Consider the following 192270-nt stretch of genomic DNA (forward strand, 5'->3'; position numbering starts at 1 on the left):
ACATCAAAAGCAAAAGCGTAACGACCACTCTTTCAGTTGAATCGCTACGCTTTTCTCAAATTTACTTTTTAGCTATCTGTTTATTTTAGAAAGTCCACCAGCAGGGCAGGAGAGAGGTAATTATAATTGGACAGTCCGCAACCGTCGGCAATCTTATAGTCTTTCGGGTCATGCCCTAGGCGACGGATCAATTTCATAATCTCGACAATACCATCTTCGGCAGCTACCTGCTTCTTTCCCGTAGCCTGCGCCCCCAAGCGACAAAGAAATGCTTCCGCATTGAGATTATCACTCTCTTTCATCAACTGGTTCAGCACTTTCTGCACGGAAGTATTCCAGCAAGCCATCCGTTCTACAGTCACACTATCGCGAGGCAATTCGGCAAAACCATACGACTGGGGAGTCGTGATTCCTTTCCCACGAAGACGCTCCAGGAAAGTATGCATAAAAAAACGGGGAGAGTCGTAGATGTTTACATCGTCCTTTCTGATCGAAGTGACATTGCCCGAAACGAGGAGATTATTGCCATTCGTCAGCCAGTCTCTCGTGAAAGAGAATCTTCCGGCAGAAGAGGTACGTGTTTTCGTCTGATTCGTCACTGTATAATAGGAGGATACAGGTTGGCAGGAAACACTCGCGGTATCTCCCTGCACCGTAGAAGGAACGACAGAAACCTGTACAGTCCCCTTGCAAAACATCAGTGGAGACAAATAGGGCTGATAGCCCGCAGGGGTATCGTCCCATGCCCATCCACTACCCCAATAAAGAGAGTCTTTCATCGAAACATCGCCGTACACCTGTCCGTTAATCACCGAAAAAGGGAAAGTGATTACCTCTTCTATCAATGAATCCATCGACTGGCTGTTAAATTCAGGATCGAATCCGCCTACCACATACAGGTTGCCTTGCAAAGTATCATGTTCTATCACGCCATCGTGCCATACTTCCGTGCGGAAAGGTTCGGCAGCTTCGGGGCGGGAGAGTGCGGTAATAGCCGTCAGCAGCTTCATGGTAGAGGCAGGACGGGAAAGTTTCTCCGCACGATAGTTATAAAGTGATTTCTTAGCCGTCAGATCGTAGACGGATATGCCGACCTCGGATGCTTCGGGGAGCATCTTCTTGATAAGCGAATCTATCCGGGAGAAATTTTGTTGTCCCCAAAGTGGCAACAAACAAACTGAAAGGGTGACCAACAAAAGACTTTTTTTCATACAATACAGTTTATGACATCAACAAATGTACAATGACACATCACCATACAAACTATTGCCAATAAGGCCGGAGTGATTATATATTTTCTCATCATATATTTGATTTTATCAGTAAGATACCCGCATCAATGAACGATCGCAGATATCAGAATCCGTTTATAACACTTCCCGGAAAATCTCTCCTACCGTAGGATGCGGGAAAACAATCTTTTTCCATTGCGCTGCCGTCAATCCGAGTTCAATGGCAGTGCCCGCAAGAGTGATAATCTCCGAAGCCGGATTGCCCAACACATGGGCTCCAATCACCCGTTGCTGTTCATCCAACAATACTTTGCAGACTCCGTTGACGCCCTCATTCTCCGCCACAAAACGGCCGGAGTAAGCCATCGGAAGTTTGATAACCTGATAATTGATTCCTTTCGTTGAGGCCGACTCCTCCGTTTCACCCACTCCAGCAATCTCCGGATTGGTATAGACTACGCCCGGAATAGCCCGATAACTCATGGCATCTTCCTTTCCCAAGATGGAATGTACGGCAACTTCCGCTTCACGAACAGCCGTATGGGCGAGCAAAGAGAATCCTGTCAGGTCACCACAAACATACACGTCCGGCACAGAAGTCTGCATCTTTTCATTAACTCTGATAGCACCACGCTCCGTCTGCTCCAAATTCAGGTTTTCGAGCCCGAAACCTTTCGTCACCGGGCGACGGCCGACACTCATCAACAGCTTCTCTGCAATGACACTGCCGTTTCCCTCCGCGTTCTCATAAGAAACAACAGCCCCTTCTTCCGTTTGCGACAAGCCGACCACTTTCGTACTAAGCAGGAATTTAATACCTCGTTTTGCATATTCCGCACGGAGCAAAGCGGAAAGCTCCTTATCCATTCCACCCAGGATTTCGTCCATCATCTCAACCACCGTCACCTGTACTCCCAAACTATTGAAGAACGACGCAAACTCCATACCGATTACCCCGCCACCAACAATAGCCAAAGAAGCCGGCAATTCTTTACTGTCCAAAGCATCCCTGTGCGTCCAGTAGTTCACCGCGTCCACTCCCGGAATAGGAGGAATAAAGGTTTCCGAACCCGTACATAATATCAGATTCTCTCCTTCGTAAGTCTCTTCCCCGCAGCGAACCGTATTTTTATCAATGATCTGCGCTTCTCCTGATACAATTGTAACATTGTTGGCAGTCAGCTTCGCTTTCACTCCCAGCACCAGTTTACGCACTACCTTACTTTTACGCGCTATTATCTTAGGCAAATCGAAAGAGACTTCCGGGATATTGACTGCATACTTTGATGCATGTTTTGCACTGTCATAAGTCTTTGCCGAATACAACAATGTTTTCGTAGGAATACAGCCTTCGTTCAGACAGACGCCACCCAGACTATTCTTTTCGATAAGCAATACGCTCAAACCACCTTTACCGGCAGCTTCGGCAGCCGTATATCCCGCAGGACCACCACCGATGATAATCACTTGATATTTCATAGTATATAATCAGTTACTCTTTTATCTTCTTTTCAAACATTCTCTTTTCGAGTAGTTCTGCAAATTCCTGTTCCTTGACAGGCATCACCGAAACAAACTTTCCTTTTCCGTATTCTATCAGGATATAATCCGTCACCGAGAAACGGCCGAATTTCATGGAATGGTATTTCCTGACTGCAGTAATTTCGGAAAGCGGGATGATCTTCTTGCGAATAAAACGACCACGTGAGACTTCCAGATCACCATTTGTTGTCAATGTATAAGTAGTGTGTATAATTTGTTCGATCACTACAATCAGCATCAACATAAACAGTACTGCCACCAAGATATACTTACACCACAATGCGCCGACGGCATTCACAGTAAGCACCACCAACAGGAAATATTGGTACCAGGCGATGCGCGCATGAAATATTCGATTCATTTTGTCAGATTTTTGCCTGCAAGGTAGCAATTTTATGAATTAGTGACAACGAAAAGTACAACGAAGTAACTTATTTTGTAGCTTTGCGGTGAGAAATAACAAGATTATGGTAAGAAAATTCGATTTCCTCGTTATCGGTTCCGGAATTGCCGGTATGAGTTTTGCGCTGAAAGTGGCGCACAAAGGTAAAGTTGCTCTTATCTGTAAAAGTGGGCTGGAAGAAGCCAATACGTACTTCGCCCAGGGAGGTGTAGCCTCCGTCACCAACCTTCTGGTGGATAATTTCGACAAGCACATTGAAGACACAATGATTGCCGGCGACTGGATCAGTAACCGTGCCGCAGTAGAAAAGGTAGTGCGCGAAGCTCCCGCACAAATTGAAGAACTGATTAAGTGGGGAGTGGATTTTGACAAAAACGAGAAAGGCGAATTTGACTTGCACCGCGAAGGCGGACACTCGGAGTTCCGTATTCTTCACCATAAAGACAATACAGGAGCAGAAATTCAAGACAGCCTGATTAAAGCCGTACAACGCCATCCGAATATCACGGTCATCGAAAACCAGTTTGCCATTGAAATCCTGACACAGCATCACCTGGGAGTGACTGTAACCCGCCAGACACCGGACATCAAATGTTATGGTGCTTATATCCTCGATCCGAAAACGGGAAAAGTAGATACCTATCTTGCTAAAGTGACGCTAATGGCTACCGGTGGAGTAGGAGCCGTTTATAAAACAACCACTAACCCGCTAGTCGCTACCGGAGACGGTATCGCCATGGTTTACCGTGCCAAAGGTACGGTGAAGGATATGGAGTTTGTACAATTCCACCCTACCGCCCTGTATCATCCGGGAGACCGCCCTTCTTTCCTGATAACGGAAGCAATGCGTGGTTACGGAGGCGTACTGCGCACCATGGACGGAAAAGAGTTCATGCAGAAATATGATCCCCGTCTTTCGCTCGCTCCCCGTGACATCGTGGCACGCGCCATCGACAACGAGATGAAAAACCGTGGAGACGACCATGTATATCTGGACGTCACCCACAAAGATCCCGAAGAAACAAAGAAACACTTCCCCAATATCTACGAGAAATGTCTTAGCCTGGGCATCGACATCACTAAAGATTATATCCCGGTAGCCCCGGCCGCCCACTATCTCTGCGGAGGTATTCTTGTCGACCTGGACGGACAATCTTCCATCGAACGCCTTTATGCCGTGGGAGAATGTTCGTGCACCGGATTGCATGGTGGAAACCGTCTGGCTTCCAACTCATTGATAGAAGCAGTGGTATATGCCGACGCTGCCGCCAAGCACAGTCTGCAAGCGGTTGATCAGTATTCTTATAATGAAGATATTCCCGAATGGAATGACGAAGGAACCCGCTCTCCGGAAGAAATGGTGCTCATTACGCAAAGTATGAAGGAAGTGAATCAAATTATGAGTACATACGTAGGCATCGTCCGCAGTGACCTCCGTCTGAAACGTGCCTGGGACAGACTCGATATTATCTACGAAGAGACTGAAAGCCTGTTCAAACGTAGCGTAGCGTCCAGAGAAATCTGCGAATTGCGTAATATGGTGAATGTGGGTTATCTGATTATGCGCCAAGCAATGGAGCGTAAGGAAAGCCGCGGATTACATTATACGATAGATTATCCACACGTGAAGAAATGATTATGAAAACATTGATTCGGACCTTTATTCTTTTCTTCTGCATAACGGGACTAGCTTCCTGCTATGCAGGTATTCCACTGAAAAGCGGAAAATCAGAAAATAACCAGACTTATGAAGTCAGTTATCTGTTCGAGCACGACGGAGTGAAAGTATACCGTTTTCTCGATCTGGGAAACTATGTGTATTTCACGACCCGGGGAGATGTAACCAGTATCAAGAATGATTCAACAAGAAAAAGGACAATTACTATTTATAAAGACAGTATACCAAACCGATAACGAAAAGAGGCTGTCTAACAATTTTTTTTTAACGGCTTCACCTCTATCAAACAAACTCTGACAGATTATATACGATAGATTATCCATACGTGAAGAAATAGGATTTACAGTATCATTTTTATTAAAAAGAAAAAACAAGAGGCTTCCTCAAATTATATTTTTGAGTTTGGCCTCTTATTTTTTTATCTTTATATGTTTCTTTTGCACTCCTCAAAGAAACTATACTATACACTTATGAGAATATAATACACTTCAACGAAGTGCACATCCATCTATAAATCAAGCTTTTAAATAGTACAGCATATAAATACGAATATCCCTGCCTCTTCTAAAATCATTCCCCAATATCATCCTCTTAAAAACATGTTCTTGAGCATGTGTACACTTCTTTGAGAATATAGTAAACGCTTTCCTGTCTCTCATCTCATACTTTTGTTCACAGAAATAATCACTAATCGAAATATTATGGATATAGCTAAAAGATGTGAGCAGAACCCCCTACTGGCTCCAAAAGATTTAAAAGCGGGAATCAACGGAATGGAAATTACATGTTTGTTAAATCCCGGAGTTTTCAAATATCAAGGCAAAATTTGGTTACTTTTGCGCGTCGCAGAAAGACCTATACAGAAAGAAGGAATTATCAGTTTTCCTATATATAATGAAAAAGGAAAAATAGAAGTGGTTTCGTTTCTAAAGAATGATCCCGATTTGGATGCTTCAGACCCACGCGTTATCGGTTACAAAGGAAAGAATTATCTGACCACGATGTCTTACTTACGATTGGTTTCAAGTACCGACGGTATTCACTTCAAAGATGAACCGGAATTTCCACCTATTTTCGGAAAAGGAGAGCTGGAAGCATTCGGTATTGAGGATTGCCGTGTTGCAACAACCGAAGATGGTTTTTACCTTACTTTCACAGAAGTATCGTCGGTAGCTGTAGGGGTTGGACTGATTCACACCAATGATTGGAAAAACTATACACGGCATGGAATGATATTCCCACCGCATAATAAAGATTGTGCATTATTCGAACAGAAGATAGGCGACAAGTATTTCGCTCTTCATCGCCCGAGCAGTCCCGAACTTGGCGGCAATTATATATGGTTGGCAGAATCGCCCGACCGCTTGCATTGGGGAAACCACAAATGTGTGGCAACCACTCGTGACGGAATGTGGGATTGCGCACGTGTAGGGGCAGGGGCAGCTCCAATAAAGACAGAAGAAGGCTGGCTGGAGATTTATCATGGAGCCGATTTTAATCACCGTTATTGCTTGGGGGCTTTATTACTCGATTTAAATGACCCGTCGAAAGTCATTGCAAGAAGCGAAGAACCTATCATGGAACCTATCGCCGCTTATGAGCAAACAGGTTTCTTCGGAAATGTAGTTTTCACTAATGGGCATTTGGTGGACGGCGATACGATAACCATGTATTATGGAGCAAGCGATGAAGTGATTTGTAAGGCAGAGCTTTCCATTTCAGAGATATTAAACGTATTAAAACAGACACAAGAGAAGTAATGAATAAACTGAAAAAAGAATATCTGTTCTTTAAGCAACAGGAACCTAACATGAGAACACTGTTGGTTACCAATATGCTTTATGCATTGGTACTACCGATAGTAGAAATCTTTGTGGGAGCCTATATCATGAGAAACACGAGTGACCCCCTGATGGTTGCTTTTTATCAGCTGGCAATGTATATAGGCATCATTACTACCTCTCTTGTTAACGGCTATCTGCTAAAGAAATACAGTGTGAAGACACTTTATTCGGTAGGAATCCTGGTAAGTGGCATTTCCATGTTCGGTATGATGACCATCAAGTCACTTGGCTTCATCGAACTTGGTCTGGCCGGCTTTTTAATGGGAGCAGCTTCTGGTTTCTTTTGGACCAACCGATACCTGCTGGCTCTCTATAATACCAACGACAACAGCCGTAACTATTTCTTCGGACTAGAGTCTTTCTTCTTTTCTATTACTTCCATCGGTGTTCCTTTAATTATAGGCGCATTTATCAGCCAGATAGATGGAAAAGAAGTTTTCGGATTCCTCTTCAATATCAATACCTCTTACTGTGTAGTTACGATGGCAGCAGTAGTCATTACCGTTATCGCCTGCATGACACTGTGGAAAGGTAAATTCGAGAACCCTAAAGAAACGAACTTCCTCTATTTCCGCTTCAACATACTTTGGAAAAAGATGCTGTGGCTAGCCGCATTGAAAGGAATGGTTCAAGGTTTTTTAGTAACGGCACCGGCTATATTAGTATTGAAGCTGGTAGGAGATGAAGGAGCGTTAGGATTGATTCAGGGAGTTAGCGGAGCATTGACCGCTGTCCTGGTGTATGTATTAGGACGTATGGCCCGCCCGCAAGACCGTTTGAAAATATTTGTAGGAGGACTAATCGTATTCTTTGCCGGTACACTATTCAACGGTATTCTCTTCTCTGCTACGGGAGTGATCCTTTTCGTCCTTTGCAAAGTGATATTCCAGCCTTTGTTCGACCTGGCTTACTTCCCCATTATGATGAGAACAATTGATGCAGTTGCAAAGATTGAGAATAGAAACGAATATGCATATATCCTAAGTCATGAGTTCGGCCTTTTCCTTGGAAGAGCTTTCGGTTTACTACTGTTTATCTTCCTTGCTTATTGTGTATCGCAGGATTTTGCATTGAAATATGCGCTGGTGATTGTTGCCGGATTACAATTAGCGGCATATCCTTTAGCTAAGAATATTACTAATCAAACTGATACTATTGAACATGAAAATGACAAGTAAAGGTGTTTTTGTACTTATGACCGTTTGTTTCCTGGCATCTTGCTCGGGCAACGGAAATAACTTTGGTGAAAAGGTAAAACAGGTTTCCATCCATAGGGTAGACTCTATGCCTGATATGCCTGAAACTTATAAAATGCTGGACTGGAAGCAAAAAGCCCAAAAGTATGACCAGTTTATCTTTGACTGGAATAATAAAAGCGAAGTCGGACCATTAATCTGGTTAGATGACACCCGCAGAAATATGGACCAGACTACATTTGGCTTATATACTGCCATTAAAGATATTCGTCAGGGAAAGAATGCCAATAATGGAGAGTTCCATGAAAGTCTGAATTCATTGGCAGCTATTCTTGGTGCCGGCCTTGTAGGGATTGACAAGACGAATCAAGACGGATATAACTATGTAAAAATGGTGCAGAATTATTTCAATTCTGATAACGGCTGGAATATAGTCATGAACAATACGACTCCGTCAGTAGCCCTTTTAGGAGGAGGCTATGGTCGTGACTGGTGGTATGATGTATTACCCAATGCCTTATATTATGCGATATGCGATGTTTTCCCCAATGTAGACGGGGCAGAGAAGATACAAAAAAGTATTGCGGAGCAGTTTGTTAAAGCAGATTCCGTATTGAATGGAAATTACGACTATTCTTATTTTGACTATGCACAAATGAAAGGAATGGTGAATAATATTCCATTGCAACAAGACGCTGCCGGTGGTCATGCTTATGTATTGTTGTGTGCTTATCATAAGTTTGGCGATCCACGTTATCTGCAACATAGTAAGAGTGCTATCGAAGCCCTGCTTGCCCAAAAAGAAAGTCGTTTTTACGAGGCTCTTTTACCACTCGGAGTTTATACGGCAGCCTATTTGAATGCAGTAGAGGGAGCCAACTATGATGTAGCCAAACTTCTTGATTGGGTATTTGACGGATGTAAAAGCCCTGCAGGAAGAACCGGTTGGGGAATTATTGTAGGAAAATGGGGTGATTATGATGTAAGTGGTCTGCAAGGAAGTATCACAGACGGCGGAGGATATGCATTCCTCATGAACAGTATCAAACCTGCCTGGCCTTTCATTCCGATGGTGAAATATCAGCCTCAATATGCAAAAGCTATCGGCAAGTGGATGTTGAACAATGCAAGTGCATGTCGTTTGTTCTATCCGGGGGAAATAGATGAAACACATCAATGGGCTCCGGAATTGAAGGACATTACTTATGATAATGTTTCTTATGAAGGTTTACGAAAAACGGATGACTATGGAAAAGCATCATTAAAAGGAGTTAGTCCGGTTGCAATCGGCGATGGTCCCAAATGGATAAAAGGTAATCCGACGGAAAGCATGTTCAGTGTTTACAGCTCTTCTCCTGTTGGTATTTTGGGGGCCATTGTTTGTCAAACGAATGTGGAGGGTATTCTCCGACTGGATTGCAATGTCACAGACTTCTATACAGAGAAACCTTATCCGGTCTATCTCTATTATAACCCTCATAAAGAGACCAAAACCATTACTTATCAAGCTACCCAACCATGCGATTTGTTTGATATTGTTGCCAAAGAATATATAGCAAAAAATATAAAGACAAATGGCTCCGTTGAGATCCCGGCCAACGACGCAAGAGTAATTGTGGAACTTCCCGCCGGAACAGAATTAGAACTGAAAAATGGTAAGATTATTGCGAATAAACAAAATATCATTTCATATAATTAAATCTAAGTGTATAAACTATGAGTAAGCATTTATTATTATTCATTCTTATTCTTGCTGTTTGCACAAATGTCTTTGCACAGCAAACCAAGAGTATTTCGGGTGTGGTATACGACAGTAATACCGGAGAGGCTTTAATTGGAGTTTCTGTTCTTGAAGTAGGAACGACCAATGGTACTATCACTGATTTTGACGGTAGATATACATTAAAAGTATCGTCAAATAAAGTTTCATTCTCGTATGTAGGTTTTAAAACTGAAATTGTAAACGTAACAAATAGCGGAACGTACAATGTAAATCTAGTGTCCGATAATAAATTGGATGAGGTTGTAGTTATTGGTTACGGTACTCAAAGAAAGAGTGACCTTACCGGTGCTTTGGCTTCTATAAGTAGTAAGGATATTAAGAACTATGCAGTGTCCAATGCATCCGAACTACTAACAGGTAAGGCAGCCGGCGTATTTGTTGCCGCCAGTTCCGGCCAGCCGGGATCGGATGCAGTGATCCGCGTGAGAGGTTTAGGGACCGTCAATGACAACAATCCATTGTACGTGGTTGATGGACAGTTCATGGATAACATCAGCAGCCTGAATCCATCTGATATTGAACGTATGGAAGTATTAAAAGATGCTTCAGCCTGCGCTATCTATGGTTCGAGAGGTTCTAATGGAGTAATCCTCATTACTACCAAGGGAGGGGTGAAAGGTGAAACGACTGTAACATTGGATGCTTATGTAGGTGTAAAAAACAGTTATAAAGCATTGAACATGATGAACAGCGACCAATACTACAACTTCATCATGAAAGCGTATGAAAACGATGCAAGCTTTCAAAACTCAATGAAGGATAAGTTTACCAATCAGTATCAGAAAGGTTATAATACCAACTGGTGGAATGAAGTAACCCGTACAGCTTTCAACCAGAACTATAATCTAAGCATCCGTAAGGGGACAGATAATTCGAGATCTTCTTTAAGTTTAGGATATGTAGACGATCAGGGTGCAATCATCACTACTGAATTCAAGAGACTTTCACTTAAAGCGAATCTTGAATATGATATCAACAAATTTATCACTGTTGGCGCCAATGTCAATCTGGCAAAGATAAGAAAACGTGACGCAGGAGCAATTCCTTCATTCGATTTCATTCAAAAAGCTGATCCTTTTACCCCTGTTATCAGCCCGTTGGTAGATCCGTCTTCTGAAAATTACGAATATAACAAATATGCGCCTACCGAATGGTCTTACGACCCTAATCCGGTAGCCATGCTCGAACTTCCTAATAGATACAATGACATATTCAATGTATTTGGTAATGTGTTTGCCCAAATCAAATTGTATAAAGGATTGAGCTATCGGGTACAGTATAGTTTCGAAAGATACCATGATACTTTCAAAGACTTCCGTCCTGTCTATTCGTCTACTTTTTCGGAAGATAACTTAGCGAATCAGGAAAGTAAATATAATAAAGAAACTCAATTGAATAATAATAGCGCTGTTACTTCTAATTATCAGGTGGAACAACGCCTTAATTACAACACGATAATAGGCAGACATAAACTGGATGCAATGGTTGCCATGACTTATGAGAAGAACAGCAGCGAAGGCATTAATGCATTTAAGAGAAAGGCTTTAGGTAACGATGAAATCTATCAGATACTTGATGCACAAACAGCTGGAGATAACACCTCGGGAGGTAAAGAAACATCTTCTATGTTGTCGTACCTGGGACGTATCAACTATGTATATGATGATAGATACCTTGCTACGGTCAATTTCCGTGCCGACGGTTCTTCAAGATTTGCCAAACGTAACCGTTGGGGCTATTTCCCATCAGTCTCATTAGGTTGGAGAGTGAGCAATGAAGAATTCTTCAAAAACCTGAACATTGAAAATACAATTTCCAATTTAAAACTGCGTGTAGGTTGGGGACAGAATGGTAACCAACGAATCGACAGAGACGCACCTCTTACGTTGATTGGTACCAATAATGAAAATCAATGGTACTTTGGAAACGGGTACTCACAAGGTTACGTTCCGACTTATGTGGGAAATGCAGATATTAAATGGGAAACCAGCCAACAAACCAATGTCGGTTTAGATATGTCTTTCTTTAAAAACAGCCTTGATGTTAGCATGGACTTTTATGTAAAGAAAACAAGTGACATGTTGCTCAATATGCCTATTCCTTCTTTTGGCGCCTTCCCTAACAGCCCCTTCTTTAATGCGGGAGACTTGAAGAATACCGGTTTTGAAATAGTAGTCAACTACCGTAACCAGATAGGAAAAGACTTTAATTACAATGTAGGGCTGAACATGTCTACTTATAAGACAGAGGTAACCAAACTTACATCGGAATATTTGAGTGGAAATACTAGCCGTACGTATGTAGGAGGTCCTATCGGACGTTTCTGGGGGTACAAACAAATAGGAATATTCCAGAATCAGGAAGAGATAGACAATTATGTGGATAAGAATGGTACCAAGATTCAGCCTAATGCACAACCGGGTGATTTTAAGTTTGCCAAATTAGGAGAATCAGGCGAATTGAACGATGATGATGACCGTACTTTTATCGGTGATCCTAATCCGGACCTCATTTATGGTTTCAACTTAGGATTTAGTTATAAGAACTTTGACGTAAGTATGGCATTCCAGGGAACTATTGGAAATGACATCTGGAACGTTGCTAAAGGAAGCCTTGCTTCAGCAGGACGCCAGAATGCGTTGGCGGATGCTTACACAAAAGCATGGACAAAAGACGGGGATTTGGATGCTGTATATCCACGCATAACCAACTCTGACTCTAACAATAATATGAGAGGTTCTTCTTTCTATGTGGAGAACGGTTCTTACCTGCGTTTGCAGAATATGCAAATAGGTTATACACTGCCGAGTCACATTTGCCAGAAGAGCAAACTGTTTTCAAGTTGTAGATTCTATGTGAGCGGTCAGAATATATTTACTTTAACCGGTTATTCCGGACTTGATCCGGAACTGGGTATCAATAACCCATTGGATATGGGAGTGGATACTACACGTTATCCGTCTTCACGTACATTCACTTTTGGAGTTAATTTGCAATTTTAAATCTAGCTAAAAAGACATTACATTATGAGAAAAATATTATTTATAATATGCTGGGCTCTTGCCGGAGTGGGGTTGTATAGCTGCTCTCTCGACGAACCAAGTTATGGTAAAACCACAAGCGATAATTATTATCAGAAGGAAAGCGATATTGAACAAGCCTTGACTGGAGCTTATCTTCAATTACGTACAACTTGGAATGAATATGCATTAAATCATTATTTTGTAGGTGATTGCAGCACTGATGATGCTCTAAAAGGAGGAGGAAATGACGGTGACCGTGCCGAAGTACGCGACTTGTCCGACTTTACGATCTACACAACCAATGGTGAAATAGGACGTCGTTGGGAGATTCTGTACAGATTAATCAATCGCTGTAACGATGTGATTTATTATGCTCCTGATGCAATAGGAAACGAAGAACTATTGAAACGTTATGCAAACGAGGCTAAAGCATTGAGAGCATTCGGGTACTATTGTCTGGTCACTACATTCGGAGAAGTGCCTCTAATCACTACGCCGATGCAACCCGCTGAAATACTGCAAATACCCCGCTCCCCATTGGAGAAGGTATATGAATGTATTGTGAATGATTTAACCGATGCCTCCGCACTTCCTGCAAAAGGAGATTACTCTGAAGATGATGCTTATCGTGCAACACGTGGCTTTGCTAAAACAATGCTTGCTAAAACATACATGTTCAAAGGTGATTTTACCTCTGCCGAAACGGTACTTCATGATATTATTGAAGTGGACAAAGACTATACATTGTTGAGTGATTACGGCATGAACTGGCGCACTGAATATGAAAACAGTTCGGAATCAGTATTTGAGATTGCCAACAAAGTATATGATAAAAACATTGCCACAGGTACCAATGTTCCCCACTTCTTCACAAGCAGACGCATCTCCGGTTATCAGGGATATGGATTTCATGTACCGACCCAAGACCTCTATGATGCCTTTGATGCAGATGACCCGCGTATTACTTATGTATTCACACAAACTGGTGACAGATATAAAGGTGATACTGAAGCGCAAGACAACGCTGAATCTCCAAGCGGTTATCATGATTACAAGATGACTGTGCCAGCAGTAGAAAAAACTGGTTTCGACGTCTGGATGATTAGTTACAACATTCGTTTGATCCGTTATTCCGATGTTCTCTTGATGTATGCCGAAGTATTAAACGAAAACGGAAAACCGGGGCTTGCACTTCCTTACCTGAATGATGTAAGAGAAAGAGCCCGAAAAACTAATCCGATAGATCCGAGAAGAGATCAACAGGCGTATATCCCTGCTACAACAACTAATACACTGCCCGACATAACAGAAACCGACCAAGAGCGTCTGAAAGAAATCATCTGGAAGGAACGCCGTTGTGAATTAGCGATGGAAGGATGGAGACGGGATGATCTGATGAGACAAAAACGTTTCGGAACCGTTATGCGTGCTTATGCAACCAAATATAATACATCGAAAGGTGCCAATTTTAGGGACGACAGAGATTATCTGTTTCCGATACCGCAAGGTGAAAGGGATAAGAGCAACAATATTCTTTCCCAAAATCCGGGTTTTTAATATGAATAAAATGAGGGGGCGGATTATAAAATCCGCCCTTTTTTAACAACCAACTGACCATGAAAAAGACATTATTATTTCTCGTAGCAGGTTTTTTCTTTCTCAACAACCTGCCGGCACAAAAGCCGATAGAACAAAAAGAGATCCGTTTAGTACAGTATATGCCCAATATACCTTTCCCCTATAAAATGAAAAACTGGAAAGATATAGCCACGAAACAGGACAGACTATTTTACGATTTCAACGCCAAAGGACAGAACTTACCTCTTATCTGGTGGGACGATTCGCAAATAAACTTTCCATTCCGTACTTTCGGACTTCCAAGCTACGTAGATAAAAGACGGTTAGGAGGAAATTCTTATGAATCTCTTCCCACTATGGGCTCACTCATTAGTGCAAGTCTGATAGGAGTAGACAAAAGCAATGATGACGGAAAAGATTATGTATCAATGATACGACAATTCTTCAACAAGAAGAACGGAACCAATCTTATATTGAACGGCCTCGACAGGAAAGCCGGAGAAAGTTTCTGGTACGAGATATGGCCGGCAATGGCTTATTCGATGCTGGTAGATTTATATCCTCAAAAAACAGAGATGCAGGAGCCGATGAAGATCACTGTTGACAATTGGTATGCTGCTATCCAGGACTTGAGTGAAGGTAGAGAATATCCGGACTTCAACTTCACCGCCTTCAACTTTAAGAACCGTAAAGGGTATTATAATAAAGTATGGCGTGAACCGGATGCAGCCGCAGGACTTGCTTGGTTGCAATACATCTCCTGGATTAAATACGGAGATAAAAAATATCTGAATGCTACACGCCAATGCATGACATTCTTGCAGAACCGTCCCGAAAAAGAAGGAACTTTCTATGAGATAATGATGCCCTATGGGGCTTATCTGGCAGTGCGCATGAATGCGGAACTTGGAACTGCTTATGATGAGCTGAAAATGTTGAACTGGTGCTTCGACGGTAATAATTCAGACCGTGACGGATGGGGAGTGATGTGTGAGCGTTGGAACAAATACGACGTACACGGATTGGTAGGACAAAAAAAGGATGAACAATATGCTTTTGCCATGAACACCTTTTCACAAGCTGCCGCACTTGTCCCAATTGTAAAATACAACCCGGCTTATGCTTCCACAATAGGCAAGTGGATGTTGAACTTGGCAAACGCCTGCCGTTTATTTTATGCAGATGAGCACCCCCGCAACCGTCAGTCGAGTTCTATCTGGGAAGGTGATCCTCAACACGTCATTTGCTATGAAGGATTGAGGAAGGATTTGTATCATGGCAATCACTTTGAACCGTTCCAGGGATTATTGTCCGATGAGGGTCCCTATGCTATTGGGGATCAAGTAAAAACCATGTCTTCAGCTACAGATATTTGTTTGTATGGTTCGGCTTGGGTGGGTATGCTAGCCTCTATTGTAGATACTACTAATGTGGAATGTATTCTTCAACTGGATTGTAATGCCACAGATTTTTATTCCACAAGAAAATATCCTACTTACCTTTTATTCAATCCTTACTTTGAAGCCAAAGAGGTAACCTTGAATCAACACTTTACGGAACCTACGGACTTGTACGATCTGGTATCCAAAAAATACATAAAGAAAAATTGTACCGGCGAAACAAGCATTATCCTGAACCCGGACAATGCCGTAACTATTGTTTGTATTCCTGCTTCCGCTAAAAAAACAAAGAAACATGGTAAATTGATTGTTGACGGTGAAATCGTAGATTATCGTTTGTAATTTTGACTATTCCACAATTGTATAAGTCCTCCGTTACCGATGAAAATATGCGCGGAATAAAATAAATTCCTTATATTTGCTATTATCCTAACCGTATAAATAACATTCATTTACATGAGAAACATCTTATACGCACAATTATTTTTTATTCTGATTATTGCATTTGTCACTTCCACAAAGTCTTATGCTTTTAATGTGGCAAAACACATATCAAATGTTAACGGACTGACAAATAATTCAGTAAACTGTATTTTGGAAGATGCAGAACATACAATCTGGATTGGGACATGGGATGGACTGAATGCATATAATGGAAGAGAAATTACGACATTCAGATATAGCAAAAACAATCCGAATTCTATAAGTAATAACGTTATCCGCCAGATTATCGAATGTAAGGGCAGTTTATGGATAGCAACAGATAATGGAATCAATCGGTTAGATAAACGAACCCGTCAGATAACAAGGTATTATTTAAGAACAGATAATAAAGTACCCAATCAGGAAAAGTCTTTTATTTTAGGAAAGAGTGCGGCAGGAGATATTATCTGCCTCATAAAGGGGCTGGGATTCTTTGTCTACAATGATTCTGAAGATGAGTTTAATCCGATTAACACAGACTTTGCAAGTCATATAAAGGATTATTCCGTGAGTGATTCCGATCGTATGCTTTTCCTTTTAAATAATGGAAATACCGTGCATCTGACTTACAATCTACTCGTTAACGGAGGAAAACAGAGTGATTTACGCACAGTCGACATACAGACGCCTGTAGATAAGATATTTCTGTCGAAAGATAGATTTATCTTAAACAAAGACAACAAACTTTTCCTTTTAAATCCCGACTTTACAATTTCCCAATACATTGAGCTGGATAGTAGCAAACCTGTATCGCAGGTTATTTTAGCAGAGAACAAGATGTACGTCAGCTTTATAGAAGGGGGATGTATTCATTATGATTTAAAAAAGAATACTTTTACCTACCTGAACGAACTATCCAGTCAGTTATCAGTCTTCACTCTTTATTCCGGTAGTCAGAACATATTGTGGATAGGAACGGACGGACAAGGATTAATTCAACTTTATCATTACGACTCTTTATTTGAAACCGTTCACACCAGTCACCCTGTGAGATGTTTTTGTGAAGATGAAGATGGTAATATTCTGATAGGAACAAAAGGAAGCGGAATAAAACTGTTAAATCCTGCAACGAAGGAATTGACAGATTATCTGAATGAGAGTAAAGGATTGATTTCCAATTCTGTCTATGCCTTGAGAAGAAATAAAGCGAATGACATTTTTATCGGAACGGAAGGAACCGGAATCAATATATTGAATGCTGCTACAGGGCGACTGGAAAAGCTTGAGATACCTGATAAATATCCGCCTTTCAAGGCTGTGTACAACATTTATTTTACGAACAATGATTCTCTTTTATGGGTGGGAACATCAGGATATGGTTTAATCAAAATAAATATTTCCAGAGAGCAAGGTCGTTATCACGTTAAAGGATTCAGGCAATATAATTCGTCGGATAAAAATATCTCATTGAATAACGATGTTGTTTATGCCATTACATCCGATCCGGAAGACAATATGTTATGGTTTGGTACACGTGGCGGAGGCTTGAACTGTATCAATATGAAAGATAACAGCATAAAATCATTGGAGGATATGGACAGTCGGATTTTACTCACCAATAATGATGTATTGTGCTTACTGCGTGATGATACCGGTATATGGATAGGAACAAGTTATGGACTGAACGAATTGAAAAAGGAGGAGAATGATTTTCACCTGATACAATATGCCGACGAGAAATTGAATAATAAAACGATTCATGGAATATTAAAAGACCACGAAGGAAAGATATGGATCAGTACCAACCAGGGATTGTCTAGCCTGAATGTAAAAAACAATAAAATAGATAATTATACCTTGAATGACGGATTGCAGAATGATGAATTCTCTGATGGAGCTTTCTTCAAGGATCATCGTGACTTCTTGTACTTTGGAGGAGTAAGCGGGTTTAGTTATTTCAATCCTCGAAATATACATTTGCGCGAGTTTAATCCTCCACTTATATTAAGTAGTTTGAAGATATATAATACGGTACAGGACATTAATGAACGTATCAGAAAAGGAGTGTTGAAACTTAGCTATGAAGAAAGATTCATGACTTTCAATTTCATAGCCAAAGACTTTATTAATAATGAAAACTGTGAATATGCTTATCGCTTGAAGAACCATTCGGATGATTGGGTGGAAATGGGTAATAATCCGAATATTATCTTTACCCAACTTCCTCCGGGTGAGTACCAGCTTGAAGTGAAGAGCACAAATGGCGACAAAGTATGGGGAGATAACATTTATCGCTTAACTATAAAAGTAGGTTATCCGTGGTGGCTTAGCGTTCCTGCATTGATTATCTATGCCATATTGTGCATTATTATCTTCTACATCACAAAGTCTGTTATCAAAAATCGCATACGGTTAAGCCGCCAGGTTCTTATAGCCCAGGTAGAGAAACGGCATGAACAGAAGATTTATGAATCCCGGCTCAATTTCTTCACCAATGTGGCACATGAATTCTTTACCCCCCTAACTTTGATTTATACACCTGCACAGCACTTGTTGGAACAGGACGGGTTAGATGGTAGTACAAAGAAATATCTCCAAATAATAAAGAATAATGCCGAAAGGATGCAGAAGCTGATTAGTGAGTTGATGGAGTTTCGTAAAACTAAATCGAGCAATATGGATTTGCATCCTGAAAATGTGAACGTAAAATCATTGATGGAATATGCTTCCAACAATTATGTGGATATCCTGAAAGAGAATAAAATAGACTTCAAGGTAGAGACTCATGATACGTCAGAGATCTATTCCGACCGCAATGCTTTGGAAAAAATTATATTCAATTTACTGTCGAACGCTTTCAAATATACTCCTCGTTATGGATATATTCATGTTGAGATATCACAAAATGAGCCTGATAAAACCTTATACTTGCTCGTAAGAAATTCCGGTAAGGGATTAACAGAACAACAGATGGCAGAGATATTTGATAAGTATAAGATATTTGATACTCCTAAATTGGGTAACTCTGTCAGCAATGGCATAGGTTTAAATCTAACAAAGAGTCTGGTTGAATTATTAGGCGGGCAGATAAGTGTAAATAGTGAACTGGGAAAAAGTGTTGAATTTTCAGTCGTGATTCCTTCTTTGCCATCCGATCATTCACTTGTTGTAACGGATGAAAAAGATTCGTTGCAGAAAGAAAAGAACGGGCAGGATCACTTATCCCCTCGCAAAGATACTGTCATACTGATAGTGGAAGATGAAAAGAATATCAGAGACCTGCTGAAAGATGTCCTCTTTGATTATGTGATACACGAAGCAAAAGACGGCGTAGAGGCTTTGAAAGAGATAGAACATAATCATCCTGATATTATTATAAGTGATATTGTCATGCCCAACATGGACGGCTTGAGCTTGATTAATAAATTGAAATCCGATTTGAAAACAAGTTATATTCCAATCATAGGAATATCGGCAAAGGCTTCTGTAGAAGACCAGATTAATACCTTTAACCATGGTGCGGATGCTTATATCGTCAAACCATTTCACCCGAGGCAGGTGATATCCACCATAGAGAATCTGCTGTCGAGACAAATGCTTTTAAAGGACTATTTCAATTCCAGCATGTCTTCTGTGAAAGTAAAAGACGGGATTGTTCTTCATCCGGAAGACGAAGAGTTAATACAGAATGTAACAGACTTCATAAAGAATAATATAGATGATGAGTTATTAAGCCCTTCTTCTATTGCCGAATTTGTAGGAGTGAGCAAAGCTACCTTATATCGGAAGTTCAAAGAAATAATAGATAAGACTCCGAGTGAATTTGTACGAGGCATCAGACTGGAATATGCAGCCAAGTTATTAAGGACAACCAAGTTGACCGTATCCGAGATTATGTTCAAATGTGGATTCTCTAATAAATCTTATTTCTATCGGGAGTTTTTAAAGCAATACGGTGTATCTCCCAAGGATTACCGGAATCAATAGATAAATCCTGCCAATCTGTCATTCAGATAGCAATTTGTATTTCTCGTTACCAAAAAATGCCGCTTGTAGATTACTGCAAGCGGCATTTTCTTTATCTAAATCATCCGAGATTTATCTATCCATCCGTAGATTAATAGTTTTCCTTCTTCACCTCGAAATAAGCCTGTGGATGCAGACATGCCGGACAAACTTCGGGAGCTTCCTTACCGATTTCAATGTAACCGCAGTTACGGCATTGCCATACCACTTCGCCTTCTTTAGCGAATACAGTCATATTTTCGATATTGTTCAGGAAGGCAAGATATCTTTCTTCGTGACCTTTTTCTGCGATGGAGATATTGCGGTACATAGCAGCAATCATCGGGAAACCTTCCTGTTCTGCCACATCAGCAAAGTGAGGATAATCCAGTGACCATTCTTCATGTTCACCCGCTGCGGCAGCGCGAAGATTTTCAAGTGTATTACCAATTACACCGGCCGGATAGCTGGCAGTGATTTCTACCATACCGCCTTCGAGGAACTTAAACATACGTTTTGCATGTTCTTTTTCCTGATCGGCAGTTTCAGTGAAAATAGCTGCAATTTGTTCGTAGCCTTCTTTTTTAGCCACACTTGCGAAATAAGTGTAACGCATTCTTGCCTGTGATTCTCCTGCGAATGAAGTCAACAGATTTTTCTCTGTTTGAGTTCCTTTAATACTCTTAGCCATAATTCTATATATATTTTAAATTGGTTGATTACCAAACGTAACTTGTCGTACTATTTATAACGCAAATATAAACGATTTGTTCACAATAAACCACCTTTTCTTAATGAATAAAAACTATCACCTCATTGATGAAATCTATCAACAGACAAATAGTATGTTCAAAAACATACTTATTTCGATTATTTTATCTAATTTTGCAACCTCTACTTTGCAAAAAAGTACAGAGTACACGTATAATAACATCTAAAAATGAAGCTATTTGAATTTAAACCCAAACTGGTTTCTTGTCTAAAGAATTATTCGAAAGAAACGTTTATGGCGGACCTGATGGCCGGCATCATCGTAGGTATCGTAGCGCTTCCACTGGCTATCGCTTTCGGTATCGCTTCGGGAGTTTCGCCCGAAAAAGGTATTATCACCGCTATCATTGCGGGATTCATCATTTCCCTGTTGGGAGGCAGCAAAGTCCAGATCGGCGGTCCTACGGGAGCATTTATCGTCATTATCTATGGCATCATACAACAATACGGCGAGGCCGGACTGATTGTAGCCACGCTAATGGCGGGCGTACTCCTTGTATTATTAGGAGTGTTCAAGCTGGGAGCTGTCATCAAATTCATTCCTTATCCTATCATCGTCGGATTTACCAGCGGTATCGCCGTCACTATTTTCACGACCCAGATTGCCGATATTTTCGGTTTATCTTTCGGAGACGAGAAAGTGCCGGGAGACTTCGTCGGGAAGTGGCTGATTTATTTCCGACACTTCGACACGATCAACTGGTGGAATACCATCGTTAGTATTGTCAGCATTATTATTATCGCCATCACTCCGAAGTTCTCAAAGAAAATTCCCGGCTCGCTGATTGCCATCATCGTAGTCACGGTAGCCGTTTACCTGATGAAAACTTTCGGAGGGATCGACTGCATCCAGACAATCGGCGACCGCTTCACCATCAAATCGGAGTTGCCCGATGCCGTTGTGCCTGCGTTGGATTGGGAAGCTATCAGGGAACTGTTTCCGGTGGCTATCACCATTGCCGTATTGGGAGCTATCGAGTCGCTGCTGTCTGCCACGGTAGCCGACGGTGTGATAGGCGACCGCCACGATTCCAATACAGAACTGATTGCACAGGGAGCTGCCAATATCATAGCTCCTCTGTTCGGAGGTATTCCTGCCACCGGAGCCATCGCCCGTACCATGACGAATATCAACAACGGGGGTAAGACACCGATAGCCGGAATCATCCATGCAGTAGTATTGCTGTTGATTCTGCTCTTCCTGATGCCACTCGCACAATATATCCCGATGGCATGCCTTGCCGGAGTACTGGTCATCGTATCTTACAACATGAGCGGATGGCGTGTATTCAGAGCTTTACTGAAGAATCCGAAATCGGACGTTACCGTACTGCTTATCACGTTCTTCCTGACCGTTATCTTCGACCTGACCGTCGCTATCGAGGTAGGATTGGTGATTGCTTGCGTTCTCTTTATGAAACGTGTCATGGAGACTACCGAAATCTCGGTGATTACCGATGAGATTGACCCGAATAAAGAATCGGATATTACCGTACACGAAGAAAACCTGATGATTCCCAAAGGTATAGAGGTATACGAAATCAACGGCCCTTATTTCTTCGGCATCGCTACCAAGTTTGAAGAAACAATGACACAACTGGGAGACCGCCCGAAAGTACGTATCATCCGTATGCGCAAGGTTCCGTTCATCGACTCCACAGGTATTCATAACCTGACTGCTCTCTGCGAAATGTCGCAGAAAGAAAAGACTACCATTATTCTTTCGGGAGTCAACGAGAACGTGCATAATGTACTGGAAAAAGCCGGATTCTACGAGTTGCTGGGAAAAGAGAATATCTGCCCGAATATCAACGTAGCATTGGAAAGAGCGAAAAGTCTGGTAGAATAACGCTGTTTATCAGTTACTTGCAAGCTATATATACCGTGCGTATTGGACATATAGATCCAATGTGTACGGCATATATGACCTGCGTGTTGGATCTATATATCCAACACACAGCATCTATATCTCCTGCAAACAGGATATTATCATCATTTATTCTATCATGCTGACCTCTATTTGATACAGTCACAACCTCTTTTATTTCAGAACCATGTTCTTGTTTTCTTTATAATCAAGCGCACGATTCATAATCTTCAACTGTCCGAGAGTATTCTCTAATGAAGCATTTACAATAACCGGAGTTGCTTTAATATTCGGATTCACTATTGCCACATCATAAACCGACTGCTCCAATTCACCATTCAGATAGATTTTCAACATTCCATTCTTCTCACGGCATAAAGACACAATGCGCTCTTTATCATCATCAACAGCCTGTCCGGATACGACTTTCAACCCTTTTACCACGAATACAAGCCGCCCTTCCGCATCCAAATCCACCAAAATGTCTTTTCCCTGACGCAACAAGGAAACAGCGTTCTTATCGGTTTTCAAACAGAAAGACAGATTAAAATCCCCGCTGCCACTGACTCCTGTCAAAACAGGTATCTCCTGATTCTCGAAATAGAAAAAAGCGGTGCGCAATGCTTCCGTATTTCCTGCGTCATCTGTCACTCCCGAAATATTCAGGCGGTATTTATCATCTTCTCTCATTTCACGAGCCAATGTTAGTGTCACGACACGCCTGTCCGCTGAAAGCGAAGTAGCGGTTACCTCATTTCCCGAAACGGAAAATATTCCGTCTTTCAGTATCACAGGCTCATTAAGCTCGACCGTCAGGGAAGTCGGAGAGGTGGTCTTCACTATCCGCAGAGCAGGGGCTTCCTTATCAGGCACGGTACTGAATTTCCAAATCCGCACTTCACCCGGCTGCAAACTAAGGGAGATTTGTCCGCCATAATCAAACAAATGGTTCTCCGTGTCCTCTGCCTTCTGTTCATCCGTCCGGTACGCCCACACATAGGTACGATGCAATCCTTTCAATCCTTCAGGCATTCCGATAGTGCGGTCGAGCGGGAAGGTAAACTCTTTCACTTCATCGGACGGGTTGCGGACAGAAATAATCCCTTCCTGTCCCGACCATGCCGAATAGCCGTAAGGAGTTCCTTTTGCGGGAGTCTGTCCTATCAGTTTAGCATGTTTCAGAGTCTCATAGTTGTCGTTAATCCAGTGCAGTACATCGGCATTTATCACCCATTTCTGCCCCTCGTTCATCATGTTATAGCTATAATAAAGTTCCCAGAAAGCACTGCCGCGGGTAGCCATCATCATCAGGTAAGTGCGGAATTCATCATCATCCATCTTTCCGGCGAGATTGGCGGTATTGCCATAAATCGGGTCGTGGTTATAAAGATGCGCCAAAGGGAACTGGAACGCGCGTGTCTTCACAAAATCGAAATAACGGTCGTCCCTGTAAGACAAAAGTTGGTCAAGCTGTGACGGGCGTTTTACGTTCAACCGCCCGATGTCCTGCGAGTTCTGCATCCACACGGAGTTTCCCCATTGCAAGAACCACGGGCTGGGGTTGACATAACACGTCAGGTTAATCCACAAATCATTCCTTTTCGCCCCGCGCTGGTCGCGCATCGCCTGAAATATATCAATCCAACGTTCCCAATGCTCGGTGACATAACACATTCCCTGATAACCGCCGGAGATATAATTCCCCTGCGGGTCGGGTTGCGGCGGACGAACCAGAAAACCGTCCAGTTTCCAGTAATTCATGTCAAACCGTTGCTGGCAGTCCAGAAAAAACATTTTCAGTTTCTCGCAGTACACCTTATGGTTGGTGCAAATATCACTTGAGTTGCAGTTCAGTTTTCCATTCCCGTTTTCTTCCAGAAACCGCGCGAACTTGATATAATAATTATAACCTCCGCGGGGGCCCAGCCACAATCCGAAATTAGAGGACAAACGGTGTGACAAATCCGAAGGGGTGGACAGTTCGTTCGGGAATTTGCTGTTGAACGACCAGAATTTGGCCTTGTTCTCTTCCTGCCACGGACCGTAAGCATTCCAACCGTCGTCCACCACATAAGAGTCAATCGGACGAACTCCGTTCTGCGTCAGTCCGCGTTCCACTTCACGGAAAGAGTCGAGGATATTGTTCTCGTTGATGTCGAGCATAAAGTCATACCATGAATTGTACTGGATACGGAAGTCGACCGGAACGGAAATATCATGGATATAACTGAAAAAGTCCGTCTGAATGACATCCATATCCGTACTGCGGGTGGCACCGGTCACTTCTTTCCAGGTGGTAAACGTCCCGCTGTCCGCCAGACGGCCTTCCGAAGCAAGCATCTCAAAGCTCTTTCCCGAATAATAGCGGATACGTACTTTCCGATCACCCTCAATCTCCGTCTCCGAAGCCGGAAATTCAAGTCCGAAGAACATGCCCTGTATGTACACCGGTTGCCCCAAAGAGATGTAATATCCGCTGACACCGCCCACTCCCTGTTCCATCACCGGATGCGTCCAGACAGCATATCCTTCGGGAAGGCTCATCGGCTCGAAATCAATATAATCCAGACGCGCCAGATGGCGTTGCGAATCGGGGACGGTAATCTCCAGATATTTCCTCATATAGTGCTTCCCTTCCTCCAATGTAAGAACCATGTCCACCTGCCAGTCCACCTCCTGATGGCGGAAGCCCTTATAATGGAAAACCAGCTTCTTGCCGTTCTTCCCTTCATCCGTGACCTGTACTCTCTGCAAGAAAAGATCAGAAGAATGAATATCCGCAACGACCGAATCCGCACTCAACGTACGGATGATAAAATCCTCCGAAATGGTTTCGGGAATAATACGGGAAACTTCCTTCCCCATACGCTTATTTTCAATCATGCACGTGCGGACTTTATCATTCTTCACCAGAAACTTGCGAGCGAGGAATTCATTGCCAATCTCCACAGTATCTGCTATATGATTGACATAAATCTCTTCCTTTACAGCTGCCCTCATGGAAAACAAACATCCTCCAAACAACATCAACAGCAAATATATTCGTTTAATCATACTATTTTTATTCTTTCATTTATCAAACCTTTAAAAATAATCCGCGCTTATACATCACCCTCAACAGGAGAAAGACAATCAGATAATTGGCGAAGGTAAGCCATACGGAGTAATAACCACCCAGATATTGTTCGAGCCCGTAACTGACCGAAGCGGCAACGCAACGGAAATTCACAACTTCGCCCAGCAGATACGCCGTAATGGAATTCATGCCATACACTTTCAGCCAGTTCAATCCCCGGGTATATCCTTTATAATCAATCCAGTAATAGAACAATGCCATCAGCAGAAAGCAATAGCCGCCGGAAAGCAGGGTCATGCTGCCTGTCCAGATACGTTTGATAACAGGCATCTGCAAACTCCACAGTAACGCCAGGCCAACAAGAGCAAGTCCGACAACTAGCAACGTCTGCACCACCCTTTTCCGATTTGCCTTGCCCTCTTTCATTATCTTTCCGGCAAACGCTCCGAGCATGACGGTCACTCCGAATGTCAGGCTGCTCCACATCCATGTATAGTTGTAGGATGGCGAGAAGCTCCAGGTTCCGTCCTCATTCCAGAAAACACCGTCACGGAATCGCCCTAAAACGCATCTGTCCACTTGTTCCGCAAAGTTCCCCGCCGGTGTGAAATCCCCCAAAAACGTCATCGGAACCCAGTAGACGAGAAGGAGTAGCAACGTTATCCCTACCTGCCACTTGAACGGGAAGTGCAACTGAATGACCGCAGCAATAAGATAACCGACAGCAATAGACTGCAATGTATTGGAATACAAATAAAGATGCGTGGCGTCCAGACCGAGCAGGTTTCCCTGAACAATCATTCCGAAGATAAACAGGAGAAAAACACGCTTCAGGATTCTCCGATACACAGGCCAATAACTTCCCGTAGTCCCTATATACTTCGATAGTGAGAACGGCATGGAAGCTCCCGTCATAAAGAGGAAAAGCGGCATTACCAAATCCCAGAAACGGAATCCCTCCCAAACCTCATGGTCAAACTGATAAAGTATGCTATCGAGAAATGACATATTCATCTGCCGTGCCAATGCCACGAATACAGGTTGAAAAAAGACCAGGAGAAATAAATCGAAACCTCTTAGAATATCCAATGAGGCAAGACGGATGGAATTGTTTTCCGGTAATTTGTTTTTCATAAGTATAGCTTTTGTATAAACTTGATTATCGTTTTATCCAATGTCGCTTTATTCATGTTTGTACCCTTTGCCTTATTCCAGTATCATTTCGTCAAAAAGGATTCTCGACACCTGTCCCGGCCGTACATGAGATGCCGGACAAACTCCCGGGCCTTTGGCTGTCACACGTACGTAACGCGCTTGTGTACCTCTCAGCTTCAACGGCAAGTTTTCTATAAAGTTTCCTTCACGAAAAATCTCTTCGGGCGTGAAACTCCGCATGGCAGCTTCGCAGAAACTAGAGTTGTCATCCGAAACTTCCACTTTCACGGACGACGGCTTATGGATAGCCATCCCATTGTTCGTGATGCAGCCCAATGTCAATGTGTTCAGCGTTTCCGGCTTCAGCAGGTCAATTGTAAAAGAGACGGAATCATTATCATTCCAAGTGCACCATTCGGAATCCGAATATTTCAAGCTTCCACGTATTCCGTTCGTCAGGAGCTTTACAGACGGACTGTCTCCCGATACAGGTTTGGCGGTAGCCAGGTTCCACCGGACAGGGAGTATCAATGTTTTTCCCATCTGCCTGCCTTGCGCAAAAGTAGCACTTTTCAGTGTAAGCGGCTCTTTTACAGGCACTATTTTTTCGTAGAGCGGTGAAGTTGCCGTAGGCTCGCTTCCATCCGTCGTATAATGTATCTCCATGTCGGGGCGGATACATTCCAGTTTCACTTCGAGCATCCCGTCGTTTGGAGTGACCGTATGCTGGATGTTGTACATCGAACGGGCGTAGACGATACCTTTAGCTGTCAGATGTTCATTATAGACATCCAGTCCTTTCAGGAATGAAGTCCAATCCTTGCGTTCTTTCTTCGTCCATGCCACTTCCGCAAGGGCGGCCAGACGGGGAAAGAGCAGATAGTCCACATCTTCCGGTTTGTTGCAGAACTCCGTCCATAGGGATGCCTGTACGCCTATAAGTAAGGAAGCATATTCCGGTTTCCAGTCCGCCTGCACAGGTTCGTAATCGTAGACGTCCTTCAGTGTGTTATTGCCGAAATAGGTCTGGGGTTCAAACCATTGCGGGCCCTGATAGCGGATCAGGTACATGATGCGGGCAGGAGTCATAATGAACCGGTGTCCTTTTTCAGCAGCTTTCAAGGCAGCCGCGCCGAGTCCGCGCCAACCTTGAATAATAACGCCTTCGGGCAGGAAACTGCTGTTTGTCAGTTCGTCCCAACCTATCACTTCGCGTCCCTTGCTGCGTACATAGTCGCTCATCCGTTTCATGAAATAACCTTGCAGATCTTCTACGTCGGCAAGATGCTCTTTGTTCATGCGCTGCCGGCAAAGCGGGCATTTCTTCCAGAATCCTTTCTGCGCCTCATCTCCTCCCAAATGAATATATCGCGAGGGGAAGATTGCCATCACTTCGTCCAGAACATCTTGCAGAAATGTAAAGGCGCTGTCGTTTCCGGCACAGTAAATCACTCCCGAACTTCCTCCGCCCAAGCCCGGAATGACTCCAATGTAACTATTCACCACAGGGCAAGCCAGTTGCGGATAGGCAGCCAGTGCGGCGTTGCTGTGGGCGGGCATATCTATTTCGGGGATAACCTCTATCTGGCGGTCGGCAGCGTATGCCACCATTTCCTTGATGTCTTCCTGCGTATAGAATCCTCCGATAGGGGTCGGTTCTCCCGGTTCGGCGTTACGGCGGAAATAGAAAGGAACATCCATGCGGTTCACTCTCCATGCACCCACTTCCGTCAGGCGGGGATATTTCTTGATTTCTACCCGCCAGCCGTTATCATCCGTGAGGTGGAAATGAAGCGTATTGATTTTGAGCATGCCCATGCAGTCGATGATACGCAACACGTTCTCTTTGGGAATGAAGAAGCGGGCGGCATCCAGCATCAATGCCCGATAGCCGAAGCGCGGTTCATCCTGAATGGTTACCGCGGGAATGCTCCATTGGATATTCTCAACCCGACGGTTGCCTTCGACAGCCGACGGCAACAGCAGGCGGATGGTCTGCAATGCATAGAAAAAGCCTTTTATATCCGATGCTTTTACTTGTATCTGCTCCGGAGTAATCTCCAACTGGTAGGCTTCGCTTTTTAAAGAAGAGTCAGTCGTAAAACGGACATGACTCTTCTCACTGCTACCTATTGCCAACTGTGGGGTTATTCCCGAACTTCTCTTGAATAAGTTTATAAAGTTGCGGACGATGACAGCCTGCTCATGGTTCTCTACCGAAAACAAGGTTCGGGCGGAGAAGGTGAAGTTACCCTCGCCCGGCACGACCTGCACCGGACGGGGAACTATTGAAACAGGGGGTGATGTCAAGTTGTCCGCGCATGCACCCGATATGGATGCAAACAGCATACAAATGATTAAGATGTATTTCGTCATGGTTTGACAGTCAGTTTATTTATTAAAAAAATCGCAAGTACCTCTTTGCCCCTTTTTATTGAAGACTGAATAAGGCACTTGCGAAATTTGATTAAGGCAACTAAGAATTAATAAAACTTCGTTCCTGTATGCCTATTTCTACCTTGGTCATACTCTGCTACTGAAGATTTATTTATATAAGTACGAACCCAATCTATTTCCAAACGAGGAATAGCATTATTATCACGATCCCGTTCATAATTATCATAGCTTGCAAAACCAGAATCCCAGCCGGCATCAGGAGACCATACACCATTAACCTCAGTTCCACCTCCAAGCCCCCATTTATTAGGTGCTCCCATGGTAAGAATAAATTTCAACCCATTTAAGTTTTGTTCATCTGTAAAAGTCCAATAGCCTGCAGGACAATCAGCTTTTTTATAGCATACAGTCTCTTGCCCATTAATGCCCAGTGCGACTTCCGAATCAGAACGCCACTCAAACCAATAAATGTTCCATTCATTTATATTTATCGTATGATTTGCAGTTTGAGTTTTTTTATCGGTTCCTGAAATTCCCGTATGGAATGTCTGATGCGCTTTATTTCCTGTAACAGGACCTGTCGGATTTTCGAGAATATCAACTTCCGTGTAAGTATTATATTTACCCGACTCATCAGATATCAGCCAAATCCCCATGTTAAAGCCATTTTTCTCACCACGAAGCCGGGCACGAATTTCCATTCTGCAACCTTCTGATATTAACTGACTATTAGCTTTATATGTAGTATTAACTCCACATCCATAGAAAGCAGCAGTACCATAATCCCTATCTTTTCCTGCTGCCGGCCCTGTACCCTTCGACGGAACTTTCATTTCTATCATCTTCAGATATCCTTGATCGGTTATATTAGAGAATTGCACATTGACACAAGCCGCATGATTCTGTACAATCACCGTATTACGATCTGCCAAAAACAGAGGAACTTTATTACCCCATGAATTACCTGCACCATTAGTATTCCACATATCACCTGTATTTCCGAAACTATGGAATTCCCATGCATTGTAGAACTTCCAGCCTGCCGTAGCTAAATCTGTATTGGGATGCGGATCCAGTTCTTTCATTTCAACAACCTTATCATCTCCATATTGTGTCTTGGCTGCTGCCAACCTGCCACTTGAAGCAAATGCAATTCCCGGACGTTCGTAAACCCAACGCTCATCAAGAATCCCATCTCCCTTTTCAGCTTCGAGGTCCTTCATCGTAATTTCCAATGTTTCATTATCCAACGGATGAACTGCAGAAACGGTCGTAAAATTCAAAGTCAACGTTTCCGTTTTGGTAGGTTCCATATTGTGTTTAGTTTTAACTTTCACTTCTGCAGATTTTTCTCCTGCCTTTATCGTCAATGTGACGGGGGGTAACGTTACATAGAAATCTTTTTGCTCATCAGGTACAGTGATATGGATATCCATATCATCCGTGACCGGCACAGGAACTTCTGCCAAAATAGTAAACTCATCACCTTCGTCAATAACCCTGTCCGAATTATTTTTTATTGATACAACTGTGTAATGGAGATCAGAAATAACAATCGATTGAGTTGGATTAGTCACCGTATAGCCACGTACAAACGACATTACATTCACATACAACTTTTGTTTGGGCTTAATTCCACTTTCTGTAATCGGTAGTTTTATATCAAAAGAACTGACTCCCTTCGGGAAGGTAACCATTGAAGGAAATGCTTTAAAGGCTGTCTTTGATACATCTTTTTCTCCGTCCTTAGCAGTCAGATAAATATCAAAATCTTCGTTTGTCACACGTTCCGGATTCTTAGCGTCATTCACTTTCAAAGTAAGGGTAAGCTCTTCACCCATTACAAAGCTCTTGGCACTTGATTCCACTATTAAAGGTACAGTTTCCGGCAGTGGTTCTACCGCATCGTCCTCGCACCCTGCAAAACCTATTGAAAGCAGGCAAACAGGTAAAAATGTATATAGTATTCTTTTTATCATAATTGTGTAATTTATTAAATTGAGATACTTATTCGCTAACATCTCCCCAGCCCGGATTCTGTTTCAATTCATGGTTTAATTGCAGTTCATCCGGTGGTATCGGTAATAAATAATCCCGGTTCAGGTCGAAAAGGTAACCCTCAGGCAAATATTGCTGTAACGGATCCATCCACCCGTCGTTATCTTTCAATACCAATTCCAATGATTCGCGCCCTTTGGGTGAAAAGCTTTTGTAAAGGACACTCTCTTCGCCCAGATATGCACCCCTGCCACGACCGTTGATTCCTTTCAATGTTCCGGCTTCCGCCCAACGCATCAGATCGTCCAGACGGAATCCCTGAAGTGCCAGTTCCGAACATCTTTCACGACGAATTTCCTGTATCAAGGGAGTAAGCCCGGTAAATGGGAAATTAGCATCTGCTTGCGGCTCTATCCATGTCACGCCTGCTCTTTCGCGCAAGGGTTTCAATGTTTTGTTCAATACATCGTCGCTCCATTTGTCCAATTCTGCCGCTGCTTCAGCATAACAAAGTAATCCTTCCGCATACCGGAACAGGATAATGCCAGTCTGCGTATTCCCTTCCACATAAGTAGTGTCAATACCTAATCTGATATGGAATCCGGTAACACTCTTGCTATTACCGTCGCCGTTCAAGTTAGGAGAGACAATATCTTTATTCTTTTCTTTCATTTCATCATCAGTGCCTGTCGCATCATAAGCCCTCACATTCATCGGCTTATTGGAAGAAGAACCTGCATTAGAGCGATATTTACATCCGGTATGCATTACTGTAACGAGAAGTCTCGCATCCCGTCCCTCAAATGTTTCATTAAAATCCTTGAACTTCTCGTCTTTGGGATTAATAAAAGTTCCATCGGCATTTAAATAGTTATCCACCAATGACTTTGACAGGCCGGACGGTCCCTGGCCATCTACTGCTCCTGAAGCGAGTAAACCACCCAAATTATGAAAGACACCATCAGCCACTGAATACTTTTTCCACAGAACAGCTTCCGGTATTTGAGAAAGATCTTCCTTATTAAATAAGTGTGCAAAAGCATCTTCGGTATTTACATACTCCTTATCAGTGTCTTTCGTATTCAATGTCAAGCCAGCAGTAAAAAGTTGCTGGTCTCCCCAGTTCAATACTTCCTGAAAAAATTCCGTAGAATTGTCTTCCGTTGCAAACTTAGTACCTTTGTGGTATTTCTCCCACGAACCTTCATAAAGCGCCACCCGCATAGCCAAAATAGTAGCGGCCTCCTTACTGATACGCAGTCCCTGATATTTACTACGCGTAAATAAATTTGCACGTGCTTCCGGAATTTCACCGATAGCGGCCTTCAAGTCATTCAATATAAAACGGGCAACATCCGCACGCTTGGACGCAGGTTTCTGTAAGCCGGCTACCGTAGCGTTTTCATCCCAAAAATCATCCATTATAGGTATATCTCCAAAACGGGTGAGCAGGTAGAAATGCCAATAAGCACGCAAAAAATAGGCTTCTCCTCTAAGCGAGAGTACTTCAGCAGTCTCAAGTCCTGCATCAACTTTATAATAGTGAAAGAAGTAGTTGACATTACGCAGGTTCTGATAGCCTTTTTCCCAATCGGTCGAGCCACTGAACTGATTATTCTCACCATTCAGGCGTCTGTCATATTTTTCAGCCAAAATGTTATCGCTGTTCACCTCTTCACCACGGACACTCATTCCATATTGCGTCGGAGCCGGCAATGAAGTATATAAAGCATTGATATAGTTCTCTACTTGTTCGCGACCAGCCAGGAAGCCTTCGTTTTCAGGCATTGTCAACGGTTGCCGATCCAAAAAGTCGGAACAAGCGGACAACACCAGCCCTATAAAAGCAGTCAGTATAATTATTTTCTTTTTCATGATGTTCCTCTCTAATTAAAATGTGATGTCAATTCCAAATACAAAGTTCCGGTTCAATGGGTAAACTCGCCCGTTACCATTTGCAGTCAGCGGTGAAGTAAGGGCGGGAGCAGAAGCATTACTACCTCCTACCCAACCATTCACCTGATTCAGTGTTTCAGGGTCAAACTGTTGCGGCAACTTGGAAATTGTAAACAGATTATCGCAAGTGAAATATACTTTCAAATTACTCAAGCCAATCTTTTCCACCAATTGTGGTTTGAAAGAATAAGAGACTGTCAAGTTCTTCAGACGCATATAAGCTGCATTGAGTAAATAACGAGTTGTATTATAGCCTATATTCACTTCTTTGTCTTTAGAATTATCTGTCAGGCGTGGTAAATATCCATCAGGATGCCATGCATTGAAATAATCAAGATGCTCTTTGAAGTAACAATTTCCTCCATACAGGTAAGTAGCACCTGCCATCGGGAATTGTCTCTTGGCTACTCCCTGGAAAAGAGCTGATATTCCAAATCCTTTATAGCCTGCATTCAGATTAATACCGAAAGAATATTTAGGGGTTGTATTACCGATTACTTTCAAATCACCATGATCCGCCAAAGTTCCTTTTCCCGGGTCTACCTTCCCGTCACCATTGGAGTCGATATATTTTACGTCACCGCGTTGCCACTGGTTGTCAGCTTTAAAGAAGCTAAGGTCTACCGTTCTCAAATATTCATCCACTTCACGGTTAGTCATGAAAAGATCATTAGCTTCATATCCCCAAATCTCACCGATGTCCATTCCCTCATAATACCCTCTGTTACGTGCCAGACCGGTATGGTTATTGAATATCAGTCCTTCAGGATTATTATACTTCGTGACTACTGCCTTGTAATTGGATATATTAAAACCGACACCATAACTGAATCCGCATTTCAATTGATCCTGCCAATTGACGGACAACTCCCAACCACGATTACGGAGAGTCGCATTATTTACTTTTGCACGGTCGTCTTTACTGATACCTCCGATAGCCGGAATTGCTTCAGCCGGACCAATCATATCATGCGTTGTACGCTGGTAAATATCAGCAGTTATTGTCAGACGGTTATCCAATAACAGCAGGTCAAGACCTAAATTGGCATTATCCACCTTCTCCCAGGTAATATAAGGACTGACCATTTTCGGAGTTTTGGCAATCATTCCTTTGGCAGGAGTGGCGTTTACTCCCGGCAGTAACCAAGCATTGGATGAGTTTGACACCAAATCCATCACTCCAAGATAATCATACAATCCGGCGCCATTCTGATTACCCAAGCGTCCGTAAGAAACACGCAACTTCAACTGGGAAAATGGAAGATTCCATGATTTGAAATAGTTTGTGCGAGCTATATCATAACCGGCAGAGAAGGAAGGAAAGAATCCCCAACGGTTTCCGGGAGCAAAACGGGAAGAACCGTCATAACGTCCACTGAATTCCAGAAAATATGTCTCCTGATAATTCCAGTTCAACTTGGCATACATACCCATTGTGGACCAATGAGTACGGTCTTCACCGGCAGACAATGTACCATTGGAGTTCGCAAATGAATAAATATCACTACCTAAAATTCCATCCTTATAAGTGAAACCATTGGAGTTTTCCTGCAACTCCATCTGAAAACCTGCCATAGCCTTGAAGTAGTGTTCTCCCCATGTATGGACGTAAGATGTCGATACATTCGGAGAAAGATAATAATTAAATGCATTACCGCGAGTATAAGAACCCCATTTGGAATTCTTCCATTCCATACCCGGATATACATATCCCTGCTTGGTACCTATGTCAACCTTTAACTCTCCATCAGGTTTTTCTACTGTAGGGTATCCACGTTTGAAACTGTTGTCTTCTACATCAAAACGTACTTTCATTTCCCCTACAATATCCCAACCCGGTAACGGGGTAATGGTAGCAGCAAAAGACATTGCATCGGATATGCGGTTCTGTACATAATGGGATTCTTTTAGATAACGGAACTCAGAAGCATCATTATATTCCGAATCAATCGGATAATGAGTAGGAGCATTTGGTATTGTTTGTCCAAGAGTTCCATAAAAGATGGTCTGGTTGGCCATCGGCCTTTTAAGGATACTCAATGTTATATTATTATTGAAATTGAACTTCAACCATTTATTGGCTATAATCTGGAATTTCGTATTTACATTATATTTGCTCAGGTTATCATCTACCTTGTCAAGTAAACCATCCTGATAAGTGTAACCCAAACCTACATAATAGTTGAACTTTTCCGAACCTTCGGTTACACTCAGGTTATGTGAATGACGAATAGCAGTATCTTTAAAATAATAATCAAACCAATCTGTATTCGCATATACCGCATCCATTGAAGAAGCCCAGTCTGTCCCGTTTTGATTGGGACCTATACCTGGAAATTCTGCTGAATAGGGGTTCTTCATGAATCCTTCCATCTTCTCTATAAGAGCGTCAGAAAATTTATGATTCACGCCATCATTATCATTCCGTTCGTTCACATATTTAGCAAACTCAAGAGAGTTCATCATCTCCGGCATATTGATAGGTGAACTAAAACCTACTGTGCCTCGATAAGAAACCCGTGTCTTTTCCTGCCGACCGCTTTTTGTAGTTACTAATACCACACCATAAGCGGCACGTGCACCATATACGGCAGCGGCAGAAGCGTCTTTCAATACACTAATTGTTTCGATATCATTTGGATTTACGTTCTGAAGGCTTTGTTCCACTCCGTCCACCAATACATAAGGCTCGCCCCCGTTACCATTAATAGAACCGACACCGCGGATATTGAACTTGATTTCCGCGCCTGTTTCACCACCAACGCCGTCAGGAGCTGCGTCGGTCACAAAATTCAGACCGGCTACATTACCTTGAAGGGCACTGGTCAAATCGGTTACAGGACGATTGACTATAGCATCGGAAGCTACAGTAGACACAGCAGCCGTAATGGTATTACGTTTCTGCTTGTCCATACCCACCACAACGACTTCATCAAGAAGTTTCGAGTCTTCCTTTAATATGAAACGATTACCTTCAAGTTTTGTCACTTTTACTTCGAGAGGAGAAAAACCGACATAAGAGATAGATAAGGTATTGCCGACTTTACCTTTGACAGAAAAGTTACCGTCAATATCGGTCAACGTACCTTCTTTTGCCCCTTTTACCATGACCGTAGCTCCAATAATGGTTTCCCCCTTATCATCCACCACTTGTCCTTTAATCATTTGTTGCTGCGCAAACGCTCCCGAAGGAAATAACAGGAGCATCATCAAAAGAACAACAAAGCAGCTTTGTTTCTTCATAAGCTTCTTTTTTTTCATAATACTACATTTAATAATAAAGATTCATATTTCTATTAGCGAACAAAATAAATCTCACAGGCATTAGATTTAAGAATGAAGAACCGGGATAACTTTTCCGACTAACATTCTTGTCACAAAGGTAGGGTAGCTTTTAAAAAGAGTTATTTTAAAAATAGCCATTAAATATTCACTTTTCACCAAATCAAACCATTTCATCGGGGGGAATGATTGTTTTTCAAAAAATTAGTTTAAAATCGGTACCATACTCTATAATATTACATTTCAGATGCAATAGGGTAATTATGGGAATATATATTGATGCATATATCTATGGAATAATCCATAAAATAGAAAAAGACGGACGATTTGTTTATTCTATACTCCGAGCCTTATCTATCGATTTGTTCGACACCGAGAAACGATGTGTTTCTCGGTGTCGAACACTTTGTTTCTCGGTGTGCAACAGGTCGTTGGTTTTAAAGGGAAAAAGATAAAAGATAAATATTTATATATCAATATATTACAGAATCATACTCTTCGTTTGGAATGTTTAAGAAATCTGTTTATCCATTTTAATAGGTTGAGTCATCTTTAACACTTATTTTATTACAATAATAATTACACATAACTGCTTTATCTTTTGTTCTTATGTTCTTCTGTCTAAAATATTTCCAGTCCACAGGTAAGCAACCATAAGCCCACGTGGTGAGTATATATGCCTACCAAGCTAAATATATAGATTTAGCGCATAAATTAGTTTATCATACAAAGTCTGGCAATCAGACAACTCTTTGTTGAAATAAGGGAATTACAGATATATTTTGCCTAAAATGAGAAATGACAGTATAAATTGAGCTTATTTCTGCATGACTTCCTCCACCCGTTCCAGTTCCCATCCGCGAAACTGCATCACAATACAATGCAACTCGGTTCCGTGCACCATCTGACGCACCTTAGCACCAACGGCATAACCTTTTATTTGCTCTACAGCTTCTTGCCATTGGGCTTCGGCTTTCGCTTCGGAATCCTTGGTGGAGAGGTATTTCAGTTCGATGATATAGCTGTGCTTCACGTCATAGCGTATCAAGTCAGGCATAAGAAACAGGTCACAATAACCGTGATTCAATTCTAGTTCCGGAGCTATCAGGTAATAGGCATTTGTACTCAGGTAAGCAGTAAAGAAGCCTTGCAAGTTGCGCTCGCCTTCGATGGAGCTTCGCACGGAAGAGTTTTCCTTGTAGGCATGAGCAATAAATTCCATCGTTTCACGCCAATGACCTTCGTAAGCCATTTCATAATACATCAAGCCAAGGTCATTCAGATTGATATGCCGGTTATCCTGATATTCTTCCAACAGAAATTCGTAATACTGCTTACGCACGTTATTATTGGGAATACTCAACACCAGATAGTTGCCCCGAGTAGCAGTGATGGTAAGCATACCGTAATAAAAGAGCAGACTGGGAAAAATCTCCGGCTTGGTGATATCAATAGCGGGAAAGGTAGTCGTCAATGTGGTGATAATCTGCCCCTCTTCGGTGATTTTGCGCAACACGCCTTTGCGATTACCGTCCAATTTGTCCAAACGGATGAGTTTCTTCATCTTGTTGTAGTCAGTACGGGTGTTGGGGTCTATCATCTCTTTGGGTGATTTGCCCAAATCCATATAGTTGCGCAAATAATAGAGCACCATGTCACAATTGAACATCTTCGGGTCACGTTCCAGACTTTCTTCGGCAAAACAATAATTGTCATACCACGGACGCATTTCCTCTATCATCGCACTTATATCCACATTGCCCGGCAACTGTCTGGCATCCTTATAGTATTGGAGCATCTCACGCACATCCGTTTCACTGAATCCCAGCATCATATTAAACTGGTGCTTGGTACTGATATTCCAACCGATATTAAATCCGCTAGTCAAGTCATCCAACGTCACGGGGCTGACACCGGTCATAAAGATGCGCTCAAACATACCTTTGAACTTCTTGAAGATTTCACGGTAAAAGCCGCTAGCATGGGTCAGCGCATGATAGACTTCCTTGCCCTGCTCATTCAACACCACATTGGTGAAGTTATCATATTCATCAATGATAAGATAAAGATGCGCTCCGGTTTCAGCCGCATGAAGATTCAGATAATTCAGTTTACTTACAAAATCGGGCTGTGCTTTCATCTCCTGAGCAAATCCCGGAAAATAATAAGATTCATAGGACATACCGAACAAATCCATGACCATACAGCAGTAACGGTCGAAGTTCTCGGCCAACGTACCACTACCACCGCTGGCACGGGAAAAGTCAAGAAAGAGTATCTGGAAAGTCCCTTGCAGCCGTGTAGGGCGACTGCCTATCCATAGATTGCCGAAGCGTTTATCGAACTTTTCTCTTTGAGCGATGTCATAATAAGCCCGGAGCATACTCAGAAAGATGCTCTTGCCGAAGCGGCGGGGACGGATAAAGAACAAATTACTGGGTTGCTCTTCCAACAAAGGCAGATAGATCGTTTTATCCACGTAATATTGGTTCTGCTCCACCACTTCCACAAAGTTGGAAACTCCATAAGGGATTCTTTTTACTTCTTCCATGATTTGTTCCTTTCTTTAGTTCTCATATCTATGAGGATAATACAAAAGTAGCATATTTCAGCAGAAAGAACAAAGAAAGGGAAAGAAAGTTGAAAGATTGCCGCATTGAAGTGACAGACATAAATCCTTTTATTTTTTCATGCTATTAGCCGGATGAGATTTATAGCAGAAACTGTTTAGGTAATAACTGTCATAAAGAAAGTTGCATTATTGAAACAAAGCGGGCTGCCACAGGAAATGGATTCATCATCGTTGCTTTCTTACGGACCTTATCTATAAACATGTTCATTTTGGTCGATATTACAATGAGGTCCTTATGCCCTTCGTCATACAGTTTCTCATTAGAAACATCTTACTACCTACACAAAGAAGCACTTTTGGTGATTTTTAAAAGCTTATTGGTTATAATCGAAAGCAGGCCGTTCGCTGAAATCCTAAAAAAACAATACCTTTGCACATCACATTCCTTATAAATAATACATCTTATGAAGAAACTCTGCTTCCTTATTTTTTGCACTCTCTTTTCACTCACTGCATCATCAATAGAAACGGTGGATTATACACAAGGACTTTCCATATGGTTCGACACTCCCAACAATCTCGACGGACAAGCTGTCTGGCTACGCGCTTCGGGCACAGGGGCGAATCCGGACAAGACATGGGAAAGCCGTTCGCTACCCATCGGGAATGGTAGTCTGGGAGCAAATATCATGGGCTCCATATCCGCGGAACGAATCACACTGAATGAAAAGACGCTTTGGAAAGGTGGACCGAATACTGCCAAAGGCGCCGAATATTATTGGAATGTAAACAAACAGTCGGCAGGTGTATTGAAAGAAATACGACAGGCTTTTCTGGACGGAGATTCCCAAAAGGCGGGGTATCTCACACAAGAAAACTTCAACGGGCTGGGAGCTTATGAAGAAAAAGACGAGACTCCGTTCCGCTTCGGTGCTTTTACCACGATGGGAGAACTTTATGTGGAAACCGGACTCAGCGAAATCAACATGAGCAGTTACCGCCGCATCCTGTCATTGGATTCGGCTATGGCCGTGGTGCAATTCGATAAGGACGGGATACGGTATCAACGAAAATATTTCATATCCTATCCGGACAGTGTCATGGTCATGAAGTTTACTGCCGACAAAGGCGGAAAACAGAATCTTGTGCTTAGCTATTGTCCCAACAACGAAGCAAAAAGCCATCTGGAAGCAGATGGAAACGACGGATTAGTATATACCGGAGTTCTCAATAACAACGGAATGAAATTCGCTTTCCGAATCAAAGCTATCCACAAAGGGGGAACACTGAAAGCAGAAAACGACCGGATTATTGTGAAGGATGCTGACGAAGTGGTATTCCTGCTTACGGCAGACACCGATTATAAGATGAACTTTGCCCCGGACTTCAAAGACCCGAAAGCCTACGTCGGCAACGACCCGTCACAAACGACTCTGGCTATGATGAACAATGTCCTGAAAAAAGGTTATGACGAGCTTTATCGTAATCACGAAGCCGATTATACCGCACTGTTCAATCGGGTACGTTTTGAAATTAATCAGGAAATCGGCAGTCCCAACCTGCCGACCTACAAACGACTGGCTAACTATAAGAAAGGTACGCCGGACTATCAGCTCGAACAATTATACTATCAGTTCGGACGTTACCTGCTCATAGCCAGTTCACGCCCCGGCAATATGCCCGCCAACCTGCAAGGATTGTGGCACAACAATACCGACGGCCCGTGGCGGGTAGATTACCACAATAATATCAACATTCAAATGAACTACTGGCCTGCGTGCCCCACCAATCTTCCGGAATGTACATGGCCTTTGATAGACTTTATACGTAGTCTGGTAAAACCTGGCGAGAAAACAGCGCAAGCCTATTTCAACGCCCGCGGGTGGACAGCGTCCATCTCTGCCAATATCTTCGGATTCACAGCTCCCTTATCCAGCAAATCTATGGCATGGAACCTGAATCCTACTGCCGGTCCGTGGCTGGCAACGCATATATGGGAGTATTATGATTATACGCGTGACACGAAATTCTTAAAGGAAATCGGCTACGACCTTATCAAAAGCAGCGCACAGTTTGCGGTAGACCACTTGTGGCACAAGCCCGACGGGACTTACACCGCCGCGCCTTCCACCTCTCCCGAACACGGTCCGGTGGACGAGGGAGTCACTTTCGCGCATGCCGTAGTACGTGAAATATTACTGGACGCTATCCAGGCAAGCAAGGTACTCGGAACGGACGCCAAAGAGCGCAAGCAATGGGAAAACGTATTGACCAAACTCGTTCCGTACCGCATAGGACGCTACGGCCAGTTACTGGAATGGTCTACCGACATAGACGATCCGAAAGATGAACACCGGCACGTCAACCACCTGTTCGGATTGCATCCGGGACATACCATCTCTCCCGTGACTACCCCCGAACTTGCACAGGCAGCCAAAGTGGTACTGGAACATCGCGGAGACGGCGCTACCGGCTGGAGCATGGGTTGGAAACTCAACCAATGGGCACGACTGCAAGACGGAAACCATGCGTATAAACTGTACGGCAATTTGTTGAAAAACGGTACGTTGGATAACCTCTGGGATACCCATGCGCCTTTCCAGATAGACGGAAACTTCGGCGGTACGGCAGGAATAACCGAGATGTTATTGCAAAGCCACATGGGATTCATCCAACTTCTTCCCGCTTTGCCGGATGCCTGGGCAAACGGCTCGATAAGCGGAATCTGCGCCAAAGGGAATTTTGAGGTTTCTGTCTCCTGGAAAGAGGGACAACTGGAGAAAGCTATCATTCATTCCAAATCCGGGGTTCCCTGCAACGTAAGATACGGAGACATGACGCTCAAGTTCAAGACCGTAAAAGAGAAGAAATACGAAATCACTTTAAAAGGAGACAGGTTGACCGTTCTATAAAGAAAGCATCTGTCATCACAAACAAACCTGCTTCACATGAAAACAAAATACGCTGTTCTGTCAAGCCTTTTCTTTATCATACAGTTAGTCGGTGTTCTCCCTCTCCGGGCAGAACACTATTACTTTAAACAAATCTCTCTGAAAGAAGGGCTGCCGTCCAACGTGCGCTGTATTCTCCGGGATGAGCAAGGTTTCGTATGGATAGGCACCAAATCGGGACTGGGAAAGTTCGACGGGCACGAACTGAAAAGATACAAACACCAGGCAAACGACCCGAACTCGCTTCTCCACAACCTGATTTATCAGATTGCCGAAGACAAGCAACACAATATCTGGGTACTGACTGAAAAAGGTATTGCCCGCTACCAGCAGCAGAGCAACGACTTCACGTTCCCCACGGACGAGGACGGGAAAAATATCACCGCCTATTCTTTCTGCCTTGTCCCGGACGGAATCCTCTTCGGCGGCAAGGACAGGATTTACAAATATAGTTATGACGATTCTTCTCTCCGGCTTCTGCAATATTTCAACGCCAACTCTTTTAAAATCAACGCTCTCAGTATGTGGGATTCAAAGACGTTGCTCTGTTGCAGCCGTTGGACAGGCATATACCTCGTAGATCTGCATACCGGAGAGCACAGACGCCCCCCTTTCGACTGCGGGCCGGAAATTACCACCATGATGACCGACAGCCGGAAAAGAATATGGATTGCTCCTTACAGCGGCGGACTTCGTTGCTACTCATACGACGGCAAACTACTGGCTTCGTACTCCACCCGCAACTCCGCCCTCAGTAACGACATCGTCCTAAGCCTCGCCGAAAGGGAAGGGCAACTGTGGATAGGAACGGACGGCGGCGGAATCAATATCCTCACCCCCGAAACCGGGGAAATCTTCCAACTGGAATATATCCCGGGACGTGAAAACTACTCTCTCCCCGCCAACTCTATTCTCTGCCTGCACAACGACCACAACAACAATATATGGGCAGGAAGCACCTGCAACGGATTGATCAGCATCCGGGAAGTGTTCATGAAAACCTACACCGACGTAGTCCCCGGAAACGACCGCGGACTAAGCAACAGCACCGTGCGAAGCCTTTACCGCCAATCGCCCGACAGTATCTGGATTGGTACGGACGGCGGCGGTATCAACCTCTTTAACCCGCGTACCGAGAAATTCACCCATTATCTTTCTACCTGGAACGATAAAATAGCGTTTATCAGCGGATTCACTCCCGGAAAACTACTGATTTCCCTTTTCTCCAAAGGAGTATTCATATTCAACCCCGCAACCGGGGAGAAACAGCCTTTTACCATTGTCGACAAAGAAACTACGACACAACTTTGCAACCGGGGTAAATCGGTCAACTTATATCAGAACACCCCCAACACCGTGTTATTACTGGGCGACCATGTCTACCAGTATCACCTGAAAGAAAAGAAATTCGACAAGGTCACCAGAGAAGAAGGGAAAAGTATTGTCGGCACGCTCGTCCCCTTCAAGCACGAGAACAACCGGACTTACATCAACGATTTCAAACATATCTACGAACTGCACGATGGGGATTCCTTGCTGCAAACAACCTTCGAATGTTATCAGGATACCGTAATCAGTTCGGCGTCACACGACGAGCACGGCGATTTCTGGATAGGAAGCAATTTCGGCCTTATCCACTACAACCCCGTTTCCCAAAAGCAGACGCACATCCTTACCAACCTGTTTACCGAAGTCAACATGGTGCAATGCGACCAGAGGGGCAAAGTATGGATAGGTGCGGATAATCTGCTTTTCGCCTGGCTCATACAGGAACAGAAGTTCGTTCTCTTCGGAGAGTCGAACGGAGCTATCCAAAACGAATATCTGCCCAACGCCCGGTTGGTAAACAATGAGGGGGATGTCTATATCGGCGGTGTAAAGGGTATGCTGCGCATTGACGGCCAGTTGCTGCTGAATACATCGGAAATGCCGGAACTGCAACTGTTGGATATTATCATCAATGGTGAGCCTGCACAGAACAAACTATATAGTCATCCGGCAGCAATCTCTGTCCCATGGGACAGCAATATCACCATCCGAATCATGTCGAAAGAAGAGGATATCTTCCGTAAGAAAGTCTACCGCTATCGGATAGAGGGGCTGAACGACCAGTATATCGAATCGTACCAGCCGGAATTGGTAATCCGGTCATTGCCGCCGGGCAATTACAAAATTATGGCTTCATGCACAGCGAAAGACGGCAGTTGGATTCCCAACCAGAAAATACTGGAACTAACCGTACTCCCACCGTGGTATCGCACGTGGTGGTTCATTCTTGGTTGTGCCATTCTCATTGCCACCATAATCATCGAAACTTTCCGCAGAACATTGAAGCGTAATCAGGAAAAACTGAAATGGGCGATGAAAGAGCATGAGAAACAGATGTACGAGGAAAAGGTACGTTTTCTTATCAATATCAGCCACGAACTACGGACTCCGCTGACGCTTATTCATGCGCCACTCAATCAGATTTTGAAGTCGCTCTCTTCCGGAGACAGCCAATATCTGCCGTTAAAAGCCATCTACCGGCAGGCACAACGGATGAAGAACTTGATTAATATGGTACTCGACGTACGGAAAATGGAAGTAGGGGAGAGTAAACTGCAAATTCAGCCTCATCCACTCAATCAATGGATTGAACACATTTCGCAGGATTTTATCAGTGAGGGGGAAGCAAAGAATGTGCATATCCGCTATCAGCTCGACCCACGGATAGAGAAAGTCAGTTTCGATAAGGACAAATGCGAGATTATCCTAAGTAACCTGCTTATCAATGCTTTGAAACACAGTCCGCAGGACACGGAAATAACGATTGCTTCGGAACTGCTGCCCGAAGAAAACCGGGTGCGTATCTCCGTCATCGACCAGGGATGTGGACTAAAGCAAGTGGATACGCACAAGCTCTTTACCCGCTTCTACCAGGGAACGGGAGAACAGAGCGGAACAGGAATCGGCTTGTCTTACTCCAAGATTCTGGTGGAACTGCACGGCGGCTCTATCGGCGCACAGGATAATGAAGAAACCGGAGCCAGCTTTTTCTTTGAGTTGCCGTTGAGGCAGGAACCGGAAGAAATCATCTGCGAGCCAAAAGCTTATCTGAACGAGTTGATGATGGATGATAACAGCGGGCAGCCGTCCGCGAAAGAGGTATTCGACACCACTCCATACACTATTCTCGTAGTGGATGACAATCCGGATATGACAGACTTTCTGAAAAGAACGTTCGAAGGATACTTCAAACGGATAATTATCGCCGGAGACGGGGGGGAAGCCCTTCAACTGGTCAGAAGCCATGTCCCTGATATTATAGTCAGTGACGTGATGATGCCTCGGATGAACGGGTATAAACTTTGTAAAACGATTAAAGAGAATATCAATATCAGTCACATCCCAGTCATTCTGCTAACTGCCAGAGATGACAGGCAAAGCCAAATAAGCGGTTACAAGAATGGAGCGGACGGCTATTTAAGCAAACCTTTCGAAGTGGAAATGCTAATGGAACTTATCCGCAACCGGTTGAAAAACCGGGAATATACCAAGAAAAGGTATCTGAATGCAGGATTAATCCCCACACCGGAAGAAAGCACCATCAGCCTGACAGACGAAACATTCCTGATTAAACTGAATAGTATCATCCAGGAAAATATAGAAAATTCCAATCTGGGCATTCAGTTTATTTGCCAGGAAGTAGGATTGGGCCGTTCTTCGCTTTATAACAAACTGAAAGCACTTACAGGCATGGGAGCGAACGAGTATATCAGTAAGCTCCGTATAGAAAAAGCTATTACATTGATATCCGGCACGGATATGCCCTTCTCTGAAATTGCAGAGAAAACCGGGTTTACCACTCCGAGTTATTTCAGTACGGCTTTCAAGCAATATACCGGGGAAACACCCAGTCAATATAAAGAAAGAAAAAAGAAAGGTCTGGCTGGTAAATAATACCATCATTATTCTTTATGCTGGCTGAAGTTTCCGGCTGCAAGCCAATTCGCCGCATATTGACCGATATTGACCGATTAACAAACGGGCTGCCACAGAATCACTTCTCCGGCAGCCCTTCTTTCATTAAATTAGAAAACAGAGAGTATGATACAGTTTATTCCTGACCTCCTCCTAAAGCACGGTATAGGTTAATTAAACTTTGTATTTCAGTAAAATGATTGGCCGTCTGCGAGAGTTGCGCACTAAGCAACGACTGCCGGGAGGTAAGCACTTCCAGATAGGTTGTATTACCATGCTCCATCAACAGAGTAGTGCTTCGCAGAGCCGTTTGCAGGGAAGTGATCTGTTTATCCAGCAAGATTCTTTTTCCCTGACTGGTTTGATAGGCAATCAACGCATCATTCACCTCACTACCGGCATTGAGCAACGTTTGCTGAAAACCAAGCGCCGCTTCTTCCTGTTGCGCACGGGCAATGCGGTATTGTGCCACCACCTGTCCTCTGTTAAAGAGCGGCTGCGTAAGCGAACCTACCGCCGACGCGAGAAACTTGCCCGGATTGATAATCATCGCCCCGGCGGAGTTTGTCCATCCGGCACTCCCGCTCAAAGTGATGGAAGGATAGAAAGCCGAACGTGCCGCATTGGTGCCATAGAACGCCGCTTCCAGCGTCCGCTCTGCCGAGCGGACATCCGGACGGGAAGAAAGCATCCGTACAGGAATCCCTATCGAGAAGTCGGCAGGAAACTGTTGCTTTGCCAATACACCACGCTCATAGTTGCGTGGCGTCTCCGCCAATAATAAGGCAAGACTGTTCTCCACCTGATTGATCTGCTGCTGCAAATCGAGAACCGAACCCTGCACCTGATAATAGGCCGCCTCCATCTGCGACACAGCGGATTCGTTCGCCAGTCCGGCATTCATCAGAGCGCGGGTGGAGGCCACGGTTTCTTTCCATGCCGTCTCCGTCTGACGGGAAAGGTCGAGTTGCTCATCCAGCATCAGCAGGGTATAGTAAGTATTGGCTATGCCTGTTATCAACTGGGTACGGACAGCCTGACGATAATCCTCGCTTTGAGCATAAAGTGCTTTCGCCTGTTTTTTGGCATTGCGCATACGCCCGAAAACGTCCAACTCCCAACTGGCAGTAACGGGCAACGAATAAGTCTGCGTAGCCTTCTGCGTATCGAAACTGCTCACTGTTCCCTGCGGAGCAAGCGCAAAAGCGGGCAGAAAAGCAAGTTTGGCGGACATCAGTACGGCCTGTGCTTCTTCCACACGGAGCTGGGCAGACTGATAGTCGGTATTGGTCTGCAATCCCACTTCAATGAGGGATTGCAGATAAGGGTCGGTGAAGAGTTCCCGCCAGTCCATATTACCCAGACCGGCAGTGTCTTCGGTCACCACTTCCCCGCCGTAAAGATCGTCGGGAACGACAGTGGCGGGTTCGTATTTGGTATAGATGCCACAACCGCTCAACGACAGACTGATGGCAACTAATGTGATGATATTCTTCTTCATTCTTTCTTTCATTTATTTACGTTCGCGTTCAACTTCACTCTTTTCTTTCTCTAAAAGCACCTGCACATCTGGTTCCTCTTCCATCGGTTTACGGATTTTCTCCTGCAAAAACTCAAAGATGATGTAGAAAACCGGAACGACAAAGAGCAATGCCAGTGTCCCGACAGCCATACCGCCCACAACACCCGTACCCAACGAACTGTTGCCATTGGCACCTGCACCGGAGGAAAACATCAGCGGAAGCATACCGAAGATCATTGTCAACACCGTCATCAGGATAGGACGCAAGCGGACTTGTGCGGCAGAGTAGGCAGACTCCACGATACCCATTCCCTTGCGGCGACGTTCTATGGCGTACTCCGTAATCAGAATGGCCGTCTTAGCCAGCAAACCGATCAACATAATCACACCCGTCTGCAGATAGATATTATTCTCCAACCCGAGTATTTTGGCGAAAAGGAACGACCCCATCAGTCCGAACGGCACGGAGAAGATAACGGCAAACGGTATGAGGAAACTTTCGTAAAGACAGGCCAGAATCAGATAGATAAGGAAGATACAGATGGCGTAAATGAAAACCGTCTGCGCACCACCGCTACTTGCTTCTTCGCGTGCCATACCACCATATTCATATCCGTAGCCTGCCGGCAAAGATTGTGCGGCTACTTCTTCAATGACTTTCTGCACCTCACCGGAAGAGTAACCGTCGGCAGGATTCACATTGGCAGTGATGGTACTGTAAAGATTGAAACGGTTGGCCGTTTCCGGTCCCAGCACTTGCTTCAGCGTTACGAACTGGCTTACCGGAGCCATCTCCGTGCCATTGCGTACAAACATATTGTTCAATGCCTGTTCGTCGAGACGATATTCAGGTGAAGCCTGCATCATCACACGATATACTTTACCATACTGATTGTAGTTGGAAATATACGCACCACCGCAATAGCTCCCCACTGCATCGAGCACCGCACTTGGCGAAATACCCGCACGCTTACATTTGGCAGCATCCACTTCCACCGATATCTGCGGGAAGTTGATAGCATAAGAGGTATAAGCCATTGCTACCTCCGGACGCTGGTTCAAAGCACCGAGGAACTGTATAGCCGCTTCATAGAACGTAGCCAAATCTCCACCCGTCATGTCCTGAAGGTTCAGTTCGAGGGAGTTACCCATACCGTAACCCGGAATCATGGCAGGCTGGAAGCTGAATACTTGCGCTTCCTTTAAAGATTGGAATTGTGCATTGAGGCGGGAAACCACGGCATCCGAGCTATGTTCCTTACCTTTTCGTTCACTCCAGTCCTTCAAGCGGATAATGATTGTACCGTAAGAAGTTCCCTGCCCGGATATAAGTCCATACCCTGCCACGCGGGCATAGTGTTCTATTTCAGGTGTATCTTTCAGGATATTTTCCAAACGGTCCATCACCTTCGTTGTTTCTTCGAGCGTGCTTCCCGGTGAAATGCTGACATTCACCATGATAACACCCTGATCCTCCTGCGGCACAAGTCCTGTTTTAGTGGTACTCATCAGGTAAACCAGCAAGGCAACGGCAACAGCCAGTGAAGTCCACACCATCCAGCGATGGCGGATGAAAAACATCACACCTCTCTTATATTTACCCAATACGGCATTGAACGAAGCATTGTAAGCTGCACGTACCCGTCCATTGATGCTCTTGGCGCTCTTCGTTCCGTCCGACGGACGCATCATGATGGCGCACAAAGCGGGACAGAGCGTCAAAGCCGAAATCATCGAAATACCTACGGCAGTTGCCATCGTGATACCGAATTGTGTATAGAACACGCCCGAAGTACCTCCCATGAAGGTTACAGGAATAAACACAGCCATAAATACACAGGTACAGGAGACAATAGCCATCGTCACGTCGCCCATTGCATCTTTCGTGGCAAGATAAGGAGACTTGTATCCAGCATCAAACTTGGATTGTACCGCCTCTACCACCACAATGGCGTCGTCTACCACCGTACCGATAGCAAGTACCAAAGCAAACAATGTCAGGATGTTCAGACTGAAGCCCGCAGCCACCAGACAGGCAAACGTACCTACCAACGACACAATGATAGAGATGGAGGGGATCAGCGTACTCTTCAGATCCTGCAAGAAGAAATAGACCACGAGGATGACCAGAATGATGGCGATAATCAGCGTCTCCACCACGTTGTGTATGGAAGCGAAAAGGAAGTCATTGGAACTCATCATCGTGACGAACTCCGTTCCTGCCGGCAGATTCTTCTCCATCCGCTCTATCTGCGCAGTGATTTCTTTGTTGACAGCGGTAGCATTGGAACCGGCTGTCTGGAATATCATATAAAGAACGGCCGGCTGACTGTCCATTTCACTGCGGAAACTATACGTCATCGTACCCAACTCCACCTCTGCCACATCTTGCAGGCGAAGTATGGAACCGTCTTCCCGCGAACGGACAACCGTGTTCCGGAATTCTTCCACGCTTTTGAGACGTCCGCGATATTTCATTGTAAACTGGAAAACATTCTTCGAACTCTCGCCCAGTGAACCGGTGGGAGCTTCGATGTTCTGTTCACCCAATATGGCGGTAATGTCCGACGGAACCAGTCCGTATTGCGCCATCCGTTCCGGTTTCAGCCAGATACGCATACTGTACGTATCGCCCAGCTCCATCACGTCTCCCACTCCCTCGATACGTTTAATCTGGGGAATGACATTGATGTCCAGATAATTGGCGAGGAACGTCTGATCGTATCGACCGTCCGTGCAGACCAAAGCACCAATCTGCAAGAAGCTGGTCTGCCGCTTCATTGTGCTGACGCCGACTTTCGTTACTTCAGCCGGAAGCAATCCCTGCGCTTTAGCCACACGGTTTTGCACGTTGACTGCCGCCATATCGGGGTCTGTGCCCTGCTTGAAATAAACCTGTATAATAGCCAAACCTGCATTGGAAGCACTGGAACTGATATACATCATGTCTTCCACACCGTTGATACTCTCCTCCAGTGGCATGATGACACTGTTCATCACTGCCTCGGCATCGGCACCCGTATAACTGGCAGTTACGTATACCGTTGGAGGCGCAATGTCAGGATATTGCTCCACCGGCAGCGTGAAGAGCGAAATAAGCCCTATGGCCAGAATCAGTACGGAGATGGAGATAGCCATCACCGGCCGTTTTATAAACACATTTCCTTTCATAATCAATCTCCTTCTTATTTAACTTGCGTGCCTTCGCGCACCAGTCCGGCGCCTTCCGATACGATTTCATCACCTGCTTTCAGTCCGTCCAGCACCACATATTCGCGTCCGTCATTGTTTTCGGCACTGTTATCAGGGTAGAGACAGCCTTCCCGTCCACTACCTTATATACAATCGTCTTATCCTGCATCTTCACGGTGGCCGTCTGCGGGATGGCGATACAGTCTTTATAAATGCTCGGCACTACCACCGTGCCCGAGGCTCCGCTATGAAGCAACCGCGATTCGTTGGGAAACACCACGCGCGCCACCACAGTACCCGTTTGCCGGTCGATGACGCCGCTGATGGATTCGATGACACCTTTCTTATCATAAACCGAATTATCATTGAGGCGCAATTCCACTTCCGGCATGTTCTTCAAGGCTTCGTCCATGTCACCATACTGGCGGGTGAGGGCAAGCAACTGATTCTCGGTCATGGAGAAATAGACATACATATCTGAATTGTCGCTGACCGTAGTAAGCGGATAGGGCATATTGGCACTTACCAATGCGCCTGCACGATAAGGCAATGCACCTACGACTCCGTCACTGGGACTTTTCACTTCGGTATAAGAGAGATTGTTGCGGGCACTGATCTCCTGGGCTTCGGCCTGCGACAGTTGAGCTTTGGCGGTGAGATAAGAATTCTCGGCCGTTTTCAGACTGAATTCCGAAACTACTTTCTGCGCATACAGTTCTTTGTTGCTTTTGTAGGTCAGTTCGGCAGTACCCAGCGCGGCACGTGCTGCTTCCACATTAGCAGTGGCGGTTTTCAGTGCGGCCTTGTAAGGCACTTGGTCGATAATGAAAAGCGATTGCCCGCGGCGTACTTTTTGCCCTTCGGTCACACAGAGTTTCTCAATCGTTCCCGACACCTGCGGATAAATATCAATATCCTGCCGCCCACGTATGCTCGCCGAATAGGAAGAAGAAAATTCCTTATCCACCGCTTCTATCTGCATTACTGCATAAGAAGAAGATTTCACTCCCGCATCCGATGCCTGCTTGCAAGATGCCATCCACACTGTACAACCGACAATCCCTATCAGCCGTATCCATTTTTTGCTTACTGTAATCATACTTTCTCTTTTGGTCTTTTGTTAAATCCTGGACAAAAGTAGGAGAAAAGAACAAGGTAACAGTGACCAATTTCCCTCCATAAATGTCCCATTCTCGCCATTTACGTTTATTACAGCTAACTATTTGGCAATAAACGACATATCAAACAAATCTGAAGAAGTATGGGACATTCTGTTTTCCCGATTATTCACCAACTTTGCAAAAAAAGAACATGGAAAAAGAGAACATTATTACGGTGGATATAGAGGATTTTAAGGACAGTCAGCACGTCCTTGATTATATAGATGATGACTTTGCGATAGTCAACAGTCTCGAGGGGACTCCTTATAGTAATGATACAATCAAACTGAATTGTTTTCTCATCGCGGTTTGCATAGAAGGGTGCATCCAGCTGGACGTCAACTACCGGACCTACAAGTTGCAGGCGGGCGAGCTGCTGCTCGGTCTGCCCAACACGATTATCAGTCATACGATGCTTAGTCCTAAATATAAAGTCAGGCTTGCCGGATTCTCTACCCGTTTCCTGCAACGTATTATTAAAATGGAAAAGGAAACGTGGAATACTGCCATTCATATCCACAACAATCCGGTGAAGTCGGTTGACAACGGGGAGGATCAAACAGTCTTCGGATTCTATCGGGATTTAATTATAGCCAAGATAAACGATGAACCTCATCGCTACCACAAAGAAGTGATACAACATCTCTTCTCCGCTATCTTTTGCGAAATGATGGGGCAGCTTCATAAGGAAATCGAAGCTTCCGGCAACATGGAAGGTTCGAAAGAAGGCATCAAACAGGTGAATTATATTTTGCGGAAGTTCATGGAACTATTATCGAAGGACAAGGGTATGCACCGTTCGGTGAGTTATTTTGCCAACGAGCTTTGCTACACTCCGAAGCATTTCTCGAAAGTCATCAAACAGGCGTGTGGCAGAACTCCGTTGGATTTGATTAACGAAACTACCGTGGAGCATATCAAATACCGATTAAAACGTTCGGAAAAGTCTATCAAGGAAATTGCCGAAGAGTTCAACTTCCCCAATCAGTCCTTTTTCGGGAAATACGTAAAAGCGCATTTGGGAACATCACCGGCCAATTATCGGAACAGAAAAGAAGAATGACAAAAAGAACAGATTCTTATGTTAGACAAATCTTTTTGGGGATCTTGTTCATCTTAATATAAAAAAAGAGTAATAATGTGCACATTATTACTCAATAACACTAAGATAGCTCCCGACTCTTGACTTATACATAAGTCTATATTGCTTTTTCAATTCTTTAGAGAGAAAAGAATGTTCAATCAGTTGATCAGTCAATTCATATATCTTACTATATTTTTCGAGACAAGAGTTTACCAAACGCTCGGGTAGACCTATTTTTAAGCCAAAGTGATAAAAAGTCTTCCCAGTAACCGCTGATGCACCACCGAAATAATCCGGTTCAGGATTAACAAACAAACCTTTGCTCATGGCAAAGATACCATCGTTTATATGGAGATGAGTATTCAATAAATCGTAAGCAGGAGATAGGCGGAATCTTCCTTTCTTCTCTTCCAATAAAGAAAAGTTCTTTAAATGGGCATCGCCGTTAGAATAGACAAAGTTGAACAAGATAAGTTCAAAAAAACGCAATTTATCCACTTGGGGGACAGAGCTGTATTTATCTATAATTCTTGCAAACTCTTCATAGGCCAGATTGTCATATTTATAATCGGAACCTCCATTTTTCCTGGTAAGCCCGGCTAAAGAAGCAAAATCCTCCTTTTGTAACTTTCCTTTCTCCGACAAATCAAAACGTCGTACAAAATAAGCAGGGGTTCCGTCCTGAAAAAAGCATAATCCATTAGGAGCTGTCGGAATCCCATATACTTGCGCAGCTATCTGCATTGTCAAATGTTCGTTAGCAGGACAAAACTCCTTGTTACGGAGATTATTGGGAACAGGCTTTAATATGAATTCGCCCTGTTCTCCCTCTTTGGTCAATCGCAATATCCCGTCATCGGCAACTAAAGAATACTTAATCTGGACTCCAGAAACGGATATGCGTTTGCTATTGTTATTGAAGAGATCAATACCGACATTATCGTCAAAATGCCTGTAAGGTAATTCACAAGATATATTTTTCCCATCAGAAAGCTGCTTCAAGGCTTTGGGTGAATATCCGCTTTCTCCACCAGTCTCCCGTAAAAGTGAGGGACAAATATGAATATCAGTTTCCATTATCACATTTTTTTAATTGTTATTGCTCCGATTGTATCTGTATGGGCAGTAGCCAGAAGAATACCAAAATCATCCTCTTCATCAATATGCAGGTTTCTAGCTTGAATAATCCGATTATCCCCTTCAGATGTCATATTAAAAAAGACAGGGAAAAGATAGGAAGAGGTATATTCCTGCTGTGTCTTGGGCATGGTCAGTGAGACAGCTGGGAGTTGTGGATTATTATAATAGTCCGTATCATAACAGAATGAATAGTGTTCACGATCTATTTCTGTTAACAGACCGGCATAAACACCTTTTATATAGACTTTGGCAGATCGACTCATATGTGTGTCTATTATTGAATATGAATACTAAGTCCTAAAGTTTTCAGGACATTAAAAAGAACATCGAAGCGGGGATTACCACTTCCACGTTCCAAGCGGACCAAAGCGTTAATCCCTATTCCTGCAAGAGTGGCCAACGTAGACTGATCCAACCCCAACTCCTTACGCCTTTCGCGAATATGTTTTCCTATCTCTATTAAATCCATAATTCACCATATATAGAAACTTTCTCACAAAGATAGAATCTTTTTAGTATAAAAACAAGTAAATTCACCATATACAGTGAATTTGCACATAAATAGCATAGTATTAAAGCATACTATCATGCTTTTCACCATATATGGTGATTTAAAAGAGATACATGCTTATAAAGGAAAGACATTGATTGCTGAAAGAAGTGCCAACATGAAGAATTGTATATTTTACCTATCCTGCTCTTTATATTTCGAGCCCTTCCTTGCACTTCATGAAAAACGCCCTCCATTTAGAGTTACAGATTTCGCAAATAACACAAAATAGGCATTATTAGCAAACAAGTTACAATAAAAGCAGTTAATCAAAAGCATAAATAGCTATCATATCACAAAGGATATATCAGATTGCTATTTATAAATAGGCAGTAGAAAAAGACAAACCAGCTCAATATATCCTCTTCAAAAACCAAGTTTAGCTTCCTTTAAAAGAAACCGATGGTTTGATTATAGCAAACGGACGGTTTGTTTAAACCAAACGGAGGGTTTGATTACGGCAAACGGATGGTTTAGTTACACCATATCGTGCATATTTCAAGGAAATAAATACAAGATAAAGAGAGATAATGCATATTCTTGCAATTGTTCATGCAGTTTATTTTCTGTTTGGCCCTTTTCTTTCTTTCCTTTTTTCGTGAATATCTTAAAAACAGAACAGATTCCCCGTTATATGAAAGTACCTTGTATCCGGAGACAGGCAGAAACTTTCATATAACGGGGAATTCTATTTCATATTCTCAATGAAGAGAATCCATGAAGAGAATCAACGATTCTCGGTATCTTTCATACAACGCACGGAGAATGCATGGGAACGACCGGAGGAATGTGTCCAGGTCTTATCGGAGACTTTATAATACAGAGAAGTAGCTCCCTGATCCTTGTCATTTCCATAACTGCTAGCCGATGAGTTAGACCAATAGCAAGCGGCACCCTTAGCGGTATCCAATCCTGTATTGTTGCCATTATTACCGCCGTTGGAACCCCACTTACAACCTGCCAACGGCCAATATGCGTAATTCGTACCGTCATAGCAATATTTAAATACCGCAGTTGCGCTCTGTTTCACAAATTCTCCTTTCTGCTCTATCTCATCCAATACTCGGGGAGACACAACCCGGTAACCTTTCGGACAAGGATCATAAATAGATTTATGACCGTCAGAAGGATTGAGATAAGTGCTCGATTCATTCGGGTTACCCCAGAAGTCATCTTTACGATCGGTACGTGCACCGGTCCATGCACCCAGATACCAGTCGGATTTTGTATTATCCACATTATTGGTATAAAGCAACGCACGGGGATTTTCTATAGAGAAGCGGATGTTGGTGGCTTCGGTAGGTATATTAGTACCCACGGTTCCCGACCAGCCGACCGGCGTAGGACGTCCCCATTGGAAGTAAACACCGTTTTGCTTCCAGTTGTCTCCTTCACACGTCATATAAGTACCCAGATTACGATCCAACACTACATATCCCGTATTACCATAAGGATGTTCTGCCGGAGTAGGGGTCATCCAGATAATAAAACTCCAGATGACGGTAGTCTGATCCGCTCCATAGATAGCCACCTGACCGCAACCGCCAGGTAGTCCGGCGTATGTTTGAATCCCTGTTACCGTAATCGTATAATCACCATTCACAGGAGTAATATCTGTAGCAGAGCCATTTACCCGAACCATTTTATTCGCATTACCCAAATCGCAATTAAGTATAGTCTTGGCATACTTGGGTTCTTCCACTTCCATGAAATTACCACGGGCTTTCACATTTATCACATTATCCACACCTTCTGTTGAAATATTCGTCAACAGACAGTTGGACTCGCCATAAGCCCATCCTCCTGCCAATAAACGTGTCTCTACCGGCTCATACCATTCGCAGGAGTTATCCGAAAGTTTCAGGTTGTTGACAGCAATCGTATTGACAGCATTGGCTTTCAGTTGCTTTCCTTCTTTGAGAATAGGAATGGTAACAGTCTGCTGGTCATTTTCCAAAGTGATGACAATGTACACCTCTTTGCCGCTTAAATCGGCAGGATACGTAGTCAGGTATATATCCTGTGCGGAAGCGAGCAGTTCGGGAGTAGTCAGTGAAACAGTAGCATACGGTTTCACATCCGTACCGTAGGTCAGTTCGTCCGTATCCAAATCTGCTGTGAATACACCGGAAAGAGGAGTTTTTGTCTCCTTGTCATATAAAGAAACACTCTTTAGCTTGTACGTAGAAAGCTCCTGGGACGAGATGCTGAACTTCACATAAGCCATCGCATGGTTCAACGTAAATTTAGCAAGCATATCCGGACTGCTGACCGTAGCCTTGGCAAACGCAAAACCATACTTTCCAATATGATGGCTATCGCCGGGACGACTTTGTTCCTGCTCAACAGACAGGGTAGAAGTAATCTTGTTGCCATTTTCGGCCAGTTCCGTACTTGCTCGATAAGGATAGTAAATAAGAAGTTCCGTAGCTCCTTCTTCCGCCATCTTCACGTCGTCCGAAGTAAAGACGCCGGAGTTCTGCCCGATCGACTCATCACTCAATAAAGACTGCACATTATTGATGTCGGTCCCTGCCGTACGGGAGAAAACACCCAAGGCATCCCCTTCGCTCCAAATCACCGGATAAACATCCCCTGTTTTGTCACCGATAGAAACACGTGTCTGCGGAGACGAAAGTCCAACCAATGTCAGACATGAACCTGCCGTTGCCGGTTCTTTGCCGTTATCGGACGAAATAAGTTCGTCCTGCGTGCAACTTGTCATCATGAGAATCATTGCACCTATTGCAAATAATCTATTTTTCATACCATTCATTCTTTTGAGTTACACCATTCTTTACCATTCATTCTCTTCCAGATCACCGGCAGAACCGCCGTCACTCCATGCTCCTTCCGTTCCTGAAGCTTTCCAGGTCTGGAAAGCGGAACACACGGCACGCCCTTCGGCATTATAGGCGATGATCGCACTGATGTAATTCACTCCCGGACGTAATCCTTCGGTGATTTTACGCGTATAGGGCAGAGATACGGGTTCTCCGTTCTCTTCTACAAATTTCACCAGTTTCACTTCAATGTTATAGTCAAAACCGATGTCGGCCACCGGATAGAATTCAATGACTTTCGCTCCGAACGTAGTTCCTGTTTGCTGCTCGGAAGTAATCAGAGCCGTATTGTCCGCAATCTCCGAAACTGTCAGGTTCATGGTGGGAATGACACGCGGAGCCGAATCATCCTTGTCCGAGCAGGAGGCAGTTATCAGCAGTAGTACGAAGATAAATGCCATATTTATATATAAGTTCTTCATAATCATATTGTATTAGTTTTATTTTTGTAGATTCTTATACCGCAGCAATGCTTCTAAAAAGTAATAATCGGCATACGTCAGGGGGACATCCACTTCGCTTTTATCAGGAAGTGCACCCACGCTGTGCTTCAGGATGAAACATTCGTTCGTACCCGGTTCTGCCAGATACTCTTTCGAGGCAAGCGTACGGAGTTGCTTTTCTGCCATGGCAAGATAAGATTCCTTGGCCTCCGTGCCGGGGATATAACGGCTTAGTTCGATAAAGGCGGAGGCCATGATAGCCGCTGCGGAAGCATCCCGATAGGTCTGTTCTTCTACCGGAGCGTCGAAATCCCAGTAAGGAATACCGTCGGCAGGCAAACGGCGGAGCAGCATATCGGCGATATGCCCGGCTTGCAACAGATAATTCTGATACCCCGTCAAGCGGAACATCATCGTATAGCTATACAAGGCCCATGCTTGTCCGCGGCTCCAGGAGGAATCGTCCGAGAAGCCCTGCACCGTTTGCTTGCCGCGCACTGCACCTGTTTCAGGGTCATAATCCACCAGATGATACGTGGAATAATCATCCCGGAAGTGATGCTGGATAGTGGTATTGGCATGCGTACAGGCAATGTTCTGCAAAGAGTCGTCGGCATAGGCTTTCGACATGGACAACAGCAGTTCAAGATTCATCATATTGTCAATAATCACCGGGAACTTCCAGTCACAGCCTTTGCGCACAAAGTCCCAGCTACGAATCACACCGGCAGCAGGATTGAAGCGGGTTGACAAGGACTTGGCGCCCTGATAGAGCACTTGTTTATAAGCCTCATTACCTGTCAGCCGGAAAGCATTGCCATAACTGCAATTCAACTGGAAACCGACATCATGATCTCTGGTCACGTATTGTATAGAGTCGAGTTTCAGCGTGTTCTTCTCGGCCAGTGTTTTCACTGCGTCCTTCCGGGTATATTCGTAGATATACCAAAGGGAACCGGGATAGAAGCCGCTGCACCACCAATAGATATTTGAGGGAACAAACTCACCGTCGGCAGAGAGCGTGCGGGGAAGTGTCTTTTCTGTCAGGCGGGTGTCCATAGTCGTGTATTGTTGCTCCGCAACGGCAAATACACGGTCAATCAATGCCTCCATCGGCTCCTGCTTCGTGCAGGAGGCCAATGTCAAAAGTCCGAGTATAGATATTAATAGGATTCTCATACGTTCCATTCTTTTTTATTTAGGGGACAGGGTTGTGGTAAATGTGGCGGTCTGATTGGCGGTGACCGTTGCTTCAAAGCCGACCATATAGGTGCCCGGATTAGCCTGGTCATAAGAGTTCTCACTGGTGGTACTCCATTGCTTGTAGGTAGGCTTCACGCTTCCGCTGGCTGTGAGATACATCACTTTGCTTCCGTTCGTTAGTACGATGCGGTTACTTTCCACCGTCGGAACGGCAGGCGTCACCATACACCAACGCACTTTGGCGGATTTATCCGTTCTTGCCTTGATCTCATCCATAACCACTAAATCTTTATCGTTCACGATTTTCACGGTACGGGTAGCGGACGCAGCCTGATCGGACACAACTTCTGTCAGATCGAAAGTGGCTCCCAATTCCGTAGCGGTATTGATAGTAGTAGTCAGCGTAGCCGCCCCATTTACCCGGTGACGGGCGTCATTAATTGAAATCGTGCTATGATTCAAGTTATTCAAACGAAATACATCCCAACGCATCGAGTTCTGTCCCATATCCCAAAGATTACCACCTAAGCCGGCTAATACCGACTCGAGCGTTGTATAACTTTGCAGACCGAAATCCATCGACCAGCGTACTCCATACGCGTCGTATACAAACGAACCGGCATCCATGTGTCCGTGGCTCGAACCTGCCTTGCCGCCTTTGATTCCGAGATATTTGTCCGTATCGGTGTATGTCCAGTCGGTATGTACCATCACCACGGGCGTTTCCCCTTTTCCACTCCATAGTTTATTGGAAGGAGCGGAGATTGCGTCCAGATTCAGATTATTGGCAAACGCCATAATCATCGGCAACAGGCGGTTTTCGGCACAAGAAGCGTATTCGCCGTTCTTCAGCATTTTCAGCTCATTATATAATAAGGACGGATTACTGTATTTATCAGCAAACCACCACGAAGCCAATGCCGCGGTAGAAGAGGGGGCACAATCAGAATAATTAAAGAACTTACTGTTCAGGCCTGTCATATACAGCATATACTCTGCCGTCTTGGAGAATCCCGGTGTATCGGAAAGCCCGTTATCCGTGCCAAGCGTACTGTTGAGGGCGGCAAGCATCAATACCTGATAGAGCGTGCCGTAACACCAGTAACCGCTGCCCTCCGGATAGTTGCCGTCGGGAGAATACATCACTTCCAATGCAGGTTTGTTGGATTCTAACGCCTTTTCAATCATGTCCTTTGCTTCGGAAGGATTGTTTTCATAGGAAGCCAGTGCCGCACAAACCAGTCCGCCATTACAAACCTGGTTCCAGTTGTTGGTGGCTTCGTAGAAGTTGAGGTTCCAGTTCTTATCTTGTGCCTGTTGGAAGGCAAACTTCAACAGTGCGTTGGCCGCTTTCGTACGGGTGGCTGCACTTAGTTCGTTGTAAAGCCAGTCGTAGCCGAATGCAACAGCTGTAGCCATTTCGCCCACATCGAGAAAGTGGCGTTTCGAGTTCCAGTCGGGAAAGTTGCAGACAGCGTTCATATCCGTTTCCGCTTTAGTCAGGTATTTGGCATCGCCGGTCATCCGGTAGGCATAAGCACAGGTGAAAATACGCAGTAACGCGTCGCGGGACACATCGAGGATACGTTTGTTGCTGGCATCCAATTTATAAGTCAGTGCCGTGGCGTTCATCCCTTTACTGTTGCATACACTCATAATGGTATTATGGAGCAAGGTCAGATTGGCACTCGAATTGGCATCCACTTTGGCTTTCAACGCAGTGAAGGCCTCGGCGTTCATCAACAGGCGGGGATGATTGTCCGCAGTCAGTTTGGAATAATCCAGTCCGCCCTCCGGCTCCGTGGGATTCGGTTTCTCATGGGTAGATCCCGGACGGAATCTGTTCTCATCTTCATCGGAACAACTAACGGCTGTTCCTACAAAGAAAGCTATGATGATTGTTTTAAAAAGAATCGTTTTCATGGTTCAATGAATTTATTTGTATTACTACTTCAAAGGAATAAGTCGTACTTTCAGTTGCGAGGCACGATTGGCAGGAATCACCGTCTCAAAACCCACGCGGATGGTTCCCGGATTGCGGAAATCATATTCATGCGGGGGCACGTTCGACCAGGTTTTCATTTCTACTTCCGTATCGGCATCTACCGTCAATAGCATCCGTTGTCCGTCTTTGGTTAATTCCATCCGGTTCTTGCCCGTTATTTTGGCTTCCGCCGGAGTGACCATGATCCAGGATACGGCAGCTTCCTTGTCCCCCGTCTCCAACCGGTCGGTTACTTCCAGATGGTCTTTCTGATCCAATATCACGGTGCGGACGACTTTCTTCACGCTGTTGGCAAACACACTCGACAGGTCTACTTCCGCCCCTTTCTGTTTCTTCGACTCGAAAGTACGGGTGATCGGAGCATTACTCTTTACCAAATGGCGTTCGCCGTTAATCGTCAGGGTGTTGTGAGCGATATTGCTTAGCCGGAATACTTCCCAGCGTTGTCCGTTCTGCGACATATTCCACAGGTCTACTCCCTTACTTTCGAGCGTGATGTAACTCTGCATACCCAAGTCCATCGCCCAACGCACCCCGTCTCTCTCGAAGATAAACGAACCGGCATCCATGTGCGCATGAGAGGTAGAAGGCGAACCGCCTTTCACTCCCAGATAGGTATCTTCCTTGCTGTCCCATCCGCCACGGTAGATAAACACAGGCGTATCTCCTCGACTGAACCAAAAGTTTTTCTTCGGCTTGCCGATATGCTTCAAATCGAGCTGCGAACAGAACACCATCAGGCTGGGCAGTAAACGGTCTTCGGCAAACGGCATATCCGGCCGGTCGAGATACTGACGTTCAATCCACAACAGGGAAAGGTCTTTCGCTTTGCCTGCAAACCAAAACATCATCATGTTGCACTCCGCCTCTACCGGAGAATCCGAGAAACAGAAACAGTCTCCACCCGGAGCCGTCATATACTGCATGAAACGGGCAGACTCCATGAAGCCGGGGGCTTGGGAGAGCCCATTGTCTGTGCCGAAAGCACTTTCGAGCGCAGCAATGAGCATTACCTGAAAACTTGTCCCGTACCCCCAATATCCGAACCCTTCGGGATAACCTCCGTCGGGGCCATAACCTACCATCGCTTTCGGATTTGTCTCCATACATTTCTCAATGATGCCTTTCGATACTTCCGGAATCTCTTCAAAAAGAGCCAGCGCGCCATACGCCAATCCACTATTACATACGGAATTCCAGTTGTTCTTGGCTGTATAGAACCAGGCATGACGGGTGTTCTTTGCCGCGTCGAAGCCTTTCGCGATGATTGCTTCGCGCACTACCCGGCGGGTGTCGGGCTGCAAAGAATCGTACAGCCAGTCATAACCGATAGCCAATGCCATTACCATCTCACCCACATCCAGGAAATGAGTGGGGTTCCAGTCGGTGAAACGACTGACGGCCAGCATCTCCTGTTCCGCACGGTGAGCATATTTCTTATCTCCCGTCATACGGTAAGCGTATGAGAGGTAATAGATACGCTTCAATGCGATGCGCGAAATCGCCAGCAGGCGTTTGCCCTCCTTGATACGTTCCACAGGTGGTTCCGTAAGTGTCCGGTCGCAAAGTTCCATGATCCGCTGGTGAACAGTGGCCAACGGGGGATACTCCGCAATGGCTTTCCTGATGGCTTCTTCTCCTCCCGCCGGCAATAACAACCGGGGATGAGGCGCTATCTTGCCATAATCAAACTGTTGCGCAACTACACCCGTGCAACCGGATACAAAAATGAGTAATAGTAAAAGTATTTTCTTCATCCTTATTCAAATCTTTATGATTAATACGCCCAACCGCTTCGTTTAGTCAGGTTCGGGTTCTTTTGCGTTTCAGAGATAGGAGCAGTCCACGGCCACATGTAATCGGTGTAATACCAGTTATACTCTACCATATCGCCCCACCAGGACTTGCCGCCATTCACGTCTTTCCCCTGGAATTTGGTTTCTTTGTAGGTTCCCCAACGTACTTCGTCGAAGAAGTTAATTCCCTCCAGGCAGAATTCCACGCGACGTTCGTAACGTATCCTTTCGAGCATGTCTTCCTTTCCGTTCACTGCGCACGGGCCGCTTCCGCCCTCTGTCAGTGCAGGCATGTGGGCACGGGTACGTACTTTATTCACCAAACGGATGGCTTCTCCCAACTGATCGGTCTGCGCCAATGCTTCGGCATACTGCAACAGTACATCGGTATAGCGAATCAACGGCCAGTCGGTATGGCAACGGCTCCGGCTAATCAAACGGCCTTTCTCAAACTCATTGTACTTGCGATAGCAGTAGAAAGCAGAAGTACGTTTATCGAGCCAGAAGTCTCCGCCATTCGTTCCCTGTTCCTTCAACGGCCAACGGAGTTGTTTACCGATCTGGTTAGCATCTCCTGCATAATTAGGCTTGTAACAGTCCACCGGCACATAAGGAGTGACGACGGTCTGTTGCAGACGCGGGTCACGACTGTCATACGCCTTTTTAATACGGGCTTCATTACCGCTGTTGAGGTAATATTTCTGATAGATATCTTCGCCTACCCGTTTGATAAGGGCATTTTTTTGTGAGGACATGGATTCCAATCCGTCACGGCAGAAAAAGATTTCACGTTGTTGCGGAGTCAGTAAGTCCCAATCTTCCAAGCCGTCTACTTCCGACCATTTGAAGTCCGATCCGTCCGCGTTCTTATAGTAGTCCACAAAGTCTGCGGAAGGTTTTATTTCCGTCCAGCCATCATACGTATCGCGGGCACCGGTCATTTGCTGAATGTTATCACAATAACCGGTTTCTTCGCTGAACTGGAGCGAGAAGATCATTTCTTTATCCTTTTCGTTTTCATATTTGAAGAAGTCGGCATATTCGCCTGTCCACAAGCCATAACCGCACGCTTCCACTTCTTTGAAATCGTTGCCTGCTTCCTTGTATTGCTTCTTCCACATATATACCATACCACGCAGGGCATAAGCGGCTCCTTTAGAGGGACGGCCGTAGTTTTCATTCAGCGTGTTATTGGGGAAGTCGGGATTGTTGATGCAATACGTCAAATCATCCAGAATCACTTGCCATACCTCATCCACCGAAGATTGGCCACGGGTACAGTCTTCGTTATTGATAGGTTCCAGATAAACGGGGACACCTTGATAAAGCATATTCAGACGATTGTACGCCCAGGCACGAAGGAAGCGGGCTTCGCATTGGTAACGCGCCAGTTTATCAGCGCTCATATCCGCTTTATGCAGATTGGCAATCGCATCGTTACACGCATGGATGATGGTGTAACAGAACTTCCATTCATACCACACCTGAAAGTCATTGGCAGGCTTGGTAGCCAGCGAAAGCAGTTCCACCGGATAGTTGTTGGAATAATAATCGGTTGCAAAGCTCATAGCTTCGATTCCCTGACGGTTCAGTCCGTCGGCACGGCGAAGCTGGGTAGAGGAGAGTTGGGTGGCATAGAACGGGAAGTAGAGTCCTGCCATTCCCTTGTCGGCAAGCTCCTCCGTGGTCCACATGTTTTCACTTGCAATCTGGTCTTCCGGAGCCACATCGAGAATATCCATGCAGGAGGTAGCCGCCAGCGCCATCGTTAAAATCATTAATATCTTTTTCATATCAGATTCTGTTTTTTAGTTCTACATCATTAAAAGGTAATCTGTCCGCCAAAAGAAATCTGACGCATCAACGGATAACCGATTTCTGTTCCTATCTCCGGATCGAGTCCCGGATAGCTGGTAATCGTCAGGATATTGTCCATCGACACGAAAGCACGGAGTTTATTAACAAAGAACTTGCTGGAAATCCGTTGCGGCAACGTATAGCCGATTTGGATATTCTTCAACTTGAAGTAGTCGCCCTTATATTCGTTCCAGTCGCTCTGGATTCTGTTATTATAGGTAGTACCGTATGTCAGGCGGGGATATTTGCCCCACTGGTTGGTGCGCGGATCGTCCGGGTTGGAAGGATCGAAGAAGTAATGGTTATCGGCGATATGCTCGATAATGCCATATCCGTGGCTGACCAGTGTCGAGTTGTAGTAATCCGTATTCCAGTTGAGGTAATGCCCGAAAGCTCCCGACCATAACATGGAGAAATCAATGTTCTTGTAAGAGAAGGCACAGTTGAAGCCCAGGTTGAATTTCGGGACACTGGTGTGTCCGGAGAAATCCCGGTCGTTCGTATCACCGTAGTTCATATCACCGTTGCTGTCGGCATAGAGTATGTCACCATACCAAAGCTGGTCTTTGGCAACCGTCTTCATTCCTCCGAACGAATAACCGGAGTCAATCATGGCCTGCACCCATACCATATCTTCTTTCGTACGTATCATTCCGTCCTTCGGTCCCGCATGGATATCCACCGCACCTCCGGTATAGCCTTCGCCGGAACCTCTGTACACCTTATACATATAGGTTTCTCCCAGTTGGCGGCCTTCGCAGATGTAGCCTCCGAAACCAGATTCAGACACATCACTGAAGTTGTTGACATAGCTCACTTTGTTTCCCTGTGCATCATACGTCCAGTATTTCTGGAGTTCGCCTTTGAACTTCATCACTTTGTTGGCGTTGAAAGAGAAGTTCATACCCACTCGGTATTCGAAATCTTTTCCGATACGGTCGTTCCAGTTGAGGGTAAATTCAACACCACGGTTGCGCACTTCACCCAAATTCTCGGGAGCAGAGCCTACAACACCCATCGAAAGATAGAGTTCGGGATGGTAGAGAATGTCCGAAGTATACTTATTATAATAGTCTATCTCACCCGTCAGGCGGTGGTTGAAGAAGCCGAAATCAAGTCCGATGTCGGTGGTGGCGGTACTTTCCCAATGCAGCTTGTCGTTGCTTAGTTTCTTGCGTACCAATCCTTTGGTTCCTTCACCGTCGATTACAACATTGCCTGTGGCGTAGTTTGCCTGCCAGTCGTAGTTGCCCGTAGAATTGTTACCTGTCTTTCCCCAGGAAACACGCAGTTTCAGGTTGGAGAGATAGTCCGATGCTCCTTGCATGAACGATTCTTCCGAGATACGCCATCCACCGGAGAACGAAGGGAAATACCCCCAACGCTGGTTCACACCGAAACGGGAGGAGGCATCGGCACGAAGGTTGGCTTCGAAGAGATAACGTCCTTTATATCCGTAGTTGACACGGCCGAAATAAGAGAGCAATCCCCATTTGGCGGGTGCCGAGCTGGAAGAGCTGACGAGCGTCTCGTAAGTGCTTAATTCGTTCAGCGTCCAGTCCGTAGCGCCTTTACGGGAAACGGCAAAGCTCTTGCTGTAATATTCCTGTGCGGAATATCCGAGCAGTGCGCCCAGGTCGTGGTCTTTCTTGATGGTTGTATTGTAGCGTACCAGTATTTCGGCACTCTGACGCCAGGTGCGTGCACTCGTATTGGTGATGGAAGCGTTCTCCAACGCGCTTTCGCTGACACGCTGGTCGGTGACGTAGTCCCAATAACCATTTTGGCGGCTATAAGAAGACTTGTCGGTGAATGTCGGCGAATAGTTGAATGTACCTTCAATGTTGAGCCCTTTATAGGGAGTGATAATTCCGTAGACTGATGCGTTGAGACGCCAGACGGTATTGAAACCGGTGGCTCCTGCCATCTGACCAAAGATATTATTGGCATTGGAAGATTCTTCGCTGGCCAGTGCGGCACGTCCCCAGTAGTTCGGTTCGCCGGGGTATACACCCGGAGTGGTCTGATAGAGATACTTGAATCCGTTGCTGATATTAGCCATCCCGTAATCTTGCTTTTGTCCGTAGAGACGGGTGCCGACAGTCATCCATTTCACTATCTTGGCTTCCAGGTTGGTACGGAAATTGATTTTCTGCGTACTTGAGTCGAGGTTCCAGCGGTTCATGACTCCCTGATTGTCAAGATAGCCCAATGAAAGCATGTATTTCACTTTCTCCGAACTGCCGGAGACAGACAGGTTGTGCTCTTGCGAATATCCGGTGTCGAATACTTCGTCGAACCAATCGGTGTTGGGATAAGCTACGTAATTGGGTACTCCGTACTCGTTCAACCCGTTCGGATCGGCAGAAGCAGCCCTCCAGCGGTCAATGCTTTCCTGCGAGAAGATGCCTTTGGTATTCACATTGTCGCAAGCCTCGTTCACCAGTCCCATATAGCGGGCATAGTCGCTCACGAAAGAGAGGTTATTGTAAGGCATCTGCACAACTCCCGAATAAGAATAGGAGATTTGCGGTTTGCCTTTCCCGCTTTTGGTGGTGATAAGGATGACTCCGTTGGCGGCGCGCGTACCATAAATAGCTGTGGAGGCAGCGTCTTTCAGTACGGAGATGCTTTCGATGTCGTTGGGGTTCACATTGTCCATGCTCCATTCGATACCGTCCACCAGGACCAATGGGGAGTTGGTATTGAACGTACCGTTACCGCGGACGCGGATGGTGGCACCGTCCGAGCCGGGTTGTCCCGAAGCTTGTGTGACGTTCATACCGGCGGCAAGTCCCGAAAGGGCGGAAGAAACACTCATGATGGGTCGTCCTTCCGTCTGGTCGGCAAAGTTGATGGAAGTCACAGAACCGGTCAGGTTCACTTTCTTCTGTACACCGTAGCCCACTACCACTACTTCATCCAGCACTTTCGTTTCCACTTTCATCTGTACATCAAGTTTCGTACGCCCGTTCAGGAGAAGCGTGGTGGTCTGATAACCAATGTAACTGAAAGAAACGGAAGGTTTGGCAGAAGTTGTTTTTAAGGTGTAGTGTCCGTTCAGGTCTGTCAGGACACCGTTTGTTGTACCTACTTCGACGACGGAAACACCCGGCAGGGTTTCTCCATTCTCATCGATCACTACTCCACTTACCGTGGCAGATGTTTGTGCCCACACCACATCTGTCAGTAAAAAGAGCAAAGCCAATAAAAATAATAGATAATGCTTCTTTTTCATTTTATTAGATTTAATGAAACAATTAGGTTGTTAAATACTCACCCTGCAAAGAAATGGGATATTTAGCCAATCTAATAATACTGTTTAGGCGATTGATGCCACTAATTAATAAAATTCGGAGGAGAATGGAAAGGAAAAACAATCTTTTAAGAATTCGACTAGTTTTTATCAGAAAATGACTAGATAATTTTATTCCATATTTAAAAATAGGTTGTATTTTTGCCCGATACCTAATAACTATTCGTCGAATATCTAATAAAAACAGTATGAAAAAACATTTTCTACTTCTTATTTTATCACTTTTATTCCTGCCGATTGCACAAGGCAAAGTAAAACTTCCTGCAATGATGGGAGATCACATGGTACTTCAACAGAACAGTTCCGTTAAGTTATGGGGTTGGGCAGACGGTAAGAAAGTAACTGTCACCACTTCGTGGAACAACCGGACCTATCAGGCATCTACGGATAAAGACGGGACTTGGCTGGTGAAAGTAGACACTCCCGAAGGGGGGTATACTCCTTATTCCATTACTATCAGTGACGGAACTCCGGTCACTCTCTCGGATATACTGATAGGAGAGGTATGGATCTGCTCCGGACAGTCGAATATGGAAATGCGTATGATGGGAAATACGGCACAACCCATTGACAACTCACTTGAAACGCTGCTGAATGCAGGTAACTACCGTGACCGTATCCGGTTTATCACCGTGCCAAGAATAAAAGATGTACAGCGAAGGGCGGACTTTAAAAAAGAAAAATGGAAAGTCTCCACTCCTGAAACAACTATTGATTGCAGTGCAACAGCTTATTTTTTTGCCAAACAAATTACCGAAACTCTAAATCTACCGGTAGGATTGGTAATCAATAGCTGGGGAGGTTCCCGAATTGAATCCTGGATGACCGAAGAAACACTGTCATCCATTCAAGGAATAGATATAGAGACAGCCAAAAGTTCTAAACTGGATGTACGTAATCGATTAGGGTGTCTGTATGATATCATGTTATGGCCTGTCAAAAATTATACAGCACGTGGATTTCTTTGGTATCAAGGAGAATCGAACATTTTCAATTATCAATTCTATGCTCCGATGATGACTGCTATGGTACAACTATGGAGAAATGTGTGGGAAGCGCCCGATATGCCTTTCTATTATGTGCAGATTGCTCCTTACAAATATGAAAACAGCCGGAATACAGGTGCCGCCTTGCTGCGTGAAGCACAAGTGGAAGCACTGAAAACAATCCCTAATTCGGGCATTGTACCCACTACGGATATCGGTGATGAATTCTGCATCCATCCGCCACAGAAGGATGTAGTAGGGCTTCGGTTGGCTACGCTTGCACTGACTAAGACATACGGTATCCGCCGGTTGCCATCCAACGGCCCGATGATGACCAAAGTGGACTATGCGGACAAAAAGGCCATAGTGACATTCGATAATGCACCTGCGGGGTTGTTCCCTACTTTCTCCGAACTGGAAGGATTTGAGATTGCGGGAGCGGACAAGAAGTTCTATCCGGCGAAAGCAAAGATTGTAGGACGTACCAACACAGTAGAAGTGTGGAGTGAAGAGATAGCCCAGCCGGTTGCCGTGCGCTATGCTTTCCGTAATTATGTGGGAAATATCACGCTACGGAATACTTTCGGATTGAGTGCTTTCCCGTTCCGCACAGATACGTGGGATGATGTGAAATAAAGGCTTCTATAAAGAGGGTAATTACCCTGTTTACAGGAGCTATATATCCAATCTGTTGGGCATATATGCCCAGCGTGTTGGGTATATATATCCAACGTATTGGGCATATAGATCCACTACGCAGGATATATAGCTCCTGCAAACAGGGGATATAAAGAAAGGAAATTATGAAACGATCCATCTTATCTATATGTATACTGCTGGCATCGGTTTCTCTGGTCTTCGCCAATATCTACAAGAAATATGACGTTAGATCGGGGTTATCGGGCAACTGTGTCCGGAGCATCCTTCAGGATAGCATCGGCTATATGTGGTTTGCAACGCAGGACGGGCTGAATCGTTTCAACGGTATCGAGTTCACCAACTACGGACATTCGTCAGAAAACGGCGGAAACAGCTATATGAATATAGTAACGATTTGCCGCCATCAGGATAACAATCAGATTTGGGTGGCAAGTACGGAGAAGCTGTATTTATTCGATTCGTGGGAAGAGAAGTTCTCCGTATTCGATAAACAGACGGAAGACGGGGTGTCAGTCAACAGCGTCTTCGGAATGGCATACGACAATGACGGGCAGTTATGGATCGGAACAACCAACGGGCTGTTTGTCTACAACGAGAAAAAAGGTACGTTGAGGCAATATCTGCATTCTCTTTCCGATCCTCATTCATTGCCGGATAATCACATATGGGTGATTTATAACGACTCGTTCGGGACTATCTGGATAGGTACCCGGAATGGGCTGGCGAAATACAACCAACGTACGGACAACTTCACAGGATATATATCCGAGGGCACTTCTTTCGGACGTCCTGCCTGCAACGAGATTATCTCTTTGATGGAAAGTTCGCAGGGAGTATTATGGGCGGGTACATGGTACGGGGGACTGGCACGTTTCAATAAAGAGACAGGGCAATTCCGCTATTACTTCGGAGAAGGGGACACGCTTACCATTCCGCGCATCCGCACCTTGTTTCAACGGACAGCCAACTCTTTCTATCTCGGCTCCGACGACGGACTTTATACATTCAACACCACGACAGGAGAATGTCTGCCTACCGACGACGGACAAAATAAAGAAAGTATCTATGCCTGTTATCAGGATAGGGAAGGGGGAATCTGGATCGGGACTTATTTCAGTGGAGTGAGTTACCTGTCTCCCAAGCATAAGGATATCGAGTGGTATTATCCCAATGGTACGGAAAATTCTCTTTCGGGAAATGTAATCAGCCAATTCTGCGAAGATCCCGATGGCAACATTTGGATTGCTACCGAAGACGGGGGACTGAATCTCTTTGATCCCCGCACGAAAAAGTTCAAGAACCATCTGTTGAGAAGCAGTAACCCTAACATCGGTTATCACAATATCCATGCACTACTATACAATGAAGGAAAATTGTGGATTGGCAGTTTCTCACGGGGATTATATATCCTGGATACTCAAACGGGAAAAATGAAAAACTATCGCCATAACCGCGCAAACCCACATTCAATTCCTAACGACCATATCTACTCCATCTATCAAACGAAGGATGGCAGCATTTATCTGGGAACGCTTTCCGGATTCTGCCGGTATGACCCGGAAAGTGACTCTTTCCGGACATTGGAACCTTTAAGCCATATCTTTATCTACGATATGGTTGAAGACCAACATGGGGACATGTGGCTGGCAAGCAAAAGGGACGGCATTTGGCGTTACAACCGCCAAACCGGTAAATTGCACAACTATCGCAACGACCCAGTAAATCCTGATTCTCCTTGTAGCAACTGGGTAATCCGTGTGTATATCGATCATAAGCAGCATCTATGGTTCTGTACCGAAGGCGGTGGTATCTGCCGTTATCACTATCAGGAGGACCGTTTTGAAAACTTCTCTACCAAAGAGAATCTGCCAAACAATATCATCTATGGCATACTGGACGACCAATCGGGTAACTATTGGCTTTCTTCCAATAGGGGACTGATCCGGTATGAGCCGCAGAACAAACGGGCACAGCTCTATACCATCGAGGACGGATTACAAAGCAACCAGTTCAATTTCCGCTCTTCCCTGCAAGCCAGTGACGGGAAATTCTATTTCGGTGGAGTGAACGGGTTCAATAGTTTCTATCCGTTCAAATTATCGATTAATAAGGTAAGACCTACGGCGTCTATCTCGGCGGTATATATGCACAGCCCCGACGACAAAGTAAGCCTTAGCAAGCGTATACCTGCTCTTAGCGGACAAGTAACGATTCCTTATCAGGTAGTATCGTTCGACATCGCATTCGAAAGTCTTAGTTATGTGGCTCCCAGCAAGAATTTATATGCCTACAAACTGGACGGTATTCACAAAGAATGGATATATACGGATAAACATAACGTATCTTTTCTCAACCTGCCTCCAGGTGAATATACTTTCCGTGTGAAAGCCAGTAACAACGATGAATATTGGAGCAATGACGACTGTTGCCTGCATATTGAAATTCTTCCTCCACCCTGGAAGACCATTTATGCCAAGATTTTCTATTTACTAATAGCGTGTGGCCTCGCATATTTCCTGATACAGCTTTATTTGCGTAAACAGCAGGCTGTGAAAGCAAGAAAGATGAAAGAGATGGAACAAATCAAGAATCAGGAATTGTTCCAGTCGAAAATTACATTCTTCACCCAAGTGGCACATGAAATCAAGACTCCGGTTAGTCTTATCAAAGCTCCGCTGGAAGCGATTTTGGAAACACATGAATGGAACAGTGAAGTGGAAAGCAACCTGTCTGTGATACAAAAGAATACCAACCGGCTGATGGAGCTTATCAAACAATTGCTCGACTTCCGAAAAGTGGACAAGGAAGGTTATACGCTTTCATTCCATGAAGTGGATATCAACCGGATGATAGAGGACATCATCGACCGTTTCCGTGCCATCTCCCTGACCGGAATCTCTTTCAGTGTCTCCCTGCCGAAAGAACATCTGCAATATAATGTAGACCAGGAGGCGCTGACTAAAATTGTCAGCAACCTGCTGACGAATGCCATGAAATATGCCCGCACCCGCATTATGGTGATTTTGGACGAACATCTGTCTGCAGAAGGGCGTACGCTCTCCTTGTGTGTACGCGACGACGGTCCGGGTATTCCGCAAGAGGAATGCAGCAAGGTTTTCGAACCGTTTTATCAAGTGGGAAACACAGGAAACAACGGTTCGGGAGTAGGAATCGGATTGGGTCTCGTCAAATTGTTGGTGGAAAAGCATAAAGGAAAAGTTTATATCAATCCCGGCTATACGGAAGGATGCGAAGTATGTGTGGAAATTCCGTATTTGGAGAAAAGCATCTCTGTCAGCCCCTCCATTACTTCCATGCCCGACAAGGTTCCCGCTTTGGAGGAAGAAGGCGAACCCGCCGGTTACTCTCTTTTAGTAGTGGAAGACACAACGGATATGCTGGAGTTTCTGGCTAAGAATCTGGGAAATACCTACACCATCCATACAGCCGCCAATGGCAAGGAAGCCTTGGAATGTCTGGAGACAACGACAGTAGATCTTATTATCAGTGACATCGTCATGCCTCACATGGACGGATTCGAATTATTAAAGTCCATCCGTTCCGACAATATGCTTTGCCATATCCCGTTTATCCTGCTTTCGGCACTCGACAGCATCGATTCAAAAATTGCGGGTCTTGACTATGGCGCGGACGCTTATATAGAAAAGCCTTTCTCGCTAAGTCACATGAAAGCCACCATCAATAATCTGCTGGAAAACCGGCGCATGCTGTTCAACCACTTTACAACTGTTCCGAATATGTCATACGACCAGACATTAATGAACAAAACAGACGTGAAATGGCTGAACACGATCAATGAAATCATTACCCGCAATTTCACCAATGAAGAATTTACCATCGATAAGATGGCAGAGGAGATGGCTATCAGCCGTTCCAACTTACAGCGCAAATTGAAAGGGCTGACCGGAATGCCACCCAATGATTATATCCGGTTGATACGGCTCAAAACAGCCGGAGAACTTTTGCGGGAAGGGGAATACCGGATTAACGAAGTCTGCTACATCGTAGGATTTAATAATCCTTCATACTTCGCGCGCTGCTTTCAGAAACAGTTCGGGATATTGCCGAAAGATTATGTGAAGAAAGGAAGCTAGCCTTTCATATAAGAAACCGAACAACCAAAGAGGTATTAATGAGCTGACCGCTCTTGACTTTGCTCACAATATTGAGTTTTTCTTCAAATGAATGTCGCATAAAAAACTGCACTCCTAAAGTTTTGTGTCTAACTTTTGGGGTGCAGTTCAATTATCAGGGAAGTACATTTCTCATCGCAGTGAGAATATACCCTTGTCAGAATAGGCTGAAACAGCTCATGAAGCCAATAAAAGGGCGAGCAATAGAATAGGAAGTAAAACTTCTGAATTCTATTAATTCGCCCTCTTATATTAACTCTCTTACGTATTATCTATTAGAAATATATCCCTGTTGAATTATATTTCAATAAGAAGCTGTTGCCGGAATACCTTCCTTTTCCAATAAAGCCACAATACGGTCTAACTCTTCATGTGTAGCCTTTTGCAAATCGTGGTCGGGAGTCTCCCGGTCGATCGTATAAATCATTACTTGACGGGGAGCGATTTCTTTCACTGCTTCTATCCAGGGGAGCACATACTTGTCGGATGTATTATCCATGTCTTTTCCCTGATAACCTCCTTTCAGGAACATCGTCTGTACGATGCAGTTTCCTTTGAACTCTTTCATCTTTTCGATGATCTTCTTAACAGAGTATTTTCCGTTAGGACGGTCCAACAGATGAATGTATTCTTCATCCACCGTATCCAGTTTCAGGATATTATTATCTATCTTGTTCAGTGCTTCGAATACGGCAGGACGGTCGATAAATGTAGAGTTACTCAATACACTTACTTTCGCTTTTGGGAAATACTTGTCGCGAAGCGCAAGTGTATCTTCTATGATTTCCGGGAAGTAGGGATGCGCAGTCGGTTCACCGTTTCCGGCAAAGGTCAGTACATCGGGAGCGGAACCGTTTGCCTGCATATCTTTCAGTTTCTCTTCGAGAGCCGTGCGGACTTCTTCACGGGTAGGGAGAAGCTTCTTCGTACGACGTTCGGCATTGAAGCCACACTCACAGTAAATGCAGTCGAACGAACAAACCTTACCGTCTTCCGGTAATAAATTGATTCCCAAAGAAACGCCCAAACGGCGGGAATGAATAGGGCCGAAGATGGGTGAAGGAAAAATAATAGTCATTTTATTCTAATTATTTATTCATAAATCATAGCAAAGATAACCCAAAACTTACAGGTTATCCTATCTGTACGACTATTTTTTCACTTAATTCTTCCCATAAGTAAAGTGTACATATCACGCACCTCTGCCTGGGGATGTATCGTACTAAGCTTCTCCAATCTGTTGTACAGACTATGCAATTCATCCTTTAAACGCTTCGTTGTACTAGTATGTTTTGCATTTTCCTGTATTATATCCAACCATGCGTCCAGACATATCAACTGGATATCCATTTGTTCATAGCTTACAGCAGCCGACGGATCAAAATCATTAAACAGCCCTTTATACAAATCCCGGAAGAAATCGTCATCACTATATCCTTTTTGATTACTATGTAATGCTTGCAATCTAAGAGCCGATATTGTTTCTATACTTAGTAAGTGCTTGAACATCTTTACCAATTCCGGATATAGAATGTTATTTCTTGCTTCCAGTAAATTCTCTTTTACATACGTACATTCCATCTTTTCTACAGGATGAAATAAATAGTTATCCAGTTCGAGCATTGCTTGATGTTGTGCATCTGCCGGTTGGGAACTTCCCACTGTTTCAGCTATTCCCATCAGGTAACTTCCATATTGACGAATAGCCTTCCTGTATATATCAGTGAGTGAACTTCCTTTGTCCCTTTTTCCTCCTTTATACACAATCTTATCCAATTGATTTAGTATAATCTGCAGATTTGACACCTTTGCTGCATAATCGGATGGAGGAAGAGAATGGGTCCCATCCGGCAGGTTTTTATCTATCCATCGACGGAGTTGCTCCCGTTCATCATAGCAATTCCTACTTCCTTTGAGAGGATTATAACCAAAATAAATAGCCCGGCAAGCATCTTCCCCTACTTTCACAGTCGTTCCGCACGAGTTTTTGGACAGATTTCCGCGTAAACCTAAAAGATGCCCGATTTCCCCTGTTATTTCATTTTGCAACAACTCTTTTTCCACTTCCTTTGCATAACGGTCGGCTATGATACGCGGATCCGAAGCGCCACAACTCAACAAATAGTCATCCAATTTTCCTTTTTGAAATCCATGTCCGATATTCACCCGACATGACAGTATTTCTCCGGTACGAGGATGACAGGTAAAGTCGCTCTTTATCCCCGGCATCATCAAATCATAAGAAACGAAAGCACGCTGTTCGGCCGGAACAATCTTGCTGTCTGCATACTTCACTTGTAAAGCATCCCGGATACCTGCCTTGCGGAATGCAGTATTCCATACCAATATTCCTTCTTTCACAGCTTGAAAATATTCCTTCGGAAAAAGCGTATCTACATAAAAAATAAGCGGTTTCGACATATCCCAACGAAGAATTAATGAATCTTCTACCATACAATAAGGATCTTGGGAATAATCTTTAAAAGTCAATGTCTGATAGGGTATCCTGTGATCTGCCAGGCGGATCTGATCTTTCTTTTGAGGGAGCAAACGTACTACACAAGTAACCTCCAAAGGTATGCTGCCTTCAGGTAATATAATGGCAGAGCTGGAAAACATATATCTTTCCGCCTCAACCCCGTGATAACGCCTGACCGTAAATGACACCCCTCCTTCAAAAGGATGTATTTTTGTTACCTCTGACAGTTCCGGAACCAACGAACGGATAAAACCATGATTATAGCTGAACCAGTCATTGCCATTTATCAGATATTTTGTTATTCGGATAATGGCTCCTTGTTCTTTCGAATAAGCCACTACCGGATAGCTATCACCGGCAGGTTGTATATTTGACAACGAAAACGACCGCTGATATACACTCTTTTCATCCAGAATACGCTCTGTATAAAACGGCTTTTGGAAACAAATCGTAGCTTTATCAGGAGACATGATGCGTACTACCCCCAAACCGGTAACGGGACGATTCAGTAAATCGAAGCCTCTATCTATCTGTCCGCGAACTTCAATCTCCCGCCCGATATATTCACGGGGTATTTCCAGATAAACCTCCTTCTCCGCTACATATACAGGAAATACACCCTCTATTTTTTTCATTCCGGTGACAAAGAATTCATCAAACGCTTTGACGGAATCTTGTGCCTGGAGCCATGCGGCCATACACAACAATATAATAATCACATATTTTCTTTTATTCATGAGCCTCTTTATTTGCTTTTCATCCTTAAAATATAATGCTATCTACCAGAAACATAGCACGTTTTTTAGCAACCGGTTCTGCTACCCTATTACTATAATCAAGCCCCTCTTTCTTAATTCTATTCAAAGCTTGCATAACAGAAACTAATAATTTCGAGGAGGTTATCTTTTCCGACCGATCCAGTAAATCACAGAGTTTATTTACATAAAGCGTCTGTATCTTATGCTTCGCTTCACTTACAGGAACATTATCAGTCCATTCAACGAATAACCCTTCATGCATACTTTCCAAAAACTCATTTACAGATAACATATCCTCACAAGCATTCTCTGATTCTTCCACCTTCCGAAGAGAACGGATTATTTCCGACATAAGTTCCTCATAAAAACGGTCGAATTCTTGACTGGCATCTATTTCTAATTTATGGGTAAACGATTTATTAAACATCCACGCAGGAGGCTGTAATACATAAGTCTGTATAAAGTTCATCACCTTCTTATTGTAATCAGCCTTTTCCGGTATATAAATATTCTCATCATCGGCTTCCGCAAGACGTTTTCCGCCCAAATGCGACAAAACATGCTGTACCCACTGTTTATAATGATTCAATACCGCTTCATAACGCCCCTGTAATACATATAAAGACGTTTTGTCCGTTACATGCCAGACATCCGGATGTTCACACAAATATTTCAGATTCTCTATTCCTTGTGTATTGACAATAACATGGTCATTACCTAAGTCTTCCGCCTGCGCCCGTACATCTATCCCACCTGAAAAATGCAAGGAAGGATCTTTCTGTTTTTCCTGATTCCAACGCTCTCTGTTCTCTTCTCTTTCAGAAGCATCCTTACCCGGAAATATACGGTATCCCCATTCAATAGCCCACTTATCATATTCGCCGACACGTACCCGCCTGTTTTTCAAATCAACCTTATCTTGAGGACGCAAAGCGTAATTATATCGTACATAGTCCATTATGGAACTTCCTATACTATATCGACTCAAAAAGTCATTATCACGCAACTGGTCTATGGAATAATGGGAACTACCCAGAAAGTTATGTTCCAATCCCAATGTGTGACCCACTTCATGAATGAATACTTGTTTTATCTGTTCCAATTGCAAAGAGTCCGGAAATTCTATGTTCCATGCCTGCGGGTCATTGGCTCCACATTGAGCAAAATACCATTTTTGCTCCAAATTCAACACGCTGCTGAAAATACCGACGTGACAAGCAATAATCTCTCCGGACCGGGATTCACAAGGAGTCGGCCCATAAGCATTATTCTGTCCTGATATCTTCCATGAAATAAACGGATAAGTACTGTCATAAATACTAAAATCCGGATCTTCTTCGGCAGTGGGAGCCAATCGTGCATCAATGGCATTCTTAAATCCGGCTTGCTCGAAAGCAGGACGCCAGTCACGTACTGCCTCAATAATGCAACCAATATACTTTTCCGGCGTGTTGCGATCTATATAAAAGATAATAGGTTGTATCGGCTCCACTAATTCCCCTTTCATGTACTTTTCCTTGTCTTCCGGCTTTATCTCCAAACGCCACCGTTTGATAACAGCTTTCCGGACAGCGGGCTGATCGCCTTGAAAACATTCCTTGCCGATGGAAAAGTAGGCTCCGCTATTTGCAGAAACTGCTTCCAATGGCTTTTTTGATAATAATTTAATGCAAATACCCGTATCCCAATCACCAATATAAGACGGAGAAACAGGTTTGCCGGGCATTCCTATTGACGAACTTCGATAAGCCCGTGATATATGAACCAACAAGCGGTTGTCATATCCCTTGATTTCCTTGATGCAATCTTTCTCTTTTAAACGTGAACCTACCAATAAATCAAAAGATACAATATCGAGCGTAAACAAAGGGAAATCTTTTAATACCTCGCCAATCTCTATCAAACTACTTCCTTGAGTCTTTGCTTTGACCGGCAATCTTTTATAAAGTCTGCTATTCCCACGTTGGGCAGCAATCTTTGCATATATCCCTGCAGGATTTTCAATAATCCTTTCATTCAACGGATCTACTATCCACAATTCATCACCCTGTTTCCTGAAACTGAAGAATACCGGACCTATCATATCACCCGAATATCCGAATTTCTTCTCCATATCCCGATCCGGACGGGCAGGAGCAGTCAAGATAGTAGTTGTTACGGCAAATTCACGTCCAATCAATGAATCCGGAATTTCCCAATATATATGTTTACCACTTCGATAAGTAGTAAACATACCGGGAATAACTTCCACTGGTGCTCCTTCTTTTAGAAAAGTAGCCATATTTGGCTGTTGCCCGTACAAAAAAGTACAGGCAACTGCAAGAAATATTGCACTGATAATTCCTTTTAGCATAAAGAGCGATTTATACTATTCATAATTATAGCTAATATCAACAATCTTCCCAATGAGTTGCTCGGGATCTTCGTAAACACAAATGCTGTTTTCTTCGCGGGATACATCACCTGCCACTGTCAGTTGCAATTCTACAACTACACCTTTATCAGCTGTATTGATGCCTAATCCGAGAGACATGCCGAGTTTCTCCTTATATTCACCAGTCTCCTCATCGTCATCTTCCTCTCTCACACTTTCAGAATCTTTAAATTTCAATGCAACTATCTGTGCTGACGGATCAGTTTCATAAGTATAAAGTTCAATTGCCCTTCCGCGATCAAGATCAATGCGATATAATTTATTACCCGATGTCATAAATATAAGATTTGCCGTATACGCGTAAGAAGCTGCAAATTTTGCTGTTTCTACATTTACTTCGGACGGTAAGGCAATCGTATACTGGGCAGCACAAATCGGATCTTCATCTTGCGCACTGAATTTAAACACAGTCAGCTCTTTTCCGTTCCGAGGAGAAGCAATCGCATAAGCAAAATTTCCCCAATTTCCACCCGTAACAATATCATGTATTTCTAAAGACGGATCAATTACATCCGGATCAAACAAATTAGATTCGTCTGACATTGAATACGTGGATACAGGCTTCTGGTCACTCCATTTAGTACCATAATTACGTATATTTTGAGTAGCCTGATTCATCATATAATCATAATAACCCGGAATAGATGCACTAAGAAAACGATGACTTTCAGAATCAAAAAACAAAAAGCCTCCTCCATACGAACCATAAGCAGAAATAGCAGGAAACTCACTTTCCTTTTTTACCGAGAAAGGTACACAAAATCCATCCATAGGAGCACAATATGCTTTTCCACTATTCACAAACAACTCACCATGAGTACTCATCTTATAGAACTCAATATTCAACGGTTCCCCTTTTCCCGCTGGTTCAAAAAGTATTTTATTCGACGGATATCTCGTTATTAAAGTACTTGGAGTCAACAAGGCCAAGCCCCGATCGGTTACCACCATTAACGCCGGACTTACTTTAAAACCAAAAAAACCCAGCATACTACTTAAAAACGAATCTCCATAATTTTTTCTTGCACTTACCGCCAAAGGTTTTCCTTCTAACGGAAATGACTGATTCAGTTCTGATTTAAAGACATCCGGATAAACATAATATCCTTCCGGAGTACCCTCTATCGCTCCTAATACTCCCTTTCCTTCTTTTTCCTGCAATACAAACCAGCAAGGATTTAAAGGACGAATAATTGCAACTTCACCTATCTGATACCAGGTTGTTCCATTCTTTTTATCCGTAATGACCAACATTAAACCTATATTTTCCGATTCATAAGGCTCGACTGTTACTTTACATTCTTTGCCTACGGAATAATCTTTATAATCACTAAGTCTGTCCGACCCCGCTTTCTTTCCTTCGATTGTTTTCTTCCATTGAAACACAAGGTTTTCCTCATTTTGCTCCAAAGTCTGAGAAATCTCGGGTATAATTGAAATTTCCACTGCTTCCTCTTTAGGCATACGTACCTTCGTTTCAGGTATTACGATAGCCATCGTATTTACATCATGATAATCGTAATCTCCCTTGTCATCGTAACAGCCTGTTTGCAATAAAGCCGATCCGACAAAACTTGCTATATAGATGATATATTTTCTCATAACATTTCTTTTAGTCTTATTCATAATCAATTTCATCACCGTCTTCGCCTAGAATAGGAGGATTTCCTGCTTCAATGTATTCTTTGTAAGCTTGTTTGACCTTGTCAACATCCTCATCTTCCAGATCATCCCACACACGTTGGCATACATCCATAATAAACATATACTTATTATCACTATAACTGCCAAATATCCAATCTTCCCACTCATCCGGCTTCAGTTCCCACCTGACATTTAACACTTCCTGATTCTTTTCTACCAATCCTTTGTCAAACTGATGGAGAGGGTTATCCAAATCAAATTCCAAGTAACAACCATACACATTTCTACCGGACTCTACTTTCGGTCGGTTAATCTTATAGTAAAATACCTGGCAAACCGTATCAAGTTCAGTATATGTATACTTGCTGATTAATAGTACATCTACTGAATTCTGATAATCGCTATTCGGGGTAACTTTCACACAGAAATCACGATTCTCTTTCAAAAGATCCCCTTGTATTCTTACCGTAAAACTGTCTACAGCATAAGGGTCATCTATCTTCACATAGTCCGTATCAACCAAAGTACGGACATGTGTGCTACTATAGAAATTGATACGAGGTGTCTGGTCATATAAGTCTATCTCGTTTTCACTGCATCCCACATAGATGCCGCAAACAAGAATAGCTAAAACAAAATATATAATACGTTTCATAATGCTTCATCATTTAGAGTTGTTTCCAAAAATATACTCATCATCCGGCAACGTCATCTGATAATGGGCTTCAGTCATCGTTTCAATCCCACAACCATGATAGGTGCTATAATTATGCGCTTTCAGGAAGTAGAAAAGCTGACCTTCCGCGAAATATTCTTTTCTATATTCTTTCATTATCTCATTGATACGTTTAGTCTGATTTTTGTCTTCTTCCGAAGTAGTATCAAGATCATCATATCCAGTAGTTATAATCTCGTCACTGTAAGAGATACCACGTGCAAAACGTACGGTATTCAATGCATCAGCACTTTCTGATGCAGAAGATGCACATTCCGCTACAATATAATACATTTCGGGCAAGCGTATCAAAGGAACTGCATTAGCACCGGAATAAGCATATCCGCCATTCAACGGTTTCTGGTTATATTTTCTACAAAAAACATCTGTTTGACTTGCCCCATTAACAACTTCAAACATTTCCGTATTTTTTCTCCAGTCGGTATTCCCTGCATCGGCTGTTTCATAGAAGAATTTGAATTTATCTCCATCCAGATAGAAACGTTGCTGAGTATTGGTATTCTCCATATCCATATAGTTACCAATAAGCAAGTTGGAGAATTCATTCACTGTTATTCCAAATATTTGCTCTGCATAGCGTATGGAATTGTAATTGGAAGCAGTCTGCGACTTGTACAATGCAAAATACTTAGAGGCAGCAATTACCTCTTTAGCATACTCCGTGGCCAATCCTTTACTTTCCGCATCACCTTTGTAACAATATACACGAGCCAGCATAGCTTTAACCGCATATAGATTCATACGAAACTCACGATTGACAAGAAAATGATTTTTATCTATAAAATCTTCATCCGTCTGATCGGTAAAGAAATCAAGAGGATCACTCTCTTTCAGTAATTTTTCAGCGTCATTCAAATCTTTGAGAATAGCGTCAACCACTTCACTGGCTGGTAAAACAGGAGTGGCATCCTTATCAAAAGCAATACGGTAGGGTATAGCTTTGGATGCAGGATGTTCTTTATAAACAGGACCGAACATACGCAACAAATCAAAGTGAAGAAAAGCGCGAAGCCCGAGTGCCTCTCCCTTCATAGTTTCATAATAGCGTTCGGTAACTAAAACATCTTTATTTTTGTCTACGTACTCCAAGAAGTTATTAATATTGGCTATGATGTTATACATCGTTGAGTAAATCCCATTCTTCTTACTCAAAAACATGTTCTCATAATCGAACACGATACTTTGGTCGAAAACAGCATTTGTATTATACCCCGGATAATCGGAATATAATCCTGCCAACTCATCCAAATAAGCATAAGTCAAGTCTCCGGCATATAATGTCGTGGTTCCCAACTTCAAATAAATACCTGTAAGCGCATCCTTAAATCCTGATTCCGACTCAAATTGCTTGTCGGTAGGAATAGAAGTCTTCGGAGATACATCCAACCAGTCGCTGCAAGACATAAGTCCCAGCATTGTTGTTGTTAATAGTATATATATTATCTGTTTCATACAAATAGGTTTTTAATTAGAAAGCAACATTCAGAGCAAATGTAAACTGACGGGAATACGGATAGTACAAACCTCTTTCGCGTTTCACTGTAGACCAATAGAAAAAGTCTTCCATATTAAACGTCACTTTAGCGGAACTCAATCCCCAATGACTAATAAATTTTGTATTAGTACGATCCATACGATAGTAAACAGACAACGAACTTCCCTGGAATATATTTTCATCCATTATAAACCGGGAAGTGGCTTTCGTTTCCAAACCGTTAGGATTAAGAACACGGAACTGTGCCTTATCACCCGGTTTCGCCCAACGTAGCTGAGTTACCCGTCGATCTACATTATATTTCAAATTAGCATTTTCCACCTTGTCAAGCAAGGTCTGATTATATACCTGACCGCCAAACTGATACCTGAAGCTGACATCTGCTCCCCAACCTCTGTATGTAAAGGAAGAATTAATATATCCTTGCCATTTAGGTTCTGTATTACCAATAGGTACTACATCATTCGCACTCCAGTTAACGGCACTCGTCATCTCCCCGTTACGTTTCAATAATATTTCATCTCCGGAAGCCGGATCAATACCTAATGAACGTACTACCCAAATACGGGAAAGAGATTCACCTTCTTCATAACGTGGCAACGGCGTATCTTTTAAATCTGATGCACTTTTATCATTTCTGTATTTCATCGCTTCCGATATTTTCAATAGTTTGTCAGTATTATGAGAACCGTTTACTGTAATTGTCCAATAAGCTTGTTTAGCAGTGTTTTTATAAGGAATAGCCGAGAGAGAAATTTCCCAACCCTTATTCTCTATCTTTCCCAGATTTTCCGGATAACTGCTGAAACCAAGAGAAGGAGCAAGACTTATATTGGCAACCATATTATCTGTTATTTTCCGATAATATTCCACACGTGCAGTAAAACGCTGATCGAAAAAACCGAGTTCCAAGGCAAGATTAGTACTTTTTGTAGTCTGCCATTTTAAACTTTCATTATGCATAGCCAAGATTTCCGAACCTGTTGCATCCGACGAGTAATAAGGAAGCAGTAAATTGGAATATGTATAATAACCATGTGCCTGATAAGGATCAAAACCTTGGGAACCGGTCGTACCGTATGTACCCCTCAAAATGAAATCGGAAATAAAAGATACATCTTTCAAAAAGTTCTCTTTTTTCAAATCCCAACGTAATCCGGTTGACCAGAAAGGAGCCCAACGGTTATTTTTTCCAAACTGTGATGAACCGTCCAAGCGTATATTAAAGTCGAACGAATACTTATATTTATAAGAATAGCCTCCAGCAGCTACCCAACCAATGGAGCGCGTTGTCCTCTCATCTCCTGTCACCTTCTCATTATATTTCTTACCAAACAACAAGTTATCCATATTATCATTCGGGAAACCAGTCACATAGTTTCCATAAGTCTCCGAATTATTCTCCAATACACTCATACGTGCATTAGCAGTCAGGTAGTGATCTTCCAGTTGCTTATTCCAGCTTCCTGTTAAATCTATGCCCCAATTGACAGCTTCGCTCTGACTTCTGCGGTAATCACCTCTTAAGGTAGGATCAGTCACATTATCAAAAAGCGTATGTTGTGCAGGACGAAAAATATCACGATGTCCTACGCTCTTGGACAGATTAAAAGCTCCTTCAAACCGTAATTCATTAGTAGGATTATATTCCACCTTGAAAAGTTCACGTACTGTAAAGTTTTTACTTTGGTCTTTACTGTTGAATGTCGTATTATACATCGGATTCAGGTAGCTCGACTCACCACCCACTCCTTCGAAATTATCAAGCCGTTTTTGTATTTCTCCGTTCTCTCCATATGGACGCAGATAAGGATTCAAGCGGGTATATTCACTAAAACTTCCCCACGGAGACTCATTAGCCACCGAATTATCCAACGTAATGCTATTCTTTAACAACACTTTTTTCAGGCGATACTGAAAATCAAGTGAACCGGTCAATACATCACGCTTACTGTCTTTCATCACACCCGGAGAACTATTATATCCGACATACATCCGATAACGCAAGGCTTCGTCACCACCTTCCAACGTAACCGTATGTCGTTGTTGGAAAGCTGTTTGCAAAGGCTTGTCCAGCCAATAAGTATTTACTCCTGCCAGCACTTCACGCAATTTAGATTGATAGAGCTGCCATTTTTCAACTGTCTCGCCACCGTATGTATAAAGCCCGCTTTGCAACTCTGCGTCTATCTTCTCTCTTGCATTCATTAAATTATATCCGGTCATATCCGGAGCTTCAATACGAAGTTCCCCACCATAAGTCACCCAAATCCGTCCCGGTTTGGGAGTCTTGCTTTCGATAACAATTACTCCATTTGCCGCACGCGAGCCGTAAATAGCTGTAGCTGCCGCATCTTTCAACACAACAATAGAAGCAACACGGTCGGGATCCATATCGGCAAGTGTCTGTATGGTGATTTCAAATCCGTCCATGATAAGCAGCGGTTGATTGGCATAGGTCTCATATTCGCCCTGAACTGCTAATACGTCATTACTGGTAGAATTAAAATCTACCGCAGACTGTGTAGCCATATCCATATTTGCACCGCCACGCATACGCATATCAGGCAGATTATTCGGATTAGACCCCATATTTATATTATCCATGATGCGAAGCCCGGGAGCGACAGCAGCTATCGCTTTAGCCACATTATTCGTACTATATTTTTTCAGGTCTTCACCCTTGATAGTAACAGCAGAACCGGTGAATCCCTCTTTCTTCCTATTGAACATACCTGTCACCACTACCTCATCCAGCGCCTTTGTATCAGACTTCATCACTACCGACATATAGGATGAAGGATTCAAGAACTGGGTTTCCAAACCTACATACGATATTCTGACTCGGCTATCTTTCGGAACATCAGAGAGCTGAAAATTACCATTATTATCTGTAATAGTACGGATATTACTAGGACCTTCCACTATAATAGTGGCACCAATAACCGGAAGTCCGTCTTCCTCGGAAAAAACTTTTCCCTTTACTTGTGAGAAAAACTTCTTAGAATCTTTTTTTGTGATATTTATGAATTGTCCGTCAATGTGGTATTTTAACGGGTTTTTTCCAATAATCACTTTCAATGCTTCATCAACTGTAGCTTTTTCTACTTTTCCTGTAGAAGTATAAGAACTGATTTCATCGTAGATAAAAAGCACTTTATATCCCGATACCTTTTCAAAACGTTTAAAAATAGAGGGCAACCCTTCATTTTTAAACTCCATTGTTAGTTGCTTTTCCTTACCTGTTTGTGCTTCAACACGCCATGAATAAGCAAAAAGGAAAAACAAGAATAAAACAATGAACTTTTGTGCTTGATTCTTTTTCATAAGCCTGAATAGTTAAATAATATTTCATTCTTTTAATTGTATACGAAGTTTAAAAAAGAATGGTTACCCTTAAAAGAGTTTTTTTTCAGAAATATATTTTTCTATTCAGATTTATATCTTTTTGCTTGCTTTTTATTCGATAATTAGTTTTCCTGCTTCAAAATAAGCATGTATTCTCTCCATTCGATTCAATAATTCAATCAAGTGAAAGATGTCTTGATGACGATTTGCAAAGAAATGCATACGAAGATCCATAATTTTGCTGTTGCGGAACTCAATATCTATATTATACCAACGCCCTATTTCTTTCATCATGTCAACCAGAGCAACATCGTCAAAATAGAAAAATCCTTCCTTCCAATATAAAAATGATTCAATATCCACCTCTTTCACAGCAAATGTTCCGTTAGAAGAAAGTTGTGCACTTTGTCCCGGCATCATTTCAACACTATGAACTCCACAAGTATCGCTAACAGCCACTTTTCCTGTAATGAGCGTAACACGAACGTCAGTAGGAGAGTAGCTACGCACATTAAATTCCGTTCCTAATACGCGAACCTGTATATTTCCACTTTTCACAATAAAAGGATGTTCTGCATCTTTAGTAACTTTAAAATAAGCTTCACCTCCCAAAGAGACGACTCTTTCTTTTCCTTTAAAAATCGTAGGGTAAGCTAATCGGCTGTCTGAATTCAAGAAGACTTCGGTTCCTTCGGATAAAACAACTTTGAATGTCTCTCCCCTGGGAATACTTAATCTATGTATCTGTATTCTCTGCTTTCCCACTTCCTTAGTTTCTGTTTGAAGAAGAGCGCGACTATAATCTATTTCTTTAGAAGACAACTGTGCAGCGGAAGAAGACGAAAAAGATTCTACTACTTCTTTCAGTGGCTTTACTTCTTTCTCATCATTCACTTGTAAAGTGACTTGTTGGGCAACATGATTGGCTTGAAACACTTGAATGATTTCCGGTTGCGACGAAATCATCATTGCACGCAAAACTAAAATTATGACAACAGTTGCCGCTACACCTGTGATACTGGCCCACAACAGTATGCGTGTATTTTTTCTTCGATCGTTTTTAGAATGTTTATTATGAAAATCTGCCAGTTCATTCCGGACATCAATTGCCAGCATATTTTGTTTTTTCTGCATCTCTATCACAATTTCTGCCAAATCAGAACATGCTTGCAAGCACTCCTCATCTTCTTTCAAATTATGTAATTGATCAGCAGTTATATGAGAACGATTCTCCATAATTTCCAGGAGTTCTTCTTCCGACTTACTTATATTTATATTCTTTTCATCCATAAATAATGTATTCAATATATATATTTACGTTTTAAAGTCTATTCCGGTTACCCTCTTGCCCCAATTCTTCGCGAAGAATACGCAAAGCCTTTACTATATTCTTATGAATAGCCGCAACACTTACATTCAATTCTTCGGCCACTTCTTTATATTTCTTATTATGAATATAGCATGCTTCCAATATATGATAATTATAAGGAGTCAACTTTTCCATAGCTTTACGAATACGCAAAACACGAGAATCAGAATGTTGTGAATCGACTTCTATCATTTTATCAGTTAATTGCGAAGTGAACTCTACATATTCTTCATGGATATTTTGCTTGCGAAGATAGTCAATGCAACGTGTACGAATGATTGTATAAAGATAAGTTTTAGCCGTCGCTTCTTCTATCTTTTCATAATTACGCCACAAATACTCAAAAGCATCACTTACGATATCTCTGCATACCTCAGCGTCATTTATAAAATAATATGCAAAATATACAAACTGTGCATACCATTCATTAAACATTTTGTCAAAAGTAGCCCTGTCATCCATTTAATATCGTATTCTTCTGTTATTTCTGGCAGACAAATATACATTAAAACTTAATACGCAGTTGCATTTGTACATCTGCTTTTTTATTTCCACAGATCAAATCATTGCCCGAACCGATCTCATTCCGGTCTAAATAGACTGTTTCGCCAAACTTGGTTATGAACAACCAGTGCTTATTCAGTTCATATCTGAAACGAACGGAGCAGCGAAATCCACAACCTTGGAAGGACGGTGTGTAAAACATATAAAGCAATCCGCTTTCCGAAGCATATACACGCGAATCATAATCGTCTGTAAAAAAGTAACTGCCCTGAACGTCAGCAAACAGCCTGGCCCAAGGCAGTTGGGAGGATATCATTTGTGTAACCTGATATCCTATATTAGCAGCTCTGTCCTGAGAATGAAAATGATTATAATCTAAAGTTGTACGACTGCTTAACACATCTCCTAAAGAATAGTTCAAACGATAACGAAGTTGATGGTGAAAAATAGGAAGTGTTAGTGTTCCTTTACTACCTGTCCAATCCCGTTCCTTGCGTTTATAGCGGTACTTCAGATACATGGATAGATGGCTGCGTGGAGTGAAAGTGGCTTGAAGCAATCCATCTGTTCCGCGAGAGGGTTTATTTACTCTGTATTTTTTCCACGGAAAAGAAAATAAATCGAATGAGGCGAAGAATTTCCAATAGGCAAAAGGAGAAGTCTCCATGCCGATATAATATCCCTGTTCATTTTGTGTCGTACTTCCTTCACCAAAAGAATGGGCAAACATGGCCCAATAGTTATAAGAATAAAACCGGTGTATCAACATGATTTGAGTGTTTTGAACCGGTGAATACTGCAAACGGTTCAAAGAGGCCCAACCTTGTTTTCCTATGGCCGTCTCTCCTTGAAAAGAAAAACGATGCCAGCGATAAGCATACTCTATTCCCAGATTATAGAAGTTGTTTCCATGAAGATTGTATTTGGAATAGCCTGTTAATTCCGGTTCATAAGGTCGGTTGAAAAGGTAGTAAATACCGGTGATACCCAGTCGGATACGGTTGTGTTGATAACTCACGTTTCCACCTGTTAATTGCATGGTGAACAGGTTCTTTTTATCTGCTTCCTTTTGACTTCGATGTAGCCCGGTTTTATAGATAGAGGTGATTGCTCCGTCTGTGATTACTCCATCTAATGAACGGTGTGAATAGAAACCGGAAATATCCCAATCTTTTGCTAAAGAAACAGTGGCAGCTACTCCTCGGAAATAGTTGTATTCGTCGGTAGAAGAATGTTTCTTTATCCCGCTACTACGGCTGTTGAAAGAAGAGGCGTAGATTGTTTTTCCCATCAGATAATCAGTGCTAATCACTAATCCTTGTCCGAAACTAAGCCGATAGTTACCAACAGCTAATGCTTTTAATCGTCCACAATCTTTTAATAACAGATAAAAGGAATAATAATCATAGCCGTAGCGATTGTGTAAAGCTCCAAAAGGTTCTCCAGCATCTTTTTCAGCAACGACTCCTGCATAGAGTCGGTCACTGTATCGGAAACTGTATTTCACAGAGTTATAAACAGAAGGTCCTAAATAGGTATGTTCATAACCTTTTCGCCTATAAAATGGTATATCAAAGCGAGTTAACAGCTCATTCTTTCCATACTTTGCTGCGCTTTTCAACAGACTTTTCCACCGAAAAGCAGGTTCATTGTTAATAGCTTTTATACAGACAAAAGGTAGTAAATACTGGATTGTTTGCCTATCCATCTCTTCTACCAGTTGAAGTTCATAGATGGTTTTCATCTGTCCGTGTATATAGATGTAGGCCAGCAGATGTTCAATCTGAATATCACTAAGGAAAGGAAACTGTTCGAGTTGTTCACGGGTAGCAACATTCAAATTAACTGGTTCCTGCATACGATTGGAAAGTTCTTCCAATTCATTTTCCCAATTAGGAGTATTAACAGAGTTATCAGTTCCGTTATTAACAGATAAATCTTCAAGAACATCTTCTAAAAGACTTTCGGAAGGGTTTTGAGCACTACAAGCAGGAATTATTAACAGGCTGTTTATAATACTTATCAACCGTAAAAGTTGAATAGTTTTCATCAATAAAATGGTTTATTCTTCCTGCTTTTTTAACAGATAAGGCCGCAAAGATACTTTAAATAGGTTAACATCGAAGAGAAATGTCTGAATAATAAAATTTTAATTCTATTTTTGTATCGTGAAAAAGAGGCTTAACATAGTAGTAATGACGCTGTTTGCTATTGTTTGTTGTTCGTTGCGCCTGCAAGCTCAAGATAAACAAAGCATCAATGGATATTTGGTTCCGATGTGTATCTACAATGGAGATACCATTCCATGTGTCCAGTTAAGAACTGTGTATATTTTCCGTCCGTTGAAATTCAAAAATGAAAAGGAACGTCAGGAATATTACCGACTGATTCGCAATGTGAAAAAGGTATATCCTATCTCCAGAGAAATTAATCAGGCCATCATTGAAACTTACGAATATCTTCAGACTTTGCCCAATGAGAAAGCCCGCCAAAAACATATCAAACGGGTTGAAAAAGGATTGAAAGATCAATATACTCCCCGAATGAAAAAACTATCGTTTGCACAGGGGAAACTGTTGATTAAATTAATAGACCGCCAAAGCAATTCTACCAGTTATGAACTGGTGAAAGCATTTATGGGACCTTTCAAAGCGGGATTCTATCAGACTTTTGCTGCATTGTTCGGAGCCAGTTTAAAAAAAGAATATGATCCGCAAGGTGAGGACAAACTAACAGAACGTGTAGTGTTGATGGTGGAGAACGGACAAATCTAAAATCAATCGGCTTATAAGTTTATCAACCTCATAACCAATTGATCACTACTCAACCATACTAGTTATCATTTCAAGAATTAACAAACTTCCTGTAAGGTATTAATTTCCGGTTTCTCAGAAGTTAATACTTGAGTTCCCAGCTATTAATATGTATCATATAAGCTGTTAATACCTGACAACTCAAGTATCAACAGCCTGAAAACGAACTATCAACAACTATAATAATAACTACCCAACACCCATAGAATCAACATGGCTCCATATAGTTATAAACAGAACATAGTTATTGATTATAAATGAATTAACTAAGCTATTAACTCGTTATAAACAACTTATTAACCAATCCTGTATTATGACTATTAGTGTAACTTTTTGAACAAATCCCAAATCACAATACCAGTAGTTACAGAAACATTCAACGAATGTTTTGTACCATATTGAGGAATCTCTATACAGCCATCCGAATGGTTAATAACCTCCTGCTGTACCCCTTTCACTTCGTTTCCCATAACGATAGCGTACTTCTTGGTTTTATCCAGCTGGAGTTCATCAAGCATGATGCTTCCTTCCGCCTGCTCTACAGAATAAACGATATACCCTTCATTTTTGAGGTTATCAACAGCATCAACAGCGTTATTAACATACTTCCAGTCGACAGTGAACTCTGCACCCAGCGCAGTCTTATGCATTTCAGGGTGCGGTGGGGTAGCTGTTATACCACACAGATAGATACATTCAATACGGAAAGCATCCGAAGTACGGAACACAGAACCTATATTATGCAAACTACGAATATCATCCAGCACTACCACCAGAGGCAGTTTTTCAACCTGTTTAAACTCTTCGGCACTGATACGGTTCAGCTCTGTTATTTTCAGTTTACGCATACGTCTTTTCTTTTATTATGTTCTTGTCCACAAAGGTAATTCTTTTCAGTTAACAAGGTGTTGATAACGGTTTAAAACCTGTCAAAACTATCGGCAAAGATTTTGAAAAATAATTCTTGCATTATTCAAAAGAAGATATAAGAGGCCTTCATTATGAACATTCCAAAAAACTAACCCAAAACTTTCTACACAGACATAAACATATTTTTCAGCACTTATCTGCCTGTTTATATCCATAAAGTTTTTAACTTTGCACTTTATCAACAGGGAGTTAATAGCAAACTTCCATTTGACGGCATTTAACGATGCTTTCATTGATAATGAAGCAAGTAGAATAGGATATCTTGCCCTTTATATCAGTTCATAACCGACTCATAAAGCAGAAGTATGGACTAATAACTTATCCGGCAAGAAAAATCGTATTTATTTGCTAACATTATTAACAGGCTATCATCACTAACAAAGGATTTTTTTTAAAAGGAAAGAAATAAGAATATTATTATGAATGAACTCATAAAGGCTATTAACGAGCTAAAGAAAGAAAAGAATGCAATCATTCTGGGCCACTACTACCAGAAGGGGGAAATACAAGACATCGCCGATTACGTTGGCGACAGTTTGGCATTGGCTCAATGGGCAGCCAAAACGGAAGCGGACATTATTGTGATGTGTGGCGTTCACTTTATGGGGGAAACGGCAAAGGTGCTTTGTCCGGACAAGAAAGTGTTGGTACCCGACATGGCGGCAGGTTGTTCGTTGGCGGACAGTTGTCCGGCGGATCAGTTTGCACAGTTTGTCAAAGAGCACCCGGGATACACCGTTATTTCGTACGTCAACACGACAGCTGCCGTGAAAGCAGTGACAGATGTGGTGGTGACTTCCACCAATGCGAAGCAGATCGTGGAAAGCTTCCCCAAAGATGAGAAAATAATTTTTGGTCCGGATAGGAATTTGGGTAATTATATCAACTCTGTTACGAACAGGAATATGTTGCTTTGGGACGGAGCCTGTCACGTGCATGAACAGTTCTCTGTTGAAAAGATTGTGGAATTGAAAGCGCAGCATCCGGAAGCGTTGGTCTTGGCACATCCCGAATGTAAGAGTACGGTTTTGAAATTGGCTGATGTGGTAGGATCTACAGCTGCTTTGTTGAAGTATGCCGTGAACCACCCGGAAAACATGTATATTGTGGCTACTGAATCGGGTATCTTGCATGAGATGCAAAAGAAGTGTCCGCAGACGACGTTTATTCCTGCTCCTCCGAACGATAGTACGTGCGGATGTAACGAGTGTAGTTTCATGCGGTTGAATACGTTAGAGAAGCTCTATGAGTGTCTGAAGAATGAAGCACCGGAAATTACGGTAGATCCGGAGGTGGCTAAGAAGGCAGTGAAGCCGATTCAACGAATGTTGGAGATTTCGGCTAAGTTGGGATTATAAAGAAATTTGGTTTTTATTATTGTTCTTGAATGAATAACAGTTAGAAACTGTCTTAAAATAATTCAATTCTTTAAAGATAAAAAAATCCTCCCAGTTTATTAACCGAGAGGATTTTTTATTGTTGATTATTGAATCAATTATTTTTTATTTGGATTCTTCCGAACTTTGAAGCATCTGGAACAACTTATCCAGTTTCGGAGCCATGATAATCTCCGTACGGCGATTCTTGCTTCTTCCTTCTATTGTTTCGTTATCATCAACAGGCATATATTCACCGCGGCCGCTAGGCTGAATCTGCAAAGGATTTACGTTGTAATTCTTGATGAGGATACGAACTACGGAAGTGGCACGGATCACACTCAAATCCCAGTTATCTTTGAATTGTACAGTATTGATCGGTTTGTTGTCCGTATGTCCTTCGATAAATACGTCGATATCCGTCTGTTTGTTCAGCACTTCGGCCAGTTTGCCGAGAGCTTCCTCTCCACGTTTATCCAGGCGGGCACTTCCTGACTGGAATAATAATTTGTCGGACATCGCTACATATACTTTTCCGTCTTTCTCGCGGACGGTCAGTTCGTCAGTACTAAAACCAAGTAATGCGTCTTTTACATTACTCAAGAGATTTTGTACCTTATCATTCTGCGCCTTAATCATGTCCTGCAATTCATTGATCGTGCGTTCTCTTTCGTTCAGCTCGTTTTTCTTCTGGCTCAACAGGGCATTCAGTTTTTCCTGTTCGGTCATGTTGACATTCAACATACTCTGATACTGGCGGATACTGTTCCCCATCTTGGTCGTATCACGCAAGAGGTTTTTGACTTGTGCCGATAGCTGGTTACCAACTTCGCGGGAGTTATCCAACAACCCTTGCAGACTGTCTTTGCTTGCGGTGGCTGCCATCTCTGCAAGCATGAACTTCTTTTTTGTTACACACGAAGTACACAATAGGAGCGTAAGTAAAGTAAATAAAGTAATTTTCTTCATTGTGTTTTATATTTTAAGTGGGTATGTATAATCAGCTTTGCAGAAACTCACAAAGTTTCTGTACAGCCAGTGCACGATGGCTGATTTGGTTCTTGATATCATTTCCCAATTCGGCAAAAGTCCGGTCGTAACCTTCAGGCATGAATACAGGATCATAGCCAAATCCGGAATCACCGCGTTTTTCTTTGATTATTTCGCCTTTTATCACTCCTTCAAAGAGATACTCCTTTCCGTCCAGTATCAACGAAATAGCGGTGCGGAATTGTGCTTTACGGTTTTCCTTTCCGTCCAGTTCGTGAAGAAGTTTGAGCATATTAGCCTGGGCGTCGTGTCCTTCACCTCCTGCATAGCGGGCGGAATAGACTCCGGGAGCTCCGTTCAAGGTTTCCACTTCCAATCCCGTATCATCGGCAAAACAATCCAGATGATAGTTTTTGTAGATATAGGAAGATTTTAATAACGCATTTCCTTCCAGTGTTTCAGCAGTTTCGGGAATATCCGCTTGGCAACCGATATCATTGAGACTTAATAATTCTACTTGATCTCCCAGGATAGCGGCCACTTCTTCCAGTTTATGAGCATTATTGGTAGCAAATACAAGTTTGCGTTTCATCATCTTATTTTTTGTTTTAACAGGGTTGTTCACTACTTATCAACCGGTTATTATTTCACTTTCAGCTTATCGAATCCTTCGCCATACACACCGATAACGGAACTTTGAGAGATAAAAGCATTCGGATCAATGCGTTTTACCAAACGGAAAATTTCGAGTGACTGACGTTTCTTGGCAAGTACTACCAATACTTTCACATTGTTTTTACTGTACCATCCCGTACCGTCGAGTACCGTTACTCCCCGGTCGGCGTCTTTAATGATACGGTCGGCTATTTCATCATATTTCTTGGAGAAGATGAAGAATTGAACCGATTGACGGGCACTGTTGATAATCCAGTCGAGCACAACACCAATAATAAACAGGGTGACAAAACCGAAAATAACCCGGCGCCAATCATGAAATATAAAGTAACAGGAGCTGATAATGAATACATCACAAATCATAATCATTCGTCCAAGCGATACATCTTTGTATTTATTGACGATGGCTGCGATAATATCTGTTCCACCCGTACTTCCATTGTAGTTGAAAGTGATACCGAGGCCTACACCGCACATGGCTGCACCAATAATACAGGCCATGAAATCCTGTCCTGTACCGAGCAATAGCGGCTTACCGTCCGGCGTCATATCCGGTGCTTCTACGTAATTGTTTACCACTAACTGGAATAACCAAAGCAGAAAAGTCAGCGTAAAAATAGCATAAGTCGTTTTTATACTGAATTTCGGACCCAATATCCGGATGGCAAACGTCATCAGAACTGCATTGATAATGAAGTATGACCACTGAATTGGAAATCCTGTTGCATAATAGATAATAGCTCCGATACCGGTAGTTCCTCCGGTAGTTATCTGATAAGGTAACAGGAATGCTGCCCATCCCAAAGAATAGCTTATCAATCCGAGAGTGATGTAGATATAATCTTTCACTTCTCTCATTATTTCCGCTTTTGTCAGTTTATGCATGGATTTTAAGTTCAAGTATTAAGTAATAAGTGTTAAGTATTAACCTGGCGGATATATTTGGAAAACGACTACGGATAATACTTAATACTTATTACTTAATACTTATTGTTTTATACTTAATACTTTAAATTACAACGTTTACAATCTTTTTCGGAACGACGATGATCTTTTTCGGAGTCTTGCCATCAATCCACTTCTGTGAACGTTCGTCGGCCAATACTGCGGCTTGGATAGCGTCCGAAGCTTCATCTGCTGCAAATTCCATATTGAAACGTGCCTTTCCGTTGAAAGAGATGGTATAGTTGATAGTATCTTCTTTCAGATATTCTTCGTTGTATGCAGGCCATTGGGCGTCGCATACGGAAGTTTCGTGTCCCAATACATCCCACAACTCTTCGCAGACATGTGGAGCGAAAGGAGCGAGAGTGATAACGAGCTGTTCCAGAATCTCTTTTTTGCTACATTTTAGGTTGAAGAGTTCGTTTACGCAAATCATGAATGCGCTGATAGATGTATTGTAAGAGAACTGTTCAATATCACCAGTCACCTTCTTGATTAATTTATGAAGGCTCTTCAATTCTTCTTTTGTTGCAGGTTCGTCCGTTACCAGATATTCGTCCGTACGGCTGTAGAACAATGACCAGAATTTACGGATAAAACGGTGTACACCGTCGATTCCGTTTGTATCCCACGGTTTAGACTGTTCTACCGGGCCGAGGAACATTTCGTACATACGAAGTGTATCCGCACCGTATTTCTCAACAATCATATCCGGATTGACTACATTGAACATAGATTTACTCATTTTTTCAACTGCCCATCCACAGACATATTTTCCGTCTTCGAGGATAAATTCGGCTGTTTTATATTCAGGACGCCATGCTTTGAATGCTTCCAAATCTAAAATATCATTAGATACGATATTTACGTCTACGTGAATAGGGGTAACTTCGTACTGATCTTTCAGGTTCAGTGAAACGAAAGTATTGGTGTCTTTGATACGATATACAAAGTTACTGCGACCTTGAATCATTCCTTGGTTTACTAACTTTTGGAATGGCTCTTCCATTACAGACACACCCATGTCATACAGGAATTTATTCCAAAAACGAGAATAAATCAAGTGGCCTGTTGCATGTTCGGTACCACCTACATATAGGTCTACATTTTTCCAGTACTGGTCAATTTTCGGATCAACTAATGCCTGATGATTATGCGGGTCCATGTAGCGGAGATAATAAGCCGAAGAACCGGCGAATCCCGGCATGGTGTTCAGTTCCAGCGGGAAGACGGTTACATGGTCAATCTTCTCATTTTCTACGACACATTTGTTTACTGTATCCCAAGCCCATTTAGTTGCGTGTCCCAATGGAGGCTCACCTGTTTCGGTAGGCAGGAATTTAGCGACTTCCGGAAGTTCCAGCGGCAGGCTGGCTTCGTCGATCATATAAGGCATTCCGTCTTTGTAGTAAACAGGGAACGGCTCACCCCAGTAACGTTGGCGAGAGAAAATAGCGTCACGCAGACGGTAGTTCACTTTCACACGACCCAGATTGTGCTCTTTTACATATTTCTTGGTTGTTTCTATCGCTTCTTTGATAGTCAGTCCGTTCAGAGAAAGATCACAGTAAGGAGTGACATCAAGACGTGGAGAATTGCAAACAATACCTTCTTTTGCATCGAAACTTTCTTCGCTAACATCACAACCTTCTACCAACGGACGGATTTCCAATCCGAAATGTTTGGCAAATGCATAGTCGCGGCTATCATGAGCAGGTACAGCCATAATAGCTCCTGTTCCGTATCCGGCTAGTACGTAATCGCTGATCCATACAGGCACTGCTTCACCTGTGAACGGATTAATAGCATACGAACCACTGAACACACCGGTAACACTACGGTCGGCAATACGTTCGCGTTCCGTACGTTTTTTGGTACGATCGAGGTAGGCGTCTACTTCTGCTTTTTGTTCAGGAGTCGTTAACTGTGCCACCAATTCACTTTCCGGAGCCAATACCATAAAGGTAACACCGAACATGGTATCTGCACGAGTGGTAAAAATAGTGAATTCAAGGTCACTGTCTTTTACTTTGAATTGCACTTCAGCACCTTCCGAACGTCCGATCCAGTTTCTTTGGGTTTCTTTCAGAGAATCTGTCCATTCGATCGTATCTAATCCGTCAAGCAAACGTTGTGCATACGCAGATACACGCAGACACCATTGGCGCATTTTCTTCTGGATAACAGGAAAACCGCCACGTTCGCTGACTCCGTCTACTACTTCGTCGTTAGCCAGTACAGTTCCTAATTCGGCACACCAGTTTACCATTGTTTCACCCAGATAAGCGATGCGATAGTTCATCAGGACTTCCTGCTTTTCTTTTTCGCTTTTGGCGTTCCACTCTTCGGCAGTAAAGCTGATATCTTTGCTGCAAGCGGCATTGAGTCCTTCGTTTCCGTAGATGGCGAAGGCTTTTTCCAGTTCTTCGATAGGACGGGCTTCCTGTTCATCGTTACAATAATAGCTGTTGAACATTTTTTGGAAGGCCCATTGGGTCCAATGATAATATTCCGGGTCGCAAGTACGGATTTCACGGTTCCAGTCGAAAGAGAAACCTATTTTGTCCAACTGCTCGCGGTAGCGGTTGATATTGTTGACGGTAGTGATGGCAGGATGCTGTCCGGTCTGGATGGCATACTGTTCTGCCGGCAAACCGTAAGCGTCATATCCCATTGGGTTGAGTACATTGAAGCCCTGCAGTCGTTTGTAACGGGCGTAAATATCCGAAGCAATGTATCCCAGCGGATGACCTACGTGTAGACCAGCTCCTGATGGGTAAGGAAACATGTTTAGTACATAAAATTTTTGCTTCGAATCATCTTCCGTAACTTGGTAGGTTTTCTCTTCTACCCACCTTTTCTGCCACTTCTTTTCAATTTCTCTGAAATTGTACTCCATAGTGATAAAGTTTTTATTTATAGTGATTTATACTGTTATTTCTAATTCGAGGCACAAATTTACGTGTTTATTTTCAGATAACCACGCTTTCCCTATTGACTTTCTTCTTTTTATTTTGTATATTTGAGGTCAATAATAATAAAGAAACAACAATGAAATATATAATTTTTATTACATAAAGTTCAATAGGTTAATATGCGAATTGCATAACGAGGATAACGAATGGGCAAGAAACTGTGAAGGTTCTTGCCTATTTTTGTTGCAATAATTCTATTTCAGGTATTGAAAGTGTCAAAAAAGAGTTTATAATAAATTTGGATACTATTTATAATAAACCTTTTCGTTATTTATTAAAAACTTGAATAGAGTTTATTCGATTTCGAGGCTTTCGTGTAAAGAAGAAAGAATGATTGCAATGAATAACCGGCATCTTCTTTTCTTATTCAATAAATAATTACTACAATATCCTGAATAAGTGTATTGATTATATTATTTTACAATATATCATTGTTTTGCTCGATAATCGATCATTCAATGTACAAAGCTCCTGTCGTCTGTTCAATCAGATCGGACTTATGAGTCAGTTCCGGATTAAATAGAAACCATCATTGAGTCAAAAAAAATGCAGAAATCGTCTGTCATATCATATAATTCTGTAATTTTGTTGTGCAAGCCCCGTAAAACTAAAACAGTATTTCTAAGTTAATCTTTTAATACTAAAAAATACATATAAGTATGAAAATGAATCTTCATTGTTTTGCGAATCTTATCCCGATAATGATTCTCGCGCTTTTCTCGAATAGCGGACTGATAAACGCAACCGAAGTCGGAAAACGTACTGACGCATTGGAAGCATCAGCCTGGAACGAATCCAAATGGATTTCCGCAGTAAACGCCCCTGTAGTGAAAGGACATAACAACGGTCGCGCAGCCGATGGAGCGAGTTGGTTCGTGTCCACCGTGAAAAACGAACAGAAAATTGTCTCTGCCAAGTGGATGACCGCTGGACTGGGAGTTTACGAGTTGTATGTGAATGGGAAACCCGTAGGCGAGGAATTTCTGAAACCGGGCTTCACACACTATGCCAAGACCAAACGTTCTTTCACCTATGATATTACAGACATCATCCGTACCAAGCCAAACGCCGAGAACATGCTCTCCGTACAGGTGACGCCGGGATGGTGGGGTGACAAAATCATAACCCCTGGAGGATATGACGGTATGATAGGCAAGAAATGTGCCTTCCGTGGTGTACTGGAACTGACTTTTTCTGACGGAAGCAAAAAGCGTTACGGTACTGATCTTAAAAACTGGAAAGCCGGAATTGCCGGTCCAGTGAAACATGCTGGTATCTTTGACGGAGAAGAGTATGATGCACGCGAGCCGATGGGCTACGAATGCGTGGAGAAACTCTCCACCCCCGAAGAGAACACCGAATTCTCTGGCGATATCCTGCCTTCGGATGGAGCGGAAGTTTATCTGCGTACTGATCTCGCACTTGCTCCTGTCAAAGCATACGTTTGGAAGAATGTAGAAGGAGCAAAGGAGAATGAGTTCGGTAAGGTAATTATCGCCCGTGAGTTCGCATCGGGTACGGAAATGAACGTAAATCCGGGAGAGACGTTAGTGGTGGACTTCGGACAAAATTGTGCCGGCGTACCTTCTTTCGTATTCAAAGCCGCCGAGGGAACGGTGCTGACCTGCCTCCCTGCAGAGCTGCTCAATGACGGCAACGGCGCCAAGATTCGTGGCATGGACGGTCCGGAAGGAAGCTGCCATCGCGAAAACCTGCGCATCCCCCACACCGGTATCCGTCTGGATTATACCTTTGCTGGCGGAGATAACTATGTGGCCTATTATCCTCACTGCACCTTTTTCGGCTACCGCTACGTCTCCATAACTGCCACCGAGAATGTTGCCATCAAGTCGTTGAAGTCCATCCCCGTTACTTCCATCGCAAAGGAACTGGAGACCGGCACTATCACCACAGGCAACGACCTTGTGAACAAGCTCATCTCCAACACTTATTGGGGACAGCTATCCAACTACCTGTCCATACCCACCGACTGTCCGCAACGCGACGAGCGTCTGGGCTGGACAGCAGACACACAAGTGTTTGCAGAAACCGGTACGTTCTTTGCTAACACCATGAAGTTTTTCCATAAGTGGATGCGTGACATGCGCGACACCCAAAACAGTTTGGGTGGATTCCCCGGAGTGGCTCCCTTGGCACAATACGGTGATGAGAAAATGCGTTTGGGTTGGGCCGATGCCGGAATCATCGTGCCTTGGACGGTATGGAAGCAATTCGGTGATACGCAAATCATCGAGGAGAGCTGGGACGCCATGGACCTGTTTATGAATCACATCAACGACACCAAGTATAACCACGAGACTCTCTGCGGTGAGAACGGCAACTACCAATGGGCCGACTGGTTGAGCTACGAACCACTGGAAAGTTGTAGCGGACTGGCTTTTTCTCCCCAAGGTCCGCTTCCTGATGCCGTCAGCTATTGGAACTATTTGAGCGCTTCCTACTGGGTGATAGATGCTTTCATGATGCGAGATATGGCTGCCGCCACTGGTCGCGATGCCGCCAAGTACCAGCAAATGGCTGATTCGGCAAAGGCATACATCAAAGAGAACTTCCTCAACGAAGACGGCACCTTCAAAACCGCCATCCTCAACACCATGCAAACTCCTGCCTTGTTTGCCCTAAAGAACCAGCTTTTGGAAGGCGAACCCAAAGCGAAGATGATAGACCGCCTGCGTGAAAACTTCGCACAGCACGATCTTTGCTTGCAGACCGGATTCTTGGGCACATCCATCCTCATGGCCACCCTCACGGAGAATGGCATGGAAGACATTGCCTATGAACTCCTCTTCCAACGTAAGAACCCAAGCTGGCTATACTCTGTGGACAATGGAGCCACCACCATTTGGGAACGGTGGAACAGCTATATGATAGACAAAGGAATGGGACCACGCGGTATGAACAGCTTCAATCATTATGCCTACGGATGCGTATGTGAATGGATTTGGGAAACCGTTGCCGGCATTGCAGCCGATCCTGCTACTCCCGGCTTCAAGCATATCATTATGAAGCCCATTCCAGACAAGCGATTAGGACACGTGACTGCCGAATACCGTTCCGCCTCCGGACTCATCAAGAGCGCCTGGAAATACGAAGGAGACACCTGGATTTGGGAATTCACCATTCCTAAGGGTGTTACCGCTACCGTAACTCTTCCTGGAGAGGTGAAGTCAAAGGAGTATGGAAGTGGAACTTACAAGGTGACTAAATAAAGTATGTAATTGCGATAGTTTCTCATGTAGAAATTGATATTAAGGAGATGTGTAGAAACTCTCTTTTTAACGTGATTACCCTCATTACAGCTATCTGTGATGAGGGTAATTATTCATTTTTACAATATACGGTTTATATCTTCTCTTTCTCTTCTTTTTCTATCATCTCATCGTAATACGCCATGCGTGCGGCACATTCCCGAATAGTTACTTCGCGGAGCACCTCTGTTCGTGCCAGCATATACTCGTATTGCTCTTTGCTAACGGTGAACAGTCGATTATATCGGGCTTCGATATATGCTCTGCATAATTTATCAAATGCTTTATTATCTTCGAAAGTATGAGTTGGAAACACATTTGCGAATTCTCGTGAACAGCTCCTGACCATTGCTCCCAGCACTTTCAATTCATGAGATTTAGGGCGAATGCCGCTATACACGAGCGTAAACGTTTTGTAGTAACGTTCGCAGGCTTGATGTAATTCAAATGAACCTAGTTTATAATTCTCTTCTTCTTTATCCAAATGTCCATGTCTTAAGAATCCTTCTGCTAAAGGAAAACATTCTGCATATTCTTCCTCTGCATATTGCTTAATCTCCCGATACGGCAACTTCTCCGGTTTGCCAATCTGAAACGTGCCGTCGTCATACAACAGAATACCGTCTTTTATAATCTCATAAAAGAAATAATGCTTCCTTCTTATAGCTCTATTAATGGTCACTGGAGTTTCTACAATAATATTAGGCGGTGCCGGATGCCGCTTTCCTTCCATTCTTGTATCATATTTAGGAACGATCACTTCGCGCGCATGCCTCTCTGCTTTATTTGCGTCTCTCGTATCACATATCACCAGAATATCCAAATCACTTTGGTAGTAAGTAGTTACTCCACGTTCATCGTATGTTTCATCCCAGATGACATATTTTCCCCGCGCATAACTTCCATACAAGATAATCATACGCACATTCGTAAGATTCGACAATATCAGCTCTTGTAACACCGCCAACTCTTCTTGCGTGCGTTTGGGCAAACGTTTTATTGATCTTTTCATATTGTTAGCCTATCTGTTAAACCTCTTCACATATCGGCATATCCATTCCTTTGTATACCACCACAATCTTATGAAGTTGTGTAGTGCCGACTGCTCTCTTTACCGTATCAGTGTCAGCATAGCGATTGGCTTGTGCAATAGCTTCCTGTCGCAGTTCTTCCACGCGGCTTTCGGGATCTTTATACTTGGCATACTTCAGTTCCACAATGTAGCTGTGCTTCATGTCGGAATAGATATCCAGTAGCGGACAGAGGAAAATATCGACATAACCTGCTTGTGTGTCCTGTTCGGAAATGGGACGGTAGAAACGATTTTGTGCCGTCATGGCAAGCGTAAAGCCGTGGACGAAAAATTCACCTTTCTGTTTGTCACGCTGGGAAGTGTAACGTTTCAGGCAGTCGGCAATATAACCGAAATAGGCTTTCCAGTCGCCTCGGTAGGCAAGAGCGCTGGCAAGTTCGTTTTTTTCGTAACTGCTGAAATTGAGTTCGGCTTCGTTGTAGGTACTCAGCAGATAGGTGTATATTTGTTCGCGGACTACCTGATTGGGGATGGTGAGTTTGGTCCTTCCTTCATACGTGCCGCTAATGGTGAGCATACCGAAATAGTAGAGCAGGCTCACAAAGTTGTCGGGGTTGGTAATATTGACGGCAGGAAAACCTTTTTTCAGTTCTCCGGTGACGTAGCCTTCGCTCACCAATGTCTGTATGATGGAGGCATCATGGGCAAACTCTTTGTCCTTCCGGATGAGCATACGTAATTTTTCGTAGTCGATACGGATATTGTCTTCTACCATATCCCGGGGGGCTTTGCCTCGTTGAATATAATTCTTGACGAAGTAGAGTACCATATTAGAGTTGTACATAGTGGTTTCACCATAACATTCTTCCGCAAAGCAGTAGTTGTCATACCAAGGTTTCATTATTTCTATCAGTTCGTCCACACTGTGGTTGAATGGACTGGTGGTGGAATAGTAAGTGAGCATTTGGCGCACTTCTTCTTCCGTGAAACCTATCATCTCGTTGAATTCCGGTGTGAGCGAGTAGTTGGTTCCGATATTGAAACCACTTGTGAGGTCGTCCATTGTCACGGGGCTTACACCGGTAATGAAACAACGCTCGATACTGGAATAGGTTCCGGCTTTAATTTTATTGAAGAAGGCGCGCAGATAACCTTCGCCATGTGTTTCGTCCGTATAGCGATGCAGGCTTTCTATATCCGAGAGGATGGCATTGGTGAAATGGTCGTATTCGTCAATAAAGAGGTAAATACGTTGGTTGGTCTTATTACATTCTGTGAACAGGTATTCAAATTGTTCGACAGCTCCTTCTTTTTTGTCGAGTTCTTCCTTGATGCCTTTGGGGAGATAGTCGGCGTAAATGTCACAGAAATAGTCGAACATTGTTTGGCAATGCGCGTCCAGTCCTTTGCGGTAGTTGTGCAGTTCGCCTACTATTCCGGAGAAGTTGAGGTATAGTACCAGATAGCTGTTTCGGTCGCGCGTAGGGTGCTTCCCAATGTAAAGGTCGCCAAACAGGGCATCGAACTTATCCTTGGCAAGTATATCATAATAGTGCTGCAACATATTTACAGTGAGGCTTTTGCCGAAACGGCGCGGACGAATAAAGAAGAAAAACTTGTCCGCCTCTTCTATCATGGGTATAAACCGGGTTTTGTCCACATAATAACAGTCGTCGCGGCGGATTACTGCAAAGTTCATCATGCCGTATGGGATACGTTTCCTGTCCGGTGCTATATATTTTTCCATAACTTATACCTTATTTTAGGAACTTTCTTTGAACATAAACAAAGGTACGGGCTTTTTGTTACTTCTCCAAACAAACATTCCATAACTTCTCGCTATCTTTGCACTCTATTAAACAAACATCACCACCATTATGGAATTGAAGCATGGATATTACCATCTGATTGCGATACTTGTAGTTGCTATCTGGGGACTGACCTTTATATCAACCAAAGTACTGATTAATCACGGACTGACCCCTCAGGAGATATTCTTCTATCGTTTTCTTATTGCTTATCTGGGCATTTGGGTGATTTCCCCCAAACGTCTGTTTACGAGTAACTGGAAAGACGAACTTTGGTTGATGGCAGGAGGTCTTTTCGGTGGCTCACTCTATTTCTTTACCGAGAATACAGCTTTAGGAATTACGCAAGCATCTAATGTAGCTTTCATCATTTGCACAGCTCCTTTACTTACCACCATTCTTTCCCTTCTCTTTTATAAGAGTGAAAAAGCCACCAAAGGTTTGATTTATGGTTCCATATTAGCTTTAATCGGAGTGGGACTGGTGGTCTTTAACGGCAGTTTTGTACTTAAATTATCTCCGGTAGGGGATTTGCTTACTTTACTTGCTGCCCTGTCGTGGGCATTTTATAGTTTGGTGATAAAGAAAATGACAGGGCGTTACCCCACTGTATTTATCACCCGCAAAATATTCTTTTATGGAGTATTGACCATACTTCCCGCCTTTCTTCTTCATCCGTTGCAACCGGATTTAGATGTACTTTTAAAACCGGTTGTATTATCCAATCTCTTATTTCTGGCCGTCCTGGCATCCTTGGTTTGTTATGTCCTTTGGAATGTGGTATTGAAACAGTTGGGAACCGTTAGAGCCTCCAATTATATCTATCTCAATCCGTTGGTGACTATGGTAGCTTCGGTTATCATTCTCCACGAAAAAATCACGTGGATTACATTATTGGGAGCAGGTTGCATTATTTTTGGAGTCTATCAGGCAGAAAAGAAATAAGAAAGAATTTTTTCTATATGCAAATAAGAAATTCTTTCTTATTTCAGTTTGAATGACAGATCTGTTTTATATCTTATTTAGCGAGTAATTGGAGAATTTTATTACTAACATCGCTGTTTTCCTGAACACCGCCAAAAAGCTTGGATTGTGGACCGTATGCAAACAGTGGAACCATGATTGGTGTATGTCCTTTAGATACAAACATTGCTTTCATTTTGCCTTCTTTTATGTTTCCGTCACGTAAAGCTAATGCTCCGGTTTCATGATCAGCTGAAATAATCACTAATGTATTTCCATCTTTTTCTGCAAATCTGATAGCAGCTTCTACCGCCTTGTCAAAGTCCAATACTTCACGGACAACTGCCGAATAATCATTGCTGTGCGCACTTTTATCTATTCGGGCACCTTCTACCATTAAGAAGAAACCGTTAGTACTCCTGCTCGAAAGATAGTCAATAGCCATTTGGGTGGTAGACGGAAGGAAATCTCCCCGGTTTTCGTTTACAGAAGCCGTTTTGCTCTTTGTGGGTAAATATCCCAGTTTTTTAGATTTCTTGATAGCTTTGTCATTCGGCTCTTCTATGATGGTAAACTCTTTTTTGATTTCCTTTTGAACGTTTGGTGCTTGTTTTTCAAATAGTTCATAACTACCGGCAGAAAAGAATGTCAGCTTACTGTTAGGGAGATCCGCCCAAATTTCTTTAGACATTCCACGTTCCGGTTGGTGAGCAAAGAAAGCAGCAGGAGTGGCTCCGTCGAGATTGTCAGTGGTAACGATTCCTGAAATGTAGCCATAGCCGGATAACTTCTCCGGTAAGTTGGGAATAACTTGGTTATTTTCATCCATTCCGAGCGCTCCGTTTTTAGTTTTTTTTCCGGTTGAGTAAGCAGTTCCGGAAGCAGCTGAATCTGTTGTAAACTTGTTGGCGGATTGCGTTCTGACGAAACCGCATGTTTTTAAATTAGTGATAGTAAGCTGTCCTTGATTGGCATACATTCCTGAACAGATATGTGCCAGTCCCATGCCGTCACCTATCATTAAGATGACATTCTTCACTGGTCTGTCGGTAGCATCCATGTCAAATGAAGGAACATACGAACTTTGTGGATTTTCGTTCTTAAAATCTCCTTTGACGATTTCTTGTGCTGATAGATTATAGCAAAAGAATAAGGAGAAAATAAATAAATGAGCTTTAAATTTTACATTCATGGCTAATATGTTTTTAATTAGAAGTAAGTAATTCGGATATGTTGACTGTATCGTATGGCTTTTCTCCAAATGCGGCATAATATTCTAATTGCATCTTGTTGTTTTCTTTGTTAATAGAAAGGATGCCGTAGCCCGGTAAATCCATTTGTTTGAAAAAACGGATATGGGGAGTTTCTTTATCAATCCATTCCATACGCTGTTGTAGAGTAGAAGGTTGCCATTGTGGGTGTGCCGTTACAAATTCAGGACCATAGTCTGCAACTACATTTTTCGGAACCAGTATATTTTTATCTTTGATGACACTGTTGACGAGAATCTGAACGATAGGTCCCCAAGGAGTGTCCCGACAGACAACGGAGTATAGATGCAGATGTGCACAGAGCACGATTGCTTGTTGACTGGCAATGATTTGCAGCAATTGTTCCCTCTTGGCATTATCTTGTCGGAATACATGCCAGCATCTTTCGTTTACCGGAATCACAGGCTCGTGTAACATGACAAACTTGTAAGTTGCCTTCGAGCCGGCTAGTGACTTTTCTAATTGTTGTAGCCCTTCCGGATTCCGATCCCATGGATCATAACACACAAATAATACATCATCAAGAGTAGTAGTGTAATTGGCTGACTGTAAGGATGGATGTCCTGCCAACTTTGCCATATTGGGTAAGTATACTTTTTCAAAAGCTTCTTTAGCCCCTGGCCCTGTGATATCATGATTACCTTTAGTCATAATGAAAGGTACTTTCAGATTCATTTTGTTGACAGCTTTAAAGGCACTGTTAGCCATCTGTATTGCTTTTTGTGGAGAACCGGCCAATCCTTCTGACAAGTCCCCCATTTGCAGAACGGCTTTTATTGACGGCTGGTGTTTTTGAACTTGCCCGCTGATTATCCGGGAGAATTCCGGCCATGTATTTTTCGTGAATACTGAATATTCTTTGGTAACTTGGCGCAGATCATCCGGTTTGGTGGATAACCATTCCATATCGTGATCTTCCAGTAAATCATAGTGTATATCTCCTAACAAGAGAAATGAAACTTCTTTTTCATTTTGCTCTTGGGAGTATGATTGCAGAGAAGTCAAAAGCGATAAAAGGACAAATAATATTTTATTCATATTCTGTTATTTATTCATTTCAAAAGAAGGGGGTACACTGTCTGCCGCCCAATTCTTATTGGGAGTGTTTCCCATTGTAAATTCCAGTTTGCCGCCATTCATCAGTTCTTTATGTTCGAACCAGGATTGGTTCCAATCTTTGCCATTTAATTTGGCTGATTGGATATATTTATTTGTCGGCGAATAGTTGTGCGCAATGACTTCGAATGATTTGCCGGCTCCTGTTTCAATAACTGCTCTTTCGAACATAGGAGTTCCGATGACATAAATAGGCAAACCAGGAGTAATAGGATAGAAACCTAGCATGGAGAAGACTACAAATGCTGACATTCCTCCGCCATCTTCGTCGCCCGGGAGTCCCATCAGGTCATTTCTAAACCATTCATCGAGCAATGTCCTTACTCTTTTTTGAGTTCTCCAGGGCTCTCCTATATAGTTGTACAGATAAGGAATGTGCATACTGGGTTCGTTAGCCATTGAAAATTGACCTACATTACCCGTATGATCCGGTAATTGCGCATAAAATACATATTTGGCTTCGCCCAATGGGGTGTTATACATCGTTTCAAGATTATTTCTGAATGCTTCTTTCCCTCCCATCAGTTCAATTAAATCAGCAATATTATGGGGAACATCCCATCGGTATATCCAACCGTTATTCTCGCCGTATGCTTCACGAGCACCTAATCCACCGGCAGTGGCATAATCAAAGGGTTCTATGAATTTGCCTTTTGCATTTTTGGGATGGAAAAATTTTGTTTCAGGATTGAAAATATTCCGATAGTTTTTACTCCCTTGTAGAAAGTAGTTATAGTCTTTCTCATACCCAAGTTGTTTGGCTATTTGTGCCAGACACCATTCATCGTAAGACGTACCTAGAGTGACGGCTACTGGTTGGCGTTTTTCAAATGGGTGTACTTCGTCAGCTGTTTCTTGTTCTCCCGGTGCCAATGCCGGTAAATATCCGTTTTCCCAATAGAATTTTGTGATTTCACCTCCCTTTATGCCTGACCACGGGGCTAACGTTTTTTCTGTAATACCAAGTTTGCAGGCTTCGTAAGCAGCTGATAAATCAAAGTTACGGATTCCTTTTATATATGAATCAATAACAGTGGCTACACCGTGATTGGAATTCATTCTACGGCTGTCTCCCGTAACTTCAGGAAATGTAGGCATCCAGTTATGTTCCATTTGTTGTGCCATTCTGATAAAAGACTGAATCATGTCAGCTTCCATTTCTGGTTCGATGATAACACGTAAGGGGTGGACTGCTCTATACGTGTCCCAAATCCAATCGTCGGTATAAAATGGGACAGAATCTTTGTGGATACTATTGTCGAAAGCACTGTAATAGCGGTTGTCTTCCGAAAGGCAAATCATCCGTTCGTAAGTCCGGTAGAGGGAAGTATAGAATATTGCTTTTGCATTTTCGTCTATTCCTTCCACTTTGATTTTACTTAATGTTTGGTTCCAGATGTTTTTGGCAATGTTCATCTGGTTTTCTACATCATAATCTTTTATTTCCCGCTGTAGGTTGGCTTTTGCTTGCTTTTCATCAATGAAGGAAATGCCGTAGCGAACTTTGATTGTTTTTATATCTGTTGAATATAAGAGAGCGATACCCACGTTCTTGCCTTTTATGGCAGTGTGGCTGTGATTTATTTCTTCTTTGCTGACAGTCATCGTTTTTTCCGGCAGTGCGGAAGTCTCCATATAAACATATACTTTGGTTTGATGATCTATGTTCTGATAGCCGGAAATGGTATTCTCCGTAGTTTTAAGCTCACCATTGGTGGTACTAAGTATTAAATATGGAGCATCGTTTTTCCGGAAACTTAGTTCATAGATTCCTGCCTGGTGGGAAGGAGCGAATTTAGTGGAAACCTCTTCTTCTTCAAAATAGGAAGAATAGGAATAGGGTTTTATCACTTCATTATCATAACAATAGTAATATACCGGTTGTAATCCGCTCTCTGCTCCCTGATAGAAAGACAGGCTGAATGCAGACTTTCCCCGATGCGAGCTGACAATGACCGGTAAGCCTTTTATTTTATCAGAAGTGTAATCTGCTCTTTCCGGATAGATGCGGAGCATACTATTGGGAAGATGGACAGTTGGGTAAGTAGGAACTAACAAATGACTGATATTCCCCATATAAGGATTTACATAGTCAACCGGAGTTGACACTACCTCTTGCTTGTTGCTGCATCCATTGACGATTAAAATCATTAACAGTACTAACGGAATGAATTTTCTCTTGTACATAAACAGATTTTTTTATTTTTCGATGGTTTTAATTAGATTTGCTGTAAATATATAGTAGTTTGATTAATGAAAACTTAATGTAACCTTAAAATCTATCTTCTACAAATATTTTTTTTGTAAAGTCTCGCCATTAAGAGAATATTAATCTAATATTAATCACCATAAAATATCTTTGGTTCATCTTTAATGCATTAATCAATACTGTATTCTTTAATTTAATAATTAAGTATTATGAAAAACTACTTCCTATTCTTATTCTTTTTAGTAATAAGTGTATCGGGTTATGCGCAAGGAAAGCGTATAACGGGTAAAGTGACAGATGCTGCGGATGGAATGCCTATCATAGGAGCTACGGTGGTAGCTGTTGATCCGGATGGTAAGACGAATGCTAAATCGGTAGGTACAATTACCGATATAAATGGTACGTTTACACTTCATGTGCCTAATGGATGTCAAGAATTGAAATTTTCGTATGTCGGAATGGAGACGAAAACGGCTAAAATTACCGGTTTGACTCATATCAATGTATCTTTGGCCAGCACGGCGAAGGCTCTTGATGAAGTGGTTGTTACCGCTCTCGGAGTGACGCGTGAAGCTAAGAGTCTTAATTATTCACGGCAGAGTGTAAATGCGGAAGCCTTGGCAGAAAATAGTAGTGGCAATCTGATATCTTCTCTTTCCGGTAAGGTGGCGGGGGTTACCATTACTCCTCCGGGAACGAGCAATGGTAGTGCGCGTATTGTCATTCGCGGAACAAGCTCACTGACTGAAAACTCACAGCCCGTATTCGTGATTGATGGTATGATTATTGAAAACGAACCGGGTGATACAAGTGTGACCGTTGATGGTGGTACAGGTTCTACCGACCTTGGTAATCCGGTAGCGGATATCAATCCGGATGATATTGAAAGCATTGAAATCCTGAAAGGACCGAATGCAGCTGCACTTTATGGTTCGCGTGCAGCACAGGGAGTTGTATTGGTAACCACTAAACGTTCGAGCACATTCGAAAAAACAAAAGTATCTTATAGCGGAAATTTTCAATTTGAAAAAGTGAACCAGTTTTTAGATTATCAGAATGGTTGGGGAACAGGAGAGAACTCTTATTTGCTTGACCATAAACTGACACTTCAACCTAATGGTAACAGGTTGCAAACAGATTTACCGAATTTCAGTGGTTATAATTCTTCTGCAGGTGCTAAATTGCGTAGCTGGGGAGCGCCTTTGTGGGATCAGGTTATCTATGGACATGACGGTGTACTTACTACTCATTCTTCACATCCGGACAATGTGAAGGATTTCTACGAAACCGCCCATCGGTACACACATACATTGGCTGTGGAAGGTGGTTCGAAAAAGAATAATTATCGCGTATCGTATACGAGAAGTAAGGGTAATAGTGTAGTACACGGTATCAATGAAAGCTTTAAAGATATATTCAATCTCCGGTTGATGAATACGATTACCAAATGGATGACTTTAGATTCTAAAATGACTTACTCACATGAAAAGGTAGACAACCGTCAATATATGAATGGTTCGGATAAGAATCCTATATATGCGTTTGTTACTCTTCCCCGTTCGCTTTCTATTGATGTATTGAAACATTATAAGGATGAAAATGGAAATGAAATGATTCCGATTGGTGAACGTGGTTATAATCCGTATTGGAATATTTATGAAAATACGAACTCTGACACGCGTGACAGGGTGAGCGGATCGATGAATCTGGAAGTAAAATTACTTCCGGGCTTGAAGGCGGTAGGTAAAGCCGGACTGGATGCTTATTGGTGGAAAGGAATGGAGTTCTTTAATCTGGGTGCACGTAGTGATGTGGACGGTGGTATGAAGAACTGGATCAATAACAGTACTTCTACTAACTTTGAAGCTTTATTGATGTATAATAAAACATTTCATAAAATATCAGTCAATGCCATTGCCGGTATTAGCCGATATGAACGCAACTCGGAGAAAAGAACGGAAAGCGTGAATAGCATATTGGTTCCTGATTTCAAGAATATTTCTAACTCGAATGAGTATCCTAGTGCCACTCAACTGCAATCTAAGAAGATAATCCGTTCTGCCTACGGCTCGGTGTCATTAGGTTACAATAGTTATGTTTATTTAGATGTAACGGCCCGCAATGACTGGTCGTCTACTTTACCACTGGATAATTGCTCTTATTTTTATCCTTCTTTTGGTGCTACGTTTATTTTTACCGATGCATTTAAGATCAAATCACCTATCTTGTCGTTCGGTAAGATTCGTGCTTCTTTTGCTTATGCCGGTTCTGACACAGACCCCTATCGGATTAATCAAACCTATAAGTTGGGTAGCATTTATAATGGTTCACCTTTGCAAACCATTAGTACAACTTTAAATAATGATCAACTTTTGCCGGAACGTAACCGTTCTTTGGAACTTGGAGCTGATCTCCGCTTTTTCCATAATCGTTTGGGTGTAGATGTAACTTATTATCGTTCTGATGCCTATGACTTGATAACGAAAGTCGCTTTGCCGGTGCCTAGCGGTTATAGTTTTAAATTCTTGAATACAGGTCATGTACGTAATCAAGGATGGGAAGTTGTGTTGTCTGCTACTCCGGTCAAGACCAAATTGTTTGAATGGAATGCGAATATCAACTGGGCGCGTAATCGGTCGGAAGTGATTAAGGTAGTGGACGGAAATCCTAATGTGCAATTATTGAAATCAAGTAATGTCAGTATCATGTTGGAAGAAGGTATGCCTTATGGAGTCATTCGGGGACGTGCTTGGAAACGTGATGACCAGGGACGTAAATTAGTCGATTCTTCAGGTAAAATATTGGTAACGGATAATACGCAATATTTAGGCTGTGCCGAGCCGAAATGGACGGGAAGTTTTGGAAGCAATTTCAGAATCCAGAATTTTACAGTTAGTTTCCTGTTTGATGCACGTATTGGAGGAACTCTTTATTCGGGAACATGGAATAGAGCGACAACAGCCGGTGTTGTTGCCGAATCTGCCGAAGGACGTGAAGGATATTATTTGAGTAATGTGATTTATGGTGAGAGTAGCGCGAAGGCAACTTCCGGTTATCAATATCCGGACGCTTATTTTGAAGACGGAACGCCTTGCCTCTTGTTTGTCAAACCTAATAACCGCTATGCTAGTTTTGATGAAAGATCTGTATTTGATGCTTCCTATATTAAATTCCGTGAACTCTCTGTTGCTTACAGTCTTCCGAAGTCTATCCTAAAGAAATTGCCGATTAGTGGTCTACGACTGGCTGTGGTAGGACGTAATTTGGCTATTCTTCATCAAAATACTCCTAAAGGCATAGATCCGGAGGCTTCTTCTTCATCAGGAAATGCTCAAGGTATAGAATATGGAGGAATGCCGCCCGTATCTTCTGTCGGATTTGATATTAAACTAACCTTCTAAAGATAGAATATTATGAAACAGATTAAAATATTATTAGCCGGTTTTGCTGCAATGGCCATTTCTTTCGTTTCATGTACGAATGACTTTGAATCTGCCAATGCCAATCCCAATGAACTGAATGAAATTAATCCTGAATATTTGTTCAATACGAGTTCTTATTATACGCTGAATGCTTTTTGCGGAAGTATGAAAAAAGTGTTGTTGGCCAACTATAGCCATTATTATGGTGGAGCTACTGGTGGACAGGTACAACGGTATGGAAATCAAGGTTCAACTAATGATTCATATTGGAAGAATGTATATAACTATGCTATTTTTCCTGTTCATTTTATACAAACGCAAATGGAAAATGACGAGCAATATCACAATCGTGTACTTATTGCTAAAATATGGGAAAACTATCTTTTCTCACAAGCAGTTTCTATTTGGGGAGGTATTCCTAAAAGTCAGGCATTTAATGCCGGCGAGAGAGTGCCTTACGATAAGGAATCGGATATTTATTATGCTATGCTGAATGATTTGAAAGCATGTGCCGACGGGTTGAAGATGGATGGAGATGTTTATAAAGCAGACCCTATTTTTCCTTCAGGACAGAAATCCAGCGATTTATTGAAATGGAAGAAGTTTGCCAATTCACTACGTTTGCGTTTGGCCGTTCGTATTTGTAATGCTGACCGTTCGAAAGCGACTGAAGTGATTGATGAACTTATGGAAAATGAACAGAACTTGATGACAAGTAATGAAGATAATTGTCTTTTGCAATGGGGAGATAACGCAGATACAAGAAATTATTTTTATGATTATCTGGTTATCAACCGTGAAAGTAATTTGGATAAGCTTCACTCTGCCGGCGAATCGATTCTGATGTATATGGCTCCCTATGCTGATCCGCGGTTGGAGAAATTTTTCACTCCTGCCAATGCTGCTTCTATGCCTGATAACTTCCATTGGGCACCTTATTGGGGACAACCGAAAGTATCTAATTTGCCGTCGGGAGTCAGCTTGTCTCCCAATCCGCATAGTGGAAAGACGGCTGATGATTACTCTCAATTACAGGATAAATTCACGGAGCAAAGTTATGCAGAGGTAATTATGAATTATGCAGAAGTGTGCCTGTTGAAAAGTGAATTGGTTCATAAAGGTTTGGGAAGTGGTTCGCAAACAGCCGAGGCTTATTACAATGCTGGTGTGAACGCTTCAATGGCTCAATATGGCGTAGACGGTGGAAAAGTGAATAATTATCTTCAGACTCCGGGAATTAAATGGAATACATTGACAGATCTCACAGTCACAGAAGAAGGTGAAGATTATTATAAAGATTTTATCGGCATTGTATCTTCTGCTATTACCTCTGATGAACCTGATCCGATTTATCGTCAGATTATCATGCAGCAATATATAGCTATGTTTTATCAATCGTTGGATGCGTGGACATTGATTCGCCGTAGCCAAGTATTGGAATTCCCGCCGCATTTCCAGCCGGAAACCGGATATGGTGCTGTAAATGCGGGCACCAAGGATAATCCTTATGCTTATATTCCTCAGCGATTGGTATATCCCGATAGCGAGAAAACAAACAATGAATATGAATTGACGAAAGGTATTGCAAATCTCGATGGTGGACAAGATGCAATGTCGACTAAGTTATGGTTTGCATTGCCCACTAAGACTAACCCTTATTTGACGAATAATTAAAAAATGAAGGATATGAAAAAGATAACTATTATATTGCTCGGATTCATCGCTTTGTTAGCTGTATCTTGTGATAAAGACGATCATTTGGCTCCTGATAAGAGCAAATATGTGTATGATATACCACAGACGGATTTACCTGTGGATGCGATAGTCGGTGCTTATTATACCAATATAACTTCCTCTTCCAGCTGGTTAAAGTCCGGTAAGAAAATATATGCCGGTACTCCTTTGTTGGGTGAATATTTGTCTACAACTAGTGGAGTGTTACAGCAACAGCTTGCTTGGGCGGATGAGGCTGCCTTGGACTTTCTGATAGTTACTTGGGATGCTGCTTCAGCAGATAATACATTGATTACCAACTTTAAGTCTGTACGTACGGCAACCAATGCAAAAGTTCGCTTGGTGATTAATTATAACACCAAACATCTGAAAGTATCTAATGACAAACCGCTTCAAGAGGAAGAGAATTTGAATAAGATGATCAATGACTTTACGAATACTTTAGTGCCTTTATTTAATGATGAGGCCTATTATAAAATGAACGGAAGACCGGTTATTCTAATAACTCCGTCTAACCTTTCTTCTTCTGCATTGAAGAGTATTGATTATTCTTTGGTCATCCCGGCATTAAAGAAGGCTGTATCAGAATTGGGGTATGATCTTTATACGATTGGAGAATTTACTACCGGTTGGGTAGCTCCGGTGAATTATGAGGAACATCAGATTGCTTCTTTTGATGGAGTGACAGTGAACGACTGGTCAACGAATATGTATGACCGTTATTATGCCTTTTTCAGTTTTGTTGATTTGAATTGGGCCAATTGGAAGACTACAATATCCAAATGGAATACAGACTTTGTTCCTTGTATCTTTCCTTCTTATAATGACCGTATCAATTCAACTTCAAGTTATAAATATACTTTCGGGCAAGATGGAGAGACTGCTGATTATATTAATTTCTGTAATGTAGCTAAACGGAATATCGGAAGTAAAAACATTGTGTTAGTCAATTCATGGAATAATTACCAGAAAGGAACGAATTTGGAACCGACGGAGGAAAACAAATCCGAATTTCTGAAGATAACCAGAAATCAATTTAAGAAGTAATAGTTATTAATAACGGGATACGACGCATCAGGCAGATCGTCGTATCTCGTGATAACAATAAATAATTTATGAGAAAGAAAATAATATCGGTCGTTTGTTTTCTCTTGGCTGTTTTTGTATCTCATGGGATAGCTGCGGATTCTGCTCCCTTTTTCTTTTTGCAATTAAGTGATCCCCAATTTGGCTTCATGGATAATAATAAGAGTATTTCGGCAGAAACAGAGGCTATGAATAAGGCTGTGACAGCTATTAATCAGTTAAAACCTCCGTTTGTGGTGATAACCGGTGATTTTGTAAATAATTCGAAGAGTAAGGAACAGATTGCTGCTTATAAGTCGATGATTGCTCAAATAGACTCTTCAGTAAAGGTTTATATGATTCCGGGAAATCACGATATAGGTAAGGTCAGCCGGGCTTCTATAGATAATTATAAAAAGAACTACGGAGAAACCCATTTTTCATTCAGGTATGGTGATTGTGCATTTATAGGTATTGATTCAAATATAATAAAAGAAGAGGACAAAGAGAGGGAAGAAGTTCAATTTAAGTGGCTGGAACAGGAATTACAGAAAACGAAGGATGCCAGATTCAAGTTTGTTTTTACTCATTGCTCTGTTTTTCTAAAGCGGATGGATGAACCTGTGAATTATTCGAATTTCTCTTTGCCTATGCGAGAGAAATATGTGCGTTTGTTTCAGAAATATGGAGTAAACGCAATATTTGCGGGGCATTTACATAACAATGCTTATGGAAAGGTTGGCAATATGGAAATGATAACGATAGGTCCGATAGGAAAGGTGCTGGGGACAGGGTATCAAGGGATGAATCTTGTGAAAGTATATCCGGATCGGTTTATCAGTGAATTTATTGCTTTAAATCAGTTCCCGAAAGAGGTGGTGATGTCTGATCCGGCGACAAAAACGACGGAGTCGATGAGTCGTGTCCGTTTCAAATCAATAAGGAATTTAGTGATGGCAGGGTATCAGGGTTGGTTTAATACTCCTGAAGACGGTGCTGGTTTGGGTTGGAAACATTTTGAAAAAGAAAAAGAGTTCAAACCGGGCAGGTGTACCATTGATCTTTGGCCGGATGTTTCTGAATATGAGAAAACCTATGAAACGGCTTTTAAGTTACCTGATGAGACACCGGCAAAGGTTTTTAGTTCGTATGATGCTTCTACTACAGATCTGCATTTTAAATGGATGAAGCAATATGGAATTGATGGGGTATTTATGCAACGTTTTGTTGTTTCTATACGAAATCAGAAAGGGAAGGATAATTATAATAAGATACTGAATAATGCTGTTCTTTCGGCAGAAAAGTATGACCGGGCAATTTGCCTGATGTATGACCTTTCCGGTATGGAAGCCGGTGAAGAAGATATATTGATACGTGACTGGAAAGAGCTGTGTGAGAAGTATAAACTAGTTTCCCGGAACAACAATCATTATGTTTATCATCATGGTAAACCGTTAGTTGCTGTTTGGGGAATAGGGTTTAATGATCGCCGTAAATATGGATATGAGCAGGTAAAGAAAATCATTGATTTCCTGAAGAGTGAAGGTTGTTCTATATTGGTAGGTGTACCTACTCATTGGCGGACATTAACGATAGATGCTGTTTCTGATACGCGATTGCTTGAACTGGTAAAACAGGCGGATATTGTTCATCCATGGTTGGTAGGACGTTTTGATAATCATACGTATGAGCCATATCGTAAATCGATAGAGGAAGATATAAAGTGGTGCAAAGCGAATGGTAAAGATTATATGCCGGTGTTGTTTCCGGGCTTTAGTTGGCATAACATGAAAAAGGATGCTCCGCAGAACATGATTCCGAGATTGGGGGGACGTTTCTTCTGGAAACAGGTGAAAGGTGCTGTAGATGCAGGAGCAGAGAGCCTTTATTTGGCAATGTTTGATGAGATAGATGAGGGGACAGCTTTCTTTAAATGTACAAATACACCTCCGGTGGGTGAAAGTTCTTTTATAACTTATGAAGGAGAAGCACCCGATCATTATCTTTGGCTGGCAGGTGAAGCTGCTAAATATTTGAGAGGAGAACTGCGTTCATCCCGGATGCCGGTTCGATAGGGATGTGGAGTATAATAGCCGGATATATTTCGTTATTGGTGCAGAGTAACTATATTATTTTAATATCCTAAGATTGAAAAAACATATTTTTTATATCTTTGCTTCAAATAAGCTTTTGCTATGAAATATATCCGACTGTTATTTTATATTTTATTTATCTCGAAGACTATAGTCACTTGGGGTGGTGAAAATATCGGAGGCCTTTCTTTTCGTGCTTATGAATATTCAAAAGATGAACGTACTTCATTCATCATACCGTCCGGCAATCAGGGAGTGAGATTCAAAGATTATTTATCTGTTTCTTTTGATTTGAAGATTAGGGAAAAAGGCGAGCATTTTGGTTATGTATGCCGTATGATTGTTGACAATAGAAATAGCCTCAATCTGATATTGGTTAATCCTGTGAACGAAGAGCCTTATTTGTGTTTGATTAAAGACCAGCAATATTTAGGAAAGATACATTCTTCTGCGACTATCGATATTCATGAGTGGAATAGGATAAAGATAGAATTGGAGTATAAAAATGATACGTTATATGTCAGAAATAATGGTTCTCTTATTTCTAAAGAGAAAGTTACTGCCCCGGATAATCATTCTGTTAAAGTCTGCTTTGGTGCTAATAAATTAGCTTCTTACACCACTTCGGACGTGGCACCTATTATTTTGAAGGATGTACAGATCGGTCTGGAACCTGGGAGCATAAAATATGAATGGTCGTTGGAGCAAGCAGTATCTGACACTTTGCTTCAGGACAAGTTTCGGCAGATGACAGCTTTTATATCAAATCCGGAATGGATTATTAATAGTCATATGTATTGGAAACATAGGAAAACGTTATCTTTTTCATCCAAGACTTTTCCTGTCCCGTGTGAAGATCAGTCGGCATGTTATTTTATTGCAAAAGATCGTATTGTCAAATATGATTTAATACGGAGTACAACTAAAGAATATGTTTTCTCGCCATTGATTGATGTAAATCGGATCACTAACCAGTTTCTTTTTGTTCCTTTGAAAGATAAAGGTAGCCAGTTGGTTTATTATGACTTTGAGAAGCCTGATGGGGAGAATTTGTCTTTTTTTAATTTTCAAACAAAAAGTTGGTCTATTCCTATCCAACGGAAAAGGCAGTCTTCTTATACACAACATAATCGGTTTTTCAATCCAAAAGATTCATCGATTGTACAAATTCTGGGATATGGATTTCATTTGTATACCCGTGAGTTGAATAGAATATCCCTGTCGGGTGAAGTGATAAAGGGAGAGTTGCCGGATGTGATTACTCCTCGCTATTTGAGTGCCATAGGGAAGACCGATTCGCTGGTTTATATTTATGGAGGATTGGGAAATGACTTGGGCAAACAGGAGTATGGGGTCGTTCATTATAAGGATTTGTATAAATTGAACTTGAATGATTATTCTTTGGAAAAAAAGTGGGCTATGCCGGAGAACCTTTGTGATGAGGTAGCTGCTTCTACGTTGATAGTTGATGAAGTAGAAAAAGGTGAACATGCAAAAGGATTGTTTTTTTCTTCAGGTCGTTTTCTATCTTCTCTGGTTTTGAAAGATTTAAATTTGGAGAATGGACAAGAAACTGTTTTAGGTGATACAATACCTTATACTTTCTTAGATGTTAATTCTCATGCAGATTTAATTTATCTTGCTTCAGAAAAATGTTATTACGCTGTAACAGTTCACCAAGTAGAGGGGAATAATTATGAAGCTAATATTTATTCTATTGCATCTCCAGTGTTGCCTATTCAAAATATAATAGTACAGGAAAACAAGGGGACTTGGTGGAAATTACTGTTTGTATGTATTTGTGTAGCAGGTTTAGGGGGAATTGGGTGGAGATTGCGGAATAGCAGAAAGCATGATAAGAAAGAAGTTATATCTATTTCGCAACAAGATATTTGTGAGAAAGAAGAAGGGGGCGTTTTAGATATAAATAGTGAAAAAGAAATTCAAGAAAATGACCACCTATATTCCTCGTTTGAAGCTCCTGTATTGAACACCACACCGGGAATTTATATGCTAAACGGATTTCAGGTAATTAATCGGGATTTAAAAGACATTACCGGAAAATTTACGCCTATCATGCGTCAATTATTATCTGTTATTATTCTTTATTCCAATCAGAATAATAAGGGGATTTCTAATATCAAGTTAAAAGAATTGTTGTGGTATGATAAGTCAGAAGAGAGTTTCTCTAATAACCGTAGTGTAAATATACGTAAGATACGTCTTTTGTTGGAAGAGGTGGGAGATACGGAGATATCATCAGCAAATGGTTATTGGTACTTTCTTAATAAGGGGCATGTATATAATGATTATACTATAGCAAATCAATTGATGCAAAAGATGGCGCCTTTAGATGTGGTTCATAAGGAAGATTTAGAAAAATTATTGAGTCTGGCTTCATTTGGTCAATTGCTTCCTAATATGCAATTTGATTGGGTAGATAGTTTTAAAGCAGATTATTCCGATTCAATGATTGATCTTCTGAGCCGGTTAAGAGATAGCAAGCAATTTGTAGGAAATGATAACTTGAGAATACAAATTTCAAATTGTATTCTGCGATTTGATTCGTTAGATGAAGAGTCTGTTCGCGTTAAGTGCCGTGCTTTAGTGGATTTGAAACGCATGGGAATGGCATATACTGCATTTGATCAATTCACCAAGGAGTATAAGCTAATATTGAATGAGGATTTTAAATATAGTTTTGAGCAGTTTATAAGTGAAGTGTAATGGGCAGACTTTGCCTAATTCTTTATTTATCATTTCACTCATGACGGTGCATAAATGAGCTAAACTGTGCAGTTCTGACTCATTCGATAGCGGAATACTGCGTAACTTACCTCTTTCTTTATAACTAAAGTATCATCTAATGCCACTATAAGATTATTGCCATTCATCGCTTTCACCTGATTCCTGAAATGCCGATGAATAAGGCTATAGCGGGTGAAAGCGAGGGGTAAAATCAGGTGAAACAGAACATTATCGGTTTCACCTTGTCTTTTCAAAATATCCTTTGAGCTAAAAACAATATCATTATAGCTAATCCGGATATCATTATAGCTAATGAAAATATGCTTATAGCAAATCCATTGTCAGGTATTAATAGATGAACTGTCAGATGTTAATAGCCTATTCGTCAGGTGTTAACACCTTGGTTCTCATCTATTAATACTTGAAATGGTACATCTATAGATTCAACAGATTGCATCTATATACTCATTGTATTGTATCTATATATTCAGCACGATGGCTATATATGTCCATCAATCGGTATAAATAAATTCAAAAGGTGAAAGCGACAATGGAAGGCTTCACCTGTTTTTTTCCTACGCTTTCACCCGCTATCTCCTTATTCATCGATGTTTCAGCTACAAGGTGAAACTGGTGAAACTTATGAATCAAAAGTTCATGTTATACTTATGCAAATCAGTAATTGAAAACAAAATCCAGGGCAGTCCGAAAACCCTGTGGGTTTTAAGGATAGCTGTTCTGATAGGAAGCGTATAGGCATAAAAAAAGGAGCAACGCCTTGCTCCAACCTTTGTTAACCTTAAATCTAATACTATGAAAAACACATTGCGAAGATACGGACTCTTGGGAAAATAGCAAATTATCCAAGAAAAATAACATGTTTTATAACATGTTTTAATAGTTTTCTCCTACTTATTAAGAAATAAACTCTCCTTTTTTCAAGGTATGTAACATTAATTTTGAAAATTGAATCGGAGCATACCGTTGATTCTCTGCCGAAAAACCGCTATCTTTGCAAGGATAATTCATTATATACTCAACAAAAAAGAAAAGGAGACACCCGTGAACGAAGAAGAGATCGTCCTCACCCCGATGATGAAACAGTTTCTGGATTTGAAGGCAAAACATCCGGATGCAGTGATGCTGTTTCGTTGCGGTGACTTTTATGAAACATATTCTACGGATGCCATCGTTGCAGCCGAAATTTTAGGAATCACACTGACAAAACGTGCCAATGGGAAAGGAAAAACTATCGAGATGGCAGGTTTTCCTCATCATGCCCTTGATACATATCTTCCGAAACTGGTTCGCGCCGGAAAACGTGTCGCTATCTGTGACCAGTTGGAAGACCCGAAAATGACGAAGAAGTTGGTGAAGCGTGGCATTACCGAATTGGTTACTCCCGGTGTTTCTATCAATGATAATGTACTGAACTATAAAGAGAATAACTTTCTGGCTGCCGTTCATTTCGGAAAAGCTTCCTGTGGAGTTGCCTTTCTCGATATTTCTACCGGTGAATTTCTTACTGCAGAAGGACCTTTTGATTATATAGACAAGTTGTTGAATAACTTTGCCCCTAAAGAGATTCTTTTTGAACGTGGCAAACGCCTGATGTTTGAAGGTAATTTCGGTAATAAGTTCTTCACGTTCGAGCTGGACGACTGGGTATTTACAGAAACGACTGCCCGTGAGAAACTGCTGAAACACTTTGAAACGAAGAATCTGAAAGGTTTCGGAGTGGAGCATTTGAAGAATGGCATCATTGCTTCCGGTGCTATTTTGCAGTATTTGACAATGACGCAGCATACGCAAATTGGTCACATCACTTCATTGGCGCGTATTGAAGAAGATAAATACGTCCGTCTGGATAAGTTTACGGTGCGTAGCCTTGAGTTGATTGGTAATATGAATGATGGCGGAAGTAGCCTGCTCAATGTGATCGACAGAACGATCAGCCCAATGGGAGCTCGTCTGTTGAAACGCTGGATGGTTTTTCCCTTAAAGGATGAGAAACCGATCAATGAACGCTTGAATGTAGTGGAATATTTCTTCCGCCAACCTGATTTTAAGGAACTGATTGAAGAACAGTTGCATTTAATAGGAGATTTGGAACGTATTATTTCCAAAGTGGCTGTAGGACGTGTGTCGCCCCGTGAAGTCGTTCAGTTGAAGGTAGCTTTACAAGCTATTGAGCCGATAAAACAGGCATGTATGGAAGCTGATAATGCGAGTTTGAATCGTATTGGCGAACAGCTGAATCTTTGTATTTCTATTCGTGACCGGATTGCCAAAGAGATTAAAAATGATCCTCCTTTACTGATAAATAAAGGTGGAGTGATTCAAGATGGTGTGAACGCAGACTTGGATGAATTGCGGCAAATCTCCTATTCAGGAAAAGATTATCTGCTAAAGATACAGCAGCGGGAGAGCGAGGAGACGGGTATTCCGAGTTTGAAAGTGGCTTATAATAACGTATTCGGTTATTATATCGAAGTCCGTAATGTCCATAAAGATAAAGTTCCTAAAGAGTGGATTCGTAAACAGACGCTGGTTAATGCGGAACGTTATATCACGCAGGAACTAAAGGAATATGAAGAAAAGATTTTGGGAGCGGAAGATAAGATTCTGATTCTGGAAACGCAGCTATATACGGACTTAGTACAGGCATTGATGGAGTTTATTCCACAGATACAGATTAATGCGAATCAGATTGCACGTCTGGACTGCTTGTTGTCATTTGCCAATGTGGCCCGTGAGAATCGTTATATCCGTCCGATTATTGAGGATAATGACGTACTGGATATTCGTCAGGGACGTCACCCGGTAATAGAAAAACAACTTCCGATAGGTGAGAAGTATATTGCCAATGATGTAATGCTGGACAGCGATACACAGCAGATTATTATTATTACAGGTCCGAACATGGCCGGTAAGTCGGCACTCTTGCGTCAGACGGCGTTGATTACGCTATTGGCTCAAATCGGCTCGTTTGTTCCTGCGGAAAGTGCGCATATCGGTTTAGTTGATAAGATATTTACCCGTGTAGGAGCGAGCGATAATATATCAGTCGGTGAATCTACATTTATGGTAGAGATGAATGAAGCGGCTGATATCCTGAATAATGTTTCTTCCCGGAGTCTGGTATTATTTGACGAATTGGGTCGTGGTACTTCTACTTATGATGGTATTTCCATTGCCTGGGCAATTGTAGAGTATATCCATGAACATCCCAAAGCAAAAGCACGTACATTATTTGCTACGCATTATCATGAATTGAATGAGATGGAGAAATCTTTCAAGCGTATCAAGAATTATAATGTATCGGTGAAAGAAGTTGATAACAAAGTAATCTTTCTTCGTAAACTGGAACGTGGCGGTAGTGAACACTCTTTCGGTATTCATGTAGCAAAGATGGCCGGTATGCCGAAAAGCATTGTGAAACGTGCAAATGAGATATTGAAACAGCTTGAATCTGATAATCGCCAACAGGGCATAGCAGGTAAACCGTTGGCAGAAGTGAGCGAGAATCGTGGAGGTATGCAGTTAAGCTTCTTCCAGTTGGACGATCCGATTCTCTGTCAGATTCGCGATGAGATATTGAATCTTGATGTGAATAATCTTACTCCTATTGAAGCGTTGAATAAACTGAATGATATTAAGAAGATAGTCAGGGGGAAATAAGCTGAAAATGTATATAATGTCTTAGGATATGTTTTCGATTATTGTCCTGACATTAGGGAAATGGCATTTGTTTTATTGATAAAAAAAAGGGATTAGCGATGTTTGAACCGCTAATCCCTCTTTTTTTGATTTAGGCTATTTTCTTTTTTTTCTTGTCATAAAAGAACATGAAATAGACGCCTATTATGATAAACGGAACGCTTAACCATTGTCCCATATTGAACATCATGCTGTTTTCAAAATCTTCCTGATTTTCTTTTAGGAATTCGATGAAAAAGCGGAAGGTGAAGATATAAGTCAGACAAAGGCCGAAGAAGAAGCCGCGATGCAGTTTCTTGCTGTAATTCTTATATAAGTAAAGCATGATGAAGAACAGGATAAGATAAGCAATGGCTTCGTAGAGCTGTCCCGGATGACGGGGTTGCATATCTACACGCTCGAAAACGAATGCCCAAGGTACATCAGACGGTTTGCCGATGATTTCGGAGTTCATCAGGTTGGCAAGGCGGATGAAGCAGGCGGTGATTGGAGTAGCTACGGCAATCATATCCAGCACGTCCATATAATGGAGCTTCGTCTTGCGGCAATATAGCCAAAGGGCGATTATCAATCCTAATGTACCGCCGTGGCTGGCAAGTCCTTCATATCCGGTAAATTTCCAGTTTCCGTCCGGCATGAATTTGATAGGAAGAATCATTTCCCAAAAATGAGACAAGTAGTATCCCGGATCATAGAACAGACAGTGTCCCAGGCGGGCACCAATCAGAATACCAAAGAAACAGTAAAAGAAAAGCGGGTCAAACTTCTTTTCCTCTATCTTTTTATCCCGGTACTGGTAGTGAACAACCACATAAGCAAAGAATATTCCTACTGCCCACAGTAATCCGTAATAACGGATAGAAATGCCGAACAGGTTGAATAGTTCGGGATTCGGGTTCCAGTTGATGGATAATAGCATGGTATTCATTCTATATTGGATTAATGTTAATGATTAGATTTTTTGAATTTCTCCGCAACCATCCGGTAGGTCGGTATATCTATTCCCTGTTCTTCGGCTGCTGCAATCATGTCGAAGAGCAATCCTTGTATTTCCGAGTCGTGTCCGCGTGCCAGGTCTTTTTGCATAGAAGCGGTACTTTCGGGGTCGAGCTTGTCAATCACTTTCAGGTTGTAGCTGACTGGGTCTTCGGGAAATTCGACGCCTAGTTTCTTTCCTAAGGCAGCGCTTTCCGTAGAAAGTCCGATAAATGTATTCCGTATCTTTCCCGGTTTCTGTACTTCTCCCATCGGAACGTCGTAGTAAGCACCCGTTACGGCCATTGCAGAGATAAACGACCATTTGATAAACGTATCCCGGTTGATGTCTGGTGACAGGTCTACCTTTATGCCTGCTTCCTGCAAGTCTTGTTGGATGGCTTCCAGCAATCCGGGCTTCACAACCGTGCCGTGATGAGCACCATATACCAGACGGAATATTTTTCCCATTTGGGTGATTTCTCCGGTGCCGGATAAGAAGCCTACGATATAGATGCAGCCGTCGAGAACGGTGACATCCGGAACTAGCTTCTGTATGCGCGGCCCTGTGCCATATACATTCAGAATAGGGATGACAACCGTGTCTTTGTGTGCTGCTCTTTTTATCAGTTCTACGATGGAATCGACCGAATAACCTTTCACACATACAAATATCACATCTGCTTTCTCGCTAAATTCTTCAGCCGTAGTTGCCGGGATTCGGAGCGTATGTTCACCCTTTAAATCCGACTTCAGTTTCAAACCGTTCGTTTGAATCGACTGCAAATGAGCTCCACGGGCAATACAAGTTACATCTTTGCCTGCCAGCGACAAGAATCCTGCGATACTGCCGCCTACACCTCCCGTTCCTGCAATGAGATATTTCATATTGTTAGCGAATTAGTAATTAATAAGTCGTCGGTAGTTACCGATAATCACACGTTGAAACGGAAATGCATGATGTCGCCATCCTGCACCACATATTCTTTTCCTTCCACACCCAGTTTTCCGGCTTCTTTCACAGCTGCTTCCGAGCCGTATTTGATATAATCATCGTATTTGATAACTTCGGCACGGATAAAGCCTTTTTCAAAATCGGTGTGGATCACTCCGGCACATTGAGGAGCTTTCCATCCTTTTTCGTATGTCCAGGCACGTACTTCTTGTACACCGGCAGTGAAATATGTTTCGAGATTCAGGAGTTTGTAAGCAGATTTGATAAGACGTGCTACGCCCGATTCTTCCAAGCCTACTTCGGCAAGGAACATTTGACGGTCTTCATACGTTTCCAGTTCGGCGATGTCCGCTTCTGTTTTGGCTGCGACAATCAGGATTTGAGCATTCTCGTCTTTTACGGCTTCGCGTACCATATCTACGTATTTATTTCCGTTTACTGCGCTTGCTTCATCAACATTGCAGACATACATTACCGGTTTACTGGTCAATAAGAACAGTTCGTGAGCAATCTTTTGTTCGTCTTTTGTTTCAAAAGTCACTGTACGTGCAGATTTTCCCTGTTCCAATGCGTCTTTATATTGAACGAGTACATCGTAAGCTAACTTTGCAGCTTTGTCTCCGCCCGTCTGTGCTTGTTTCTGTACTTTCTGGATACGGCTTTCGATGGTTTCCAGGTCTTTCAATTGAAGTTCGTAGTCAATGATTTCTTTGTCGCGGACGGGATTTACGCTTCCGTCTACGTGTGTCACATTGTCGTCATCGAAGCAACGGAGTACGTGGATAATTGCATCTGTCTCACGGATATTGGCAAGGAACTTGTTTCCCAGTCCTTCACCTTTGCTTGCGCCTTTCACCAGTCCGGCGATATCTACGATTTCTACAGTTGTAGGAACAATTCGTTGGGGGTGCACCAATTCAGCGAGTGCGTTCAGACGTTCGTCAGGAACAGTGATTACACCTACATTGGGTTCAATTGTACAGAAAGGGAAATTTGCCGCCTGTGCTTTCGCATTCGACAAACAGTTGAAAAGTGTCGACTTACCCACGTTCGGTAGTCCTACAATACCACATTGCAATGCCATTTATCTATTTCGTTTTTATTTAGTTATCGATAATCTGACTGCAAAGATAGGCATTTTGGCAGAGTTTTAATATTTTGCCTGATATTTCTTATAGAAAATCAGGAATAAAGTAAATCCAATTAGGGCGAATGGTACACCCGCCAGGGACGGATAACGGTATCCACCACTAACAGCCAGTCCGCCTGCATAAGCACCGATGGCATTTCCGAGATTGAATGCAACCTGCACGCAGGCTGCTCCCAGCATTTCTCCTCCTTTTGATACGCGGATAATTAATATCTGCTCCGGACTGGATACAGCGAACAGTCCTGCCGTACAAAGGCACATCAACAGGGCTGCTGCCCATTTATAGGGAGAAAGGAAGAAAATGAGCAATAACATAATACAGATAAGTGCTTGAGCGGCAGTCCCTATTTTTCCGGGGGTGTAGCGGTCGGAGAGACGTCCGCTAATCAGGTTTCCCACTACCATACCGAAGCCGGCAAGGATCATTAAAGGCGTAATGCTTTCTGCGGAGAAGCCGGACACATTGGTAAGCATCGGATTGATGTAGCTATACCAGCAGAATACACCGCCATTACCTAGTGCCGTAGCACCGAGAATCAGCCACGGAGCCGGAGTTCTAAGAAAGCGGAATTGTCCTTTAAAGCCGGTATCTTTTAAGCCTTCTACATGCGGAACCCATCGCCAGATGTAATATAGGATAACAATTCCCCAGATACCGACCAGCAGGAAAGTGGCACGCCAGGAAAGCATGGTACTTAGGGAAGTGCCCAAAGGTACACCAAACAGGTTGGCAATGGTCATTCCTGCAATCATGATGGAGACGGCTTCCGAACCTTTACCCTTGTCGGCTAGTTTCTCTGCAACAATAGAGCCTACTCCGAAGTATGCACCATGAGGCAAGCCGGAGATAAAACGGGCAGCGAGCAACACCCAGTAATTGGGAGCCATAGCCGCACAGATATTACCTATCATAATTAAGGTAACTAATACTAACAGAATATGTTTTAGCGGATATTTGCGAGCCAGTGTCAATACAGGTGCACCGACACAGACGCCTAATGCATAAGCAGAAATGAAATGCCCTGCGGTAGGAATACTAATACCTAAATCTTTTGCCACATCGGGCAAAATTCCCATCATTACAAATTCGGCAATACCTAATCCCAGTGTGCCGAACGCCAATGCAATAAGACTCTTCTTCATACAAAACTTTACCTTAATACCTGTTACCTTTTTACCTTACTATTATTTGCCGCTTATTTGTTTTGGCTGCAAAGGTAAAACAAAATCTTTCAGGGTGAGTTCGATGAGATGGATTTTGATTTAAATCAAATTAGACAATGTTGGTGTAAGCTGATGACGGGAGATTTATGTAGTATATGTAAATTGTAGCCATTTACTTTCTTTCCAATTCTTGCAAATATTTGAAGAATTTGCAAGAATTAGCAAGAAAAGAATGTGATATTGAGAAATGTGTACTTGCTAAGTAATATCATTAATAGACTTATTGTTTCCTTATCCATTCAATGATATCTTTCAAGACTTCCGGATTGATTGTTTCTTCCAACTGCCCGTATTCAGCCAATGTTCCTTTTTCGCAAGTCTGAAACAGATGATTTAAGTTCGGATAGGCTTTGACTGTTACATTTTTGTTTCCATTTCCGGTGATTCTTTCCTGAATGGCAGCAAGATTCATGGCGGCATCCACTTGAATATCCTTTTCTCCGTTCAGAGCCAGAACCGGACATTTTAGTTTCTTCAAATCCTGGCCTGGGTCATATCTCATAAAATGAAGATACCATGGAGAAGTCATCGAACTGATTTGTGCAGATATCTGCTGGATGGTATTTAGGTCTTTCAATTGTTCGGGAGACATTGTTTTTGTGACGTCTGCATACAGTTCTTTCTGCAACTCTTCGGGAGTTTTGTCTGTTTGTTGCAGTATGGCATATCTGTTCCGTATTGAAGGCTTCATCCCTTGCCAGACGGCATCCGGCATTCCCTGGGATTTAGAGATTAGCTCTACCTGCTTCAGCATCAGACTGTCGCCTCTTACACCGGCTCCTGCCAATGAAACGACAAATGCAATGGATAGGTCCTTTTTAGCAACGATGAATGCAATGATTCCTCCTGCGCTATGTCCGATAATTCCGATTTTCTTTGCATTTATTTCTTTTCTGCTGCGCAGATAATTCACCATTGCTTCCGTATCTGTGGCAAAATCCTCATTGGTAGCTGTTGCGTGAGTACCTTGTGAAGCGGCAGTACCCCTGTCATCACATCTAAGTACAGCAATTCCGTTTCGGGTCAGATAATCGGCGATGACAAAGAAAGGTTTGTGTCCCATGATTTCTTCATCCCGGTTCTGCGCACCGCTTCCCGTCACCATTACCACTGCCGGAAACTTAGTTCCTTTTTCGGGAAGAGTCAATGTTCCGGCAAGGTTAATTCCATCGCGTTCATTCCTCACGGTGACTTCTTCACTTCTGTAAGGGAAAGGCGGTTGAGGCTCCTGCGGACGCTTGGGACGGCTGGCTTCTCCCTTTACCAGATTCAACGGAAGGGGCATTCCTTGTGTAAATGTTCCGTTGATTGTGTTATCACTGTTCAGCTTTCCTTTGTACGAAGCATGAATCACAGGTATCTGGATAATTAAAGTAGAATCATTGAAAGAAGTGGTCTGTGTCTTGATACCGTTGGCTCCTTGGTCGGGACTGTCCAGTGTGGTCACATAAGCGCCTTGTTCCGTTTGACTGATGTGGAATACAATAGTCAATGAACCGGTGGGAAGGGAAAGTTTTCCGTGCCAGGTTCCCGAAATTTCTTGGGCGGAAACAGAGGATGAGAAGAACACTCCGGCTAATAGTCCGGTAATGAATAATATAACGATGTAGGTAGCCTTAACTATTTTCATAAGCGAAAAATTAGGTTTAATCTTAATTGTAAATATAAGATATATACAAAGGTAACAATTTTCCTCATTATAAAATAAGACATTACCTAATCTTGTCAGAATCCGGTAATATCTTATTTGGCTGTTCCTGTATACAATAGTTCGTTAAATGTTAATTTAAAATTTAACGAACTATTGTTTATCTTTACCGCCGATTTATTCAGCAAGCCGATGATTATCTCACTATATTGGTCAAGTTCGTTCAGATTCATTTTTTTCAGGATGTAGGAACCCTTAATATAATGAATCGGTTCGACTTGACTTAATATTTTATTGTTAATTCAAAACTTAACGAACTATTGTCATTAAAAAGTGGAATTATAATTGCTTGAGTTATCTATATCAAATTAAGGTAAGTAGCCCTCTATCTTCATCGCAAATCCACCTCCTGGTGCTAAATGAAGCTTATGTATTTTTGTAATATCCTCTGTTACAAAAAAATCTTTCTTATAGTCCGTTGCATTGCGGTCTGCATTGATTCCATCTTTGAAGATTTCTATTTTATATTTTCCTTGCGGTAAAAAAGAGAGATCTAATTTTACATCACGCGATGTCCAGTTTGTGATTCCTCCTACATACCATATGGAATTATTACGCCGGGCAGTTATAATCCATTCACCTACTTCTCCGTCAATAATTCTTGTTTCATTCCATACTGTAGGAATGGAAGCGATAAATTCTGTACATTCTATTTCTTTGTTGTAATGAGTAGGAGAATCGCAAAGCATGTTCAACGGTGAGTCTAAAATCATATAAAGAGCCAACTGGTGGCATCTGGTTCCTTGACTCATAGGTTTGAAATAGCAAGGGTAAAAATCTTTTTTGGTTGCATTCAGCATAGCTCCCTGCGTGTAGTCCATGGGACCGGCTAACTGGCGAATGAAAGGAATGGTAACATCATATTTCATCTGGTCCTTACTGATATCGTTCCATTTCATCTGCTCCAATCCATGTACACCTTCAAAATTCAGTACATTAGGGTAGGTTCGGTTTAGCCCCGCAGGTTTATGTGTCCCATGTAAATCAAGTAATAGTTTGTATTTGGCAGTTACTTGAGCTGCCTGATAATTAAAGGCTGTCATTTTTTGGTCATCCCGGTCCATAAAGTCCACTTTAAAGCCCTTTACTCCCAACTTGGAATAGTACTTGCACACTTGTTCCATATCCCGATGAAAAGCATAATAACCCGCCCAGAGTATAATGCCAACTTTCTTTGTAGCTGCATAATCTATTAAAGCTTTCAAATCAATTTCAGGAACAACGCACATTAAATTCGCTTTACCGTTTTCGGCCCATCCTTCATCTAATATTATATATTCTATATTTTTTGATGCGGCAAAATCAATATAGTATTTGTACGTATCCGTATTTTTCCAAGCACGAAATTCTACATCAGCCAAATTAAGCGCATTCCACCACTCCCAAGCCACCTTTCCCGGTTTTATCCATGAGATATCTGAAATACGGGACGGCTCTGCCAATAAGAAACTCAAGTCTGATGCAGCTAAATCTGTATCCTTTTGAGCTATAGCAATAATTCGCCAAGGAAAGGTTCGCGCTCCATTCACCTCTGCTATATACTGTTCACGTTCCGTAACGAGTAATTGCAGATTATTATGACCACCTTGCTTTACGTACTTTGGATAACGGGCAAAGACTCCCACCATTGTATGTGGATGTATTTGGGAAATATTCATATAGAGTCCCGGATAATTCTCCAGATTGGTCTCAGTAATGCACATTTTTACTCCGGTGCCCGTATCGACCAATAGTGGCAGAAAACTCAGACGTTTAGGGTTATAGCCTGTAAGCGATGTGGTTTCATACACATTTTCAAATGAATTAAAGAATTGTGCTTCTATATTTCCTTCATTTTCCCTAACATAAGGAACTGTGACTTGATAATTATCAGGAAAATGGTACTCTACCGTCTCATTTTTGATGCAGAAAGGTTGTTTGGAGTGATTAATGAAGCGATACGCTATTCCATCGTTGTAGGCTCTAAACTCGATACTGAAATCTCCTTTAAAGCGAAGCACAAGCGACTTATAGTTTTCGGTTATTGAATCTGCACGGTAAAAAGGAGAAACAATATTGCCTTTTTTCTCATAATGATTCGCTTTAATGACTTTGGGTTGTTCTCCCCATGTGTTTCCATTAACGAGTGTCAGTGCTATCGGAGAATTTTCCAATAAAATTTTTCCTTTATTTTGAATTTGGTACTCAATTTTTTCTCCTACATACACATTTGTCTGCAGATTTTCGTCAGGAGATGTAAGAGTGTATTGTTTCTGAGCGAAAATTGAACTTATCGCAGTAAATGTCATGACGCACAACAGATAATATTTCTTCATAATTTATTAATTTCTTTTTTTACAGCTGATTTTAACATATTGTTTTTCAGTATGATCGCTACTTCCATTCTTAAGATATTGACACTCTATTGACATAGTTTTTTCCAATAAGTGCAAAATCCTATCCAATGATTCATCTTTAAAAGTTGCATGACAGATCAGATTTTTACTCATTTCATCCAATTGGAAACTGATGTTATACATTTGACTTAACCGTTTAAAAATATCCTGCAACGGTTCATTGCGGAAAACTAATTCTCCCTGCTTCCATGAACACCATTTTTCAGGATTACCCAAATATAATTGATAATCTTTGTTGCGGTGATTGTAAACGATACGTTCATTCGGATTCATAAGAATTCGACGTTCTTTGGACGAAACACATACACTGCCTGTGACCAATGTAACTTGCGTCAAACTGTCACTATCATAACTATAGACATTAAATTCCGTTCCCAAAGCTTCAATATCAAGACGAGGCGTATGTACAATGAATGGACGTTTTTTATCAGGAGCTATTTGAAAATAGCCCTCACCTTTCAACTCGACATCGCGCTTTTTACCTTCGAAAGGAAGCGGATAACGCAATGTACTACCACCGTTCATCCAAACTACACTACCATCAGGTAACACTGCTTTAGTTCGTGTGCCATATAAGGCATTCAGTTCTTGCCAGACGTGATTTGTCGATTCTTTCTTCTGAAGATATCCCAAATAGAAAGTCGAAAGAAGCAATGGAACAGCTATGAAAGCAGCTATCCGTTGCCAAGTTCTGACGAAAATTTCAAGCCGATTTCTTCTTTGCCTTCCTTTTATTTTCTCTAAGAGTTGTTCCAGCCGGTACTGAGGTTGAATGCTTTCAATATCAAAAGCAGGATGAGAGATATCCCAGATATTCTTCATCTTCAGGAAATAAGCCAAATGCTCCTTGTCCGCATCCATCCAACGAGACAACTCTTTAGATTCATCAACTCCCGCTTCGCCTGACAAACACTTTATAATCAGTTCATCTATGTATTCTTGTTGATCCATTATTTAATCTATTATATTGTTAGATAATTAATAAAATAAGTCACAAAGGCCATAAGTCTTTCAGGTTATCTCTAAGGTATTTCAATACATTTCCAACGCGTACCTCAACGGTTCTTCTTGATACGTTCATTTCTCTTGCGATATCATCATATTTAATAGATTGGAAACGACTCATACGAAACACATCGACAGACTTTTTATCAAATTGTTCCAACAATGTATTTATTTGTGTCTCTAGCTCAGAATAGCTTACATAATGATCTACATCCCAATTGGTTGCAGTAGAACATTCAAGTACATAAGCTATATGACTTTCAACTATTCTACGATGCTTGATTGCATCATAGCAGTCATGCCGTACAGCTCTCAGTAAAAAACTTCTCAAAGAAGTATCAATACTCAATTCTGTTCTTTTCTCCCAAAGTTCCAAAAATATGCTTTGAATAATATCTTCGCATTCGTTTCTGTCTGCAATAAAAGTCCCACAGTATAACAACAGGTCAGAATGGTACTTAATAAAAAGAGTGGAAAAGGCATGTTGATCGTTTTTCCGCATCCGATTGACTAATTCAAAATCATCTATGACATGTTTTTCTTTCATTTGTTATTTAAGGTATTATATATACTGTCCTTATTGCCATGGTCATTGGGGGATAATTTATTAACAAGTATTATCCCCCGAAAATGTTTTTCAGAAATATTCTTTAATCATAAAAAAGTTTCTACATCCCAATCTTCAATCTCTTTTAAATTAACTTCAATGCCGGGCAGAGAAACCACAATGTCAAAGGTATATTGTTTTCCCATTTCAAATGTCATGTTCCCTATTTTTTTTCTATACTGATTTCCGGCAACATCAAATAGTAGAAGCCCGTTTCCCGTACTTGGAAGTAAGACACATTCTCCATAAGAACCTTCTGATGAAACAGAAACAGGGATATCTCCCGCTTCCATTTCTGTCATTTCGGCAGTTCCCAAAGAAAATTTCCCTATTGCCGGCAAATCAGAACAAGTCAGTCTCAACACTTTCAGGTCTTCCGCACTAATACCTTCACCGTTTCTAATATGAAAGATCATTTTCGCAAAAACATGTTTGAATACCACTTTTACCGGTGTGGTTGTACGATACTTGTTTTTAGCATTATTGCTGTAAAGATAATCGCAAAAATCTGATTTTGCTTGATTCCGGACGTCAAGTTGTAGTACATTCTCTTCCAGACTTGGATTCCATGGTGCATAGAGAATAAAATCCACCTTTGTCGCATCTGTCGGATACAAAAAAGCAGGCTCTTCTCCGGAGACCTTTAACATGCCATCCGCCTGAACTTGCATTTTTTTATTGAAAATTTGGTTGATCGAATTCTCTAATGAAAAATCGGCTTTATTCCGTATCATATAAACACCTACCGTTTCACCTTCTTTCCACTTTTCGACTTCATCTTTGTCATAAGAAGTGATAGATGGCTTGAACAAAACGGCAACTTCTGTTTGCTGATGGTTTTCACCGCCTTTATAGATGTCTTCACAAGCTGCCAAGCCGCACAGGCAAAATGACAATATTATCAATTGTTTTATTTTCATAATTCCATATAATTAATTCGGTTTATTTTGCAATTTTCACACAGCGTACCGGCATAGCGTTGGCACGACTATAATAATTATTATCTATTTTGTTTTGGTCTTTTGCAAGCATTACCATATAAGTCTTTAGATTGGAGGAAGACTCTCCGCAATAAATCATTGCCGACTTTGTTGCCCATTGGAAAGTGCCATCGAATTTTAATCTTCCTGCCAAAGGATAGTTACCGAATGCAGTTCCTGCCGAAGCTAGATATTCAGTATACGTAGTCGGCAGATTCTCCCAAGGCGATTTCCCGTTTTTGTAGATGGGAAGCATCCAGCCCGCAGGCGACGGGTCATAAATAGTCTTTTCCTTTGTCTTACTGTTAGGCCAAAAGTCAGCGGCAAGGTCGTTAGAGGCATTTGGATTAGTAGTCACCCAACTATAGGGCTCGCCTTTAGCAGAGATAAATAGCAGAGGATCTTTCAATACACGACGAATAGACTGTCCTTGGTCGTCTCCCCAAATAGCTTCTACTTTAATCTTCGGCTTATTTCCGTTGTGTCCGAACAACTGGATATCCGCGACGGATGCTCCTTCTCCGGGAAATGTGACAGAACTAGTGGGAAATGGGGTATTTCTACCTCCCTGATAAAAGCAACCGACGGAATTAGGATTGTTTGCATCATCAGTCAAGGCGCCTAAATTGCGGTCCATAAAGTAGTAATCTGTCACCCCGTCTCCATTGTTGTCATAGGCATAAGTGTGTTCATCCGGATTGTAATCTGTTACCCAAATATGCCATACCCAACGGGTATCATTACCGATTTTTACTGCAATGACAGCATTTCCTTGCTTGCCGGCAGATGTTCTCACAGTAATCGTACTTTTATCTGCCTGTTGTCCGTCTTTACTTAAAATTACACCTTGCTCAGGAATAAGGTCTTCTGTGTCCATCCACAACAATGATACGCTCAAAGTCCCGGACAAATCCGGATTCCCGCAGTAGGATTCCTGCCGCCAGACTTCGTACGCTTTCAATACGGGAAAAGTAATTTCTCCACCAGGCTTCACCATATAGCAGTTGGGCAATGAAGGCAAATCTACAAGTTTTGAAGCAATCTGATAACTGTAAGCTTTACCAGGTTCAAACTGTTTATTAGCGGGAGAATATTCATGTTCCGAATTTCCGGCTTTTATAATAAAAGACAGTTCCTGTAGAGGCTGAGAAGGTATGTAAGCTCTGAAATTCTTTTTCCGTTCTTCATCGAAATCTATATTTCCCATAGATGTCTCTTCATCTGCAAGCTTCATTTTATCAGGTGTACCAATTTGAGCGAGATTAAACGTACAGGCGGGTATTACATTTTTCATCTCTATATTTTTCCCACCGCCCGAAGTCAGCTTGACGTCCACCAACGTCAGTTGATGTTTAAATAATAATTGCACTGTTCCGGAAGATGAGGCCAAGTCTACTGTTTTTGCCAGCATCAAGTCATACATGGATTTGGAAGCATCATAGTTGATTGCTGTAGGATTAATGTTTTTGGAGTAAGGATAATAAGCATAAAAATCGAGAACTTCTCCATTCTTCGGAAAATAGACAGGAGTTCCTTCCATTATCCATTCTCCGTCTTTAAGTGTTAATTTTCGATTGTCTATGTAATTACCTTGAGATTGAAGCGCTGTTGAATTACCCGGTAAATGCGATACCGCAAAGACACCAACCGCATCTCCTTCATTAAAAAAGGTCTTAAAGCTGTCGTCAGTAGTCACACGTGTGTTTTTGTCATTGTCTACAGCCAAAACAAATTGTATCTGCTCCCCGCCTGAAGGAGAGGTCTCTGCGAGTTCTGTTTCCTGCTGACAGGAAAACAAGGAAAGAATTCCTATACAATAATAGCAAATTTTTTTCATACATTGTTTTTTTAAGTAATATGCAAAGGCTCTTAAGGCATAAAATAAACTATTCTTGTTTAAAGGGCGATTTAAAAAGAAAATTCCACATCATTCTTATATTGTTTTTTAGATTTTAAAAAAATATGATTATCAACGTGTGTGATTACAATTTGGAATCGCCTTATAAATACATTGGCAAACTGTATAAAATAAACTAATCTTATTATTAGAATTTGCTAACAATTAAATCTTTAAAGAAACATGTCAAAAGAATTATTAAACAGCAAAAACTGGAATAAACTGAAGAAAACTGCTCAGCAGTGGTGGGCGACTTTTTGTTTTCCAGTTATCATGTTGCTCTGCTTTTCTCTGCCGGCATTGGCACAGGAGAAGCAAACAATCACATTACAAGTGAAAGACACATCCATTTCGGAAGTATTGAACATGGTTGAAAAGCAAAGCCAATATAGCTTCTTGTACAACAAGAATGAAGTTGACGTAAGCAAGACTGTTACTCTCTCATTAAAGAAAGCTTCGATGAAAGAAACTTTAAATAAGCTCTTTGCCCATAGCAACATTACGTATGAGTTTGACCGAAACTATGTTATTTTGAAAAAAGTCAAAAAGACCGTTAGTAGAAAGACAGTCAAAGGACGTATCACTGATAAACACGGTGAACCCATGGCTGGAGCAACCATAGCCGATAAAGACGGAAAGACTGGAGTGATCTCCGACATGGACGGAAACTATATGATAACAGTTTCGGCCGGAAGTGTTCTATCTTATCAGTTCATCGGATATGAGACGACGGAAGTTAAAGTGGATGATTATAAGAATGTTATTGATGTCATTTTGATAGAGGCAGCCCAAGGATTAGACGAGGTGGTCGTTATCGGGTACGGCACAGCACAGAAAAAGGACTTGACCGGTTCTGTAAGTTCTGTCATGGGTAGCAGGATCACCGATCGAAAGGTTGCACAGTTGTCTACAGCACTGCAAGGTGCCATGTCGGGAGTCACTGTTACTCGTACCAACAATGCTCCTGGAGCACAAAGTGCGATACGCATTCGTGGTATCACTACGATTGGCGAAAGCAGCCCATTGGTGATAGTGGATGGTGTGCCTGCCGATAACATTAATGATATCAATCCCAACGACGTGGAAAGTATCACTGCACTGAAAGATGCTGCTTCAGCTGCTATTTATGGCTCCAGAGCTGCTTCAGGCGTTATTATTGTAACAACCAAACGAGCCAAGACTAACCAACTCTCTTTGGAATATTCTTATGAATTCGGGATAGATAAACCTACCGCCAGACCGGATTTTGTAGATGTACAACGCTTCATGGAAATGACTAATGAGCTACGTTGGAACGATGCTGGTAATGGAAGCGACGAGTATCCTACATACGCTGCTACAACGATAGATAATTACATGGAGTATAACCGCGAAAATCCAGACAAATATCCCAATACGAATTGGAGAAACGTCTTGCTAAAGAACAAAGCTACCAAACAGACACACTCTTTCAGCATCGCAGGAGGAACGGAACATATACGAACCAAAGCCACTTTCGGATATGACTATGCTGACGGTTTGTACAACAACCGTGATTATGAGCGTTTCACTGTTCGTATGAATAATGATATAAAAATCAACAAATATATTTCTGCGGCATTTGATATCAGTGTAAAGAGATCCAGCTATACCAAGCCAACATACGATCCTATGGATGCCAGTAACTTGTTCCCTCAGGTTTATGCCGCTACTTGGAGCGACGGACGTATAGCCGATGGAAAATCAGGAGATAATCCCTATGCAAAGTTACATTATGGCGGTAACAAAAAAGAGTATTACAATCAGGTCAGTGGGAAAATAGCTTTGTATCTGACTCCGGTCAAGGGATTGAAATTATCAGCCGTGTTATCTCCCATTTATAACGATTCACGTACAAAGGAGTTCAGAAAGCGTATCGAATACTTTAGTGCAGAGAATCCGAATGAACTGATTGGCGCCATTACAGACTATGGTTCTACACAGCTAAGTGAATCAAGAGGCAATAAGCAAAGCATTACCAAACAGTTGTTCGCCAATTATGACTGTACGCTTGGTAATCACACATTAACTTTACTTCTGGGGTATGAAGACAATACCTATAAAACGGAAGACCTCAAGGCTTCCCGCGATCATTTTGAATTGACACAATACCCCTATCTTGACAGAGGTTCAAGTGACTATCAGTTCAATAATGGCAATGCCAAGCACACTGCTTACCGATCTACTTTCGGTAGAATTATGTATAATTATAACAATCGGTATTTGCTTCAGGCTAACCTGCGTAGTGACAGTTCCTCCCGCTTCGACAAGAAACATCGTATCGGATATTTTCCTTCCATATCCGGCGGGTGGGTCATCAGCGAAGAACCATTCTTTAAGGATCTCCATATCAAACCGCTGTCTTTTCTGAAATTCCGTGCGTCTTATGGCTTGTTGGGTAATGACCGTGTCGGAGAATACCCTTATTTGCCTTTACTGGCTTATAGTGACCAATTATTTTATGAAGGTAATAATGTTACTTCCTATCTTACTGCCGCACAGTGGCAATACGCCATCCGCAATATATCATGGGAAACAACAAAAACATTTGGATTAGGACTTGATGTAGCCTTATTGGACGGACGTTTGCGGTTGACTGCAGACTATTACTACAAGATAACTAAGGATATGATTTTGGATGTAGATATACCGGATTATGTAGGATATGACAACCCTCAACAGAATACCGGCAAGATGAAAACAACCGGTTTTGAAATTGAAATGAGCTGGAATGATCATATCAATGACTTTCATTACGGAATATCTGCCAATCTAAGCGATTATCGTTCTAAAATGGGTTACCTTGGGGGAAATCAATTTTTAGGAGACCGAATAAAGAGAATGGGTAGCTATTTCAACGAATGGTACGGATATCGTACAGATGGTATTTTCCAAACATCGGAAGAAATTGCGAATACTCCAGTGATGAATAATAATGTGAAACCGGGTGATATCAAGTATCTGAAAGCCGATCCAACCGATAATTCACCGATCTCTCCGGACAGAGACAGAGTATTATTGGGTAATTCACAACCCCGTTTTTTATATGGCGCCACTTTAAATGCCGATTACAAGGGTTTTGATTTGAATATTAGCATGCAAGGAATAGGAAAACAATTGCAATGCAAAAAAACGGAAATGGTTCAGCCGTTGCGTAACAATTTCGGTGCTATTCCCCGACTGATTGATGGCAAATATTGGAGCAATTACAATACTCCCGAACAAAATGCAGAAGCAAAGTACCCCCGCCTTACATCCACTCAATCAGGCCACAACTATGCAATGTCCGATTTTTGGCTGTTCAATGGCGCCTATTTCCGCTTGAAAAATATCACTGTCGGTTATACCGTCCCCAAGCATTTGACAGAGAAATTGAGTATTAAGAGTCTGCGCATCTATCTTAGTGCCAACGATATTCTGTGCTTCAGCAAATATCCGAAAGGATGGGATCCGGAGAACAGTTCGGACGTAATCGGTGGTACGGATAATAAAGATTTCTATCCTATTACCAGATCCATACTTGGAGGTATTAACATTAAATTTTAAAACTGAATAATATGAAAAAGGTTTATCATATTCTTTTTATCTTTACAACAGTATGTCTATGGAGCAGTTGTGCCAATTTAGATTTAGATCCGTTGGACACAGGATCAAGAGATTCCTGGTATAGTTCGGAAGATGAAATCCAACGTTCTATCGGCGGGCTATATCGTACTGTGTTCTTCACGTTAAATGGAAATGAAAGTACAATAGATTATTCACCGTGGAGTGATGATAACCAGTCTAGAGCCAGTTTGAATTTTATAACAGGTGGAACAATTAATGGAGAATCAGATCAGGTAAAGAAACGTTGGCAGAATGGATACAAGGCTATCGCACGCGCCAATATTCTGTTAGAAAAACTTGAGGATGCAAACAGTGTAGGCATCTCGGAAGAAAAAAAGCAATTGTACAGGGCACAAACTCTTTTTGTCCGTGCCACCCAATATGCCATACTTACTTCTCTCTTCGGAGATGTAGTTTATATAGACAAAGAGATCAGTATTGATGAAGCGTTTGAAATGGGGCGAACTGATCGGGAAGAGGTAATGGAAAACGTGTACAAAGATTTGGATGAAGCAGCGCATTATCTGCCCGAGACTTACGGCACTCAACGGGAATTTGCAACCAAAGGAGCCGCTTATGCCATTAAAGCCCGTTACGCATTGTATAATGAAGATTGGGAACTTGCGGCACAAGCAGCAAAAAAATGTATGGATTTACAGATATATGAACTTCATCCGGACTTCGAGGAGTTGTTTATAGCTTCTACACACCATGCGAAGGAGAATATTCTTTCTTGGCCTCGTTCGGTAGAACTAAAAAACTACTTGGACGTAGGTGCAGCCATGTCGTATTGCCCTAGAAACCGTGGCGGATATGCTTCCGAATATCCCTCTTGGGAACTATTCTGCTCTTTTCTTTGTACAGACGGGCTTCCCATTGATGAATCACCATTGTTTGACCCACAAAATCCTTTCAAGAATCGCGATCCGCGCTGCACTGCCACAATCGTAGAATTTGGAACTGAACATGTAGGTGTAATATATAATCCTAATCCTAACATCAGCAGGGTCTGGAGTGCTATTGCCGGAAAAGAAATTACCAATCTTGATTGCAAAACCGGAAGCCAATATGCTTCTTACAACGGTTTGCTCAGGAAAAAAGGAGTGGATGAACTATGGATTAATGACGGAACATTCAAGGTAGACCCCGATTTTGTGTTTATTCGTTATGGAGAAGTGCTGCTGACCTATGCCGAAGCGAAGATTGAGGCCAATGACATTGACCAGTCTGTGTTGGATGCCATCAATCAGGTTAGAGCTCGGGCTTACAAAAAAGACTACGCGGCTGCAACAGGATACCCCAAAGTCACTACCCAAGATCGGGACAAGTTGCGCCAAATAGTACGAATTGAGCGACGTATGGAGCTGGCTTTTGAAGGTAGTATAAGGTATATGGACATTATCCGATGGAAGCTGGCAGAGAAAGTCTTGAATTTACCAAACTATGGGTTGCTTGACAAGGATGAACTGATAAATAAAGTTGTCAACAAAAATAAATGGTTTTTCCCATATACACCAGAAATCGATGAAGACGGAATTGCAGATTTCACCCCTATGTACAATGAAGGGCTTATCAAGATAATTGTTCAACGTAATTTTGACACAGCGAAGAATTATCTTTGGCCAATACCCTCACAGGAGATTATTACAAACCCGAATTTGGGACAAAATGATAACTATTAACAGCCAAAGAGACATGAAAAAAAGACAAATGATTGCACGCTTAGTATTTCTAATAGGGCTATTCTTGTTTCCTAACGCAATGACAAGTTGTAGCAAGGAGGAATACAAAACTTACCATCACCATGAGAAGCAGCCTTCTGATGAAAATGACGACCCGGACAAGAAAGATGAAATTCCTTCAAAGATGTCCAGTGGTAACTATCAATTACTAACCAGCCAGCCCGGACAGGTAATTGAAGGATTGGGATTTGAAATTCAATCCGATAATTATAGTGAACGATATGAAAATGATGACCCTGAATTCGGAGTTCCTTGGGATTTAGCACCGGCCGAACGTACGCGTTTGGCAAAGGAAATGCTGTCCGGATTTCGTTACATGCGTGTAGCTATGGGAATTTGGTTCAGAGGAATCAGTGATGACCGGAAAAACTTTCAGGAACGTTTTCCCGGACAAGTAAACAGCTTGTTGCAACTGATGAATGATGCCGGTGTGGAAGGAATCTCTATGGAGTATTGGTCTCCAGCTCCTTATTGGAAAAATAACAACAGTCTGAATAACGGTACCTTAAAGGACTACAACGATGATAATTTTCTGGAGGAATTTACCGATGCTTTGGTTAAAGACGCGAAATACATGAAAGAACAGGGATTTAAGATCTCTTCATGGGGGTTGCAAAATGAATCACAATACTCTAACCCCACTTATCCACACTGCCACTATACCGAAGATCAATTGGTGAAGGTATTTGGAATGGCCGCTCCAAAGATTCGCGCATTAGATAATACAATAGAGATAATCTATGACACCAATAGTGGAAATGCGGGAACGTATGGTGAGAAATTGTGGAAGGAAAATCCACAATTATTGCAATATGTAGATGCTTGGGTATACCACCGTATAGGGGATAACTCGGACAATGTGATGAAGCGTCGTGAGAATTATCTGGCAAACAATCAGGGCAAGCCTATTTATCAGAATGAATTTGAATACTTTAGAGAACAAGTTAAAGATTATACACGTGAGTGGCGAATGGTAAACACAGCACAATCCATTATGAATTGGATGACTTTTATCCAGTCGCCGAAATGGTATTGGCTGCATGCGTTGAAACCGATAAGTGAGATAGACAGGGAAGGATTTGGTTTGGGCGTTTACCGTCCGAGTGCTGAAAACAGAGGACTTGATTATCCCAATTTAAAGCACGGGCATTTCACTTATGAATGGTCTAACTACAATGCTATTGCCGGTTTCCTGAAATATATGCCTTGGGATTCAAGGCGATATAATATAAAGGAGGATGAGGAGCGGAGTAATAACCGCGTTATGGCATGGAAAAAACCGGATGGTAAATATGTAATAGCCGTTACCAACCGTTCTGACGAATGGTTTGAATTTAAAATTACCTTGGATAAAGAACGTTCTTTTAATGGGCACCGATATAATAAAGAAGGGGTAAATTTGGATTTGGGAAGACAAACAGATAGTTCTATCCTTTCGGCCAAGGTGAAACCGTGGAGTATTGATTTCTGGGTAGAAGAATAGGTCAATCATAGTTTTTAATAGGTTTTATTTTTGATTTGGTGGATGTATGTGTCCAGTATATTGTTATGTATAGTTTCAGCACACTGGATATACATGTCCACCATTTGATTTTGTAATATGTAATAATATAGTAATGAATAAATATCTTATCAAAGGCAACCTGTTGTTGCTGTTTGTCGTTCTTGTTTCCTGCCGTCCGCAGAACTCCGTGACAGACTCCCACAAACCCTGTTATAGCGGGATTTACCCGCACCTTGCATATTATAATAATGAAGGAGAGTGTGGCACAGGAGCAATCGTTCCATGGCAAAACAGGTTATGGGTTGTTACTTACGGGCCTCATTTACCATGGGGGTCCAGTGACAAACTTTATGAAATCACAGACACACTTGGAGTTCGCGCACGTGCAGAAAGTGTGGGAGGGACCTCTGCCAACCGATTAATTCATAGCGAAAGCAACCAACTTTTTATAGGTCCTTACGCTATAGACAGTAACCGTAATGTACGTGTTATCTCATATAAAGAAGCGCAAGGCCGTTACACCGGCGTTGCACGTCATTTATCTAATCCGGCGGAGAAAGTGTATATCGCTACTATGGAGGAAGGATTCTATGAAATAGATGTAAATACACTAAAGGCGAATACCCTTTATCCGGATGTGAACGGAGGAATGCATGATGACACAGATATTAATCCGACTAATGACTTGCTCCCCGGCGCACATGGTAAGGGGTTGTATAGTGGACAAGGAGTATTGGTTTTCTCTAACAACGGAGAAGCAACCCACGAAGCACTGGAGAAATTTAACATACCTGCAGGATGTTTGGCGGAATGGAACGGAAAAGACTGGAAAGTAATACGCCGTAATCAGTTTACAGAAGTAACAGGCCCAGGTGGAATTTACGGTAATCCACATCCGGAAACAGATCCGGTTTGGGCTACAGGCTGGGATTATAAATCATTACTTCTTGCTCTACGGGAAAAAGGAGAATGGAGATTCTTTCGGCTTCCTAAAGCAAGCAATTCTTATGACGGTGCACACGGCTGGAACACAGAATGGCCACGTATCCGGAATATAGGAACAAAGGATAATCCGGATTATTTGATGACAATGCATGGTATGTTTTGGCATTTTCCCGAAACATTTTGTATAAATAATACGTCCGGGATATTCCCGCGTTCATCTTACTTGAAAGTAGTCGGTGATTTTACTCGTTGGCATGACCGTATTGTGTTCGGATGTGACGATACGGCACAGAAAGATTTTTTGAACAAGCGAAAGATAAAAGGAAATATTGGTGGTCCCGGTCAGTCTAATTCCAATTTGTGGTTTGTCTCACCGGAACGTATTGATCAATTGGGGCCTACAAATGCATCCGGTTCTGTTTGGATGAACGACACTGTAGTTGCCGGACAAACGAGTGATCCGTTTTTGTTTAATGGTTGGGATAACAGATGTGTATGGGTTCGTAATGATAGCAAAGATAAAGTTTGCCTGACTTTTGAGGTAGATGTGCAAGGAAATGGACAGTGGACTGTGTTATGCTCTAAGAGTATAGACCCGAAGAGCTCTTCTTTAGTAACTTTTACTCCGAAAGATAAAGGAGAGTGGATTCGTATATCTACAGATAAGACGTCTGTTATAAGCGCCACTTTTGTTTTTGCGATGAACGAGAAAAGAACTATATCTTCCGCTGCCATTTTTGAGGGCATCACCCGAGTGAACGAAAAGCCCGTTTCGGAAGGGACGTTATATTGCCTGGGTGATAATCGTCGTTGCCTGGGCATTTTAGCGAGAACGTCAGAAGGGGAAAAATACTATGAACTTTCTGGAGACATGAAACTGGAAAATAAAAATGACATAAAGACTGTAGAATATATCCGAAGAAATTTTGAAATAAATGCCGGAGAAATGGTTGTATCAGACGGATCCGTCCTGATTATAGATGACAAGGAACGTCGCTGGAGATTGCCGTTGGGCAAGAATGAGTTTACCACTCTGACAAAGCAAAACAAATTGAGAATTTGTCGGGAAGTGGCAACAGAACGTGACTTGTTCAATTGCCATGGCACATTTTATGAATTACCAGCTGAAAATGCGGACGGCTTTGCAAAAATCCGACCGATATCTTCCCACAAATTACGAATTAACGACTATGCTTCTTATCGTGGCTTATTGATTCTGTCAGGTATGAATGCCAATGATTGCGGCAATAAACGCATGGTGGTGTCTGACGATAAAAAACTCACGCTTTGGGCTGGAACCATTGACGACCTGTGGGAGCTGGGAAAACCGGTGGGAAGCGGTGGACCATGGGTAGATGCACAAATTGAGGCAGACGAGTATTCCGATCCCTACTTGATAGGATTTTATGATGAGCGTATTCTGAATATTTCTCACAAATCTTTCCAACCGGTCAGATTTTACGTAGAAATGGACCCGACAGGGGATGGTCATTGGATGGAGTACAAGCATTTTGATATTGCGCCCGGTGAGTCATTCATACACCATTTCCCTCCAGCTGTCCAGGCACGCTGGATTAGATTCAGGACAGATAGTAAATGTGTTGCAACGACATGGCTCGAATATAAATAAAATGGAAATACAGTAATGAATAAAAATTATATTATAGGTCTATTTACATTGGGAATAATTAATGCTAACGCCCAAACATTTGACGAATGGCAGAATCCGGAAGTAAACGCTGTTAACCGAACGTTTATGCATACCAATTATTTTGCATACGAATCAGAGGAAACAGCTTTACTAGGTCATAAAGAGAAGTCTGTTAATTATATGAGTTTGAATGGACTTTGGAAATTCAACTGGGTAAAAGATGCAACTTCTCGTCCTGTCGACTTTTGGAAAACGGACTTTAACGACAAGGGCTGGCAGGAGTTAAAAGTACCTGGAGTATGGGAACTGAACGGCTACGGAGTCCCGATTTATGTTAATCACGGTTATGCCTGGCGGAACCAGTTTCAAAACAACCCTCCGCAATTGCCTGTTGAGAATAATCATATAGGTTCCTATCGCCGTGAATTCATTATTCCAACTTCTTGGAAAGGAAAAGACATCATCGCTCATTTCGGTTCTGTCACTTCTAATATGTATTTATGGGTAAATGGAAAGTATGTAGGATATAGTGAAGACAGTAAGCTGGAAGCGGAATTCGACCTTACTCCTTTCCTCAAACCTGGACAAAAGAATCTGATTGCCTTTCAAGTATTCCGCTGGTGTGACGGATCGTATCTGGAAGACCAGGATTTTTTCCGCTATAGCGGTGTAGGGCGCGATTGCTATCTGTACGCCCGCAACAAGAAACGTATTAATGACATTCGTGTGACTCCGGATTTGGATAGTAACTATGAGGACGGCGCTTTGCATGTGTCAATCAGCCTGAAGGGCAATGGTACCGTTAATCTGGATTTACAAGATATAGCCGGACGGACTGTAGCAAAGGGAATAGTAAAAGGAAGCAATACTGTTGTAATGAATGTAGAGAATCCTCGGAAATGGACAGCAGAAACGCCTTATCTCTATACGTTGCTTGCGACTTTGCAAGAGAATAATGAAGTGATCCCCGTGAAAGTCGGTTTCCGCAAAATAGAACAGAAGAACGGGCAGATTTTGATCAATGGCAAGCCGGTATTATTCAAGGGGGTCAATCGTCACGAATTAGACCCGGACGACGGGGCTGTGGTGTCACAGGAACGAATGATACAGGATATACAGATAATGAAGAAATTTAATATTAATGCTGTACGTACCTGTCATTATCCGGATGCAAATTTATGGTACGATTTGTGTGATAAATACGGGCTTTATGTAGTGGCTGAGGCTAATATAGAGTCCCATGGGATGGATTATAGAGGAAATGGAACATTAGCCAAACGTGCGGACTATAAGAAGGCTCATTTAGAAAGAAACCAACGCAATGTACAACGTGGATTTAATCATCCTTGTATCATCTTCTGGTCATTAGGAAACGAAGCGGGTTTCGGACCGAATTTTGAAGCTGCGTATCGTTGGATAAAGGCGGAAGACACAAGTCGTCCCGTGCAATACGAACAAGCAGACGGAAATGAATTTACAGATGTGTATTGCCCGATGTATGCAGATTATGCTCAAATGGAAAAATACGCTAAACGTAGTGGTTTGCTAAAACCGATGATTCAGTGTGAATATGCTCATGCCATGGGTAATTCAATGGGAGGGTTTAAAGAATATTGGGAACTTATCCGTAAACACCCTCATTTACAAGGTGGATTTATATGGGATTTTGCAGATCAGTCCTGCCATTGGAAAAACAAAGAAGGAGAGGGTATTTATGGCTATGGGGGTGACTTTAGCAAATACGATGCTTCAGATAATAATTTCTGTGACAATGGCTTGGTCAGCCCTGATCGTGCGCCTAATCCTCACATGCATGAAGTCGGGTATTTTTATCAAAACATATGGACTACTCTAAGCAATGTAACCAAAGGTGAAATCAACATTCATAACGAAAACTTCTTTCGAGACCTCTCTGCCTATTATATGGAATGGGCTGTATTGGCGGATGGCGAAACTGTGCGTACAGGATTTGTAGAAACATTGAATGTCGCTCCCGGACAGAAAGCAAAAGTCACATTGGACTTAGGCGATAGTAAATGTGGAGAACGGTTACTCAATGTGGCTTATCGTTTGAAGAAACGGGAAGGTCTGCTTCCGGCCGGACATATTGTCGCTAAAGATCAGCTTGTACTGAATGCATATAAGGCTCCTGCTCTGGAATTGAAAAATGTAGAGACTGTCAATACAATAATTGAAGTTCCACAAATCCGGGATAACGACAGGAATTATCTGCATATAAACGGTGACAACTTTCATTTGGAGTTCAGCAAACATACAGGGTATCTGACTCGTTATGAAGTAGCAGGTCTGGAATTGATGGATGAGGGTGCTGCATTAACCCCTAACTTTTGGCGTGCCCCTACTGACAACGATATGGGAGCTAATCTACATCGCAAACTTTCAGTATGGAAGAACCCTGGTATAAAGCTTGATTCTTTGAAATGGGAAACAAGAAATGAGCAGGTAATGATATATGCCGATTACGAGATGAAGAATGTCTCTGCCCGACTAAATCTTACTTATGTCATCAATAATCAGGGAGCTTTAAAGGTATCACAAAGGATGTCGGTCAATCCGCAAAGTAAGACTCCACCATTATTTCGTTTTGGTATGCAAATGCAAATGCCGGAAGATTTTGAAATGATTGAATATTATGGCCGTGGTCCTATTGAAAATTATTGTGACCGGAATCATAGTAGTGACTTGGGAATCTATCATCAATGTGTTACAGAGCAGCCTTATCCTTATATTCGTCCGCAAGAAACCGGGACAAAAACAGACATTCGTTGGTGGAAGCAACTAAATGTAGCAGGACGAGGTTTGCAAATTGTAGCCGGGGCTCCGTTCTCGGCCTCTGCCCTTCATTATACGATAGAGTCTTTAGATGATGGATGGAGTAAAGACCAAAGGCATTTCCCCGAGGTGAGAAAGGCCGACCTGACTAATCTTTGTATTGATAAAATACAAATGGGATTAGGATGTGTAAACAGCTGGGGTGGGTGGCCGTTGTCACAATATCATGTAAAATATATGGATTATGAATTCTCATTTGTTCTTACTCCTGTGGATAATGCCTTTTAGGATGAACGGACAATATAATTAATGATAATCAATACTATTTTAAGAGCATAAAGGCAGCCGAGCCTATGCTCTTAATTAACATAATATGTAAGCAATAATGAAAAATTTTATTTTGTTTGTCTTCTTTTTATTCTTCCTGCCAGGTATATATGCACAAAGTGATTTTCCTAAAAATGCCAGCGAAGATAAAGAGAAAATAATGAGTGATTTATATTGGGAAATCTGGAATGACAGTGTTCAAGCGTGTATAGATAGAGATATAGAAGAATATCGAAAAGCGAACGCCACAATTGAATTGCCGGAAGTAAACGAGGGAACAGAAGTGAAAATCGAACAAGTGTCACATGATTTCATATTCGGAGCCAGTATATTTAACTTCAATCAGTTAGGAACGGAAGAGCATAATCAGAAATACAAAGATTTGTTTGGTATTTTGTTTAATCGAGCTACTATTCCTTTTTATTGGAAAGCGTTTGAAACAGAGCCGGATCGATTGCGGTTCAAAGAAGAGTATTGGGATACAGAAATATATTGGAACCAACAGGGTGACCCTAAATCAAAACCACATTGGCGACGTCCGGCTACAGATCCTATTGTCGATTTTTGTATCGCCAAAGGGATAGCAATCCATGGACATCCGTTAGTCTGGGGACTTCGGAAAGCACATTTCCCCAATTGGATACTTAAAAAATATTTAACAGGAAAGGAACGTGAAGAATTTAACAAGCTCGTGACTGCATACGTCGAATCTGATGATTATTATTTTGGAGAGGAGAAATACAATGATAATTATCAAAAAATATCTCCAGATGAATTACAAACCAAATTACCGCGGTTCTCCAGAAAATTAGAAGAACTGTTTAAGAAACGTATGCAGGAAATTGCCAGACATTATGGCGGGCGTATCGGCAGTTGGGATGTCGTGAATGAGAGTGCGGTAGATTATGCTAAAGGTAAGATGCATCCAAATAGTAAGCTTTGTTTGAGTTCCCGTTATGGCATTATGCCGGGGGACTATACTTATAACAGTTTCAAACAAGCTTCATCACTTTTCCCGGATGGGGTGCAACTAAATATAAATGATTATTGGACAGGACCGGAATATGCTTCCCAAGTTAGGGATTTAATAAAACGGGGAGCCAAAATTGATGTAATTGGTTCTCAAATGCATTTGTTCGACCCACAACAATGCTTGGATATTGCTGCGGGTAAACATATTCAGTCTCCTCAACAAGTGAGAAGTGTCATAAATCGTTTGGCAGCGACAGGACTGCCTGTTCATTTGAGTGAAATAACCATCACTTCTCCTAACAACAATAAACGTGGACAGAAAATACAGGCTGTAATTACCCGGAATTTGTATCGACTGTGGTTTAGCCTTGAGCCAATGATGGGCATCACATGGTGGAACGTAGTCGACGGATGTGGAGCAGTGGATGAGACCGGTGTTTCCGGGCTATTCACCAAAGACATGATACCCAAACAAGCGTATCATGCTTTGAATGAATTGATCAATCACGAGTGGAAGACTAAAGGAGTGATAAAAGTTGACAGCTGTAGACAAATAAAATTTCGTGGTTTCAGAGGAAATTATGTTATTTCATGGATTGACGAGTCTGGTAATGTCCTAACTAAAGAATATTATTTAAAGTAAATCATTAATGTGAATTGGTAGTTAAATGTAAATCGAAACCTAACTTTTAACTACTGATTCGTATCTAATCATAAAAAACAAAAACTATCAGTGTTATGTCAGATTGTAGAACGGAGTACTTGGTAACAAGAAATAAGCAGTTTCTCTGCATGACAATCTTTTTTCTTTTTCTATCAAGTCACAAACTGTAAGTGTAGCCGATTTTTGGGGTGATCTCCAAGCCGCAGTGAGCCTTACTTTTGACGATGGTATCCAAGAGCATTATACTTTAGTACCCCCCCCCCCCATTTGAATCGGTATGCACTTCGAGGCACATTCGGGATAAATGGCAAATATATGGGCGATATTGATGATCATTTTGCTCCTCGACTCACTTCCATAAGAAAATATAGGCACTAACTGAATTTGCCAAATGAACGAAGAAAAAACTACCACCAAATTTGAAGAAGAACCGAAACATTTTGCTCTTTATGGTGCAAGTGAATCAGGGCGTGATTATAATACGGTTGATATGAGCCGTTTGCGTATGTATAATGAATACCTTGCTCCCTATCGTGCCGCTGTTGATGCAGGTGCAGGCAGTATTATGAGTTCCTTTAATGTTGTGGATGCTATCCCGGCTACTGCCAACAGATGGTTGCTGACTGATTTGCTTCGAAATGAGTGGGATTTCGAGGATTATTGATGACAGATTATTATGCGTTGGGCAAGATGGATGCCCACGGAGTTGCTCCTTTGAAAGAAGCCGCTGCGCGTGCTTTGCTGGCGGGTACGGATATGGATATGGTTTCCTGTGGTTTCCTGAATACGTTGGAAGAGTCTATAGCGGAAGGAAAAGTGGCAGAAGAACAGATTAATGCTGCGTGTAGGCGTGTGCTGGAAACAAAGTATAAATTGGGCTTGTTTGTCGACCCATATAAATATTGTGATACGTTGCGTGGTGAAAACGAGCTGTATACGACCGCTCATCGTGCTGTGGCACGAGAGATTGCTGTCGAAACGTTTGTTCTACTGAAAAATACGGATAATCTTCTTCCTTTGAAGAAGAAAGGTAGGATTGCTTTGATTGGGTCGATGGCAGTCTCCCTCTTTTACCTGTAGGCTGTTCTGTGGTGAGATACCGGAAATAGGCATCATCTCTAAATCGACTGATTACATGAAATCCCATTTCAAGTACACCATCTACAAATGTGGATTTGGAGAAGTAGGCATCCGCAACCACATAGTTTGTCAGTCGCAGAAGTCTTTCTTTGCGGGTACGTAGCACATGTAAATACCAGTCTATTAATGTGTATTTGACTTGCTCCAGTGTTTTTGCCGGTGGTGTTTGAACAGCCTCCAAATGGAAGCAGGTATGAAGGTCCATATCAATGAGACCAATGCCGGAGATTTCCAAACAACGTTTAGCCATCCTGGCACAACCCGACCAAAAACGCCCAAGGTAGGGAGTACATTTACCCGATTTGCTGATATAGCTCGGATCGAAAGCAATCGCAACACGATTACCTATCTGAGATCCTGCCAAGTTGGCATTAAAGGACAGCCAGTCGAACCTGCGACCAAACTGCTGACGATAGCGTTGTTCACCAAAGCGACCATAACGACCCAGTTGAAGGAAATTAATCCGACCCGGGATAATCAAATGTAAAAGTAACACTTCAAGCATAAACTTCTCACGCCATTTGTTTATCTTTACCGCCGATTTAAGCAGCACACTATTTATTAGCTCCAAATATTGGTCAAGTTCGTTCAGATTCATGATTATTAAAGATGTCGAAAACCTTAATATAATGAATCGGTAGGACTTGACCTACTTTTTATTTGTTAATTCAAAACTTAACGAACTATTGTGTATACTATTACAGTTTTTATTGTTAAGCACAACCTCTATTCCAAACTATATAGCCTCCCTTAAAAAACGATGATTCTTAAAAAAGGAATATTTAATCATCGGAGAAGGACATAAATCGCAGTTTGGTAAAGAAAAGCCGGAAAATGCCATGCATTTGTAATTACGTGATTCTCTATTTTCGCTGTTTTGAGAATATACTAATCGAATTGTGATAGATTCTTGATTCTTTTTGTTATTTGGAGAGTAGATACCTGAATAACCAATCATTTTATTATTTTCTCTTTTCCAATATATTATGATAAACTAGGGAGAAAATATTTCTTAATAGTCCATTTTTATCTTCTTCACCGGGGAACGATAGCTTCCTCGGTGAGGAACAAGTCGATGCACACCGAGGAACACTTCGTTGGTTTTAAGGCAATGAACGGTTCCTGAATAGAGAAAGATGTATATCTTGTTTGGCTTTATGCAATATTAGACTGTTTTTTGTATGCTCATGCGTTTATTTATACAGTTTATTTTCTAGTTTGCTACTTTCTAACTGGCTATTTTCCTGTAGAATATTAAAAGTAGAACATTGACAGGCCTATGCTATCATTTCGAGTTAATTCATCACACGCATTTTCATACCTTATTTCTCTGGAATAGTTGCAGGATGGACATTTCTCCCCATTATTAAACATTTGTTCTACATAAATAAATAAGTGGTGGCTAAATTTGCATCGTTATTAACTACATAATATTATGAAAAAGATAATCTATCTAGTTCCTACGTTGTCTTTAGTAGGTTGTACCTCACAGCGCGTAGAAGAAAAGCCGAATGTGATTGTGATTCTTGCCGATGATCTGGGATTTGGTGATGTCAGCGCTTACGGCTCTACTACGATTCATACTCCGAATATCGACAGTCTGGCTCATGGCGGAGTTTGTTTCATGAACGGATATGCCACTTCGGCAACTTCCACTCCCAGTCGTTACGCTTTGATGACCGGAATGTATCCGTGGAAAAATAAGGATGCAAAAATCCTGCCGGGAGATGCTCCTCTTATCATTAATGAAAATCAGTTTACCTTGCCGAAGATGATGCAGCAATGCGGTTATGTGACCGGAGCTATCGGAAAGTGGCACTTGGGGATGGGAGACGGCAATGTCAACTGGAACGAAACCGTCAAACCGGGTGCCAAAGAAATCGGTTTCGACTATTCTTGCCTGATTGCAGCAACCAACGACCGTGTCCCGACGGTTTACGTGGAAAACGGCGATGTAGTAGGACTCGATCCGGCTGACCCCATCGAAGTAAGTTACGAGCATAATTTTGAAGGCGAACCGACTGCCATCTCTCATCCGGAGATGCTGAAAATGCAGTGGGCACACGGACACAATAACTCTATAGTAAACGGAATTCCCCGTATCGGATATATGAAAGGCGGACAGAAAGCCCGTTGGAAAGACGAGGATATGGCCGACTATTTTGTAGATAAGGTAAAGAACTTTGTTACTGAACACAAAGGTGCTCCTTTCTTCCTGTATTATGGCTTACACGAACCTCACGTACCTCGTGCTCCCCACCAGCGATTTGTGGGCAAAACAACGATGGGGTCTCGTGGCGATGCCATCGTTGAGGCAGACTGGTGTGTCGGCGAACTGCTTGCCCACTTGAAGAAAGAAGGCTTGTTGGAAAAGACACTGATTATCTTCTCCAGCGATAACGGGCCGGTTCTGAATGACGGTTACAAAGACGGTGCTCCCGAACTGGCAGGCGATCATCTTCCTGCAGGAGGTCTGCGCGGAGGTAAATATAGTTTGTTCGACGGTGGTACGCATATTCCTCTGTTTGTTTATTGGAAAGGAAAGATTCAGCCGGTCGTATCCGATGCACTGGTTTGTCAGGTAGATATTCTCGCTTCTCTGGGTTCGATGATACATGCCGATTTGCCGGAAGGTTTGGATAGTCGGAACTATCTGGATGCTTTCTTCGGAAAAGAGCAGACTGCCCGCAAGGATGTAGTGCTGGAAGCGCAAGGACGTATGGCTTATCGTTCGGGCGACTGGATTATGATGCCTCCTTATAAAGGTTCCGAACGAAACCTGACCGGAAATGAATTGGGTAATCTGGGTGAATACGGATTATTTAATGTAAAAGCCGACCGGACTCAACAACAGAATATGGCGGCACAACGGCCCGAACTTCTGGACTCCCTGAAGCAGAATTTCTTTGCTGAAGTGGACGGTTATTATCGCAGCGAAGTAGAAGAAGAACCATTAAAATAAGGTCAAATGTTTATTCTGAACATAAATCCCGTTGATAAAACAATCGTTCTATTCTACCGGGATTTATTTCTTTACCTTTGTTCTGTTCGATGTCGGACAATTAACCTTGAAGTATGTATATGAAAATGAAAGCTTTTTTAATGTTTGTATTGCTGTTCTTATGTTCGATGGGAACAAAGGCGCAGGATTTGGGGGCGAACTATAATGAAAATATAGATTACCCGATTACGGAAATAGAGATGTTGAAACAGTCGAAAGTGAGTTGGGTGAGAGGATTTGTCAATATCCCCAATCTGTTTCTTCAGAATGAAAACGGGAAGATTGTTGGTGTGAAAGAAAATGCCATCAGGACACATATTCCTACATTGAAATTTATTCAGGCCAAGAAAGCGTTGGGCGACCGTGTGAAATTCATCTTGAGTCTGAAAATACCTTTTGAATTATATACCGATACGGTTCCCAAAGTAGGAACTAAGGAGATGGAGTACATATTTCAGGCAACGGAAATATTACTGAAAACCTATGATATGGCGAAGAATATTGAAATACTTGTCATGGGTAACGAGCCGGAATGGGAGAATGCATTGGATACCGATCTCTGTCATGCGGATGGTGAAGATTATCGGGCATTTCTGAATGAGTTTGCCAATCGGCTGACTACCTGGAAACAGGCTAATGGCTGGACATTTGATATTTATGCCGGAGCATTGAACCGTGTTTCCGAGTTGCCGAAGAGCGAAACGGTACCTGCAGTAGTCTCTGTGGTTAATAACAATCCTAATGTTGTAGGGCTCGACTTGCACGTTCACGCATTGAAAATCAACCAGGCGGAAGATGATTTCCGTATTATCCGCGATAAATATGGTGTAACAAAGAAACTGATTTGCACGGAATTCTCTATGGTGCGTGCTTTAAATCCTCATGTGGCGGATGCACTGGGAGAATGGGGAACCAAGCATGGTTATACGGCCGGGATGAAAATTTACGAATACCTTAATCTGATAGCCGAAAAAGCTAACGCCGGTACACCGGTGAGTGCAACCGAGTTCAAGAGCCTTTTTGAGAGTTATTCCTGGTATCCGAAGAATTGGTATAAGACTTTTTATGAAGTATTCAAGAAATATGATACGTATGCCATTACCGGACGTTTTAGTGTGGTTCCCGGTGGAGCGAGAGCTGTTTACGATGCGAAGACTGAAATGTGGGAACTTGGAGGAATTTATTTTTCCCGTTATTTAGGACTGGATGCAGACGGATTCTACAATCCCAATCCATTGTTATATCCTGATTTTATTGCTGCCCGGGATGGATTGGCAGTTTCCAGCCTTGTCGGAGGACAACGGGAATTGTTCATAAGTTGGGGTAATGGAGCCGATAAAACAGGTATATTGTCAGTAACAGATGAGGAGGGAACAGAGGTGGTGCGTCGATCGCTTGATTCGGAGAATGACTATACATTGGTTGAAAATCTTGCTCCCGGAACGACTTATCATGTAGCATTGCTGAAATCGGATGATGCCGTGTTGTGGAAGGATGATGTTAAGACCAAGTCTGTAACAGGAAAGTTTCCTTTGTTGAAATATCAACAAGTGGATGGATATATGTTGGTACAACTATTAAATTTGCCGGATGATGTCTCATCTTATAAAGTAAAGCTGGATGGACAGGAAATCAATATAGTGAATAAGAACCTGAACGGACAAATACTTACCGCTGAAGTGACTTATAAGGATGGATCGGTAGAAATATTGTCGACAACTATTAGAAAGTAATTATCTTAAATTTATTCGCTTATGAAAGTAATATATGTAGTGTTGGTATGTTTGTTGACTTTCACCTCTTGTGCGGAGACGGAATATGCCGAAAACGGGGTTGATAAGAAGAATATAACAGGATATACCGAAGTTGGGTTTTATAGTTTGGATGGAATTTGTACTTTTACAGAGCAGGAACAACTTCAGGCTGCAATTAATCCTAAACGGTTGACTTATCGCCTGCAAAATTCGGATCAAAGCAAATACATTCATGTGAAGTTTGACGGGAAGCCCACGGCTGTTGGTCAAAAGATAAAGACTGAATTCTCATTCCAAGGAGTTTCTTTCCTCAAAGAAGGGATGGAGATGGAAGTAGTTCGTATAGATGGAGATAAAGTTTGGTTGTCAGGAGATAACGTCGGTATAGTAATCCCTGTTTTTAATAATTAAAAGAAAGATATTATGAAAAGATACATTCCTATTGTAGCGTCATTAATGGTGTTTTCGTTGATATCATGTGATGAAGTCATGGATCTGACACAGCCGGAAAAGGCTGAAGTTACCTATTCCAATATTACCTTGTCGCTTTATCAGACAGGCAAATATGATTTATATCTGGATGAGCCGGAATACCAATATAACATTATGGTGGAGAAAAGCCATTGCGAAAAAGAAGCAAAGGCGAAATTGGCTGTTGTCGATGCCAAAGAGTTTGGTGAAGAATATCACCTCTTACCTGTGGAATATTATGATCTGGATGGGAGTAATTTTAATTTTAAGGGGGACGATGTCCTGCGTATGGTAAATTTGCGCTTCCATGATTTAGGTACGCTTGACGGATCAAAGAAATACGTTCTCGGTTTGAAACTGGTTTCCGACGATCTTGCAGTCAATCAAGAGAAAAGTACAATGACTTTCTTCCTGCAACAGAAACAGGGAGAAATCGACAACCCTTATACCGTGGCGACAACGAACGACTTGATAACTCTCGGAGAGAAACTCAAAGATGGTAAGACGATCTATGCCAAGATAGAGAATGATATTGATTTGCAAGGTGTAGACTGGCAACCGATAGAGACTTCGGTTTCCAAACAACTTGTATTGGATGGAGGCGGACATACGATTCGTAATCTGAAAGTAAATACTTCCTCTTCTGTTAATCAGGGATTCTTTGGATTGTTGGTTGGTAAGTGTTCCAATATAAACTTTGAAAATGCGCAGATTACAGCCAATACAAAGATGGCAGGCATCCTTGCCGGACAGGTGGGAGCTGCTACTTCTCCGGGTATTGTGGAGAATGTTCGGGTATCCGGTACGATTTCTTTAACTTCGGGAACGGGAGCGACTGCCTGGGATAACGGTCAGGCTGGTGGTATCTGTGCAAGACTTCATGGTGCAGATAGTAAAATTCATCAGTGTACATCGGCAACGGATATTACTGCCGTATGGTGCGCCGGCGGTATTTGTGGGGAAACGAGAGGCGGAGCAACGATCTCTCAATGCTCTTCCACTGGGGATATTGTGACTGAATCATGTGTAGGAGGCATCGTTGGACGTATGTTATATTCTATCGTTACGCAGTGTTATTCTTCAGGTCTTGCACAAGCTTTCCCGATGAAAGTGGCGAATCCTGCGGGTGGTATTGCCGGATTTGTAGATCCTAGTCCGACAGCTGTGATCTCTTATTGTTATTCCGATTGCGAGATTTCCGCTCAAAATCAGGTAGGCGGTATTCTGGGATTTGCTAACAAGGCGACAGGAATCACCGTAACACATTGTGTGGCTTGGAACCGGAAATTATTCTCTAACGGTGCACCTAAGTCGGGAAGAATTTGCGGACGCTTTAACAAAAATGAGGCTAATAATTGCTATGCGAATCCGAATATGGAATGTCGTTTTTCTGCCAATACGCCTGCTATCGTAGATGAACAAATACCCAACTACGCAGCACAAAACTTTGGTGCCGACCGTTACAATGGTCTTTCTACGATGAGCACCCCGATAGATGCTGCCAAGGCTCTTTCCTGGGATGAATCAATATGGAATCTCGCAGGGGAGAAACCCGGTTTGGTTTGGATGTTAGATTGAAATTTTGTAGATGAGATAAAGATCAGATATAGAATAAAATAGGTATGAAAAAACATAAAATGACAAAAAGACTTATTCTCGCATTAGGAATCATTGGTTTGTCTGTCACTGGGGTACGGGCTGATTCGGTTAATGAGAAGGAGATCACTTATGCCGATCCTACAATTTATGTGGAAAACGGAAAGTATTACCTCACCGGCACACGCAATCAGGAACCACAGGGCTTTGCTATCCTCGAATCGACCGATCTGGAGCATTGGACAGTGCCTGATGGCAGTTCCCTGCAACTGATTCTGCGGAAAGGAGATCGAACGTATGGTGAAAAAGGCTTCTGGGCACCTCAATACTTTAAGGATAAAAGAACTTATTATTTCACTTATACCGCTAATGAGCAAACAGTAATTGCTTCCTCAAAATCGGTATTCGGACCTTTCCGGCAGAAGGAAGTCAAGCCGATAGACGCTTCCGCTAAGAATATAGACTCTTTCCTATTTAAGGATGATGATGGGAAGTACTACCTATATCATGTCCGCTTTAATAAAGGTAATTACCTTTGGGTAGCCGAGTTTGACATAAAGAAAGGAAGTATCAAACCGGAAACATTGAAACAATGTATGGACTGTACGGAGCCTTGGGAAAAGACTCCGAACTATAAGTCTGCACCGGTGATGGAAGGACCGACTGTTATGAAGTGGGACGGGGTATATTACCTCTTCTATTCTGCCAATCATTTTATGAATATCGACTATTCGGTAGGTTATGCCACTGCTTCTTCCCCTTTCGGTCCGTGGAAAAAGCATCCGAACAGTCCGATCATTCATCGCAGTCTCGTAGGAGAAAACGGATCAGGACATGGAGATGTATTTAAAGGGCTGGATGGAAAATATTACTATGTTTACCACGTTCATCGTTCAGATTCCACCGTGTCCCCTCGTAAAACACGTATTGTTCCGCTCATCCTGAAGAAAGGAAATGACGGCGTATACAACATCACCGTAGACAAAGAGCATGTCATAAAGCCAATGTGGAAGTGATTTGTTCAGAAATGTAGTAGAGAAATCTATTTTGCACATTTGTACGGGTTTTAAGGAGATTCTTCCCTTTCATTTGAAGATTTTCCCGCTTAATTTGTGCTATGAGATAAAGAATTTGTTAACAGTTAAAAATAATGTTTATGAAAAGGAACAGACTTTATTTTTCTTTCTTCTGTCTTTGTTGCTTTTTGCTTTGTGCGCTGGACGTGCAGGCACAACAAATCTATTGGAAGGGACAAGTGAAGGATGCAGTATCCGGTGAACCGATGATTGGAGTCAGTGTTCGCGTGAAAGGTACGGGAAGCGGTACGATTACTGATTTTGACGGTAATTTTACTGTGAAGGCATCGAAAGGAGACATACTTGTCATTTCTTATGTGGGTTATAAAACTCTGGAACTGGATTTAAAGAATAAAACGACTTTAGGCGTAATCTCTTTGGGAGAAGATACGGAGACACTGGAGGAAGTGGTAGTGGTTGGATACGGCGTACAGAAAAAGGTATCCAGTGTCGGTTCCATTGCCACGGCAAAAGGAGATGATTTATTAAAGATAGGTAGTGTGAACTCCGTTTCCGAAGCTTTGCAAGGGCAGATGCCGGGCGTGGTTGCCATCAATTCCACCTCAAAGCCGGGAGCTGATAAGGCTTCTTTATTGATTCGTGGTAAGTCTACCTGGGGAGAAGCGGATCCACTGGTATTGGTGGACGGTATCGAACGTGACTTCAACGATGTAGATGTGAATGAAATCGAATCTATTTCCGTACTGAAAGATGCTTCGGCAACTGCGGTTTACGGTGTGAAAGGTGCGAATGGGGTGATCCTGCTGACTACCAAACGCGGACTCGAACAGAAACCGGAAATATCATTCACAGCTAACTTTGGTTTTAAACAACCTTCTGCCGCTCCTGAATGGTCTGACTATGTGACCTCTATGAAACAGTATAACAGAGCACAGGCCAATGATGGTAATTGGGGAGCAATGGTTCCCGAATCTACCATTGCCGCATGGGAGAATGCGTATGCTACCGGAAATTACGGCCCGTATAATGATGTCTTTCCCGAAGTGGACTGGTGGAAAGAACTGGTAAAGAATGTAGGTTATGAACAGGCTTATAATCTTAATGTACGTGGTGGTACGAAGAAAATGAGTTATTTCGTATCTTTGGGTTATTTGCATGACGGAGATATTTTTAATACTACCAAACAAGAGGATTTCGATCCTTCCTTCTCTTACCGTCGTTATAACTGGCGTAGTAATTTCGACTTCAATATCACAAGTACTACTAAACTTTCGTTCAATGTGGCCGGTAAGATGGGTTATCAGAACCAACCGTCTTATTATGAGAATGTCGATTCTCCGGATGAACGTTTTTTTAAAACGTTCTTTACGGCTCCAAGTAATGAATTTCCGATTAAATATAGTAATGGAATATGGGGAGACGGGTTAAGTTCCGATCAAAATATAGCCTGTCTGATGAACGAAGGAGGTAGTCGTAATATTAAGCAACATCAAGGTTTCTACGATATAATCTTGAATCAGAAGCTGGACTTTATTACAAAGGGACTGTCATTGAAAGCATCATTGTCTTACACTACTTCTTCTTCATGGACTACCCAGATCATGCCGGGTAAAATTTTAGGTAAAGACGATTTGGTTGCCCAACGTACACATATTCGTATTAATCGTGTGTATGATTACGCCAATCCTATTTATAATGCTGACGGAACAATTACTTATAATTATACCGAGAAACGCTATCCGGATGAAAATGCTCCCGGAGATTTGCCTGTTGGTGGTGTTTATGACGGTTTCAAGGCTTACGGACGTAAACTTTATTACGAATTAGCATTGAATTATAGTCGCCAGTTTGGCGATCACGATGTAAGCGCCTTATTTGTGTTTAACCGTAAGATGAACGAATCGACCAATACTGCTAATTCGGGTGTGATGAACTTCCCGGCTTACGAAGAAGACTGGGTAGGCCGTGTCACTTACAACTTCAAAGAGCGTTATCTTGCTGAATTTAACGGTGCCTACACTGGTTCGGAAAAATTTGCTCCGGGACGCCGTTTCGGATTCTTCCCCTCTGCCTCTATTGGTTGGCGTATCAGTGAAGAACCATGGGTAAAGAAATTGACCAAAGGTGTACTGACCAACCTGAAAGTGCGCTATTCGTATGGAGTAGTTGGTAATGATAAAGGTGCTACCCGTTTCAACTATATTCAGAAGTTTGAGCAACTATCTGCCAATGCGCAGTTTGGTAAATATCAGACCAGTAACTGGGGACCTTTATACAAAGAAGGAAAACTGGCCGACCCCGATGCTACCTGGGAAGAATCTATCAAGCAGAATATTGGTATCGAAATAGGTTTGTGGGGTAAACTAAACTTTACTGTGGATTTGTTCGACGAAAAGCGTAATAACATTTTGATGACACGTAATACGATTCCGTCATGGGCCGATAGTGGTATTGCTTTTCCGCAGGTGAATCTGGGTAAGACTAAAAATCACGGTCTCGAACTGGATATTGCCTGGAACGACCATATTGGAAAGTTTAATTATTACGCGAAGTTTAATTTTGCAACCAGTGAGAATCGTGTCGTTTTTATTGATGATCCGAAGAACCAGAGCGAATATTTGAAAAAAGCCGGAAAGTCAATCGGATATGTGAACAAATACCTGGCAACAGGAAACTTCCAGTCATTGGATGATATTTATAACTCGGCGCAGTCCACTATTGCCAATGGTACACACAACACGCTGATTCCGGGAGACTTGTACTACATCGATTATAATGGAGACGGTATGATTGATGCCAAGGATATGGTTCCGATGAAAAACCTGAACTATCCGACTACTACCCTCGGATTTACATTGGGAGGTTCTTACAAAGGAATCGGATTCAATATGTTGTGGTACAGTGCTATGGACGTTTATAAAGAAGCGATTCCTTCCTATTTATGGGATTTCCCGGAAGGTAATATCAAGGCTCAACCAAATACGTTGAATACATGGACAGCCGATGCTCCGATTCAAGGCGGTCCGATTCGCCCCAGTATTCATGTTCAGAGAAGTTATAATTCGGTGGCTAGTACATACACATATACCAACCATGCTTATCTTCGCTTGAAGAACCTGGAAGTGAATTATCAGATTCCGAAGCGTTGGTTGCAGCCTTTACGTCTGACAAAACTGCAAGTATATGTCAACGGTACCAATTTGTTGACGTTCTCGAAAGGTGATTCCCGCCGTGACCCCGAACATTCGGGACAGAATGTTTATCCGGTGGTGAGACGTTATAACATTGGTTTTAGATTAGGATTATGAGACACTTTAAATTTACTGATATGAGAAGACATAAGTTGAATTGGATATGGATCATTCTATTGGGGTTGTTTGTAGGAAGTTGTGAGGACTATCTGGACCGCTCTCCCGATGACGGACTTTCCGAAGATGATGTTTATAAAGATTATAGCAGTTTGTTAGGGTTCATGGACCGCATCTTTCAAAATGATGATATATTAATCTTTACACATGGTATCAACTCTTATTCGAATACATACGTAACGGTAGGTAATTTATCGGATGAATATGCATCCGTTCGCGATAATGATCCGTCGAAGTTTGTCAATGCAGGTAACTGGCTGGAGAATGCCGGTACACGTTTCGAAATAGGAAGTAAAAGTGATGGGAAGAATTTCAAAAGTGCTATTTCTCGTGCTTATACCGGACTTCGTATCGTGAACCGTGTAATTAGCGGAGTAGATCAAGTGAAATCCATCACAGACGACCAAAGGAGAAAACTGTTGGGACAGGCTCATTTTCTGCGTGCCTACTTCTATTTTGAGATTATCAAGCGATATGGCGGAATGCCCATCTTTGACCAGCTTTGGGGAGCATCGGACGACTTTGACTTTCCCCGTAAAACTTATCAGGAATCCAATGCTTGGATGCAGACAGACCTGGATAAAGCCATTGAATATTTACCTATAAGCTGGCCTGACGAGGAACATGGACGGCCTGACAGAGTAAGCGCCATGGCATTAAAAGCGATGACACAGCTTTATGCTGCCAGCCCTTTGATGCAGAACGACTTGAATTCTATTGAAAACAAAGGATATGGAAAAGAGATGGCTGCTGAAGCTGCCCGTAGTGCGCAAAAGGCGATCAATGCTATTGAAAGTCACGAATATTATCGCCTGATGAATCATGACGAATATCGTAGTATTCAGCTAATGCCTAATTCCAATCAATTCGCACAGCCGGAATATTTATGGTTCCTGCGTTGGCATCATGGCAACTGGTCTGCTTTCGTCAGAGCGCAATGGCTGACACAACCATACGATAATAAAACCGGTGCCGAAGGTACTCCTTATAATGCTCCGACACAAAATGCGGTAGATATGTACGAACGTAAGGGAGCCGACGGCAACTACTATCCGATTACTGATCCGCGTTCCGGTTATGATGCGGTAAAGACTACCAATCCTTATTCGGATAGAGACCCTCGCTTCACGAATAATATCCTCGTGCCCGGTGAGCAATGGGGGAAGAATTTACAGGGTGTTCCCTATTATCTGACTACTTATTCGGGCGGTTACTCCGAGAACTTCATTTCTACCAATCAGTTTACGAGAGGCTCTCAACAGACCGGATATATGTGTAAGAAGTTCATTTGGCCGGAAGCAAGTGTGCCTTTGTTTGGCGAAGCTGGTTTCCAATTATATCGTTTGGTGGCTGTGTACATTCGTGTTTCGCAAGTTTATCTGGATATGGCAGAGGCTTCATACGAGGCGACAGGTGATCCGGATGCAGTCGTTACGGGTTGTACGATGTCGGCCCGTCAGGCTTTGAATAAAATCCGTGTAAGAGCCGGAATTGGCGAACTACCGGATGGAGTTGACTTTAGAGAAGCTTATCGGCGGGAACGTGGTGTGGAATTGATGTTCGAAGGACACCGCTGGTATGATATCCGTCGTTGGATGATTGCTGAAGAACTGTTTAAGGGTGAATATCCGATCATGGGTGTCAAAGCAACTCCGATCAATCATTCTTATACGGCCGACCAGTTGAAAGTGGAAAAAGCCTGCACTTATAAGTTGACCGACTTTACTTACGAGTATGTTCCGGTGAGGACAGCCGTGCGGACGTTTAACAAGCGTAATTATTGGTATCCGCTGCCGATGGATGAAGTGGCGGCTTTGGATAATCTTCAACAGAACCCCGGATGGTGATACCTATAAATAAAGAAAAGTATATGAGAAACAAGATTAGATATATAAGACTGATAGGGCTCATATTTGTCCTTATCGTTGGCTCTAGCCTGACTTTCGCACAAAATAAATCAAAGAGAAAGTCGGCGAAGAAGCCTTTGGTGGAAGTAGTTTCTATTGTTACCGACGAGAAAGGTAGCCCGTTGAAGAATGTTTCTATCATTTGTGGAGAAGGCGCAGTCGTTCTATATACAGATGCAAAGGGACGTTTTCAGACGAAGGTCGAGAATGACGCAACCGTTATGGTGGAGGCTTTGGGATATGAAGATAAAGTGTATAAACTGTTGGGCAGCAATATAGTGCCTGAAAAGATTGTATTGAAGAAAGAGCCTCTGTTTCTGACCGAAGAATCGCTGGTGAATAGAGCCGATGGTGGCAAGACGTATAAAGGGAATGAAGTAGGCGCAACGAGCGTACTGGAGAACGGACAGTTCGGAACCTTCCCTGATTTGACGCTGACGAATATGCTGCAAGGTAAAATGTTAGGTCTGCAAGTTCGCTCCACAGTCAGCGGATTGGGGAACAATACGCCTGATTTATTTATCCGTGGCCAGCATGGCATGTCGGAGAATACAGCTATCGTTATCATCGATGGTGTGGAACGTCCGGCAGCGGATTTGATTCCTGAAGAAATCGAACGTATCGAGTTGCTGAAAGATGCCACCGCCAAGATTCTTTATGGGGCACGTGCTGCGAATGGCGTACTTTGGGTGACTACCCGCAGAGGAAAGGCCAACCGCCGCATTTATAACGCAACCGCCGAAGCAGGTGTGGTACAGATGACGCGTACTCCTGATTTTCTGAATTCTTATCAGTATGCTAATCTGTACAATGAAGCGCGTGCAAATGACGGATTGACTCCTTACTATAATCAGAAACAACTGGAAGGATATAAAAACTCCAAAGGAGCCGATGATCTATTGTATCCGAACGTCGATTTGTACGATCAGTTATTGAACAAAAATGCCAACTATCGGAAAGTATCGTTCGATATGACGGGAGGTACCGACAGAGTGCGTTATGCCCTGATTGCCGGATATGTAGGAGGTAGCGGATTTGAAGACGTCACCTATACTCCGCAATTGCACCGCCTGACTCTTCGCGGAAACCTCGACTTCAATGTAACGGATTTCCTGACTATATCCGCAGACGTTGCCGGACGTATGGAAATGCGTAAATGGGGGCAATTGGACTGTGGTCAGGTATTTACGGCCCTGTCTACGCATCGTCCGAATGAATACCCGCTGACTATGTCACCAGAAGAAACCGGACTGGCCAGCTCGGACGGGATTCCTTTGTTCGGTGCAAGTCTGCTGCGTCCGATGAATGTATACGCGGAAACGATGTACGGAGGATATACGGATGAGCGTTATACACGCAGCCAGACCAATATCGGTTTGAAATTCGATCTTGATATGCTGACAAAAGGCTTGAAAGCCGGTGCTTTCCTTTCTTTCGACAACTATGATTACCTACAACTCTCTTTGAGCAAAGTCTATCCGACGTATGCCATCAAAACATATCGTGACTTTGCCGGTGAGGAACAGATCATGTACACCCAGATGAAGAAAACAGATGTAGCCACTTCACAAAGCCGGAAGTCGACTACCTTGCAGCAGACATTGGGTTGGAATGCCTTTGCCGCATACGAGAATACATTCAACCAAAAGCATGATGTATCGGCACGGCTGACTTACATGTACTCGAAAACAACGAATCAGGGAGTGACCCAAGACATCATCAATGCAAACTACGCATTGCGTCTGAACTATATGTATGACCACCGCTATGCTGTGGAAGCCGACATGGCATTGATGGGAAGCAACCGTTTCAAATCGGGAGATAAATACTTCTTCTCGGCAGCAGGCGGCCTAGCCTGGATTCTAAGCAATGAAGATTTCCTGAAAGACAATGAATACGTGAACTTTCTGAAACTGAAAACCAGCGCCGGTATATTGGGCTATGACAGAAGCACGGAACATTTATTGTATGAACGTGCCTGGTCGCAAGACGGCAGCTTCCGGTTCGGAACAACGAACAATGGCGCTACGGCTTACTATTCCACTTTTGTCCGTGCGGGCAATCCGAACCTGAAATGGGAAAAGGCAGCAGAATGGAACATTGGTGTGGAAGGCCTGTTCCTGAATAACCGCTTATATACCGAAATAAACTATTTCCGTGAGAAACATACGGACATCATTGGTTCTGTTGATGCCTCTTACGGGGATTATACTGGTAACTTTACCTACCAGGACAACATGGGCTCTGTCTTGAATCACGGTATAGAAGGAATGTTCACTTGGAGCGACCGTATCAACGACTGGGCTTATTCGGTAGGAGCCAATTTCGTATGGTCTAAGAATAAAGTATTGAAATGGAACCAGGTGAAGCATGGTGAAGAATACCGTTACACAGTGGGGCGTTCTACCGATGCTATGATGGGACTGGTTGCCGAAGGATTATTTGGCAAAGATGTAGCCATCAATGGACATGCCCCCCAGACGTTTGCCGATTATCAGGAAGGCGACATCGCCTACAAAGACCTGAATGGCGATAAGATCATTGATGGTCGTGACGTAAAGGAACTCGGAAATTCATTCCCGCGTACCACATTGGGCATTGACCTCAACGTAAGTTACAAAGGCTGGGGATTGTATCTTCAGGGATATTCCGAACTGGGCGTTCACACCTGGGCAACGAATGCTTATTACTGGAATAATGGAGAAGGTAAATACTCCAAACTGGCATTAGACCGTTATCATCCGGCAAACAATCCGACCGGAAGTTATCCGCGCCTGACAACCACTGCCGGTGAGAACAATTTCCGCAATTCTTCTTTCTGGTTGAAGAATACAAGCTTCTTCCGTATGAAGAATGTTGAATTGAGCTACACGTTCAATCAGTTCTCCCCAAGTTCGGTAGTGAAGAAGATGAAGGTTTTCGCTCGTGGTGCAAACTTGTTTGTGCTTTCTTCCGTGAAAGATCTGGATCCTGAACTGCTGAATGCCGGTGTGACAAACTACCCGGTGACACGTACTTTTACAGGCGGAGTCTCTTTTGTATTTTAATTTTGAACAATTAATAGATGGCAATATGAAACATATATTAGGAAGTTGCGTTTTAGCAGGTCTGTTTCTCTTTTGTGCTTGTGACGACACATTGGATACAAAGGTGACATGGCAGATCGGAGACTCTGATACCTGGAGAGTTCCGGAACTTGCTCAAGGCGTACTATATAAAGCTTATAATGGCATAGCCAACCGTCCAGATTGTTTTGACAATAACTTTCTGGATTGTGCTACCGATAATGCAGTGACTAATCTGCGCAGCTCTTCTGTCTATAAATTAAATATGGGTGGGATGACGGCGTTTAACAACCCGATCGGAAACTGGAGTAATGCGTACAACATGTTGAACTATGTAAACTCCTTCCTCGAAAACGGCCTGACCGACCAGGTGCAGTACAACCGCACCGATCCGGAAGTGGACAAGCAAATCAAGCTGCGTCTGGAAGGTGAATCGTATTTCTTGCGTGCATGGTGGCATTTTGAGCTATTGAAGATGTATGGCGGAAAGGCGAAGAATGGAAAAGCGTTGGGTATTCCGTTGGCAGATCATTTTATTTCGCAGGATGAGGCCGCGCAGAACGGTGAATTTCTTCGTCCTACTTATCAGGCAACAGTCGATTTTATCGTCAACGATTTGAATAATGCCATCGAGTTATTGCCGAATGTGTATCAGGGAGATGACCTGGAGTTTGGTAATACACAAATCGGCCGTGCCACGAAAGCGGCGGCAGCTGTTCTGAAAAGTCGTGCGCTTTTATATAGCGCAAGTCCTGCCATGCAGGATGATGACGTGACGAAGATCACCGGCATGGGACAATTCGAAATTCTGAACCCTACGGTTTACCAGGCAAAATGGGAAGCGGTGGCCAAAGAGATCAATAAGATTCTGGGCATGGAAGGTTTCGGAACTTATGTTCCTGTTACGGCTTCCTCCATTGCCGATGTGCAGACCGAAAGTTCCGATTATGCTTTCCGCAAATATTTTAATAGTAATCTACTGGAAGGCCTTCATTTCCCGCCATTCTATTATGGAAGTGCCCGTGCCACTCCTTCTCATAATCTGGTAAAGGCTTTTTATGCGAAGAATGGTTATCCGGCAACCGATGTTCGTTCCGGTGTCGATCTGTCTGATCCTGATTTCGATCTGACGCAGCTTTATGCCGTACTCGATAATCGCTTTGCGCTGAATGTCTACTATCATAGTGCTATATTTGGCGATTCCGGCCAGCCGTTGGATATGTCCGAGGGTGGAAAAGATTCTCCTTCGTTTAGTGAGAATGCTACACGTACGGGTTATTATTTGGCTAAATTCGTTTCCAAGAAATCGGCTATGCTGAATCCGATTCAGACCTTAAACTCGGTTCATTACAATCCTTTGTTACGAAAATCGGAAGTTCTTCTTAACTTTGCCGAAGCTGCTAATGAGGCTTGGGGCAACCCGACGGTGAAAGCCGAAGGATGCCTGTATTCTGCATACGAAATATTGAAAACAATCCGTTCGCAAGCCGGAGGTATCAACTTTGATCTTTATCTGGATGAAATGGCTCAAAGTAAAGACTCGTTCAGAAAGCTGATTCAGAACGAACGTCGCTTGGAATTTACTTTCGAGAATCATCGTTATTTTGATATGCGTCGTTGGGTATTGCCGTTGAACGAAGAGGTGGAGGGTGTTGCCGTTACCCGCAAGGAAGATGGTACATTCAGCTTCAAAGTACAGAAAGTGGAACAACGGAAATATGAAGTGAAAAACTATTTCATGCCATTACCGTATGCAGAGCTGGAGAAGAATAAGAATCTAATGAATAATCAGGGTTGGGAATAACGTGCTGTTGATATAAATACTTATTTACAATGAAAAGACTAAATATATTATGGATAGGGCTGATAAGCGTTCTGATGACTGCTTGTTATGACGATTATGAAAAGGACTACGATAAGAGTTCTGTGTACTTTGCTTCGCAAAAACCTCTGCGGACATTGGTAGCCGATACAGATATGTCGATAAAGGTGGGAGTGGCTATTGGCGGTAAAAGAGAGGTGCATACCGATGATTGGGCTACATTCGAGATCGATCCGTCTTTACTGGATGGTACGGGTTTGACACTAATGCCGGAAAACTATTATCAGTTGGCTAATCCGAACAAGATGACGATTAGCAATCCGAATCTGGCAATAGCAGATGTGAAAGTGACTTTTTCCGATGCTTTCTATGAAGACAATGATGCTTTGAACAAGCACTATGCAATCCCTTTCCGGTTGGTCGATCATAATCAGGATGAAATAAGTACTGATGTGAATGGTAATTTGAAGGATTACAGTATTGTAGTTGTCAAGTTCGTCAGCCAGTATCATGGGACATACTTTGTGAAAGGGAAAGTTACCAATTTGTCCACCCAGCAGGTTACTGAATATAGTAACAAGGATTTGAGTCAGAATATGACCCGTGACTTTGTTTCGTTAGGTAGAAACAAAGTACGCAGACCGGGGTTCGGAAACACATTGGAAAACAATGAATCGGTGAATCTGACAGTCAATCCGGATGGAAGCGTCAATATTGAAGCCGGAGGAAGTGTTGCTATCACAGATGCATCCGCCACATTAGATCCTGCATCCGAATCATTGGAATTTGTAGGGAAACAGCCTAAGTTTACCCTTTCTTATAAGTACACGAAAGGTGGCGTCACTTATCAGGTTGACGAGGAACTGATTCGTCGTCAGAATCCGGAAGCTGATTTACGCTTCCAGGAGTGGTAAAATAGGTATTAGTTGATATAGTTTTTATCGCCAGTGAATTAGCTTACAGCATTTGTTAGCTAGTTCCTGGCGATGTTGTTTTTATTTGCAGCCGATATTCCGTTGGCGTTTATACCGCTTAAATTAACTTGCGGCTCTGCCTTATGACAGAATAGATTTTCCTATTTCTATGAAAAAAATCACTTATTCTATTTTACTTTTATTCTTTTGCAAGGTCTTTTATATAGAACGTACATTCGGATGAGCTCACGAAAAGGTACGTAGAACATGAATGTATAACGAGATAAGATAAATGACTATGTGTACAACGATAAAATGGAAAACAGGAATACTGGTAGTTGCGATGGCGCTGGTTTGTGGAGTCGCAAATGCACAACATTGGCATCGGCATTATTATTATCGTCCTGATCGGGTGGTGACTGTTGTGGTTCGACCTGACGTGACATCTTATGTCAGCAACCCTTTCAATCAAAAGGAACGATTGGCAATGGCTATAGCTTACTTGGAAACGCATAAGCACCTAGGCATCAGGCAATATGCAAAAATGACGGGACTTAGCATGGCCGCAGCAGAAGCTGAACTTGATGCTTTCGCTATGGATAAAAAAAAGCCTGTGCAACTTATTATCAGAGGGAAAAAGAAAGTGTATATAAAAAGACAATAGTGTATGAAGCGGATTTGGAAATTACTGATTTTAGGAATGGCCGTTATGTTTTTGCTGCAATCATGTGTGACCGTGCGCCGGTCCCACCGCCATCACCATCGCAAACATTGTTTTGTCGTTACGCAACGGATAGCCGATACGACCTTGTATAACTTTCTTCCTGCCGAATCTTGGGTGGTGTCAAAACCTGCTGTTTATGAAAATAAAGGATGACCGGGAACTGGTGATGATAGCAGCTAAAGAACCGGAAAAAGGATTTCGTTGTCTGATGGCAAAGTATAAGGATGCAGTTTATTGGCATATCCGAAGATTGGTAGTGGTTCATGAGGACGCACAAGACGCAACGCAAGAAACTTTTGTAAGGATATTCCGGTCGCTGTCTGATTTTAAGGGCGAATGTTCTTTCCGATCCTGGGTATACCGGATTGCCACCAACGAAGCCTTGCGTCTTCTAAACCGGTATCGAGACGATCGGGTATCGTTGAATGACTCTGTAGACGAGTTAAACAGTCTGATAGCTGACGAATATGTAGACTACAGCGATTTGGAAGTCGTGAAACTACAAAAAGCTATTTTAACGTTGCCAACTAAGCAACAGTTGGCTTTTAACTTACGATACTATGACGATTTGGGATATGACGAGATTGCCGGAATCATCGGTTCAACAGCAGATGGTGTAAAGTCCAGTTATCATATTGCCAAAGATAAGATTATTAAATATATGAATTCAAACAATTAGATGTATGAAAGAAGATTTTGATTTCAACCGCATAGGTAAGCGTCTGCCCTATACCACACCCGATAGTTTCTTGGATGATATAGAAAACAACGTATGGGAAACTGTAAAACAGGAGATGCAGCCTTCCGGACCCAAACGCAACTTTCGTCTTTGGTATTCTGTAACGGGAGGACTTGTGGCAGCAAGTATTGCACTATTAATTGTCTTCAACCTATTGCCCCATCATCCAAGGACTAATTTTGAAGATGTTGAAAAGGCGTTTGCCAATTTGAGTAGTAGTGATCAGGATTACTTGTTTGCAACCTATCAGAACGATTTGTTTATGAACGAATAAAAAACAAACAGACATGAAGAATATGATTAAAGTTCTTGTACTTGCAGTAGCAATGATTACTTTTAATGTGAGTACTTATGCCCAGAAGAGCGAACGACAGCGTATGACTCGGGAACAGTTGGCTGAAGCCCAAGCTCATTTTATTGCCAATGAGATGGCGATGGATGATACGACAACCAAGCAGTTTGTAGAAACTTTCTGCCAATTCCAGAAAGATATTTGGGCATTGGGTCCCCGTCCTAAAAGAGACTCTTCCCATCTTTCGGATAAAGAAGCTGAACAGGCGATGAATGAAAGATTCACTCATAGTCAAAAGATACTTGACCTAAGGAAAAGGTATTATTTGAAATATAGCAAATTTTTGACACCCAAACAAATTGAGAGAGTATATGAATTGGAAAGAAAGATGATGAATCGCCTGTTTCATCGCTCTCAAAATAAAGGAAACCATAAATAATTGAAGATTATGAGATTAAAAGCATTTAGCATATTTTGTTTATCGTTTCTTGTGATGTTTACCCTAACTTCGTGTGATAATGAAAACCTGGTAAACGAAGAGGAACTGAATTTTAGTGATGAAAATCCTGCCATAACTGTTCTTGCTGAACAAAAGGCAGGAAATGATGGATATGATGAAAAAGGTTTTTCAATAGTAAACTGCCTTAATTCACTGGAACTTCACAAGCTCTACAGTGGCTTAAAGCTAAACTTTCAACTGTCGGGAGTAACCAAGATAGAACTGGAAAGTGTAGACGGTTATGCCTTGTCCGGAACTGTTGGCATCCAATGGGACGAGACGGGACAGCCGGTTATCGGCGAAGCGGAAAATGCCAGTTCCATTTTGGTTTTTAATGCTCCCGATGAAAACGGTTTCACTCCAGGAAAAGACTACTCTATTTTCACCTTGCCTTGCGACCTCTACGGAGGATACCGGCTTTCCATTTACAAGGACGGACTGGTTGCCCACTATTTCGGAGTGCATCAGACTGTAGAACTGGGCACATTCATAAGCCCCGGTGATTTGGCAGAAAGCGAACTGGAATTTGACGACCCGGATGCGCCGCTCGTAGAAGAAGAGCGTCCGGAACTGGATGCCACAACTACACTCCTTCTCCGTCAATACCAACAGAACCAAACGGAAGAAAACAAGCAGGCATTATTAGATCAGATGGGAATTCGTTACGACAAGGTAGTGGCTCGAAAGAAAGCCAAGCTCCGCGAGCTGGAGAGAGAAGCTTTGACCCCGGATGTGGTGGAAGAAATGCAGGAGATTGTGGATGAGATGGTTGAGAATCGAGACATCCGACTCGAACAGCAGTTTCTGCGACTCATCGATCCTCGAAACGATGACAATCCCAATGACGCATGGATGGTGCTGCGAGGTGCGTCAGCTCCCAATGCCTACATCGGCTATGCACCGGTAACCAATGCAGAATATGCTGCCTTTAAAGAAGACTTCACCTATAATGAAGGACAGGACAATTATCCGGTAGTAAATATAACCATAGCTGAAGCCACGGCTTATTGCGATTGGCTTATGGCAAAAGACAATTCGCATAACTACCGTTTGCCGACCGACGAGGAATGGATTCTTGGAGCCGGACACATGCCGAAGGATGTTACGATGAACGCAGGTCGTGTGGAGACGGGACTGACAGCGGTAGATGCTTACAGCCAGACAACGGGTGCTTGTGGTGGTATCGACTTCTGGGGCAACTGCTGGGAATGGACTTCATCCATGGATGCAAATGGACAATACATCATCAAAGGCGGCAGTTGGGATTCTGAACGTGACGATTGCCGTAGTGAAAAATCGGATGTGGTAAGAATTGGTACACAAGGATATACCAATGTCGGTTTCAGAGTCGTAAGAACAGATTTCATTTAATTCCCTAATAACATACGGATATGAAAAAAATATTTTTAGCAATGGCTATTGCCATTGTGACGGGTACTGCTGTGTCCGCGCAAGACGATGACAAAGAAGATAAAATCGTGGTTTCAACCCACCAAACGGATAAAGAGGATGGATATGAGGGTCATTCGGCTAGCCGATGCGGTATCAAATTCAATTTCCAGCTTATAGGTGTGACAAAGGTAGAACTGGAAAGTGTCGATGGCTTTCCGCTTGCAGGCACGGCGACTACCCAAAAGACCGCCCAGGGAAAAACTGCAATCGATGATATGGTACATACAAGTGCCATTATAACGTACAGTTCAAGCAGCAAATCCGGATTTATACCCGGAAAAGACTACTACATTTCCACCTTACCTTGCAACCTTTACGGAGGATACAGGCTCTCTATTTACCGAGACGGACTCGTGGCGCATTATTTCGGTGTGCATCAGAAGGTGGAATTGGGAGAATTTATCAGTCCTGATGATTTGGTAGAGAGCGAGCTGGAGTTCGACAAGCCCGGCGCTCCACTCGTAGAGGAAGGACGCCCCAAGATGGATTCCAAGACACACAATCTATTTGTTCAATACCGTAAGAAACCTACGGAAGCCAACAAACAAGCGCTGTTGGATCAGATGTGTGTACGGTATGACAAAGTGGTAGCCAGAAAGAAAAACAAGCTCCGTGAACTGGAACGTGAAGCCCGGACTTACAGCATTGTGGAACACATGCAAGGTATTGTGGGCGAAATGGTGCAGAATCGAGAAACCCGCATCCAACAGCAATTTCTTCGCTTCATCGACCCTCGAAGGGACGAGAATCCGAAAGATGCCTGGATGGTGTTGCGTGGCGCATCAGCTCCCAATGCTTATATCGGCTATGCACCTGTCTCCAATGCCGAGTATGCCGCCTTCAAGTCCGGATTTACCTATGAAAAAGGACAGGACAACTATCCGGTTGTGAACATTACGATGAATGATGCCAAAGCTTATTGCAAATGGTTGACAGCACAGGACAGCAAGCATACTTACCGTCTGCCCAGTGAAGAAGAATGGATTCTTGGTGCTGGTCACATGCCTAAAGATGTGGCAATGAATGCTAACCACATTGAATCAGGACTGACAGCAGTGGATGCTTACAAACAGTCCACAGGTGCATGTGGAGGCATTGACTTTTGGGGAAACTGCTGGGAGTGGACTACTTCAACTGATGCTAACGGGCAGTATATTGTCAAAGGTGGAAGTTGGGACTCCAAGCGTGACGATTGCCGTAGCGAGAAATCAGATGATGTAAGGACAGGTGCGCAAGGTTATGCCAATGTAGGTTTCCGAATTGTAAGGATAGATACCTCTGAATCTATGTAATTTTTAACAAGCAAATGACGGATGTACAGGATATACCTATTTGGCCTGTTGGTTATTAATAGATAACTTTTCTTTGATATAGACCAAACTTCCTTTTTCCGGTTAGATAACTTCGTCTTCCTTCGTTTCAAACTATAAATGCAAGCTTTGTTTTTATAAATGCAAGTTCCGTTTATAAAAACAAAGCTTGCAATTTTATAAACGGAACTTGCATTTATAGTTTGGAATAGGGCAAAGACAACTTTACTATTAAGGGAAGAGATCTTTGCAAAGGGAGCAAAAGGACTTTTCTACTAATAGCTGATACGCTGTCTAAGGATAGATCGAATTTCTATCATGGTAACTTCTACTTCAACTGCTTGAGAAACTCTGTCGGAGTGATATTAAATTCTTTCTTGAAACACTTTGTAAAGTAGTTCGGATCTGATATACCGACGGCAAATGATGCTTCAGAGACATTCATACCATTCAGTAAATGAGTTTTAGCCTCTTTCATCTTGATGGTCCGTATGAATTGAGTGATGGAGCATCCGGTGAGTGATTTCAGCTTCATGTGCAACAGGCTGCGGCTGATGCGGAGATGGGCTGTGATTTCCGTTACTCCGAAGTCTTCCTTGGTGAGGTTCGCCATAATCAGTTCCATCAGTTCTTTCATGAATATTTCATCCCGCGGGTTGTTGGTTATTTGCTTGATGTTCAGTTCTTCTGCCTGTTTGAAGTGTTCAATACTCTGTTTCCGGCTCTTTTGGATATTCTGTACCAGCAGTTCCAGATTCTTGGCGTTGAAAGGTTTGGTGATATATGCATCGGCTCCTCGCAGATAACCTTCCGTATGGTCGTTTTCATCAGTCTTTGCAGTCAGGAGGATAACGGGGATATGGCTGGTCGTTACGTCCTGTTTGACACGTTCCGTGAATTCCAGGCCGTCCATCACCGGCATCATTAAATCCGATATAATGAGGTTGGGCAGCTGTTTGGCTATCTTCTTGCAGGCTTCTGCACCATTATACGCTCGTATAATATCATATTTCTCGCTGAATATACTGGCGAGGTAATCATTCATTTCTTTGTTGTCCTCCACAATCATAATAGATTCCCGGGCAGGATCTTTTTCTTTGTTGGTCAGCTTTTCGGGAATGAGTTCGATGGTTTCCTTGATTCGCTGGTTATATTTCTGTATTTCTTCGGTCGTGATGTTCTCGGACGAGCGTTCATCGGGGTTGTAAGCATCCTCGGATACATTCAGGGTAACGATAAAATCCGAACCTTTGTTGATTTCGCTTTCTACCCGGATTTCCCCTTTGTGCATGTGTATGAGCGAACGCGTAAGCGATAATCCCAGTCCGAATCCCTCGCGATGGTCGCGCTTCTCAACTTGGTAGTAACTTTCAAATATTTGTTCTTGAGCTTCTTTAGGAATCCCCCTGCCATTGTCTTTGACGGAGATTTGCACAAATGTTCCTTTCTCTTCTTTTATTAGTTTGGCACTCAACTTGACGTATCCGCCGGGTTGGGTATATTTAAATGCGTTTGAGAGCAAGTTATAAAGAATCCGTTCCAGTTTGGAAGGCGAGAACCAGACTTCCTCTTCGGTGTCTTCCAGATTGACGATGAAGTCAATTTCCCGTTCCCCGGCTACAATGTCGAAGATGTGCGACAGTTCTTCCAGAAAGTGCATGATGTCTCCCTTCCGGACGCTGATACGCATCTGTTTCATCTCGATTTTACTGAACGTCAATAGTTCATTAATCAGATAATTCATCCGGTTGGCGTTTCGGTAGATGACTTCCAGTTTCTCTTTATCGTTGTTGCTGATTTGTGGCTGCTGGATCAATCGTTGCAGAGGCGATAGAATCAGGGTCAGCGGTGTTTTCAGGTCATGGGAGATGTAAGTGAAGAAATTGATCTTCTGTTGATTCATATTCTCTATGTTGACGCGTTGTTCATGCTCCGTTTTCAGTCGCATGAGCAGGATGATACGCGTTTTGGTATATCTGTATGCGGCGTAAATGATTAATAGGAAGAGTAGTGCATAAACTAAATATGCTCCCGGTGAGAGCCACCAAGGAGGAAGGACTCTGATGGCAAGGTCCTTTTGGCCCGTTTCGTCCCAGTGGATACCATCTTTGCTGGCTTTGATCTTTAAGATATATCTTCCTGAAGGCAGATTGGAGAAGCGTACCTGATGCTGGTTGCCTACAAACTGCCAGTCCTTGTCGATACCTTCCATTTTCATCGCATATTGAGTGTTGTCGGTATATTGATAATTCAGGCCGGAATATTCGAGACGCAGGGATTGGGCTTGTTCGTGCGTCAGGGTGATCTCTGTCAGTTCGGAGATAGAGGAAGGGATGAATGCTTTCTCATTGTTGGGCGACATATATTCGCTGTTGCTCCAAATGGCAGTCAGTGCAATGTTGAAACGGGGATTGACGGAGCGTACCTGTTCCGGGTAGAAAGAAATCATACCGTTGATAGTTCCGAAATACAATTCTCCGTCAGGCTTCTTGCAGGCGGAGGAGTAGTTGAACTGGTTGATGGGTAATCCGTCGGCCGTGGTATATCGGTCAATGCTTCCTGTTTGGGAATTGATACAACAAAGTCCGTTTCCGGTACCTACCCAAACATTACTCATCTCATCTTCAATGATACCTTTGATGGCGTTGGATCCCAACTGTTCTTTACTGTAAAAGGCGATAATGTTACCGTTGCGGTCTGATACATAAAGCCCGTTGTTGTCTGTACCTATCCATATCCGTTGATGTGAATCGGGGTAGATATAGGTGATGTAGAGATTGGTGTGCGGCAGGATAGGGAGCGAGGTTACTTTCAGTGTATGGGTATTGATCTGAAATATACTGCCTTTTCGGGTTCCTGCCCAAAGTATACTGTCATTAAACTGTACCAGGTTAAAGACACGGAGAGATGAAATTTTTTCCGGGCGGGAGTTTGCTTTCTTCCTGTTGATCAGGAATAAGCCGGAAGGGCCTCCGTACCAGATATGATCGTTCTTGTCTTCGATGATGCAGAAGCCGGAAGAAACCTCATCCGACAATAGATTATAGTCCACCGTGCGGTTTAGATGCGGTATATAGTGAAGAGCTCCTTTCAGGAACAGTCCGAGCCACAAGCTGTTATCTTTGTCGAGCCATAAAGAATGTATGTTCTTGGCGTAGATTTGCATTTGCTTGTGCAGCCGTTCGGCACGGGTGATTTCCTTCTTATTGTCCAGGTAGTTCAATCCGCCATCTTCGGTGGCGATGTACAGACCGTTGTCCGGAGCATTGATAATCTGGCGGACAGCCTTTCCGCTCAAATGATTGAAACTGGCTCCGTATGGATATATCTGGAACTGGTCGGAACCGAATATATAATAGTTGACTCCTCCGAAATAGGTTCCTACCCACATATTATGAGCCTTGTCCTGATAAAGGCTGTAAATGGGAGAATCGTTCAGCGCACTTAAATCCCGTTCCGATTGCTCGTAATGTGCAATCAGTTGATAGAGTTTGTTGAAGACAAAGATGCCATACTCCGTGCCTACCCATATATTCCCCGTATGGTCGGTTGCCGCACACCGGAAGTCTTTCACTTCAAGGTCTTTCGAAAGATTACACAGGGTATTGCTTTGTATATGATAGACGAAAAAATCGTTGTTAGTATTAAATAAAAGCTGGTTGGACGAGATCAGGACAGCATTGTTGCATTGCTGTGTAAAAGGCTGGATGAGAGTCGGGAGGGAAACGAACTGTTTCTTCTCCAGACTGTATCGCATCAGTCCTTTGTTGGTGTCTATCCATAAGGTTTTGTCTCCGTCCTCCGCAAGGTATCTCACATGAGGTTTTTCTTCATCGAGAAGAAAAGGAACGAACAAGCTGTCTTGTTCATTGTAGCGATAGAGTCCGTTGCTACAAGCTGCCAGAAGCATACCATCGCTGGTGTTCAGGAAACAAACATCATCCTTAGTGTTCCCTTTAATCTGGTAACGGCTGAAATCTTCTGTCTCGTAGTTATAGCTGCAGATGCCCTGATCGGTAGAGATCCATAGAATGTTACGGAGCGAATCGTTATATAAGCGTGTGATGAAATTGTGGCGGAGTGAGGTGCTGTCGGCCTCATTATGTGCGAACAGGTTGATATTATAACCGTCATATCGGCACAATCCGTTGCGTGTACCAAACCAGATGAACCCGTGGTTGTCCTGGGTGATTGCATTGATCGTATTATGCGGGAGTCCTTCAGCTATACTTAGCTGTTTGAAGCGTATATTATTATATTGAATCTGTCCCGTCGACAAGCTTGTATTTAAGAGCACGAGACTAAATAAGAGCACGAATTTAAGTAAGGTGGTTCTCATGGCTTTTCTGATTGATTTTCACGACCTAAAGATACGTCTTTTTTTGTTTTGAACAGTCGTAGAATTGTTCAAACGGGCAGCACTCATGTTCAGTTTGCCGCTTCGCTACAGATTTTTATACATGATTGCAGGTATTAAGCATTATTTTTCTGTTTTTCTTGGATAGAAAAGACCACATTTGCAATGTGAAACTCTAAAAACAAATGCTATGAATCATTCGACATTCAAATCCTTTACGTTTGGTATCGGTCTGTTTTTCACATTACCTCTGGTATATGGGAATAGTTCCTCTCCGTCTTCTTCCGATGGAACGTTGTATATCAATAAATCGAAAACCCACAAAGTGGCTCCCGTAAAGTACGGTTTCCATTATGAAGAAATAGGAATGATGGGCGAGGGTGCCCTGCACGCCGAACTGATACGTAACCGTTCGTTTGAAGAAGCTACACCGCCTGCCGGATTATCTGTGAAGAACGGTCTTTATGAAAATGTTCCGGCTCCCCGCGTTAAAGAGAAAAAAGTGTTTCAGGCCGATCCGCTGATTGGATGGACGACTTATCCGTTATCATATACTCCTGTATTTATCAGTCGCACGGATGAAAATCCGATGAGCGGGGAAAATAAGTATTCGATGCTGGTTAATGTCACGGAAGATATTGCGAACCATCCGGATGCCCTGATTCTCAACCGTGGATATTATGGAATGAACCTGAAGACAGATACGTCTTACCGTCTTTCCTTGTTTCTGAAGAACAGGAATTATTCCGCTCCGTTACGTGTATTTCTAGTTGACGAATGGGGACAACGGGTGAGCAATGTGATCGAAGTGAATGTAGGGAATCGGGACTGGACAAAATATACCGGTGAACTGAAACCGGAAAAGAACGTCCGGCGTGGAATGTTTGCCATACAACCGATGTCGAAAGGGCAATTTCAGATAGATGTCGTTTCCCTGTTCCCGTCCGATACCTGGAACGATGGAAAATCCGTATTCCGTAAAGACATTGTTCAGAACCTGAAAGAGTTTTCTCCCAGCTTTATCCGTTTCCCGGGCGGATGCATCGTGCACGGAGTCAATGAAGAAACGATGTATCACTGGAAAAAGACGCTCGGACCGATTGAAAATCGTCCGGGACAGTGGAGCAAATGGGCGCCTTATTACCGTACCGACGGAATCGGCTATCATGAGTTTTATGAATTGTGCGAATATGTGGGAGCTGATGCGATGTATGTGATGCCTACGGGTATGATTTGCAGTGGTTGGGTGAAGCAAAGTCCACAGTGGAATTTCAGACACATTGATGTCGATCTGGACGCTTATATCCAGGATGCGTTGGATGCCATCGAGTATGCCATTGGTGATACAACTACGAAATGGGGAGCTGAACGGGCAAAGAACGGTCATCCCGCTCCTTTCCCGCTAAAATATATCGAGATTGGAAATGAAGATTTCGGACCTGTGTATTGGGAGCGTTATGAGAAAATCTATCAGGCGTTGTCCGCCAAATATCCTGACTTGATTTATATAGCCAATAGTGTCATCCGTGTAGTCGGAAGAGAGAATGATGACAAACGGAAGGATATTCCCAATTTTGTCAACCCGAAGAATGTGAAAGTGTTCGACGAACATTATTATAACTCAATCGAATGGGCTTGCGAACAGCATTATCGTTTTGATAACTACAAACGGGGTGTTGCCGATCTATTTATCGGCGAATTGGGAATCAACGGAAAATATCCTTATAACCTGCTGGCTACCGGAGCCATCCGTATGTCAATAGAACGCAACGGCGATTTGAATCCCTTGTTTGCTGAACGTCCGGTGATGAGGCATTGGGACTTTCTGGAACACCGTATCTTCCTGCCGATGTTGATTAATGGAGTAGACAGTAGCGTAAAGACTTCCTTCTTCTATCTGGCAAAGATGTTCAGGGATAACACGTTTGACGTGTGTCTGGATGCAGCGATCAAGGATATAGAAGGTTTGCAGAACATCTTTGTTACGATGGGATATGATACGGCCAGCAAACAATATATCCTGAAACTGATAAACCTGCAGGATAAAAAAGTCACTCTACAACCGGAAGTTTCCGGCTTCAAACGTCCCATCAAGGCACATAAAACAAGCCTGGTACTGGTTCCGGGAAAAGAAAACACACCGTTTGCTCCGAATGAAGTCCAACCGGTAGAGACGGAAGTCGGGCTGGACCTGAATCAACCGTTCGAACTGGAGGCCGCTTCCATGGTTGTATATCGTTTTAAATAGGATCTTTTAAATAAGAAATAAATAAAATGAAAACAATCTTTTGTATCACAGGACTTGCCATACAAGGTTTGGCTATGTCAGTCCAGGCGCAAACCGGCAAACCGAATATTGTGGTTATTATGACCGATCAGCAGCGTGCCGATTTGTGCGGCAGGGAAGGTTTTCCGCTGGAAGTGACTCCCTTTGTCGACCGTTTGGCGCAGGAGAATGTATGGTTCAATAAGGCATACACTGTGATGCCGGCCAGCTCTCCGGCACGTTGTTCCATGTTCACCGGGCGTTTTCCTTCCGCCACTCACGTACGCACGAATCACAATATCCCCGACATCTCCTATCAACAGGACTTAGTGGGCGTATTGAAAGAAAACGGATATAAAACAGCATTGGTTGGCAAGAATCACGCTTACCTGAAACCTGCCGACTTGGATTTCTGGTCTGAATACGGACACTGGGGAAAGCACAAAAAGACGACTCCCGCAGAGAAAGAGACTGCCCGTTTCTTGAATCAGCAAGCCAGGGGGCAATGGTTGGAGCCATCTCCCATCTCGCTGGAAGAACAGCATCCCACCAAAATCGTGAACGAAGCACTGGCATGGATTAAACAGCAGAAAGAAAATCCTTTCTTCGTATGGGTCTCTTTTCCGGAACCTCACAACCCTTATCAGGTATGTGAACCCTATTACTCCATGTTCTCCCCCGATAAGCTTCCCATCTTAAAGACCTCCCGCAAAGATTTGGCAAAGAAAGGAGAGAAATACCGTATTCTGGCGCAACTGGAAGACGCGTCCTGCCCGAACCTGGAACAAGACATGCCTCGAATCCGTGCCAACTATATCGGAATGATCCGGTTGATAGACGATCAGATCAAGAGACTGATCGAATCATTGAAAGCCAGCGGACAATATGAAAACACCATCTTTGTCGTACTCTCCGACCACGGTGACTACTGGGGGGAATACGGATTGATCCGTAAAGGAGCCGGACTTTCCGAAAGCCTCGCACGTATCCCGATGGTATGGGCAGGATATCACATCAAGAACCAGCCTGCCCCTATGGATAGCCACGTATCGATAGCCGACCTTTTCCCCACCTTCTGCTCTGCCATCGGTGCCGAAATACCGGCAGGAGTTCAGGGTCGTAGCTTGTGGCCGATGCTGACCGGAAAAGCTTACCCTAAAGAAGAATTCTCCAGCATGGTCGTACAACAAGGCTTCGGAGGAGCCGATGTCGGACTGGATGCCTCCTTGACTTTTGAACAGGAAGGAGCACTGACTCCCGGCAAAATAGCCCACTTCGACGAACTGAACACCTGGACGCAAAGCGGTACCTCACGCATGATAAGAAAGGATGACTGGAAACTGGTTATGAATCATTATGGCAACGGAGAACTCTATAATTTAAAGAAAGATCCTTCGGAAGTTCATAATCTGTTTGGCGAGAGGAAATACAGCGAAATTCAAACAGAGCTTCTGACCCGTTTACTGGCATGGGAGTTGCGTTTGCAGGACCCGCTGCCTCTCCCGCAAAGACGTTACCATTTTAAACAGAATCCATTTAATTATCTCCACCCGGAACACTAAAAAATAAGAAGATTGTACATACCTACGGATATTAAAAACATGATTCCATGAAGTCTGCCCCGCAACGGCCTATTTTTGTATCCGTAAACATAAAACAGAAATATATGAAATTGATTTTGCGATTAGGATTGATCTTGTTTACAGGATTTATTTCCATCTCTACAGCATCAGCACAGTTATATGGAACGGCAGATACAAACGCTCCGGAACTACGTGTTCCGACATCTGTAAAGCCGGCATTTGATTATTGGATGAGGGACACTTGGGCTACGCTGGGTCCCGACGGTTATTATTATATCACAGGAACGACCTCTACCCCCGACCGTTACTTTCCGGGACAGAGACATTGCTGGGACTGGAACGACGGTTTGTACCTGTGGCGTTCCAAAGATATGAAGTCTTGGGAAGCCAGAGGACAAATATGGTCGATGGAAAAAGACGGAACCTGGCAAAAAAAGCCGAAAGTATATAAAGCAGGAGAGAAATATCAGAAGAAATCCATCAACGGTGATCCGATGGACAACCGCTTCCATGCAGTGTGGGCTCCGGAAATGCATTATATCAAAAGCGCGAAGAACTGGTTTATCGTTGCCTGCATGAATGAGTCGGCAGGTGGGAGAGGTTCTTTCATTTTGCGGAGCAAGACCGGAAAGCCGGAAGGACCGTACGAGAATATCGAAGGTAATAAAGACAAAGCCATCTTCCCGAATATCGACGGAAGTTTGTTCGAAGATACGGACGGCACTGTCTACTTTGTCGGGCACAACCATTATATCGCCCGTATGAAACCGGATATGAGCGGATTTGCCGAGGAACTGAAAACATTGAAAGAGAAAAAATATAATCCGGAACCGTATATTGAAGGAGCGTTTATCTTCAAATATGATAACAAATATCACCTCGTACAGGCTATATGGTCGCACCGTACGTCGGAGGGAGATACCTATATCGAGAAAAAGGGAGTAACCTCGCCGAAGACACGTTATAGTTACGACTGCATCATCTCGACAGCCGATAATGTGTATGGTCCCTATAGCGAACGCTACAATGCCATCACGGGAGGAGGACACAACAATCTTTTCCAGGATAAGGATGGAAACTGGTGGGCTACCATGTTCTTCAATCCGCGTGGGGCACAGGCGGCGGAATATAAAGTGACGTGCCGTCCCGGATTAATTCCGATGATCTATGAGAATGGTAAATTCAAACCCAACTTTAATTATAATACCAAATGAAAACTTCTTTATTGATAGCAGGCAGCCTGGCTCTGGTCCCGATGACGTATGCGCAGGACAAACCGAATATTATTATCATACTGGCAGACGATTTGGGCTTCTCCGATCTCGGCTGTTTCGGTGGTGAGATTCATACACCAGTACTGGATAAACTGGCAAAGAATGGCGTCCGTATGACGCAGATGTACAACAGTGCCCGTAGTTGCCCGTCGCGTGCCAACCTGTTGACGGGACTTTATCCGCATCAGACGGGATTGGGACACATGGACGGCAGTCATCCTGCCTGGCCGAAAGGATATTCCGGTTTCCGTTCCAATTCGGACAACGTCACGATTGCAGAAGTCCTGAAAGATGCCGGATATTTTACGGCTATGTCAGGAAAGTGGCATTTGGGGAATAAGTCGAATCCTATTCTTCGTGGTTTCCAGGAGTATTACGGTTTGTTGGGCGGATTCAACTCTTTCTGGAATCCGGCAGTATATACCCGTTTGCCGAAAGACCGTACGCCCAGACACTATGAGGAAGGAACTTTCTACGCTACCAATGTGATAACGGATTATGCGATTGACTTTATCGACCAGGCACATCAGGAGAAGAAACCGTTGTTCCTGTATCTGGCCTATAACGCTCCCCATTTCCCTTTGCACGCACCGAAAGAAGTGACCGATAAATATATGTCTCTCTATATGCAGGGATGGGACAAGATTCGTGACGCCCGCTGGAAACGGATTGTGGACCTGAAACTTATGCAGGGAAAGCCGGCACTTAGTCCGCGTGGTGTAGTTCCCGAAAGTCTGTTTGAAGATGAAACGCATCCGCTACCGGCATGGGATTCATTGACGAAAGATCAGCAGACCGACCTCGCACGCCGTATGTCCATTTTTGCCGCTATGGTAGATGTGATGGACGCGAACATCGGCCGGGTAGTGGATGAATTGAAGAAAAACGGTGAGTTGGACAATACGTTTATCATGTTTATGTCCGATAACGGAGCTTGTGCCGAATGGCACGAATTTGGCTTCGACAAACAGACCGGAGTCGAATACCATACCCATACCGGAGAAGAACTCGACCAGATGGGTTTGCCCGGAACCTATCATCATTACGGTACAGGCTGGGCAAATGTCTGCTGCACGCCGTTCACGCTCTATAAACATTATGCACACGAAGGAGGTATTTCCACTCCGTGTATCATTTCCTGGGGTAATCATGTGAAGAACAAAGGCGGACTGAATCATCAGCCTGCACAATTCTCCGATATCATGTCTACCTGTGTGGAACTGGCAGGAGCCACTTATCCGAAAGAATATCAGGGAAGAGCGATTCTGCCTACGGCAGGTCAGTCTATCCTTCCGATTGTGAAAGGAAAGAAGATGCCCGAAAGATATATTTATGCCGAGCATGAAGGCAACCGCATGGTGCGTAAAGGTGACTGGAAGCTGGTTTCCGCCAACTTCAAGGGAGATGAATGGGAATTGTACAACATCAAGGAAGACCGTACCGAACAGCACAACCTGATCGGTAAATATCCTGAAATGGCAAAAGAATTGGAAACAGCCTATTTCGAATGGGCGGACAAGAGTGATGTACTGTATTTCCAGAAAATGTGGAATACCTACAATAAGAATCGACGGAAAGATTTTAAAGAATATAAAACCCGCTAATGCTTATGGATAAGAGAATCTTACTAACTCTGGCTTTAGGAGCCATGTCGCAGGTGTTTACCCATGCATGGGAGCCTAAAGGAGATAAAATTAAAACAGTATGGGCTGAACAGGTGACGCCGGAAAATGTGTGGCAAAGTTATCCCAGACCACAGTTGCAACGGGCAGAATGGATCAATCTGAACGGATTGTGGAAGTATGCCGTAACGGATCAGAACACGCCTCGGAAGAATGTTTCCTTTGAAGGGGAAATCTTGGTCCCGTTTGCGATTGAATCATCTCTGTCCGGAGTGCAGAAAACATTTCTTCCTACGGATAAACTATGGTATCAACGTGAGTTCTCCTTAGATCCTTCCTGGAAGAATAAATCTGCTATCCTGCATTTCGGAGCAGTGGATTATGAATGTCAAGTATGGGTGAATAACCGGTTGGTCGGTACGCATAAAGGAGGAAACAACCCGTTCTCGTTTGATATTACTAAATACCTGAAGAAGAGTGGTCCTCAAAGCATTGAAGTAGCCGTCACCGACCCGACGGACACGGAGTCTATCTCCCGAGGAAAACAGCAACTTAACCAGGAAGGTATCTGGTACACGCCTGTATCGGGCATTTGGCAAACTGTGTGGCTGGAAGCGGTGAATAAAACCTATATTCGTCAGGTACTTCCTTCCACTGATATTGAGAGAAAATCCGTGAAGCTGGCTTTCGATATAATCGGAGCCAAAGGCAATGAAGAAGTGAAAATAGAAGTGTTGGATGATGGCAAAGTAATCAAGACGGTGGAACAGAAGTTGAGTAATGCGATGGAGATAGACGTTCCGAACGCTGTCTTATGGTCTCCCGAATCTCCGAAACTGTATCATCTAAATATTGTCTTATCCAATGGAGGACGTGTTTTAGACCGGGTAAAGAGTTACTTTGCCTTGAGAAAAGTAGATGTCCGTAAAGATGAGTGCGGATATAACCGTATTTGCCTGAATAACCAACCCATCTTCCAATACGGTCCATTGGATCAAGGCTGGTGGCCCGACGGATTGTTGACTCCTCCTTCCGAGGAAGCGATGTTGTGGGACATGGTGCAATTGAAAAAGATGGGATTCAATATGATCCGTAAACATATCAAAGTAGAACTGGAGCAATATTATTATTACGCCGATTCTCTGGGATTGATGATGTGGCAAGACATGGTTTCCGGTTTTGCTACGTCAAGGAAGAAGGAGGAACACGTCAATCCGTTGGCTACTACTGATTGGAACGCTCCCGAAGAACACACCCGCCAATGGCAAAAAGAAATGTTCGAGATGATTGACCGTCTCCGTTTCTATCCCTGTATCACTACCTGGGTGGTTTTCAATGAAGGATGGGGACAGCATAACACGGTGGAAATCGTAAATAAAGTGATAAAATACGACGATACACGCCTGATAAACGGAGTGACCGGCTGGACGGACAGAGGCGTAGGCGATATGTACGACGTACATAATTATCCTGTCACTTCCATGATTCTGCCGGAGAACAACGGCAACCGCATTTCCGTACTGGGAGAATTCGGCGGCTATGGCTGGGCGATCAAGGAACATATCTGGAATCCGAATATGAGGAACTGGGGGTATAAGAATATAGACGGAGCAATGGCTCTGATTGATAGTTACGGCCGTCTGGTATATGATTTGGAAACGCTGATTGCCCAAGGGTTGAGTGCGGCTGTTTATACACAAACCACAGATGTGGAGGGAGAAGTAAACGGCCTGATTACTTACGACCGGAAAGTAACTAAAATACCGGAAGGCTTGTTACACCTGATGCACAACCGTTTGTATGAAATCACCCCTGCGAAAGCTGTTACTTTGATTGCAGACAGTCAGAACGGAAGCAAGAATACCCGCCTTGTCAGTCTGAACGGTCAGGAGCTGAAAATGACTTCTTTGCCTTTCGACTGTCCCCCTCGTTCTACGGTAGTATCAGAAGCTACTTTTAAGGTGGATAAGGATTTCAGTCATCTGTCTTTATGGCTGAATGTTGCCGGAGAAGCAAAAGTATGGCTGAATGGAGTGGAAGTCTTTGCGCAGGAGGCAAAGCAGACCAGGCAATATAATCAATACAATATCAGCGATTACAGCCGTTACTTGCGAAAAGGAAGTAATTTGTTGAAAATTGAAGTGAAAGATAGCAAGAAGATGAGATTCGATTATGGGTTGAGGGCTTATTAATCAGATTCATATTCTACTTTGTGAGTTTCTTGCTATAAAGTTGAAAGGCAAGTGAATATCTGCAATATCAAGTTAATGTATGAGCCCCATAGCGATGTCACTATAGGGCTCATTAACTATCATTTTTCCGGCTCACTCGTATGGGCACATTTCTTTATAACAAACTTTCTTATTGAAATTTCTTATCTTCTTCGAGGAGCTCCTGGCTACATTGCTCCGGTGCTAGAGGGGTAAAGAGTTCTATCAGGTTTTCTTCGGGATCGCGCAGGTATAGGGTACGCATCCCCCAATCGGGCATATCCGTAGGTTCGGTGATAAACGTCACGCCTTTTGCTTTTAGATCGGCAAAAGTTTCGTCGAGGTTATCTACACTGAATGAAACCATTAATTTCTCACGCATCGCAACGGGCTGTTGCTTATCTGCATTGCCTACCGCAGGTGCCATCCAGTCGGATACAAAAAGGGTGAAGCCTTCTATCCCGTCAGCTACTTTAAAATTGGCATATCCGCTATTTTCATCTCCCCAGGATGGCTCTAATCCGAGTTGTTCGGTGTAGAACTTGAAGCATTTGGCGAAGTCTTTCACTAATAATCTTACGTTGCTGAATCTCATGGTTTACTGATTAATAGTTTGTAATTTGTTTCTTATATCAAAATGCAAATATAATCATTCTATTGGATAGCGTTTCAAAAAACTGTATTTACCTCATTAGTGCATAGAAACGAGTTAAACGGTGCGCTAATGAATGGGTCCAGGGTGAGGGGTGGTGAGGGTAGATTTATAACTTTCGTATTTTTTTTTGAGGATAAAAAAGGAGATAGTATAGAAAATAATAAA

107 protein-coding genes and 4 pseudogenes are annotated in these 192270 nt (G+C 42.6%); 54 read left to right on the forward strand and 57 right to left on the reverse strand.

The window, feature by feature from the left end:
* Positions 1-83 precede the first annotated feature (83 nt).
* The 3 genes and pseudogenes from dacB to KQP79_RS04975 all read right to left on the reverse strand — a co-directional run.
* Positions 84-1211, reverse strand: a pseudogene (gene dacB / locus KQP79_RS04965) (D-alanyl-D-alanine carboxypeptidase/D-alanyl-D-alanine-endopeptidase); the annotation flags it as partial.
* 156 nt (positions 1212-1367) lie between these two features.
* Positions 1368-2711, reverse strand: coding sequence for a dihydrolipoyl dehydrogenase (gene lpdA / locus KQP79_RS04970; RefSeq protein ID WP_004310134.1), 1344 nt, complete (start codon positions 2709-2711; stop codon positions 1368-1370).
* 13 nt (positions 2712-2724) lie between these two features.
* A complete protein-coding gene (locus KQP79_RS04975) occupies positions 2725-3135 on the reverse strand; it encodes a PH domain-containing protein (protein ID WP_004302851.1) in 411 nt (136 codons plus the stop codon).
* 106 nt (positions 3136-3241) lie between these two features.
* Here KQP79_RS04975 and nadB point away from each other — a divergent pair, with 106 nt between their 5' ends.
* From nadB to KQP79_RS05020, 9 genes are all read left to right on the forward strand, one after another.
* On the forward strand, positions 3242-4813 hold the full coding sequence (nadB, locus tag KQP79_RS04980) for an L-aspartate oxidase (protein ID WP_008641519.1): 1572 nt from the start codon (positions 3242-3244) through the stop codon (positions 4811-4813).
* A 2-nt stretch (positions 4814-4815) separates the two neighbouring features.
* Positions 4816-5091, forward strand: a complete 276-nt coding sequence (locus tag KQP79_RS04985; RefSeq protein ID WP_004312856.1) for a DUF4884 domain-containing protein — start codon at positions 4816-4818, stop codon at positions 5089-5091.
* Positions 5092-5556: 465 nt separating this feature from the next.
* Positions 5557-6615 carry a glycoside hydrolase family 130 protein gene (locus KQP79_RS04990; RefSeq protein WP_004298831.1) on the forward strand — a complete coding sequence of 353 codons (1059 nt, stop codon included), beginning with the start codon at positions 5557-5559 and terminating at the stop codon, positions 6613-6615.
* Positions 6615-7877 (forward strand): MFS transporter, encoded by a 1263-nt coding sequence (locus KQP79_RS04995; RefSeq protein ID WP_138343581.1) that lies wholly within the window; start codon positions 6615-6617, stop codon positions 7875-7877. The genes KQP79_RS04990 and KQP79_RS04995 overlap by 1 nt, the downstream gene beginning before the upstream one ends.
* The gene (locus KQP79_RS05000; RefSeq protein ID WP_118161566.1) at positions 7861-9594 is read left to right on the forward strand and encodes a hypothetical protein; all 1734 of its coding nucleotides are present in this window, start codon (positions 7861-7863) and stop codon (positions 9592-9594) included. Before KQP79_RS04995 ends, KQP79_RS05000 begins: the two co-directional genes overlap by 17 nt.
* Positions 9595-9611: 17 nt before the next feature.
* The gene (locus tag KQP79_RS05005) at positions 9612-12680 is read left to right on the forward strand and encodes a SusC/RagA family TonB-linked outer membrane protein (protein ID WP_055235612.1); all 3069 of its coding nucleotides are present in this window, start codon (positions 9612-9614) and stop codon (positions 12678-12680) included.
* A 24-nt stretch (positions 12681-12704) separates the two neighbouring features.
* Positions 12705-14258 carry a RagB/SusD family nutrient uptake outer membrane protein gene (locus KQP79_RS05010; protein WP_138343579.1) on the forward strand — a complete coding sequence of 518 codons (1554 nt, stop codon included), beginning with the start codon at positions 12705-12707 and terminating at the stop codon, positions 14256-14258.
* 59 nt (positions 14259-14317) lie between these two features.
* On the forward strand, positions 14318-16021 hold the full coding sequence (locus KQP79_RS05015; RefSeq protein WP_138343577.1) for a hypothetical protein: 1704 nt from the start codon (positions 14318-14320) through the stop codon (positions 16019-16021).
* A 114-nt stretch (positions 16022-16135) separates the two neighbouring features.
* On the forward strand, positions 16136-20089 hold the full coding sequence (locus KQP79_RS05020; protein ID WP_138343574.1) for a hybrid sensor histidine kinase/response regulator transcription factor: 3954 nt from the start codon (positions 16136-16138) through the stop codon (positions 20087-20089).
* A gap of 130 nt (positions 20090-20219) precedes the next feature.
* Here KQP79_RS05020 and rbr read toward each other — a convergent pair whose 3' ends face one another.
* Positions 20220-20798 (reverse strand): rubrerythrin, encoded by a 579-nt coding sequence (rbr, locus tag KQP79_RS05025; RefSeq protein ID WP_004312048.1) that lies wholly within the window; start codon positions 20796-20798, stop codon positions 20220-20222.
* A gap of 249 nt (positions 20799-21047) precedes the next feature.
* Between rbr and KQP79_RS05030 the strand changes: the two genes are divergently transcribed.
* Positions 21048-22727 carry a SulP family inorganic anion transporter gene (locus tag KQP79_RS05030; protein ID WP_004298804.1) on the forward strand — a complete coding sequence of 560 codons (1680 nt, stop codon included), beginning with the start codon at positions 21048-21050 and terminating at the stop codon, positions 22725-22727.
* Positions 22728-22919: 192 nt separating this feature from the next.
* On the opposite strand, the gene KQP79_RS05035 is transcribed toward KQP79_RS05030, so the two are convergent.
* The 7 genes from KQP79_RS05035 to KQP79_RS05065 form a co-directional block, all read right to left on the reverse strand.
* Positions 22920-25799 carry an alpha-N-acetylgalactosaminidase gene (locus tag KQP79_RS05035; RefSeq protein WP_138343572.1) on the reverse strand — a complete coding sequence of 960 codons (2880 nt, stop codon included), beginning with the start codon at positions 25797-25799 and terminating at the stop codon, positions 22920-22922.
* A gap of 22 nt (positions 25800-25821) precedes the next feature.
* Positions 25822-26955, reverse strand: coding sequence for an acyltransferase family protein (locus tag KQP79_RS05040; RefSeq protein WP_004312052.1), 1134 nt, complete (start codon positions 26953-26955; stop codon positions 25822-25824).
* Between the two features lie 72 nt (positions 26956-27027).
* A complete protein-coding gene (locus KQP79_RS05045; protein WP_022199717.1) occupies positions 27028-29352 on the reverse strand; it encodes a family 20 glycosylhydrolase in 2325 nt (774 codons plus the stop codon).
* A 107-nt stretch (positions 29353-29459) separates the two neighbouring features.
* The gene (locus KQP79_RS05050; RefSeq protein ID WP_004312054.1) at positions 29460-31352 is read right to left on the reverse strand and encodes a DUF5006 domain-containing protein; all 1893 of its coding nucleotides are present in this window, start codon (positions 31350-31352) and stop codon (positions 29460-29462) included.
* 28 nt (positions 31353-31380) lie between these two features.
* Positions 31381-33246 (reverse strand): RagB/SusD family nutrient uptake outer membrane protein, encoded by a 1866-nt coding sequence (locus tag KQP79_RS05055; RefSeq protein WP_138343570.1) that lies wholly within the window; start codon positions 33244-33246, stop codon positions 31381-31383.
* Positions 33247-33261: 15 nt separating this feature from the next.
* On the reverse strand, positions 33262-36588 hold the full coding sequence (locus KQP79_RS05060; RefSeq protein WP_032856250.1) for a SusC/RagA family TonB-linked outer membrane protein: 3327 nt from the start codon (positions 36586-36588) through the stop codon (positions 33262-33264).
* A gap of 838 nt (positions 36589-37426) precedes the next feature.
* Entirely contained in the window at positions 37427-39160 is a 1734-nt protein-coding gene (locus KQP79_RS05065; RefSeq protein ID WP_004312058.1) for an ATP-binding protein, read from the reverse strand.
* 485 nt (positions 39161-39645) lie between these two features.
* Here KQP79_RS05065 and KQP79_RS05070 point away from each other — a divergent pair, with 485 nt between their 5' ends.
* Both KQP79_RS05070 and KQP79_RS05075 read left to right on the forward strand, forming a co-directional pair.
* The gene (locus tag KQP79_RS05070; RefSeq protein WP_138343568.1) at positions 39646-42093 is read left to right on the forward strand and encodes a glycosyl hydrolase family 95 catalytic domain-containing protein; all 2448 of its coding nucleotides are present in this window, start codon (positions 39646-39648) and stop codon (positions 42091-42093) included.
* A 36-nt stretch (positions 42094-42129) separates the two neighbouring features.
* Entirely contained in the window at positions 42130-46074 is a 3945-nt protein-coding gene (locus KQP79_RS05075) for a hybrid sensor histidine kinase/response regulator transcription factor (RefSeq protein ID WP_061447912.1), read from the forward strand.
* A gap of 157 nt (positions 46075-46231) precedes the next feature.
* On the opposite strand, the gene KQP79_RS05080 is transcribed toward KQP79_RS05075, so the two are convergent.
* From KQP79_RS05080 to KQP79_RS05090, 3 genes and pseudogenes are all read right to left on the reverse strand, one after another.
* On the reverse strand, positions 46232-47596 hold the full coding sequence (locus KQP79_RS05080; RefSeq protein ID WP_061447944.1) for an efflux transporter outer membrane subunit: 1365 nt from the start codon (positions 47594-47596) through the stop codon (positions 46232-46234).
* 12 nt (positions 47597-47608) lie between these two features.
* On the reverse strand, positions 47609-50788 hold the full coding sequence (locus KQP79_RS05085; RefSeq protein WP_061447913.1) for an efflux RND transporter permease subunit: 3180 nt from the start codon (positions 50786-50788) through the stop codon (positions 47609-47611).
* A 14-nt stretch (positions 50789-50802) separates the two neighbouring features.
* Positions 50803-51908 (reverse strand): annotated as a pseudogene (locus KQP79_RS05090) (efflux RND transporter periplasmic adaptor subunit).
* 212 nt (positions 51909-52120) lie between these two features.
* On the opposite strand from KQP79_RS05090, the gene KQP79_RS05095 reads away from it, so the two are divergent.
* Positions 52121-53032, forward strand: coding sequence for a helix-turn-helix domain-containing protein (locus KQP79_RS05095; protein WP_008641476.1), 912 nt, complete (start codon positions 52121-52123; stop codon positions 53030-53032).
* A gap of 87 nt (positions 53033-53119) precedes the next feature.
* On the opposite strand, the gene KQP79_RS05100 is transcribed toward KQP79_RS05095, so the two are convergent.
* The 10 genes from KQP79_RS05100 to KQP79_RS05145 form a co-directional block, all read right to left on the reverse strand.
* Entirely contained in the window at positions 53120-54130 is a 1011-nt protein-coding gene (locus KQP79_RS05100; protein WP_049701447.1) for a type II toxin-antitoxin system HipA family toxin, read from the reverse strand.
* 2 nt (positions 54131-54132) lie between these two features.
* Entirely contained in the window at positions 54133-54456 is a 324-nt protein-coding gene (locus KQP79_RS05105; RefSeq protein WP_008016571.1) for a HipA N-terminal domain-containing protein, read from the reverse strand.
* Positions 54457-54467: 11 nt separating this feature from the next.
* On the reverse strand, positions 54468-54662 hold the full coding sequence (locus KQP79_RS05110) for a helix-turn-helix domain-containing protein (protein ID WP_004316118.1): 195 nt from the start codon (positions 54660-54662) through the stop codon (positions 54468-54470).
* 808 nt (positions 54663-55470) lie between these two features.
* Positions 55471-57510, reverse strand: coding sequence for a fimbrillin family protein (locus tag KQP79_RS05115; protein WP_061447945.1), 2040 nt, complete (start codon positions 57508-57510; stop codon positions 55471-55473).
* Positions 57511-57540: 30 nt separating this feature from the next.
* On the reverse strand, positions 57541-58014 hold the full coding sequence (locus KQP79_RS05120; protein WP_061447914.1) for a hypothetical protein: 474 nt from the start codon (positions 58012-58014) through the stop codon (positions 57541-57543).
* A 12-nt stretch (positions 58015-58026) separates the two neighbouring features.
* Positions 58027-59208: a glycoside hydrolase family 88 protein gene (locus tag KQP79_RS05125; protein ID WP_117683662.1), complete on the reverse strand. Its 1182-nt coding sequence runs from the start codon at positions 59206-59208 to the stop codon at positions 58027-58029.
* A 15-nt stretch (positions 59209-59223) separates the two neighbouring features.
* The gene (locus KQP79_RS05130) at positions 59224-61155 is read right to left on the reverse strand and encodes a heparinase II/III family protein (protein WP_009040677.1); all 1932 of its coding nucleotides are present in this window, start codon (positions 61153-61155) and stop codon (positions 59224-59226) included.
* 24 nt (positions 61156-61179) lie between these two features.
* Positions 61180-62994 (reverse strand): heparinase II/III family protein, encoded by a 1815-nt coding sequence (locus KQP79_RS05135; protein WP_061447915.1) that lies wholly within the window; start codon positions 62992-62994, stop codon positions 61180-61182.
* A gap of 20 nt (positions 62995-63014) precedes the next feature.
* Positions 63015-64826, reverse strand: coding sequence for a RagB/SusD family nutrient uptake outer membrane protein (locus KQP79_RS05140; RefSeq protein ID WP_061447916.1), 1812 nt, complete (start codon positions 64824-64826; stop codon positions 63015-63017).
* A gap of 29 nt (positions 64827-64855) precedes the next feature.
* Positions 64856-68128 (reverse strand): SusC/RagA family TonB-linked outer membrane protein, encoded by a 3273-nt coding sequence (locus tag KQP79_RS05145; RefSeq protein ID WP_138343566.1) that lies wholly within the window; start codon positions 68126-68128, stop codon positions 64856-64858.
* A 266-nt stretch (positions 68129-68394) separates the two neighbouring features.
* On the opposite strand from KQP79_RS05145, the gene KQP79_RS05150 reads away from it, so the two are divergent.
* Together KQP79_RS05150 and KQP79_RS05155 are read left to right on the forward strand one after the other, a co-directional pair.
* Entirely contained in the window at positions 68395-69828 is a 1434-nt protein-coding gene (locus KQP79_RS05150; RefSeq protein ID WP_061447918.1) for a sialate O-acetylesterase, read from the forward strand.
* 167 nt (positions 69829-69995) lie between these two features.
* Positions 69996-73967 carry a hybrid sensor histidine kinase/response regulator transcription factor gene (locus KQP79_RS05155; RefSeq protein WP_138343564.1) on the forward strand — a complete coding sequence of 1324 codons (3972 nt, stop codon included), beginning with the start codon at positions 69996-69998 and terminating at the stop codon, positions 73965-73967.
* A gap of 343 nt (positions 73968-74310) precedes the next feature.
* Here KQP79_RS05155 and KQP79_RS05160 read toward each other — a convergent pair whose 3' ends face one another.
* From KQP79_RS05160 to KQP79_RS05205, 10 genes are all read right to left on the reverse strand, one after another.
* On the reverse strand, positions 74311-75084 hold the full coding sequence (locus KQP79_RS05160) for a radical SAM protein (RefSeq protein ID WP_004302827.1): 774 nt from the start codon (positions 75082-75084) through the stop codon (positions 74311-74313).
* A gap of 80 nt (positions 75085-75164) precedes the next feature.
* Entirely contained in the window at positions 75165-77222 is a 2058-nt protein-coding gene (locus KQP79_RS05165) for a DUF5117 domain-containing protein (RefSeq protein WP_004308453.1), read from the reverse strand.
* A gap of 25 nt (positions 77223-77247) precedes the next feature.
* On the reverse strand, positions 77248-79596 hold the full coding sequence (locus tag KQP79_RS05170; protein WP_004308451.1) for a zinc-dependent metalloprotease: 2349 nt from the start codon (positions 79594-79596) through the stop codon (positions 77248-77250).
* A gap of 15 nt (positions 79597-79611) precedes the next feature.
* Positions 79612-81279: a PKD-like family lipoprotein gene (locus tag KQP79_RS05175; RefSeq protein ID WP_004308449.1), complete on the reverse strand. Its 1668-nt coding sequence runs from the start codon at positions 81277-81279 to the stop codon at positions 79612-79614.
* 16 nt (positions 81280-81295) lie between these two features.
* Entirely contained in the window at positions 81296-81976 is a 681-nt protein-coding gene (locus KQP79_RS05180; RefSeq protein WP_004308448.1) for a DUF4843 domain-containing protein, read from the reverse strand.
* Positions 81977-81985: 9 nt separating this feature from the next.
* Positions 81986-83509 carry a RagB/SusD family nutrient uptake outer membrane protein gene (locus tag KQP79_RS05185; protein ID WP_004308447.1) on the reverse strand — a complete coding sequence of 508 codons (1524 nt, stop codon included), beginning with the start codon at positions 83507-83509 and terminating at the stop codon, positions 81986-81988.
* A gap of 16 nt (positions 83510-83525) precedes the next feature.
* Entirely contained in the window at positions 83526-86879 is a 3354-nt protein-coding gene (locus KQP79_RS05190) for a SusC/RagA family TonB-linked outer membrane protein (protein WP_004308446.1), read from the reverse strand.
* A 132-nt stretch (positions 86880-87011) separates the two neighbouring features.
* On the reverse strand, positions 87012-88190 hold the full coding sequence (locus KQP79_RS05195) for a FecR family protein (RefSeq protein WP_004308445.1): 1179 nt from the start codon (positions 88188-88190) through the stop codon (positions 87012-87014).
* 31 nt (positions 88191-88221) lie between these two features.
* Positions 88222-88731, reverse strand: coding sequence for a sigma-70 family RNA polymerase sigma factor (locus KQP79_RS05200; protein WP_004298736.1), 510 nt, complete (start codon positions 88729-88731; stop codon positions 88222-88224).
* Positions 88732-88774: 43 nt separating this feature from the next.
* Entirely contained in the window at positions 88775-90823 is a 2049-nt protein-coding gene (locus KQP79_RS05205) for a helix-hairpin-helix domain-containing protein (protein ID WP_004308444.1), read from the reverse strand.
* A gap of 145 nt (positions 90824-90968) precedes the next feature.
* Between KQP79_RS05205 and KQP79_RS05210 the strand changes: the two genes are divergently transcribed.
* Complete coding sequence (locus KQP79_RS05210; protein ID WP_004308443.1) at positions 90969-91547, forward strand: DUF4294 domain-containing protein; 579 nt, start codon at positions 90969-90971, stop codon at positions 91545-91547.
* 359 nt (positions 91548-91906) lie between these two features.
* On the opposite strand, the gene KQP79_RS05215 is transcribed toward KQP79_RS05210, so the two are convergent.
* On the reverse strand, positions 91907-92434 hold the full coding sequence (locus KQP79_RS05215; protein ID WP_004298728.1) for an RNA methyltransferase: 528 nt from the start codon (positions 92432-92434) through the stop codon (positions 91907-91909).
* Positions 92435-92935: 501 nt separating this feature from the next.
* On the opposite strand from KQP79_RS05215, the gene nadA reads away from it, so the two are divergent.
* Complete coding sequence (gene nadA / locus KQP79_RS05220) at positions 92936-93874, forward strand: quinolinate synthase NadA (RefSeq protein ID WP_004308442.1); 939 nt, start codon at positions 92936-92938, stop codon at positions 93872-93874.
* Positions 93875-94018: 144 nt separating this feature from the next.
* On the opposite strand, the gene KQP79_RS05225 is transcribed toward nadA, so the two are convergent.
* The 4 genes from KQP79_RS05225 to leuS all read right to left on the reverse strand — a co-directional run bounded on the left by KQP79_RS05225 (position 94019) and on the right by leuS (position 99401).
* Positions 94019-94861, reverse strand: coding sequence for a flagellar motor protein MotB (locus KQP79_RS05225; protein WP_008023632.1), 843 nt, complete (start codon positions 94859-94861; stop codon positions 94019-94021).
* A 31-nt stretch (positions 94862-94892) separates the two neighbouring features.
* Positions 94893-95474: a non-canonical purine NTP diphosphatase gene (locus KQP79_RS05230; RefSeq protein ID WP_032855807.1), complete on the reverse strand. Its 582-nt coding sequence runs from the start codon at positions 95472-95474 to the stop codon at positions 94893-94895.
* A 50-nt stretch (positions 95475-95524) separates the two neighbouring features.
* On the reverse strand, positions 95525-96442 hold the full coding sequence (locus tag KQP79_RS05235) for a YitT family protein (protein ID WP_004308439.1): 918 nt from the start codon (positions 96440-96442) through the stop codon (positions 95525-95527).
* 124 nt (positions 96443-96566) lie between these two features.
* A complete protein-coding gene (gene leuS / locus KQP79_RS05240; RefSeq protein ID WP_061447922.1) occupies positions 96567-99401 on the reverse strand; it encodes a leucine--tRNA ligase in 2835 nt (944 codons plus the stop codon).
* A 735-nt stretch (positions 99402-100136) separates the two neighbouring features.
* On the opposite strand from leuS, the gene KQP79_RS05245 reads away from it, so the two are divergent.
* Positions 100137-102707, forward strand: a complete 2571-nt coding sequence (locus KQP79_RS05245; protein WP_138343884.1) for a family 78 glycoside hydrolase catalytic domain — start codon at positions 100137-100139, stop codon at positions 102705-102707.
* Positions 102708-102840: 133 nt separating this feature from the next.
* On the opposite strand, the gene KQP79_RS05250 is transcribed toward KQP79_RS05245, so the two are convergent.
* Positions 102841-103758: a HEPN domain-containing protein gene (locus tag KQP79_RS05250; RefSeq protein WP_138343886.1), complete on the reverse strand. Its 918-nt coding sequence runs from the start codon at positions 103756-103758 to the stop codon at positions 102841-102843.
* A gap of 16 nt (positions 103759-103774) precedes the next feature.
* Positions 103775-105526: an AAA family ATPase gene (locus tag KQP79_RS05255; protein WP_061447925.1), complete on the reverse strand. Its 1752-nt coding sequence runs from the start codon at positions 105524-105526 to the stop codon at positions 103775-103777.
* A 130-nt stretch (positions 105527-105656) separates the two neighbouring features.
* On the opposite strand from KQP79_RS05255, the gene KQP79_RS05260 reads away from it, so the two are divergent.
* Positions 105657-106532: a DMT family transporter gene (locus KQP79_RS05260; protein WP_061447926.1), complete on the forward strand. Its 876-nt coding sequence runs from the start codon at positions 105657-105659 to the stop codon at positions 106530-106532.
* Positions 106533-106605: 73 nt separating this feature from the next.
* Here the strand turns inward: KQP79_RS05260 and KQP79_RS05265 are convergent, their stop codons facing one another.
* From KQP79_RS05265 to KQP79_RS05275, 3 genes are read right to left on the reverse strand one after another with little or no spacing between them, the layout of a single operon-like run.
* Positions 106606-107742 (reverse strand): alkaline phosphatase, encoded by a 1137-nt coding sequence (locus KQP79_RS05265; RefSeq protein ID WP_061447927.1) that lies wholly within the window; start codon positions 107740-107742, stop codon positions 106606-106608.
* Between the two features lie 13 nt (positions 107743-107755).
* Positions 107756-108859: a metallophosphoesterase family protein gene (locus KQP79_RS05270; RefSeq protein WP_061447928.1), complete on the reverse strand. Its 1104-nt coding sequence runs from the start codon at positions 108857-108859 to the stop codon at positions 107756-107758.
* A gap of 6 nt (positions 108860-108865) precedes the next feature.
* On the reverse strand, positions 108866-111124 hold the full coding sequence (locus tag KQP79_RS05275; RefSeq protein ID WP_234120651.1) for a GH92 family glycosyl hydrolase: 2259 nt from the start codon (positions 111122-111124) through the stop codon (positions 108866-108868).
* Positions 111125-111355: 231 nt separating this feature from the next.
* On the opposite strand from KQP79_RS05275, the gene KQP79_RS05280 reads away from it, so the two are divergent.
* The 6 genes from KQP79_RS05280 to mutS all read left to right on the forward strand — a co-directional run bounded on the left by KQP79_RS05280 (position 111356) and on the right by mutS (position 125889).
* Positions 111356-114547 carry a SusC/RagA family TonB-linked outer membrane protein gene (locus KQP79_RS05280; protein ID WP_015531900.1) on the forward strand — a complete coding sequence of 1064 codons (3192 nt, stop codon included), beginning with the start codon at positions 111356-111358 and terminating at the stop codon, positions 114545-114547.
* Between the two features lie 12 nt (positions 114548-114559).
* Positions 114560-116242: a SusD/RagB family nutrient-binding outer membrane lipoprotein gene (locus KQP79_RS05285; RefSeq protein WP_061447930.1), complete on the forward strand. Its 1683-nt coding sequence runs from the start codon at positions 114560-114562 to the stop codon at positions 116240-116242.
* Between the two features lie 12 nt (positions 116243-116254).
* Positions 116255-117349, forward strand: a complete 1095-nt coding sequence (locus tag KQP79_RS05290) for a glycoside hydrolase family 99-like domain-containing protein (protein WP_008023605.1) — start codon at positions 116255-116257, stop codon at positions 117347-117349.
* 68 nt (positions 117350-117417) lie between these two features.
* Entirely contained in the window at positions 117418-119442 is a 2025-nt protein-coding gene (locus KQP79_RS05295; protein WP_061447931.1) for a metallophosphoesterase, read from the forward strand.
* Between the two features lie 120 nt (positions 119443-119562).
* On the forward strand, positions 119563-122187 hold the full coding sequence (locus tag KQP79_RS05300) for a hypothetical protein (RefSeq protein ID WP_061447932.1): 2625 nt from the start codon (positions 119563-119565) through the stop codon (positions 122185-122187).
* Positions 122188-123300: 1113 nt separating this feature from the next.
* On the forward strand, positions 123301-125889 hold the full coding sequence (gene mutS / locus KQP79_RS05305; protein ID WP_032846723.1) for a DNA mismatch repair protein MutS: 2589 nt from the start codon (positions 123301-123303) through the stop codon (positions 125887-125889).
* Between the two features lie 130 nt (positions 125890-126019).
* Here the strand turns inward: mutS and lgt are convergent, their stop codons facing one another.
* The 10 genes from lgt to KQP79_RS05355 all read right to left on the reverse strand — a co-directional run bounded on the left by lgt (position 126020) and on the right by KQP79_RS05355 (position 138765).
* On the reverse strand, positions 126020-126856 hold the full coding sequence (lgt, locus tag KQP79_RS05310; protein WP_061447933.1) for a prolipoprotein diacylglyceryl transferase: 837 nt from the start codon (positions 126854-126856) through the stop codon (positions 126020-126022).
* Between the two features lie 17 nt (positions 126857-126873).
* On the reverse strand, positions 126874-127791 hold the full coding sequence (locus tag KQP79_RS05315) for a ketopantoate reductase family protein (protein WP_061447934.1): 918 nt from the start codon (positions 127789-127791) through the stop codon (positions 126874-126876).
* A gap of 47 nt (positions 127792-127838) precedes the next feature.
* Positions 127839-128942, reverse strand: a complete 1104-nt coding sequence (gene ychF / locus KQP79_RS05320; protein ID WP_004298673.1) for a redox-regulated ATPase YchF — start codon at positions 128940-128942, stop codon at positions 127839-127841.
* Positions 128943-129008: 66 nt separating this feature from the next.
* Positions 129009-130151: an MFS transporter AraJ gene (gene araJ, locus KQP79_RS05325; protein WP_008646862.1), complete on the reverse strand. Its 1143-nt coding sequence runs from the start codon at positions 130149-130151 to the stop codon at positions 129009-129011.
* A gap of 301 nt (positions 130152-130452) precedes the next feature.
* Positions 130453-131862, reverse strand: a complete 1410-nt coding sequence (locus KQP79_RS05330) for an alpha/beta hydrolase family protein (protein WP_022199497.1) — start codon at positions 131860-131862, stop codon at positions 130453-130455.
* 386 nt (positions 131863-132248) lie between these two features.
* A complete protein-coding gene (locus tag KQP79_RS05335; RefSeq protein ID WP_032852431.1) occupies positions 132249-134255 on the reverse strand; it encodes a glycoside hydrolase family 97 protein in 2007 nt (668 codons plus the stop codon).
* A 6-nt stretch (positions 134256-134261) separates the two neighbouring features.
* On the reverse strand, positions 134262-135287 hold the full coding sequence (locus tag KQP79_RS05340) for a FecR family protein (protein WP_008646853.1): 1026 nt from the start codon (positions 135285-135287) through the stop codon (positions 134262-134264).
* A 40-nt stretch (positions 135288-135327) separates the two neighbouring features.
* Entirely contained in the window at positions 135328-135888 is a 561-nt protein-coding gene (locus tag KQP79_RS05345; RefSeq protein WP_008646851.1) for an RNA polymerase sigma-70 factor, read from the reverse strand.
* A gap of 107 nt (positions 135889-135995) precedes the next feature.
* On the reverse strand, positions 135996-136868 hold the full coding sequence (locus tag KQP79_RS05350; protein ID WP_055235708.1) for a fimbrillin family protein: 873 nt from the start codon (positions 136866-136868) through the stop codon (positions 135996-135998).
* A 22-nt stretch (positions 136869-136890) separates the two neighbouring features.
* Positions 136891-138765, reverse strand: coding sequence for a fimbrillin family protein (locus tag KQP79_RS05355; RefSeq protein WP_008646849.1), 1875 nt, complete (start codon positions 138763-138765; stop codon positions 136891-136893).
* A 243-nt stretch (positions 138766-139008) separates the two neighbouring features.
* Between KQP79_RS05355 and KQP79_RS05360 the strand changes: the two genes are divergently transcribed.
* The 7 genes and pseudogenes from KQP79_RS05360 to KQP79_RS05390 all read left to right on the forward strand — a co-directional run.
* Positions 139009-142389 (forward strand): TonB-dependent receptor, encoded by a 3381-nt coding sequence (locus KQP79_RS05360; protein ID WP_008646848.1) that lies wholly within the window; start codon positions 139009-139011, stop codon positions 142387-142389.
* Between the two features lie 11 nt (positions 142390-142400).
* Positions 142401-144131, forward strand: coding sequence for a RagB/SusD family nutrient uptake outer membrane protein (locus tag KQP79_RS05365; protein WP_008646846.1), 1731 nt, complete (start codon positions 142401-142403; stop codon positions 144129-144131).
* A 13-nt stretch (positions 144132-144144) separates the two neighbouring features.
* A complete protein-coding gene (locus tag KQP79_RS05370; RefSeq protein WP_134978715.1) occupies positions 144145-145674 on the forward strand; it encodes a hypothetical protein in 1530 nt (509 codons plus the stop codon).
* A 133-nt stretch (positions 145675-145807) separates the two neighbouring features.
* Positions 145808-148270, forward strand: coding sequence for a hypothetical protein (locus KQP79_RS05375; protein WP_008646842.1), 2463 nt, complete (start codon positions 145808-145810; stop codon positions 148268-148270).
* A gap of 15 nt (positions 148271-148285) precedes the next feature.
* Positions 148286-151372: a glycoside hydrolase family 2 TIM barrel-domain containing protein gene (locus KQP79_RS05380; RefSeq protein ID WP_008646840.1), complete on the forward strand. Its 3087-nt coding sequence runs from the start codon at positions 148286-148288 to the stop codon at positions 151370-151372.
* 97 nt (positions 151373-151469) lie between these two features.
* Positions 151470-153026: an endo-1,4-beta-xylanase gene (locus KQP79_RS05385; protein WP_008646838.1), complete on the forward strand. Its 1557-nt coding sequence runs from the start codon at positions 151470-151472 to the stop codon at positions 153024-153026.
* A 454-nt stretch (positions 153027-153480) separates the two neighbouring features.
* Positions 153481-154106 (forward strand): annotated as a pseudogene (locus KQP79_RS05390) (glycoside hydrolase family 3 N-terminal domain-containing protein); the annotation flags it as partial.
* A 43-nt stretch (positions 154107-154149) separates the two neighbouring features.
* Here KQP79_RS05390 and KQP79_RS05395 read toward each other — a convergent pair.
* A pseudogene (locus KQP79_RS05395) lies at positions 154150-154785 on the reverse strand (transposase); the annotation flags it as partial.
* A gap of 837 nt (positions 154786-155622) precedes the next feature.
* Here KQP79_RS05395 and KQP79_RS05400 point away from each other — a divergent pair.
* The 17 genes from KQP79_RS05400 to KQP79_RS05480 all read left to right on the forward strand — a co-directional run bounded on the left by KQP79_RS05400 (position 155623) and on the right by KQP79_RS05480 (position 178120).
* Positions 155623-157149, forward strand: coding sequence for a sulfatase-like hydrolase/transferase (locus tag KQP79_RS05400; protein ID WP_004307739.1), 1527 nt, complete (start codon positions 155623-155625; stop codon positions 157147-157149).
* Between the two features lie 113 nt (positions 157150-157262).
* A complete protein-coding gene (locus KQP79_RS05405; protein WP_004307740.1) occupies positions 157263-158921 on the forward strand; it encodes a hypothetical protein in 1659 nt (552 codons plus the stop codon).
* Between the two features lie 21 nt (positions 158922-158942).
* A complete protein-coding gene (locus KQP79_RS05410) occupies positions 158943-159353 on the forward strand; it encodes a hypothetical protein (protein WP_004307741.1) in 411 nt (136 codons plus the stop codon).
* A gap of 12 nt (positions 159354-159365) precedes the next feature.
* Positions 159366-160991: a DUF1735 domain-containing protein gene (locus KQP79_RS05415; RefSeq protein ID WP_061447938.1), complete on the forward strand. Its 1626-nt coding sequence runs from the start codon at positions 159366-159368 to the stop codon at positions 160989-160991.
* A 44-nt stretch (positions 160992-161035) separates the two neighbouring features.
* On the forward strand, positions 161036-162025 hold the full coding sequence (locus KQP79_RS05420; RefSeq protein WP_004307743.1) for a glycoside hydrolase family 43 protein: 990 nt from the start codon (positions 161036-161038) through the stop codon (positions 162023-162025).
* Between the two features lie 140 nt (positions 162026-162165).
* Complete coding sequence (locus KQP79_RS05425) at positions 162166-165354, forward strand: SusC/RagA family TonB-linked outer membrane protein (protein ID WP_061447947.1); 3189 nt, start codon at positions 162166-162168, stop codon at positions 165352-165354.
* Positions 165355-165374: 20 nt separating this feature from the next.
* Positions 165375-167261 (forward strand): RagB/SusD family nutrient uptake outer membrane protein, encoded by a 1887-nt coding sequence (locus tag KQP79_RS05430; RefSeq protein ID WP_061447939.1) that lies wholly within the window; start codon positions 165375-165377, stop codon positions 167259-167261.
* 23 nt (positions 167262-167284) lie between these two features.
* A complete protein-coding gene (locus tag KQP79_RS05435) occupies positions 167285-170368 on the forward strand; it encodes a SusC/RagA family TonB-linked outer membrane protein (protein WP_061447948.1) in 3084 nt (1027 codons plus the stop codon).
* Positions 170369-170393: 25 nt separating this feature from the next.
* Positions 170394-172190: a RagB/SusD family nutrient uptake outer membrane protein gene (locus tag KQP79_RS05440; protein ID WP_138343876.1), complete on the forward strand. Its 1797-nt coding sequence runs from the start codon at positions 170394-170396 to the stop codon at positions 172188-172190.
* Between the two features lie 29 nt (positions 172191-172219).
* On the forward strand, positions 172220-173122 hold the full coding sequence (locus tag KQP79_RS05445; protein ID WP_138343874.1) for a BT_3987 domain-containing protein: 903 nt from the start codon (positions 172220-172222) through the stop codon (positions 173120-173122).
* 298 nt (positions 173123-173420) lie between these two features.
* Positions 173421-173786, forward strand: a complete 366-nt coding sequence (locus tag KQP79_RS05450; RefSeq protein ID WP_138343872.1) for a hypothetical protein — start codon at positions 173421-173423, stop codon at positions 173784-173786.
* A gap of 3 nt (positions 173787-173789) precedes the next feature.
* Entirely contained in the window at positions 173790-173999 is a 210-nt protein-coding gene (locus tag KQP79_RS05455; RefSeq protein WP_117610480.1) for a hypothetical protein, read from the forward strand.
* Complete coding sequence (locus tag KQP79_RS05460; protein ID WP_117610481.1) at positions 173983-174525, forward strand: RNA polymerase sigma factor; 543 nt, start codon at positions 173983-173985, stop codon at positions 174523-174525. Before KQP79_RS05455 ends, KQP79_RS05460 begins: the two co-directional genes overlap by 17 nt.
* Before the next feature lie 4 nt (positions 174526-174529).
* Positions 174530-174859 (forward strand): hypothetical protein, encoded by a 330-nt coding sequence (locus KQP79_RS05465; RefSeq protein WP_008023513.1) that lies wholly within the window; start codon positions 174530-174532, stop codon positions 174857-174859.
* A gap of 13 nt (positions 174860-174872) precedes the next feature.
* A complete protein-coding gene (locus KQP79_RS05470) occupies positions 174873-175316 on the forward strand; it encodes a hypothetical protein (protein WP_117610483.1) in 444 nt (147 codons plus the stop codon).
* 9 nt (positions 175317-175325) lie between these two features.
* Positions 175326-176747: a formylglycine-generating enzyme family protein gene (locus tag KQP79_RS05475; protein ID WP_138343870.1), complete on the forward strand. Its 1422-nt coding sequence runs from the start codon at positions 175326-175328 to the stop codon at positions 176745-176747.
* A gap of 20 nt (positions 176748-176767) precedes the next feature.
* Entirely contained in the window at positions 176768-178120 is a 1353-nt protein-coding gene (locus tag KQP79_RS05480) for a formylglycine-generating enzyme family protein (RefSeq protein ID WP_115483899.1), read from the forward strand.
* A 346-nt stretch (positions 178121-178466) separates the two neighbouring features.
* On the opposite strand, the gene KQP79_RS05485 is transcribed toward KQP79_RS05480, so the two are convergent.
* Positions 178467-182477 (reverse strand): two-component regulator propeller domain-containing protein, encoded by a 4011-nt coding sequence (locus KQP79_RS05485; protein ID WP_022199272.1) that lies wholly within the window; start codon positions 182475-182477, stop codon positions 178467-178469.
* A gap of 208 nt (positions 182478-182685) precedes the next feature.
* Here KQP79_RS05485 and KQP79_RS05490 point away from each other — a divergent pair, with 208 nt between their 5' ends.
* The 5 genes from KQP79_RS05490 to KQP79_RS05510 are packed head-to-tail and all read left to right on the forward strand — an operon-like array spanning position 182686 to position 191432.
* Positions 182686-184743, forward strand: a complete 2058-nt coding sequence (locus KQP79_RS05490) for an alpha-L-arabinofuranosidase C-terminal domain-containing protein (protein WP_138343868.1) — start codon at positions 182686-182688, stop codon at positions 184741-184743.
* A 26-nt stretch (positions 184744-184769) separates the two neighbouring features.
* On the forward strand, positions 184770-186323 hold the full coding sequence (locus KQP79_RS05495; protein WP_138343866.1) for a sulfatase: 1554 nt from the start codon (positions 184770-184772) through the stop codon (positions 186321-186323).
* 47 nt (positions 186324-186370) lie between these two features.
* Positions 186371-187558 (forward strand): family 43 glycosylhydrolase, encoded by a 1188-nt coding sequence (locus KQP79_RS05500; RefSeq protein WP_004307753.1) that lies wholly within the window; start codon positions 186371-186373, stop codon positions 187556-187558.
* A complete protein-coding gene (locus KQP79_RS05505; protein ID WP_004298622.1) occupies positions 187555-189222 on the forward strand; it encodes an arylsulfatase in 1668 nt (555 codons plus the stop codon). The genes KQP79_RS05500 and KQP79_RS05505 overlap by 4 nt, the downstream gene beginning before the upstream one ends.
* A gap of 5 nt (positions 189223-189227) precedes the next feature.
* Positions 189228-191432, forward strand: a complete 2205-nt coding sequence (locus KQP79_RS05510) for a glycoside hydrolase family 2 protein (protein ID WP_234120934.1) — start codon at positions 189228-189230, stop codon at positions 191430-191432.
* 169 nt (positions 191433-191601) lie between these two features.
* Here the strand turns inward: KQP79_RS05510 and KQP79_RS05515 are convergent, their stop codons facing one another.
* Positions 191602-192045, reverse strand: coding sequence for a VOC family protein (locus KQP79_RS05515; RefSeq protein ID WP_004302766.1), 444 nt, complete (start codon positions 192043-192045; stop codon positions 191602-191604).
* Between the last annotated feature and the right edge of the window lie 225 nt (positions 192046-192270).

This window comes from Bacteroides sp. DH3716P, assembly GCF_025914115.1.
Lineage (GTDB): Bacteria > Bacteroidota > Bacteroidia > Bacteroidales > Bacteroidaceae > Bacteroides > Bacteroides ovatus.

Coding starts and splice junctions, on each gene's coding strand:
- lpdA (WP_004310134.1), bottom strand. CDS start 2,711: ATGAAATATCAAGTGATTATCATCGGTGGTGGTCCTGCGGGATATACG.
- KQP79_RS04975 (WP_004302851.1), bottom strand. CDS start 3,135: ATGAATCGAATATTTCATGCGCGCATCGCCTGGTACCAATATTTCCTG.
- nadB (WP_008641519.1), top strand. CDS start 3,242: ATGGTAAGAAAATTCGATTTCCTCGTTATCGGTTCCGGAATTGCCGGT.
- KQP79_RS04985 (WP_004312856.1), top strand. CDS start 4,816: ATGAAAACATTGATTCGGACCTTTATTCTTTTCTTCTGCATAACGGGA.
- KQP79_RS04990 (WP_004298831.1), top strand. CDS start 5,557: ATGGATATAGCTAAAAGATGTGAGCAGAACCCCCTACTGGCTCCAAAA.
- KQP79_RS04995 (WP_138343581.1), top strand. CDS start 6,615: ATGAATAAACTGAAAAAAGAATATCTGTTCTTTAAGCAACAGGAACCT.
- KQP79_RS05000 (WP_118161566.1), top strand. CDS start 7,861: ATGAAAATGACAAGTAAAGGTGTTTTTGTACTTATGACCGTTTGTTTC.
- KQP79_RS05005 (WP_055235612.1), top strand. CDS start 9,612: ATGAGTAAGCATTTATTATTATTCATTCTTATTCTTGCTGTTTGCACA.
- KQP79_RS05010 (WP_138343579.1), top strand. CDS start 12,705: ATGAGAAAAATATTATTTATAATATGCTGGGCTCTTGCCGGAGTGGGG.
- KQP79_RS05015 (WP_138343577.1), top strand. CDS start 14,318: ATGAAAAAGACATTATTATTTCTCGTAGCAGGTTTTTTCTTTCTCAAC.
- KQP79_RS05020 (WP_138343574.1), top strand. CDS start 16,136: ATGAGAAACATCTTATACGCACAATTATTTTTTATTCTGATTATTGCA.
- rbr (WP_004312048.1), bottom strand. CDS start 20,798: ATGGCTAAGAGTATTAAAGGAACTCAAACAGAGAAAAATCTGTTGACT.
- KQP79_RS05030 (WP_004298804.1), top strand. CDS start 21,048: ATGAAGCTATTTGAATTTAAACCCAAACTGGTTTCTTGTCTAAAGAAT.
- KQP79_RS05035 (WP_138343572.1), bottom strand. CDS start 25,799: ATGATTAAACGAATATATTTGCTGTTGATGTTGTTTGGAGGATGTTTG.
- KQP79_RS05040 (WP_004312052.1), bottom strand. CDS start 26,955: ATGAAAAACAAATTACCGGAAAACAATTCCATCCGTCTTGCCTCATTG.
- KQP79_RS05045 (WP_022199717.1), bottom strand. CDS start 29,352: ATGACGAAATACATCTTAATCATTTGTATGCTGTTTGCATCCATATCG.
- KQP79_RS05050 (WP_004312054.1), bottom strand. CDS start 31,352: ATGATAAAAAGAATACTATATACATTTTTACCTGTTTGCCTGCTTTCA.
- KQP79_RS05055 (WP_138343570.1), bottom strand. CDS start 33,246: ATGAAAAAGAAAATAATTATACTGACTGCTTTTATAGGGCTGGTGTTG.
- KQP79_RS05060 (WP_032856250.1), bottom strand. CDS start 36,588: ATGAAAAAAAAGAAGCTTATGAAGAAACAAAGCTGCTTTGTTGTTCTT.
- KQP79_RS05065 (WP_004312058.1), bottom strand. CDS start 39,160: ATGGAAGAAGTAAAAAGAATCCCTTATGGAGTTTCCAACTTTGTGGAA.
- KQP79_RS05070 (WP_138343568.1), top strand. CDS start 39,646: ATGAAGAAACTCTGCTTCCTTATTTTTTGCACTCTCTTTTCACTCACT.
- KQP79_RS05075 (WP_061447912.1), top strand. CDS start 42,130: ATGAAAACAAAATACGCTGTTCTGTCAAGCCTTTTCTTTATCATACAG.
- KQP79_RS05080 (WP_061447944.1), bottom strand. CDS start 47,596: ATGAAGAAGAATATCATCACATTAGTTGCCATCAGTCTGTCGTTGAGC.
- KQP79_RS05085 (WP_061447913.1), bottom strand. CDS start 50,788: ATGAAAGGAAATGTGTTTATAAAACGGCCGGTGATGGCTATCTCCATC.
- KQP79_RS05095 (WP_008641476.1), top strand. CDS start 52,121: ATGGAAAAAGAGAACATTATTACGGTGGATATAGAGGATTTTAAGGAC.
- KQP79_RS05100 (WP_049701447.1), bottom strand. CDS start 54,130: ATGGAAACTGATATTCATATTTGTCCCTCACTTTTACGGGAGACTGGT.
- KQP79_RS05105 (WP_008016571.1), bottom strand. CDS start 54,456: ATGAGTCGATCTGCCAAAGTCTATATAAAAGGTGTTTATGCCGGTCTG.
- KQP79_RS05110 (WP_004316118.1), bottom strand. CDS start 54,662: ATGGATTTAATAGAGATAGGAAAACATATTCGCGAAAGGCGTAAGGAG.
- KQP79_RS05115 (WP_061447945.1), bottom strand. CDS start 57,510: ATGAAAAATAGATTATTTGCAATAGGTGCAATGATTCTCATGATGACA.
- KQP79_RS05120 (WP_061447914.1), bottom strand. CDS start 58,014: ATGATTATGAAGAACTTATATATAAATATGGCATTTATCTTCGTACTA.
- KQP79_RS05125 (WP_117683662.1), bottom strand. CDS start 59,208: ATGAGAATCCTATTAATATCTATACTCGGACTTTTGACATTGGCCTCC.
- KQP79_RS05130 (WP_009040677.1), bottom strand. CDS start 61,155: ATGAAAACGATTCTTTTTAAAACAATCATCATAGCTTTCTTTGTAGGA.
- KQP79_RS05135 (WP_061447915.1), bottom strand. CDS start 62,994: ATGAAGAAAATACTTTTACTATTACTCATTTTTGTATCCGGTTGCACG.
- KQP79_RS05140 (WP_061447916.1), bottom strand. CDS start 64,826: ATGAAAAAGATATTAATGATTTTAACGATGGCGCTGGCGGCTACCTCC.
- KQP79_RS05145 (WP_138343566.1), bottom strand. CDS start 68,128: ATGAAAAAGAAGCATTATCTATTATTTTTATTGGCTTTGCTCTTTTTA.
- KQP79_RS05150 (WP_061447918.1), top strand. CDS start 68,395: ATGAAAAAACATTTTCTACTTCTTATTTTATCACTTTTATTCCTGCCG.
- KQP79_RS05155 (WP_138343564.1), top strand. CDS start 69,996: ATGAAACGATCCATCTTATCTATATGTATACTGCTGGCATCGGTTTCT.
- KQP79_RS05160 (WP_004302827.1), bottom strand. CDS start 75,084: ATGACTATTATTTTTCCTTCACCCATCTTCGGCCCTATTCATTCCCGC.
- KQP79_RS05165 (WP_004308453.1), bottom strand. CDS start 77,222: ATGAATAAAAGAAAATATGTGATTATTATATTGTTGTGTATGGCCGCA.
- KQP79_RS05170 (WP_004308451.1), bottom strand. CDS start 79,596: ATGCTAAAAGGAATTATCAGTGCAATATTTCTTGCAGTTGCCTGTACT.
- KQP79_RS05175 (WP_004308449.1), bottom strand. CDS start 81,279: ATGAGAAAATATATCATCTATATAGCAAGTTTTGTCGGATCGGCTTTA.
- KQP79_RS05180 (WP_004308448.1), bottom strand. CDS start 81,976: ATGAAACGTATTATATATTTTGTTTTAGCTATTCTTGTTTGCGGCATC.
- KQP79_RS05185 (WP_004308447.1), bottom strand. CDS start 83,509: ATGAAACAGATAATATATATACTATTAACAACAACAATGCTGGGACTT.
- KQP79_RS05190 (WP_004308446.1), bottom strand. CDS start 86,879: ATGAAAAAGAATCAAGCACAAAAGTTCATTGTTTTATTCTTGTTTTTC.
- KQP79_RS05195 (WP_004308445.1), bottom strand. CDS start 88,190: ATGGATGAAAAGAATATAAATATAAGTAAGTCGGAAGAAGAACTCCTG.
- KQP79_RS05200 (WP_004298736.1), bottom strand. CDS start 88,731: ATGGATGACAGGGCTACTTTTGACAAAATGTTTAATGAATGGTATGCA.
- KQP79_RS05205 (WP_004308444.1), bottom strand. CDS start 90,823: ATGAAAACTATTCAACTTTTACGGTTGATAAGTATTATAAACAGCCTG.
- KQP79_RS05210 (WP_004308443.1), top strand. CDS start 90,969: ATGACGCTGTTTGCTATTGTTTGTTGTTCGTTGCGCCTGCAAGCTCAA.
- KQP79_RS05215 (WP_004298728.1), bottom strand. CDS start 92,434: ATGCGTAAACTGAAAATAACAGAGCTGAACCGTATCAGTGCCGAAGAG.
- nadA (WP_004308442.1), top strand. CDS start 92,936: ATGAATGAACTCATAAAGGCTATTAACGAGCTAAAGAAAGAAAAGAAT.
- KQP79_RS05225 (WP_008023632.1), bottom strand. CDS start 94,861: ATGAAGAAAATTACTTTATTTACTTTACTTACGCTCCTATTGTGTACT.
- KQP79_RS05230 (WP_032855807.1), bottom strand. CDS start 95,474: ATGAAACGCAAACTTGTATTTGCTACCAATAATGCTCATAAACTGGAA.
- KQP79_RS05235 (WP_004308439.1), bottom strand. CDS start 96,442: ATGCATAAACTGACAAAAGCGGAAATAATGAGAGAAGTGAAAGATTAT.
- leuS (WP_061447922.1), bottom strand. CDS start 99,401: ATGGAGTACAATTTCAGAGAAATTGAAAAGAAGTGGCAGAAAAGGTGG.
- KQP79_RS05245 (WP_138343884.1), top strand. CDS start 100,137: ATGAAAATGAATCTTCATTGTTTTGCGAATCTTATCCCGATAATGATT.
- KQP79_RS05250 (WP_138343886.1), bottom strand. CDS start 103,758: ATGAAAAGATCAATAAAACGTTTGCCCAAACGCACGCAAGAAGAGTTG.
- KQP79_RS05255 (WP_061447925.1), bottom strand. CDS start 105,526: ATGGAAAAATATATAGCACCGGACAGGAAACGTATCCCATACGGCATG.
- KQP79_RS05260 (WP_061447926.1), top strand. CDS start 105,657: ATGGAATTGAAGCATGGATATTACCATCTGATTGCGATACTTGTAGTT.
- KQP79_RS05265 (WP_061447927.1), bottom strand. CDS start 107,742: ATGAATGTAAAATTTAAAGCTCATTTATTTATTTTCTCCTTATTCTTT.
- KQP79_RS05270 (WP_061447928.1), bottom strand. CDS start 108,859: ATGAATAAAATATTATTTGTCCTTTTATCGCTTTTGACTTCTCTGCAA.
- KQP79_RS05275 (WP_234120651.1), bottom strand. CDS start 111,124: ATGTACAAGAGAAAATTCATTCCGTTAGTACTGTTAATGATTTTAATC.
- KQP79_RS05280 (WP_015531900.1), top strand. CDS start 111,356: ATGAAAAACTACTTCCTATTCTTATTCTTTTTAGTAATAAGTGTATCG.
- KQP79_RS05285 (WP_061447930.1), top strand. CDS start 114,560: ATGAAACAGATTAAAATATTATTAGCCGGTTTTGCTGCAATGGCCATT.
- KQP79_RS05290 (WP_008023605.1), top strand. CDS start 116,255: ATGAAAAAGATAACTATTATATTGCTCGGATTCATCGCTTTGTTAGCT.
- KQP79_RS05295 (WP_061447931.1), top strand. CDS start 117,418: ATGAGAAAGAAAATAATATCGGTCGTTTGTTTTCTCTTGGCTGTTTTT.
- KQP79_RS05300 (WP_061447932.1), top strand. CDS start 119,563: ATGAAATATATCCGACTGTTATTTTATATTTTATTTATCTCGAAGACT.
- mutS (WP_032846723.1), top strand. CDS start 123,301: ATGATGAAACAGTTTCTGGATTTGAAGGCAAAACATCCGGATGCAGTG.
- lgt (WP_061447933.1), bottom strand. CDS start 126,856: ATGAATACCATGCTATTATCCATCAACTGGAACCCGAATCCCGAACTA.
- KQP79_RS05315 (WP_061447934.1), bottom strand. CDS start 127,791: ATGAAATATCTCATTGCAGGAACGGGAGGTGTAGGCGGCAGTATCGCA.
- ychF (WP_004298673.1), bottom strand. CDS start 128,942: ATGGCATTGCAATGTGGTATTGTAGGACTACCGAACGTGGGTAAGTCG.
- araJ (WP_008646862.1), bottom strand. CDS start 130,151: ATGAAGAAGAGTCTTATTGCATTGGCGTTCGGCACACTGGGATTAGGT.
- KQP79_RS05330 (WP_022199497.1), bottom strand. CDS start 131,862: ATGAAAATAGTTAAGGCTACCTACATCGTTATATTATTCATTACCGGA.
- KQP79_RS05335 (WP_032852431.1), bottom strand. CDS start 134,255: ATGAAGAAATATTATCTGTTGTGCGTCATGACATTTACTGCGATAAGT.
- KQP79_RS05340 (WP_008646853.1), bottom strand. CDS start 135,287: ATGGATCAACAAGAATACATAGATGAACTGATTATAAAGTGTTTGTCA.
- KQP79_RS05345 (WP_008646851.1), bottom strand. CDS start 135,888: ATGAAAGAAAAACATGTCATAGATGATTTTGAATTAGTCAATCGGATG.
- KQP79_RS05350 (WP_055235708.1), bottom strand. CDS start 136,868: ATGAAAATAAAACAATTGATAATATTGTCATTTTGCCTGTGCGGCTTG.
- KQP79_RS05355 (WP_008646849.1), bottom strand. CDS start 138,765: ATGAAAAAAATTTGCTATTATTGTATAGGAATTCTTTCCTTGTTTTCC.
- KQP79_RS05360 (WP_008646848.1), top strand. CDS start 139,009: ATGTCAAAAGAATTATTAAACAGCAAAAACTGGAATAAACTGAAGAAA.
- KQP79_RS05365 (WP_008646846.1), top strand. CDS start 142,401: ATGAAAAAGGTTTATCATATTCTTTTTATCTTTACAACAGTATGTCTA.
- KQP79_RS05370 (WP_134978715.1), top strand. CDS start 144,145: ATGAAAAAAAGACAAATGATTGCACGCTTAGTATTTCTAATAGGGCTA.
- KQP79_RS05375 (WP_008646842.1), top strand. CDS start 145,808: ATGAATAAATATCTTATCAAAGGCAACCTGTTGTTGCTGTTTGTCGTT.
- KQP79_RS05380 (WP_008646840.1), top strand. CDS start 148,286: ATGAATAAAAATTATATTATAGGTCTATTTACATTGGGAATAATTAAT.
- KQP79_RS05385 (WP_008646838.1), top strand. CDS start 151,470: ATGAAAAATTTTATTTTGTTTGTCTTCTTTTTATTCTTCCTGCCAGGT.
- KQP79_RS05400 (WP_004307739.1), top strand. CDS start 155,623: ATGAAAAAGATAATCTATCTAGTTCCTACGTTGTCTTTAGTAGGTTGT.
- KQP79_RS05405 (WP_004307740.1), top strand. CDS start 157,263: ATGTATATGAAAATGAAAGCTTTTTTAATGTTTGTATTGCTGTTCTTA.
- KQP79_RS05410 (WP_004307741.1), top strand. CDS start 158,943: ATGAAAGTAATATATGTAGTGTTGGTATGTTTGTTGACTTTCACCTCT.
- KQP79_RS05415 (WP_061447938.1), top strand. CDS start 159,366: ATGAAAAGATACATTCCTATTGTAGCGTCATTAATGGTGTTTTCGTTG.
- KQP79_RS05420 (WP_004307743.1), top strand. CDS start 161,036: ATGAAAAAACATAAAATGACAAAAAGACTTATTCTCGCATTAGGAATC.
- KQP79_RS05425 (WP_061447947.1), top strand. CDS start 162,166: ATGAAAAGGAACAGACTTTATTTTTCTTTCTTCTGTCTTTGTTGCTTT.
- KQP79_RS05430 (WP_061447939.1), top strand. CDS start 165,375: ATGAGAAGACATAAGTTGAATTGGATATGGATCATTCTATTGGGGTTG.
- KQP79_RS05435 (WP_061447948.1), top strand. CDS start 167,285: ATGAGAAACAAGATTAGATATATAAGACTGATAGGGCTCATATTTGTC.
- KQP79_RS05440 (WP_138343876.1), top strand. CDS start 170,394: ATGAAACATATATTAGGAAGTTGCGTTTTAGCAGGTCTGTTTCTCTTT.
- KQP79_RS05445 (WP_138343874.1), top strand. CDS start 172,220: ATGAAAAGACTAAATATATTATGGATAGGGCTGATAAGCGTTCTGATG.
- KQP79_RS05450 (WP_138343872.1), top strand. CDS start 173,421: ATGTGTACAACGATAAAATGGAAAACAGGAATACTGGTAGTTGCGATG.
- KQP79_RS05455 (WP_117610480.1), top strand. CDS start 173,790: ATGAAGCGGATTTGGAAATTACTGATTTTAGGAATGGCCGTTATGTTT.
- KQP79_RS05460 (WP_117610481.1), top strand. CDS start 173,983: ATGAAAATAAAGGATGACCGGGAACTGGTGATGATAGCAGCTAAAGAA.
- KQP79_RS05465 (WP_008023513.1), top strand. CDS start 174,530: ATGAAAGAAGATTTTGATTTCAACCGCATAGGTAAGCGTCTGCCCTAT.
- KQP79_RS05470 (WP_117610483.1), top strand. CDS start 174,873: ATGAAGAATATGATTAAAGTTCTTGTACTTGCAGTAGCAATGATTACT.
- KQP79_RS05475 (WP_138343870.1), top strand. CDS start 175,326: ATGAGATTAAAAGCATTTAGCATATTTTGTTTATCGTTTCTTGTGATG.
- KQP79_RS05480 (WP_115483899.1), top strand. CDS start 176,768: ATGAAAAAAATATTTTTAGCAATGGCTATTGCCATTGTGACGGGTACT.
- KQP79_RS05485 (WP_022199272.1), bottom strand. CDS start 182,477: ATGAGAACCACCTTACTTAAATTCGTGCTCTTATTTAGTCTCGTGCTC.
- KQP79_RS05490 (WP_138343868.1), top strand. CDS start 182,686: ATGAATCATTCGACATTCAAATCCTTTACGTTTGGTATCGGTCTGTTT.
- KQP79_RS05495 (WP_138343866.1), top strand. CDS start 184,770: ATGAAAACAATCTTTTGTATCACAGGACTTGCCATACAAGGTTTGGCT.
- KQP79_RS05500 (WP_004307753.1), top strand. CDS start 186,371: ATGAAGTCTGCCCCGCAACGGCCTATTTTTGTATCCGTAAACATAAAA.
- KQP79_RS05505 (WP_004298622.1), top strand. CDS start 187,555: ATGAAAACTTCTTTATTGATAGCAGGCAGCCTGGCTCTGGTCCCGATG.
- KQP79_RS05510 (WP_234120934.1), top strand. CDS start 189,228: ATGGATAAGAGAATCTTACTAACTCTGGCTTTAGGAGCCATGTCGCAG.
- KQP79_RS05515 (WP_004302766.1), bottom strand. CDS start 192,045: ATGAGATTCAGCAACGTAAGATTATTAGTGAAAGACTTCGCCAAATGC.